Consider the following 224647-nt stretch of genomic DNA (forward strand, 5'->3'; position numbering starts at 1 on the left):
CGTCTGCCCGACAACCCGTCAGCGCTGCGCGACCTGCACGCAGAGCTGCGCCGGACCGTGGCGCGGTGGCGGGCCGCACCGGCGGGCCTGGAGATCGCCGCACTGGCGGTGGTCGAGCCGGCCGGCCGCTGTCTGCGGAGGACCGGTGCCTCGCGCGACGTGTTCGTGTCCCGGCAGGATCAACCCCGGCTCGACGGCGGACGCGACGGGCCCACGGCCCTGGTCATGGCCGCGTCCCACGACCCGGGCCGGACCGACGCCCCCTTCGACGACGCCCGAGCCGGCCACGACCTGCCGCTGGTCCGGACGCACGCCCGGGACTGGGGCCGGCACCGGTCCGCCACCGGCACGACCTACTGGGCCCAGCTCGTCCTTCCAGGGCAGCAGGCCTGACCCCGGCACCTGCCGCGGTGCACGCATTCGTGCCCCGCTCCTCCCTCGCACCACCTCGGAGTCCGCTGTGTCCCGTCTCTTCCGCCCGGGTTCGTCCCGCACCATCGACCGAGCCCCCGACAGTCCCGCCGATCGCACCGCGCCGATCCGCGAGAACACCCCGCGGGTGGCGCCACCGGGACGAGGGCGCCGACGCCGCTTCGTGCCCCGCGTGCTGGGCAACCTCCGGGTCCGGACCCGGATGGCTGCCGTGCTGGCCATCCCGCTGATCGCCGCGGCGCTGCTGGCGAGCCTGCGGATCAACGACGCGTCCAACCGTGCCGACCAGTACGGACGGCTGCACCAGATCGCCCAGCTGAGCCAGTCGGGCATCCAGCTGATCACCGATCTGCAGCGCGAGCGCGACCTCCTGATCGACCCGCAGGCGCAGGCGGCCGGCGGCAACGGCGCGCTGCAGAGCCAGGAGGAACGCACCACGGGTGCCGCCGCCGCATTCCAGGCGCAGGCGAAAACGCTGCCGCCGTCGGTCCGGCTGGGCCAGCACCTCGATGCGGTCAACGGCGCCCTGGCAACCCTGCCGCAGGTCCGGGCGCAGGCCGCCGCCACCAGCCCCGCGCAGCTCAGCTCGGAGTACACCCGGGCGATCATGCCGGTGCTGGGGATCACCAACGAGCTCAGCGGCGACCTGAACCAGACCAACGGCCAGGGCTGGGCGATGTACACGCTGGCCCTGCACACCGCCATGGTCTGGAGCGAGCGGGCGCTGATCGCGAACAGCGCCGCCGCCCACAATCTGAGCATCGAGCAGCGCGCGGCGCTGCTTTCCTCGGCGCGCATCCAGGACATGACGCAGCAGGAGTTCCAGCTCAACGCCAACCCCGCGGATGTCGCTGCCTTCCAGCAGCTGCTCGCGCAGCCGTCCGCGCAGTTGGCCAACCAGGCCATGAGCAACCTGATGGCGACCACCCGGGCCGCGCTGGCGCCGGACGTCCTGCCGGCCGGCTGGTACGACGGCTTCACGTCGAAGATCAACGGGCTCAACGCGCTGGAGGACAGCGTCGGACAACGGCTGGTCGCCCAGACCGCGCAGAGCCAGCACCACGCCGAGGACCAGGCCGCCTCGGACGCGCTGGTGGCCGCCCTCCTGCTGATCGGCGCACTGCTGCTGGCCGTCATGGTCTCGCGCTCCCTCGTCCGCGGCCTGCGCGACCTGCAGTCCTCCGCGGTCGAGGTCGCCGAGGTACGGCTGCCGGAGGCGATGCGCGCACTCACCCGCGGTGAGAGCGGTGGCAGCCTGCCGGCCGTTGCCCCGGTCTCCTCCGGGACCCGGGACGAGATCGGCGCCGTGGGCAGCGCCGTCGACCAACTCCACCACGAGGCACTGCAGCTGGCCGCCTCCCAAGTCCGACTGCGGGAGAACGTCAACGCCATCTTCCGCAACCTGTCGCACCGCAACCAGGCCCTGGTGCAGCGGCAGTTGAAGGTGATCGCCACGCTGGAGCAGGAGGAGGTCGACGCGCACCAGCTCGGCCGGCTCTTCCAGCTCGACCACCTGGCCACCCGGATGCGCCGCAACAGCGAGAACCTGCTGGTGCTCGCGGGCGCCGACCTGATGGCGCGCGGCGCCACCCCGGTGGCCCTGCTGGACGTGGTGCGCGCGGCGATGTCCGAGGTGGAGCAGTACGAGCGGATCACCACGCACCGGCTGCCGGCCGTCCACGTCACCGGGAACGCGATGCGCGACGTGGTGCACCTGCTCGCCGAACTGCTGGAGAACGCGCTCTCGTTCTCCAGCCCGCAGACCGAGGTCACCGTCGACGGCCAGCTCCTGCCGGACGGCCGGCTGATGCTGGAGATCTGCGACCGGGGCATCGGCATGAGTCCCGCGCAGTTGACCCAGGCCAACGCGGACCTGATCAGCGGCCCCTCACTGGACATCAGACTGTCCGAGAGCCTGGGTCTGTACGTGGTGGGCACCCTGGCCCACCGGCACGGCATCGAGGTGCTGCTGCGCGGCGCGACACCCGGCACCTCCACCGTCGTGATCCTGCCGGTGGGGACGCTCGCCCTGGACCGCGCCGTGGGCGCGCCCGGATCGGAGCCGGCCGCCATCGGCGGGCCGGCGCCCGATGCGGGGGCGGACGCCCCCCGGCCGCAAGCGGTGGCCGCTCCCGTCCCGCCCCTGCCGCACCAGCTTCCGGCCCGCCCGCTGTCGCACCGGCTGCCGGACGACCCGGCGCCGGCAGCGGCACCGGCAGAGCCGCAGAGCACCGTGGAGACGACCGTGGTCGTCCCGGCGCCGACGCCGCAGCCGGACCACGCGCCGCAGCCGGCGGCCGAAGCGGTGACCGCGGTGCTGCCGCCCGTCCCGCCGTACCCGCCGCACGCGGCCGCCGCGGGCGGCACGACGACCGGACCGGTCACGGGGCCGCCCGCCGGCCCCGCGGCGGGCCGACCCCTGCGGCGCCGCTCGCCCGAGCGTTCCGTGCCGAGCCGGGCGATCCCGTCCTCCGGGATCGCCGTGCCGACGGCCGCACCGCCCCACGCCGACGCGCCGGACACCGCCACGGCGCTGCCGCGCCGGGTCCCGCGGGCCAACTTGCTGCCCGGCGCCGTCTCCCCGACCGCCACGCCGCCCGCACTGCGCGACCCGGACCAGATCCGGATGCGGCTGAGCGGCTTCCAGCAGGGCACGAACCGCGCGAGCGACGAGAGCGGGAGTGAGCACGGTGAGTGAGCCGATCGCCACCGGCCCGGCGGCCCGCGCCGGGCAGCCGCCCGCCCTCGGGGACGGCCTCGACTGGCTGATCACGCAGTTCGCCGACGAGAATCCGGAGATCCGCGCAGCTGCGGTCGTCTCCAGCGACGGCGTCCTGCTCGCGCACGGCGGTGCCACGGCCCCGGCGGCCGACTCCCCGCTGGCGGCGATCACCTGCGGGATCGCCGCCCTGGCGGACGGCTGCTCCCAGGTCACCGAGAGCGGACCGGTGCGGCACACCCTGGTCGACCTGGGAGACGGGTTCCTGCTGGTCTCCGCGCTGGCGCACGACGCGCTGCTGGCCGTCCTCACCTCCGACGTGTGCGACCTCGGGCTGCTCGGCTACCAGACGGCCCGACTCGCCCGCCGGGCCGGAGTGGCGCTGGCACCCGCGGCGCGTGACCCGTTGTCCGAGACCGCACCGCACACCCCGTGCTGACGGCGGCGCCGGCGCCGGGCCCGCGGGCCCGGCGCCGGCACCCGACCCGCGGCACGGTCACGATCGAGCAAGGAAGCACGCATGTCCGACTCCGCCCGTACCGGAACCCTCCGGTACGACGAGGACCTTCCGCTGGGTCCACGTCCCTACACGCTCACCCGCGGCCGCACGCAGCCGGGCCTGGACCTAGCGCTGGAGGCCCTGGTGTCGAACGTCCGGTCCGAGGACGGCGCCGGCCACGGTCAGCACCGCTCACCCGGCCCGGACGGGTTGGGACCGGAACACCGGGCGATCCGGGAGCTCTGCCGGCAGAGCCGCTCGGTCGCCGAGATCGCCGCTCTGCTGCCGGTACCGCTCGGCGTCGCCCGCATCCTCGTGGCCGACCTCGCAGGCGCCGGCCTGGTCCTCGTCGACCAGTCCGCCGCGCCCGGCGGCCAGCCCGACACACTGCTCCTCGAAAGGGTGCTCGGTGGACTACGCAACCTCTAGCCCGGCCCGCTCCGACGCGGCGCGGCCCACGACCTCCGCCAAGATCATCATCGCCGGCGGCTTCGGCGTGGGCAAGACCACCACCATCGGGTCCGTCTCCGACATCACGCCGCTGCGCACCGAGGCCAGGCTGACGGAGGCCTCGATCGGCCTCGACGACGTCCGCCAGGTCGCGCAGAAGACCGCCACAACGGTCGCGATGGACTTCGGGCGGGTCGCCCTCGACGGCGACCTGCTCCTCTACTTGTTCGGTACGCCGGGCCAGGACCGCTTCTGGTTCATGTGGGACGACCTCAGCCACGGCGCGGTGGGCGCCATCGTCCTGGTCGACAGCCGCAGACTGGCCGACTGCTTTCCCGCGATCGACTACTTCGAAGACAAGGGAATGCCGTTCGTCGTGGCGGTCAACCCGTTCGACGGACACAGTCCCTACAGCACCCAGGACGTTCGCCAGGCGCTCGGTCTCGGCCCGGAGGTACCAGTGGTCAGCGCCGACGCACGGCGGCGCGCCGAGGTCGTCTCCGCACTGATCAGCCTGGTCGAACACGCCCTGCTGCTGCGCTGCCAGTGACCGCGGCCGACCGCGGACCCGGTCACCGCACACCCCGCCTGCCCGGCACCACCGTCCGGACGTCCCCGTCACGAGAAGAAGGAGTCCCACCCATGGAGACCAGACCCGCGGTGTCCCGGTCCGCCGACCCGGCGCACCGCCACCCCGCACCACCGGAACCGGACAGCGCGCTGCCGGCCGTGCGGTCGCCCGCACAGCGCAGCGCGGTTCCGCCGGCACCGCCCGATCCCACCCCGGTGTACTCCGCGCTGGTGGCCGAGTGGCAGGCCTTCGGGCGCCACGTACCCGGCACCGCCGACGACGTCTCCGCGTTCCCGGTGCCCGAGCACGAGTTCTTCACGGACGCGCCGGAGGCCTCCGGGTACGCCTGACGCCCGGCCCGCGGACCGCGTCTCTCCCACTCCCGCTGCGTCGGCCCGGACACGACCTTCCGTCGTGTCCGGGCCGACGCAGCGGGCTCGTCCGTGTGCCCGGCGGACGTCACCGGGCACGGCGAAGCGGTCGGGAGCCCCCAGCCTCCCGACCGCTTCGCAGCCACAGGGCCGCGTGACGACCGAACGTCAGATCCGCCCGCGGGCGCGCGCCTTCAGTTCCTCCACCACCTGGTCCGCGATCCGCTCGGCGAGGACCGCGAGCTCGTAGCCGATCACGCCCAGGTCCGCGTCGCCGGTGGTGACCACCGCCAGCGACGCCCCCCGCGCCACGGGCGTCAGGCAGAGGAAGCCCTCCTCCATCTCCACGACGGTCTGGGCGGCCGGAGTGCCCTCGAAGACCCGTGCGCAGGCGCCGGCCAGGGAGCCGAGGCCGCTGACGGCTGCCGCGAGACGGTCGGCCCGGTCCGTGCCGAGGCTCCCCGTGGCGGTCAGCGGCAGGCCCGAGGCGCACACCACCATCGCGTGCCGGACCTCCGGGTCCTGCTCGGCGAACTCGGCCACCGATCGGCTCAACCGGCCTTCGGCGAGCTTGAGCTGACTCACAGGACCTCCTGGTCTCGACAAGGCCCCGCGGGGCCGTCCGGCGGCCGCCCCACCCGTGCGCGAGCAGCCTCCCTGCCACTGTCGCGGCCCGGGGCCGGCCTGCGCCTCCCCCGATCGGCGGACCGTCCTGGTGGTCCCGAGCCGCCCGTCCGGCCCTGCGGGCTGCCGACCGGACGGTGTCCCGGGCACCGTCCGGTCGGGTCCCGCCCTTGGACCGCGGGCAACGGACGACCGGCTGGCCCGGGCCGTGGGGGCACCGGACAAGACTGGGGCTACGGGCGGGCACAGAGCTCCGTCCACGGCCGCCGAACCAGGCGCCCGGCGTCGCCGGGAGACACGGCGTGCCGCACCAGACCATCCAGCCATTCGGATCCACTGATGACCAACCAGGTGAACACCCCGCACTTCGTTCCCCGCGTCGAGCGCTCCGGGCTCCTCCCATGCGCCGACCCCGCGATCGACCCCGACGAACTGTTCTTCAGCAACAACCGCAACGAACCGGCCGCGGTGGCACGCGCCATGGCGATGTGCGAACCGTGCCCGGTCCGCGCGGAGTGCCTTGCGCACTCCCGCACCCACCCCGAATGGGGCATCTGGGGCGGCGAGTCGGAGGCGGACAGGGCCCTGCTGGGCGCTCCGCTGTCCGCTTCACTGCGCCTCGACTCCCCGAAGGTCTACCGCCTGGCCAGGCCACAGTCCCCACGCCCCCGCCGCGTGCGGGCCGCGCCGTCGGCCAGGGCCGCATAAGAGGACCGGCTGCCGGGGTCCGCGTGGGAGCGGCCCCGGCAGCCGGTCCCTTTTCATGCCTGTGGCCGGGCCGCTCACGGTGAGCGGCCCGGCCACAGGCACAAGAGATCAGCAGGCGGTCCGGATCCCCGGCGCGGGTGCGCCGGGGATCCGGACCGCCTCGGCTACGCCGAGTACTGCGCGGTCAGCTCGGCCGATCGCCGGTTGACCCTGCGCGCACGCAGGAAGCTGTGCAGCGGCCCGGTGCGGAGCTCCTGCCCCAGCTCGGACGGCGGCGTCACCAGCACCTGGCAGCGGGCTCGTCGCGCGCACGCGGAACTCACCGACCCCACCAGCAGCCTGCGGAACCGGCTGCGCCGTCCGCGGCCCACCACCAGGACGTCGTTGGGACCGTCCGCCAGCTGGGTGAGGGCGTGCTGGGGCGTGTCCATCACCACCCGGCGCTCGACCCGCAGTCCCGGGTACCCGCCCAGCGCCAGCCCGCAGGCCTCCAGCTGCGAGGCCACCGCCCCCTGCTCGACGATGCCGTCCGTCGCGACGAACGGGTAGGCGGATGCGTCGCACCCGATGGCCGGGCGCCATGCGGTCACCACGAGCAGCAGCGCGTCCCGCTGGTGGGCGAGCGCGGCCGCGCGGCGCAGGTTCGCCACCTCATCGGGTCCCGTTCCGACGCCGACGACCACCTTCGGTGCCGACACCGCTTCCGTCCTCGTGCTCATCGTCGTCCGTCCTCGTCGCCGCCAGGGAACCGGGCTCTTCGACCGGTCGCTCCCTCACCACTCTCCGCACCACCCGCACGCGGTTCATCCCCCGACCGGCTGACGCACCGGTGCACGCTCCCTGCGCGGGAGACCGCCGTTCGGCCGGGTCGCGGCTCCGGCCCGGTTTCCTGCCCGATCAGCCGTTTCCCGGTCCCGGCGCCCCCGGTTCAATGGCCGTCACGTGCCGTGTGTCCCTGCGTTCCGGGCTCACCGGACGCGTCGGCCTCCTGACAGGAAGCGAACTTCCCATGACGCTGTCGCCCACCCCCGTCGCCACGACCGACTCCCCGCACCGGCCCCCGCTCAGCTACGCCACGTTCCGCGTCATGGACCGCCTCGACGAGGTCTGCGACGTGCAGGGCCGGGCGAACGGCTTCACCTCGGCCGAACGCGAGGGGCGCCGCACTCTCATCGCCCGGCGCGCCGCAGAGCCCGGCCTGCGCGCTGTCGGCGCCTTCCGCGGACGCCGGCTGGCGGGCTTCGCCTACGGCGCTCCCCTGAACGCCGACTGGTGGTGGGCCGGCGAGGCCCTGGACGCCCTCGGCTCCACAGCCGAACTCGCCTCGCTGGGAAGGCCGTTCACGCTCCTGGAGCTCCACGTGATCCCGTCGTTGCAGCGCCGCGGAGTCGGCGGCACCCTGGCCCGGCAGCTGTGCCGAACGGCCGACCCGGCCTTCGTCCTGCTCACCTGCAGGGCCTCCGATCCCGGCCTGCAGCACTTCTACCGCACCCTCGGGTTCACCACGCTGCCCGGGGCCCGCGTGGGCGGCCACGCCTACCACGTCATGACGGCGCCGCTTCCGCTGCGCCGCCGTACCTCGGCATTTCGGGCCTGACCCGACCGCACGGACCGGAATTCCCCCTGCCCGAACGTCCTGTGCGTTTGCGGATACCCGGATCGACAAACGGGCAGTGTAAAGGGACCTGACGGCCTGCACACTCCGCCCTGGGCACAACGCGAGCGCATGGCAACATCGGTGACGCGCAGGGAAAGCACCCCACTGACGATCAGGGAGACACACGTGGAGATTCAACACGACACCTCGCTCGCGGAACTCCTCCAGGCCGTGGGCGTGAAACTGGATCCGCTCAACCCGTTGACGTTCCCGAAGGACATCAAGCTCCTCTACCTCAACGGCCCGCTCGGGCTGCCGACCCAGTGGGGGATCTTCGAGAAGTACCTCCAGATCAATCACTTCCCTGTGGCGTTGCACTGGTACCAGAGCCTCGGCCGCGTCTCGCGGATGAACGACAGGGCCCGGCGGGGGGTCATCGCAAAGCCGCACTTCGAGCAGGAGCACTACAAGGAGGCCGTCAAGAACGGAGACCTGAAGACCAAATACCGTGAATTCCGTGCGTGGTACACGTCCGAACTCTACAAGTTCCTCAGGGCCAGCAACCCCTCCGAGCGGTACGCGGACATGCTCGCGGAGCGCAGGGGAGACATCCGGAGCTACCGGATCACCGTCAAGGGGAACATCACCGCTTCGCGGAACCTCGCCCTCGACTTCAAGCAGCTCGAGGACGGGCAACTGGAACTCGCGCGCGCACTGGACGCCATCGTGGCCTGGGACCACGCCCCGACGAACTTCGACCCGTCCAAGGGGAAGCTCCGGTTCGGGACGGGCAAGACCACCCACGGCGAACACGTCATGCATATGGTCACCGCCGTGGACGCCCTGCGTAGCGCGCGTTCACAGGTGATGCAGGTCGCCGAGGAGGCGCTCGCCCTGCTCGAGCAGTCCAGGCACGAGCCCGACCAGCTCGCCATGAAGACGGTGGACAGGGCCGGGGCGATGGTCTCCGCCGCCGTCGACGAGATGCTGGAAGCCCTGCAGGTGCTCCTGAAGGAATGCGACAAGGCGGGCACGGCCTACTACAGCTGGGCCAAGCACCACCAGAACAAGGTCATGCGGGAGCAGGCGGATGACGAGCTCATCCAACTGGCCCGTCAGACCCGCGATTCGGGCATCAACGTCGGCATGACCTTCGGCGCCCTGATCGTCACCGCGACGACGGCGGGCCTCGGACTGATCCCGTACTTCGCGTGCTGCACCGGAGCCAAGCTCTGCGTCAAGGCGTACGACAAGTACGACGACTACGAACTGCTGGACGAGCAGCGGCGCGACCGCTCGATCGACACCCTGGTCGAGCACACCAAGCTGGCACGGCCGGGCACCAACAAGAAGGACCGCGCGGCTCGGGGCGTCCGCAATGCCGGACAGTTCTTCACGACGGTCTCCGATCTGGCCGGAGCCCTCGGCGACCTCTCCGGTCTGCCGATCAGCAATGCGGTGTGGATCACGAGCGTGACGGTGGACGCCTCGCTGTCGACAACCGACAAGATCGACGGCTCGACGCACACCAAGGTCCAGCACGACCACCACGACGACGCCCTCGAGTACGTCCTGTCCGGCCAGGTGCACCAGGTGCCGCACGAGCGGAACAGGATCGCACCCGAAGAGCGGTTCGACGAAGTGGCCCTGCGCCTCATCCACGAGAACTGGGACACCGACCTCGGCGTGCCGGCGGCGCTCAAGGCCTACCTGGCGAAGCACATGCCGAACTTCCCGCACGACGACGAGATGCTCTTCGAGGGCTGCACCTCGTTCACCAGTACTCCCGAAGTGGGCTGGTACGAGTGCGTGCTGACAGTCGACGTCAATGTCCGCGGCCTGAACGAATTCTTCATGGACGTCCGGCTCTTCGTGAGTTCCGAGGGCCTCATCAGCGACCTGTCCGTTGCGCGCGGTGCGCAGATCGAGTCGAGCCGGTGGTGGAACACGACACTCGACCACCAGAACTGGAACGATGCGGCCCGTAAATGGGTGGAATCCCTTCCCTGGGGAATCCGGCTGTTCCTCGCCATCCTGGAGCACGAGGTGCATTCCGGCGCATTCGAATTGGCCATCGTGTCCTACCAGGGCGTCGCGGACGAGAACGTCATCAGAGCGGAAGTCAAGAACCACGAGGTCGCCGAGTACCTCCTGAAGCACCAAGAGAATTTCGGCAAGTAACCTCCCACCCCCGTTCGATCTCCCGAGAATAGAGTGGACGACCGTGACCACCGAAGCATTCGACGCCGAAGACATGAAGAAGCGCCTGCAGGAGCTCAGCAAACTCGCCGCCGCCGAGACGGACAGCTCCGGGCTCGTCACCCTGGCGACCGAACTGGTCAATCGCTACGGTGACTCGCCGCTGCAGAAGGAGCTCCACATCATTCTCGCCCTGGCGTGGGCCAACCACGACAGCGAACAGTCCCTCTCCTCGATGCAGGAGGTGTTCAGCACCGCCGGGGTGGGCAGCATCGAGGAACTGAAGGGCATCGTGACCATCCCTGACGAACGCGGCCTCGGACTCGTGGAAGCCAGGGCCTTCACGCCGGGCGCCCTGCCGATCGACGAGCTGGACGACGACGAGGGCGACGACGACGCGGAGCTGGAGATGCTGTTCGACGCAATCATCCTCGACCAGTTCGACGACGGCGAGGCTGTGGTCGGCAAGGACGCTCCGTAGCGGAACAGCCCACGGTGTTCCGCCCAGGGCGGCCCCTCTCCCCCGTAGTCGTCGGGAGAGGGGCCTTCCGCGCCGCGCCGCATCACCCCGGCAGCAGCCGGCTCAGCCAGGACCAGGCCCCCGGGAGCATGCCGTTCCACACGTCCGGATTGTGGCCGCCGTCCGGCTGGATCATCAGGCTGACGGCGGTTGGAGGGCGGACGGCGGCGGCGAGTGCCTGGGCGTCGGCGGCTGTGGTGTCGTCCGCGCGGCTCGCGGCCAGCAGGAGGGCGACCTCGGGGGCCGGACGATTGGCGGCCAGCCACAGCGGGCTGTTCTCGTCGCGCTGCTGCTGGTCGAGCAGGGTCGAGGTATTGGCCGCGTCACCGGCGATGCTGACCGCGGCGCGATACTCTCCGGCGTGCTGCAGGGCGAGCTTGGAGGCGCACAGGCCGCCGGTCGAGTAGCCGAGCAGGCCCCAACCGTCGCGTGAGGCGGACGCGCGCAGGGTGGACTGGATCGCGGTGCGCACGTCCAGGGTGAGCCAGGTGTCGATCTTGGGGCCGGCGCCGGGTGCGTCGCTGCACATCGTGTCCTGGCCGCCGAAGGTGATGTCCGGAGCGACCAGGATGAACGGCTCGGACGTGCCGGCGGACACCGCCGCGGTGAGCGTCCCCGTGGTGTCGAGGTTGCCGATCCAGTCCGAGGGTTGGCCGGGCACCCCGTGCAGCAGCTCCACAACCGGGAAGCGGTGCCCGGCGTACTGCGGGGAGTGGTACTGCGGCGGCAGCCACACGTCGACGGTGCCGGTGAGTCCCGATTGCGGACCGGCGAGCGTGGCCTGCTGCCAGCCGCCCGGGAGCGGGCGGAAGGCCAACGGGCCTGCGCCGTCGTGCTGCGCGAAGCCCGCGGGGGCGTAGGGCCGGGCCACCCCGGCGGAGGTCGTGCCCAGCAGGTCGTCCCAGGAGGTGTAGAAGCCGTACTGGTCGTTGATCGCCACCACGGCGAGCAGGACCGCCAGTGCCTGGCAGCCGAGCAGCAGCAGCGCCCGGCGCAGGTGGTGCACGGCGGTCCAGCCGCGCAGCGAGCGCCAGAGCACGAGGGTGCCCACGAAGGCAGCGGCGGTGAGCAGAGCCACCAGTGCCAGAAAGCCCGAACCGTCGAGTCCCACGTTGATCCCGTCCCGGAGTAGGGGTCCGCCATACCGGTCCGCCCCCCGACAGCACGCTCCGGTCCGCGGCCGGTCTCAAGCGTCCTGTGCCGACCGCCCGTTCCCGGGCCACCGATCGGGGGATCGCCCGGTGGGTCCGGTCCCGCCGGTCCACCAGGGGACGGGCGTCAGCGCAGCGGCACGCTCGGCAGGGACTCGGCGGGGGTGCCGACGAGCGCGCCCTTCACCGCATCGCGCCAGATCGGTCCGGCCAGGCCGCCGCCGGAGGCCTGCGCCACCCGTGTGCCGCCGATGCTCTGCCCGTCCAGCGAGCGGACCTTGTCGATGTTGGAGAGCACCGTGGCGCCGGAGAGCTCGGGGGTGTAGCCGACGAACCAGACCTGCTTGTCGTCGTTGGTAGTGCCGGTCTTCCCCGCGCTGTCGCGGTCCTTGAGGCCCGCCTTCGTGCCCGTGCCGTCCTCGACGACGCCCTTGAGCATGGTGCCGATGGTGTCGGCGGTCCCCTTGCCCATCACCTGGCTGCAGCGGGGGCCCGGCACGGCGAGCTTCGCCCCGTCGGCCGTGGTCACCGAGCTGATCGCGGTCGGTGCGCAGTAGCTGCCCCCGGCCGCGAACGCCGCGTAGGCGGCCGCCATCTGCAACGGGCTCTGCTCGTTGGCGCCCAGGACCATCGAGGGCACGACGCTCAGCTTCTCCCCGTCGGCGCGCTGCGCCAGCCCGAGCCGGCCGGCCATCCGGGAGACCTCGCACAGTCCGGTGTCGGACTCGAGCGCCGCGAAGTAGGTGTTCACCGAATCCGCGAGGGCCGGCCCCATGGTGTAGGGGCCCACCAGGGACGGGCTGTCGTTGTGCACCTCCCCGCCGGCGGGGAACTTCCCGCCCGAGCAGTCCTTCATCGCGGGCCAGGGCATGCTGTACGGCGAGCGGTAGGACTGCGCGGGCTTGATGCCGTTCTCCAGTGCGGCAGCGGCCGCGATCGGCTTGAACGTCGACCCCGGCTGGAAGCCCAGCCCGCCGCCCATGGCCGTGCCGACGTTGAGGTTGATCTGGGTCTGGTGCGCACCGACGCCGTACGGGCGGCTCTGGCCCATCGCGACGATGTTCCCGCTGCCGGGCTGCACCAGGCTCATCGCCGCGACGGCCTGGTCCTCGGCGTAGGCGTGGCCGGTCACCGAGGACTGCAGCGCGGACTGCGCCCCGGGGTCGAGGGTGGTGTGGATCCGCAGGCCGCCGCGCTTCCACAGCGCCGCCCGCTGCTCCGCGCTCGCCCCGAACGCCGGATCGCTGAGGACCTCCCGGCGCACGTAGTCGCAGAAGAACCCCTCGCCCTGCTGCGCGGTCACGCACCCCTGCTGGGGCCGGGTGACGCTCAGCTGGATCGGGGTGGCGATCGCCTGGTTCGCCTGGTCCTGGGAGATGGTGCCGTAGTGCGCCATCTTCGTCAGCACCGTGTCCCGGCGCTCCTTGGCGGCCTTCGGGTTGACGATCGGGTCGTAGCCGGTGGGCGACTGCACCAGGCCGGCCAGCAGCGCCGCCTGCGGCAGGGTGAGGTCCGCGGCGTGCACACTGAAGTACCGCTGGGCTGCCGCCTCCACACCGTAGGCCTGCTCGCCGAAGAACGTGATGTTGAGGTAGTTGGTGAGGATCTGGTCCTTGGTCAGGCTCTCCTCGACCTTCATCGCGTACTTCATCTCCAGGACCTTGCGCACCACCGTCTGTGCCTGGGCCGCCCGCACCGCCGCCTGATCGTCGCCTGCCCGCTCGACGAAGACGTTCTTCACGTACTGCTGCGTCAGCGTGGACGCCCCCTGGACGACTCCGCCGCTGACCGCGTTCTCCCCGGTCGCGCGGGCGATGCCCTTGAGGTCGACCGCCCCGTGCTGGTAGAAGCGGTTGTCCTCGATGTCCACCAGCGCCGACTTCATCACCGGGGCGATCCGGTCGACCGGGACCACGGTGCGGTCCCGGTCGTAGACGGTGGCGATCACGCCGCCGTCCGCGTCGTAGAGCGTGCTCGCCTGGGAGACCTGGGGGTCGAGCAGGCCCGCCGGCAGCGTGTCGGCCGCGGAGAGCGTGGCTTCGGCGCCCAGCCCGAGTCCGCCCACCACGGGAACGCACAGGGCGGCGACCAGCGCGCCCGCGACGGCGCTGACGCCCACGAATCCGGCGGCACGCGACAGGAGCGAGCCGTCGGTGCGGCGGTCGGGGCGTGGCACGGGGTCTCCTCAGGGCGGCGGTGATGGGCGGATATGTCTCCGGCGGCCTGCTCAGATCCGTCCAGCGGACAGGTCCAGCAGCCGCGCCGGATCGGCGACCGGCTGCACCGGCGGGACCAGGTCCGCCGCCAGGACGACCTCCAGGGACGGTTCGAGCGGGCGCTGCAGGGCGCTCCAGACCTCGGCGAGCGGATCGTTGCCGGAGCGGTCCGGCGCCAGGATCAGGCGCACCAGCCCCCCGTGCTCCGCGAGGGCTCCGACCCGCACCGCCTCCGGGATCGTCTCGGTGCCGGCCAGCGCCGTCATCGCACCGTCCAGCAGGTGCAGCCTGCGGGCGGCCGTCGGCGCCCACGCCCAGAGCAGGAAGTGCAGCCGGTAGCGCCGCACCGGCGGACGGCGGCCCACCACCGCGCCGTCCGGCGAGCGGGCGTCGCTCCAGTCGGCGGCGCGGGCGTGCGGGTCCTCGGCCGTGTGGAAGAGGAACAGGCCCAGGCCCTCCTCGTGACGCACGTGTTCCGGGGCGGCCGCTCCGGGCGGCTCGACGGTGACCGCCGGCGGTCCCGGCAGGCTGGTCCGGAGCAGGGCGGCCAGAGTTTCGGTGGCGTCGGCAAGCATGTCCGCCAGCCTGCCGGACGCTCCGACGCCCGTGCACCGGCTCACGGACAGACGGCGGGGCAGCGCCGCAATCCGCCCGGGCAGCCGATCGGGCTGCCCCAAACGGCACCGCAGAGGCCCGACCAATGGCCCGATCGTCGGTGCCGCCGGCCCCGCGAGCGCGGCAGGATTTTCAGGCAGCAGCACCCGACCACGTCCACCCCCTGCGGCCCGGAGGCCCCATGCCCAGCTACCTCTCACCCGGTGTGTACGTCGAAGAAGTGTCGTCCGGCTCCAAGCCCATCGAGGGCGTCGGCACCGCGATCTGCGCCTTTGTCGGATTCGCCGGCCAAGGCCCCGTCAACGAGCCCGTGCTCGTCACCAACTGGACCCAGTTCTCGCAGACCTTCGGCGAGTTCGTCGAGGGCTCCTACCTGGCCCACAGCGTGTACGGCTACTTCCTCAACGGCGGCGGCGCGGCCTACGTGGTCCGTCTGCCCGACGTCGAGCCCGATGTGGCCGCCCAGCACGCCACCGCCCAGCTGTCGGCCGCCGGCAGCACCAAGCGGACCGCGCTGACCGTCCGGACGCTGACCGCCGGCCAGGACGGCAACGCGCTCGGCGTGGAGGTCTCACAGGCGGCCGACGGCACCTTCCGCCTCACCGTCAAGCGCGGCAGCCGGCCCGTGGAGTCCCACGACGCGGTCACCCTCTCCCCCGGTCCGCGCAACATCGCCGACGTGCTGCGCCGCGACTCGCGGCTGATCGAGGTGCAGCAGTTCGAGCCGGCGCTCGCACCGGCCGCCGGTGAGGTCCGGCTGTCGGGCGGCACCGGATCGGACGACCCGACGTCGCTCAACCCCGAGGTGTTCATCGGCTCGGCCGCCGACCGGACCGGACTGGCCGGCCTGGAGGCGGTGGACGAGATCACCATGCTCGCCATACCGGACCTGATGGCCTGTCACCGTCGCGGGCTGGTCGACGAGGACGGCGTCAAGGCGGTCCAGCTGGCGATGATCGCACACTGCGAGCTGATGGGCGACCGGGTCGCCGTCCTGGACACGCCGCACGGTCTGAGCGCGCAGAAGGTCCAGGGCTGGCGGGTCGACACCACCGGTTACGACTCCAAGTACGCTGCGATGTACTGGCCTTGGCTGAACGTGCTTGACCCGGTGTCCGGCAAGCCCTCGCTGCTGCCGCCGAGCGGCCACGTCGCGGGCGTGTGGGCCCGCAGCGACGACACCCGCGGGGTCCACAAGGCACCCGCCAACGAGGTGGTACGCGGCGCCCTCTCGCTGGAGCTGGCCCTCACCCGGGGCGAGCACGACCGGCTGAACCCGATCGGTGTCAACTGCATCCGGGCGTTCCCCGGGCAGGGCATCCGGGTCTGGGGCGCCCGCACCCTCAGCAGCGACCCCGAGTGGCGCTACCTCAACGTCCGACGCCTGTTCAACTTCGTCGAGAAGTCCATCCTCCAGGGCACCAGTTGGGTCGTCTTCGAGCCCAACGACCCCAAGCTGTGGGACTCGGTCAAGCGGACCATCACCATGTTCCTGCGCGGTGTGTGGCGCGACGGCGCGCTCTTCGGCCAGACGCCCGCCGAGGCCTTCTACGTGAAGTGCGACGAGGAGAACAACCCGGCGGACAGCCGCGACCAGGGGCTCCTGGTGGTCGAGATCGGCATCGCCGCGGTCAAGCCCGCGGAGTTCGTGGTCTTCCGCATCTCCCAGTTCGCCGACGGGGCTTCGCTGGACGAGTAACCGTCCGCGCACCCCCGCTCGGACCGCTCATGCCCCGCCCGGGCAGCAACCCCTGAAAGGAGACCCCCATGTCAGCGGGACTCCAGCAGCACGACGCGATGACGGCGGCACGGTTCTCGATCACCATCGACAACTACGAGATCGCCTCCTTCTCCGAACTCTCCGGCATCACCACCGAGGTGGAGCCGGTCGACTACCTCTCGTCCTCCGACAAGGAGGTCATCTTCAAGAAGCTGCCCGGCAAGGCGAAGCCGCCGACGGTGGTGCTCAAGCGCGGCAAGACCACCGGCATGGAGCTGTGGGCCTGGCACCAGACGGTGTTGGAGGGCCAGATCGCCGCGGCCCGCAAGAGCTGCTCACTGGTGATGTACAGCTTCGACGGCAAGCCCGTCGCCCGGTACTACCTCTCCGACGCGTGGCCGTCGAAGCTGGAGATCGGCGCGCTGAAGGCCGGCGCGAGCGAGGTACTGATGGAGACGGTGACGGTCGTCTGCGAGCGGATCATCCGGGTGTCGCCGTGACATCCGCGACCGTCGTGGCTCCGACCGCCGGCCTGTGCACCGAGTACCCCTTCACCCTCCCGCGTGGGTTCGTGGACAGCTCCGGCCAGGTGCACCGCGAGGGCGTCATGCGCCTGGCCACCGCCAGGGACGAGATCGCCCCGCAGTCGGACAGCCGGGTGCGGGCCAATCCCGCCTACCTCACGGTGCTGCTGCTGGAGCGCACGGTCGTCTCCCTCGGCAGCCTGCCGGAGGTCGCGGGGTATGTGATCGAGGGGCTGTTCGCCTCCGACCTGGCGTTCCTCCAGGACCTCTACCGGCGGATCAACCAGGAGGGCCACACCCAGGCCGAGGTGGCATGCCCGTCCTGCGGGCACGACTTCGCCGTCGACGTGGCCGGTGATGCACCGGGGGAAGCCTGACGTACGCCGCGGACCGCCTCTGGGAAGAGGCCGCCTACGTGGCGTACTACCTCCACTGGTCCCTGGACTCGATCCTCGACCTCGAACACCCGGTTCGCCGCCGGGTGATCGACGAGGTCGGCCGGATCCACCGTCAGCTCGCGGAGGACGACTGACGAACACCGCGTGTCAAGGCCCCCCTTCGCCGGCACCCCCTCAGGAGCTTCCCACCATGATCTGGCCCTTCGGCGGCAAGCGCCGCCCCGTCGCGTCACCCGCACCGGCCGCGCCGACGACGCCCGCGTCGTCGGACGGCGGACCGGCGGCGGTGGCGGCTCCCGAGTCCGTTCCGGTACCGCCCGCTGCCTGGCGGTCGGCGGCCCCGCTGCGGGTGACGGCGAAGGCGGGTCCGCTCACCCTCACCGCCACGGGCGCGGCGCCGGTGAGCGCGGCCGTCCCGGTGGCGGCGCCTGCGCGGGTGCCGGCCGGTCGGCGTCCGGTGGGGACGGTGACCGGTCTCGCGGTGGTGTCCGCGCGTCCGCCGCGCGCGGGCGGGCAGGACGGGCTCCACGACCCCGCCGATCCGGCGGAGTCGGCGCCCTCCGCCCTGCCGCACCCGGCGCCGGCCCGGCGGGTCCGCACGGTGGCGGAAAGCACCGCGCGCCCCTCGCTGGTGCACGCGGACGACGCGTACCTGGGCGAGCCCCGGGTGGCGGAGCGCCCGGCCACGCCGGCGTGGATGAGCGGGCTGGGCAGCGCCGGGACCCCGCTGGACATGTCCGCCTTCCTGTTCCCCGGACTGCCGACCATCGAGGAGGCGGCCGAGCTCGAGCCGAGCCCGGCACCACCGGTCTCCCGCGGCGCCCAGCTGCCGCGGCTGACGCTCGGTCAGAGCCGCCGCCGCGGCCGGGACGGCGACCGCAACGAGTCGCAGGGACAGGCCCCCGACACCGCGCCGGACCCCCCGGCGCAGGCACCGGCACCGGCACCGGCACCGGCAGCACCCCCGCAGGCGCCCGCGCCCCGGCCGGAGCCTGCGCCGATGGACGCGGCCGCGACCGAGCCGCCGCAGGCCCTGCCCCATCCCCTGCCCCCGCGTGGACGTTCGGACCGGGCCACCGACCCCGCACCGGCGGCTGACCCGGTCCCGGACACGCAGTCGGCGCACGCGCCCACCGCCGCCGAGGACGCCGAGGACGCCGAGCCGCAGATCCGGCACCTCCCGCTTCCGCACCCGCCCTCCGGCAGGCCCGGACGCTCCGGTACGGCCGCGCCGGAACCGCACGCGCCCACCGCGGCCGGCTCCCACGACGCGCCGGCCCCCGTCCCCGGCCTCCCCCGCCCGGAGCTCCCGGCCAGACCGGCCGTCCCGGTGGGCCTGCGCGCCCCCCTGCCGTCCCACCAGGCCGCCGCCCCCGAGGAGGCCGCCGACCACGACACCTCCCGCCCGACGGACTCCTCCGGCGCGACCGCACCGGTCGGCCTGCACGCCCCGCTGCCGACCCGTCCAGCCGGCCTCGCGGCAGCGGACGGGACTGCGGAGCCCGGCACGCCGCGGCGCAGCGCCGCTCCGCTCGGGCTCCAGGCACCGCTGGCCCACCCCGCGCGCCGCGCCCCGCGCGCCGACGACGCCTCGGACGCACCCGTGTCCGTGCCCCAGGACATCGCCAGCACCTTCGCCCGGCTCTACGGCGCCGACGTCTCGTCGGTGCCCGTCCACCGTGGCCCGGCCGCGGACGCCCAGGCCACCGGACTGTCCGCCCGGGCCTTCACCCGGGACGGCGAGGTCTACCTGCCCGAGAACGCGGGCCCGTTGGAGCATCCGCGCGTGCGCGGCCTGCTGGCCCACGAGTTGACGCACGCCGTGCAGCAGCGCCGGCACGGGTCCGCGCTGCCGTCCGAGAACTCGCCGGTCGGGTCGGCGATGGAGCTGGAAGCCCAGGTGGTGGAGCGGCACGTCTCCGGTGATGCCGGCGTCCCCGCCCCGGAGGTCGCCCGCGACTTCGTCGCGGCGGTCGAGCAGGCCGACTCCGGCCACACCGGCGGGGACGGCCACGACCACGGCAGCGACCAGTCGGGCACCGACCTGTCGAGCCTGGTCGGCATGTCCTGGAGCCCCGACACCGGAATGGTCCCGGGCGGCGAGGGCGTGCAGCGGGCCCGCACCGAGATGGAGATCAACAAGGAGTTCCTGGACGAGCTGAACGAGTACAACCTGAAGCGGGGCAAGCCCTCCGTTCCCGGTGTCGAGGCGCTCGACCCGGAGGAACGCGAAAAGCTGCTGATCAGGCAGCGCCGGGCGGACAACGAATCCGATCCGGACGAGATCGCCGCCGCGGAGAGCCGCAAGCTCGACTGGTCGGAGTGGGCCGCACAGACCGGCTCGGCCGTGGTCGCCGGCCTCGCCCGGCCCTTCCACAACATGGACGAGGAGCGCGAGAACAAGCTGCGCGACGACATCCGCGACAGGCACGAGCGCTGGTCGCGCGGCAACACCCCGGGCGAGGAGAACACCGAACTCACCGACCTCGCCCGCCAGGACGCCACCGCAGGCGGCACGACCGCCGCGAGCGCCCCTGCCCAGCCGCTGGACGCGGGGGCGCTCGACACGTTGTCCCAGCAGGTCTACGACCGCCTGGTGCCCCTGCTCCAGAAGGACGGTGTCATCGCGCCGGGCGCCCTGCCTGGTGGCGCCAGGGGACGTTCTGCGAGGCGGCCCCCCGCGCCGGGCGCCGCGAAGCCCGCCGCCGGCACCCCGGCCACGCCCAAGGCCGCAGCCGTCCCGGCAGGCGCGGCGAAGCCCGCGCTCCCGGGTGCCGGCGCCAAGGCCGCTCTCGGCGGAACCGGCGAGGCGACGGAGGAACAGGAGGCCGCGAAGCGGCAGCTCGACTGGTCGGAGTGGGCCGCACAGACCGGCTCGGCCGTGGTCGCCGGCCTCGCCCGGCCCTTCCACAACATGGACGAGGAGCGCGAGAACAAGCTGCGCGACGACATCCGCGACATGCACGAGCGCTGGTCGCGCGGCAACACCCCGGGCGAGGAGAACACCGAACTCACCGACCTCGCCCGCCAGGACGGGGCTGACCCCAGCGGCCTGCCGACCGCGCCGAAGACCCCGCACGCCGGCGCCTCACCTACCACCGCCGACCTGGTCGAGCAGCTCGACGAGACCGCGATGGCCGCCCTCGCCAACCGTCTCTACGGCCCGCTGTCCCGCATGATGCGGGACCAGCAGCGCATCACCGTCCTGCGGTCCAAAGGCGGTTGACCGCATCGACGACCTGACGACCTGACGGCGCCGGCCGCACCGGCCGGACACCGTTCTCCACCACCATGAAGGAGTAGCCATGCCCCTGTCCGACAGCAGCACTCTCGCCCTCGCCAACCGGTTCGCCGTCAAGGTGGACGGCAACAAGAGCTACGACCTCGGAAGCTGGTCCAAGGTCGACGGCCTGGACGTGCAGTGGAAGATGTGCGACTACCGCGCGGGAGACGCCGGCAACAACCGCTGGTACTTCCCCGGCTTCACCGAGTACAGCACGATCAAGCTGGTCCGCGCGGTCTGTGACGACTCCAAGAAGGTCAAGGCCTGGCTGGACAGCAACTCCTTCAAGACCGCCCCTTACATGGGTTCGATCAGCCTCATGGACCCCGCGAACAAGGAGGTCATGAAGTGGGAGCTGCGCCAGATCGTGCCGTCCAAGTGGTCCATCAGCGGCGGCTTCGAGGCGGGCGCCAGCAAGGTCGCCCTGGAGATGCTGGAACTGACGCACCTGGGCTTCCTTGAGGACGACATCACGACCTGACCCGCGGCGCCACGGCGCCACCCGAGCCCGTCACAGGAGAAGGAGAGAGAGCCGTGCCGACGAAGCCGACGAACGTCCTGGGCCGGACACCGCGGATCGGCCTGTCCGCCCGCTTCCGTGTCGAGGTCGACGGTGTCGACCTGGGCGGCTGGGCCAGCTGCAAGGGGCTGTCCGTCACCTTCGACAGCGAGGAGCTGGAGGTCGGTGGCAACTACGAGCACGCGATCCTGCTGCCCAAGCGGTTGAAGTACAACAGCATCACACTGATCCGGGCCATCACCCCCGAGGGCACCAAGGCGGTGCAGGGCTGGCTGCGCAGTGTCCTCGACGGCTGGGTCGACAGCTACCACGGGGACGACTACACCCCGGGCACCGCGAAGATCACCCTGCTGGACTCCGCGTGCAAGACGGTCGTCGGGACGTGGACACTGCGCGACGTCTACCCCAAGTCGTGGAAGGGCCCGGACCTCGACGCGGAGAGCGGGAAGATCGCCACCGAGACTCTCGAACTAGTCCATCAGGGCTTCCTGTAGGAGGAGTTGACATGATCTATGGCCCTGCCATCCTGATGCGGGCCGAGGCGGGCATTCCGGGCGCCGTCCCCTTCGAGCTGACACCCGACAACATCAGCCTGGCGAAGGAGGTGCGCTCGCACAGCCACGGCAAGAAGAAGTCCGGCAACTGGGGCACGGTGTTCCGGCGCACCGAACCGACCCGCATCACGCTCTCCGACGTCACGCTGCGCGGGTTGCAGACCAAACCGCTCTGCGACCAGCTGATGAACTGGATGACGCCCGGCGGCGGCCTGCTGGGGCAGATGGCCGGCGGCGCGGTGGCGGTGCTGCAGGGCGACAAGAAGGGCGGGTTCACCAACCGCCTGCCGACCCTGCTCTTCCAGTGGGGTCCGCCGCACATGGGGTTCTGCTACACGGTGATGCTCACCGGGGCAACCATCAAGTTCACCCGGTTCAACCGCGACGCCATCCCGATCCGCGCCAAGGTGAACCTCACCATGACCGAACAGCCCTCGCTGCTCGGCACCCTGCCGACCAATCCGACCTCCGGCGGACTTCCCGGACGCAGCAGCCGCACCGTCACCGAAGGCGACGACCTGCCCTCGCTCGCACTGGCCGGCTACGGCTCGCCGGGGGCGTGGCGCGAGGTGGCCGATGCCAACGACATCGAGGATCCGCTGCGCATCCGCCCGGGCCAGGTCCTCTACCTGCCCAATCCCGACGAACTCTCCGACCGGTGAACCCATGACCACTCCCCTCGTCTCCACCCCGGGCGTCTGCGAAGCCCAGGTCCGCGCCGGCTCCGCCGTACCCATGGCCCTCAGCGACAAGCTGGCCGACCGGATCGTCCGCGTCGTGGTGGACACCCACCTCCACCTGCCCGACATGTTCGAGATCACCTTCTACGAGCCGGACAGCGCCGACGGCACCGCCGTGGAGGAGCCCGCGCTCCAGATCGGCTGCACCGTCGAGGTGCTGGGCGCGGCCAGCGGCCAGCTCACCAGCACCCGGCTGATCGTCGGCGAGGTCACCGCGATCGAGGCCGTGTGCGAGGACATGGGCGTCTACACCGTGGTCCGCGGATTCGACGCCAGCCACCGGCTGCAGCGTGCCAAGCGCAGCTACGTGTACCTCGACCAGAGCGACGGCAGCATCGCCGGCCAGCTCGCCCGGGCCTCCGGCCTGAAGGTGGGCGTGGTCGAGTTCGGCGACCGGTCCCCCTACGTGCCGCAGATCGCCGAGACGGACTGGAGCTTCCTGCAGCGCCGCGCCCGGGCGACCGGCTACGAGACCGGCGTGGAGGACGGCAGGTTCTTCTACCGGGAGGCCGGCCCGTCGCTGACCGCGAAACTCGGCCTGCTGCCCGAGCTGTCCTTCGGCGACAACCTGCTGGCCTTCCGCCCGCGGGTGAGCAGCATCGGGCTCACCCCGCAGGTGGAGGTGCGCAGTTGGAGCCCGGAGACCTCCAAGGTGGTCGTGGCGCGGGCCTCGGTCGAGCCGCCCGACACCGCTCTGGACCACCGCACCGATCCCAAGCGCTACGCCTCCCAGTTCACGCCGTCCTCGTTGCCGGCGGCCACGGTGGGCGACGGTCCGGCGCCCGCCGCGAACGCCTACGTGGTCCCGGACTGCTCCGCCGGGGCCGGGGCGGGCGCGTCGGCCGGCACCGACGCGACCGCCCAGGCCATCGCGGACCGGATGGCCCGCACCCACACCGAGGCCACCGGCAGCGCGCAGGGCGATCCGGCGATCCGGGCAGGCGCACTCGTCAAGATCCAGGGCGTACCGAACCGGTTCTCCGGCAGCTGGCGGATCACCCGGGCGGAGCACGTGTTCGACGAGAACGAGCCCGGCGGCTACCTGACCCGGTTCGAGATCGGCGATCACACGGATCCGGCTCCCGCCGCCGCGGCACCGGGCTCCGAAGCACCCGTCCAGGGTCTGGTGTGCGGGCTGGTCAGCGACCTGAACGACCCGACCGGCCGGGGCCGCGTCCGGGTCCGGCTGCCCTGGCTGGCACCGGACTTCCAGACCGACTGGGCGCGGGTCGTCCAGGCCGGCGCCGGAAAGCGCGGCGGCGCCCTGATGCTCCCCGAGGTCGGCGACGAGGTGCTGGTCGGCTACGAGATGGGCGACGCCCGGCGGCCGTTCGTGCTGGGCGGCCTGCTCAACGGCCAGAGCAAGTACAACGCGGACGGCCTCGGCGGTCCGATGACCGAGGTCAAGGGGAGCACCGCGCGCCGCGCCCGGCAGGGCTTCGTGAGCACCTCCGGCAACCGGCTGGTGTTCACCGACAACGTCCCCGAGACCGGGGGCAACGCGACCGAGTCCGTGGTGCAACTGGGCACCAAGGGCAGCGAACTCGCGCTCACCCTCGACCAGACGGCCAAGTCGGTCACCCTGCAGTGCCAGCCCGGGGAGAACGGGCCGTCGGGCCGGATCACGATCGCGTGCTCCGACAACGGCACCATCACGATCGAGGCCGCCAAGAACGCGGCGGTCAACGTCAAGGCCGGTGACGACGGCACCGTCAACATCGAGGGCGGCCGCGCCGTCAACGTCAAGGGCGGCACCGGAACCGTCACGGTCGCCGGCGCCGAGGTGCAGATCAAGGCCGACAAGCAGCTCACGCTCAAGAGCTCCGGCCCCGTCGACATCAGCGGCGCCACCGTCAGTCTCAGCGGCACACCCATCAAGTTGAACTGAGGAGAAGAGTCATGCCACAGGCCAGAGCCGCGGACTTCGTCGGCGCCGGCTGGGCGTTCCCGCTCGGCGTGGACGCGACCGGGGGCATCGCCCTGGCCCGGCACCAGCAGGAGATCGAGCAGGCGATCCACCTGATCCTCGCGACGTATCCGGGTGAGCGGCCCATGCGGCCGGCGTTCGGCTGCCGGCTGCGGGACTTCATCTTCCGCGACACCGGCGGCCAGACCCGGGCCGAACTCGCCACCGAGGTCCGCAACGCGCTGCTCGGCTGGGAGCCCCGGATCGACGTCCAAGCGGTGCGGGTCAGCCCCGATCCCGACGAGCCGGCCCGGCTCTACATCGACGTGCAGTACGCGATCAAGACCACCAACGACTGGCGGAACCTGGTCTTCCCGTTCTATCTGATCCCCGAGGAAGGAGGCGACTACTGATGTCCCTGCCCGCACCCGATCTCGACGACCGCCGGTTCCAGGACCTGGTCGACGACGCCAAGCGCCTCGTCATGCGCCGCTGCCCGGAATGGACCGACCACAACGTCTCCGATCCCGGCGTCACGCTCATCGAGACCTTCGCCTACATGACGGACCAACTGCTCTACCGGCTGAACCGGGTCCCCGACCGCCTCTACCTCAAGTTCCTCGACATGCTCGGCATCACCCTGCTGCCGCCGACCGCGGCCCGGGTCCCGCTGACCTTCTGGCTGGCCGGCCCGGCCACCACCGCGCTCAGCCTGCCCATCGCGACCGCCGCCGCCACCCTACGCGGCGACACCCAGGAGCCGGTGGTGTTCTCGACCACCGAGGTGCTGCAGCTTCCGGCCTGTCGGCTCGACCACCTGATGACCCTGCACACCGCGGTCGGCGAGCTCCAGCCGCGCGACGAGCACCTGCGACTGGAGATCAGCTTCCCCGCGTTCGGCGACGGTCGCCCCGGCCCGGGTGACGCGCTGCTCGTCGGCCTGAGCGACCCCGCACCGCGCTGCCTGGTGCGGATCGATCTCGAATGCCACATCCAGGGCATCGGCGTGGACCCCGACCATCCGCCGCTGCGCTGGGAGGCGTGGGACGGGCTGGCCTGGGCCGCCTGCGAGCTCCAGCAGGACGACACCGGCGGCCTCAACCGCCCCGGCTCGGTAGTGCTGCAGCTGCCCGACCGGCACGAGGCCAGCGTGCTGGACGGCCGACGGGCCGGCTGGCTGCGCGCGGTGGTCGTACCGGCCGTCGACGACCTGCCCGGTTACAGCGCCTCACCGGTCATCGACGCGATGAGCGCCTGTGTGGTCGGGGGGACCGTGCCGGCCGTGCACGCCGAGCTGGTCGGCGAGGACGTCATCGGCACCGCCGAGGGAGTGCCGGGCCAGCGGCTGTCGCTGTCCCAGGCGCCCGTGGTGCTCAGCGCCGCCGAGCCGATCCTGGAGACCAGCTCCGCCGACGGCTGGGAGGCCTGGAGCCGGGTCGACCACTTCGCCGCGAGCGGCCCCGAGGATCGCCACTTCGTCCTGGACGCCACCACCGGAACCGTCCGGTTCGGACCGGCCGTCCGCGAGGCCGACGGGACGCTGCGGCTCTACGGCGCCACGCCCCGGCGGGACTGCACCGTCCGGGTGCGGCGCTACGCGATCGGCGGCGGGCGCGACGGGAACGTCGAGGCAGGAGCCATCCAGTCGCTGAAGACCTCGGTGCCCTTCGTGGGGAAGGTGGAGAACCTGCGCCCGGCCCAGGGCGGCGTGGACGGCGAGAGCGTCGCCGAGGTCCGCGACCGCGCACCGCTGCTCCTGCGCACCAGGGACCGGGCCGTCACCGCCGAGGACTACGAGGTCATCGCCCGGCAGGCGGCACCGGAGATCGGCCGGATCCGCTGTCTGCCCGCCGGCACGGACGGCGTACCGGCCGGCACCGTCAAGCTCCTGGTCGTGCCCGCGGCGCAGGCCCGGGACGCACGGGTCGCCTTCGAGGAACTGGTGCCGCCCAGGGAGATGCTGGAGCGTATCGCCGCCCGACTGGACGCCACCCGGCCGATCGGCACCACCGTCGTGGTCGAACCACCGCTGTACCGGGGGGTGACCGTGGTGGCCCGGGTGCGGGCCACGCTCGGCGCCGGAGCCGCCCGGGTCACCGCGGACGTGACCCAGGCCCTCCACGCGTTCATCAACCCGATCACCGGCGGGCCGGACGGCAACGGCTGGCCGTTCGGACGCCCGGTGCAGTCCGGTGACCTGTTCGCCGTCGTCCACTCGGTGCCCGGCGTCGAGCTCATCGAGGAGATCCGGCTGTACGGCGCCAACCCGGTCACCGGCGAGCGCGGGGAGCAGACCGACCGGCTGGAGGTGGCGCCGAACAGCCTCGCCTTCTCCTTCGAGCACCACATCAAGGTCGAGGAGCGGCAGTGAGGGGGACCGTCCCGGGGCTTCTCATCCCCTACCCGATCGGCGGGCTGCTTCCGGCGGTGTACCAGGAGGACTCCTTCACGCAGCGCTTCACCGCGGGTCTCGACGAGGTGCTCGCTCCGGTGGTCTCCACGCTCGACTGCCTGGACGCCTATCTCGACCCGGCGCTGACGCCCGTCGACTTCCTCGACTGGCTCGGCGGCTGGCTCGGGCTGGACCTGGCCGAGCACCTCACCGCCGACCGCCGCAGGGCGCTCCTCGCGCGTGCGGCCGACCTCTACCGTGCCCGGGGGACCGCGGCGGGGCTGCGCGAGCACCTCGAGCTGGTCTTCGGCGGCCGGGTCGAGGTGACGGACACCGGCGGCGTGGTGGTCGGCGCGGCCGGAAGCGGCTGGACGGACACGGGTGTCCAGGCGCAACCTGCACTGCTGGTCCGGATCGCCCCGCAGGCCGCCGTGTCCCCGCTGCTCATCGAGGAGTTCGTCGCCCGGCTGAAGCCGGCGCACGTGACGCACACGGTCGAGGTGCTGCAGCCGTGATGGTCTGTCGCAAGTGCGGCTTCCGCAACCACCTGGACGACGCCTTCTGCGGGAAGTGCGGCGCCTTCCTGGAGTGGACCGGCCAGAAGGTGGCGCTCGACGTCGAGGAGGAGATCCGCGAGGAGGCGGAGACGGGCGCCAAGGGCCCGCAGCCGACCTTCTTGCAACGGGTCCAGCGCAGCCTGTACATCGACGTGGGCGACCGCGACCCGCTGCCGCCCGACCCCCGCCGCGCCAACATGCCGGGGATGCCCCCCGGCATGGGCGGCGGCCCCGGCATGCCCGGTGGTCCGCCGCGGCCCCCCGGCATGCCCGGCGCTCCCGGTGGACCGGGTGGTCCGCCGCGGCCCCCCGGCATGCCCGGCGCTCCCGGTGGGCCCGGTGGTCCGCCGCGGCCCCCCGGCATGCCCGGTGGACCGCCCGCGCCGCCCGGCCTTCCGAAACCGCCGCCACCACCGCCACCACCCCCACCGCCGGGAGTTCCGAAGCGGCCACCGCCACCGCCACCACCACCGCCTCCGCCGCCACCAGGGCTGACGAAACCGCCACCGCCGCCGTCCGGGGCCACCCGCGCCGAAGCAGCCGACGAGATCGCGCCGACGGACCGGCTCCCGGCAGCTGCGGCACGCCGGGACCCGTTGGTCGACACCATCCCGAACAAGATCGTCTCCGCGCCGGCCACCCGCGACGAGCCGACCGAGGTGGTCCCCCAGGCGCCGGCACGCCGCCCGGTGGCGCACCGGGAACCGCGCGCGGCGCGCCGGCGCGAGGAGGGCGACAAGCTCTGCCCGTCGTGTCGCACGGGCAACGACCCTGCCCGGAGTTTCTGTTACCGATGCGGTTCCTCGCTGGAGGAGGCCGCGGTGGTCCGCGAGGCGTGGTGGCGCAAGTACGTGCCGCGCCGGCGCAGTGTCGTCCTGAAGGCCGGCGCACGACCGGGGCAGCCCGGCGTCAAGACGAAGCGCGGACTGCCGCCGGTCTCGGCGCTGGCCGGCCCGATCCGGTCGTTCGCCGGTGTCGCGGCACTGACCGTGGCCCTGCTGTACTCGATCCACCCGCCGTTCCGCAACGCGGTCTGGCAGCAGGTGGGCAAGGGCCAGGCTCTGGTCAACGGCATCGTGCACCCCCAGCTCTCGCCGGTGGGTCCGATCGACGTCACGGCGAACGCGGACGTCCCCGACCACCCCGGAAAGCTCGCCGCCGACGGCTACAGCAACACGTTCTGGGCCTTCCCCACCAACGGCCAGAGCCCGACGCTGACCATGACCCTGCAACGGCCGGTTCGGCTCGACGGCATTCTGGTACTCAACGGTGCCAACACCGACTACCAGAACTACTCGAGGCTCGACCAGGTCCGCGTGAGCTATTCGAACGGACACTCGCAGGACGTCTCGTTCCAGAACTTCCCCGACAAGCAGGAGATCCGGCTGAACAGTGAGGGAGCGGTCAGCTCCGTCACGTTCACCGCGCTCTCCTACTTCACCGCCGCGGGAAAGACGCTGGGCGCCCTGTCCGAGGTCGAGTTGCAGACCCAGACCAGCGGCCTGCGCCTGGGCTGGTGACCGAGGCCGGGCCGCACTTCGACCACTCCGCCCCTCCCCAAGAGCGCACCCGCTCGGAAGCAGGTGACCTATGGCCGGCGACATCGTTCGCACCGGCGACTCGATCGTGATCACACCTCCCCCGGGCGTGTCGATATCGCCGAACCGGATCCCGCTGGCCAAGGGCTCCGGCGGTTTCCAGGTCGGCGGGGTGCCGGCCTGCATCCCGCCGGACGTGAGCGGGATGCCGCCGGTTCCGTGCACCTACTCCAAGCCCGGCTTCGCCGGCGGTGTCGGGATGCTCACGTTCACCCTGCTGCCGGGCAACCTCTCGCAGGTGCTGACGACGGGCCAGCCCGTCGTGGTGGACAGCGGTACTCCGCTCCTTTTCACTTTCATGCTGACCAAACCCGCCCAGACCCCGAACGGCATCCCTGATGCGCTGCCACCGCTGGGCGGAGACGCGAAGTTCGACCGAAAGCCGCTGCCGCGGGCGGTCCAGGCCTGACATCGGCCCCGGCGGCGGGCCCACCCGCCGGGGCCGGTCGGGAATACGGACGTCCAGGAATCCACCCGAACGGGCAGCGAGCCCACCGATGCGACGTGCTTCGATGTTGCCACGCCAGCGAGGCCGTCAACTCCCTTGTGGTGACAGCCCTCTACGACCTGAACGAGACCGGTGGGCCATGCTGTTCCGATACGAACGCCACGTTCGAGCCGACCTGGAGGTCGGCCTGCTGATCGTCGACGACCTGTTCCTGCGCCTGTGGATCAGCCTCGACTACTGGCCGACCGACCCCTATGTCGTGCGGTGCACCTTCCCCGACGGCTTCGAGGGGCCCGTGGCGTGGTCCATCAGCCGCGAGCTGCTGCGCCGGGGACTGACCTGCCAGGCGGGCGACGGGGACGTGGCCATCGGGCCGACGGGCGAGGGGAACGTGATCCTGGTGCTCCGTTCGCAGGAGGGCGCCGCCGTGCTACGGACGAGGGCGGCGGGGCTGGCCCGGTTCCTGGACGGTGTCGAACGGCTCCTGCCGTACGAGCAGGAGCACGTCCGCCAGGCCCTCGACACCGGCATCGCGCAGATCCTGGACAACTGACCCCGCAGGACTCAGATCAGGCCCTCGCGCAGGGCATAGGCCACCGCGTGCGCCCGGTTGTTGAGGTGGTACCGAGTGGTGATGCTGTGGAGGGTGTTCTTCACGGTACGGTCCGAGTACCGCAGCTGATGGGCGATGTCCTGCGTGCTGAGACCGTCGGCCACCAGCTTGAGCACGTCGGTCTCCCGCTCGGAGAGCCCGATGTCCGCATTGGGTCTGGGTTCGTGGTCCTGGCGCAGCCTGCCGACCTGCTTGAGCAGGCGGCCGAGCAGGTCGGGCGGTAGCGCGGCCTCGCCCGCACCGGCCCGGACCACGAGTTCGGCCAGACGCGAGGCGGTGGCCTCGGAGCGCGGCACGACGGAGCAGACGCCCAGCGAGACCGCGTCGAGCAGCGTGGCGTCGTCGATGTCGAGCACGACGAGCACCGCGCGGCGGCAGCCGTTGCGGTGCAGCCGGCGGAGTTCCTGCAGCGCGGTGTCGTCGTAGGCATCCGCCGCCTGGAGCACGACTCCGTACTCGTCGAGATCCGCCGCCGGTACGAGGAGGACCTCGGGACGCGGACGCATGGTGGCTTCCAGACCCGTACTCATGATCGGGTCGGCCGCGTGCACGTGGACGGGTATGCGCTTGTTCACTCAGGCTCCAGTGGTGCGGATTGCTCTCAGCGCGTACGGAAAGGGGTTCGCCCGTCTGCGTACCGCTACGACTCGGCGCCAGTCTTCCGACAGTTTCCATGGCGCACACCAGGGAGTAACCCTGATGCGCACCCTGGACGTCATGGCAGCGGGCAGCCGGCCGGACCGCCGCGCACGCACGGTCGTGCACCTCCCCGTCGGCGCGGCGCCGGGTCAGTTCACGCAGGGGATGCCGCCCATCGTCACCGGTGCACCCTGCATCCTGGGAGCCTGCGCGCTCGGGGCCGCCGAGGGCTTGTCGGGTGCGGCGGGAGCAGCGCCGCCCGCATCCGCGGCCGGCGCCCGGAAGCCGGTGCCGAGCGTCACCACGATGTGCCCGGCCGGCACCGAGGAGGACGGCGAGGCACTGACCCCGTACCGGGCGGCGACTCCCGCGGCGCCCGCCTCGGCTCCGACTCCGTACGTCACGGTCGTGGTGCCCGACTTCGTCCGCGCGTTCCCCACGGCCCCCGCGTGGTAGCCGAGTCCGGCCAGCGCGTGGGACTCCTTCGCGGCCGCGCCGGCCACCGGCGAGGCGTTGTAGACGTCGACCGTGCCGCTCCCGGTGCGTCCCGGCGCAGCCGCCGAGGCTCCACCGGACGGGCTCGCGGTCCCGCTCGGCTGCGGAGCCGGGGCGGCCTTGTCGGTGAAGAGCTGGCGGACCGTCTGCTGGATCTGCTGCTGGTCGACGGTGTTGACCGACTCCCCGTTGACCGTCTTGAACCCGGTGATCGGAAGCGTGTTGAACTCCACGTTGCCGCCCATCAGGTTCGGCGCCTGCTGGGCGAAGTCGAGGATGTCCCACTGGTTGTCGATGACGACGTCCTTCTTCACCACGTCGAGCAGCGCGCCCAGCTTGCCGAGGTCGCCGAGGACGCCCTCGCTCTTCAGCTTGTAGCCGACGGAGGCGAGGAAGGCCTGCTGGCGCTTGGTCCGGTCGAGGTCGCCGTTGGTCAGGTTGTGCCGCTGTCGGACGAACGACAGCGCCTGCGAGGCGTCCAGCGTGTTGATCCCCGCTTGGAAGTCGGCGCCGGAGCCCTGGCCCTCCATCGCCGGGTCCTTGGTCGCCTTGTTCAGGCAGACCTGGATGGGCCCGACCGCCTTGGCGATGTCGTAGAAGCCGACCAGGTTGACCTCGGCGAAGTGGTCGATCGGCACGCCGAGGAACTTCTGCACGGTGGCGAGCGTGGCCTCCCGGCCCACCTCACGGCTCTGCTGCTCGACCTGCGCCTTGGACAGGCCCTTGCCCGACAGTTTGGTCACGGCAGCCGCCTTGGCGATCCCGTAGGCCTCCTTGATCTTGTGCATCCTGCCGTCGGCGCCGTAGGTCTGGACGTAGTCGTCGCGCGGGATGGAGAGCGCCGTGACCTTTCCGCCGTCCGGCGGGATGTGCAGCACCATCAGGGTGTTGGTGTTGTAGCCGCCGACGTCGCTGCTGGAGCCGGCGTGCAGCTCGTCCTGGACGAACTGGCCCGGCAGGTCGTTGCCGTTCATGTCCTTGCGGCTGTCCAGGCCGATCAGCAGCACGTTGACGGCCTTGTCCAGCCGCGGCGGGGCCGAGTGGCGGACCGCGTCCAAGGCCTGGGAGGTGATCATGCCGTTCGTGACGTTGCGGTAGGCGGCCCAGACGCCGCCGCTGCCGCTCACCACGGCGAGCGCGAGCGTGCACGTCAGGGTGCGCGCCAGCAGCACGGAGCGGCGGGCCTGTCGGCGTCGGGACGCGGCCCGGCGCATCGCCCGGCCGCTTGGGCCGGCCGCGCGCGGCTCAGTCACGGCGGCCCTCCCGCCGGACCGCTCTCCCGCGCTCGCGCACGAGACGCACCGCCACGACCGCCAGGCCGACGATCAGCGCCGTGACCATCGCCGGGAACGCGGCCGCCGTCGAGCGGATCGCCACCGTCGCCAGGCCGGCCGAGCCGGTGGACGCACTCGCGCCGGCGAGCACGTCCACACCGGCGGTCGCCATCAGGATCAGCGGCGGGACGCCGGTGAGCACCCACCACCAGCCTTCCCGGGTCGCCCGCGCCACTGCCAGGGCGGTCCCGAGAGCGACGGCAATGATGAGCATGAACTCAGCTGCAGGAAAAGATAGTTGGATCAGGGCAGCACCGACGACCGGCCCGGATGCCGCCGCCACGGTCACCTCTCGGGCACGCCGCCTGTCCATGCCCGGCGGGCCCGGGCTCCGCACGGGTCCGCCACGGCCCGCGGGACGGGCCCGGCGGCTGCCCGCGGACCGCGTCGACCGCGCAGGTGCGGGGGGCCGTACACCCGGGCCGCCGGCGACGAACGCCGTGGGCGCCCCACCAGGAGGCGAGGGCTGCGACCGGCGGGGCACGCGGGCGACGTCGGCCGATCGCGGCCATTGAGCTGTCATGTCGTTTCTCCTCGTCGGCTCGGTTCAGCAGCGTCCGTGTGCGGTCGACGACCAGGGATCGTTGGCATGCGAACGCCGCTTGTTACGGGTGATGACGCCACGCCGGACTCCCCGGTTGCCTATGCTCCTGCACCACGGCCGGCCCGGCCGGAGAGCGGACGGGCGCCCGGGGTCCCGCTGTCCGAACGGCTGCCCCCGAGGCTCCGGACACCGACACCACCGTGGGACAGCCTGGTTGAGCAGCTTTCGCAGGCGACGGAGTCCGATCCGCTGTCCGTCCAGGAGTGTTCCGCGGTGCCGGGGCGCGCCTCGCGGCGGCCGTCAGGCCCGAAAAGTCGGCCCGATCGGGCCAGTTGATTCCACCACCGGGCCGACCGGTCGGCGGGCGGCGCATCGCGCCGCACCTGACCAGAGTGGAGACCGCCACGTTCCGTGACGGCTGGGAGGACGCCGCTCCCGCCGCGCCGCACGTGGCGATTGCCTGTCAACGACGCGGCCCTGTCGATCCGCCGGACCCGGCCCGAGCGGCGCTCGGCAGCGGTCCTGACACACGCGCGCAACCCTGCGCCAGGAAGAGGAGCCTTTGAAGACCGCGCCACGCCGACAACACCGACGACGACCGATCATCGTGCGAACGATGGCCGTCCTGACCGCAGCCCTGGCCACCGCCGCAGCCGTCGCCGCCCTCCCGGCCAACGCCGACGCGCCTGCCTTTCAGCAGTCGGCCACGGTCAAGGGCGGTCAGCTCGAATTCAGCTTCACGCCAACTCAGGCCGCCGGCTACGTGGACGTCCACTTCGTCCCGAAGGGCGGGATCGAACAGGACCTCCGGATGGACCAGGGCAACGGCTTGGCCTGGCAGAAGGACGTCCCCGCCCCGCCCGCCGGCACCCCGGTCAGCTACTGGTTCACGCACGACTACGGCCCCGGCTCCCACTACGACACCCGGCACGTCTCCCTGGGTGGCGGGACTCCCCCCAGCGGTACCGGAACCTTCCCCGCGGTGTTCCAGAACAACACCCACGGCAAGTACACCGACGACCAGATCTACCTGACGGTGCTCGGCCAGCAGACGCCGGGCAAGTGGTCGTACCTCACGCCGGACGGCACGGTGAAGCCCATCGACCACACGGAGGCGGCACAGCCGGGACACCTCACCAAGAACGGCGAGTCGTACCCCGACATGTCGTTCTCGCTCGCGCAGGCGAAGGACCGTTCGCTGACGATGCCGGAACACCTGGAGGGCGGCCGGATCTACATCTCCCTGGGCTCGCCGATGTACCTGGGCGTCGCCCCCGACGACAGCGGGTGGGCCGGTCCGGACCTGCACAGCGCCACCGATCCGAACGCCGACGTCATCTTCGACTGGTACGAGTTCACCTACCAGTACGGGAAGATCGCCTTCGGCGGCAACACCACCCAGGTCGACATGTTCGGCTTCCCGCTGAACGCGCGGCTCCAGCAGGACTCCTCGCACTACGACCAGACCTCCGGCATCAACATGAGCCGCGATCAGGTCTTCTCCCAATACCTGAGCTCCGTGGGTCCCGCCTTCAAGGGCCTGGAGAATCCGTACCGGATCGTCGCACCGCGCTCCTCCAGCGACTTCGGCGCCCAGGGCCCGGACGCCGGCTACCTCTCGAAGGTCATCGACCAGGTCTGGAACGAGTACCACCAGAAGCAGTTCACGCTCACCCGGGCGAACCAGACCTTCACGGGCCGGGTGGAGCGGGACAACAAGCTCCACTTCACCAAGGACGGCGCGGGCGAGCCGGGCGACAACGGCGACTTCGTCCTGAGCGAGCCCACCTCGCAGGACGTGCTGTCCTGCTCCGGCGCGCTGGCGTCGCCGGGCATGGACACCACCGAGCTGGAGCTCGGCGCCGAGTTCTGCGCGGCTTTCAACCGCGGTGTCGCATCAGACACTTCGAAGTGGTACGACGCCACGAAGTACTACGGGACTTCGGCACCCTCGAACGACTACTCGGCCTTCTTCCACACGATCGGCATCGATGAGCACACGTACGGGTTCCCGTACGACGACGTGAACCAGCAGAGTTCCGTCAAGATCCTGCCGAACACCGATCCGCCGAGCAGGCTGACCATCGGCATCGGCTGGTGACCGTCGGTCCCCGGCAGCGCACCGAGAGCTGACGAGGCGGCGCCGGATCCCGTGCCCGGCACGGGATCCGGCGCCGCCTCCGGCGTGCGCGGCGAGTCATCGCCCCGCGAAAGCGTTAACCTCAAGGTCAGGGCACTGCCCGACTCGTGAGAGGGATGGACATGGGCGCACTGAACGAGATGATTCGCGTCGTCCTGGCCGACGATCACCCCCTCTACCGCGAGGGCGTGCGGCGGGCACTGAGCATGAGCGGCCGGATCGAGGTGGTGGCCGAGGCCGACTCCGGTCGTGCCGCGCTGAAGGCCATCGCCGAGCACACTCCGCATGTCGCGGTCGTCGACTACCAGATGCCCGACCTCGACGGCATCGCCGTGGTCCATGCCGTCGTGCGCGACAAGCTGCCGACCCGGGTGCTGCTGCTGACGGCCTTCGAGGACAGCAGCCTGGTCTTCAAGGCGATCCAGGAGGGCGCCGCCGGCTACGTCCTCAAGGACGCCCCCCGGGGCAAGATCGTCGAGGCGGTCTCCCAGGTGGCCGGCGGAGGGACGGTGATCCCGCCCGAGCTGGCCGCGGGCCTGGCCGGAGAGATCCGGGTCCGCCTGACGGACGACACGCCGATCCTCAGCGACCGCGAGCAGGAGGTGCTGCGGATGTTCGCGGAGGGCCTGAGCATCCCGGACGTCGCGAGCAAGCTCTTCCTGGCCCCGAGCACGGTCAAGAGCCATGCCCAGCGCCTGTACGCCAAGCTGAGCGTGTCCGACCGGGCCGCGGCGGTGGCCGAAGGCATGCGCCGCGGCCTCCTGGAGTAACCGGGGACGACGGCCCGCACGCCCCGCCACGCCTCTGCTAACCCCCGACCAGCTGACCGGTCGGGGGTTTCGCCGTGCCTGCCCGGCTACCCGATCAGCCGTGTCCCGGAGCGGGCCCCCGCGGGTTTGATGGACCAAGGCGCCCAGGAGCCCGCGAGCAGCCGAACGCCGCCCGCTCGGACGCCCCGGCTGTCGCACCCGACCAACCCACCCGGAGATCGAGGACGTGACCCCTCCCACCCCCGCACCGGCCTCGCGGTCGACACCCGGCCGCTCGCGCTGGGTCTGCCTGGCCGTGCTGGTCCTGGCCATCCTGCTGGTCTCCGTGGACGGCACCGTGCTGTACCTGGCCCTGCCCTACATCAGCCGGGACCTCGGTCCCAGCGGTCCGCAGCTGCTGTGGATCGGGGACGTCTACTCGTTCGTGCTGGGCGCCCTGCTGATCGGGATGGGAGCACTGAGCGACCGGCTCGGCCGCAAACGGCTGCTGCTGGTGGGCGCCGCCGCCTTCGGCGCGGCCTCCGTACTCGCCGCCTTCGCCGGCAGCCCCGGGTGGCTGATCGCCGCCCGCGCGCTGCTGGGAGTGGCGGGTGCCACGATCATGCCGTCGACCCTGTCGCTGATCCGCACGATCTTCCCGGACGAGCGCGAACGCTCCGCGGCCATCGGCCTCTGGGGTGCGGCGGCGGCCGGCGGCGCGGCGCTCGGGCCGCTGATCGGCGGCGTCCTGCTGGAGCACTTCTGGTGGGGTTCGGTCTTCCTGCTCAACCTACCCGTCATGGTGCTGCTGCTGGTCCTGGGCGCCCTACTGCTGCCCGAGTCGCGCGATCCGGCGCCGGGGCCGTGGGACGTGCGCAGTGTGCTGCTGTCCGCCGTGGGCATCTTCGGCGCGGTCTACGCGGTGAAGGAGGGCGCCCTGCACGGCCTGGGCCGCGCCGACGTGCTGGGCGCCGCTGTGATCGGCTGCGCCGCCCTCGTGCTGTTCGCCCGCAGGCAGCGCCGGCTGCGCGTTCCGCTGCTGGACCTGGCCCTGTTCCGCGAACCGCGGTTCGCCGCCGCCGCACTGTCCGCACTGGTCGCCCTGGTGGGCTTGGCCGGCGTGGTGTTCTGCCTCTCGCAGTACCTCCAGCTGCTGCGCGGGCTCTCGCCGCTCCGGGCCTGTCTGGTCGAACTCCCGGCCTTTGCGGGCGCGGTCGCCGGAGGCCTGGCGGTGCGCGCTCTGGTGCGCCGGACGAGTGCGCGCACCGCCATGGTCGGCGGGCTCCTGCTGATGGGCGCGGGACTGGGCGCCGTGGGCTGGGCCGACTCCGGCACGGGCTACCTGCTTCTGGGTGCCGCCTTCCTGGCCGTCGGCGTGGCCGAGGGCCTCGTCTACACGCTGGCGACCGAGCTGGTGCTGACGTACTCGCCGAAGGAGAAGGCCGGAGCGGCCGCCGCGGTCACCGAGAGCGCCTACGAGCTGGGCACGGGCCTCGGGGTGGCACTGATCGGATCGGTCCTCACCGCCGTGTACCAGGCCCGGCTGGACGTCCCCGCCGGCCTGGGCGCGGCCCTGACCGAAACCGCGCACGAGTCGCTGGGCGGAGCGGTACACGCGGCCGACCTGGCGCCGGACCTGGGCGCGACGCTGGTGACCGGCGCGCGCGACGCCTTCCTGCACGGGATGAACCTGGCCGCCTGGCTGGCCGCAGGCCTGCTGCTGGTCACGGCCTGGGGCGTCTGGCACCTGATGGGACGACGCCCCCACGAGAAGGGAACCACGCCATGACGTTCACGTTGGAGCACTATTTCACCGAGGCGGATCATTACTACCGGTTCGACGAGTTCCAAGAAATAGTCGCTGCGACCTGCCGGGCAGGCCTGCGGCCGCCGCCCTTCGGCTGGAGCTGGGCCGACTGGTACGACAACCTGCCCGAGGAGGTGCGCCAGGCGCCGGAGTTCGTCCCCTTCGTCAACGTTCTGCTCCGCAACTGCGACCTCCAACTCGTGGCCCCCGAACAGGACTTCCACCAAGCCGTGTACGTCGAGTGGACGGTCGCCGAGGAGCAGCTCAAGTCGGTGATGCGGTTCGAGGAGGCCGTGGCCCTGCTGGCACGCCTCGCACCCTGGTTCGCCGCTCCTGCCGACACGGCGGAGTGGGACGGCTGGGCGGCGGCGGTGCTCGCCAGCGACGCCCGCTGGCAGGAGCTGCTCGACCACGTCGCCCTCTTCCGCGGCGGACTCCAGCCCGAGGAGCAGTTCACCGGACTGCTGGGCGATGCGTGGCACGCCGCCCGGGCGGCGTACGGCAGTGCCGGAATATCACGGCAGACCGTTGACAGCCACCAGGCCGAGCAACCCGCCGCACCGACGACCGACGGCCGACGGACCCCCGCGGGCCCGATCCGGGAGGAGCCCGTCGCGGCATCGACGGCGCGCCGCAGGGACACCGTGCCCGCCGCAGTCGAGGAGAAGCCCGCGGCGCAGCAGCTGTCCGACGCGGCGATCGCGACGCGACGCCCAGAGATCGACGCGGCGTGGAAGCGCCTGGGCGACGGCCAGGGGACGGAGCAGGACCTGCGGCTGCTGATCGACTGCGGCCTGACACTGACCCACCCCTGAGCGGCCCGGCCGCGCCGGCCGGGTACGCACAACCACACTGCCCCGCGGAAGGAACAACGATGCAGCAGCCGACACTGGAGCCCATCCCCCTCTGGCTCGACCGGGCGCCGTGCGAGCGCTACGTCCACACGACGTACGCCGAGTTCCTCGAGTCGGATCCGAAGACCGCTCTCCCAAGTCGTGCCGACACCGGCGGTGCCGAATTCACGGTCGTACTGGCCATAGCCCTCACCCTCGGCTCAGCGTCGACCACGCAGTGGCACGACCGGCGCAAAGCCGTCCTCATGCCGGTGGACCAGCTCGACAAGTACGTCGCCGCCGGGAAGCCCGACGTGCCGCTGCCCACCGTGGAGGCGCTCGCCGCGGTCGTCAAGCGCGAACTGGGTATCCAGGAGGAGTGGCACCGGTACTTTCGCAGCCATCCCGGTATCGTCGCCACGGACTGGCCCGAAGCCAGCCCGCGCCGGCAGTTCTGGGAGGCCTGGAGCCGGCGCCAGAGGAGCTGCGACGACGCCTATCGGGCCGTCGTCAAGGGCCTCACCAATCGCGACTCGCCGTCGGCGGCGTCCAGCACGGCCGACAGCTCGCCACCTGGCAATGCGGCCGCGCTGAGCGGGTCCGGCATGGTGATCGACCTGTCCAGCACGACGGTCATGAATGGGTTGGAGATCCGTGCCTTCTCGGCGGTGCGTGCCTGGACTCCGAGGTACCAGCAAGTGGCAGCCCGCCCCGGGCACGAGATCATCCATGACGGCACCGAGCAGAAGTACCGGTTCACCATCTCGATCACCGCGATCGCGGGCCTGACCCGGCTGGAGGATTTGGCACCCTGCCCGGTATCCCGACTGGATCTCAAGGGTGCCCTGCTCTGGGAGGGGGAGCACGTGCGGGATCCCAAGTGGTCGGCGCCGACCGAAGCGGTCGAGAGCGGCGCCGCGGAGGCGGACACCAAAGCGTCGAAGCCAGAGCCCGTGCAGCCGGTGCAGCCGGTGCAGCCCGCGAAACGGAAGTCACTGAAGCAGCGCTTCAAAGAGCAGTGGGCAGGGAGTCATACTCCAGGCTTCGCAGCGAACAACATCCGGGTGCAGGTCAGCGAGGTCCGCGCCGGCCTCGACGAAGCCGTTCGAGTCTTCTTCGTCTTCCACGCCCCGCGCAAGAACACGCCGGAAGTCTGCGCAGTCACCGCGCACATCAGACTTGGCGGCAACAAGCAACTCGAGCTCCAGCCGCTTCTCCGGGAGGCGAAGTTCCTGCTGGAGGTGGCGGACTGCGGAACCGCCGCGACGGTCCGCCGCGAGGGTTCGACCTCTCTGGTGCTCACGGAGGGCTGACCGCCGCGGTCAGGCCTCCACGTCCGGAGCGCTGAGGCTGACGCCCACCCGGCGGACACTGCCCAGGTACCGCGGCTGCGCCGCCGTCTCCCCCAACTGCCTGCGCAGCCAGCACAGATGCACGTCGATGGTCTTGTTCGTGGTGTAGGCGTTCTCCCACACCCGCTCCCGCAGTTCCGCCTTGCTGACCACCCGGCCGGCGTTGGCGGCGAGATGGGCGAGCAGGCGGAACTCCATCGGGCGCAGGTCCAGCACCCGGTCGCCCAGTGTGGCCGTGTGGGCCTGGACGTCGATGACCAGTCCGCCGACCGTCATCACCTCCGGCGGCTCCTCGGCCCCGCAGCGCCGCATGAGCGCGGTCAGCCGGGCATCCACCAGGTTGACCGAGAACGGCTTCTCCAGCGAATCGTCGGCACCGGCGCGAAGCGCCTGGACGGCGAGGCTTTCGTCGGCGCGCGCCACCGCCGCCACGATGGGGAGTCGGACCACCGATCGCAGGATCCTCAGCACCTTCAGACCGCTCATGTCCGGCAGGTCCAGGGCGAGGATCACCACGTCGGGGGCATCCTCGATGACCCGTGACATCCCGTCCTGCCCCGACTCGGCGGCGGAGACGCGGTATCTCAACTGCTGCAGCGCACCCTGGAGGCCGGCGCGGGTGCCGGCGTCGGGCTCGACGATCAAGACGTGGGTCATGCGACCGGTAGCTCCTGTGTCCACACGGCACACGACAACCTGCAGGGATGCCCGGCCCGGACGGCCGACCGCTGCCACCATGCTGCCCCGCCGTTCGCGGCGCCGAGGTCGTCCGATCGGCCGCCGCCGCGGACGAACCCGGGCAGCCTCCGGCCACCGGTGCGCGGGCCCGCGCGTCCTCGGCCGGGCGGCAGAGCACCGCTGGATCCACCGATCGGATGAGCGGGCAGCGGCGGGCTCGCAACCAGGCTGGAACCGTGGCCACCCACCCCGAACCGGCTCCCGGGTGTCCGGAGAGCGAGGAGTTCCGCCGATGAGCACGGCATCACAGACGCGGTACGCATTTTCCGGCGCGGACGAGGTGGACGACCAGCTCGACGCGTTGGAGACCATGCTCGATCCGGGGACCCTCCAGTGCCTCGACCGGCTGGACCTACCGGCCGGCGCCCGGTGCTGGGAGGTCGGAGCCGGCGGGGGCTCGATCGCCCGTCACCTGCTCGAACTCGCCGGCCCCGGCGGACGGGTCGTCGCCACAGATCTCGACACCTCCCGGATCGCGGCACCCGGCGCACGGATCCTCCGGCACGACGTCCGCTCGGACCCCGCTCCTGACGGCGGCCCCTTCGACGTGATCCACGCCCGGTGGGTGCTCATGCACCTGCCCGAGCGCCGCGAGGTGCTCGCCGGGCTGGTCGACGCGCTGGCCCCGGGCGGATGGCTGGTCATCGAGGAGAGCACGGTGGAGCCGGACGGGCTCCCCGTGCTGACCAGTTCAGCCCCGGCCGACGCCGCGCTCTTCCGACGGTTCAGCGGCGCCGTCGTGCAGATCCTCGCCGATGCCGGAGCCGACCCCCGGTGGGGCGCCCGCGGCCTGTACGCCGCGATGGCCCGGCTGCGGCTGGAGGACGTGCACAGCGTCCACCGCACGGACAGTTGGACGGGCGGCGGACCGGGCAGCCGTCTGCACGACATCCACACCCGCCAGCTCCGCGACCCCCTGCGGGCCCGGGGGTTCACCGACGGCGACCTCGCCCACGTGCGGAAGCTCGCCGCCGACCCGGGCTTCAGCGCGCTGTGGTACCCACTCGTGTCCACCTGCGGACGCAAGGCACTCAGCGCGTGATCCGCCCGCGGAAGCTTCGGACAGGCGACCCGGGCGAGGGCATCGCGCCGCGCGGCGGCGAGCGCCGCGGCCACCTCCGGCGAGTCGAGCTCGTCGGAGACGTTGCCCGCACCGGCCCCGGCGAGCAGCGAGGCCACCGTCAGCACGACGCCCGGCCGGGCGGCCTCGCCCAGCCGCAGCACGCTCGCCGCGGCCCCCGGCAGCGGGCTGCGGGCCAGCTGCGGCGCCCCCGCGTGCCCACCGCGCCCGCGCACCACCACCCGCGGGGTCCGGCTGCGGCCCGAGCATGCCTACCGAGCGACGGCCACACACCTCACCTGGGAAAACGTGACCCTACCTTCGATGTGGGAAGCGCTTCTAAGCGCTGAAGGACGCAGTGCTGCCACGGTACTTCGCCTGGAGCGGAAAGGGTGTGCCATGGGCGGGGACCACCAGTGTTGCCGTCGACCCGTCACCCGTGTCCACGGTCAGGGCGATGGCTGGCTCGCCGTTCAGCGTTGCCGGTGCGCTGCTCTTCGCCTGGCCCGACTTTGGAGATCTCCTGGTAGAGCTCGACCTCCGCGTCACAGAGAGCAGTGACCTGCCGCCCCACCTCGCTCCACAGCCCGGTGTGCACCAGGATCATCAGGCCATCGACAGTTGATGCCGCATCAATATCTGCTGATATCTGCTGTCGGAACCGGTTTTGGCTGGCCCTGAGATCACGGGTGGGCGTCGGCCGCAGGACTGACAGGACGTCCGAGGCCGCTCGGTCGGGTCGGCCCGCACAGTGGTGACGCCGCCGGTCCGTTGGCGCAGCCGCCGGGAAATGTGGGCACCAAGTGTTCAACTGGGAGTCATTCGATAGTCGAATGCGTAGTGCAATATCACATAGCAATAGCACTCCGGACGACCCGATCGCCGCCCGACAAGGGAGACATCCGATGATCCGACTTACCCTGCTCGCGCTCGGTACGGCAGGCGTGGCACTGCTCGGCACCACCCCGGCGAGCGCCGACACGCTGCCCCCGCCGAGCGGTGGCACCACCGTGACCTGCGGTACGTCCGCTCTCCAGTCGGGCCTGCTCACCCAGGTCTGCGCCGAGCGGACCGGCACTTTTGTACAGCTCTACGGTCAGATCAGCCTGGCCGGCCCGCCCTCGCCGCCCTCCCCGGGCAGCCCGGCCCCGCTGCCGCCGCAGTTGCAGGCCACCCTGACGGGCTCGGTGGTCAGCGGCTACTCCCTCGGGACGGTCCAGCAGTACGTGCTGTTCGCCAACCAGACGGTCCAGGTCCGCGGGGTGAATGCCACCATCGCCTGCGGCTCGACGGTCCACGCGTCATTCTCGGTCACCGCCTATCCGTGGCCGCCGGCGCCGGTCACACTCGACCTGCCCACCGAGTGCTGACCCACCCCTGGCAGCTCTGCCACGGGTAACCCGCCCGCGGAAGGCGGCCGCCGCCACGACGCGCGCATCGACGACCGGTGCGTCGACGACCGGTGCAAGGCGTACATCCGCGGGCGGCACACCGCCGCCAGGACACCGTCACCCTGATCCTCACCCGCGCCCGCCTGGCCCCCGCAGCCCTGGTCGGGCTCAGCGACCAGGGTCCGGGCCGGGCCGGGCGGGGCCTGCGAACGCCTCGACGAACACGCGGCACGGTCCATGCCGCTCGACGGCCCCGCGCCGCTTGGGTCCCGGGACGCCCTCGCAGACGGCCCGCTGAGCACCGGCCGGTCTGCAGGTACGGCCGGCGGGCTCGGGCTCACGCCGACCGGGCTTCCCACCCCGGATGAGCGGCAGCCGCGAACGAGTACTCGGCACAGCAGCCCAGGCACACACACGGGCGGATGCGCCGCAGACCGCTATCGCGCATCGTGGATGGGTACGACGCGCACGGACAGCGAGGGCCCGTGCCCCGCGGGACCCTCTCGGTCACCAGGACACCTCGTCCCGCCCCTGGGCGCCTCGGCCTGCGCGGGCCACCGCGCCCGCAGACCGAAGGAGTCGCAGCATGACCACCAGGAAGATCCATCGCCCCGTCCTGGCCTTGGCCGTCGCCGCCCTCGCTGCCCCGGCTGTGACGGTGGCGGCGCCGGTGAGCGCTAATGCCGCCGCCGGGCCCGCCGTCGTGTCGGCCGCATCGACGGCCCCGCCGACCAGCTTCGTCGACCTGCCGACCAGCCCGCTGCCGACCGACCGTGCGCCGCACGAGGTCTCCTTCCAGTACCGCAACGACTCGGCCGGCGACCAGATCATCGCACCGCAGGTCCTGATCGAGGGCCCGGTCAACGGCCCGTTCCTCGATCCGAGGGCGATCAGCCTCCGGGTGGAGAACGCCGACGGCAGCTGGCAGACCCTGCCGCTCGGCGTGCAGACCGGAACCCTCTTCACCGACCTGATCCCGGCGAAGCACGTACTGCACAGCCACCACACCCTCACCGAGCACTACCGCTTGACCCTCCTCAAGCCGTCCCCGGGTACCGTCGCCCCACGGATCGCGCTCTACAGATAGCCGACCGCCGACAGCGGCCTGACGGCGGTCGCGGGTGCCCACCCCCTCGAATCGAGACGGGCAAACGCGAGAGCGGTGGGCAGGGGCAGTCGCAGGGGGCGGTGTCGTGGGTGCCGCCCTGATCACACGGTTGCTGCCCCTGGTGCCCGGTCACGGTCTGCCCCGCCGGTCCGTCAGGTCGTCGCCGATCCGGCGCGCGGTGTGCGGTTCTGCCCCTGCGCGAGGCTGCTGGTCCAGGCGGGGAGAGTGGTTGCCGGGAGGGCGGTCGGGTTGACGCGGGCCTGGTCGGCGAGGAGGTCGGCGAAGGCGGCGCTGAGGGGGTCGGGGCGGGTGCGGGTGTAGGCCGTGAGGGTGCGGCGGATCGCGGGGTCCGGGCGGAGCACGACGCCGTCGAAGTGGAGCGGGACGATGTTGGCCGGCACCAGGGCCGGGCCGAGCCCGGCCGCGGCGAGCAGGGGCACGGCCGAGGTCTGTTCGGCGCGGATCGCCACCTTGGGGTGGAAGCCCGCCTGGGCGCAGACGCGGTCGAGCAGGTCGGCCAGGCCGTTGTCGGGGGCGTAGTGGACCCAGGTGCGGTCGGCGAGGTCGGTGAGCGCGATGGTGGCGCCAGGGCTGACGGCCAGCGGGTCGTCGGCGGGCAGGATGATCGCGAACTCCTCGACGCCGAGCTCGCGGATCGGCCCCTGCCAGGCGGTGGGCGTGGGACCGACGGCGAGGTCGGCGCGGCCGGCGACCATGGCGGCCTGGAGCCGGTCGGCGTGCGCGTACTCGCGCAGCCGGATCCGTACGCCGGGGTGACGGCGGCGCCAGATGCGCAGAACGGACGGCAGGATGCCCAGGCTGACCGAGTACACGGCGGCGACCTCCAGCTCACCCTCCTCCAGGCCGGCCGCGTGCCGAGCCACCGTGTGCAGGCGCTCGGCCTCGGCCAGTGCGGCGCGGGCGTGCGGCAGCACCGCCCGGCCCACCGGGGTGAGCCGCACGGAGCGCGGCAGCCGTTCGAGGAGCGGGCTGCCGACTGTTCTCTCCAGAGCCCGGATCTGGTGGGAGAGCGCGGGCTGGGTGACGTGCAGGTGCTCGGCCGCGCGGGTGAAGGAGCCGGTGTCGACCACGGTGACCAGGTATTCGAGCTGCCGGAGCGTCGGGATTGCCATGAGCAGATTTTATCGCTGCGGTAGAGAGCAAGCCTTGGACTCATCATCGGGACCCGGGAGAGGGTCGTGGTGCGGCCGCCGCGGAGATGCAGTGGCGGCCGATTCCCGATTCCCGATTCCCCCAAGGAGTTTCCCGTGTCCATTGGCACCCCCCTCTCGGGACAGCGCGTTGTCGTCGTAGGCGCGGGCTCGCGCACCGGGCGAGCGATTGCCCGGGCCGCCTCGTCGGCCGGTGCCCGCGTCGTGCTGGCCGGTCCGGATCCGCGCAAGCTGGAGTGGACGGCCGGTGAGCTCTCCGGCCCGTCCGAGGTGCTCACGCTCGACCTCGCCGACGAGCGGTCGATCGCGGACTTCGCCGCCGCGGTCGGCCGGTTCGACCACCTGGTCTCCACCGCCGCGATGCCGGCCAACGGCCCGCTGCGGGACCTCGAACTCGCCGACGTACAGCGGGCGTTCTCGGCCAAGGTGATCGGACCGCTGCTGCTGGCCAAGCACCTGGCCGGCCAGGTGTCCGAGAGCGGATCGTTCACCTTCTTCTCCGGTGTGGCCGCCTGGCGTCCGGCCCCCGCACGTACGGTCATGGCCACCACCAACGGCGCACTGGCCTTCCTGGTGCAGGCGCTGGCGGTGGAGATCGCCCCGGTCCGGGTCAACGCCGTCTCCCCCGGCATCGTCGACACCGGTTCCTGGGACGGCCTGGGCACCGACAAGGAGACGTTCCTGCGCGGTGTGGCCGAGCGCAACCCGGCCCGCCGCGTGGGCAGTCCGCGGGACCTGGTGAAGGCCGTGTTCTACGCCATCGACAACTCGTACGTCACCGGCACCGTGCTCCACGTCGACGGCGGCGGCCGCCTCGCCTGACGTCCAGCCCGCCGGGCCGGCGCACAGGTCGGCCCGGCATCCGGGGCGGCGATCCTTCACTCCCTCCGCAAGGTTAGGCGACTGCCCAACCACCTCGGCGAACCCGAGGACGCCACCCGGGCGACCGCCCGTCCGCGCGCGCCCATCACGGGCCAACTCACCGGCGCAGCCCCAGCCAACGGCGCGGTGCGCCCCATCCTGACGGCCCACCACCAGTTCCTCCGGCCGGTCGCAAGGACCGGCCGGCCACCCCGGCACGCCCGAAACCGCAAGCGTGACCGGCCGATTCGAGGAGTTGCCCTCATGCGTTCGCGAACCCTGATCCGTACCGCCGCCCTCGCCGCCGTGGTGGCGAGCCTGGCGGGTGGCACCGCCGCTGCCGCCTTCGCCCACGACAACGACCGCCACCAGTCCCCGCACACCTGGCCGCGGCGCCTGGTCGACCGCTCCCCCGCACTGGTCCAGCCGACCTCGCTCACCGTCGACCGCTCGATCGGCCAGCAGCGCGCGGCCCAGGAGGTCCACCTGGCTCAGCAGCTCTACACCTTCTGGAACACCGGGCAGCAGACGTACCTGGACGCCGCGATCAGCCCACAGTTCAAGGACGACACCCTGCCCGCAGGCCGCCCGCAGGGCCCCACCGGTCCGGTCCTCGCCTCGAAGAACTTCCGCACCGCCGTGCCCGACCTGACCTGCGAGCTGTCCGACCTGCTAGTCACCGGCGACAAGATCACCGCCCGGCTGGTCTTCCGCGGCCACTTCACCGGCACCTTCAACGGCGTCCGAGGCAACGGCCAGAACGTCGACTTCAACGCCATCGACATCCAGCACGTCGGCACCGACAAGATCATCGAGGACTGGCACATCGAGGACAACCAAACGCTGCTGACCCAGTTGGGCGTCAACGGCTGAGCACCGGACCATCACCGCGTCCACCGGCGGCCGCCTGCCTGCCTGCCTGCCTGGGCTCCCAGCGATCGGCGGGCTCCCTCTCCCAGCCCGTGGGCGGAGGCCACGGCACGCCCCGAGCCGCGATCTGCACCGGCGTCCAGTCGCCTACGGGCGGGAGCGGCAATCCGGGGGGAGCTGAGCCGGGAAGTACGTCCTCCCGCAACGACGGGTCGTCGGTCAACTGTCCCCGACGATTACCTGCTGACCGTCCACCGGGCCGGCGGCCCGGCCTTGTTCGACCGCGAGATCTCCTGCCCGGACCAGTGACGGCAAGCTGACAACCCATCAAGCGGCGCCGACTGTTGCACATGGGCATTCGCCGACACAGTTCAGCGCTGGTCAGTGCGCGGTGTGCTCTCGCCGCCGACCGTTCCACTCGACACCGGCGTCCGGTTCATCATCGGCCGCACCCCGATGACGGACGACGTCGCCGGCCCGTCCAAGGCAAGAAGGCTGCGACGAGGCGTCGGATCTCGTTACAGGTCAGCGGGCCGAGTAGGGCCGCCGCGACGGTCGTGGGCGGGGGACACCAGCCGGCTCACCCGCCCGGTGTCAGGGCGGGCGCCTTCAGGTTGCGGACGGCCGCCACCAGCGGCGCCAGCTCGGCCCGCTGCTCGGCGGCGGCGAGGGCCTCGTGCAGGGCCGCGTCGTTGACCGGCCGGGCCCGCTCCAGCAGGGCCAGCCCGGCCGGGGTGACGTCGGTGTAGATGCCGCGCCGGTCGGTCGCGCAGAGGTAGCGGGTCAGCAGGCCGCGCTCCTCCAGCCGGGTCACCAGGCGGGTGGTGGCGCTCTGGCTGAGCACCACGGCATCGGACAGCTCGTGCATCCGGAAGTGGCCGCCCTCGCCCTCGTGCTGCGCACTGAGCACGTCGAGCACCGAGAACTCCCGCACGCTCAGCTCGTGCGCCGCCTGCAGGGCCCGCTCGACGTGCGTCTCGATCCGGCCGTGCAGGGCGGACAGGGCGCACCAGCCCTGGGCGAGGCCGGGCTGCGGCCGGGTCATGGGAACTCCCTTCGGAGGCATACCCCCCAGCATAGTCCAGAAGCGCAATAGACCGCGTATGCAATATGCCGCGCTTGCAACTACCCGCGTCTGCAATTAATGTCGAAGCGATCCCCCTCCCCACCCACCGAGAGGCTCCCCGCCATGCCACTCGCCCTCCTGGCGCTCACCATCGGCGCCTTCAGCATCGGCACCACCGAATTCGTGATCATGGGGTTGCTGCCCGACATCGCCGTGTCCTACGGCGTCTCCATTCCCACAGCCGGTCTGCTCACCACCGGCTACGCCCTCGGCGTGGTGGTCGGCGCCCCGCTGCTCGCCGTGATCGGCAGCCGGATCAGCCGCAAGCGGATGCTGATGGCGCTGATGGGCCTGTTCGTGGCCGGAAACCTGGTCTCCGCGCTCGCCCCCACCTTCGCCCTGATGCTCACCGGCCGGGTGATCGCCTCGCTCGCCCACGGCGCCTTCTTCGGCATCGGCTCGATCGTCGCCGCGCGCCTGGTCGCTCCCCAGAAGCAGGCCGGCGCGATCGCCACGATGTTCACCGGCCTGACCGTGGCCAACGTGGTCGGCGTCCCGCTCGGCACGATGATCGGCCAGCAGACCGGTTGGCGGATCACCTTCGCACTGATCGCCGGGCTCGGCGTGCTCGGCCTGCTCGGCGTCGCCGCCCTCATCCCCCAGGACGAGCCGCCGCGCCGCGGCGAGGCCCGGATCCGCCGCGAGCTGGCCGCCTTCCGCAACGTCCAGGTGATCCTGTCGATGGCGATGACCGTGCTCGGCTTCGGCGGCGTCTTCGCCGCGATCACCTACATCACCCCGATGATGACCGAGGCCGCCGGCTACGCGGACGGATCCGTGACCTGGCTGCTGGTGCTGCTCGGCCTCGGCATGGTGGCCGGCAACCTGGTCGGCGGCCGCTACGCCGACCGGCGGCTGATGCGGATGCTGTTCGTCGCGCTCGGCTCGCTGGCCGTGGTGCTCGCCCTGTTCGCCTTCACCGCGCACAGCAAGCCGCTCGCCGCCGTCACCATCCCGCTGATCGGCGCTTTCGGCTTCGCCACCGTGCCGCCGCTGCAGAAGCGCGTACTGGACCAGACAGCGGACGCCCCCACCCTCGCCTCGGCCGTCAACATCGGTGCCTTCAACCTCGGCAACGCGCTGGCCGCCTGGCTCGGCGGGCTGGTGCTCACCGCCGGCTTCGGCGCCACCGCCCCCAACTGGGTCGGCGCCCTGCTGGCAGCCTCCGCCCTGGTGATCGCGGTGGTCGCGGTCACCCTGGAGCGCCGCGGCCGGGCGCGCGGTACGGCGCCGGCGCAACCGCGCCCCGAACCGGCCCCGGTCGGCTGAGCACGCCCCCGCGCCACCGCCCGACCCGGCCCCGCCCGGCCCGCCGCAGCTCGTCTACAGCGGGCCGGGCGGTGGCGCGGGTTCAGCGTCCGACGCCGACGAGCCAGCCCCGCCGGCATTCAGCGACTGGCTGTGAACGGTCAACATGCCCGGCTGCCGTCCGGAACCCGGTCCTCGAGGGCGCGCGGATCTATCAGCGCATCATTCCTGGCTGGCCCTGCTCATTCGTGGCCGTGCTGGAGCCGGGGGCCAGGTCCTGGACCGCGATCCCCGGCTCGGTCCGACGGACGACGCGACCGCGGTCACGGTCGCTCAGCTGCGATGAGGCCGGGTGCAGAGCAGATCGCGCAGCGCCGCGCGGATCGAAAGTCCCGCGAGAACGACGGAGTCATGCGGACACCGTGACCACGTGCTTGCCCGCGACGCCACCGCGCTCGAACGCCTCGTGCGCCGCGACGATGTCCGCGAGCGGGTACACGCTGTCGACCACCGGACGCAGCGCACCCGAGGTGACGTGGTCGGCCACGTCGCCCAGCAGGGCGCTGCCGGGGTTGGCGCTGAAGGTGCGGATGCGGCGGGAGCCGTGCACGCTCGACGCGGCGATCGCGGCCAGGGCGGACAGGGACAGCCCGACGGTGACCATCCGGCCGCCCTTGGCCAACCGGTCCCGGTAGCGGGGCATTTCCGCGCCGACGGTGTCGACGATGACGTCGAACGGGCCGATCCGGTCCGAGGTGGTGGAGCGGTAGTCGAGGACCTCGTCGGCACCGAGTCCGGTGAGAAGTTCTGCATGGCGGTCGCGGGCCAGCGCGGTGACATGGCCGCCCATCGCGTGTGCCAGTTGCACGGCGGCGGTGCCGACTCCGCCGGCCGCGCCCCGCACCAGGACCCGTTCCCCGCCCGCGAGTTGCACGCTGTCACGAAGCGCGATCAGCGCCGTGGCGCCCGCCACGACCAGCGAGGCCGCGCCGACCGACGACAGGCCCACCGGAGCATGCGAGATACGGTTCGCTGCCACCGTGACGTACTCGGCCGCCCCCGCGGTGACGTGCCTCCGCCGGGGGTGCACCATGCCCCACACCCGGTCCCCGGCCCGGTAGCCCTGGACGTCGGGCCCGGTCTCGACGACGGTGCCCGCGAAGTCCAGCCCCGTACCGATCGGGAACCGACGTCCCGAGACCATCTTCAACTCCCCCGAGCGGAAGATCACATCGTGGCCGTTCACGCTGGTCGCCTCGACCGACACCAGCACCTCGCCCGCACCGGGAGCGGGACGGTCGACCTCGTTGACGCGCAGGACGTCCGCCGCACCGTAACTCATGATCTGAACGGCCTTCATGTCGCTGTCCTTCCGTGACCGCTGTGGTGCCTCCGATGCTGGACCCCGGACGCGACATCACGGTCGTTCCGCTCTTCCTAGGTCTGGCAGACCCACCCTCGCCGGCCCCGCCCGCGTCATACTGCTGCGGTGACCTACGACCTGCTCACCCTGAGGGAAGCCCCCCGGCGCGAACTCGCGGAGTTTCTGCGCACCCGCCGAACCCGGCTACGGCCCCAGGACGTCGGCCTGGAACCGGGCCCGCGGCGGCGGGTCGCCGGGCTGCGGCGCGAGGAACTGGCCCTGCTGGCCGGGGTGAGCTCGGACTACTACCAGCGCATGGAACAGGGACGCGACGTACGCCCCTCCGACCATGTCCTGGACGCCCTCGCGCGCGCCCTGAACTTCTCCGCCGAGGAGACCCGGCACCTGCACAGCCTCGCCGCCGCCGCGCGAACCCCGGCCCGTCCACCACGTTCGTCCATACCGGAGGAGGTACCCGACACCACGCAGCGGCTGCTGCGCACCATGAGCACACCCGCCCTGGTCGTCGGCCGGTTCCTGGACGTGCTGGCCTGGAGTCCGCTCGTCGGCGCCCTGCTGGGCGAGTTCACCCAGCTGCCCCAGGCGCAGCGGAACCTGCTGTCCCTGTTCCTGCACCCCGAGGCCGACAAGAGCTGCCCTGAACGAGCGGCCACGGTCGCGGAACTGACCGGGATGCTGCGCACCCAGGTCGCCGCCGACCCCGGACACCCGCGCGCCGTCGAGCTGGTGGGGGAACTCGCAGTCCACAGCGACGAGTTCGCCGCCCTCTGGGCCCGCCACGACGTCGAGGAACCGACCCGCGGCCAGATGCGCGTCCACCACCCCCTGGTCGGCGAACTCAACCTGGACTGGGACGCCTACCCCATGCCCGGCACCCCCGGCCCCATGCTCATCGTCTGCACCACCGCCGAGGGCAGCCCGGACGCCGAACGACTCCAACTCCTCGCCGGTCTGCTCGACGTCGGCTGACCCCATTACCGACAGCTGGGTGTTCACGAGTGTTCGCGGATACCCAGGAGGGACTGTGCCAGAGCTACAACCAGACACTGGCTCCGCCCCGGCAGGAAGAGGGCCTGAGCGCTGCCGGTCAGGGACGCGGTCGGAGCTGGATCCAAACCACCGGGCTCGGCCGACCCGACCGTATCGTCAACATCAGAGGCGGAGCTACCGGCTGAACCCGGCGGCCTCGCCACACTCACCAGCTACGGCTCGGCTGTTCCGTCCGTGCGGAAGAGTGCCAGGTCGGCGCCGAACGCGACGACGAGGCCGTCAGGGCACAGCCAGACATCCTCCACGGGATCGGTCACCACGAACTGGGTAGCCTCGCTCGTGTCGCTGGCGAGATCCCAGAGATACGTGACCCCGTTTCCGCGGCGGCCGTCGGTCGCCACCACCAGCTGGGGACGGCCCGGCGGCAGTTCTCCGACCAGCCACCTCATGGGTTCCCCGGGCAACGACAGCGACTTGACGAATTCGAGGTCCAGGACGTCCCAGACTCCCGCTCTGCCGTCCTTGTCGAGCGTGACGAGGCGCATTCTGCCGTCCACTTCGGCGTAGTTGAGGGACAGCCAGGAGTTGGCGGGGTGCTCGTGAAGCGAGTGGAGATCCAGGACGGCCAGCAGTTCGCCCGACTCCGCGTTCCAGGTCCGCACGCTCAAGTCCGAACCGAGGGTCAGCACGAGGTGCGTCTCCTCGATGGTGAGGACGTGGATGAGGCACGGCTCGACATCTCCGGGATGCGTCAACGTCGTACGGAATCCGTTGTCGGCGATGTCCCAGATGCGGACCTCTCTTCCTCCCTGGACCGTGACGGCCACGATCCTGTCCCCCATTTCCGCCAGCAACCCTTGTGCCTTCTCACGAAGGTCCGGCTCCAGGAGAGCCCCTTCCTCCGCTCCGGTGACCGTGTTCCAGACGTGCCACCACCGCTCCTCGCCCTGGGGCGTGGTGGTGAGCAGGAAGGTGCGCGAACCGAAGCTTCCGATCGCGACCACCGTCCGGCCGGCATCGGCCGGAGTGTGCTTCAGAGAGCGCCAACTGTTCCGGCCGAGATCCCAGACGGTGACGTGCCCGTCGGCGCCGTCCCCGGTGGGGACCGCGCTGATGACGAGGTGGTCGCGGTCGTCGGCGAGGGCCATGGCGATGTTGACCGGCCCAGCTGCCGTATGGACCCGCTCGGTGCCGTCGACGAAGTTCCACACCTGGATCGACGCGTGGTCCGGTGCATGGGCGGCCGCATGCGTGGAGCCGATGTACACGGTCGGTTTGTCGTCCCGCTCCGACCTCCAGGAGTCCTGAGCGTCAAACGATCTTCCGGCGCGGCCGGTGGCCAGATCGATCAGCGACATCGATCTCTCGCGGATGACCAGGGCGGATCGCCTGCCCCCGGCCTCCACGACGCCCAGACCCTCCACCCTGCCCTTCTCGAACAGCATCTCCTGCAGCTGTGTGGGGGCGGAAAGGTCCCACACCCGCACCACTCCGTCGCCCGCGGTCGTGACGATCACCGGCCGGTCCTCGACCTCCGCCACCGTGGCGGTGTCCTTGGAGTAGTTTCCCCTGGTCACACCGTCGCCATGGGAGAAGGCGTGCCGCAGAGTTCCGGTGGCCACGTTCCAGACCTGGACGACGCCGAAACACAGGAAAGCAACATGCAGGTCGTCCTCGATGACGGCGGTGCCCGCGATTTCCACCCACACATCGGGGACGAGGGCCACGGGGAAGGCGGCGACGGGCGCTCCGTCGGCCACGTTCCAGATTCTGACGCGATCCGGCTGCACCGTGATCAGGCAGAGACGGTCGTCGATCTCCTGGAAACGGGCCGTCAGCGGGAACGCGCCGTCGTCGCCCGCGCAGGAGAACTCCGCCGGCGCAGGTCCACTGCCCAAGTTCCAGCCGGTGACCGTGCCTGACCTGTCCAGCATGAACAGACAGGGCCCGCCTTCGGATCCGTCGGTGACGGCCATGACGTAACCGTCGTGGTGATGGGGAACATCCACGACCAGTGAGTTCTCACCGACGTCCCAGATCCGCAGGCGGGTCTCCTCCTTGAGGAACAGGAAGGGCTTGCCGTCTCCGGCGACGAGCCAGCTGAAGCGTTCACGGTTGAACCTGGTCGGCGCGGTGTCGACGCTCAGACCCGCCGCCCCCGTGGCAAGGTCCCAGACCGTGAGACGGTCCTTCTCCCCGACGAGGAGCAGGGGTACGCCGCCGCCAGTCATCAGGAACCCGACCGGATCGGGAATACGGTCGCCGTCCGGGCGTACGGGGAGCTCCAGATGCTCGTGGCCGCAGTCCATGTCCCATACCTGCACACCACCGTCCCGCGTCGTGATCGCGAAGAGATGGCCGTCGCTGACGAAGACCTTGGACACTCGGCTTGCGTAGGAGTCGAGGGAAACCGAGATGGTAAGGGTAGTTCCCTGTTCATCGGACGCCGGTTCAGGGCGCGGTTCGGGGCGCGGTTCGGGAGTCGAGAAGCTCATGGTGCCGTCGGTCAGGTTCCACGCCCGGATGACGTCCTGTTCGTCCTGGGTGATCGCGTGCGCGTGCCCGCGGAACCGGAGGATGTCCAGGACGTGGATGCGCTTCGACGTACCGCCGAACTGCCGCAGTGAGTGTCGCTGGTTTCCGTCGGCCAGGTCCCAGACCTGGACCGTACCCTCGCCGTGGACCGCACTCGTCGTCAGCGCGTGCGGGCGGCCGTCGATATCGGCTATCACCGGCTCCTCGACTCCGTCGCCGTGTACCAGGGTGTGCCGCAGCGCCCGGTTGGTCAGCGAACCGGTCGCCCAGGAAGGGGTCGGCGAGACCGTCCGATCGGTGGTGACCACCGACGAGACGGCCTCCGCGAGCGCCGGCTGCTTCCAGCGGAGGGCGTCCAGTACGAGGAGTTGGCGCCGCGCCTCCGGCAACTCGCGCAGCGGGTGGTGGGTGAGGGTGGTGCGGTAGACGGAGGCATGGATCTGCGCGGTCGGATCGCCTGCGAGGTGGAGGTGGGGCGCGAGGCCGGCCGGTTCCGCGTGCACGAGGAAGCCCGGATCCGTCAGAAGCCGATCGACAGCGCCACCACCGGCCGCGACCGCGTGCTCCATCGCGTGGCGCCTGAGGTACGGCTGAGCCAGCTCCCAGGCGACACAGCCGTCCGCGTCCGCGGGGACCTGCGCGATCAGCGCGTCCAGCACGGCGCCGCCGGCCGGTGGCGCGGAGTGCTCCGCCAGGCTCTGGTGGAAGAAGCGGTAGAGCTGTCGTCCGTCGGTGTCCCTGTCGGCTCGCAGGTAGAACGAGGCGTGGTCCAACGCCTGCCTGGTGGTGTCCAGATCGGGCGGCAACCGGTCGGGGTCCTGAGCGGGCGCGAGGGCTACGGCGGTGACGTGCAGGAGTTCCAGCGGCATACCTCGGCCCCGGGCATGCCCCAACGCCGCGACGACCGGCCGGACCCAGGGGTCGGTCCGGCTGAGGGTGTCGATGTGCAGGTCCAACATCCCCGCGATGGTGTTCGGCAGTCGCTCGACGACCTGTTCGGCCGTCAGCTCCGTCTCGGCGGGCAGTTGGGCGAGATGGTCGGCGAACAGGGTGGCGAGCAGGAATCCCCCGTGGTCGACCGCCCCGGCCAGCGCTGCGGCCAGTGCTGCCAGGGTCTCGTCCGGGTAGCGACGGTCGTTCCACAGCAGGTCGCCCAGGAAGCCTGCCAGGTCCTTGGTCAGGCGCTTCTCGGGCACCGTGTCGAGAGAGAGGAGGCTGCCCGGTTTCAGGGCGGCGTTGCGCAGGTTCGGCAGGCGCTTCCACAGGGGACGGGTGCCGATGAGGAAACGGCAGTCCGGCTGCGGTCCGTCTCCTCCCCGGTCGGCGAGCGGAAGGATCACCTGCTCCAGCAGGCCCTCGGGATCGGTGGCCTCGTCGAGAGCGTCGAGGATCAGGATGACCGGCCCGGCATCGGCCAGGCGTGACCGCAGAGTTTCCAGTGTCGCCGCGCCCGCCGCGCTTGCCGTGCCGTTGGTGGCGGGGAGGTGGTGGGCGTCCGGTTCCCCGTCGAGCTGGCGCAGGAGCGACGCGATCAGTTGGTCGCCGTTCTGCCGGCGGGCGTGGACGGCGAGGACCCGCCCGGCCGGACGCGGGCGGTGATCCCGGACCCGGCTGAAGACGGCACCTGCGAGCGGGGCCAGCTGAGGGTGAGTCAGGCAGGCCGTGACGCCGAGCAACGCGGATTTTCCGGAGCCGGCACTGCCGGTCACGACCAGCAGGTTCGACTCCTCGCCGGCCGAGTCCTCCAACCAGCGGGCGATACGTTCGCGTTCGACGTCCCGGCCGGTGAACAGACAGCGGTCGGTCCCCTGGCTGCCGGTCGCGCGTCCGACGAAGTGAAGGGGGTCCAGCCCCGGATCGACCTCGGCGGCCAGCTGCCACAGGGCCGCACTGATGCGCGCCCGGTACCGTTCGGCCGGAGCCTCGGCGTAGGCCGGATTGACGAAGAACGGAGCGGGATCGAGCAGCGCCTCGGTGGTCGGGGTCCGGACCACGGACGTCGGGTAGTCGTCCGCGCCGGCGCCGCGGTTGAGCTCGCGGTGGATCTCGGCGGCGAAGGTGTCCACGGGAACGTGGGCGAGGACAGGGGAGATGTCCAGCCACCCCTTGGCCAACCGTTCCAGTACCTGAGCGGTGGCATGGCTGAACCTGGCTCTGAAGGTCGTCCTGCCCGGTCCGCAGGCAGCGATCACCCAGGCCTTTCGTTCCCTGTCGGTGATCTTCCGGAACTCCTGGGCCGAGAGCGCGGTTCCAGCGGAGCAGACGTCCAGCAGGAACAGGACGGGGCCGGCCGGACCGGCTTCGGCATCGCCGAGCATCGTCGTCACGTTGAGCGCCGTCCGACGCAGGTTCGAGCCCTGCGTACTGTCCATGACCGCGAGGTAGAGCTCCCCATGGAGGACGTCTCCGTGACCGCTGAAGTGAACGATCAGGGGCTCTCCGGCGGCTTGGTCCTGCACATCGGCCCAGGCCTCCGTCGCCTTGCCGAAGGACGGATCAAGAAGCGGGTGGGCGGAGCGGACTCCCACGCCGTCGAGCGCACGGGCCACGCGCTCCACGGCCGACGCCACGCTCGGCAACGGTTCGAAGCCCGTTTCACCGCGGGCGGCTTCGTCCTCGGACACGAACCGCGGAGCGAACCCGCCCGCGCCGACCACCCACGACTTCGTCATCCGCCCCGGCCCTCCACTTCTGAAACCCGCTCAGCACTATAGGAGCGGCGCCATCGGCATCGAGGCAACTTCTGGGAGCAGGCCCGCTCCCCCGACCGGCTGCTCACCGGAACGGCCGCCGGGTCTCGCCCTTTTCAGCTCAGGTAGGGCGCGATCGCCGCGGCGGTCAGGCCGCCGGCGAGATAACCGCCCAGCGTGTGTGGGTCGAACAGACCGATGTCCGTGGTCACGTGCTCCTCGACCAGGAACCGCCCGCCGAGCTCCGGCGGCACCGCCACGAGGTCGCCCGCGTCAGCGATGTTCACCCAGCGCCGCACTCCCGGCGACCGTGAGCCCACCCCGTGCCGCAGGGCCGGTTCCAGCTTCCGGATCAGCGTCGGTAGCCCCAGAGGCGAGCCAAGTGTCACGAGCAGTTCCACCTCGAGGTCGGGGTAGGCGTGCAACGTCTCCCAGGCCACCACCGACCCCAGCGAATGCGCCACCACCACGTCCGGGCGCTGCGCCCGAATCGTGCCGGCCACCCGGTCACGCACGGCTGCCCGCACCTGCGGTCGCGAGGTGTAGGCGTCCAGCTCTCTGATCGACGCGATCACGAGCCGCCCCAGCCGCTCCGTCACCTCCTCCCGGATCCGTGACGCCAACGTCGCACCGCCGTCCCGGCGGACGAGCCAGCCCAGTCCCTGCCTCACGGGTGCCAGCCAACCCGCCTGCGCCTCCTCCGGTTGGGGCACGCCGGCCGCCAGCAGCCACTCCCACGCCTCGCGCAGTTCGTCGTCCGACAGTTCTTCCAGACCCGGGACCCCGCCGGACTGCTGCTCCACACCGTCGGCCAGCAGATCGGCGTAGTAGGCCATGGCCAGTTCCGTCACCGGAACGTGCGACAGACCCGCGGCCCGCAGCCCCTTCTCCAGACTCGGCCGTGCCGCGTCCGCCAGCAGCGACGCTGCCACGTCCGGGGCCACACCCCGCTGCTGGTTCCAGATCCCGTGGACCAGTACCGCTCCCGCCACGACCCCGCCCCTCCGCCGTAACACCCCTGCTCTGCACCGCACTTGCACTCGGTCACTCGTCATGAACGGCCCCGGCCGTGTGGGCCCGGGGGCGGATTCGTCGAAGCGGCCGGACAGAGCCTAGTGCCGCGTCAGGCCAGCCGACCACCGTCCACCTCAGCATGCCCGACCCCGGTGCAGGACACTAGGTCGCCGTGGACGCACCGCCTGACCGGTGCCCATTCCCGTTGCCGAGCAGCCTGTCGACGAGGAGTTCGGGGTAGCCGGTGGCCGGCGGGTCGATGCCGAAGATCGACCGGATGTAGAACGGTGCGATGAGCTGGTCGAGGATCTGCTCCAGGGGCGGCGGGTTCTCGCCGCGGGCCGTGGCCCGCCGGCGGATCTGCTCGATGGAGTGCATCCGGCGCTGGAAGTGCTGCGCACGATCGGCCTTGGCCTGGGTGCTGTTCGGCATGGACAGCATGACGGCGCGTACGAGAGCGCGTCCTTCGGGTGTGCGCATGCTCGCGACGCTGGCTTCGGCCCAGGCGAGGAGGTCGCCGCGCAGGGTGCCGGTGTCGTTCAGCGGTGAGTCGCGCTCGAGGCGGGTGGTGGCCGTGTCGGCCAGGAGCGCGTCGAGGTTGCCCCAACGCCGGTAGACGCTGGTGTGGTTGACGCCCGCGCGTTGCGCGATGGCGGGGATGTTGAGGTCCTCTCCCTGCGGGTCGCAGAGCAGGTCGATGACCGCCTGGTGGACGGCCGCGCGGACCTGTTCGGGGCTCCTGCGGATGCGCGTGGTCGGTTGCTTCGAAGTCACCCGACCATCGTAAGCACAGATGTTTGCTTTGCAGCATCCGGAGGGTCTACAGTTCCCACCATAAGCACAGATCAGTGCTTAGCGCCTCCGAGGAGAGTGTGTGCGATGAAGCAGCTGCTGTTCCCGAACAACACCCAGTTCTGGTACGAGACCCTGCGCTCGATGAGTCACATCGCCTACGGCGGGGCCGACTTCGGCGAGGTCGTCTCCACCGGCGAGCGCATCGTCGAGGGCGACTACGCCAGCTGGCACACCGAGTGGCTCGCCACCGCCGACCGCGTGGCCGCAGAGGCCGACAAGGCACTGGCCGCCGGACACCGGATCAGCGCCCGGGACGGCTTCCTGCGGGCCTCCAACTACTACCGCTCGGCCGAGTTCTTCCTGCACGGCCGCCCCTGCGACCCCCGCCACGACCACGCCTACGACCGCAGCGTGGCCTGCTTCCGGGCGGCGGCGGCCCTGTTCACCCCGGTCATCGAGCCGGTCGAGATCCCGTACGAGGGCACCACGCTGCCCGGCTACCTGTACCGGGTGGACACCACCGGCACCCCGCGCCCGACCGTGATCATGCACTCCGGCTTCGACGGCACCGCCGAGGAGATGCACTTCGGCGGCGCGCTGGCCGCCGTCGAGCGCGGCTACACCGTCCTGACCTTCGACGGCCCCGGCCAGCCCGGACCGCGCCACCACCAGGGCCTGGTCTTCCGGCCCGACTGGGAGAACGTCATCACCCCCGTGATCGACTTCGCCCAGACCCTCCCGGAGGTCGACAACAGCCGGATCGCGCTGCTGGGTTCCAGCATGGGCGGCCTGCTCGCCCCCAGGGCCGCGGCCTTCGAGCACCGGCTGGCCGCCTGTATAGCCGTCGACGGCGTCTTCGACCTCGGCCAGGTCTCCGTCCGCTTCACCCCCCACGACCGCGAGGAGGCCGAACGCCTCCTGCGCGCCGAGCACGCCCCCGAACTCGACACCGCCCTCGACGCGGTCATCGCCGACAACGCCACCGCCCGCTGGGCGTTCAACCACGGCATGTACGTCATGGGCGTCGACACCCCCCGCGCCTTCGGAGCCGCCTACCTCGACTACACCCTCGCCGACGGCATCGCCGAGCGCATCCAGTGCCCCACCCTGGTCTGCGACGCCGAAGAGGACGAGTTCTTCAAGGGCCAGCCCGCACAGCTCTACGACCACCTCACCTGCCCCAGGACCCTGATGCACTTCACCGTGGCGGAGGGCGCCGGCGCCCACTGCCACCCCGGCGCCATGCGCCCGGCCCTCGCCCGCATCTACGACTGGCTCGACGACACCCTCAAGACGACCGCCTGAGGAGGCTGAGAACGCGTCGAGGTCGTGACTGGACCTGTGACGCCGTGGTCGTGGGCGGTCGCGTCGACATCGGTCATCGCGTCGGTCACGAGCACGACGTTGTAGCCGAACTCGTAGGCCGTGTGGGCCGTGGGCGCAGGTGGGGTCGCTGGCCGGCGAGCACCGGTCGGTCTTGGCCATCCGCAGATCACTCGGCCGGGAGTCGGGCTCGGGCAGGAGCTCGGCCACAAGGCCTCGCCCGCCGGGGCGCCGGCTCGTAGGGTGTGCCCATGGAACGGATCATCAGCTTCACCCACCTGCGCAACGTCCGCGATCTGGGCGGTCTGCTCACCACGGACGGGCAGGCGATACGCCCCGGGCTCGTCTACCGGTCCGACGGCCTCCACAAACTGGTAGGCGCGCACGCGGCCGAGGACCGGGAACGCTACGCGAAGCTCGGCGTGCGCACCGTGATCGACCTGCGGCACCGCTGGGAGATCGACCAGCAGGGCCGGGCGCCGCACGACACCGCGCCCGCCTGGCATCACCTGAGCATCGAGCACCGCTCCTACGACCAGTACCACCAGTCGTTCGAGGACGTCGCACAGTTCTTCGCGGACCGCTACGTCGAGACCGCGGAGGACGGACGGGAGGAGATCCGCGCCGTACTGGAACTGGTGGCGGACCCGCAGTCCGTGCCCGTGCTGTACCACTGCAAGGGCGGCAAGGACCGGACCGGGATCATCACCGCCCTGATCCTCAGCCTGCTCGGTGTCCCCGAGGCCGACATCGTCGCGGACTACGCGTTGACGGAGGCCGTACGCCCCGCCCTGCTCGCCGAGTGGGAGGCTGCGGGAGGAAAGCCGCTGCCACCAGGCACCGGTGCGTTCCGCGCCCCCGCCCGCGCCATGGAGCTGTTCCTCGTCGAGCTCGCGCAGAACCACGGCTCAGTCTCCGGCTACATCGCCTCCACCGGCGCCGACCCGGAGGACCTGGCGCGGCGGCTGCGCGACCTCTACCTCGAGAGGGAGCTCTGAGCTCTCTCCGCTCGGTCGGAAGGCGTCGTTCATTCGGACCAGGTTGCTGTCGATGTCCTCGACGTCCACGCCGTCACCAGCGTCCGCGCCCACGGCTCCACCGGAATCACCTGCCTCCTGGGCCCAACTCGCCCGCTACGGCGCGAAAATCCAGCTACCGATGTACGACGCCACCCTCCACCCACCCGCATGGGCCGCCGAACTACAAGCAGCCGGGTCGGGTGCGACGGCTACCATCCCCTGATGGTGCGCAGCAGCAAGAAGGCCCGGCGTCTGGTGGTCGGCGGTGAGACGTTCCTGTGGTCGTTGGGACACGAGCACCGCCTGGAACAGGGCCGGTACCGGGACTGCCGCGAGACCCTCACCATCCGCCGCCTCGGAGCGCGCGGGCGACTCCTGATCGTCTTCCAGGCAGGCGCCGGCCGACGGGTCCCCGACGGATACCTCCCCTCCGGAGCCGTCGGCGCCGCGGAGGGCGGCTTGTTGAACCTGCATGAGCCGGGCACGGTGAGAGCCCTGCTCGACGAGGCGATGACCGGCGGGTGGCACCCGAACGATCCTCCGGCCGCACAGATGGACGGCTGGCTCCTGTTCGACACAGTGGCTGTGCGCCGGGGCGTGACCCCGCCCGCCTGAAGTCCCACGTCGGTCGGTCAAGTCAGCGGGCTCCTGGGGTGAGGGCCGTGCGGTCGAACGGGCCACCGTGCGCGGCGGCGTACGCGAGGGCGTCGTTGACGGCGTCGAGGCCGAACGACCGGACTCGTTCGGGTGCGAGGTCCAGGGCGCCCCTCACAGCCAGTCCTTCCGTACAGCTTCGGCCCCTGCCTGGAAACGGCTTTCGGCGCCCAGACGATTCATCAGGTCCTGCATCATTCGACGCACTGTCCGCAAGGACAGGCCCAGCTTGCGGCTCGCGGACTGGTCTGTGTGGCCATGGCCCAGCAGTTGCAGCAGAGTGCGCTCGGCCCCGGTGAGGTCCTGGTCGTCACGGGGGGCGGGCTGCCCGAGATCGGTTCCGCTGCGCCACAGTTCGTCGAACAGTGCGCACAGGGGCTGGATGAGGGCCTCGCCGCGCAGTTCCAGTGCGCCGCGGCGGCCGTCACTGGGGTCGGTCGGGACCAGGGCGATGCTGCGGTCGACGATGACCAGTCGAATCGGCAGCAACGGCACGGTGCGCGTCAGACCGCCCAGATCGGTCAACCACCGCGCGTAGCGCAGGGTGTCGGGGTCGTTGCGGAAACTGTCCTGGAAGATGCTGCGGATGACCACCCCGCGTTCCAGTGCCACCTGGTTGGGATGCTTGCCGGCCTGGATGGAATCGGGGCGAACCGCTCCCCCGCGCATCAAGGACAGGCATTCCTCGGTCGCGGTCGCTGCGAGTTCCTCGAGGCGGTCGCGGACGGCTTCGAGGGAGTCCAGCCGCAGGACCATCTCGTCGTCGGGTCGTCGGTCGATGTACGCGGCGGACAGGGCCGCGATCGCGGTGCGGGTGTTCTCCAGTTGCTCCTGACGGAAGAGCAGCTGGTTCTGGTTGTGGGCGAGCAGCCTGGTCAGTCCGACCTCCGGACTGACGGCCCGCAGGCTGTCGGATCCGGTCGCGGGCCGCAGCAGCGTCAGTTCCAGCAGTTCGTCGAGTGCTTCACGCGTCTCCGCTTCCGACAGGTGCAGGCTGGCGGCGATCCGGTCGACCCCCCAGTCCGGCTCGGCCAACAGAGTCCGGTAGACGCTCTCCGTCAGTGCGCTCAGTCCGAGTGCTTGCAGCATCGTTCCCCCTCGATGTCGGTGATCATCATCGGGGCATGGCGACCGGAGAGGCAATGCTTTTTGGCGAATTGATGGATCATCACATTTGGGGGTTTTGCGGGTGCAGGTGAGGGTTGCGGCGATACCGGCGGGGACGCACGTCGAAGCCCCGCCGGGCGGGTGACCTTGTCCAGGTCGCCCATGTCCGACGGGGCTTCGACGTGTATGGCTCATCCCGGCTGTGGAGCCGGCCTCACTCCGGGCGTGCCGGTGATGTACTGATGGTCGATCAGAAGTGCAGCATCCACTGGAAGTCAGCCTGTGCGTCGCTGACGTGGACGTGGCTGCGGGTGCCGTAGGCGAGGGGGTTGTTCCAGTTGTACTCCTCCACGTCGAAGGAACCGTCGGAGTACACGGCGTTGACGTAGGCGACGTGGCCGACCTTGTGGACGTCGTTGACGGCGATGGCACCGACGGTGGGGGTGGTGTTGACGGTGACGCCGACGCTGCGGGCGGCGTTGGCCCAGTTGCCCGCGTCACCCCAGGTGGTGCCGCCCCAGGAGTTGCTGAAGTTCGGGACGCCGAGACGGCTGGCGATGCGGTAGGCCGCGAAGGCGGTGCAGTTGTCGGCGGCGAAGCCGCGGGTGCCGTGGTCGAAGTCGTTGGTGGGGCTCTGGTTGCTGGTGCCGCCGCCACCACCGCTGAGGAACTGGTGAGAGGCCTCGTTGTTCTTCAGAGTGGCGTCGAGGTTGCCCTTGGCGCCGGGGGCGAAGTCCTGGCTGGCGCCGCCGAAGCCGCTGTTGAAGTAGACGCGGACGGTCTGCCCGGTGCGGTTCCACACCGATGCGGCGTTGTTCTTGACGCAGACGCCCTGGCCGGCGCCGGAGCCCTTGAACTCGTAGCAGGTCGGCTGGGTGGATCCGAGGTCGCTGATGGAGCCGGTGAAGTCGGAGACCGAGCCGGCCTGGTTGCTGTTGTAGTAGTAGCAGAACTCCCCTGCGTCGCAGACTCCGTCGCGGGAGGCGGCGAAGGCGGGGGCAGCGCCGATGAGGGGGATGGCCATGGCCAGTGCGGTGCCGGCGATGGTGAGCGAGGTACGTATCTTCTTCACGGTTTACTCTTTTCGTGACGTGTCATCGACTGGTTGTCTGGTCGTGCTGTCTGGTTCGTGTTGCCTGGTCGTGCTCGGGTGGTACCGTGCGCGGTCAGTGAGTGCGCTGGTACTGCTCCCAGGTCTGGATGGGGATGCGGGGGCCGTCGTCGGCGCCGTGGTTGGCCAGGCCGTTGAAGCCGAGGTAGTAGTCACCGGTCTGGTTCTGGGCCTGGGTGGACAGATCGGTGTCGCTGATCGCTGCGGCGTGGATGTGCCACGGCCAGTCGCCCTGGGTGGGGTTGCGGATCCAGGCGGCGAATCCGACCTCGCGCAGCGCCTTGTCGACGGCGGTGCGGGTGGTGCTGGACATGCCGTCGATGTTGATGTCCACGACGCCACCGCCGTCGTGGGTGCCCGCGGAGGTGGGATCGCCGCCGGGGTTGTAGGAGCCCTGGGACAGGGTGAGGTGGAAGCCCAGGAGGCCCTCGGCTGCCGTGAGCATGTTCTGGGTGCGGGTGTCGATGGTGTATCCGTCGCGCTGCAGCTTGGCTCCGGGCCCGATCTGGTGGGTGACGGTGTATCGGCCCTGGCCGAGTGCGGTGAGGGAGGTGGCGCCGGGCAGTCCGTTGGCGGCCAGACCGCTGTAGCCGAGGGAGCGCTGGAAGGCGGCGTAGGCGGTGATGGTGGTGGTGCCGAAGTAGCCGTCCACCCAGCGGGCGTCGAGGAAGCCACGGGCCTGCAGGGCCTGCTCGACGGCAAGGACCGAGTCATGGGCCCCCGGGGTCTGCGTGTTGTCGGCGCGTCGGGGATCGATCTGGGCGGCCAGAACAGTGGCTTCCATGTCCACCACGGGCAGCGCGGTGGTGGTGGCCGCCGCTGTCTCGGCAGAGGACGGCGGGGTCGCCGCGTGGGCCGGTGCGGCGCTCAGGACCAGGCCGCTCAGGACGGCGACGGCCGCGAGCAGCCGGGTTGCGGGATTGCGGGTCTTGATGGCGGTTGCCATGGGGTGGTTCCTTCTGGTTCGGTGGGGGATCGGCCCTGACCTCGTCCCGGTGTCGGGCACCGGCGGACGAGAGGGCTGAGGGAGGGCTCCCGGCTTGGGGCAGCGCTCAGCGGCACCGCAGGTGGGTGCGGCCGTCCTTGACGTGCTTGCTGCGGGGAGGGGCAAGGCAGCGTCTGCGCAGGCGCGCTTGCCGGTGTCCGGCGAAGCCGGGTGAGTCGGGTGAGTGGTACGAGCTCAGGTGCCGGCCCGGGGACCGGAACTGCTCGCTGGACATGACCGGCTTCGCCGAACCTGCCGGACAGTCAGCAACAGCCGTCTGGAACCCGGCGCCACGGCGGTCGCCGTGGCGCCGAGAGGTCAGCAGCGTTCGTCGGTCTTGACGGCGACGTCGCCGGGGTAGGGAATGGGGCCGGTCCCGTTGAAGCCCAGGGCCTGGGTGCACTGCGACAGGGTGGCGGCGCCGGAGGACCAGATCTCCACGGAGTTGTGGCCGCACATGGGGTCCTGGACGTCGTGTCCGCCGCCGGTGACGATGGCCGCGCACACATCCCAGCTGCTGTGGGAGTCGCGGTAGCCCTGCCACACGTACAGGTAGGAGTAGTTCTTGCCGCAGCCCTTGTACTGCTTCACCGACGCCATCGTCTGCCCGCCGACGTTGAGGTAGGCGGTGCTGCCGATCTGCGTGACGCTGGAACAGCCGGACGGAGTGGAGGCCTGAGCGGTCGCGGGAATCGCGACGAGCATCGGCACGGCAATGGCGGCGACGGCAGCGATCTTCTTCAGAATGCGCATGGCGGAACAACTCTCTTTCAGGAAAGGTGAATGAAGGGGCTGCCCTCGGCCGCTGCCAGGGCGATGGAGTGAGCGTGTTCCGCGGACAGGCCGGACTGCCGAGTCCCCGGTGCCGGGTCGACGGGGCGCTCCGGTCCGCGTCGGGTCACCTGGCGCCGGTCCAGCTCGCCGGCGCAGCCGGCCAGGGACCTCAAGGCGCGTGGACACCGGCGGATGAGGCGGAAGAGCATGTGGTAACTACCGCTGTGCCGGCCATCAGGGCTGTCACGGTCGGGCGTTACTGTCGAGCGGGCATCACGCCTGCTCGGTTTGGTTCCTGGAGGTCTTACGTGAGGGCGAGGCGCCAGCCACGCAGGGCTGGTGTGTGCCGCAGAGCGCGTTCGCAGACGCGGCGCAGGCTCGCGGTCGCCGCATCCGACGTGGCTGCGATGATCGCGGCAGCGATGTGACAGCGGTTGAGATCGACGCGGGAGCGGATGTGTTCCACCCGGTCTTCGTGTTGGCTGTGGAGCCAGATCAGATCGGTGACTGCTCCAGCCGTCAGCTGCGATGACGCCGGATCAGCACAGATGAGAGTCACCGCGACCAGATACACGGAATCCGATCAGCTCTGTGCTGGTGCGGTGAGGCGAATGCCGTCCCAGTCGAAACCCGAGCCGGTGACGCCGTGCTGATCGGTCGGGCGATCTGCGACGACGACGCCGCCTACGGCGGTGGTGCCCAGGCCGACGGTGAATGCCACGACCATGGCGGCGCAGACAATGCGTATCGAGTGGCTCACGACTGTTCTCCCCTGTTTCGTCACCAACGCGGTGCCCGTGAATGGTTCGCGGAACTCGCCCCGGTTCTTGTGGCGTTCTCCGCTGCTGAGAAAGATCCTGCCGTCCACACACGGCGGTGTCACTGCTTCAGAGGTGGCACCAAGTCGCTTGGCAGCTAGGTGCAAGATCATCTCGAAGTCAGCGCGTTCGGCGCACTGAGTGGACTCCGAGGATGCTGATCGTGGGACGCCTGGAGCCTTACGAGCCAAGGGAGTTGTTCACCGACTCGCGCCGGGCCCACGTGCTCGCACAGATCGTCCACCCGGACGCAGGACCGGGCAAGCAAGCCTGTGATCCCGCTTTCAGCCATGCGCAGCGCGATTGCCCTGCCTACGCTGCCGGTACGGCCAGGGCATGCCAGACAAGATCACCGGAGAGAGTCCGCCGGGACCGCGCGAACGCCTGCGGCAAGCCCTCGCGAAACGGCGCGAGGTCATCTTGCCCGCACGCGGCGCGTTCGGCAGGGACGAGGTTGACGTGTGAGCAAGCCGCTTCGGACTCTGCTCGGCGCGTCGATCCTCGCCAACACGGGCGACGGCATCCGTGACACTGCGCCAGCAACTGACACGCCCCGAGATCCGAGGAGCAGTCGGCGGCGCCTACCGCACCATCATCATGGGATCCATGCCCGCCGGCGCAGCGCTCGGCGCGCTGCTGCAGAGCATGCTGGGAACCCCTCACCCCTTCCTGCTCTTCGGCGCGAGCATGGAGCTGCTGGCGATCCCCGTCTACGGGACCACGATCAGGCGGCCGGCGAGGTCTACGGCCTGCACTGCTCGAACGGCCCGTGGGCCATCTCGCGGGTCTTCAGCAACGGCAACGGCTCGCCGTGGGTCTGGTCGAACGGCATCGGCGCCCCGTAGCGGGCGGCCACCGACGGCGCGGCAGCGACCGGCTCGCTCGGGTCCCCCGGATCCGGGCGGGCGGGTCGGCCCATCGGCGGGGAGGGCCTCACACGGGGGCGTCGGGCAGTTCGGTCGACGCCGGGCGGCTCTCCGGCTGCGAGGGACCGTCGGTGCGCGGTGCGTTCCCGGCGGGACCGGTGAGGTCGGACACCACCAACTCGGCCGCCCGCACCGGGTCCCCACCTGCGCGGGCGAGCAGTGCGGCCACGTCGTAGCCCGCGTCGAGCGTCTCCCGGTGGGTCACCTCCATACGGTGCACCGACTCGTAGCGCGGTGAGCTGAGCGCCGCACCGAGGTCGGGGCGCAGCCGCTCCAACTCCAGGACGACCCTCCAGGCGTCGTCCTCGATCCGGGCCCGCCGCTCCGGGTCGCAGGCCGCGATGGCCTCGTCGGTTTCGGCTGAGCCGGGCTCGCAGGCGGCCAGGGCCGGCAGGAGTTCGGGGACGCCCAGGATCGCCGCCGCGTCGAGGATGAGGTGGCGGGACCAGTCGTCGGTGCCCAGCAGTTGCGCGATCAGTGGGACGGCCCGTGGGTCGTGCCGTCGGGCCAGCCCCCGCGCGCCCTCCTCCCGGACCTCGCCGTCCTCATCGGTGGTGCACTCCCACAGCGCGTCCCTGATGGCGGTCGTGTCCTGCTCCAGCAGGGTTCCCAGCGCGAAGGCCGCCCAGTTGCGGACCTCGGGGTCCTGGTCCCGAGTGAGCCGGATCAGCGCCCGGATGTCGGGCCCGTCGGGCAGTCCGCTGAAGACGATCTGCGAGGCGACCACACGCCGCAGCTCGACGTCCTCGTGTGCGGAGAGCCTGACCAGCACCGGAACGGCGCGCGGGTCCTGCGCCCGGTGCAGGGCGCAGACGAGGGAGTGCAGGACGCGGGACTCTGTCTCCACCTCGGCCAGCGCGATCAGGGCGGTTGCCACCTCACGCCGCAGCGGCGCGTGCTCGGCGGCCGCGTATCCCGCCAGATCACAGCCCACCCCGCGCTCCAGGACGTCGGCCGACCCCAGCAGCCCCTGCGCGCAGCGCAACGCGCTCTCCCCGCTCTCCCCCGCCGTCACGGCCTGCGAGAGCACCGCCCAGTAGGCGTGCCCGTCGTCGTCCGCCTGCGAGTCCTCCGCCACCCGCGCTGCCGTCATCAAGCGCCCTGCCAGCCCCGCCACGTTGTCCATAGGCGCATTCTTGCCCGAAGGACCTGGTGGCGGGCACTGGATTTCCACAGCGGAAGCTCCCGCGCCGGCGGCGCCCTCGGGTGGCAGGACGGTGCGGTGGGGCCAGGCCGGGCTGTCGAGTGACGGACCGTCGGCTCTGCCGATGGGCGCGAGGCGAGCCGACGCCGTCCACCATCGTTCGATTTCAGCGGATATGACGATGCGTCAAGTCGGTCTCGCCCGTGGGGTATCCAGGTGTCGGCGGCCGCCCTACGGTGGCTGCCATGACGACGGATCCGCCCCGAGCGCCTCAATCATCCAGACTGGCTCTCGTGCCGCAAAGCCGTCCTGGCTACCTCTGCTCCCCCGTGTGGTCAGCGCTGTCGGGCGCGCTGACGCTCGGGGTTGTCACGCTCCCGCTGGTGGCGCTGTTGGGGTTGATCAACCTGCACGCCTTCCTGAGCGGGGCACTGGCCGACGTCTACCTCTTCGTCACGCTCGGCCTCTGCGTCGGCTTCGCCTTCGCCGTGGGACGACGCCACGACGTCCACCGGGTCGAGTTCCTCCCCGCGGGCCGGCCCACCGAGTTGCGGGTCGTCCGGATGGTCGGGCGCAGCAGCATGCCCATCGGGGACCTGCGGGAGGCGACGGCCGTCGAGCACATCGAGACGCCCTACGACGAGTGTGATCCGGACCCTGAGTGCTCCCTCGGCGTGGAGGTCCGACTCCACACCGCGCTCGGCCTGGTGTCGTCCCCACGGCATCTGCGGACCAGCCTGCGGGCGGCGGGCGACGAGTTGGACGCGATGCTGCCGGACGGCATCACCACGGCAAGGCGGACCGAGTACTCCCCTCGCCGCCGCCCCACCATCGAGCAGGAACGCAAATCCTGGTGGCGACTCGAACAGGTCGCCGGGGCGTGGAATCTCTCGACCGCCGATGCCAGGGCCCTCGCACTGCGCCTGCAGGTTCGCTGTTCCGTCAAATCCAGCGGTTCCACCTATGACCCGGGCGTGACGCTGTACGAGCCCTACGCGGTGAAGATGGTCGCCGGGCAGCTCGCGGACGGCACGGTCGCGCGCTACGCCGTCTCGGTTCTGCTGGAGCAGTTGGCACGCGTCGGCGCGCCCGGCGAGCCGATCGTGCCCGCCCGCCGGGCGCACAGGACCAGGGAGCTGTTCTTCGAACGCTTTCTGGTCGCGCTGCTGGGCGAGGCGGAACTCACCGCCCGCTGCGAGGTGCTGCGCCGGCTGCTGCAGGCCTGGGGACACACCCACCGTGGGGAGAGTGACCCCGGCGCGCTGCCCACCGAGGTGGCGGCCTACCTGTCCTACGTCCAGTACTCGCTGTGCTGTGCCGCGCATCGTCAGGACCTGCCGGCGCACGTACCGCCGCCGACCTCGCTGGACTGCCCCGCCGGCCCGTGGAGCGGCCCGGCGGGCATGCCTGCAGCCGACGAGCTCGCCGCCCACGTCCAGCGGGCGCTGGCCGACAGGCCCGTCGTGCGCCTGCGGAGGCAGCAGTCTCCTGAGCTCGCCTGATCCGGCCTCACGGCCTCACAGCCTGCGGCAGGGCGTCGCGCGGCAGGGGTTTCGGGGGACGTCGTCCTGCGAGGCAGTGGTCGGTGGTCGGCGACAGCCGCGGTCACTGCTCACGGGCGCGCCGCGAGCCGATGCCGCGCCGTAGCGCTGGTGGGCGGGCGGGCGGCGCCCCGGCCGGCCGGTAGTGGCCGGCCGGGGCGGTCGTGCGTCTACGGCGGCTAGGCCGTGTCTGACAATTCCCGCCGGGCCCGCGACGCCGGGCATCCCGGCTGGACGCACCGGCGGATCATCCAAGTACGACCCAGTACGAGGACGATCCGCCGGCACGCCCAGCCGGGCGCCCAACGCCGCGGGCTCATCCGACGCGAATTGTCAGACACGCCCTAGCTCAGATGCCGGGTGAGGAACCGGGACGCAGCCTCCCCCTCGGACTGCGGGACGCCGGTGTGCCCGCCCATATTGGCGTGCAGGGACTTCTCCTTGGAGCCGAAGGCGTCGAAGAGGTCCAGTGACGCCTGCCGGTCGTTGCCCTCGTCGTCCCACTGCAGCAGGACGTGCAGCGGAATGGTGACCCGGCGGGCCTCCTCGACCATGGCGCGGGGCACGAAACTACCAGCGAACAGGACGGCGGCCGCGATGCGCGGCTCGACCAGCGCCAGCCGGACGCCGATGGAGATCACTCCCCCCGAGTATCCGACCGGGCCCTCGATCTCCGGCAGCGCGAGGAGGGCGTCGAGGGCGGTCTGCCATTCCGGGACCGCCGCGTCGACCAGCGGGAGGATGAGGGCGTCGATGATCTCGTCGCCGACCGGCTCGCCCGCCTCCATCGCCCGGCGCAGGTCGGCGCGGGCCTGGTCGACGGCGGCCAGCCGGGGCCGGTCGCCGCTTCCGGGGAGCTCGATGGTGGCCGTGGCGAGTCCCTGTGCCGCGCAGTACCGGGCCCGGGCCGCCAGCCGGGGGTACATCCTGCCCAGCCCCAGCGGAGGGTGGCCGAGGAGGACCAGCCGCGCCGGTGCCGCTGCGGATGCGGCTGCGGGCGTCCACAGGATGCCGGGGATCTCGCCGAGGGTGAACTCGCGCTCGATGACGTCGTCGTCGAGGCGCTGTTCGGAAGTGAAGTGCATGGTCGTGCCTTTCGGGAGGGCTCAGATCGGCGCTCCCGGACGACCTATCGCCCGGCCGTGACCCCGAAGGGGAGCACCCATGTCGTTACTGCGTTCACGGGTACCACCTCCTCGTTCTCTCGCACGGCCTCGGGGAAGGTAGCAGCGGTCGCCTCGGTCCGCCAAATGGTTTCGGGCGCGGGCTGCGCGGACGGGGACTGGGGGTTGGGGCTGGGGCTGGGGCTGGGCCTCACGCGTCGTGGCCCGCGCGCCGGGCACGAAAGGCCGCCGCCTTGACCCTGTTCTGACACGTCGTCGAGCAGAACTGACGGCCGGCATTGCGGGAGGTGTCGACGTACACCCGGTCGCAGTGCGGGGCCGCGCAGACCCCGAGGCGCCCGGCGTGGTCGCCGCCGAGGGCCATCGCGAGGCCGGTGGCGCAGCCGGCGCTCCAGCCGACGGCGTAGGAGTCGTCGGCGCCGTGGAAGTGGACCTGCCACGGCTCGCCGGGGGTCCGGTCGAGCTGGGGGCGGGCGCCGCTCTCGCGCAGCAGTGCGTTCAGGGCCGCGGCCGCGTCGTCGAGGCGGTCGGCGGCTGCGGCCTCGAACACGCCGCGCAGGGCGCGGGCGGTGTCGGCCAACCGGTCGGCCTCGCCGACTTCCAGGTCCGTCCCGGCAGCGAGGGCCGCCCGGACCGCCCCGACCCGCTGGGCGCCCTCGGGGGCGATGTAGCGGCGACCGTGCGCCTGACCGTCGGTCAGTGCGTTGACGAGCGCCACCGAGGCCTCGAGCAGGATGCGCATGTGACTGTCGAACAACACTTGACCAGTTACCTCTCGCCAACCTACCGTGTCCGTCACTGACAATAGACCATTAGCCAGTGATGGGAGGCGCTGTGCCACGCTCCGACCCGCGCTCCGACCCACGCCCCGACCCGCTCCCCCGCACCGTCCGTCTGCTGCTCCTCGCCCGGACCGTCAACCAGCTCGGAGCCTTCTCACTGCCCTTCCTCACCGCACTGATCTGCGCCGACCACGGCGTGCGTCCGACCACCGCCGGGCTGGTCAGCGCGGCTTTCGGGCTCGCGACGATCCCCTCGCGACTGGCCGGAGGCCGGCTTGCCGACCGCCTCGGCCGGCGCACGACCATCACGCTGGGGCTCTGCGGATGTGCCGTGGCACAGCTGGCGATCGCGGCCTCCCCGTCGCTCACCTGGACGGTCGCGGCGGCGGTGCTGCTCGGGCTGGCCTTCGAGCTCTACGAGCCGCCGAGCCAGGCGCTCATCGGCGAGTGCGTGCCGCCGGGGCAGCGGGTACGCGCGTTCAGCCTGCTCAGCGCGGCGCTCGCGGCCGGCGCCATGGGCGCCGGACTGCTCGCCGCGTTGCTCGGGCGGTGGGACCTGCACTGGCTCTTCGTCGCCGACGCCGCGACGTGCCTGGCCTGCGCACTGCTGATCCGGCTGGCCCTTCCGCACGACCGTGCGCCAACACCCCGAGCGGACCGGCACGACACCGCGGTGCGGCCGCTGCGCGACCGCGCCCTGCTGAGCGTCCTGGCCACCGGAACCGGCTACGCCCTGATCAACCAGCAGACCGTGATGACCCTGCCGCTCGCGCTCGCGCGCCAGGGCCTGCCCGCCGCCGACGCCGGACTGCTGTTCACCGCCACCGCGGCCACCACCGTCCTCGCCCAGCCACTGATCCGGCTGCCCTGGACGAACCGGCTCACCACCCCGGTCGCCCTCGCCCTCGCCCATCTCCTGCTGGCCGCAGGGCTCATGGGCTACGCCCTCGCCCCCGCCCTGCCCGCGCTCCTCGTGTCGGCCGGCGTGTGGGGCCTCGGCAACCTGCTGATCATGGGCCGCCTCTACGCACTCGTCACCGACCTCGCGCCACCTCTCGGCGTCGGCCGCTATCTGGCCGTCTTCGGCACCAGCTGGGGTGTCGCCGCGACGCTCGCGCCCCTCCTCGGCACCCAACTGCTCACCCGCACGGGGACGACCGCCCTGTGGTCCACGACGGCCGCGCTCTGCCTGCTGCTCGCCGCACTGCACCTGCGCGTGACCCCGCACCCGCCCGCTCCCCCCGACGTCGCGGCACAGCTGCGCCACCGCGCACGGCACGTGGACGTGGAGTCGGACTGCGGTCAGTAGGTGTAGCCGGGCCAGTGTGGATCGCACCAGCGGGCGGGCCCGGGGAGGCCGATCAGCCTCAGGCGCTGGAGCAGGTGGTCCGGGGAGTTGTGCGCGATGAGCCGAGCGGGGGCGTAGCGGGTGAGCCAACTGGTGAGGACCGCGAGCTGCTCGTCCTTGTCGTACAAGGTGCACCAAGGGAGCTCGTCGGCGAACAGGTCGTAGTCCCACGTGTCGACTGCCTCCGCGAGGTTCCGGTCGGCCATCGGGTGCTCCAGCGCCTCCCAGACGTCGAGCCAGGGCTCTGCATGCAGGCCGCAGCTTGTGGGGCCACTTGCTCACCCGGTCGTCGCCGAGGCCCTGGTGCGCGCGATGGCGGCCGGGCACGCTAGGTTGCTCGGGTGAGTCTCCTCGATGATGTGGCCCAGCGCGACGGCTGGCGATGCTGGGTGTGCGACGAACCGGTCGATCCCGACAAGTCGGTGACGACCCGCGGGGACCCAGCGTTGACAGCCGGACCGCCGACCGGAAGGCCAAGGTCGTCGAGCGGCTCGCGCACCGCGGGTGCAACACCCGCAAGGGCGCGGTCAAGGTGGTCATCGCCTGGCCGGAGCGCCTGTACGTCGTCGAACCCGCGCCGCTGATCACCGTCGCCGCGAGGCTGGAACGCAAGGGCGGCCGCGAGATCGTAGGCCGTTGTCCGACCAGGCAGGACGCCCGGGAAGCGGCGGACTGGCTGGTGGACCGGTTCTCCCGACTGCTGCCGGGAGTGCCGGTGACCGCCGACATCGAGGCGGGCGGCGGCCAGTTCCTCGTCGTCCTGGCCACCGGCCGCCGCTGACCGGTGATCGCCACCGCGCACCCACCGGAGGTGGAGCCGGGTCTTCCGGAACCGCCGGGCCCCGGCATACTGCGCAGGTGACCCGCGACATGCTCTCCCGCCACCCCTATCTCGACCACCCCGGCCCGCTGGCCTTCGCCCACCGGGGCGGGTCGCTGGGCGGTCCGGAGAACTCCCTCGCCGCGTTCGCGCACGCCGTGGAACTGGGCTACCGGTATCTGGAGACCGACGCGCACGTCACCGCCGACGGGGTGCTGATCGCCTTCCACGACTCCCGGCTGGAGCGGGTCACCGACGGCGCGGGCGCGGTCAAGGACCTGCCCTGGCGGACGGTGGGTGCCGCCCGGATCGCGGGCACCGAACCGATCCCCCTGCTGGAGGACCTGCTGGGGGCCTTCCCCCGCACCCGCTTCAACATCGACGTCAAAGCCGCCCGCGCGGCCGGCCCGCTCGTCGAGGCGATCCGGCGCACCAACGCCTGGGACCGGGTCTGCGTGGGCTCGTTCTCCGATGCCCGCCTGGCCGCCGTCCGGGCGGCCGCCGGAGCACGGCTGGCCACCTCACTGGGACCGCGCGCCGTCCTTGGCCTGCGGCTGCGCTCGCTGGCCCAGCGGACGCAGCCGCGGTCCCAGGCGTCAGCCCCGGCCCCGGCGAGGCAGCAGGCGCTGTGCGTCCAGGTGCCCCGCTCCTGGGCAGGGCTGCCGGTGGTCGACCGGGCCTTCGTCCGCACCGCCCACCGCCTCGGCCTGCAGGTCCACGTCTGGACCGTCGACGACCCGGACCAGATCAGGGCCCTGCTGGACCTGGGCGTGGATGGCATCATGGCGGACCACATCGACATCCTGCGCGATGTCCTCATCGAGCGCGGCTGCTGGACCGGATGACCGGCGCACAGCACCCCCGGCAAGAGACGAGCACCATGACCACGGACCGGGACGCCGGCGTCCACCTCGCACCGACCGCTGCGGACACCACCACACCCACCACCGCCACGGCAGCGCAGGAGGCGACGCAGCAAGCGGCGCAGGAGGCGGGCACCGGCGCGCTGCGCCGGATACGGCTGGGCTGGTACTTCAACGACTGGGCCAACTCCGCCTTCTCCGCGACGGTCCTCACCGTCTTCCTCGGCCCCTACCTGACGACCGTCGCCCAGGCGGGCGCCGACTCCCACGGCAACGTCCACCCGCTGGGCATCACCGTCCGGGCCGGGTCGTTCTTCCCGTACACGGTCTCGGCCTCCGTCCTGCTGTCGGTGGTCGCGATGATGCTGGTCGCCTCGTTCGCCGACCGCACCGGGCGCCACAAGGAACTGATGTGCGCCTTCGCCTACGTGGGCGCGGCCGCGACCGTGGGCATGTTCTTCCTCGCGGGCGACCGCTACCTGCTGGGCGGCGCCCTGCTGATGATTGCCAACATCGCCTACGCGGTCTCGGTCGCCCTCTCGTACTCGTTCCTGCCCGCCCTGGCCTCACCCGACGAACGCGACGCCGTCTCCTCCCGGGGCTGGGCATTCGGCTACGCCGGTGGCGGGCTGCTGCTGATCGTCAACCTGGCACTGTTCGAGGGCCGGGCGAGCCTGGGACTGTCCTCGGGCACCGCGGTGCGACTGTGCCTCGCCTCGGCGGGCCTGTGGTGGGCGGCGTTCACCGTACTGCCCATGCTCCGCCTGCCCTCACGCGCCACAACCCCCCGCACCACGGCCACTACCCCCTCCGCGGCCACCGAGCGGACCGGGAGCCTGCGCGAGCTGGCTGGCACACTGCGCGGGATGCGCCGCTACCCGCTGACGCTGCTCTTCCTCGCCGCCTTCCTCTGCTACAACGACGGCATCCAGACCGTGGTCTCCCAGGCCTCCCTCTACGGCAGCCAGGAACTGGGCATGAGCGAAACCGTCCTGGTGGCGGCCGTGCTGACGGTACAGATCGTGGCCATCGCCGGCGCCCTGCTCCTCGGACGCCTCGCCCGCCGCTACGGCGCCAAGCGCACCGTCCTGGGCTCCCTGGTGGGCTGGACGATCACCCTCGCCCTGGGCTACGTCATGCCCGCCCACCAGCCGCTCTGGTTCTTCGCCCTGGCCTGCATGATCGGCCTCGTCCTCGGCGGAAGCCAGGCACTGTCCCGCTCCCTCTTCTCCCACCTCGTCCCGGCGGGCAAGGAGGCGGAGTACTTCAGCCTCTACAAGATCAGCGACCGCGGCACCAGCTGGATGGGACCGCTGGTCTTCGGCCTGGCCTACCAACTCACCGGCAGCTACCGCTCGGCGATCATCTCCCTGCTGGTGTTCTTCGTCATCGGCTTCGCCCTCCTGCTGCGCGTCCCGGTCCGCCGGGCCATCGCGGCAGTCGGCAACCCGGTCCCACAACGCCTCTGACGAGCGCGACCCGACAAGGGCCACGTCACGGACCCCCTCTGGTTCGCCTACGCCCGATGTGATGAGATGTGCGCTCACGGTCATGGTCGCTGGTGGGGGTGCGATGTGCTCAGGAGTGGACGGCTGCTCACGCTGGACGAGGACGCGGTACAACTGGCCGCCGCGGGCCTGATACGGCTGGGAGTCCACCAACGCGGGGACACAACAACCGGGGCCGCCGCGTGGCAGACCCGCGCCGGCTCGTTCGCCCACGCATGGCTGGCCTTCGGCGACACACCGGGCGGCCCCGGCCTACGGGTACCGGCCACAGCGGTGCTGCGCTCACTCGTCCACAGCTCCGCGCAACTCCTCATCCGAGCCCACGACGGACACCGTCCGGCCGTCCTCGAATGGCTGGGCCTGCGCTCGGCCCAAGCCCGCGAACAGGCCCACCACGCACAGGTGACCCACCCGGCGCAACCCACCGCCCTCGCCCTGGTCTGGCACGGCGTCCAAGCCCTCACCACCGACGGCGAACCCGGCCACCACCAGCGCATCGACGAACGGTACGAGGCCTACATCCGCGAGCACCACCACCGCCAGGACACCCTCGCGCTGATCCTGGCCTGCGCCCGGCTCGCCGCCACCACACTGACCGAGCTCAACCGCCACCACCCACACCAGACGGACGAACATCTGAACGAACACACCGCCCGCCACCTGCCCCTGCACACCCCCGCACCCCACTGGGTCCCGGCACGACCCCCACAACCCACCACCTGACCAGAGTGAGGCGCGTTTGCTCGACCACGGGGTCCGCGCGTGCGTCCGGCCCGCAGGTTTCCCTGCGGGCCGGACGCACGCGTGTCGGGTGCTCTCGTGTCGGGTGCTCTCGTGTCCGGTGCTCTCGTGTCCGGTGCTCTCGTGTCCGGTGCTCTCGTGTCCGGTGCTCTCGTGTCCGGTGCTCTAGCGTCGGGTGCTCTAGCGTCGGGTGCTTGGTCAGGAGCGCCAGGCAGGGTCGGTGGCGATGGCCTTCAGTTGCTCCGGGCTGAGCGCCGGGGTACCGGGCCGGGCCGTGTAGCCGTTCTCGCCGTTCCACTCGTAGAGGGACACATGGCGGCCGTCCGGGTAGTAGACGTCGGCCGTCCAGTGGAGGACGGGGTCGGTCGCGGTCTTGCCGTTGCCGAAGCGGTTGGTGACCACGAGGGTTCCGTCGGCCAGCTTCTCGCGCACCTCCAGCGGAGTGCTGGGGCTGGTCTCGGTGGACGCCTCGGCCTGCTTGCCCTTGTCCGACGCCGGATCCACCCCGACCTGCACCATGCTGGTACGCCCGTCCAGGGTCACCGTGAGGTCCGCCTGGTCCGAGCCCTTCGGGGTCGATGACGTGGCCCCGGCCGGGAGCATCCGTACCAGCTTGGTGAGCAGCTCGGCCGCACTCGGGCCGGCCACCGGCGTCGGCGTGGCCGGGGCAGGGGCGTTCTTCACGGGCGCCAGCGCCGCGAAAACCCGCTCCCAGGACGCGGCCGTGACGAAGGCCGTGAGCTGTTGCGAGCTCAGCGGCGGGTTCGGCCGGTCCGCGCCGGCCGGCTGCCCGTTGTACTCGATCACCGACACCCGACGGCCGTCCGGAGCCGCCCAGGTGGCCCGCCACTCCAGGCCACCGGGAGTGTTCTGGGACCGCAGCTTGTCGATCACCATGACCGCGCCACCCGGCAGCTCGGTCCGGTCGCAGGAATCCTGCGGCATGGTGAAACCGTCCATGCAGACGGCGCCCGCCGCGGGCGTCAGATCCGTCCGCTCGGCGCGGTATTCGAAGATGCTCGCGCCGGCGCCGTCGTCGAACATCAGCGTGCCGCCGGTTCCGGACCCGGCGACCGCGCCCTGACCCGTCCCGCCCGCCGTGATCACCGACACCTTCCCCGGCGGGAGCAGGGCCGTGACGAGGGAGACCACCTCCTGCTCCGACATCGGCACCGGCTTCTGCGACACCGTCCCGACCGGACCGGCGGTGCGGGACGGGCCACGGCCGACCGCCATGAAACCCCCCGCCCCGGCGAGCACCAGCACCGCGAGGCCGCCCGCCACCGCGGTGCGCCGGCGGCGACGCCAGCGGCGCCCGTACTGCTGCGCTCCGGCCGTCAGGCGATGGCCGAGCACCTCAGGCGCCAGCTCGGCCGCCCCCTGCAGGGCGCGGGCGAAGCCGTCCGCGAAGTCGTCCTCGAGGTCGTGGTCAGTTGACATGACGCAGCACCGCCTTCTGGGTGGACGAGCTAGTACCGGGGGCCCGCCGCACGGCCGCGCCGAAGTCGTCGGCGAAGTCGTCGGCGAGGGCGACACGCATCCGGGCCAGCGCCCGGCTGCTGCGTGTACGCACGGCGGCCGAGCTCAGGCGCAGCGCGGCCGCCGTCTCCTCGACGCTGCGGTCCTCCCAGAACCGCAGCACCAGCACCGCGCGGTCCTTCGCCGCAAGCTCGCCCAACGCGCGCAGCAGGGTCAGCCGCAGCGCCGGGTCCGGATCGTCGACGGCGACGTCGGGGAACTCGGCGGTGACCCGCTCGGAGGCACTGCGCCGTCTACGGTGGGAGAGGAAGGTGTTGACCAGAACGGTCTGGGCGTAGCCGCTCGGGTTCTCCAGCCGCTCGATCTTGTGCCACTTCACGAAGATCCGGCCCAACGCCTCCTGGACGAGGTCCTCCGCGAGGTAGGCGTCACCGCCCGTCAACAGGAATGCGGTCCGCAGCAGCTGTCGCCCGCGTGAGGCGACGAAGTCCGGGAACTCCGGTGACCGGGATCCGGCCGGGGAGTCCGCACTCGATGATTGATCCATACCTACATAACGTTCCACCCCCTCGATTATGTGACGTAACGACTGGTCAAAGCCGCCAGCGGCGGCGGTGCTCACCGGCCTTGGCAGGACGAATCCCAGCGGGTCGCCGTGACCTTGATGGCGCTGGTGCGGTTCACCTGTCATGACGACCGTGACCGTCCTGTCCCCACGGTGACCAGCACCGCGGCGAACTCCAGGGCGCGTCCACACCAGGCGACAGGAGTCCCCACCATGACCGACCCCAACACCGGCATCGACGGAGTCGACCCCGGCGCCCCGCCCTCCGGCACCGGCTGCGTCGAGTGCGACGCGGCGGGCGGCTGGTGGTTCCACCTGCGGCGCTGCGCCCAGTGCGGGCACATCGGCTGCTGCGACTCCTCCCCCGCCCAGCACGCCACCGCGCACTGGACGTCCACCGGCCACCCCCTGATCCAGAGCTTCGAACCGGGTGAGGACTGGTTCTGGGACTACGGCGCCAACGCCCTCTACGAAGCCGGTCCCGAGCTGGCGCCCCCGGTCAGCCACCCCGCCGACCAGCCGACGCCGGGTCCGGCCGACCGGCTCCCGCCGGACTGGACGAGCAAGCTGCACAGCTGAACGGGAGCCTCCCCCGATTCCAGCGCACGGCAGCCGAGCTGACCGAACTGGGACGGCAACTCTACGAACTGCTCGCGCAGTTCCCCGGATATGTCGCCGCTCAGGTCGGCTGGGATCCGGAATGACTCGTGGACCCCGCTGAGCTCCGCAACGAGTGGTCGGCCGAACTGAGCGACGGCAGCCTCCACGGGCTCGTGCTCTGCGACAAGCTGCACGCGGAACTGGGCCTGAGCGCCGACTACGAAGTGTTCCAGCCCGGATACCGATGGATACCGTATCGCGGGGAGGGGCCGAGCGGGTTCACGGCCGACTGACGAAACAAGCCCGGCCCAGGCCGACTTCGCGGTCCCGGTCGAGGCAGCGTGCCATGCTGACCGACGATCACCATCCATCGGAGGAGGACCTCATGGCGGACCTGGACACCCAGCCGACCGGCACGTTCACGTTGGTCTCGGACGACAACTACGACGAGTACCTCAGGGCCCGAGGCGCCGACGCGGTCATGATCGAGCTGGCCCGGTCGGTCAAGCCGACCGTCACGATCGCCGTCGAGGGGGGCTCGGTGAGGTTCACCGTGGGGAGCGCCGTCAAGACCCTGGTGTGGGAGTTCACGCCCGGCCAGGAGCAGCAGATCGAGCTGATGAACGGCACTTCGGTCAAGGCGGTCCTGACGAGCGAGCGCGGACAGTGGATCATCAGAGAGCTGGGGAGCCCCGACACCGTCCAGGTGTGGGAGATGGCCGACGGCGAACTGAGGAGCACGCTGACCTACGGAGACGTCGGATGCGTCCGCACCTACGCGGCCGCGTGACACATCTTCTGGAGTGGCCGGGGATCTTCTCCTCGGCCACGGCGTTCGGCGGCTGACCGGCCGCTTCGGTCCGGGCGGCCTACGGTGGAAGGGATGTGCGACCCCGTCGTCGATCCCGCAGGTGAGGCAGCCATGACGAACCCCGCCGGCGCCCCGACCACGCAGGCGGCCGACCCGCGCCCGGAGCGGCGGGCCCGGTGGTCGGCCGCCGCCGTGGCCTTCGCCTTCTGGACCACGATGGCCGGCACCACCGCGCCGACGCCGCTGTATCCGCTCTACCAGGAGGCGTTCGGGCTCACCGCGTTCACCGTCACGGTGGTCTTCGCCGTCTACGCGCTCGGCGTGGTGGCGGGGCTGTTGCTCTTCGGACGGCTCTCCGACCAGGTGGGCCGCCGTCCGGTCCTGATGGGCGCGACGCTGGTGGCGATGGCCGCCGCCACCGTTCTGCTGCTGACGCGGAACCTCCCGGTGATGCTCGTCGGGCGGGTCCTGTCGGGGTTTGCCGCTGCCCTGATCACCGGGGCCGCCACCGCCGCGCTCAGCGAGGTCATCCCGCCCGGCGGCCGGATCCGCCCGGCGACCGCGGCGCTGGTGGCCAATATGGGCGGCCTGGCCGGCGGCACGCTGCTGGCCGGCATCCTGGCCGACCTGGCGCCGGCGCCGCTGCGCACCCCGTGGGCCGTCCTGCTGGTCCTCTCCGCGATCGCGCTGGCCGGGGTCGCCGCCACCCGGGAGAGTTCCGCGCAGCGCCCGGGGTTCGCCCTCCGGGTGCAGGCGCTGCGGATCCCGGCCGGGATCCGCCCGGCCTTCCTGCGGGCGGCGATGGCCACCGGCGCGGGCTTCGCCGTGCTGGGCGTGCTGACCGCCGTCACCGGGCTGTTCCTGGGCGGCGAGCTGCACCTGCACAGTCACTCGCTCACCGGCCTGGTGGTCGCCGCCGCCTTCGCCTGCACGGCACTGGGCCAGCCGCTGGGCCGCGCCATCCCGGCCGGGCGCGCCCTGCCCACCGCGTGCCTGGGCCTGGTCGCGGGCGCCGCGCTGATCGCCACCGCGATGGCCACCACCGCGCTCGCGCCACTGATCCTGGGCGCTGCGGTGAACGGCCTGGCCACCGGCGTCGCGATGGCCGACGGCCTGACCACGATCACCACCCGCACCGCGCCCGGGGAGCGCGGGGAGGCCGTCTCGACCTTCTTCGCGATCCTCTACACCATGCTCGCGCTGCCCGCGATCGGCGTCGGCGTGCTGATCCGCGCCACCAGCCTGCGGCCGGCGGGCGAGGTCTTCAGCGCCCTGGTGGCCGCGCTCGCACTGGCCGTCCTGCTCAGCCTGACGCGCGCGGGCGGCGACCACCCGAACCAGGACGCCCGGGCAGGGTAGACAGCGTCGGTCGCGCACTCCGCCCGCGCGCTGGCGTGTGCCCGGCCTACGGGTGGTAAGCCTGGGTGATCGAGGTGATCACATTCTGGCTGTTGGCCGTGATGAGGTACTGATTGTTGAATCGGTCCCCTGCGCCACGATGGCGTCGGCGCCCACGTCCACGGCCAGCCTGGCCTCGTCCAGATCGGCGACCTGGACGATCAGAGCCGCGTCCGTCCGGCGGATCTGGTCGACGAACGGCCTCGGGTCGCCGAAGGACAACATCACCGCCGCAGGGTTGAACTCCAGCGCGTGCTGCACCGCGCCGGCATCGATCGCCCAGGCCAGAAAGCCGACACCCCACGGCTGGTCGGTGCTCTCCGAGACGATCGGCAGTTCGCGCTCCAGCCAAGCCCGGTCCCAGTACGCACCGCCCAGCAGCCCGAGGCCGCCTGCCTGGGAGACGGCCGCAGCCGGCGCGCCCCCGGCCGAGCCACCCATCGGTGCCAGCACGATCGGGTGCCGCACACCCAGCAACTCCGTCAACTCTGTTCCGTCAGCAGTGGAAAACGCGGTCATCATTTCTCCGGTCTGGATCTGACACGTGGTCGCCAGGTGGCGGTCCGGCCTCAGCCGCCGTAGCGCCGCTGCCTGGCGGCGAAACTTCGTACGGCGCGCAGGAAATCGATCTCGCGGAACGCGGGCCAGTAGGCCTCGCAGAAGTACAGCTCCGAGTAAGCGCTCTGCCAGAGGAGGAAGTTCGACAGGCGCTGTTCGCCGCTGGTGCGGATGACCAGGTCGGGGTCGGGCTGGCCGGCGGTGTACAGATGCGGTGTGATGTCGTCGACGGTCAGGGTGTCGGCGACATCGGTCAGTGACCCGCCGGCCTCGGCCCGCTCGTACATCAGCTCGCGCAGGGCGTCGATGACCTCCTGCCGGCCGCCGTAGCCGACGGCGAGGGTGACGTGGGCTCCGGTGGTGCAGGTGCGGGTCGCCTCGACCGCCTCCTTGAGCGCGCGGGCGGTGCTGTCGGGCAGGGCGTCGAGCATTCCGGCGAGGTGGACCTGCCATCGGGCGTTCGGCCTGGTGAGTCGGTCGGCCACCACCTGTTCGATCAGCTGCATCAGGAAGGCGACCTCGGTGTCGCCGCGGCGCTGGAGGTTCTCGGTCGAGCAGAGGAATACGGTGATGTGCTTGATCTCGAGTGCCTCGCACCAGGAAAGGACCTCCTCGACGTGCTCGGCGCCCACCTTGTGGCCGAGGCTGGGGTTGGCCAGGCCCATCTGCCGGGCCCAGCGGCGGTTGCCGTCCATGATCAGACCTACGTGCTTGGGTAGGGGGCCCGTCATGACCTGGCGGCGCAGGCGGCGGGTGTAGAGGGTGCGGAGCAGGTCAGGCATGAGCACCGTCCAAATGGTTGAGGGTGATCGGCAGTTCGGGCGGGACCGAGTGCACGGTCTGCGCACGGACGGTTGGGCCTGCCGGGGCCGGAGACGGCAAGTCCGGGGCGGTGGCGGGCGACCGGCCACGACGACCGGCCGCCCAGCGAGAGGGTTCACAGCTCCTGGCGCTGTGCGTGGGGGCTGAGCTTCAGTTGACTGACGGCAGGTCGCGCAAGTCGCGCAGGGTCCCCGCGCACACGGCTGTCAACAGCAGCAGGCCCACGCCTACGGTGGCGCCGAGCAGATGGAAGCTGCTGTCGGCCGCCGAGACTCCGAGGATGGTCGCGCCGCCGGTCGCGCTGGCGGCGGCCAGCGTCCAGACGCCGGCGCGCAGCCGTCCAGCGTGCGGCGGCACGACCGCGTCCGCGCCGACGCCGGTGAAGATCCGGGGGATCTGGATCGCGCCCAGTCCCAGCGCGATCCACCAGCCGGCGAGCACGGCGGCCCGCAGGGTAGACGGCGAGGCCATCGGGTCGATGCCACCGTGCACGACGGTCACCACGCTCGTGCCGAGCACCGTCGGCACGGTGAGGCGCCGAACGGCCCACCACAGCAGCGTGATCGTGGCACTCATGGTCGGCCGGGGCCGGGGTGCGACCAGCGCGATCCCGAGCAACAACAGAGCGGTGCAGCCGTGCATGATCCCGCTGCGGGCGAGACCGGACGACAGCGGGTCGCCCTGTTCGGCCGTGAGGTGGCTGAGGAACCAGGCGGCGAGCGCGACCGTGATTCCCATGGTCGCGATTCGCCTCTGCCGCTGCGCCGGGGAGTCGGCCGGCCAGAGCGCCGGGTGCAGCCACATGTCGACGATGCCCACGATCAGGTTGGGCCACGACTTCCAGCCCGCGCCCCGGGCCTCGTCCTCCACCATGGTGCCCCAGCGCTCGCGGAAGGCGTCCGGGTAGAGCCTGACCAGGCTTCGGGCGACGACGCTCACGCCGGGTTCACCCCCAGGCGCCGCAGCCCGGCGTTCGCCACCCGGGCCATGGTACGCAGTTCGTGTTCCAGCACCTCACGGCCGAGGGGTGTGAGCCGTACCGGGCGCTGGCGCCCCTGTCCGTCGAGCGGCTCGATCAGCTGCTTGGACTCCAGCCGGGTCAGGGCCCCGTACAGGCTGCCGGGCCCAAGCCGCTCCCCGGCCAGCTCCTCGATAGCCGCGTTGATCGCGTAGCCGTGCAGCGGTCCGTCTGCCAGCGCGCAGAGCACCAGCGTCTGGGCATCGTTGGCTTGCATGTCGTTCCCTTCGTTCTGACGCCGCACCATACTACGCGACATGAACTACGTGCCACGTAGTACGCGGTGTGTACTATCGCGCCATGCGCGAGAACATGACGCACCATCACATCCAAGTCCTGCCTGTCGGACACCGCGCGCGGCCGGCGACAGCTGCGGCGCTGTGGACCTCCCTCGGGAGCGCCGGTGTCCTCACGGTGTTCGCCTACGTCACGACGCAAGTGCACGTCGTACGGGCGGGCAGCCCCTGGCAGAGCGACCCGTACGACACGGTCGTCACCTTCACGATGTTCTTCGTCCCGCTGCTCGGCTCGGCCGGCGCGGTGCGGGCGCTGCTGTGCCGCCGCGACGAACCGCTGCCGCTGTACCGGGTGGAGCAGTTGCTGCGGGCCGCGCTGGTCTGCACGCTGCTCGTGGCGGCAACGGCCGCCACCGACTGGGCGGCCGTGGCCGCACGCGCGGACCGTGAGCTCTGGAACCGCGGCACACCCTGGCTGATCGCCTCACTGGTGCCACTCACCGGGGTGGCGGTCGCGGGGCTGCTGCTACATCGGCGAGCGGTCCGACTGCTGCCGAAGCCGCCCGACGGGGGCCGCCACCGACCGGATGGGGACTGGCTCGACGACATCGCACCCCTGGCGGACGCACTCGCACGCCACTCGCACGCGGTGCGCGGACTCGCTGCCGGGGCCGACTGGAGCCACGTGCTCGTCTTCGTCCGCCGCCGATTCACCGCGCTCGCTGCGGCGGCCGCCATCGCTGCGGGCCTGTTGGTCGCCACAGGGCTGGCGCTGGGCGAGGGTTGGCCCGGACCGCTGCTCTACGCCGTCGAAACCACCGTGTTCGCGGGCGGCACCTTCGCCTTCCTGGGGATCTGCAACAGCGTCCTTCGGCTCGCTGCACCCCGCACCGCGCCGAAAGCACGACGGGCCGCCCGGACAGCCGGCACCGTGGGGACGGCGACCCTGCCGGTCCTGCTGGCACTGCGGGACGCGATGTGGCGCGCCCTGGGGCTCGGCAGCCAGGTCGACTCCGTCGGACAGTTGGCGGCCGCCACACTCGCCGGCGCACTGTTCACAGGCGCCATCGCCTTCGGCGTGACGCTGATCGGAGCCGCAGAATGACGATGGCACACGGATTCCCGAAGGTCACGGTCGTCGTCCCGACCTACAACGAGCGGGACAACCTGCCCCGGCTCGTCGGCATGCTCCTCGCCCTGCGGCTGCCGAACCTGCATGTACTCGTGGTCGACGACAACTCTCCGGACGGCACGGGTGACGTCGCCGACAAACTGTCACTCGAATCCTCGGGGATCGTCGGGGTGTTGCACCGCACCGAGAAGGACGGACTGGGCCGCGCCTACATCGCCGGCATCACCCGTGCACTCGACGAGGGCGCCGACATCGTGATTCAGATGGACGCCGACCTCTCCCACCCGGCGGAGGCCGTCCCCGAAATGGTGGCCGCTCTGTCCAGCACGGACGCGGCAGCGGTGATCGGGTCCCGCTACGTGCCGGGCGGCTCGGTCGCCGCAGAATGGCCGTGGCACCGCCGGGCGTTGTCCGCGTGGGCGAACCTGTACGTCAACACCATCCTGCACCTGCGAGTGAAGGACGCGACGGCCGGCTTCAAAGCGTGGCGAGCGGAGACCCTGCGAAAGATCCACGTCCATTCGATCCGGAGCAACGGCTATGCGTTCCAGGTCGAGATGAACCACCGGACGGTCAGGCAGGGCCTGCGCATCGCCGAGATTCCAATCCGATTCGAGGAACGGAACGCCGGCAGCTCGAAGATCAGCCTTGGGGTGCAGATCGAATCCGCCCTCATGCCGTGGAAACTACTGTTCGACAGACACGCTGACAATACCCGCTGCCGGTAGTGAGCGGCGCACTGGGAAATGTCTCGATTTCACGGGGAAGGCACTTGTCCCGCGTGCTGCGTGAACGCACGTCAACGAATCGGGTCTGTTGACCCCTTCCGAACACCCACCACCTGAGCCCTCGAAACCTGCGGGGCTGCTCTGGTGTACCTCGCACCGGGGCGGCCCCGCCCTACTGCCAGCCTCGGGACCGGGAGAGCTGAACACAAGCACTTGACAGGGAAGGAGGCCGGCCTTCGAGCCCTGTGGCCGGTGCTGCTTCCGGACCCAGACCGGCAGCGATCCGCACTGGCGCTGGGGGGCTGTACTGGGTTTTGGGTGGGGCGGGTGAAGTCTGGGTCTTGACGTGGGACTGCCCCGCGGGCCGTCGAGCTGGGCGTCGAGCAACTGCCGGGCGGCTAAGCCCGCGGTGGCCTCGGCGGCTGCCGCGGGCTCGGTGATTCGTGACGGGAAGCCCCCGCTGCCCTGCCGAAGTCCCTGTGCGGCGGGCAGCGGGGGGCCGTGTGCGAGCCGGGTCAGAGGCCGCCGGTGTACAGCAGTTCGTTGGGGCTGGACTTGCTGACGGTCAGGACGTCCTTCGTGCTTTCAGTGGAGAGCCACAGCGCGAGGTCTTCGGGGGTCGCGTCGGAGTGCCCGGCGAGGTAGAGGGCTACGGTGCCGGTGACGTGCGGGGCGGCCATGGCAGTGCCGCTCTGGACGACGCTGCCGCCGCCGAGCTTGGCGGAGGTGATGTCCTTGCCGGGCGCGTACAGCGAGACGCACTGGCCGTAGTTGCTGAAGTCGGTCTCCTCGTCGTACTTGTCGGTCGCGCCGACGGTGATGACCCGTGTGGCGGAGGCGGGGGAGGAGAAGCAGGCGTCCCGGGCGCCGTTGCCGCCGGAGACGACGGGCAGGATGCCCGCAGTGGAGAGCGCGTTGGCGGCCTTGTTGATCGTTTCGTTCCTGTCCCCGCCGACGGAGATGTTGGCGACTGCGGGCTTCTTGGCGTTGGCCGCCACCCAGTCGAGGCCGGCGATGAGCTGCTCGTTGGTGCCCTGGCCGTCACAACCCACGACGCGGACGCTGACCAGGTTCACCTTGCGGGCGACGCCGTAGGTCTTGCCGCCGACGATGCCGGCGACGTGGGTGCCGACGCCGCTGCAGTCGACACCGTTCTTCCCGTCGCCGACGGTGTCGGTGCCCAGGGTGGCGCGGCCCTCGAACTCGTCGTGGCCGAAGTCGATGCCGGTGCCGATCATGTAGGCGGTGACGCCGGCGCCGTTGCCCTCGACGTTGAACTCCCCGTCACCGGTACCTGCGGTCTTGTCCCAGTCGTGCTGGTCGATACGGTCCAGGCCCCAGCTGGCGGCCACTGCCCGCTTGTCCCGGGCGGGCGAGGCGGTGGCCTCCTGGGCGCCGGCACGGCCGTTCTCCTCGACGGTCTCCACCCCGGACAGGGAACGCACTTGCTCCAACTGCGCTGCGTCCAGGCGGGCGGAGAACCCGTTCAGGACGTGGCGGTAGGTGTGCAGCGGCTCGACACCCCCGACCCTGGCCGCCACCTTCGCTGGGTCCAGGCCCTTGTCGAGGGTGACGATGTACTCGCCGGGAACAGCCATGGTAGTTCGGTGCAGGGGAGCCGGAACGGCCCGCGCGGACGGGCCGTCGGCTGCCGCTCCCTGCGCGGCGGCCAAGGGAATGATCAGCAGGAGGGCGGCGGACGCGCAGCGCGCGGACAGTCGCATGAATGCTCCGTTCACGAAAGGGGACCGCCCCGGGACAGGGACTGCCCCGCACGTGACGGTCACCTGATTCATCGTCCGTCTGCGCACCTTCCTTGAGCACGGCGCGCCGCAGAAGCCTGCTCGGTTTCCGGTTGGCGGACCGGTCGTTGACCCGGCCGTGGAGGACAGGGGCAGGGGCGATCGCACGGATGCGCAGTGGGAGCGGCTTCGGCCGCACCTGCCGGTGGGCACCGGGCGGTGCGGCAGGTGGCGCGACCACCGGCAGGTGATCAACGGGGTGCTGCACCGGATTCGGACCGTGTGCCGTGGCGTGACCTCCCGCACCGCTACGGGCCGTGGAAGACCGTCGCCGAGCGGCATCGGCGGTGGTCGGCGGACGGTACCTGGGCTCTGGTGCTCCGTCGGCTCCAGGCCAACGCCGACGCGGAAGGTGACATCGACTGGGAGATCGCGGTCGACTCCACATCCGTGCGCGCCCACCAGCACGCTGCTGGGACCCGCCGTACAGTGCCGATGCCCCTGCAGTCGGGCGATACGCCAGTACCTGCGGCGACGCGGGATACGCCACAGCATCCCCGGGAGGTCCGCATCCCACCTCGACCCCACCCTTCTACTCCCCGCCCGCTACACAACCTTGCCCTCCAGCCGTTGCCATCCGGAGTGAACGGCGCGCTCGTCCACCGTGTCTCCGGCGCTCCCGGCGGCCCCCTCGACGTCACCTTGCTCCCCGCCAACGCCCCGAGACTCCCCCTCGGCCGCATCCAGCCTGCACTGGGAGCCCGCCCCACCCGCAGGCTGGATGGTCACCGCTCACCTCGGCCTGGCGACCTCCGAGGTGCTCCTCTCCTCCTGGCCTGCTGCCCCCGACGACTAGCCACATCTGGTCCGCCCGACCGTCTACGAGGTGACCGGCCTGTGCGCCGCCCTCGCGGTGGCCACGGCCGCCCTCGATCTGTCCAAGCGCTCCAGCGAGGTCTGACCGATCCTGCGGACAGCCGCCCACGCCCACCGGCGGGGGCGGCCTTCTGCGTGCCCGCCCGTGCGTTGCGTACGCTCATCACCGACGAACGGAGGAGCCTGTGCCCGCGTAGCGATTTCTGGAACGCCTTCCCGCCCGTCAACCGGCGGAGTAGTCGTATTCCGAAGTGGCGTATTCCACCTAGTGATCACAGCAGGTCAAGTACGGACTGGGAGCCCACGGGACCGATGAGGACCCCGTATCTCCCGGGAAGGAGACGGGGTCCTCAGTCGGCAATTCAGAGCCCTAGACTCCGAGCGGCGCACAGACGGCGTAGGTTGTGACGGTAAGACTGATCCCATCGGGGATTCTCTGCGAAGTAGCGGCACTTCCCACCCACGATTTCCCATCGATCGAAGGCTGCGACTGGATAACCGCGAAGACACCGGGCGGGAATCCCGTCTGGATGCTCACTCCCCCGCCAATGGCCTGCTCCGTGACAGCACAGGTAGCGGTGGCCGGGTAATTCGCACCGGACCGTGCGCTCGGAGTGCTGACCGTTGCCGTGACGATGTGCGTGACGCCGGCGCAATCAGACCTCCCGTCAGACCTGTTCGAAGTGGAACGCCTTGATGAAGCAGTCACGGGGCTGGGCGACTGCGAAGACGATGCACTCCACGAGCGAGTGCGCCGTGAGGGCGTTCTTGGAGTCGCGCGGGGTGGTGTCCCACTCGTCGGAGAGCGGGTCGGCGTTGTCGAAGTCGGGCGGGTAGAGCGATATCACCCGGACTCCCTGGGGTCGCAGGCGCTTGGAGAGGATGTCGGTGAACCCTGCCTGGGCGCTCTTGGCCGCGTAGAAGGCGTCGTGGGCGTCCGAGCGGTGATGGCCCGCTGTTCCGCAGGCGGAGACCATCGTCACGATGTCCGGCCTGTCCGAGTTGAGCAGGAGCGGGAGGAAGTTCTTCACGGTCAGGACCGTGCCGGTGGCACCGGAGGCGAGGGTGTCGATGACGTCCGTATCGGTTGCGGAGAGCAGATCCGGCCCTTCGAGCCAGCGGGAGCCGTTGTTGACGAGCAGGTCGACGCGGTCGGTGTGCCGCGCGACGCCGGAGGCGAAGTCGCGGATGGAGGCGGGGTCCGTCAGGTCGCAGGCGAAGGCGTGGACCCGCTGATGGCCACGCTCGCGTATCTCGTCGCGGACACGTTCGGCGGCGTCCAGTCCACGAGCGGAGAGGAAAACCTCGGCACCGAGGTCCGCGAGCCGGATGGCCAGGGTCCGCCCGAAGTCGCGGCCGGCGGCGGTGATGACGACGCGGTGGTTGTCGAATCTCATGGTGTCGCTCCTGGTTCGTGGATCGGTTGTCGCAGTGCGGTGCGTCAGGTCGGCGGGGCCTGCCACGCGTGGCAGGGGCGGCGCTGTCAGCGGTAGCGGTCGTCGACTGCGGGGGCGAACGGGCCGTCCAGGGCCGCCCATTGCAGGAGCAGGATGGTCTTGCCGTCGGTGATGCGGCCGTCGCGGGTCATGGCGAGGGCTTCGGCGAAGGGCAGTTCGAGGACCTCGATGTCTTCGCCGTCCTCTTCGAGCCCGCCGCCGGTACCGGTCCGGTCGGCGGGAGCGTAGGGGGCGGCGAAGAAGTGGAGGCGTTCGGTGACGGAGCCGGGGCTCATGAAGGCGTCGAGGACGTGGGTGAGCGGGCCGAGGGTGACGCCGAGTTCCTCGGCGCTCTCGCGTCGGACGGCGGCCGGCGGGTCGTCCGCGTCGAGCAGCCCCGCGGCGGCTTCGACGAGCATGCCGTCGGGGTGGTCGTTGACGTAGGCCGGGTAGCGGAACTGGCGGGTGAGCAGGACGCAGCGGCGTTGGGTGTCGTAGGGCAGGACGACCGCGCCGTTGCCGCGGTCGTAGGTCTCGCGCTGCTGGGTGACCCAACGTCCGTCGCGGCGACGGTAGTCGAAGGTGGTCCGTCGCAGGACGTGCCAGCCCCGGGAGGTGAGTTCGACGTCGCGGATCACGATGTCGGGGTTGCGGTCCAGGTCGCGTCCAGCGTGGTCGAGGCCGGTGCGGCCGCGGTGGTCGGGGGTGTCGATGCCGGGACGGTGGTTCACGCGTGCCCCTGCTGGGTGAGGGACGGGATCGAGGTTGGCGGCCATGGCGTGCGGTCGCCGTCGGTGCCGGAGCGGTAGGGCCCGGCGATGAGGATGAGCATGGGTTTGTCGGTCATGACGGGTTACCATACATGCAGAACCGTGCAAGAACAGGAGAGAATGTGCATGCTGGCTGCTGAACGGCGCGACCACCTACTGGCGCTGCTCGCTCGCGAGGGCAAGATCATCGCCAAGGACGTCGCCGCCGAACTGGGGATCTCCGAGGACAGCGTCCGGCGCGACCTTCGCGATCTCGCGGGAGAGGGGCTGTGCCAGCGGGTCTACGGCGGGGCGTTGCCCGTGTCGCCGGCCGTGGTGGACTATCACGCCCGGCAGGCCGTGGCCCCGGACGGCAAGCGGAAGGTCGCCGCGGTGGCCGCCGGGCTGGTGCGGCCCGGCGGCGCACTGATCCTCGACGGCGGCACCACCGCCTTGGCCGTCGTCCACGCGCTCCCGCAGGACCTGGCGTGCACCGTGATCACGCACAGTCCGACGATCGCCGCCGCCCTGCTCGACCATCCGCAGGCGGAGGTGTTCCTGCTCGGTGGCCGGATCTTCAAGCACTCGGCGGTCGCCTGCGGCGCGGCCGCGGTCGAGGCGGCGCAGAACGTCTCCGCCGACCTCTGCCTGCTCGGCGTCACGGGCGTGCACCCCGAGGCGGGACTGACCACCGGCGACCCGGAGGAGGCGGCCATGAAGCGCGCCCTCGCCGCACGGGCCGCGGACACCTATGTGCTCGCCTCCTCCGAGAAGATCGGCACCGCTTCGCGGTTCCGCGTCCTGCCCTTCGAGGAGATCAGCGGACTGATCACCGATGCCGCCCCGCACGACCCGGTGATCGAGCAACTCGCGGCGCGCGGCGTCGAGATCCTGATGACCGACTGACCGACTGACCGACGGGCTGACCGACCGACGGGTTGACCGACCAGCCGGTCGAATGACAGGTACAGGCAAACACGGTGGCCGCGCGACGGCCCGGTGGGCACTCGTCCGCTGTTATCGGGGTGTCCTCCTGGCGTTCAACCCCCGTATCTCCCTCCTTGCGTCGTGCCGGATTGGCTGAGCCGATCATCTGCGCGGCAGTTCGAGGAAGGCACCCCCATGAGCAGCTGGACCCGGCCCGGAAGTGCGATCGCGGCGATCGCCCTGCTCCCCGCGCTGCTCGCCGCCTCCGGTTGCGCCGGCTCGGCCGGTGCCACCGGGGCCGACTACACGGTGATGACCTGGGCCCCGTCGGGCACCGGCGCCTTCGACCGGCCCGGCGTCACCGCGGTGGCGGAGGCCATCGGGCGGGACGTGAACACCAAGGGCCTCGGCGGACACCGGCTGCGGGTGATCACCTGCAACGAACACAACACCGTGGACGGCGGCACCGCCTGCGTACGGCAGGCGGTGGACAACAAGGTGATCGCCGTCATCGGCTCCTACAGCCTCAACAGCGACAGCCTGCTGCCCGGTCTGGAAGCCGCCCGGATCCCCTACATCGGCGGATACGGCCTCTCCGGCGCCGAGTTCAGCAGCCCGCTCTCCTACCCCGTGGCCGGCGGCACCCCCACACTCGTCGCCGGCAACGGCCGCCAACTCGTCGCCGCCGGCTGCCGGACCATCGCGCTGGTGCGCCCGGACACCGCCGCCGGCGACACGCTCACGGGATATCTGGGCGCCGCGGTGCGCCCCGCCGGGGTCAAACTGGTGGACGTGCGGGTCAGCGAGCAGTCCCCCGACTACGGCGACGCGGCCCGCAAGGCGCTGGGCGACGACCGGACCGGCACCTGCGCCAGCGACGCCCTCGCCCCCGAGCAGAGCGCGAAACTCCTCGACGCCTACGGGAAGTTGGCACCCAAGCACACCCTGCTGGGCGCGCTGATCGGCAGCGTCCCGCAGTCCGTCGTCGGCTCCCAGGGCAGCGCCGGCGGCCCGTTGGACAACGCGTACGTCGCCGGCTGGTACCCGCCCACCTCCTCGCACGCGTGGGACGCGCTGCGTGCCCTGGTGGGCGGCGACAACGGGATCGACCCCTCCGACCTCGCGGTGCAGACCACCTGGATCGCCTACCAGGTCTTCCTCGGAGCCGCCCAACACCTCCAGGACGCCGGCACGCCACTGACCGCCAAGTCCCTGCGCGACCAGCTGGACAGCGGCGACACCCTCAACACCGGGGGCGTCACACCCCCGCTCAGCTGGGGCGACATGCTCCCCAGCCCCGACTCCCCCCGCCTCACCAACACCTGGATCACCTACCAGCAGGTCAAGGCGGGTCAACTCACGCAGCAGCAGAGCGGCTTCCTCGACATGCGGTGGGTCCTCACCGGCGGCAAGCCGCCGCAGTGAGCAGGGTCCGGGTGAGCCGTCGCCGCTCGGGGCGCGGCTGCTTCGCGTGAGCCTCCTTAAGGAGAAGCTCATCCGCTGCTTACGCTGTTCATGCCCCCCGGCTCGCATCATGGAGGGAGAAGGCACCAACTCGGCCCGCAGGGGCCGCTAGCTGTCCGGGTGCCTTCGTCGAGATCTTCCGATGGAGCCGTCATGAGCGGAAATCAGGAAGCAGGGACACCGGTCCCCTCCACGGGCACGGACCACACCGGCCAGAGCGCCCCGCCCGGCGGCTGGGGACCGCCGCCGCAGCCGCAGACGATGCGCCCCGGCCCTCCCCCACCCCCGCCCGGGCCGTCCGCCGCCGGGCCGTCCGGGGCCGGGCTGCCGCCGATGCCGCCGTATCCGCCGTCTGCCGCGCCGAGCGGCTTCGGCTGGCCCCCGCCCCCGCCACCCCGGCGGCACGGGAGGCGCGGCTACCTGGTGCTGCTGGCCGCGGTGCTCGTGGCCGGCGCGGCCGGCATCGGGGTCGACCGGGCACTGTGGCACTCACCGGCCACCACGAGTGCCTCACCGGCCGGCGCGGCGCCGCCGTACGCTCCCGCAGCCGGCGGCAGTGGCAGCAGCAGCGGCGTGGCCGGCGATGTCGCCGCCCGGGTGGATCCGAGCCTGGTGGACATCAACGTCACGCTCGGCTACCAGGGCGGTCAGGCGGCCGGAACCGGCATCGTGCTCACCTCCACCGGCGAGGTGCTCACCAACAACCACGTGATCGACGGCGCCTCCTCCGTCACCGCGACCGACGTGGGCAACGGCCGCACCTACACGGCCACCGTGGTCGGCTACGACCGCACCGGCGACCTGGCGGTCCTGCAGCTGAAGGACGCCTCCGGCCTGGCGACGGCGAAACTGGGCGACTCCTCGAAGGTCGCGGTGGGCACGGCGGTGACGGCCATCGGAAACGCCGGCGGCACCGACCAGACCCCCTCGGCGGCAGCGGGCAACGTGACCGCCCTCAACCAGTCGGTCACCGCCAGCGACCAGGAGAGCGGCACCGACGAACAGCTGACCGGAATGATCCAGGTCGACGCGAACGTCCAGCCCGGCGACTCCGGCGGCGCACTGGTCGACTCCTCCGGCGCCGTCATCGGTATCAACACCGCCGGCGCCACCGCGGGCGACGCCCAACAACAGTCACCGCCGCAGGCCTTCGCGATCCCGATCGGCACCGCACTGCCCGTCGTCCACCAGATCACCTCGGGCATGGCCGGCACGAACGTGCACCTGGGACCGACGGCCTTCCTCGGCGTGGAGGTCGCGACAGGCCCGAGCTCGGCACAGGGAACGGGCACAGGTGCGGGCAGCGGCGGCGTGCTGATAGCAGGCGTGATCGCAGGCTCCCCCGCCGCGCAGTCGGCACTCACCGCAGGCGACGAGATCACCAGCGTCGACGGGCAGCCCGTCAACAGCCCGGACGCGCTGACCAACCTGATGACCAGTCAAGTACCCGGCCACCAGGTGACGGTCCAATGGACCGACGCCAACGGGGCACAGGCAAGCGCGACACTCACGCTGGCCAGCGGTCCGGCCGGCTGACCCCACGGGTGAGGCCGAGGGTACGGCGCGGGTGGGGCCGGACGCGGGGGTGGGGGCCGGGTGTGGAGCCGCAGCCGCAGCTGCGGCTCCACACCCGGCCTGCGGCGGAGAAGGCAGGATTCGAACCTGCGTGGGCTTGCACCCGACCTGGACCGCAGTCCCGGTCCCCGATCAACCACTCCGGGCACCTCTCCCCGAGACCAGCCGCCCGAGTTCTGCGGCCCGTCCCTGTGCCAACGACTATGGCCCACCCCTCTGACCCGCGCCTGACCGGACCCTGACCCGCGCCTGACCCGCCTGACGACGGGGCCAACCCCTTCGATTTACAGGCCGTTCGCTGAACCGAAGGGAAAATGAAAGGCGTTGGTTGCGTTTGGGTGTAGAATTTGAAGCACGAGGGCGGCCTCCGGGACCGGCATCGCGGTGATGCCGACGGACCGCTCGCAACCAGGGGGAGTTCACCATGACCTACCAACTCGACGTCGCACGCGCCACGCTCGACGAGCGCCTGCGGGAGGCCGAGAAGCACCGCATCGTCCACGCGATCCGGCTCAAGGACCGCGCCGAGCGCACCATCCGACGCGCACACCAGGCCCTCACCGACCTGACCGCGTGAACACCGCGACCGCAACGGGCCGTCACCGAACCAACGGTGACGGCCCGTTCCGCTTCCCCCGGACAGTGCCCCCCGGACCGACAGGACCCCGGACAGTGGCCTTGACCTACGGGCGGTCGTAGGGCCGGGTCATGACCTCCATGTTGTGACCGTCCGGGTCCTCGAAGTAGGCGCCGCGACCGCCGAACCACCCGTTGGTCCGGCCGGGCTCCGTGTGGCTGGGGTCGGCGTAGTAGGTGACCCCGAGCGCCTCCAGGCGGGCGATCACCGCGTCGAACTGCTCGTCAGGGATGAGGAAGGCGTAGTGCTGTGACTGGATCGGCTCGTTCCTCTTCTCGTAGTAGTCGAGCGTCACGCCGTTGCCCAGGTCGACGGGCAGGAACGGCCCGAACGGGGCGCCGACCGTCAAGCCCAGGACCACGGCGAGGAACTCGGCAGACAGGTGCCGGTCGCTTGCGTAGACAGCCGTGTGGTTCAGCTGGACGCCAACCGTCGGCAGTTCGGATTCATGCGGGTACTGCTGCGCATAGGGCATCGGTGGTATCTCTCCGGTCTTGGGATCCGCTGGAACGGCGCACCGGATGCGGGCGCCGGGAGCTAAGACTCGAAGAAGATGGCGGGGCTCTCGCCCGCCTCGGGCTCACCCCGAGGCCGGGAACCTCACTCGTGCGTGGCCCATGGCCGACCCGGCAGTCACCCGACCGACCTTAGCGATCGCCACAGCCGGGGACAACACCATCGGCGGTAAGCGAGCTGAGGTAGCCGTATCCGCCCTTGTCACAGCGGGTCGGCACGGCGCTGCTGATCACCACCCGATAGGCGCCCTAGTCGCTCTCGCCGCTGTTCCGGTTGAGGCTCCGGCGGCGGTTCCTCCTGGCCAGGCGCAGCAGTTCGCCAGCGGCGAGCGTCACGTTCGCCGCCACCCGGGCCCAGCGGGGTCCGCCGCGCTCCGCCCACACCACACACGCGCACCCGCCGACGGCGAGCGCCAAGACACCGAGCAGCACCAGTCCGATCATGTCCCCTACCTCTGCATCGATTCGTGCGGCCAGGACCAGGCGGCAGAAGCCACCGGTCGTCAGACTCCCCCGGTCCCCTGCCCCCAGCCAACATCTCACAACCGAGGAGGCCGGGGAGGCGAGCGACACCGCGAACGCAGGCGCACCGCGCGCCTCCGTTCGCACATTGGCCCCGAAAACCGCGATCATGGGGTCCTCGTCGTCAGCCACGTCATCCGAGCAGAGCAGCGCACGGTGCCGACGGCCCGGCGACGAGGCAGACTCACCCAGATCCCCACCCACCGCTTCTCACCGAAAAGGCACCACCGTGGCAACCGACTACGACGCCCCACGCAACACCGGCGACGACTCCAACGACGACAGCATCGAAGAACTCAAGGGCCGCCGCGACGACAAGACCGGCTCCGCCGTCGACCTCGACGTCGAAGCCGTCGAAGGCATCGAACTCCCCGGCGCCGACCTCTCCGGCGAAGAACTCACCGTCCGGGTCATCCCGCTCCAGCAGGACGAGTTCACCTGCATGACCTGCTTCCTCGTCCACCACCGCACCCAACTCGCCGGACAGGACAAGAACAACCAACCCATCTGCCGCGACTGCTCCCCCAACGACTGACCACCGACCCACCCAGGTCCGGCACCGAACCCCCACCTCACAACAGGCCCGGCCGGGCGTCCCGTGTCAGCGGCGATCGAGCGGTTGGTCGCCGGACCGGGCTTCGGCGGCGGCCTTCAGGTCGCGCAGCCAGGCGTCGAGGCCCGCTGCGAGGATCCTGGTCGCGGCGGTGGGGTCGGCGTCGACCTGGGCACCGGCGTGGGTCTCCTCGGTCCGCACCAGGACGCCGCCCTTGACCTGGGTGAAGTTCCACACGTGAACGCCGTTGATGAGCAGTCCGCCGGCAGTGGCGGGGCCGGTCCAACGGATGCAGGAGTCGCGCCGGATCTGCTCGACCGTCGAGGTGACGACCACGGTGACGGCGGGAGTCGTGGCAGTGGCAGGTACCGGCGTCGTCCACCGGAACGCCGAACCGGTCCGCAGGGGTCCGTGGTCGAGGCGCTGCGCGGTGTTGACGGCCGCCTGCCAGGACGGCCATCGCTCCACGTCGGTCTGCAGCTTCCAGACGGTGTCGAGCGGCGCGTGGATCATGGTCTGGGTCCGGTAGCGAACGACGGCGCCGGGGTCGACGCCTGCACCTCGGCAGGTGATGGACGGGCGGGGGTGGGCGGCAGCGGCCCCGGCCGGCGCGACGGCGGTACCGAGGACGCCGAGGACGAGCGGGACGGTGATCAGGGCAGCGCGGAGCCTGGTGCTGCGGATGCCGGACATGGCGTTCCCCTTGTCGGTAGAGGTTTTCGCGTTCGCTAGAAGTTATAACTAGCACTTCCGGTGAGAGTCAAGAGGCAGAGTGACACCCTCTAACTGACAGCATGCCGGAGGGCCGCGGGTGAAGCGGTCGGGGGGCGACTCGACGAGCTGATACAGCGTCAGTTTCTCGTGCGGGTCGGCGCCGGAGAGGACAGGGCGCGGGGCTGGCGCGGCGCGACCGGCCGTTCGAACGTCCCCCGCTGCGGACGGCGACCAGGGCGCTGCGGCTGGGCAGGGCCGAAGGTCCCTGTCCGGTTCGGGACCTTGGTCCCATCGGGTTGGGTCCTTCGACCCCGTTGGCGCGGCTCGTGGCGCGGAAAGCGTGGACGGTCACCCGGTTCGCCCGGGCATCCGAAGGCGGTGCCGACGCACCGCCCCAGCCGACCTCGACAACCCGCGCCACGCCGGAGCCCACTCCGGCACGGCGCTCGGAGGACTCGACCATGTCCCGCACCATCGACGAAGCCCCGTACAGCGCCTTCCACCGCAGACTCGCGCTCGCCTGCTCCGGGGGGCCACTGCTCGACGGCTACATCCTGAGCATCGTCGGCGTCGCCCTGATCGGCATGCGGCCCGATCTCGGCCTCAGCACTGCCGCCGTGAGCCTGATCGGAGCATCCGCGCTGGTCGGCATGTTCGTCGGGGGCGCGCTGTTCGGCGTGCTGACCGACCGGATCGGCCGCGAGGTGATGTACACCGCCGACCTGGTCGTGATGGGCGTCTGCTCGGTGCTCTCGTTCTGGGTGGACGGTGTGTGGGCGCTGGCCCTGCTGCGCTTCGTGCTCGGCATGGCGGTCGCCGCGGACTACCCGATCGCCACCTCCCTGCTCGCCGAGTGGCTGCCGACCCGCGAGCGCGGCCGGCTGCTGGGCAAGCAGATCATCGCCTGGTACGCCGGATCGGTCCTGGCGTACCTGGTCGGCTACCTCTTCCTCGAACTCGCCGGCCCCGGCAGCTGGCGGTGGATGCTGGCCAGCTCGACGCTGCTGTGCGCCGTCTTCCTGGTGATCCGCCGCGGCTCCCCGGAGTCGCCCCGCTGGCTGGCCGCTCACGGCCGGGTCGGCGAGGCGGTGGCGCTGGTGGAGAAGCACCTGGGTGTGCGGGTGAACGGGCGGGAGCTGATGCCGCAGCAGGACTCCACGGTCCGCACCAGCCCGCTGCGCCAACTGTTCGGCGCGCGCTACCGGCGCCGGACGCTGTTCTGTGGCCTGTTCTTCTTCTGCCAGGTGGGCCCGCTGTTCGCCATGCTGACGTTCGGTCCGCAGATCCTCGCTTCCTTCGGCATGGCCGGCGGCAACCTGCTGGACACCCTCGGCACCGGCCTCATCAGCCTGGTCTTCCTGATCGGCTGCTACCCGGCGCTGCGTCTCATCGACACCAAGGGGCGCCGTCCCACGATCATCTGGTCGTTCGGCCTGATGATCGTGCCGCTCACCCTGCTCGGCGTCTGGCCCACCGCCCCCGCCCTGGTCGCGATCCTCGCGCTCTGTGCCTACGCCTTCCTCTGCGGCGGCCCGAACGTCCTCGACTGGACCTACCCCAACGAGCTGTTCCCCACCGAGATCCGCGCCACGGCGGTCGGGCTGGCGACGTCGGTCAGCCGGGTCGGCGCCGCGGTCGGCACGTACCTGCTGCCGATGTCCCTGACCGGCCTGGGCACCGGGCCGACCATGCTGATCGCCGCCGTGGTCACCGCGCTGGGACTGGTGGTGTGCCTCCTCTGGGCCGAGGAGACCAAGGGCATGGCGCTCGGCACCACCAGGACCCCGGACTCGCCGGACGCACCGGACGCGCCGGCCTCGACCCCGGCTGGTCACCACGACCCCGTACCGGCCCGCACGCCGTGACAACGGTGCAGGGGCCCAGATGCGGTAACGCATGAAAAGCCGGCATTCCGGAACGGACCATCTGGGGAATGGCCGTTCCGGAATGCCGGCTTTCAGTGCGTCACAGGATTTGGATGACGTTCACCTTCGGCGGGCGGTTCGGGAAGGTGATGTCGTGCCACCGGTCGATCCGCACCGAATCATGTCCAGATCGCTCCCAGTTGGGCGATTTGACACGGTTTCGAGGCCGACGGCCGCTGGTCGTGCCCACCGTCGTCGGACCGCTCAGAGTGGGGCGATCCAGGAGTCGGTGGCGCGGGAGGGGGCGAAGGCGGCGGCGGTCAGGACGGCCAACAGGGCGGTGACGGCCGCCAGCGGCAGGAGCGGGGAGCCATGGCGCAGCGCGGCGGCGCCGGCCAGCGCGCCGAGGAACATGGCGGCGGCCGCGAGCAGACGGCGTCCGGCGCGACTGCCGGGGCCACCGGTCAGCGTGGTGTCGGCGGCGATCCCGGTGATGGTGAGGGTCAGGACGGTGGTGGTCAGGTCCGGGACGGCCAAGGCGCGGGCAACGGCGTTCTGCAGACCCATCGCCAGGCCCAACAGCACGATCAGCGGGTAGCGTTGGGCGGCCGGGTAGGAGTGGGCGCCGCCGGGCGCGGCGGTGGCCAGGGCGGCAGCGGCCAGGCCCGTCTCCAGGGCGAGCGCGGTCAGCAGCACCCGGCCGCGGTGAACACCGGTGCGGCGTACGAGGAGACCGCCGAGCAGCGCGCCGGCCGCGAACGCGGCCAGCGCCGTCAGGGAGGCGGCCAGCGAGAAGCCGGGGGCGCCGGCGAGGGCGAATGCCAGGAAGACCACGTTGCCGGTCATATTGGCGACGAAGACGTGGCCCAGGGCGAGGTAGCTGACGGCGTCGACGAGGCCGGTGACCACGGTCAGGCCCAACAGCAGCCGTGGGAGCGGACCGTGACGATCCTGTGAACGGGAGGCGAGAGTGGTCCAGGCATCACGCAGGGAATCGCGCAGGGCGGCGATCATCGCAGGTCATCCGATCACGAAAGGCACCGGCGGCAGCTGGGCCGCTGGGCGCGGGTGGGCGGCTCCAGCGTGGCGCAGCCGTCGTCGTTCTGTCCAACATCTGGAACAGGGCACAGTGATCGGTCAGAGCGATGAATGGGACGCTCCGGTAACAGCCAGACAAAACCGACAGCCACCTCAGCGACCGCCTATTCAGGGAAACCGCACAAGGTGCGCGGCGCAGCACACGGCCTGTTCCAATGGGCGGCCGGTGGAGGGAAATTGACTCACCGCCAGGGACTGGCCCTTCCGACGGGCTCGGTATAACACTTTTCCGAATGACTTCTCGCTGTCAATTCCCCTGCGGATAACGCTCGTCGGCCACTGCTCGCTCGCGCAGGCGGAGAAGGCAGGATTCGAACCTGCGTGGGCGTGAACCCGACCGGAACCAGAGCCCCGGCCCCCGATCAACCACTCCGGGCACCTCTCCCAGCACCGCCTACCGAGGCGGTACTTCATCGGATCGGCCCCGAACTCCGCGGCCCTTCCGACACCCATGACTATCCATCATCGCCCTGACCGGCCACTGATACCGCTCTGACCTCATGGCCGTGACGAAGTGGCGGGGCCCATCCCCGGCCCGCTGGGCGGGCCGGGGATGGGGGGTCACGCGGTGGCGGAGCGGGGGTGGTCGTGCAGGAGGGCGGCGATGGCGTTGACGCTGCCGGCCTCGATGAGCTGCTCGTCGGTGAGGCGGGCGCCGAGCTTCTGTTCGAGCAGGACGGACAGTTCGAGCATGACCAGGGAGTCGAGGTCGAGGTCGGCGAAGGCGGTGGAGGCGGTGATCTCGCCCTCGAGGGAGAGCTTGGCGGCCATGATGTCCAGGATCTGCTGGGCGAGGGTGGCGGTGGACGTGGTGGTGGCGGTGGTGGTCATGGGGTGCCTTTCGACGTAGGTCAGGGGTGAGTGGGGGGGGAGTTCAGGAGGAGAGGACGCCGGGGACCTGGATCCGGGGCCAGGTGAGGGCGGCGGAGCCCCAGCTGAGGCCGCCGCCGAAGGCGGTCATCAGGACCCGGTCGCCGGGGGCGATCCGCCCGGCCGACGCGGCGTCGGCCAGGGCCAGCGGGATGGAGGCGGCGGAGGTGTTGCCGACCCGGTCCAGGTGGATCAGGACCTTGTCGCGCGGCACGTCCAGGACGTCGGCGACGGTGTGCAGGATGCGGGCGTTGGCCTGGTGGCCGGCGAACCAGTCGACGCTGTCGGCGTCCCAGGCGATCCGCTCCAGCAGCCGGGCCGAGGAGGAGCCCATCCGGTTGACCGCGTGGGTGAAGATCTCCTTGCCCCGCATGTAGAGGTACTGGTCCGTCTCGGGCACCGGCTCGGTGGCCGAGCGCTCGCGGGAGCCGCCGCCGGGCACCATGGCCAGGTCCTTCAGCGAGCCGTCGCTGCCGAGGTCGAAGCCGGCCAGCGCGCCGGGCTCGTCCGGCTGTCCGGCGCGCAGGAGCGCCGCCCCGGCGCCGTCGCCGAAGATGATGGCGGTGGTGCGGTCCTGCGGGTTGAGGCGGGTGGACCAGATGTCCGCGCCGATCACCAGGACCCGGTCCGCGATCCCCGAGGCGATGGCCCCGGCGGCCGTGGCCAGCCCGTAGACGAAGCCCGCGCAGGCGACCGAGATGTCGAACGCGGCGACGCTGCCCAGCCCCAGCCGGTCGGCGACCTCCGGGGCGGTGGCCGGCATCAGCTGGTTGGGGGTGCTGGTCGCCAGGATCAGCATGTCCACCGAGCGGCTGCCGGCCGACGCGAGCGCCCGCTCCCCCGCCACGGCGGCCAGGTCGCCGGTGGCGGTGCCCGGGTCTGCCCAGTGCCGGCGTCCGATGCCGGTCCGGCTGCGGATCCACTGGTCGTTGGTGTCCATCAGCTGGGAGAGCTCGTCGTTGTCGACCGCGCGCGGCGGCACCATGGCCCCGACGCCGGCCAGGACGGCCGCGCGGCTCATGCCGGCCCCCGACGGTGGAAGCGGTGAGGGCGGCGGTGGCGGGCAGGCGGTGTGCCACCGAGCACCTGATCCGCACCTGCTCGAAGTCCGCGGCGATGTCCGCCGAGCGCCAGACGTCTCCCTCACGGGTCGTCAGCAGCCGCAGTTCCTCCAACCGGGTGGCGACCGGGCTCGGAACGGCCGGGGCCGGCCGGGAGCCGTCGATCTCCAGGACCGTCTGGCGCATCCACAAGGTGTTGCTGTCGCTGCGGCGCACCGAGTCGAGCTCGTAGAGGAGGATCTGACCGAGCTGGATGGCCGCGACGAACGCGTCCACGACCGAGGTCGCGCGGTGACTGTGGCTCTCCAGGCCCACCGGGGAGGGCTGCGGGCCCTCGCCGTCCTCGCGCACGACCGCGACCAGGGCCTCGGCGCGGCGGCCGGGGACGTCGACGCGCACGTGGTCGACGAGCTGCGACTTCTCCTTGTGGGCATGCGCGAAGGGGCGCAGGCGCGGGGGGCCGAGCAGGTCGTGGGGGGTGGGGTAGCTGCCGGGCTCGGAGTGCGGGGTGCCGGCGGGGTGCTCGATCTCGCAGCGCACGCGCAGGGCTCCGACCCGGCAGTCGACGTGGGAGACCCGGCGGCCGGTGCCGGGAGCGGTGTCGGGGCCGTGGGCAGGATCCTGGGGGGTGGTGGTGATGGTGGCGGAGACGGCGAAGTCGGCGAGGTCCTCCTCGACGGGGCTGCTGCCGGCCTTGATGACGACTCTGCGCAGGCGCATGGTGCTGCGCTCGGCCGGGTCCAGGCGCAGGGCGTGGGTCAGGTAGGTCTCCGCCGTCTCGCCGGCGATCAGCAGGACGTCGATGCTGGAGAGGTGGGGCGACTGGTCCTTGTCCCCTTTACGGGACCAGTCGCTGGGGTAACTGACGCGGGCGCGGGCAACGGCGTGTCCGGTGCCGTCCGCGTCCTGGTGCAGGGTGATGTCGCGCAGCTGCTGGTCGGCTCGTTTGTAGCCCTGGCCGAAGAAGCGCCGCTCTCCTGGGCCCAGGTAGTCGTCGACGGTGGTACGGCGGGCGGTGGCGGTGGGGGCTTCCGAGAGGCTCGTCATGTCTGTCTTCCTCGGTGTCTCGTTCGGGGTTGGGCGGCGCGGCGCCAAGCGGCAGGACTGGGCAGGGCGGGGCCGGGCGCGACGCTTCAGGCGTCCTTGACCCAGCTCATGAGCTTGCGCAGCTCCTTGCCGGTGGTCTCCAGCAGGTGCTCGGAGTCCGCGGTCTTGTAGGCGTTGTACTTGGGCAGGCCGGCCTTGTACTCGGCGATCCAGGTGTTGGCGAAGGTGCCGTCCTGGATCTCGGCGAGGACCTTCTTCATCTCGGCCTTGGTGTCGGCGGTGATGATGCGCGGGCCGGTGACGTAGTCGCCCCACTCGGCGGTCTCGGAGACCGACCAGCGCATCTTCTCCAGGCCGCCCTCGTACATCAGGTCGACGATCAGCTTCAGCTCGTGCATGCACTCGAAGTAGGCGATCTCCGGCTGGTAACCGGCCTCGACCAGGGTCTCGAACCCGGCCTTCACCAGCGCCGCGGTACCGCCGCACAGCACGGCCTGCTCACCGAACAGGTCGGTCTCGGTCTCCTCGGTGAACGTCGTCTTGATGACGCCCGCCTTGGTGCCGCCGATGCCCTTGGCGTACGACAGCGCCAGCGCCAAGGCCTTGCCGGTGGCGTCCTGCTCGACGGCCACGATGCACGGCACGCCGCGGCCCTCCTCGTACTGGCGGCGCACCAGGTGGCCGGGGCCCTTCGGGGCGACCATGCAGACGTCGACGTCGGCCGGCGGCCTGATGAAACCGAAGCGGATGTTCAGGCCGTGGCCGAAGAAGAGCGCGTCGCCCGCCTTCAGGTGCGGCTTGATGTCGGCCTCATAGACGTCCGCCTGGATGGGGTCCGGAACCAGGATCATGATGACGTCGGCCTCGGCCGCCGCCTCGGCGGCGGTCACCACGCGCAGCCCGGCCTCCTCGGCCGCCGCACGGGACTTGGAGCCCTCCTTGAGGCCGACCCGGACGTCCACGCCCGAGTCCCGCAGCGACAGCGCGTGGGCGTGGCCCTGGCTGCCGTAGCCGATGACCGCGACCTTGCGGCCCTGGATGATGGACAGATCGGCGTCGTCTTCGTAGAACAGCTCGGCCACGGTGGGACTTCTCCTCTTGGGTCAGGGTGCTTCTGGGGAACGGGAGTTGAGCGGGTCAGTAAGGTCGGGGGCCGCCGGTCAGGCGGTCGCGCGCAGGGGCGCGGGGGCGGCGGTGCGCAGCGGGCGGTCGGTGATGGTGCCCGCGCCGCGGGTGATCGCGATGGCGCCGGAGCGGACCTGTTCGCTGATGCCGTAGGGCGCCAGCATCGCCAACAGCGCGGCCAGCTTGTCGCCGGTGCCGGTCGCCTCGACGGTCACGGCGTCCGGGGAGACGTCCACGGTCCTGGCGCGGAACAGGCGGGTGATCTCGGCGATCTGGGCGCGTGTCCGGTCGTCCGCCCGGACCTTGACCAGCAGCAGTTCGCGCCGGATGGCGGTGGCGGACGGCAGCGGGACGACTTCCAGGACGTCGACGAGTCTGTGCAGCTGGCGCACGGCCTGGTCCAGTTGGCGGTCGTCACCGTCGAGGACGATCGTCAGGCGGGCAACGCCCGGGTCCTGGGTGGTGGCGTGGGCCACCGACTCGACGGCGAAGCCGCGACGGGCCAGCAGGGCGGTGGTGCGGGTGAGGACGTCGGGCTTGTCGAGCGCCAGGACGGCGAGGGTGTGTTGGGGCATGGGCGGGTTCGCTCCGCTCTCAGTGGTCGTCGGTGTCGTCGAAGACGGGCCGCACGCCGCGGGCGGTCATGAGGTCGTCGTTGGAGGTGCCGGCGGCGACCATCGGCCACACCTGGGCGTCCTGGTGGACGATGAAGTCGACGACGACCGGGCGGTCGTTGACGGCGTTGGCCTCGCGGATGGCGTCGTCCAGGTCCTCGGGGCGCTCGCAGCGGATCGCGTGGCAGCCCATGGCCCGGGCCAGTTGGACGAAGTCCGGGATCCGGGTGCCCTGCACGGGCTTGGCGATGCCGTCGTGCTCCGGACCGGCGTGCAGCACGGTGTTGGAGTAGCGCTGGTTGTAGAACAGGCTCTGCCACTGGCGGACCATGCCCAGCGAGCCGTTGTTGATGACGGCGACCTTGATCGGGATGTCGTTCAGCGCGCAGGTGACCAGTTCCTGATTGGTCATCTGGAAGCAGCCGTCACCGTCGATCGCCCAGACCGCGAGGTCCGGACGGCCCGCCTTGGCGCCCATCGCGGCCGGCACCGCGTAGCCCATGGTGCCCGCGCCACCGGAGTTGAGCCACCTGGCCGGCTTCTCGAAGGGGAGGAACTGCGCGGCCCACATCTGGTGCTGGCCCACGCCCGCCGCGTAGACGGCGTCCGGGCCGACCAGCTCGCCGATCCGCCGGATGACCTGCTGGGGCGCCAACTCGCCATCGGGCGCGGGCTCGTAGCCCGGCGGGTAGGTCCGGCGCCAGCGTTGAAGCTGCGCGCTCCAGGCGCTGTGGTCACCGGTGCGGCCGGCGTCGTGCTCGGCCTGCACCGCGCGCAGCAGCTCGACGAGCGTCTCGCGGGCGTCGCCCGGCAGAGGGACGTCGGCGTGGCGCCGCTTGCCGATCTCGGCCGGGTCGATGTCGGCGTGGATGACCTTGGCGTGCGGGGCGAAGCCGTCGAGCCGGCCGGTGACCCGGTCGTCGAAGCGGGTCCCGACGGCGATCAGCAGGTCGGCCTGCTGCAGCGCGGTGACCGCCGGGACGCTGCCATGCATGCCGGGCATGCCCAGGTACTGGGGGTGGCTGGTCGGGAACGCGCCCAGCGCCATCAGGGTGGTGGTCACCGGGATGCCGGTCAGCTCCGCCAGGGCCCGCAACTCGGCGCTGGCACCGGACTTGGGCACGCCGCCGCCGACGTACAGCACCGGGCGCCGGGCGCGGGTGATCAGTTGGACGGCTGCGCGGATCTGGCGGGCGGCTGGCCGGGGCGCGGGGCGGTAGCCCGGGAGGTCCAGGCGGGGCGGCCAGCTGAAGGTGGTGCGCGCCTGCAGCGCGTCCTTGGCGATGTCCACCAGCACCGGGCCCGGGCGGCCGGTGGCGGCGAGGTGGAAGGCCTCGGCGACGGTACGCGCGATGTCCTCGGCCCGGGTGACCAGGAAGTTGTGCTTGGTGATCGACATCGTGATGCCGCAGATGTCCGCCTCCTGGAAGGCGTCGGTGCCGATCGCCCCGGAGGCCACCTGGCCGGTGATCGCCACGATCGGGACGGAGTCCATGTAGGCGTCGGCGATCGGGGTGACCAGGTTCGTCGCGCCCGGGCCCGAGGTCGCCATGCAGACGCCGACCCTGCCGGTGGCCTGCGCGTAGCCGGTGGCCGCGTGGCCGGCGCCCTGCTCGTGCCGGACCAGGACGTGGCGCAGCCGGGTGGAGTCCATCAGCGGGTCGTAGGCCGGCAGGATCGCTCCGCCCGGGATGCCGAACACCGTCTCGGCGCCGACCTCCTCCAGGGAACGGATCAGGCACTGGGCACCCGTCAGGTACTCCACCGCCGTGCTGCCGTGCTGGGCGACGCCGTGCTGCGTGCTGCCGTGCTGGGCGGCGTGGGCCGGTGGGGGCGGCTCACGGTCGGCGGCGGGGGCCGCAGGGGTCACGGCGGCCGTGGGTGCCTGGGTCACAACGCTCTGCATCGTCCATCCCGAAGTGTCCGTAGGGGTTCGGCGGCCTGGTCCTCGTCGCGGACCGGCGCCGTCGGCGGCCTCGCTCTGCGGGGGGGTGTAGCGGGGGGTTTAGCGGGGGGTTTAGCGGGGGGTGTCAGGTCCAGGTGAGGAAGCGCTTGGGGTGCTCCAGGAGCGCGGCGACATCCGCCAGGACCTTGGAGCCGAGCTCGCCGTCGACCAGGCGGTGGTCGAAGGAGAGCGCCAGGGTCATCACCTGGCGGGGCTTGACCTCGCCCTTGTGGACCCAGGGCCGCGGCTTGATCGCGCCGACCGCGAGGATGGCGGCCTGTCCCGGGTTGAGGATCGGGGTGCCGCTGTCGATGCCGAAGACGCCGATGTTGGTGATGGTGACGGTGCCGTCCGACATCGCCGCCGGCGCGGTGACGCCCGCGCGGGCGGACGTGACCAGTTCGGCCATCGCGTCGGCGAGTTGGCGCAGGGTCAGGGTGTGCGCGTCCCGGATCGTCGGCACGATCAGGCCGCGGGGGGTGGCGGCGGCGATCCCCAGGTTCACGTAGTGCTTGAGCACGATCTCCTGGTTCGCCTCGTCCCAGGCCGCGTTGACGTCCGGGTTGCGCCTGATCGCCACCAGCAGGGCCCGTGCGACGAGCAGGAGCGGGTTGACCCGTACGCCCGCCAGCTCCGGGTCCTGCTTGAGGCGGGCGGCCAGGTTCATCGTGCGGGTCACGTCGACGGTCGTGAACTCGGTGACGTGCGGCGCGGAGAAGGCGCTGGCGACCATGGCCTGGGCGGTGGCCCGGCGCACGCCCTTGACCGGCAGGCGGGTCTCCCGGCCGGAGGCCGAGGCGGTCACGGGAGCGGGGGCTGTCACGGGAGCGGGGGCTGTCACGGGAGCGGGGGCTGTCACGGGAGCCGGGGCGGGAGCGGGGGCGGGGGCGGGAGCCGCTACGGCGTGGACGTCCTGGCGGGTGATGACGCCGTCCGGGCCGGTGGGCAGGACGGACGCGAGGTCGACGCCGAGGTCCTTGGCCAGCTTGCGCACCGGCGGCTTGGCCAACGGGTGGTCCTGCGGGAGGGGGTGGGCCGGGAGCGCGGACGGCGCGGCCGGCGCGGGGGCGTCGGGGGCCGGGTGCTGCTTGCGGTGGCGGCGCCGGGAGGGCTCGTCGGCACTCCCGTAGCCGACGAGCACGGGCCGGCGGGCGGCGGGCACCGCGGCCGGAGCGGCACCGGAATCGGCGTCGGCGTCGGGCGCGACGCCGGAGTCGGAGTCGGGTGCGGAGTCGGGCGCGGTGTCGATGGAGATGATGGGCCGGCCCACGTCGACCGACGCGCCGGCGGGGAAGTGCAGGGCGTGCACCACGCCGTCGAAGGGGATGGGCAGTTCGACGGCTGCCTTGGCCGACTCCACCTCGCACACGACCATCCCGTCGTGGACGCGGTCGCCGGGGGCGACCAGCCAGGTGATGATCTCCGCGTCGGTGAGCCCCTCGCCCACGTCGGGCATCTTGAAATCGCGATAGCGCTGTACGGTCACGGTATTTCCGCCTCAGAACGACATGACATGGTCGACGGCATGGAGCACCCGGTCCAGGCCCGGGAGGTAGTCCTCCTCCAGACGCGAGGGCGGGTAGGGGGCGTGGTAGCCGCCCACGCGCAGCACCGGCGCCTCCAGGTGGTGGAAGCAGTGCTCCGTGACGCGAGCAGCGATCTCGGCGCCGGCTCCGAAGAACACCGGGGCCTCGTGCACCACCACCAGCCGCCGGGTGCGGCGCACCGAGGCCGCCACCGACGCGAAGTCCAGGGGTGAGACGGACCGCAGGTCGATCACCTCCAGGCTTCGGCCGTCCTCCTCCTCGGCGACCCGGGCCGCGGCCAGGCAGGTCTTGACGGTCGGTCCGTAGCCCAGGAGCGTGGCGTCGGTGCCCTGGCGCAGCACGCGGGCGCCGTGCAGGGGACGGGTGGGACGGGTGGTGTCGAGGTCGCCCTGCTCGTAGTAGCGGCGCTTGGGTTCGAAGTAGATGACCGGGTCGTCGCCCTCGATGGCCTGGCGCAGCATCCAGTAGGCGTCCTGGGCGTCGGAGGGCGAGACGACCTTGAGGCCGGCCACGTGGGCGAAGAGCGCCTCCGGTGACTCGCTGTGGTGTTCGACGGCGCCGATGCCACCGCCGTAGGGGATCCGGATGACCACCGGGACCCTGACCTTGCCCAGCGAGCGGGCGTGCATCTTGGCGAGTTGGGTGACGATCTGGTCGTAGCCGGGGAAGACGAAGCCGTCGAACTGGATCTCCACGACGGGCCGGTAGCCGCGCAGGGCCAGGCCGATCGCGGTGCCGACGATGCCGGACTCCGCCAGCGGGGTGTCCATCACACGCTCGGGGCCGAACTCCTCGTACAGGCCGTCGGTGATCCGGAAGACGCCGCCGAGGCGGCCGACGTCCTCCCCCATGACCAGGACCTTGGGGTCGGCGGCCATGGCGTCGCGCAATGCCGTGTTGACGGCCTTGCCCAGCGTGAGGGTGCGGGTGGCGGGCGGTGGCACCAGGGCCGGGGCGAGGTCTGCGGGTGCGGTGGTCAGGAGTGTCATGTCAGTTCCCACCCGTCTCGGCGAAGGAGGCTTCGTAGCGGGCGAATTGGGCACGTTCCTCGTCCACCAGGGAGTGGCCGTCCGCGTAGACGTGGTCGAAGATCGCGTGCGGGTCGGGGGCCGGCATCGAGCGGACCAGTGCGCGCAGGCGCTGCCCGGCCTGGTCGGCGGTGTGGTCGACCTCGTCGAGGAAGGCCTGGTCGGCGTGTGCGGTGTCGAGCAGGTGGGTGCGCAGGCGGGCGATGGGGTCCTTGGCCGCCCAGTGCGCCACCTCGGCGCTGTCGCGGTAGCGGGTCGGGTCGTCGGAGGTGGTGTGGGCGCCCATCCGGTAGGTGAACGCCTCCACCAGGGTGGGTCCCTGCCCACAGCGGGCGCGCTGCATCGCGGCCCGGGTGACGGCGAGGCAGGCGAGCACGTCGTTGCCGTCCACCCGCACGCCGGGCAGGCCGAAGCCGTCGGCGCGGCGGTAGAGCGGGACCCGGCTCTGCTTCTCGGTGGGCTCGGAGATGGCCCACTGGTTGTTCTGGCAGAAGAACACCACGGGCGCGTCGTAGACGGCGGCGAAGTTGAACGCCTCGCTGACGTCGCCCTGGCTGGTCGCGCCGTCGCCGAAGTAGACGACCGCTGCGCCGTGCGCGCCGTCCTTGGCCATGCCCATCGCGTAGCCGGTGGCGTGCAGCGTCTGGGAGCCGATGACGAGGGTGTAGAGGTGGAAGCCGTGGTCCTCGGGGTCCCACCCGCCGTTGCTGACGCCGCGGAACATGGCGAGCAGGGCCAGCGGGTCGACGCCCCGGCACAGCGCCACACCGTGGTCGCGGTAGCTGGGGAAGACATGGTCGCCGTCCAGGACCGCACGGGCGGAACCGACCTGAGCGGCCTCCTGACCGAGCAGCGAGGGCCACAGGGCCAGCTCACCCTGGCGCTGCAGGGTCACGCCCTCGGCGTCCACGCGGCGGGCCAGGACCATGTCCCGGTAGAGCCCGCGCAATTCCTCGGGGGAAACATCGATGCTGTATTCCGGGTGTTCCACCCGACGTCCGTCCGGGGTCAGCAACTGCACCGGGGCGGCGGCCTCTCGCGTACTGCCGGGGGATTTCTCCCTGTCCGCGCTTTCCATCAGAGCTTCCAATCTCATATCCGGGACATTACCGATTCCGGTATCCGGGCGACAATTCCTCGACCGGTTCGCGGTTTTGCACACGGCGACGGCGGGGACGGGCAACTTGGTTGCACTGGTGAGCTGTTGGTGCAGCAAACCAGGAGCGACGCGGCCGCTCCAGCGGGCGTTCCCCGAAGCCGCTGATGCCCCCTGCCCCGGGAAACGGGTGCGCGAGAGTCTCTCGCCTCGCGCCGTTTCGACCTTGACGGACATCAGTGTCCGGCGGAGCGCTCAGCCGAATTCTGTGCATTCAGTGGATTAAGTGGGCGATGTCGCTGGGCGGGTCATTCGGCGCCAGCCAGGCGCAGCAGGGGGGTGAGCGAGGCGAAGAGCCGTTCCTTGGCCTCGCGGTTGAAGAAGTGGCCGCCCGGCAGGACGTTGAGCGAGCCACCACGGTCGGTGTGGACGCTCCACGCCGCCGCGTCGGCCACCGCCACCAGCGGGTCGCGTGCTCCGACGATCGCGTCGATCGGGCACGGCAGGGGCTGCGGCGGCTGCTCGGGCCGGTGGCTGGCGCAGAGTCCCAAGTCGCGTCGGAGCAGAGCGACGTGGTGGGTGCGCCGGCTTCCGCTGAGCAGGTCGTCGGGCAGGTCGGACAGGGTCAGCAGCCAGCGTGCGAGCTCCTCGTCCCCCAGCTCGCGCACCCGGTCCAGGACCTGCGGCAGGTGCGGTGCGCGGAAGGCGCCGACCATCAGGCGCCGGGGCGGGCGGTGGCCGCCCGCCACCCGCAGCCGGGTGAGGTGATAGGCGACCAGGGCGCCCATGCTGTGGCCGTAGAAGACGTGGGGCTCGTCGAGTTGGGGGCCCAGCGACTCGTGCAGGGCGGCCGCCAGGGAGGTGATGTCGCGGTAGTCGGGCGCGACGGCCGTCCGGTCACGTCCGGGCAGGCGAACGGGGATGACTTCGACCTGTCCGGCCAGGGCCCGCTGCCAACCGGCGAAGGCGGAGGTGCTGCCGCCGGCGTGGTGGAAGCCGAAGAGCCTCAGGCCACCGGGGGTGCCGGCGCCGGCGGCGTTCGGGGATGGGCTCGACGACGTGCGGGGGACGGCGGGTTCGGGTGCGGCGGCGCCGTTCATGCCGGCCCTAGGGTGCGGCACGGCCGGCAGGTCCGGCGCAGCCACCGCGGTCGGCGGGTCCGGCTCCGGTTCGGCTGTGCGACTGCGGACCGGGCCCGGTCGCACAGCCACGCGCCGGTGGCCGTCGGGTGGGTGGGGCGTGCGGGTCTCGTGAGGCGTGCGGGTCTCATCGCGCGACGTCTTCGCCTTCGGGCAGGCGCTCCAGGGCGTCGGCGAAGGACTCCCAGGCGGCCGCGCACTGGCGGGCGGCGGCGGAGACGGTCTCCGCGCAGTGGCCCGGGATGCTGCGGGCCAGCTCGTCGCGCCGCTGCGCGGGAACCAGGTGCGCGGCCAGCAGGCGCAGCAGGTAGCGGCCGCTCTCGGTGTAGCGCAGCGAGGGGTCCCGGCCGAGCGCGTCCAGCAGCTGGGACGGGTCCACGGGTGCGACGGGTGCGCGGCGCGGCGCGGGCACCGTGCGGGCGGGGGTGCGGCGCGGTGCCGCGCCCTCCCCCGGCGCGGCGGGCCCGGCGGACTCGGCGGGCGTGGCACCGGGGGTCGCGGGCGGGGTGCGCTGGCGCGGGGGGACGGGGCTCTCGCCGCGGCTCAGTCGCTCGCGCACGTCGCGCACGGTTCCCGGGGAGATGCCGGCCGCCTTCGCGATGTCGCGCAGGGAGGCCGTCGGATTCTCGGCGATCAGTTCGCCGGCCTTGACGCGTCCGCAGGCGGCGTCCACCGGGCGCAGCCGGCCGTCGCGGCCGATCCGGGCGGTCAGCGGCGGGAGTTGCTCGGCGGCGGACTGCCGGATGCCCCGCACGGACTTGGCGGAGAGCCCGGCGACCGCGGCGACGGCGCGGTCCGACCACTGCGGGTGGGAGAGGAGGATGCGCGCCGCGGCGGCGGCGCGGTCGGCGGCCGAGAGCGGACGGCCGTGCGTGGTGTTCGCCTCGACGCCGAGCACGAAGGCGTCCTGTTCGGTGCCCTCGAAGAACCGCACCGGCACCTCGTGCTCACCGCGCAGGAGCGCCGCCCGCAGGCGGTGCATGCCGTCGATGACGCGCAGCGTGGCGCGGTGGACGGTGATCGGCGGCAGCACCCCGCCGCTGTCGGCCAGGAGCTGGGCGTGTGCCGCGCTCTCGCCGTCCACGCGCGGGGAGTTGACGGGCGGGAGCAGCGAGGCGATCGGGACCAGCCGCACCGGGGACAGGGTGGGGCACTGCCAGTCCGAAGGCGAGGTGTCGGGCCTCGCGGGCCCCACGACGGGGCGCGCGAGCAGGGCGTCGACGCTCACGGAACGGCTCCTCTGAGTGAGAGGTACGGCGGATGCTGACGAGAAGTAACATACCTCCGAGTAGGAATTTTTGTCGAGACGGAATCGGGAAGCGGGCCGACGGGCGGGCAACTGCGTCCGGGGGCCGGTTGCACGCCCGCGCCCGGCGGGCGGGACGGCTGCGGTGGATGCCATCCTTCTCGGGGCCGCGGCTCGACCGCCTCCCACTCCCCCGCTGTCCCACCTGACTTGGAGCGACCCATGACCTCGACGACACCGCCCGTACGCCTCGTCTTCTGCGACGTGGACGAGACGCTGATCGACTGCAAGAGCATGTTCGACTTCCTGGACTACTACCTCGGCGAGCGCCACGGGCAGGACGGGCTGGCCCGGGCGCGCGAGGTGCGCGAGTCGCTGCTGGCCCAGGCCGCGCGCGGGGTACCGCGCGAGGAGACCAACCGTTCGTACTTCCGCGCGTTTACGGGCGAGAGCGCCCGGGAGGTGGAGCAGTGGGGCGAGCGCTGGTTCGCCGAACGCTCGGCGCGGGCGTCCTTCTACCTCGCGCCGACCCGGGCGGCACTGGCGCGCCACCGGGCGGCCGGGGCGGCCCTGGTGCTGGTGTCCGGGTCCTTCCCCGCACTGCTGGGGCCGATCGCGCGCGACGTCGGCGCCCATCACGTCATCGCCACCCTCCCGCAGGAGCGCGACGGCATGCTGACCGGAAGCATCGTGGGCGAGCCGGTCATCGGCCGCGGCAAGCACGCCGCCGTGCTCTCCGTCCTCGCCCGCCACCCCCACCTGGACGCCGCGGACTGCTACGGCTACGGGGACCACATCTCCGACCTGCCGATGCTCGAAGCCGTCGGGCACCCGGTCGTGGTCGGGCACAACCCCGAGCTCCTGGCCCGGCTGCCCGGCGCGCAGCAGCTGCCGACAGCGGCGGAAGAGCTGGACGAAGTGCGGGAGGTGGCCGGGGCCCAATGAGCCGGCCGCTGATCCGCCTCAGGACCGCGCGGGCGGCTGGTCCCGCGTCGCGATCGCGACGCGGGACCAGCCGCAGGCCCTCTCAAGGACGCAACGAGTCCTCGAACAGCTCCCACACGGCGTCGACCCAAGAGGTGGCCGGCCGCGAGGGGCAGGGCGCGGCGAGGATCACGGCCAGCAACAGTTCGACGATCACGACGGCGGGGAACTTCCCGGTGATCTCCCCCCGCTCCTGGGCGCCGCGGACCAGTGCACCCAGCTGCGCCCGCACGTCCAGCAGCAGGTTGGGCCCCGGAGTGCCGGAGGCGATGGCGTCGGCGGCCAGCCGCAGCGCGGCCCCGGTGCGGGCGTCGGTGCGCCGCAGGCGGGCCAGTTCGCGCACCAGGCGCCCCAGGGTGACCAGCGGCGTGGCGGGGCCGGCGGCGGCCGAGTCGGCGGTGCGCGTCCAGCGGTCGCGCGCATAGTGGACGACCGCCTCGGCCAGGTGGTCCTTGGACGGGAAGTGCCCGTAGAGGGCGCCCTTGGTCATGCCGATGCGCCCGGCCACGGCGCCCAGGGTGGTGTGGGCGTAGCCGTGGGCGGAGAACTCCGCGGCGGCGGCGTCCAGGGCCTGTTCGCGCGTGCGCCGGGCCCGCTCCTGCTGCGCCATCAACGCTCTCCTTAGGTCAGCCCCCGCTGAAACATACCCTCAAGAAGGAATGTATCGGTTTGTTCGGCTGTCCGTCCCGAAGACGGGATGGACAGCCGAACGCGGGGCGCGCCAAGGGGCGTGTGTGCAGGAGCGGGTGCGCGTACGCACCGGGCCGCCGGGGGCCCGGTGCGTACGATGGCAGCGGGGTGACGGGTGCTCAGGTCGCCCGGGCGGCCTCGTGTACGTCGAAGGCGGCGCGCGCGTAGGCGGCACAGGCCGCCTCCAGGTCGAGCGCGGCGTGGTTGGCGACGGCCGCCACGTCCAGCCAGCGGCGCTGGACGGGGTCGTCCTGCGCGAGCGCGCGGGCGCCGGAGGCCCGCATCAGCGCGGCGGTCGCACTCGCGCACAGGTCCACGGCGGTGGCCGCGTCCCTGATGTTCTCCGCCACCGACAGCGCGCCGGTCTCGCCGGCGTCGGCGCGCAGCGCCGCCTGGCGCAGCAGCAGAGCCGCCGCCTCGATCTGGGCAGAGGTACGGGTCAGCACCTGCTGGGCGGCCGGGGACTCGTGGGCGCGGCGGCCGTCGGCGCACCTGCGCTCCACCGTGGCGCGCGACCAGGCGCGCAGGGCGGCGCGGGCGGCCCCGAGCGCGGGCGCGGCGAACTGCAGGCCCGCGACCATCGGGTAGGGCACGCCGTGGCAGCGCGGGTGGTCGGGGCGGGCCGCGGCGAGGTCCGCCAGGACGACGGTGCGGTGGGCGGGGACCAGGAGGTCGTCCAGGAGCACGGTGTTGCTGCCGGTGCCGCGCAGGGCGGAACTGTGCCAGGTATCCAGGACCTGGCAGTCACCGCGGCGCACCGCGAGGATGCGGTGCTCGTTGTCGGGGCCGGTGCGGGTGCCCAACAGCACCCACTGCGCGTGGTCCACGCCGCTGGCGAAGGACCAGCGTCCGGTCAGCCGCCAACCCCCGTCGGCGGGGCGCGCGGTGCCGGTGGGCGGGTTGACCGCGGCGGCGATCCGCACGTCGGGGCCGTGCTCCCACACCTCGCGCTGCCCGGCCTCGGGCAGGTAGGCGGCCAGCCGTCCGTGGGCGGCGTAGAGGGCGGCGCACCAGGCGGTGGAGGCGCACTCCTCGCCCAGGGCCGCGACGCGCGCCAGTACGGTCTCGAACGTGCCGGCCTCGCCGCCCCAGCGGCGCGGGACGAAGTGCCGCGCGAAGCCCGCGCGGCTCAGGGCCTGGGCCAGTTCGGGGGTCAGGCGCCGCTGGTCCTGGACCTGGGCGGCGCAGCGGCGAGCGAGGTCCGTAGCGTGCGCCAGCCCCTCGCGGGTGGGGGTGCTGGGGTGCGGGTGGTCGGCGAGGGCGGCGGCGGTGCTCAGCAACGGACGCCCTCCTCGTGCTCGGCGCGGCCCTGCGGGGACAGCGCCGCGCCTCTCAGGACGGCGGTAGCCAGGGCGTGTTCACCCTGGAGGGCGACGACGGTGACCTCGCGCAGCCGGTCGGGCGCCGCGTCCTGGCCGGGGCGGGCCGCGATCACGACCGGCAGGTCCAGCTCCCCGAAGGCGTCGAAGGAGACGGTGCCCGAGCGCAGCATCCAGATCCGCGGGTCGGGGTCGCCGCCGGCGGCGGACTCGGAGGCGGCCGGCATGGCCAGCGCGGCGGCCTGGGCGAAGGCCTCGATCAGGGCTACGCCGGGAATGTGGTCGCAGCCGTGGTCGAAGAGCACGGGGTGCCCGGTGTCCAGGCGCAGGTTCCACACCCGCTGGGCGCCCAGCGCGCCGCTGAGCAGCACGTCCCGGTCGTTGCGGCGGCCCACCGCCTGGGCGGGCAGCGGGACGGTACCGTGCACGGCGGGCGCGGCGGCGTCCGGGTTACTGGGGACGGTGCGTCCCCGCACCACCCGGTAGCCGCGCGGGCTGACCGCCTGCCAGCGCACGCCCACCCGGCCGGCCGGGACGCCGTCCACCAGCACCACCGCGTCCATGGCCATCACCAGGCGCCCGGGGCTCTGCTTCAGCCGACGACAGGTGGCGTCGAGCGTGACGGACAGTGGCTCGGCGCCGGTGCGCGGCGGCTGCGGGCGGTCGATGGCGAAGTCGACGCCGGAGAGGATGAAGCAGTCCCCCAGCGGCACGCCGTAGAAGCGGTGCGAGAGGTAGATCACCGCCTGGCGAGCGGTCTCCACCCACAGCAGCGGGTCGCTGCGGCCGTCCTGGCCGGGGTGGAAGAACACGTGGTCGCGGGGCCACTGCGCGGCGACCGCGAAGCGGTCGGCGCCGCGCGGGCGCGCGTCGGTGAGGAAGACCTCGGAGACCGCCTTCTTGTGGACCAGGCCGCGCGGTACGCAGGCGTCGTACGAGAGTTCGTCTGCTGCGGCCGCGGGTGCGGCGGCGCCGGCTGACGGGTGGTGGGCGCTGTACATGAATCTTCCCCCTACATGATCCACGATCAAGACCCCCCGAAAATATACCTCTGGGAAGGTATGTGCAACGGAGTTCCGGGGCCGTCCGGAGCAGGTGCGGGATGCGCGACGAGACGACAACTGTCCGTATTCACAAGTGCTCTGTCGAACCGTCACCTGGGCGGACGCGCGCGGGCGGCGAGGGAGCGGACGGTGGAAAGGGACCACCCGCGGGCGGTCGCGGGGCGACTCGCGGCGGGTCGGACGGCACGGCGAGGGGAGGGCCGGGGCGGCGACGGCAGGAGGCCCGCGGGGGCGGACGCCGTCGGTGCGTGGTCGCGCCGCGGCCCGGCCCGGGCCGCCCCCTCCCCCGTACTCCCGGGCGGGCCGCGTGCGACGGCCAGAAATATACCAGGCGGTCGGTATTACCCTGCGTCCGGGTGGGCCGGGTCACCCGGCTCGGCGGGAGCGCGCCCGGAGCCGCCCGGCGACCTGCCCGTCGGCACGACGGATTCACCGGCTGCGGACGCGCCCGTGCCCGGAGCGCGTGGTGCGCTCCGGGCACGGGCAGGGCGGGGCGGTGTCGGTCAGACGCGGGCGGGTGCGGCGGCCGGGGCGGGGGCTGCCTCGGGCGCGGCGGTCTCCTTGCGGTCACCGCGGGTGATCAGGCGCCAGGCGCAGAGCGCGGCGACCAGGTAGGCCAGGCCGATGGCCAGGAAGCAGACGGCCGCACCCCGGTTCCAGCTGGACGTCGCGTTCAGCAGGACGCCCATGGTCGCGATGCCGACCAGCGAGCCGATCTGACGGTTGGCGTTGAGCACCGAGCCGGCGACGTTGGCGTGCGCCGGTCCGGCGGCGTCCATCATGGTGGCGGTCATGCCCGGGGAGATGACGCCCGCCCCGATGTTGGCCACGCCCAGGGCGACGGCCAGGAACCAGTAGGGCGTCGCGTCCGAGATCGAGACCATGCTGAGCGAGGCGACGCCGGCCAGCAGCAGGAAGGTGGTCAGCAGCGGACCGTTGGCGAACCGCGCCGAGATCTTGGAATACACGACGTTGGCGACGGGCGAGAAGATCGTGATCGGGATCAGCTCCAGGCCGGCGCGGAAGGGGCTGGCCCCCCGTGCGTGCTGGAAGTACAGGCCGAGCATGAACATGCTGCCGAAGATCGCGAAGTTGAAGAGGAAGCCGACCATGTTGGCCCCCGCGAAGGCGGGCCGGCGGAACAGCGACCAGGGCATCACCAGGTTCTCGCTGCGACGCTCACGCGCCACCAGCAGCAGGGCCGCCGCCACCATCACCACGTACGAGGCGAGCGTGGGCGTCTTCGCCCAGCCGATGTGCGGTCCCTCGATCAGCGCGAAGCTCAGGGCGGCCAGCATGACGATCCAGATCGCGTGCCCCGCGAAGGCCGGCCGGACGCCGTTGCCCGCGGTCGGCTGGATGAAGCGGTATGTCATGTAGATACCCACCGCGCCCAGCGGCAGGTTGAGCAGGAAGATGCTCTGCCAGCCGAGCGTGTTCACCATCAGGCCGCCCAGCGTGGGGCCGAAGCCCGAGGAGGTGGCCACGATCGCCGACCACAGGCCGAGCATCCGGGTGCGCTGGCGCTTCTCGGGGAAGGCGAAGACCAGCAGTGAGAGCGAACTGGGCATGAAGAGCGCGGCTCCCGCGCCCTGCAGGAAGCGCGCGGCGATCAGCACACCGGCGTTCGGCGCCAGCGCACAGGCCAGCGACGCCGTCAGGAAGACGCCCATGCCCCACATGTAGACGGTCTTGGCGCCGACGCGGTTGGCGATGCCACCGGCCAGCATCAGCAGGGACGCGAAGGTCAGGATGTAGCCGTCCACGATCCAGGTCAGCTGGGCCAGCGAGACACCCAGCTTCTCCTGGACCGTGGCGCCGGCCACGTTGACGATGGTCACGTCCAGGGTGGCCATGACGAAGCCGGTGGCCAGCGCGATGATCTTCAATGCGCTGGACGGCCCCGGTCGGGCCTTGGTCTGTGCCTGGCCGAGCTCGGCAGCGGTCATCGCTCTCTCCTTCAAAGGGGGGCTGATCTGGTTCATGGGCGTGCGGCCGCCGCTCCCAGCCACCACGGACGGACACCGGCGGGCGGCGGACGGTAGGCGGGATGGCAGGCGGCGGGCCGGCATGCGGCGTGACGGGTCGTTAACGGCCTTGGCAGTGGGCCGAGTCGGATCGCTCGGTGGTCCACTGAAGCCCATATGTCGATGTGTGTCAAACTTCATTACTGTCGAACTTGTAGCTGGCATAGCATGGTCTCCAGGCACCGCAGCGAAGGAGACCGGCAGACGTGACCACACGCAGCGCGCAGAGCCAGGCCGAACGCATCACCGACCACCCGCCCGCCGAGGCGATCACCCTGCAGGGGGTACTGGAGGCGCTGGTCGACCCGGTGCGGCGCAGCATCGTGGCCCAGATCGCGGCCTCCAGCGGCGACCAGGCCTGCGGCACCTTCGACATGGCGGTGACACGCTCCACCAGCGCCCACCACTTCCGCGTGCTGCGCCAGTGCGGCCTCATCCGGCAGTACTACGTGGGCACTTCGAAGCTGAACACGCTGCGCCGCGAGGAGCTGGACCGGGCCTTCCCCGGCCTGCTGGACGCGGTCGTCAACGCGGAGGCCGGCGCCACCCGTTGACGTGACCCGACACCGCCGGTGGTAGTCGCTCAGTCGAGCGCGGCGAGCATGTCCGCCTGGAACGGGCGCAGTTCGCCGGTACGGCCGGTACGGACCTTGTCCGGCCAGTCGGGGTTGGCGATCAGGGCCCGGCCGACCGCGACGAGGTCGAACTCGCCGTCGTCCAGCCGACGGGCGACCTCGGCGGTGTCGCCGATGGCGGCGCCCTTGCCCTCCAGGTAGCCGAGGAAGTCACTGCCGCTCAGGCCCACCGAGCCGACGACGATGGTGGGCAGGCCGGTCACGCGCTTGGTCCAGGCCGCCAGGTTGAGTTCGGAGCCCTCGAACTCGCTCTCCCAGAAGCGGCGGGTGGAGCAGTGGAACACGTCGACACCGGCGTCCACCAGCGGGGCCAGCAGCTCCTCCAGCTCCTGCGGGCTGTTCGCGATGCGGGCGTCGTAGTGGGAGACCTTCCACTGGGAGATCCGCATGATGATCGGGAAGTCAGGGCTGACGGCGGCCCGGCAGGCGCGGACCAGTTCGGCGCCGAAGCGGGCGCGGGCGCCGGCGTCGCCGCCGTACCCGTCCTGGCGCAGGTTGGTCCGCTCCCACAGGAACTGGTCGATCAAGTAGCCGTGGGCGGCGTGCAGTTCGATGCCGTCGAAGCCCAGGCGCTCGGCGTCGGCGGCCGCGGTCGCGAACGCCTCCAGCACCTGCGCGATGTCGGTGTCGGTCATCACGCGGCGCTCGGCCGGGCCGTTGTCCGGGTCCACCCCCGAGGGGCTCAGCAGCCCGCCTTCCGGGCTGGTGAGCTGGGTGTCGCCGGGCAGCAGCTGACCGGCCTCCTCGACCGAACGCCCCCACAGCAGCGGGTCCATACCCAGGTGCCACAGCTGCGGGACGATCCGGCCGCCCTCCGCGTGCACCGCGCGCACCACCTCCGCCCAGCCCGCCAGGGCGTCATCGCCGTAGAAGCGCGGCACGTCGGGGCGGTTCCCGGCGGCCGGGTGGCCCACGAAGGTGCCCTCGGTGATGATCAGGCCCACGCCGCCGCGCGCACGGCGGGCGTAGTACTGGGCGGACTCCGGGCCCGGGACACCGCCCGGCGACAGGTCCCGCGACATCGGCGCCATGACGACGCGGTTGCGCAGCACCAGCGAACCCACGGTGAAGGGACTGAACAGCGGCGCCGCGGCCGCCTCGGCCTCGACCTGTCCGGCGACGGTGGCGGGGACGGCGGTGGAGGCGGTGGGGACGGGGGCGGTGGGTGCGGACACGGGGCCTTCTTCCGGATGCGAGGGGTCGAACGGACGGGAGGGGTCGATCGGGCGGGAGGAGCGCGCCGCCCCGGAGCGGGGCGGCGGAACGGCAGAACGGCGGGGTGTCGGTCAGACCGCGCTGCGCTCGAGCTCGCTGCGCACGTCCAGCACCGCGTACTCCTCGCCGGCCTTGGCGATGGCGTCCTCGATCGACATGACCCGCGGCAGGCCGAAGCGCTCGGTGATGGCCTCAAGCCGCTGCGGGATCGAGCCGCCGATGATGTGGACGGGGATGTCGAGCTCGTCGCGCAGCACGCTCAGCAGCAGCTCGTCGGAGAGGGTCCGGAAGCGCTCGTTGACCGGGCGGTGACCGTTGGGGTCCAACGGGAACTCGATGGGCAGGTGCACGAACGCGTCGTAGGTGTCCTTCGCGTACTGCTTGAGCGCCACGCCGAGCTGGCTCACCACCCGCTCGTAGAAGCGGATCTCGTCGGTCTTCTCGACCTCGTCAAGGCCGATGGAGGCGTTCGGGTTGATCCCGACCGTCACCCGCACGGACGCGTAGGTCCACTCGTGCAGCGACGAACCGTCGGAGATGTAGTCCTCCAGGTGGCTCTCGTGCACCGCCCGCTCGACGTAGCGGCGCACCACCAGCTGGATCAACTCGGCGGCGTCGCACTGCTCGAGCGTCTTGCCCGGCACGGCGTGCGGCAGGATCTCGCGCATCGTCTTGGCATGGGTGCGCGGGACACCGGTCAACTGCGCCAGCGCCATCGTGGTCAGGGTCTTCCCGGAGGAGTACGTGCCGGAAATTGCGAGCTTCATGTCAGGTGGCCTTTCAGGCAGTTCGTAACAAGGACGGAGCCGGTCCCCGGCACGACCGGTCACCGCACGGCGAAGCGACGCACGGGGACGGGGACGGGGACGGGACACGGACGGGCATGGGACGGCGAGGGGACGGGGGCGGGGCAGCGACTCCGCGGTCGGGAGTCAGGGGTGGCCACGCTCGCCGGGCCCTGGTGACTCCGGGCCGACTGTCCGACCCGGCATCACCACGTCCAGGAGGCTAGCCAGCAGGCCGAACCCTTGGCCAGCAACGACGACTTGCACGCCCCTGCGGAGGCGACCGCCGCCCCACTCGGTGTGCAACTGAGACCGGTGCGCACTCGCGCGGGGGAGGGGACGGAGTGGTTCAGGGCGGGGTGGTTCGGGGATTCTGGGGCGAATCGCACATAAAATACCTAGACGAAGGTATATTCTGTGCGAGCACCTCCCCTCCGTCCCTCCCAGGAACGCTCCGCGAAGCGAAAGGCAGGCCCGTGCCACGCACTCTTCGGCCGCACCCGGGCTCTGCTCCCAAGTCGCCCACCCTGCGCGGCCCCGAGCCACGGCAGGACCGCGCGGTCCGCACCCGCGCCCAGGTACTGGAGGCCGCCGCCGTCCTCTTCGCCGAGCGCGGCTTTCGCGGCACGAACGTCCAGGACGTCGCCGCCCAGGTGTCGATGACCAAGGGCGCGGTCTACTTCCACTTCCCCAACAAGGACTCACTGGCCGTGGGGGTGGTCGAGGAGCACTACGCGCGCTGGCCGGTGCTGTTGGACCGGATCCGCACCAAGAACCTGGCCCCGCTGGCCACGGTGGAGGAGCTGTTCGACCGAGCGGCCCGAGCGTTTCGCGACGACCCGGTGATCCAGGCCGGCGCCCGCCTGCAGATCGAACGGGACTACATCGACGCGCCGCTGCCCGAACCCTACGTCGGCTGGACCGAACGCGTGGCGACCCTGCTGCACGACGCCCGCGCGGCGGGCGAGTTGCGCAGCGGGGTTGACCCCGACGAGGCGGCCGCCTTCCTCGTCGCCGCATTCTTCGGCCTGCAACACATCTCCGAGGTCCTCAACCACCGCAAGGACATCGTCAAGCGCTGGCACGCCATGCGGGATCTGACCTTCTACTCCCTGCGCGCCTGACCCAACGGACCGGTCCTGAACGGCGTTTGGCTCGGCCCCCGCAAGCCGCGGGAGCCGAGCCAAACGGTGGTTCAGTGGTTCAGTCGGGCACTTCGTCCTCGTGGTCGGCCACGGTGGTGTCGACGGCTTCCGGCCGCCCGGACACCTGCCACCCGGCGGGCGGCCGGATCCGTCCCTCCGCCGGGGGCTCCGGCACTCCTGGGGGCTTTCCGGCATCCGCCGGGACGGGGGCGGCGAACTCGGAGCCGTCGGTGGCGGATTTCGGGGATTCGCCGGGGAGCGGGGGCACCACCTCACCGGTCATCCGCGACTGCGGCGTCTCCACCGGCCTCCCGTACACACTGTCGTCCGGGGTTTCTGTCGTCACTTCGGTACCTCCGCCGCTCTCGCTGTTCTGCGCAGCGCCTACCCACCACCCGCACCATCAATCCCAGCCGTCACGGACCGGAATCGCGGGCTCGCGCCGGAGGACCTCGGGCGTCCGGCCGGGCAGTGAACGGTGAGGCAGGTGAGGGCTCCTGCGGGCTACTGAGGACGGCCGACACACCAATGGTTATCTGATTGTCAGCTTGAAGGCCGTGCGAAGCCCGCTACTTGTGGGTAAATCTTGGAGTAGCAAGAGTTGGGCCCGGTCGCGGTTTCCCCCACGAAACGGCGACCGGACCATATGCCGTACCCAGTCGGGTCCGGTCGTGCTTCCCCCCACGGAAGGCCGACCGGGCCCGGTTGTGCAACGACGGCAACCAGCGCAGCGTACATGGCTGGCCACCCGCGCGGCTACACAGTGTCGCTGTGGAATCACTCACAGCCCTGCCTCTGCGGGCTGTCAGCTGCGGGTGTCGATGTCCACCGGCGGCAGGTCGGCCAACTCCAGCTTGCTCAGCCGCACCTTGACGGTGCCTCCCAGTGTCCAGGTCAGCTCGCGGATCGGGATGGCGACGGTCTTCCTCCCCCACAGGTGGCCCTCCTGGAGGAGCACGTGGGTCACCGCGTGGTCCTGAGGGTCGATCACCAGGCCCTGCACACGGCCGATCTCACCGTCCACGGCCTCGACCCGGTCGCCGTGGCGGATCTGCACCTCGCCGCTGGGCACCCGGTCGTGCACGGTCACGCGCGGCTCGATCTCCAGCGGCAGCAGCCCGGGCGCCATCCCCATACCGCCCACGCCCAGACCGTAATAGGGGTGCGTGACCAGCTCGTCGGCCTGGTAGCCCAGCTGGTCGGCGGTGCCGGGAAGGTACTCGGTCTCCTCGGCCGCTTCGAGCCGCCGCATGGCCTCGGTGTCGCACCGCAGCCGGATGTCCTGGGGTTCGCTGTTCGCCTCGTCGACCAGGTCGACGGGCACCAGCCGGTTCGCCTCGCGCCGTCCTCCGACGACGAGATGGGTGACCCGGCGGGCCACCGGATCGATCACCACCCGCTCCAGACGACCGTAGTCGGCGTCCTCACAGTGGATGTCGGCGCCGATGGCGTACTGCACGGTTGCGCTCACGTCGAGGTCCTCCCCTTGCTCTGGCTGTTCACGTCCGACGGACGCGGTCGCCGCTCGCCTGCCCCGCTCAGGGGATCCGACACCCGTCCGGATCAGCCGGACGGGTGTCGGTGCGGGTGCCGCATGAGACGCCTGAGTCCGGGTAGACGGCCCGGAGATCCACCGCCCGGCAGAGAGGCGGGCGTACGACGGGAGGAGGGCCACATGCCGCAGGTCGTCATGCCGACCAGGCCGGCCGAACACCGGGTGGCCCTGCGCGTCGGCGCCGGCTACGACGGCGGCCTCGGCACGGTCGCCGCGGCCCGCACCCTGGCGGACGACTTCCTGGGCGCCGCACGCTCACTCCTGGGGGCGCCCGTCACAGCGGCGGTCGCCGGATCCGTACGGCTGGTGGTGAGCGAGCTCGTCACCAACGCGGCGAAGTACGCACCCGGCCCGTGCCTACTGGACCTGGAACTCACCGGCGACGACATCAGCATTACCGTCTGGGACACCGAACCCGCCCTTCCCGTCCCGCACGGCACCGACCCGCTGCGGGTGGGCCGGCACGGACTGGAGATCGTGCTGGCGCTCAGCCGCCACTACAGCGCCGAGAGCCGCGCCGGCGGCAAACGCGTCCGCGCACACCTCGCGCTGGAATGACGACGTCGCCTGTCCCGGCCGACCGGAACAGGCTCTGCCGACCGGCGCGTTCGGGCGGGAAATGCGGGCAGGCGGATCGGGACATACGCTCGTCCCAGGAGGCCGCTCATGATCGCGTTCGCCCTGCTGATACCGCCGGCACTGCTTGCCTCGGTGCTCCTGTTGGACCGCTTCGAAGAGCGCATGTTCGCCCCGCCCAAGACGCCACAGGCGCAGCTGCGACTGGTCGCCGAGGAGCACGGGCAGCCCGAGACGCCGCTCTCGGCGAACCAGGCGGCCTGACCCCGCGCCGCCGCCACTGCCACCCCCGCGCAGACGCGCTGGTCCCCTGTGGTGGGGAGATCCACCATGGGGGGATGGACAGGGAAACGCAGGACTACATCAACGGCATCGCCGCTGACCACCGCCCGCTGTTCGACCGGCTGCACCGCCTGATCCTGGAGGCCCACCCCGAGGCGGAGGTGGGCCTCTCGTACGGGATGCCCACCTACAAGGTCGGACGCCGCAGGCTCTACGTCGGCGTGTGGGCGCACGGCGTGTCGCTCTACGGCTGGCGACACGGACGCGACACCGGTTTCGCCGCCCGCCACCCCGAGTTCACGGCCGGCAAGGCGACCATCCGGCTGCGCCCCGACGATGCCGCCGCCATCCCCGACGACGAGCTGCGCGACCTCGTGCGGGCCGCCCTGGACGCCTGAGCCCCGACTGGAGGAATAGTTGAACAATGAACTATGTTCGGTCGTACAGGGCGCCGAGAGGCACCCCCCGGGGCCTCACCGGAGAGCTCCCGGACCCGCCCGTACACAGGATGAGGAGCGCGCGTTGAACACCACCGCGAACCACTCGCAGATCGACGTCCGCCGCGCCGCCGAGCGCCGCGGCACGAAGATCGACTGGCTGGACTCCAAGCACTCCTTCTCCTTCGGCGGGCACTTCGACCCCGCCAACACCCACCACGGGCTCCTGCTCGTCAACAACGACGACATCGTCAAGCCGGGCAGCGGGTTCGAGACCCACCCGCACCGCGACATGGAGATCGTCACCTGGGTGTTGCAGGGTTCCCTGGTCCACCAGGACTCGACCGGCCACTCCGGCGTGATCTATCCCGGACTCGCCCAGCGCATGAGCGCCGGCAGCGGCATCCTGCACTCGGAGAAGAACGACTCCTGGCGGCTCAGCGGCGCCGACGCCCACACCGACCCCGTCCACTTCGTCCAGATGTGGGTCCTCCCGGACGAGGGCGGCATCACGCCGGGCTACGAACAGCTGGAGATCGACGACGAGTTGCTGTCCGGCGGCCTGATCCCGGTCGCCTCCGGGATGGACCGGCACGACGGCGCGTCGGCCATCCGCATCAGGAACCGGCACGCGGCGCTGCACGTGGCCCGCCTGCAGCCCGGCCAGAGCGTCGAACTGCCCGACGCCCCCTACCTGCACCTGTTCGTCCCGCGTGGCGCCGTCGCCCTGGAGGGCGTCGGCCCGCTGGGCGCCGGCGACGCCGTGCGCTTCACCGCGATCGGCGGGCAGAAGGTCACCGCGGTCGAACCCGCGGAGATCCTGGTGTGGGAGATGCACGCCACCATCGCCCGCTGACAACCGTCCGCGCAGCCCGAGCCCGATCAGCCGTGCTGAGCGGGCGGATCCGACCGGTGTCTCCACAGAATGGACGCAACGGAACCGGCCTGCCGGTGAGTCGGGGATCGCGGATCGGAGGTGCGGCCGACCATGGCGGAGAGAGCGTCACATCCACCGAAGGCGTCGGGGTCACCAGGCTGGGGACTGCTGGGCGAGTTGTCCGCGGAGTTCGCGGGCACCATGGTCCTGCTGTTGTTCGGCCTGGGCGTGGTGGCACAGGTCGTCGCCGCCGGGATCGGCGGGCACGACAGCATCGCCTGGGCGTGGGGGCTCGGCGTGACGCTGGGCGTGTACGTGGCGGCCCGGTTGAGTGGTGGCCACCTCAACCCCGCCGTCACCGTGGCCCTCGCGGTCTACAAGGGCTTCCCCTGGCGCAAGGTCGCGCCGTACGTCCTCGCCCAGACGGCCGGGGCCTTCACGGCGGCGCTTCTGGTGCGGTGGAACTACACCGAGATCCTGGCCAAGTTCGATCCGGGCCACACGATCAAGAGCCAGGGTGTGTTCTCCACCCTGCCCGGCAACGGCGTGCTGCCGGTGAGCGACCTGGGTGCGCTGCGCGACCAGGTGATCGGCACCGCGATCCTGGTGCTGGTGGTCTTCGCCGTCACCGACCTGCTCAACGACCCGCCGCGGGCGAACCTCGGGCCCTTCGTGGTCGGGCTGCTGGTGGTCGCGATCGGCATGTCCTTCGGCAGCAACGCCGGGTACGCGATCAACCCCGCCCGCGACTTCGGCCCCCGGCTGGCCAGCTATCTCACCGGCTACAGCCACGCCTGGCGGGACCAGTACGGCCACCTGTACTTCTGGGTGCCCATCGTCGGCCCGTTCCTCGGCTGCCTGGTCGGCGGGGCCTGCTACAAGCTGCTGGTCGGCCGGTACCTCGTCATGGGCGGCACGACCGAGGTGGGTATCACTCCCCCGCCCGAGTAGCCGCCCAACTGACCCGCCCGTCACGCGAACTCCGCCACGAAAGGCAGCAAGCGCGATGCCAGAATTCATCGGCGCCGTCGACCAGGGGACCACCAGCACCCGCTTCATGGTCTTCGACCACGAGGGCAACGAGGTCGCCAGGCATCAGCTCGAACACACCCAGGTCCTGCCGCGCCCCGGCTGGGTGGAGCACGACCCGGTGGAGATCTGGGAGCGGACCAACTCCGTCGTGCAGACGGCGATCCGCACCGGCGGGCTCTCCCCCGCGGACCTGGTCGCGATCGGCATCACCAACCAGCGCGAGACCACGGTGGTCTGGGACCCGCGCACCGGACGTCCGTACTGCAACGCCATCGTCTGGCAGGACACCCGGACCGACTCGATCGCCGCCGCGTTGGAGCGCGACGGCCACGGCGAGACGATCCGGCGCAAGGCGGGGCTGCCACCGGCCACCTACTTCTCCGGCGGCAAGATCAAGTGGATCCTGGAGAACGTCGACGGCGTCCGCGAGGCGGCCGAACAGGGGCACGCGATCTTCGGCACCACCGACTGCTGGGTGCTGTGGAACCTCACCGGCGGCCCGAACGGCGGCATCCACGCCACCGACGTGACCAACGCCAGCCGCACCATGCTGATGAACCTGGAGACCCTGGACTGGGACGACGAGTTGCTGGAGATCTTCTCCATCCCCCGCCGGATGCTGCCGGCCATCAGCCCGTCCTCCCATCCGCAGGCGTTCGGCCGGACCCGGACCTCCCGTCCGCTGTCGGCGTCCGTCCCGATCACGGGCGTGCTCGGCGACCAGCACGCGGCCACCGTCGGACAGGTCTGCTTCGCCCCCGGCGAGGCCAAGAACACCTACGGGACCGGCAACTTCCTGGTGCTCAACACCGGTACGGAACCCGTCCGTTCCCGGCACGGGCTGCTGACCACGGTCGCCTACCAGTTCGGCGACGCCCCGGCGGTCTACGCGCTGGAGGGCTCGATCGCGGTGACGGGCTCCGCGGTGCAGTGGCTGCGTGATCAGCTGAAGATCATCAGTTCCGCGGACGAGATCGAGCGTCTCGCCCGCTCCGTCGAGGACAGTGGTGGGATCTACTTCGTGCCGGCCTTCTCCGGGCTGTTCGCGCCGCGCTGGCGCTCCGACGCCCGCGGCGCCATCGTCGGACTGGCCCGCTACCACACCGGCGCCCACCTGGCGCGCGCCACGCTCGAGTCGATCTGCTACCAGAGCCGCGACGTGGTCGAGGCCATGGAACGGGATTCCGGGGTGCACCTGGACGTGCTGAAGGTGGACGGCGGCGTCACGGCCAACGACCTCTGCATGCAGATCCAGGCGGACGTGCTCGGCGTCCCGGTGAGCCGTCCGGTGGTGGCCGAGACGACCGCGCTCGGCGCGGCCTACGCCGCCGGCCTCGCCGTCGGGTTCTGGCGTGACACCGACGAACTGCGCGCCCAGTGGCAGGAGTCCAAGCGCTGGCAGCCGCAGTGGAGCGCGGAGCAGCGGGCGGCCGGCACGGCCGGCTGGGGCAAGGCGGTCGAACGCAGTCTGGACTGGGTGCAGGTCGACTAGTACGGCGACATTCGGCAGGAGCCCGACTGCGGTTCCCGGCAGCAAGGAGCAGATGGTGGTCCAGACGATGAGCCTCTCGACCGGCGCCCGGACCGAGGCGCTGGCGCAGTTGGGGCATGGGGAGTTGGACGTCCTGGTGGTCGGCGGCGGGGTGGTCGGCGCCGGCTGCGCGCTGGACGCGGTCACCCGCGGGCTGAGCGTCGGCCTGGTCGAGGCCCGGGACTGGGCGTCCGGAACCTCCAGCCGGTCCAGCAAGCTGATCCACGGCGGGTTGCGCTACCTGGAGATGCTCGACTTCCGGCTGGTGTCGGAGGCGCTCAAGGAACGCGGCCTGCTCATCCAGCGGCTCGCCCCGCACCTGGTCCGGCCGGTGCCGTTCCTCTATCCGCTGGCCCACCGGGTGTGGGAGCGGCCCTACGTCGGCGCGGGCATCCTGCTGTACGACACCATGGGCATCGCCTCCGGCACCTCGCGCGGTGTGCCCCACCACCGCCACCTGCTGAAGCGGCAGGCCATGCGCGAGGCGCCCTGCCTGCGCGAGGACGCCCTGGTCGGCGCCGTCCAGTACTGGGACGCGCAGGTGGACGACGCGCGGCACACCATGAACATCGTGCGCACCGCCGCCAGCTACGGCGCGCTGGTCGCCAACCGCACCCAGGTCGTCCGCTTCCTGCGGCAGGGGTGGCGGGTGGTCGGCGCCCTGGTCAAGGACCTGGAGAGCGGCCAGGAGGTCGAGATCCACGCCAAGCAGGTGATCAACGCCACCGGGGTGTGGACCGACGACACCCAGGCGATGGCCGACGCGCGCGGGAAGTTCCACGTGCGGGCGTCCAAGGGCGTCCACCTGCTGGTGCCCCGGGACCGGATCAACTCCCGGTCCGGGCTGATCCTGCGGACCGAGAAGAGCGTCCTCTTCGTGATCCCCTGGGGCCGGCACTGGATCGTCGGCACCACCGACACCGACTGGGACCTGGACAAGGCCCACCCGGCCGTCACCTCCAGGGACGTCGCCTACCTGCTCGAACACGTCAACAAGGTCCTGGTCACCCCGCTGGTCCCCGAGGACGTCGAGGGCGTCTACGCGGGACTGCGGCCGCTGCTCGCCGGTGAGGCGGCCGAGACCAGCAAGCTCTCCCGCGAGCACCTGGTGGCGCACACCGTGCCGGGCCTGGTGGTGGTCGCCGGCGGCAAGTACACCACCTACCGGGTGATGGCCAAGGACGCCGTGGACGAGGCGGTCCAGGCGCTGGAAGGCGAGCGGGTGGTGCCGCCGTGCACCACCGACACCGTCCCGCTGGTCGGCGCCGAGGGCTACCGCGCGCTCTGGAACGCCCGGCACACCCTGGCCGAACGTTCGGGCCTGCATCTGGCGCGGGTGGAGCATCTGCTCGGCCGCTACGGCTCGTTGATCCACGAGCTGCTGGCGCTCGTCGCGGAGGATCCCTCGCTGGCCCAGCCGCTGCCCAGCTCGGACGACTACCTGCGGGTGGAGGCCGTGTACGCGGTCACCCACGAGGGTGCCCGGCACCTGGACGACGTACTCACCCGGCGCACCCGGATCTCCATCGAGTCCTGGGACCGCGGCGTGGACGCGGCCCGTCCGGTGGCCGAGCTGATGGCCGGGCCACTGGGCTGGGACACCGAGCAGATCGAACGCGAGATCGCCCACTACGCGCAGCGCGTCGCGGCCGAGCGCGCGGCCCAGCAGGAGCCCGACGACGCCGCCGCCGACGCGGTCCGCCTAGGGGCGCCGGACATCGTCCCGCCCGCGTGAACGGCCTCCCGGACCGTCCGCGAGCTCCTCGCGCAGACGGCGACGGGCAAGGGCATGATGTTCCTCAGGAAGACCGAGGAGGTTGCGGTCCATGGACATCTCGCTGACCACCGATCGGCTCGTCATCCGGGACTGGTCACTGGACGACGCCGAAGCCGCCCTGGAGATCTACGGCTCGCCGGACGTCGCACGCTGGCTCACTCCGGCCATGGAGCGCGTGGGCGACCTGGCGGCCATGCGCTCGGTGCTGCAGGCGTGGCACGAAGCGCAGCCGAACCTGCCTCCGCCCCGGGGACGCTGGGCCGTACAGCTGCGGGACAGCCAGGCGGTCGTCGGTGGCCTCGGCATCCGGCTGCTGCCGCCCTACGAGGACGACCTCGAGATGAGCTGGCAGCTGGCCCCCGGAGCCTGGGGGAACGGCTATGCCGCCGAGGCGGGCCGCGCGTTGATCGCCTGGGCGTTCACCCAGGAGATCGAGGAGATCTTCGCGGTCGCGCGCCCGAACAACGTCCGCGCCATCGCCATGGCCAAACGGCTCGGCATGCAGTGGGTCGGCGAGACCACCAAGTACTACGGCCTCAGCCTGCAGGTCTACCGGATCCGCCCCAGCGACCTCCCCGAGTGATCCGGCAGGCTGGCTAGGATGGTTGGCGTGATCAACGCTGACGACATCCGTCGAATCGCGCTCTCCCTCCCGCAGACGGCGGAGAAGGAGGCGTGGAGCATGCCGACGTTCCGGGTGGCCGGGAGGATGTTCGTCACGGTCCCCGACGACCAGACGTCCTTCGCCGTGCGGTGCCCCCGGCACGAACGGACGGAGCTGATCGCAGCGGAGCCGGAGAAGTTCTGGGTGCCGCCGCACGAGGCGAGTTCCGCGTGGGTGCGGGTGCGACTGGGCGCGCTGGAGGACCTGGCCGAGCTGTACGACATCCTGGTGGACTCCTGGACCCAGGCCGCCCCCGAGGACCTGGTCCACTCCCTCCCCGCGCCGAAGCCCGGCCGGGGCCAGGCCACCTGACGCGGCGGTAGCTCGACAGCGGAGAAGGCAGGATTCGAACCTGCGTGGGCTTGCACCCGACCGGGACCACAGCCCCGGCCCCCGATCAACCACTCCGGGCACCTCTCCCCGGGACCGACCCGCACTGCGGCGTTCCGTCCTCGTACTGACGACTATGGCCCAGCACCCTGACCCGCCGCTGACCCGTCGCTGACGGGATCGGTCGAGGGTGGGCGAACCAATCGAGCCGCCGAGGCGTCCTGGCTTCCGAGAGCCCATCGCCGAACAGGCGACAGGCGAACAGTCGAACAGGAGAGAGGACGCGATCGTGGAGAACTTCCCTCAGCGCCCGACCCGCCGCACGCTACTGGCCGCCGGTGCCGGGGCGGCACTGGCCACCGCGCTGTCCGCAGCCGGGCCGGCCGCAGCGGCGGCGCCCGGCCCGCGCGCGGGCGGCGACGACGACGACGTCACCCGGGCGCTCGGCGGCCTGGAACGCGAACACGGCGCTCGGCTGGGTGTGTTCGCGCGCAACACGGCCACCGGCAGGACGGTGCTCTACCGCGCCGACGAGCTCTTCCCGATCTGCTCGGTCCACAAGACGGTCACCGCCGCCGCCGTCCTGCGCGACCTCGACCGGGACGGCGGGTTTCTCGCCGAACGCATCCGCTACACCGCGCAGGACGTCGCGGACTCGGGCTACTCCCCGATCACGGGTACGCCCGAGCACCTCGCGAACGGCATGACCGTCGCGGAACTGTGCGCCGCCGCCCTCGACTACAGCGACAACACCGCCGACAACCTGCTGCTGCGTCAACTCGGTGGCCCGGAGGCGATCACCCGCTTCTGCCGGTCCATCGGCGACCGGACCACCCGGCTCGACCGCTGGGAGCCCGCGCTGAACTCGGCCGAACCGGGACGGGTGACCGACACCACCAGCCCGCGCGCGCTGGGCCGGACGTTCTCCAAGCTCCTGCTCGGCACCGCGCTCAGCGCGCCGGACCGCGAGCAGCTGACCTCCTGGCTGCTCGCCGACACCACCAGCGCCGCCCGCTTCCGCGCCGGTCTCCCCAAGGACTGGGCCCTCGCGGACAAGACCGGCACCGGCGACTACGGCACCACCAACGACGCCGGCATCGCCTGGACGCCCCGGCGGACGCCCCTCGTGCTGAGCGTCCTGTCCACGAAGACGGACAGCGCCGCCCCGGCGGACGAACCGCTCGTCGCCAAGACCGCCGCGCTGCTGGCGACAGCCCTCGTCTGACGCTCCTCGCGCGGCCGGGAGGTCGCGGGGGGCGCTAGCCGACGAGGGCCTGGGCACCGAGGACGGCGAGGAGCGCGAGGCGTTCGGCGTCCTCGGTACCCGGCTCGGCCGTGTAGATCATGATGCGCAGGTCACTGCCGGCGACGCTGAGCACGTCGCAGTCCAGCGTCAGGGCGCCGACCTGCGGGTGGTCGATGGTCGCCCGACGGCCCCACCGGCGGCTACTTCGACGCCGAGGGGGCCCTCCCCTGGTAGCCACGGACCGGGCCCACCGGCCCTGCCGGGCACCGTCAACCCGGCGGCCGGTGCGCCCCTCCCACGCGCTCTTGCCGGGCCGGCGAGCGCTCGGGCAGGATCGAAGGGCGGTCCGGCCGACGGTGGCCGGGCTCGATGGGAGGCACCCGTGGGTGAGCACGAGAAGCCGGCGCCCGACCCGGGGCAGGGGACGCCACCACCCGGCAACAGCGACGGCCAGGTCCCGCCTCCGCCGCCGTCCGACGGCAAGCACAAGAAGTAGCCCGGGCAACGATCATGACCGTGACCGACGCCGCCGACCTGGCCAAGCGGCGGGCCGGCCTGGACGCGGCGATGGCGGGGCGCGGCGCCTGGCCGCAGCGCTCTCCCTGGATCCGCGACGCCGTCAACGCCCTGCCCCGGGACCGCTTCGCCCCCGACCGGCTCTGGCGGTGGGACGGCCACGGCTACCAACCGGTGGACCGTCAGGTCGACGGCGCGGCCTGGGCGCACGAGCTCTACGCCGGCCCGGACGACGCCGCGGTGACCCAGGTGACCGGCGGCCTGGCCACCTCCAGCCTCTCCAGCACCGGCATCGTGGTCGACATGCTCGACTCACTGCTCCTGGAGCCCGGCCACCGCGTCCTGGAGCTGGGCACCGGCGCCGGCTGGAACGCCGCCCTCGCCGCGCACCGCGCCGGCCCGGGCCGGGTGACCAGCATCGAGATCGACCCCGTCCTGGCGGCCGCGGCCCAGGCACGGCTGGAACAGGCGCGGCTCCCGGTGCGCGTCGAGGTCGGCGACGGCGCCGCCGGGTGGCCCGCCGCCGGTCGGTTCGACCGGGTGATCGCCACCTACGCCGTCGAGCGAGTTCCCTGGGCCTGGATCGAGGGGTGCGCCCCGGGCGGCCGGGTCGTCACCCCCTGGGGACGACTCGGGTACGTCGCCCTCGACGTCGCGGCGGACGGCTCGCACGCGGTCGGCTGGATGCAGGGACTGGCCCAGTTCATGCCAGCCCGTGACAACAGCCGCCCCGAAGCGGCGTTTCGCGACGTCCGCGGCCGGGGCCCGGCCGAACACGAGAGCACCTTCGAGCGGGACCTGTCACCGCTGCGCGCCGACTGGGACCTGCTGTTCAGCCTGCGGGTGGCGGTGGCGGACCTGCGGATCACCACCGCCGTCGACCAGGACGGCACCAGCGCCTGGCTGCACGACGGCAACGCCTCCTGGGCTGCCCTCTCAGCCAGCCCGACCGGCGGCGCCCGCGTCCACGGCGGCGGCCCGCGCCGGCTGGCCGACGAACTGACGGCCGCCTGGGCGACCTGGGAGGACGACGGGCGCCCGGGCGTCTACGACTACGGCATGACCGTGACCCCCGACCACCAGTACGTCTGGCTGAACGACCCCGTCACCGGCCCCCGTCGCGGGCTTCCCACAGCGCGGACGTGAACTCCCCGGCGGCGGCCGCCTGCTGGTCGATCCCTGCGTTCGGCGGCGTCGCGTGGCGGTTTCGTGCAGGGGGGCGTTGCCGGGATCGGCGGGGGTGAGCATGGGATTATCGCCGATCCCGTGGGAGTTCCGATGCCGACACTGCTTGAATCCGCCACCCTGCTCCAGCCGGAGCTGACCGCCCTGCGCCGGGCCCTGCACCAGGAGCCGGAGATCGGCCTGGAGCTGCCGCTGACGCAGGCCAGGGTGGTGGCGGCGCTGGAGGGGCTGCCGCTGGAGCTGACGCCGGGCCGGGCGCTCAGCAGCGTCACCGCGGTGCTGCGCGGTGGGCGGCCCGGGCCGGCGGTGCTGTTGCGGGCCGATCTGGACGCGCTGCCGGTACAGGAGACCAGTGGCCTGCCCTATGCCTCGCGGATCCCCGGTGCGATGCACGCCTGCGGCCACGACCTGCACACCGCCGCGCTGGTGGGTGCGGCCCGGTTGCTGGCCGAGCGGCGGGAGGAGCTGGAGGGGGACGTGGTCTTCATGTTCCAGCCCGGCGAGGAGGGCGGCGGCGGGGCCCAGCTGATGATCGACGAGGGCGTGCTGGACGCGGCCGGGGAGCGGGTGGTGGCCGCGTACGCGCTGCACGTCGCGGCGGCGCTGCTGCCGCCCGGCTGGGTGGCCACCCGCCCGGGACCGGTCATGGCTGCCTCGGACACTCTCCAGGTCACCCTGCGCGGGCGCGGCGGGCACGGGTCCAGCCCGCACCTCGCGCTGGACCCGATCCCGGCCGCCTGCGAGGCGGTGACGGCGCTGCAGACGATGGTGACCCGCCGCTTCGACGCCTTCGACCCGGTGGTGCTGACGGTCGGCTCGTTCCACGCCGGCACCGCCGACAACGTGATCCCGGACGACGCGGTCTTCAGCGCGACGATCCGCTCGTTCTCGCCGGCGGCCCGGGCCCGGGTGGCCGAGGAGTCGCTGCGCCTGGTGCGCGGCATCGCGGCGGCGCACGGGCTGGACGCCGACGCGGAGATCGTCCCCGGCTACCCGGTCACCGTCAACGACCCGGCCGAGGCGGCCCGCGCCGCCGACACGGCCCGTGGGATCGTCGGCGCGGACCGCTACGTCGAGATGCCGAACGCGGTGGCGGGGTCCGAGGACTTCGGCATGGTCGGTGCGTTGGTGCCCTCCGCCTATCTGATGCTGGGCGCGTGCCCCGCCGGCCTGGACCCCTTCGGCGCGGCCTACAACCACTCCCCCGAGGCCGCCTTCGACGACTCCGTGCTCCCCGCCGCAGCCGCGCTGCTGGCCGCGCTCGCCGTCAACCGCCTGGGGTAGGCGGCGGCGCCGCCCGCGGGGCCCACGGGTCGATCGGGACGTAGCCCACGGCCCTGCCCTGCGGGTCCAGCAGGCGGCCCACCAGTTTCGCCGTGCGGAGGGTGACCTGCCGGTCGCGGACGCGGGCTTCGGGGAAGCGCCGCGACAGCTCCTCCTCCACCCGCCGGGTCTCGGCGAACCCCCGCGTCATCAGGTACGCCGCCAGGTTGGCGGAGCCCACCGTCACCGCGCACATCCGGGTCTGCGGCAACTCGCAGAGCCACAGCGCGGCCGCCTCCAACCGGTTCGCCGGCAGGTCGAGCCAGAGCATCGTGCCGAGCGGGTGCCCGGTCAGCCGGGGCGAGGCGTCGCAGCGCAGCACCAGCTGCCCGGAGTCGCGCAGCTCCGCCACCCGCCGGCGCACCGTCGTCGCGGGCTGCCCCAGCCGCTGGCCGAGCACCGCGTACGGCATCCGCCCGTCCTCGCCCAGCGCGTGCAGCAGCCGGCGGTCGCGCAGGACCGCGCGGGCGGGTCGCAGGGCCGGGTCGCGCCGCGCCGGGTCGGGGGCGATGGCCGCCCGCTGCTGTGGATCGAGCGCGCCGTCACTCCAGCGGCTGCCCTCGCGCAGGGTGCGCTCGACGAAGGAGATCGTGGTCCGCAGCACGCCGGACAGCCGGCTCATCCGGTCCAGCACGTAGTCCGTCAGCTGCTCGCGGGTCAGCGCCGCCACCGTGACCAGCAGGTCGGCCCCGCCGCTGACCAGTTCGACCGTCGCCGCCTGCGGGTCGGCCGCCAGCGCGGTGGCCACCGAGGCCACGGCATCGGCCCGGCACTCCACCGCGACCAGCGCGATCAGTCCGAGGTCGGTCCGGTCGGCGGAGGGGTAGCCGGCCACCCAGGCGTCGCCGCTCCCGCAGAGCCGGGCCCAGCGGCGCGAGAGCGTCGCCGGATCGACCCCCAGCGGCTGCGCCAGCCTGGACCACGGCGCGCGGGGATCGACCCGGAGCGCGTCCACCAGGGCGAGATCCAGCTCGTCGATCATGGCTGATCCTTGCACAGCGGGTGCCCGGCCCGGTTGATCCGTGCGTCCGTGGCGCCCGGGTCCGTGGCGTGGCCATTCTGTCGCTCACCTCGTTCTGCCCCCACCCCCAGGGACGGCCCATGCTGCGCAGCCACCCGCTCATCGTCCTGCTGGTCCTGGTCGAGTTCGCCAGCGGCGTGCTCCAGGGCGGGTTCCCGATCCTGTTGCCGGAGCTGGCGGGCACCCTGCACTTCGGGGCGGGCGGCCAGTCCCTCGCGCTCGGGGTGGAGTTCCTGGTCGCGGGCGTGGCGGTGCCGCTGACCTCGCGCCTGGGCGACCTGTACGGCCACCGTCGGCTGCTGCTGGTCACGGCGGCGCTGGCCCTGCTCGGCTACCTGGTCACCGCCCTGGCGCGCGACCTGAGCGCGGTACTGCTGGGCCGGGCACTGTCCGGGTTCCTGTCCTGCTGGCTGCCGTTGGAGTTCGCGCTGCTGCGCGACCGGCTGGGCGAGGAGCGCGGCGGCCGGGCCGTCGGACTGCTGGTCGGCGCGCTGACCCTGGGCAGCATCACCGGAGCCGTCCTGCGTCCGGGCCTGTGGGCGATGGCGGCGCTGCCCGCGCTGGCGCTGCTGGTGGTCCTCCGGTGGGTGCCGGAGTCGCGGACCAGGGCCCGGGGACGGCTGGACTGGATCGGCGCGCTGCTGCTCAGCGGTGGCCTGGGGCTGCTCTTCTCCGGCCTGTCCGGTCACGCCTGGCTGCTGGTGCCCGCCGTCGCGCTGCTGGCGCTGTTCGTCCGTCAGGAACTGCGCACGCCCACCCCGACCGTGGACGTCCGGATGCTGGCCCGGCGGGCCACCGCGCCGGTGTTCGGGCTCAGCTTCCTGCTGGGCTGCGCGCTGTACGGCTCGCAGGCGCCGACCCTCTCGTTCCAGGCCGCCCGGCCCGCCGTCAGCGGGTACGGCCTGGCCGCCGACCCGCAGCTGCTGGGCCTGCTGTCGCTGCCGGCCGTCCTGGGCGCCCTGGCCGGCGCGGTGACGGCGCACCGGCTGGCCCGCCGGTTCGGCCCGCGTGCGGTGCTGGGCTGCGGCTTCGCGCTCAGCGCGGCCGGATACGCACTGATCGCGCTGGCGCACAGCGCCGCCTGGCAGTTCCTCGCCCCGAGCGCGTTCGCCGGCTTCGGCGCCGGGCTGGCCATGAGCCTGCTGCCCGGCCTGCTGATGCACCGACTGCCCGCCGACCAGACCGGGGAGGGCGCGGGCGTCTACAACACGCTCAAGACGATGGCCGGTGCGGCGGCCGGAGCGGTGGGGGCGGCCCTGCTGGACTCGCTGCTGCTGCGACCCGGCACCCCGGACCAGGCGGCGTACGTGACGGTGTGGGCCGGCTGCGCGGCGCTGTGCGCGCTGGGCGTGCCGGTCGCGCTCTCGCTGCGCGAGGAGCGGAGCGGCACGGCCCACCTCGTGGCCGCCTGAGCGGGGTCAGCTCTTGGGCGGGCTGTCCCAGGTGTAGGAGTCGGGCAGGTTGTGGGCGCCGCCGGAGTTCTCGTTGTGGATAGTCGCGTTGGCGGTGTAGGAGGTCTTGTCCTCGAAGACGACCAGGCAGCGCAGGTGCGCGATCTCCTCGCGCGCGGTGTCGTGCACGTGCGGGGTGCACGACACCGTGGAGACCGGGCGGTGGTCCTGCGTGGTGATGTGGGACTTCATCACGTTCTGCAGAGCGACGTAGGCGTCGGTGTTCGGTCCGCATCCGGACGCGGCGCAGGCCACGGCCGCTGCCGCCGCCACGATCCGCGATCCGCGCTGCCACGGCCGGGTCCGCGACCCCGACCACAACCGCCCGCGAAGCCCGTCCACCCGCATCAGGGAACTCCCGCCCGCTCGTCGAAAGCCCTGATCGTAACGTGGGCCCGCACGGCCGCAGCCGGCCGCCCACCGCTCCCCCGTACGGCGTCGCCCGCGGTGGTCGGCAGGCTGGTGGCGATCATGGTGGCGGCGAGGGCCAGGGCCGCGCTGGTGGGTGTCACGCCGCACTCTGCGCGGACGGACCCGGCCGACCCCGGCAGGACACTCGGCGCGGTCCTCCGTTCGGCAGACACCCGGATGCGCGCGAGGCGGGGCGCGCACCCGCGCGCCCCGCCTGCGATCCGTTGTGCTTACGCCGTACCTGTGCCGTGCCTACCAGCGGTACCAGCGGCCCCGGCTCCCGGAAGCACCCGTACCGCGGGCCACGAAGCCCAGCAGCCAGAACACCAGGACGACGACCGCCACCCACCACAGAGCTTTCAGTGCGAACCCCGCGCCGAAGAGCAGTAGCGCGAGCAGCAGAACAAGAAGAACGGGAACCATCGAGACCTCCAGAGTCGGTGTCGAGGATTCGGCTGCCCCGCGAGGGGCCGGATATGCCGGGGAATCTTCTCACCGAGACGGGGCAGACGAGGTGGCTGCATCCGATACGAACACAAGGACCGCACGGCCGGCAGCCCCGGCGCTTTTGTGGCTTCCGCCAGTACGACGCCCCGGCCGGCGGGAGGGAGACTTCCGGCAAGGGCTGCGGCCTGTTCCGAAGGCCGACGCCAAGGACTGAGGGGGAACAGTACGATGAGCGGTCAGTTGTATGACGAGATCGGTGAGGCATTCGAGGGCTTCAAGACCCTCCCGCTCGCCCGCTACGCGGAGGTGCCCGGATTCCTCGCCCTCGTCGGCGACGTGAGCGGCAGGTCGGTCCTCGACCTGGCCTCCGGAACCGGCTTCTACAGCCGGGAGTTCAAGCGCCGCGGCGCATCGCACGTGCTCGGCGTCGACATCTCCCCCGCGATGGTCGACGCGGCCCGGGCCCTGGAGCTGACCGACCCGCCCGGCGTGCACTACGAGGTCGGCGACGTCGCCGAGTTGCGCGGCTTCGAGCAGCGTTTCGACATCGCGGTGGCGGTCCAACTGTTCAACTACGCCCAGGACGTCGCCACCATCGAGCGGATGTGCCGCAACATTCACCGCAGCATCGCGGACGGAGCCGAGTTCTTCGCCTTCGGGCAGAACCCGGACTACCGTTTCGACGGGCCGTCCCTGGCCAAGTACGGCTTCCTGTGCGAATCGCTCGGCGAGGAGACCGAGATCGGGCCGCGCGTGCGGATCACCGCGCTCCTCGACCCGCCGATCTCGTTCGTCGCCAACCCGCCCAGCCGCGAGGTCTACGAGAAGTGCCTGCGGGCAGCCGGATTCAGCGAGATCACCTGGGTGCCCCTGGAGGTCTCCGCCGAAGGCGTGCGCGCGTACGGCAAGGACTTCTGGGACGACTACGCCGCCAACCCGCCGCTGACGATGCTGCGCTGCCGCGCCTGACCCCGGGCGGCCCGTCCCGATACGGCCGTGACGGTCAGGGACGGGCGAGCCGGCGCTCCCCGCCGGCGCCCGGGGTGTACGCGAGGCCGTAGTGCTGGAAGATGTTCACCTCGTCCTCGGCGGGGAGCACATCGTCGGTGCCGATCGCCGGGCAGGACTTCACCAGGGCCTTGTCGTAGGCGACCTTGACGTACCCGGGGCCCACCAGGGCCCGGTCCAGGGGGACGAAGACGAGCCGGTGACGGGTGGGCAGGCCGATCTGAACGGTGGCCATCGAGGGGGCGTCGGTACCGGTGTCGACGTAGATGGCCTCCAGCGTGCCGATCTTGTGGCCGTCCGGATCGACGACGTCGTGGGTACGCCACTCGCGGATATCGCCTACCTGGATCACTGGGGCTCCTTTCCGAGGGCCGGCCGGAGCGTGTGCTCTCTCTCAGCGTGCCTCCGTCCGGGCCCGGGCACCAACGCTCACCCGGGTTCGTGGTCGTCGGGGGTGGCGTCCTCGGGGGTGGCGTCCTCGGGGGTGCCGGGCGCGCGGAAGGATGCGATGACGGTCTTGCCGTCCGCCTGGGTGCGGGTCTCCCAGTCGTCGGCGAGCGCGTCCACGATGCGCAGGCCGCGACCGTGCACGGCCGAGCGGTCCGGCGTGCCGGGTGTCGGCAGGCCGCTGCCGGCGTCATGGACGCTGACGCCCAGGCAGCGGTTGTCCCACACCAGGACGAGTTGCGCCGAACTGTGCGCGTGGATGTGGGCGTTGGTGACCAGCTCCGAGACGGTGAGCAGGACGGCGTCCACCGTGTCGGGCGCGGTGGTGGTCCACCCGAGGGACTCGAGGTGCCCCAGGCACCACTGGCGGGCCGCCCGTACCTCGCCCGCCACCGGGAAGGACCGGGCCCACCCCGTGGCCCGCATGGACGCCTCTCCCATCGCTGCACCTCCGCTCGCGTCGTTACCGCTCCTGCACCACACCTGCCCTCCCCGGCCGCGCCAACCCTCCGCGAAACTCTGCGCCGCCGCAGGTTTGAACTCCGCTGAGCGGGCAGACGAGCGGCGAGGCTGCACCGGTCATCCCCCCTCCCGGTGCAGTTTGTCGTGAGGGCCCCGCCCCCGTCGGGCCCTCACGACAGCCCCCGCCCTCACGACACCCCCGGGGTCAGCGGCTCCAGGTCGAGGGCCGCCACCGCTGAAGCGACCTCGGGGTGGACCGGCTGGGTGAGACTGATCCCGGTCAGCCGGAAGAGCTGGCTGACGGTCGGGGTCGGGGCGGCCAGGGACAGGCTGCCGTTCGCGAGCTTGGTCTGGCGCATCGCCCGGATGATCACGTTCAGCCCGGACGAGTCCATGAAGGGCACCCCGCTCAGATCCACGACCAGGTGCCGGCGGCCGTGGTCCAGCTGGTTGGCGAGGTGGACGTACAGCACCGGCCCGGTGTCGGCGTCCAGTTCGCCCGTGACCGACACCACGGCCAGCTCGTCCCGCACCACGCAGGTCACGCTCAGCGCGGTGGCGTCGTCGGGCAGCGGGAGAGAGATCGGTGCGGACATCGGTGGACCTCCTGGACGGTCGGGTACGGATCACCCTCCGCCTGCCCGGGTCGCCGGGGATCATGCCGGGCGCACTCCGACACCCGCGGCCCGGCCTCGTCGGTCCGGGAAGCACCGCTACCGCGGAGGGGCATCCTGGGAGATGAGGGACGACGAGCAGGAGGAGAAGCGCCATGAACGAACCGATCCTGGACGATCCGACCCTGACCGCGCAGGAGCTGCGGTCCCTGGCCGCCGCCGGAACCGCCGCGCCCTCCCTGCTCAACACCCAGCCGTGGCGCTTCCGCGCGTACTCCGGTACCCACACGCTGCGGGTGTACGCGGACCCGCAGCGGGCGCTGCCCCGGACGGACCCGGACGGGCGGGCGCTGCACCTCTCGGTGGGCACCGCGGTGTTCAACCTGCGGGTCGCGGCCGCTCACCTGGGCCTGGAGCCGTCCGTACGGCTGCTGCCGGAGGCCTCCGACCCCCACCTGTGCGCCGAGCTGGACCTCTCGCGGACCGCCGAGACCCCGAATCCCGACCCGGACCAGGGCCCGGACCTGTACGCCGCCATTGAGCAGCGCCACTCCAGCCGCCTGCCGTTCGCCGACCGCGACGTGCCCGAGACGGTCCTCGGCGAGCTGCGCGCGGCCGCCCGGGCGGAGGGGGCGGTGTTGTCCGTCCAGGACGAGGACGGCGTGCGACGGGTGATGGCCCTGACCGAGGATGCCGAGCGCCGCACCGCCGACGACCCGGTGCGCGAGGCGGAGAGCCGGGCCTGGCTGCGCTCGCGGGAACCGGCGTCCGACGGCATCCCGCTGAGCCAGCTGGGGCCGCCGGACAGCGAGGCCCGCCTGCCGATGCGCAGCTACACCGGCCGCCCGCCGGCCGTCAGTGTGCCGCCCGCGCGCTTCGAGGCGCTGCCGCACCTGGCCCTGCTGTCCACGCACGCCGACCACCCGTCGGACTGGCTGCACGCCGGCCAGGCGCTGGAGCGGGTCTGGCTGCTGGCGACGGTGCACGGGGTGCGGATCTCGGTGATGCACCAGGCGCTGGAGTGGCCCCAGACCCGGTGGGAGCTGCGCGATCCGAACGAGGGTCCGGGGTTCACCCAGACGGTGCTGCGCCTCGGCTTCGGGCCGGCCGGCCCGGCGGCGCCGCGCCGCCCGGTGGCCGAGGTGCTGGAGGTCGTCGGCGCCCCCGCCGCGGCCTGAGCGGCCACGTCCGGACGGCCCGGCCGGCGTGCCGGTCGGGCCGTCCAGGGTGTCCGGGGTATCAGCCGGTGGGGCTCAGCCGGCCGCGGCGAACGAGGCGGCGAGGCGGGGCATGTAGTCCGCGAAGGCGGCGGACCAGCAGCCGTAGTCATGGCCGCCGTCGCACGTGGGCGAGAGCGAGCTGCCGTTGCCGTAGTCGACGTAGCGGCTGGGGATGCCGAGCTGGTCCAGGCGGGTCTTGACCGTGCCGGAGGCGATCTCGGTGAAGTGGTCGATGGGCAGCTGGTTGCCGCTGTAGAGGGTGATGTCACTGCCCGCGAGCCTGGCCAGGTTGGCCGGGTCGGCGGGGTTGAGCGCGTTCCAGATGTGGTCCGCGTTGAAGACCGGGTACGGCGAGCCGAAGATCGCGTCGCTGTCGACGTAGGGCCCGTACCCGGTGCACCGGCCCGTCCCGGCGGGGCTGGACGTGCTCACCGCGCACCAGGCGCCGGTGACGTTGAGTTCGGTGGCCAGGACCGCCGCGCGGACCTCCGCCATCCCGAAGTCGATGCCGCCGGAGAGCGAGGCGGTGTGCCCGAACAGGTCGGGACGCGCCTCGGCGTAGTGCAGCGCGCCGTAGCCGCCCATCGACAGGCCGAGGACGGCCCGGTGGGCCCGGTCGGCGATGGTGCGCAGGTTGGCGTCGATGAACGGGACGACCTGGGTGGTGTGGAAGGTCTGCCAGTTGGCCGCGCCCAGGGCGGTGTTCTGCATGGCCCAGTCGGCGTACCAGCCCTTCAGGCCGCCGTCCGGCACCACGGTGATCATCGCGTCCGAGTGCAGGGCGGGGGCGGCGGCCGCGTCGTCCACGGTGCCGCCTCCGCCGTGCAGGAAGTAGGCCACCGGCCAGCGCTCGGTGGGGTTCGCCGCGTAGCCCTGCGGGAGGAAGATGCGGATCTTGTGGGTGCCGGCGAGCTGGGCGGTGGTCACGGTGATCGTGAAGTCGGTGCTCGAGTGCACCTCGGGGGTGCCGACCTGGGTCAGGCCGAAGCCGTTGGTGAAGGCCACCGGGGCGGCGTCCGCGCGGGCGGGTGCGGGCGAGGTGCCGAGCAGCGCGCTCAGGGCCATGGCCGCGGCGACGGCGGCCGCGGTCGCGTGCCGTCGCCAGCGGGGCAGGAGTGACGTCATCGGTCGTCCTTTCGGGGCAGGGAGTGCCGGGGCTCAGAGCGCGCAGTAGGCGTTGGACAGGGCGGTGCCGGTGTCGGTCTGGCCGGCCGTGCCCGAAAGGAGGTGGAACTCGTTGTTGGCGTGCGCGACCTGCTTGGTGCCGTCGTCGCTGCTCAACCAGGTGCTGAAGTAGCCGATGACGGCGCCGTTGTGCCCCCAGGCCCACTGGCCGCAGGGCAGTTGGACGTGCTCGATGCCCAGTCCGTACCCCGTGGTGGCGGAACCGTCCACCGGCACCGTGGTCTTGAGCTCGGCCTCCTGGGCGGGCGGCAGCAGCTTCCCGGTCAGCAGGGCGCGGCCGAACGCGGTGAGGTCGTCCAGGGTCGACACCATCGCCCCCGCCGGGCCGAAGAGCTGGACGTCGGAGACCGTGACGTCGTTGGTGTAGAAGACCACGGGGTGCACGTAGCCGTGCAGGTAGTTGCCGTAGAGGTTCGGGTCGCTGGTCGGGAAGGTGGTGTTGGTCAGGCCGAGGGGCGCGATGATCCGGTTCTGGATCTCGGTGGCCGGGCTGTTGCCGGTGACGGCGGTGATCACCATGCCCGCCAGCACGTAGTTGGTGTTGGCGTAGCTCCACTTCTGGCCCGGCGCGGCGACCGGCGCGCGCGATGCCAGCGCGATGTCCACCAGCGACTGCGGTGCCCAGGCCTGGTTCGGGTTGAGGTCCAGGGCGTAGGGGCCGGACACCTGGGCGGTTCCCGCGTAGTCGGGCAGGCCGGAGGTGTGGTTGAGCAGCTCGCGAAGGGTGATCTTCGTGCCGTCGTAGCCGTTGGCGTTGACCGCCGCCGGCAGCCACCTGGCCACCGTGTCGTCCAGCGAGAGCTTGCCCTCGGCCTCCAGCTGGAGCAGCACGGTGGAGGTGAACGCCTTGGTGTTGCTGCCGATCCGGAACTGCGCCTTGGGGTCGGCGGGCACGCCGGTGGCGAGGTTCCCGGTGCCGGCGTGCACGTACTGGGTGGTGTCGCCCTGGCGGACCAGGCCGATCACGCCGGGGTATCCGTCGGCCACGCCTTTCTGGGCGCCGGTCTGGAGGATGCCGGCGGCAGTCGGCGTGTCCGCGTTCGCCGGGCCGACGCCGGCCAGGGCGGCGAGCAGCAGCGCCGCACTGACGGCGGTCACACGTAGGGACTTCATCGCACTCCTTCGTCCACGGGTGGTGGTGGGCTCCGGTACGGGCTGACGCGGCGTCGGGGCGCCGCTGACCGGGCACTTCGATGCTGGTGCCCGGGCGGCGCGAGGCACAGGCCATGGCACCGGACATCGGTGACCGGTCGTCAGGACGGGCCGTCCCCCACGGACACCGAGGGGAAGGTGGCCGGCCGGTACTGGGCCTGCTGCTCGCGGAAGGCGCGGCCGAGGTGGTGCTGCAGGCGGACGTGGCGGAACTGGTACACCGCGCCGGTCTGGCGCAGCACGCCGCGGCGGTAGGCGTCGTCGAGGAAGGCGACCGTGTCCCAGGGCAGTCTGCCGGTCAGCGGCAGCCAGAGCCGGGACAGTACGAGCCACTGCCCCCAGGCGGTGAAGGCCAGGACGTAGGAGACCGCGCCGCCGATCCCGCCGACCCCGCCGATGAAGAGCCCGTCCGACAGACCCCAGTTCAGCGGACCCAGCGGACCCTGGAGCAGGTCGACGATCAGCCGGCCCCCGCAGCCGATCGCCAGGGTGAGCAGCGGGGCCAGGACGAGGGTCTGCCGGCCGATCGTCGCGCGGTTGGCCGACAGCAGGCTGCCCGGGGTGGCCGCGGAGGTGACGTCCACCGGCGCCTCCAGGACGGACATCAGCCCGAAGACCAGCCCGGCGGCCGTGCCGAAGATCAGCCCGAAGCAGAGCATGTTGATCAGGGTGGCTTCGAGCACGTGCGGATCGGTGAGCGGGACACCCGAGTAGAGCGCCCGCTCCAGGGCCAGCGCGCAGGCGCAGCCGACGCCCATGACCGAGCCGCCGAGCAGGCCGCTCGCGAACCGGCCGGCGAAGGTGCGCCGTAGCGGCCCCAGTTCGCGCCGGGCCCCGGGCAGCCGCAGCCGCACCCGGGCGGGTTCGAAGGCCGGGCCGCCGCGGTGGGTGACCATCACCGCGTAGACACAGCCGAAGGCGAGGCCCGCGACGGGCCCCATCAGCGCCCCCTGGAGGAGGATCTCGCCGACCCCGGCGCGGTGGAACAGCAGGCAGACGAGCCAGTCGGCCACCGTGATGCTCAGGGCGGTCGCCAGCACGACGGCGATGATCCGGGTCGAACGGCGCAGCGAGTCACCGATCCGCCACCAGGCGAGGTCCTGCTGATCGAGGTCGAGCCGCGCCAGGTGGTGGGCCAGATAACCCAGCCACTGCTGGGCGCGCTCGGGCTCCCAGCCGCGCGGGCGGTGCCGACGGCCGTCGGCGGCCTGCTCGGGGACGCGGCGTCGGTAGACGGTCGGCACGAAGCCCGCCAGCAGGTGCTCCTCGACGGAGTGCGCGGTGGGGAAGCGGGTGGCGTCCAGCAGTTCGGCCGGATCCCGGCCGGGCGTCTCGCTGTAGAGCGTGCGCGCCAGGATGACCATGAGCGGGGTGGTGAGGACGGCGGCGAGGTTCGCGCCGGCCGGGGTGTCCCGGGTGCGCAGGTCGTCGAGGAGGGTGTCCCAGACGACTCCGGCCCCGCCGTCGCCGTCGCGTCGGCCGACCGCGCGGGCGGTGCGGGGCAGGTAGCCGGCGAGGTCGTCGAGGGTGAGGTCGGTGAGTTCGATCCCGGCCGCCCAGACCAGCGGTGCGTGCGCCGCCTGGACGGCTTCGGCGAACTCGGCGCGGCGGCTGGTGAGCACCAGCGGCAGCGAGGTGGCGTTCAGGGTTTCGAGCGCCTCGCGCCGCAGGCCCTCGGCGATCTCGTCGAACCCGTCGAGCACCGGGAGGATGCAGTCGGCGTCGAGCAGGGCGGCGGCCAGGGTCGAGCCGCCGGGACGACGGCGGGCCAGGTGCGGGTGGTCACGCAGCAGCCGGCTGATCAGCCAGTCCCGCAGCGCCGTGGTGGTCGGGTCCCAGGAGCCGAGGCTGAAGATGACCGGTACCCGGTCGGGGACGGCCTGGGCCTCCAGCAGGTCCAGCACGAACCTGATCGTGAGGACCGACTTGCCCGAACCGGCCCGGCCCAGGACCACCAGGCGTCCGGACGATATTCGCCGGTAGACCTCCGCCACGCTGCGCAGGTCACCGCTCAGGTCGACCTGGCGCGGCAGTGCGCCCGGCCCCAGGCGCTGGATGTTCTCCAGGCGGTCCGTCAGACCCGCGGGCGCCTGCTGCCAGCGGACCGGCAGCGGAAAGGGGTCGTGCACCCCGCGCTGCTCCTCCTCGTGCCGCCAACGCCGCCGGATCTCGCGCGCCAGCTCCTGGACGGCCTCGGCGAGATCACCGTGGGCCGGTGGCGGCGCGGGTGCGGGCTCGGCCGGGACGGGCGCGGGGTCGGGCTCAGGCTCGGTCGGTTCGGGGACCGGCTCGGGGTCCGCCTCGCCGTCCTCCTTCGCGAGCGTGGCCGCCAGCAGTCGGCGGTCGTCCTGCCCGAGGTCCAGCGCGTCCGCCAGCAGGCTCAGCGTGCCCAGCCGGTGGTCGGGCGACCTGCCGGTCTCCAGCCGGCGAATGGTGCGAACGCTCACCCCGGACCGTTCCGCCACCTGTTCCTGCGTCAGCCCCGCCTGATGGCGCAGCCGGCGCAGCAGCATGCCGAGCTGATCGGTCACCGGTTCGCCTCCCCCTACTCGCCAGTATCGCCGCCCCGTGAGCCTACCGGTACGGCCGGTCATGAATGGCCGGTGCCGTGGCCTGGTCGTTGACCAGCACGAACCTGACGATCTAGTGCCGCGTCAGGCAACCTTTGCCCGTCAAGGAGCGGCGTCCGAGGAGTCCCATGGCATACCGCTACTGGTGCGGCGAGTGCGGCTTCAAAACCGCCTGGCTCAGCCGTTCCCAGGGCGAGCAGCAGCAGATCGACCACTACGCCCGACGCCACCCCGGCGTCCCGCCCGGCGGCCACGTCGAGACCAACCGACGCAAACCACCACGGACAGGCACCGACTAGTGCCGCGTCAGGCAACTTTTGCCCGTCAAGGAGCGGTGTCCGGTGCGTGCTCTCGGCGTGCCGGCCGGAAGTCCTCGTACTGGACGTACTTGGGCTTTCGGCCGGTGCGGCGAGAGTGCGTGCCGGGCGTCGCGACGGGGCGAAGGTTGCCTGACGCGGCACTAGAACGCGGAGCCTTCGTCGGCCTGACCCGCGCGGTGGATCCGGCCTGCGGTGGCGGTCAGCCGCCGGCCGCTGCCGCCCCAGCGGGTGGCGATGACCTCGGCCAGGATGGAGACGGCGGTCTCCTGCGGCGTGCGGGCGCCGAGGTCGAGTCCGGCCGGGGCCGCGAGGCGGGACAACTCCTCTTCGTTCAGCCCGGCTTCGCGCAGGCGGACGAGCCGGTCGCGCTGGGTCGCGCGGGAGCCGAGTGCGCCCACGTACGCGAGGCGGGGCAGCCGCAGGGCGGTCGCGAGCAGCGGCACGTCGAACTTGGGGTCGTGGGTCAGTACGGCCAGTACCGTCCGGTCGTCGAGCCGGCCCGCCGCCGCCTCCTCGGCCAGGTACTCGTGCGGCCAGCGCACCACGACCTCGTCCGCGTGCGGCAGACGCGCCGTGGTGGCGAACACCGGGCGGGCGTCGCAGACGGTGACGCGATAGCCGAGGTACGTACCCAACTCGGCGACGGCCGCGGCGAAGTCGAGGGCGCCGAAGACCAGCAGCCGCGGCGCCGGGGCGAACGAGCCGACGAAGACCGCGACCTCCTCGCCCTGGCGCTGGCCCGCCCGGCCGTAGTGGGTCAGCACGCTCGTGCCGTGCTCGAGCAGGCCACGCGCGTCCACGGTCACCGTGCCGTCCAGCGCGGCCGAGCCGAGCGAGCCGGCGGTCCGGTCCGGCCAGATCACCAGCCGGCGGCCGGGCGTGCCCGCTCCGGCGTTCGCGTCCGCCACCACGGTGGCCGTCGCGACCGGCTCGGCGGAGGCCAACGATGCCATCAGCATCGGGAGTTCGGGGAAGGTCCGACGCGAGAGCGGCTCGACGAAGACCTCGATCTCGCCGCCGCAGCTCAGGCCGACCGCGAAGGCGTCCTGATCGCTCACCCCGTACCTGCGCAGCACCGGCCGACCGGTGGCCTGGGCCTGCCGGGCCTCCTCGTAGACGTCCGCCTCCACACAGCCGCCCGACACGCTGCCGACCACCGCGCCCGACTGCGACACCGCCATCGCGGCGCCGGCCGGCCGGGGCGCACTGCGGAAGGTGCTGACCACGGTGGCGAGCCCGACGCTCTCACCGGCCAGGTACCACGCGTAGGCCTCGCGGAGGACGTCACGCACGGCGCCCCCCAGTGGTGGACTCCATCCGGACCGGCCTCCTCGCTGACGAGTCCTTCCAGGATGCCTCACGAGCGGGCCACCCCCCTCCTGGAACCCGCCGGCTGGAACCCGCTGCCGCGCCCCGGACTCAGCCGGCCCGGCCGGGGCAGTGCCGGGTCGCGCCGAACCCGGTTTCGTGGTCCCAGACATGGGTGCAGCCGGGGCACTGCAGGTGCAGCAGGCTGCCGGTGTTGGACAGCAGGTAGCGCCAGTGCTCGCCGCAGCTGCGACGCTCACCGCACGGGCCGCAGGAGCGCGAGTCGTCGCAGTTCGGGCAGGCCACCCACGCCCGGCGCCCGATGTCGGCCTGCGGGTCGATCGGCAGTGGGAGCGCGCGGCAACGGTCGGAGCGGTCCGAGGGGGCGGCCGGCGCGGACGGGGAGGACGGACGGTGTGCGGCGGGGCGGTGGCGGAACATGACTGCGAACTTAGGTAAGGCTTGCCTATCTGTCAATCCAGCGGGCGGCGGCGCTCGGCGTGTCGCGATCCGGATTGGCGCAGACGGGACGGGACGGGGCAGGGTGTCGCCCATGTCCGAACGACGCGACCGCCGCCGCCTCCACGCCCGCGCCCGAGCCCTCGGGGTCCCCATCGAGCAGGCCGTCCGCCGGCCCACCGCCCGACCGGCGCGTGCCGAGCGGCTGCCCGCGCGGCCGCAGTGGCCGCGCACCGAGCTGCCGGACCGGGACGTCGATGACGCCCTGCCGGACCGGGACGTCGATGACGTCGACGTCCCGGTCCGGCAGGCGCTGCCGCCGTCACCGGCGCGCTGCTGCGCGGTCACGCGCACCAGGGAGATCACGGACGGCGGGACCGTCGTGCTGCTGACCCGCCACGCGGTCGACTGCCCGGTCTGGTCCGCCCGCTGACCGAGGCCGCCGCCGCGCCGCCCCGCCCTCGGCTCAGCCCTCCGCGACCGCCGGTTCCAGCAGGGACAGGGTCCGGTTGTCCGCGTCCACCTCCGCGCGGATCCCCAGGGGCAGGGGCAGGTTCGGCGCGGTGTGGCCGAAGTCGACCTGGGCGAGGACCGGGATGTCGCGCTGCCCCAGGACGTCGAGGACGACATCGCGCAGCTCGACCGTCTCGCCGGCTCCCTGGTACGGCGTGACGTCGCTCGGGATGCCGATCACCATGCCCGCGATCCGGTCCAGCACGCCCGACAGCCGCAGGGCGTGCAGGTCACCCCAGATCCGCGAGACCGGCCGCTGCACCTCCTCCCAGAACAGGACGGCGCCGTCGAACCGTTCGGCCCCCAGTGCGAACGGCGTCGACTGCAGGGTGACCAGGCGGTTCAGCAGGCCGCCGACCAGGGGCCCCTGCGCGCGGCCCGGCCGCCAGGCCTCCCAGGAACCCATCGCCGGGAGCGCGCCCGGCGCCTCGGCCTTGGTGAGCACGCGGGTGTAGAGGTCGACGAGTTCGGACCGCCGGGCCTCGTCGCCCAAGGTGTACCAGTCGCCGCCGAATCCGTGGGTGGCGATGTCGGCGTGGAGTCCGACCAGGCCGGTCCTGGCGTGCAGCGCCAGGTGCAGCAGCGAGATGTCGCTGTAGCCGAGGATCGGCTTCGGGTCGGCCCGGATCGCGTCCAGATCGATCAGGTCGAGATATCCCACGGTCGCCTGGCCCCCGGTGTGCGCGACGATCGCCCGCACCTCCCGGTCGCGCAGCAACGCGTTGAGCTCGGCCGCCTGTTCGGCCGCGGTGCCCGACGCCCACCAGCGGTGGCGCGCCGGGTCGACCATCGGGCTGACCCGCACGCGGAATCCCATCCGTTCCAGCATCGCCACGCCGCGGGCGAGCAGCGGCTCCTCCCCCGGCTCCAGCTGGCCGGAGGGGGCGGTGACGACGACGAGGTCGCCGGGGCGCAGCGCGCGGGGACGAAGAATCGCGGACATGGGGTTCTCCTTCTTGATCGACAACGCCCGACAACCGCACTGGCAGCGGTGGTATTCCGGTGCGCGGGGGACGTCGCCGACGCTGACGGTCAGCCGGCGTCGTCCGCTGCGCGCGGGGCGTCGACGTCGTCCGCTGCGCGCGGGGCGTCGACGTCGTCCGGTGCGCACGGGCCGTCTGCGTCATCGGCTGCGCACGGGTCGTCGGTGTCGCGTTCGGCGTGCCGGGCCGCCAGCACGTCGTGCAGCTGCCGCAGGCCCGCCGCCGAGGGCGAGCCCGCCTTCGCCTGGTAGATCACCAGGCACTGGTCGGGTGCCTCGGGCAGCCGCAGCGTCTCGAAGTCCAGGCTGAGCCGGCCCACCAGCGGGTGGTGGACGATCCGCACCCCGTGGGTCTTGTCGCGCACCGCGTGCGCCGACCAGAGCGCGGAGAACTCCGCACTCCTGAGCGACAACTCCTCGATCAGCCCCGCCAGTCGGGGGTCCGCCGGATAGCGTCCGGCCATCATCCGCAGGTAGGCCACGATGTCGCGGGCCTCACCCGCCCAGTCCGGGTAGAGCTCGGGTCCGTACGGGTCGAGGAAGATGAACCGGGCCAGGTTCATCCGCCCGGCCCGTTCACGCTCGGCCGCGCCGAGATGGTCGGTGAACAGCAGCTGGGCCATCCGGTTCCACGCCAGCAGGTCCGTCGTCCGGCCGATGATCACCGACGGTCCGTTGCTGAAGGCGTCCACCAGGCCGGCCAGCCCCGGCCGCAACTGCTCCTCCTGGACCGGCTTGTCGCACGGCTTCGCCGGACGCGCCAGCGCGTGCAGGTGCGCCCGCTCGTCACCGTCCAGGCGCAACGCCCGGGCCAACGCGTCCAGCACCTCCGGCGACGCGTGCCGGCTCTGCCCCTGCTCCAGCCGGGTGTAGTAATTCACGCTCACCCCCGCGAGCTGCGCCACTTCCTCCCGGCGCAGCCCCTGCACTCTTCGGTGCCGACTGTCCTCGTCTATTCCGATGTCCGAGGGTCTCAGACGTTTCCGGTACGACTGGAGAAACCTACCGAGCTCCGTACCCCGGGAATCCTTCGACGTGTTCCGCACGGTGGTTGTCCTTCTGGGAGAGGAGATCAAGCCCATTCACGAGCCGGAACGACCAGCATTCGTCATGTCTGGGACAAAAAATGCGCGTGGCGATCAGTCACCGCAAGCCGAGCCGACGAGGGATATTCCAAGGAAGTGGACGTGGATTCAACCCCCACAATGCCCACGACGCACACGCCGCGGACCCCCACCCGCGACATTCACATGATCAGTGCGGATCATTATGCAACAAGCAGCAAGCCCCGGGCAAGGCGCGTCCAATCGTCAGGCTCGCACCACCGGCAATACCGGGGGTAAACGCACCACCCACCGAAAGCCAATTCGCTTCGAACAGCATCCACCCGGCAAATCCGGACCAAAATATCAACGCCGCACATCAGGGGGCCGCGGCCCCGCGCGTCCGCAGGGCAAAACACCGCCGTCCGCCCCGGCGGAACCCGGGGCGGACGGCGGGACGGACAGCGCGAAAACTCAGCTCCGCACCGCCGACGCCAGGTGCGGGAAGGCGCGGCCGGCGCGCGGCGGGACGGCGAAGGTGGCGCGGCTTCGCACGTCGATGAAGGCGTTGATGCCGTTGCCGCGCCGCACCCCGATCCGGGCGTGGTAGCTCGGGGCGTCGGCGGCGTTCATCATGGCCCGGGTGGCGTTGAAGTCCTCCATCGTGCGCTGGATCGACACGAAGTGGGTGCCCGGCGACCCCCGGTCAACGGTGCCGAAGTCGCGCCGGTTGATCCGTGGGACCCCGTGCAGCCGGGCCCGGCCGGTGGCCTGCGCGTGGCCGGCGACGCCGTGCACCCCTGCGGTGGAAGGGAGTTGGTCGGCGTCGCTCGGCGCGTCGTCCACCAGCTTGGCGGCGTCCTCGGCGCTGACGCCGGGCGCGTACATCAGGGCGCTGCGCTCGTCCGCCTGGTGCTCGTACCAGCTGTCCAGATCGAGTTCCAGGTAGCTGACGTGCATCGTGGTGCCGCCCGCCAGCGGCCCTTCGACGATCGTGACGTTCTCCTCCGGTGCCTGGTTGCCCCGCAGCCCCGAGTGGAAGCCGAGCATCAGCGGCGCGTCCGGCGCCACGCCCCGCCCCGGCAGCCGCTCGGCGGGCAGCGCACCGCCGACGAAGCCCGTGCGCTCCTCGCGCAGGCGCAGCCGCGCGCGCTGGTCGAGCGGACCCGGCCCGAACAGCAGGCCGGCGACCTCGGCCAGGCGCTGTTCGTCGTCGCCGGCCAGGTGCAGACAGGCGTCGATGTCCTCCAGCACCGGGTTCTCCCAGCGGGCCATCGGCAGCGGGCGGCCCACCGGGGAACGGATCGCGGTGTGCCGTTCGAACCAGCCCGGCCCCCAGCCCAGACAGGTCAACAGCCCCTGCGGGCCGTACGGGTAACGCTGCTCCAGCGTGCTCAGCGCGCGCTCCAGGCGGTCGGCGTCGGCCGCGGTGGGCGTGCCCACCACGTCGAGCATCAGCAGGCGGTGGAAGCGCGGGGCCAGTGGCCGGCCGGCCTCGTCGGCATGGAAGGTGGACTCCCAGGCGTGCTGGGCGTCGGGCAGCTCGGTCATGCGAGGACCTCCCGGGGGGCTGCGCGGTGCAGCGGGGCGAAGGCGGCGGCCCAGTCGGACGACGGTTCGCCCGGCTCGTTGTAGAGGGCGAAGACGGTGTCGCGGGCGCCGGGGTGCTCGATCGCGGCGACCATCGCGGCCGCGACGTCGGCGCGTGCCACCATGCCGTCGGCGTAAGGATTCTCAGTGAGAGTCAGGGCGTGTGCGCCGGGCGGGTCGTCGGTGAGCCAGGTGGTGCGCACGATGGTGTACGGCAGCGGGCCGCTGGTCAGCACCTCCTCCGCCGCGACGCGCCCCGGCAGCAGGGCGGCGTCGATGCGGTTGAGCGGATGGGCGATGCCGTGGCCCACCGCGAAGGAGCTCAGCAGCACGAAGTGCGGCAGCGGGCGCCCGTTCGCGGTGGCAGCGGCGAGGGCGGCGGCGGCCAGGTCGCGGGTGACCTGGTGGGTGTGGCGCCAGACGTCGCCGCGGAGCGGGACGAGCACCAGGGCGTCCGCACCGGCCAGTTGGCGTTCCAGTTCGCGGGCGTCGCCGAGCGGGTCCAGGACGGCCGCGTCGTGTCCGTGCTGTTCGGCCAGGGTCTTCACGAGGGCGCCGGTGGCCCGGCGGTGCCCCGATCCGGCGATCATGATCCGTGCCATGGTCACACCCCGCTCTCGACGGTCAGGACGGCCTTGCCGGCCACCTCGCGCTCGCGCAGGGCGTGGACGGCCTTCGGCAGCAGCTCCCAGGAGCCGCGCCAGCCGACCACCGGCGCCAGGCGCCCGGCGGCGATCTGGTCGAGCAGCACCCCCAGGTCCTCGCCCACCGGCTCACCCGACCCGAAGACCCAGAACGGGTGCAGGGTCTGGCGCACATGCGCGCGGAAGGAGGAGATCGACACCTCGGCCGACTCCCGCGAGGACGTGCCCAACAGGACGAGGTGTCCCAGCGGCGCCGTCAGCCCGAGCGCCGCGAGCAGCACCGGACCGCCCACCGACTCCAGGACGAGATCGAACTCGTCGTCCGTCACCTCGGCCAGCGAGGTGACGGTGTGCCGGGCCCCGAGCGCGGCCAGGTCCACGCTGCGGCGCGTGCCGGTCAGGGCTGTCACCCGGGCTCCGGCGGCGGCCGCGAGCTGGACCGCGAACGTCCCGACCCCGCCGCTCGCGCCGGTGACCAGCACCCGCTTGCCCAGCAGCGGCCCGCCCCGGCGCAGCGCGCGCAGCGCCGTCAGCCCGGCCACCCCCAGCGTCGCGGCGGCGCCCAGGTCGACGCCGGCGGGCACCGGGGCCAGCCGGTCCAGCGGGACGACGGCGTACTCGGCCCAGCCGGCGAAGTCGACCATCGCCGCGACGGCGGTGCCCACCGCCGGGCCCCGGCCGTCGTCGGCCGCGGCGACCACGCGTCCGGCCAGGTCCTGGCCCGGGCGCCAGCCCTCGGGCCGCCGGGCGAGCAGTGACAGCTCACCGCGGTTGACGGAGAACGCCTCAACGCGCACCAGGACCTCACCGGTCCCGGGCACGGGCACCGGCAGCCGGCGCAGCTCCGGATCCCGGGTGGTGCCCACGTAGGCCCGCATGTCAGCGGGGAGAGCAAGGGAAGTCATGACGCCACCGTAGAAGCCGGACCGACCGCGACGGAAAGCTCAATGCGCTATCAACTCAGAAGCAGCGCTTATCAATCCGCCACCGCCTATGCTCGCAGCATGGCTTCCCGTACAGGTCCGAGAACCGCGAACGGCCCGCAGCGATGACCCCCGAGGCGCGGCTGCTGCGCTCCTTCCTGACCGTCGCCGAGGAGTCCAACTTCACCCGCGCCGCCGCCCGTCTGCACATCGCGCAGCCGGCGCTGAGCGCCCAGATCCGCCAGTTGGAGACCCAGCTCGGCGTCAAGCTGTTGCACCGCACCACCCGGGTCGTTCAACTGACCGCCGCCGGACGGGCCGTGCAGGAGCGCGGACCGGCCGCGCTGGCCGCGCTGGAGGATGTCTGGGACGCCGCCCGGCACACCGGGCGCGGCGAGTTGGGCCACCTGCGCCTGGGGTACAGCGCCTCCGCCGGGTACGGAACCGTCCCCACCCTCGTCGACGCCGCCCGACGTCGCCACCCCGACGTCCAGATCGCCGCGCAGGTCCTGCGCACCCCCGACATCGCCCAGGCCGTGCTGGACGGGCGGGTGGACCTCGGAATCGCCCGCTCCCCTCAACCGGTCGACGGTATACGGTTGCTGACGGTCCGTCGGGAGCTGCGCGGCGTCCTGCTCTCCGCCGATCACCCGCTGGTCCGGCACTCCCCCGCGAGCACCGAACTCGTGGCGGTCGCCGCGTTCCCCGTCCTGGTCCACGCCCGCGAGGCCAACCCCGCGCACTACGACCAGCTGGTCGACCTGTTCCACCGCGCGGGCCTCCAACCCCGGCTCGTGGAGCGCCCGATCGCCTTCGACCCCACCCAGCACCACCTGCGCGACGCCCACAGCACCGCGCTCGTCGGCCAGACCTCCGCGGACGGCCTGCCCGACTGGCTCCGCTGGCTGCCGATCACCGCGCCGCAGACCCACACGGAGATCCAACTCGTCCTGCCGGCGGGCGAACTCCCGCCGATCACCCGCCACTTCGAGGAGCTCGCGCTCGCCACCGCACAGCGCGCCGGCTGGCTCGACTGACGCCGAGGACCTCGCTCCAGAAGGCGGCGAGCCGGTCGGGATCGGCGCAGTCGAGGACCAGTTCACTGATGCGGCATGCCATGCCCGGCAGTGTAGGGCGGCACGTCGACGCCGGGGCCCGGAAGGACCGGACGGGCGCGACCGGCGCGACCGGGGCGGCGCGGGAACCACCAGTTGGCGCTGCCCAGCAGCACCATCGTCGACGGCACCAGCACCATCCGCACCACGGTCGCGTCGATGACCACCCCGACGGCCAGGCCGACCGCCAGCATCTTGATCACGACGGTCGGCGAGGAGGCGAAGGAGAGGAAGACCGCCGTCATGATCACGGCGGCGCTGGTGATCACCCGCGCGGTGCGGGCGAGTCCGCTGCCCACGGCCTCGGTGTTGCCGCTTCCGCCGCGCCAGGCCTCGGCGATGGCCGAGAGCAGGAAGATCTCGTAGTCCATGGAGAGGCCGAACACGATGGCGAACATCATCATCGGCACGTAGGACTCGATCGGCACCGCCTCGTGCACGCCCAGCAGCCCTCCGCCCCAACCCCATTGGAAGACCACGACCAGCACCCCGTACGAGGCGCCCGTGGTGAACAGGTTGAGCACCACGGCCTTGAGCGGGATCAGCAGGCTGCGGAACATCAGCATCAGCAGAGTGAAGGAGCCGACCAGGACGAGCCCGATGATCAGCGGCAGCCGCCGGGAGATCGTGTCGCGGAAGTCGAGCTGGCCGGCGGTCGGGCCGGCGAGGTAGCCGGTCGCGTGCGCACCGCCGAGGGTGTCGGGCAGGGTGTGGTGCACCAGCTGCTCGAACAGGGTGCCGGTCGCCGCCGACTGCGGGCCGGAGGCGGGGGTGACGGTGCCGGTCAGGACGGTGCCGTCGGCGCTCGCGCGCAGCGGCCCGGCAGCGCCGACGCCGGGCGTCGCGCCCAGCGCGGCGGAGAGCTTCGCGGCGATCGCGTCAGCGGGCTGGTTCGCCCCGTGCAGGTCGACCACGACGGTGAACGGGCCGTTGGCGCCCGGCCCGAAGCCGGGACCGCGCGCGTCGGCGACCAGGTCGTAGGCGGTGCGGGAGGTGGAGCCGAGCGGGTCGGCGCCGGCGTCGATGTGCCCCAGGCGCAGCGCGCCCAGCGGCAGGGAGAGCGCCGCGATCACGGCCAGGCCACCGGCCAGGAAGAGCGCGGGACGGCGGGCGACGAGGGCGCTGTAACGCTGCCACCCGTCCTCGGCCCCGGAGGTCTCGGCGACCGGCGGACGGACGGCGAGCCGGTCGATCCGTCGGCCGACCAGCCCGAGCCCGGCCGGGACCAGGGTGACGGCCGCCGCCGCGGCCACCACGACGCTGATCGTCGCGGCCAGTCCGAGCCGTCCGATGAAGGTCAGGCCCGCGCCGTACAGGCCCAGCAGCGCCAGCGAGACCGTGGCGGCGGCGAGCAGGACGGCGTGCCCGCTGGAGGCGATCGCCCGCCCGGCCGCCCGGTCGGGGTCGTCGCCCTCGACGAGGTGCGCGCGGAAGCGGGTGGTGACGAACAGGCCGTAGTCGACGCCCACCCCCAGACCGATCATGGCCGCCAACGTCGGTGCGGCGGTGGCGAGATCGACGCTCGCGGCCACGATGCCCACCACCGACAGCCCGATGACGACCGCGACCAGGGCACTGGCCAGCGGAAGGACGGCGGCGGCCACGCTCCCGAACGCGAGCAGCAGGACGACCAGCGCGGCCGAGAGGCCGACCAGTTCCGCGGCCCGGTCGTTGCCGGCCGGGCGCGTCAGCTCGTCCAGGCCACCGCCGTAGGCGACCTGGCGGCCGGCCTGCCGGACGGCGGCGGTGGCCCGGTCGAGCCGGGCCGGGTACCCACTGCCGAGCGTCTTGGGCCGGACGTCGAAGTCCAGCCGCCAGTACGCCGTCGCGCCGTCCGTGCTGGTGACCAGCTCCGAGACGGAGCTGACGTCCGGCAGCGCCGCGAGGGCCCGGGCGGTGTCCGCCGTCGCGCCGGTCGCCGCGCCGGCGCCGCCGGTCGGGGCGTGGACGACCACCAGGCCGGTGTAACCGGTCGCGCCGGAGGAGGCGCGGGCGAGCAAGGCGCCGCCGGTGTCCGACTGACTGCCCGGCAGGCTCGTCGCGTCGCTGTAGGCCGGGTGGGCGAGGTGCTGGCCGGCGACGGCGCAGCCGAGCGCGACGAGCCAGAGCACGATCACCACGATGGACCGCCTGGAGCAGGCGGCGCCGAGGCGGTGGAGGGGGGACGGGCGAGTGGGCATGGGCGTCCTCACGTATCGCTGCGAGTGCGGGCTGCCGGCCGGGCGGTGCCAGACAACCAAGAAAGTGTCAGGACTGTCAATTGACAGCCATGACACATTTGCTAGCCTGGCGTCCATGGACGACACCCCAGCTGCCGACCCCATCGCCGACTCCATCGCCGATCCCGCCGGCAGCTCTGCCGACTGCGGGCTGCGGGAGCGCAAGAAGGCCCAGACACGCCAACTGCTGCGCGACGTGGCACTGCGCCTGTTCGCCGAGCACGGCTTCGCCGGCACCACGGTCACCGAGATCGCCGAGCAGGCCGGCGTCTCGGAGCGCACCTTCTTCCGCTACTTCGACAGCAAGGAGAGCGTGCTGCTGCCCGACCTGGTCGAACTCTTCGACCAGGTCGAGGCGGAGTTGGACCGCAGGCCCTCGGACGAGGCGCCCGGCGTCGCGGTGCGCGCCGCCCTGCTGGCGGCCGTGCAGAACCCGGCGGCCTGGCGGCTGGCCGCGTTCGCGCACCCCGGGGAGGACGTCCAGGCGCTGGTGGCAGCGCGACTGGTCGAGGAGTTCGTCACCTTCGAGGAGCGCCTGACCGCCGCCGTCGAACGCCGGCTCCCGCCGGGCCCGGACGCCGACCTGCGGGCCGCCGTCGTGGCGGGCACCGCGCTGGCCGCCGCGCGCGCCGTCATCCGCACGGCGCGCCGGCGGCGCAGCCAAGGTCCTTACCCGGTAGGGGCGTTCCTGCCGCTGCTGCCCGTGGCCTTCGACCTGATGGCCGAGGCATGAGCATCCGCCGGCCTCTCGCGCTCCCCCTCGGCCTCCTCGCCCTCGCCCTCGCCCTCACGGCCGTCGGCCTGCTCGACCAGGTGGCCGGCTCGACCGCCCGGCAGCGCATCGCCGCCCGGGCCGGCTGCGTGCTCGATTCGCACGGCCGGGTCACCGCCTCGCTGGACGAGCCGCTGGGCGGTCTGCGGGCCCTCACCGGCGACCTGGGCACGGTCTCCGTCTCCGCGCGGGGAGTCCAGCGCGGCGGGATCACCTCCCAGGTCAGCGCCACCCTGCACGAGGTCGGCAGCGACGGCTCGTACCGCGCCGGAACGGCGCTGGCCACGGTCGACTACGGACAGCTCGCCGGCCGGCTCGCAGCCCAGTCCCCAGCCGCATCCACGGCCCCCTCCACAGCTGCGACCCCGACGCTGAGCGGCGACGGCTCGACGCTCGACGCCGCCACCACGGTCGGCGCCCTCGGCCTGCCGGTGACCGTCCGCTCCACGGTGACGGCCCAGGACGGGCGGGTCACCGTCACCCCGACCGACGCCGTCGTCCTCGGACGCGACCTGCCGGTCTCCGCACTCGCCGGCCGGGCCTCCGCCGGACAACTCGCGCCGCGCACCTTCACCCTGCCGTCGCTGCCCACCGGCGTCACCCTGACCGGCGCCGTTCCCGAACCGGACGGGCTGCGCCTGGACTTCGCACTCGCCGACCATCCCGCCCACGCCGCGGGGGCAGCGGGCGGAGCGGCGGGAGCGGCCTGTCAGGGCAGCGCCTGACCCGCCCCCGCCAGCTGTTCGGCCACGGTGGTCAGCGCGGCGCCCAACGGCAGCGCGACGGTGGCCGTCGCGAGGGCGTCCCCGCGGGTCGGGCCCTGGTTCACGATCACCACGGGCTTGCCGGCGCGCGCGGCGTGCCGCACGAAGCGCAAGCCCGACATCACCGTCAGGGAGGACCCGAGGACCAGCACCGCACGAGCCGCGTCGACCAGGGCGTAACACCGCTCGACGCGCGGCTTGGGGACGTTCTCGCCGAAGAAGACCACGTCCGGCTTGAGGATCCCGCCGCACACCTCGCACGGCGCGATCCGGAACCCGTCCACCAGGGCGCCCGGCAGCTCGACGTCCCCGTCCGGGTTGAGCGGTGAACCGGCGTCCCGGAAGGCGCCGTTGAGCGCGTGCAGCCGCCGGTCGAGCTCCTCGCGCCCGCTGGAGCGCCGACAGCCCAGGCACACCACACGGTCGAGGCCGCCGTGCAGCTCCACCGCGTCGAGCGTGCCCGCCGCGCGGTGCAGCCCGTCCACGTTCTGGGTGATCACCGCCGACACGTGCCCGCTGCGGCGCAGCGCCTCGACCGCCCGGTGCCCGGCGTTGGGCTCCGCCCGGGCGATCGCCCGCCAGCCCGCGTGGCTGCGGGCCCAGTACCTGCGGCGGCCCTCCTCGTCGGCCACGAACTCCTGGTACGTCATCGGCGTGCGGCGGCGCAGGCTGCCGGTGGCACCCCGGTAGTCGGGAATACCCGACTCAGTCGAGAGCCCGGCGCCACTCAGGACCACGACCCCGCGCCCGCCCAGCAGCCCGGCGACCGCCTCCAGCCCGGCGACCTCCGGGGCGGGTCCCTCGACGGCCGGCCCGTTCAGCATCGGATGTACGCGCATGCCGCCAGGCTAGTCGTGTGCTTGCGCAACTCGTACTCACGCGGGACACCGCGTTCGAATGCCACCGCCGATACGTCCACGGCCACCCTGTCGCGCCTGGTCGGCTCGCTCAAAGGCGTCTCCGCCCGGCGCCTGCGGCAGGAGCACCCGGACCACATCCGACGGTACCCATGGGACGCGCACTTCTGGTCCCCGTCCTACCTCGCCGCGTCCTGCGGGGACGCACCGCACAACATCATCAAGGAGTACATCGAGAACCGGAAACACCCGCAGTGACACAGCGCCGCTCCGCGTCGCCAGGACCCAGGAAGCGATTCCTCCCGGACCTGAAGGCACAGGGTTCCTCGCCAGTACCGTGACCGCGAAGGTTCACCGGGTCGGCGGTGGTCGAATGTTTGGCGCGGGGGGCGATGATGAGGGTATGACCGCTAGCTCTCGCGCCCAGTCGTTCGATGTAGCCGCGGCTCAGTACGCGGCGAGTCGGCCTTCCTATCCAGCCGAGCTCTTTGACTCCATCGAGGAGTTCGCAGGCCGTGGTTTGGCGGGTGCCCGGGTTGCCGATGTCGGCGCGGGTACCGGAATCGCCAGCGTGCTGCTGCGGGAGCGGGGAGCGGATGTGATCGCGGTGGAGCCAGGTGAGGCCATGGCTGGTGAGTTCCGCCGGGCACTCCCGGGCGTGCCGGTCGTGAGGGGTGACGGTAATGCCCTGCCGTTGGCGTCAGCTTCCTGTGACCTCATCACGTATGCGCAGTCCTGGCAGTGGACCGATCCCGGCCGGTCCGTCCCGGAGGCGTTGCGTGTCCTGGAAGCGGGCGGTGCGCTGACGATCTGGTGGAACACCACGGCCTTCGACGTGCCGTGGATCCGCGAGCAGCACGGGCGCATCGCGCGCCACTGCGGGGTCAAGCCGAGGTCTGCGGTGCGCCCTTCGGACAGCGATGCCATCCGGCTGGCGGGGTTGACGGGGCTGCGGGTTGTGCGCCGGCAGGTGCGCTGGAGCCGCACCGTCTCGCTGGACATGCATCTCGCCAACATCGGCAGCCGGTCGGCATTCCTCGTCCTGAAGAGGCCGCCCGTCATGCGTTCTTCGTCGATGAGCGTGAGCGGCTGGGCAGGCTCTTTCCCCGCGAGGAGGTGGAAGAGAGCTACGTGGTTGATCTCCTGGTGGCGCTCCGCCCCTGACATTGTTCGGCTACGGGCGGGCAGTGCGGTCATGCTGGCGACGCGAGTGGTCGGCCGCCCCAGCGAATGCCTTTCTCGCTGCGGATGCGGCGCGTTCCCTGCGTTGGGCTTCCAAGACGTCGGGGGGCGGGCGTTGGCGTTGCGCCACCGCAGATAGGCGTGCAGCGCGCGGGTCTGGACCGTGTGGTTCGGATGGTGGGAGTTCGCCAGGGTGAACTGCCGCAAGGGGCCGAAGTGCGCCTCGATCGGGTTCGCCCAGGCGGTGTTGGTCAGGGTGAAGCAGAGGTGGACGTTGTTGTTCTTCGCCCAGCGACGGATCTTCTTGCCGTTAAGCGGGACGCCGCGCCGACCCGGGAGGTCGTGCGCGGCGTTCACCGTGTGGGGTGGGTTACGCCGTGCCGAGCGGGCCCGGGGCGTCCGCCGTGTGCTTGAGATAGCGGACGGCCGCTGCTGTCACCAGGACGGCCAGGGTGACTGCGAGGACGTACTCACCGAGCAGGTCGATGCCGACGAGGTCCGAGGCGACCCAGTCGCGGGCATCCCAGCCGGCGTCGCCGGTGGAGGGCAAATAGCCGGGCACGACGACACCGAGGGCCATCGGGAGGACGGCCAGTCCGGTCGCGGCGGGCAGGAGTCGGCCCCAGCGCAGGAAGGCGAGCGAGAGCAGGGCCAGTGGGATGCAGACCACGCTCAGCATCGCTTCGGGGTTTGTGATGGCGTGCAGTTTGCTCTGCAGGACGCCCGGGAGCAGCAGCAGGACGGGCAGGACGGCGGCGCGCGGCCGGCGCGGAACCGTGCTGTCGAGCAGGTCTCCGGGTGTGGCGAGGACCAGGAGGGACCACACCACGCCGGCTCCGCCCCAGAGGACGAAGTTGCCGTAGTCCGGCGCCGAGCCCTCAGCCCATGTCCGCATGATGTGGGTTCTGACGAGGCAGTCGGTGATGACGGCAACTCCGGCCATGGCGGCCAGGATCCGGGCGGCGGTCCACCTGCGGAACAGAGCGGCCACCACGACCAGCAGCCAGAGCACGCCCGGCATGGCCGAGGTGATCAGCTCGGGGCGCCAGTCGACGAGAGGGCCGCCCGCGGCCTCTTGCATGCCGAGGGAGGGGTCGACCACGGCCTGTCGCCAGCTCTGCGGGAAGTACCACAGACCTGGCACGTAGCGGCCGAGGGCCAGAGCGGTGGCCAGCGGCGCGGTTGTGGCGAGCAGGCGTCCGCCGGTGCCGCTCGCGGTGAGGCCGGTGCGGACGCGCAGGCCGTAGGCGGCGACGCCGGCGGTCTCGCGGGCGGTGGCCAGCCGCCCGGCGCCCTCGGTGCAGTCCGCATGGACGGCGGTGATCTCCTCGCCGCACTCGGCGCGGTAGGCGGCGGGGTAGGCCCGCAGGGCCAGCCGCAGCCCCCGCGAAGTAGCGCCGGTGGTGCCGGTGGTGCCGGTGGTGCCGGTGTTCATGCGAGGGCCCCCCTGGCCGTCGGACGGATGGTGCTCAGGCGGCGGTCGGCCTCGGCCACCACCGCGCGCAGCCGGTCGGCCTCGGCGGCCAGCGTGGCCCGCCCGGCGTCGGCCAGGGCGTACGTGCGGCGGGCGCGGCCGTCGATCACCTCGTCGCGCTCGATCCGGATCAGCCCCTGCTGGAGCAGCCGGTCCAGCGCGCTGTAGAGCGTGCCGGTGCGCACCTTCACCCGGCCGTCCGAGATCTTGGCGATCTCCTGGATCAGGGAGTAGCCGTGCCTGGGCGCGTCGGCCAGTGCGGTGAGCAGAAGCAGCGTCGGCTCCTGCATGGAGCGTTCTGTCATGCGGCTATATATATCGCTCATCGGCATATGGCGTCCAGAGCCTCACGCTCACCTGCCCATGGGGGAAGGCCGGAAACGGCCGGACGCCGCGCCGCGGGAGGTTGCACGCGGGGTTCGGCAACGAAGAGAGGGAGAGCTGGGGCCTGCTGCGAAGTGCTGGTCACAGCCCCCCGCACTCCACCGCATGGCGCTCCTTGTAGTCCTCCTTGTCGAAGTTCGGCGGTCGTCCGGGTCCGATGCGGGGGACACACGCTCACGTCCCAGGTGATCAGACCCTGCGCATCGGCCTGGGCCTGCAGTTGCTCCCGGATCCGCGTCCAGATGCCGTCGCGCTGCCACCGGCGGAACAGATCATAGATTCCGGTCTTCCCTACTGGCAGCGACAGCTCCAGCTGGATCCCCCTGAAATCGGCGGGCCGGGGCGTAGGGTGCGGGGATGTTCCAGACACCGCAGCTTTTCGCGCGCGCCACCGTCGAGCGCGAGGGCGAGCGCGGGGCGGCGTGGCTCGCGGAGTTGCCCGGGATCGTGGCGGAGCTGCTGGAGCGTTGGGAGTGTGTGCCGGACGGCGAGGTCGCGCACGGGGGCGTCGGGGTGATCGTCCCGGTGCGGCGCGCGTGCGGGGATGCGGCTGTGCTGAAGGTGTCGTTTCCGCACCCCGGCAACGTCCACGAGCCGGACGCCTTCGCGGCCTGGGACGGGCGCGGCGCCGTCCGGCTGTACGAGCGGGACGGGACGCGGTTCGCGATGCTGCTCGAACGGGTCCGGGCGTCGACCCTGGCGGAGGTCGAGGACGGCGACGAGGTGATGACGGTCGCGGGGCGGCTCAACCACCGGCTGGCCGTTCCCGCGCCGCCCGGCCTGCCGCGGCTGCGCGCGCGGGCCGACGCCTGGGAGGAACAACTGCACCGGGATTCCCGGGAGTTGCCGCACACGCTGGCACCCCGCGTGCTGGGCTGCGCCGTGGCGACCGTCCGCGAGCTGGGCCGCGACCAGCCGGACACCCTGGTCCATGGCGACCTGCACGCCAGGAACATCCTGCGCGCCGACCGCGAACCGTGGCTGGCCGTCGACCCCAAGGGCTGTGCTGGAGACCGGGCCTACGACAGCGGCACGCTGCTGAAGGCGCGCGCACTGACGCTGCTGGGCGCGGACGATCTGGCCGGCGCTCTGCGCCGCGCCCTGGACGTCTTCACCGAGGCCGCCGAACTCGACCGCGAACGCGCCCGGCGCTGGGCCCAGTTCCACGCCGTCCAGGCCGCGTTCCACGGCCGCCGCCACGGTTTCCGGATCGCGCGCAGTGGGGCGCCGTTGGAACGGCTCACCCAGTTCGCCGACAGGATGGCCGAGTTGCTCAGCTGACCGGCTGGGACGCCCGGCTCCCGTGCGGACGCGCAGAGGCGCTCCGCACGGGAGCCGGCACGGGAGCCGGCGCGGGCCGGCTCAGCGCGGGTGGACCTCCAGGAAGGCGCGGACCGCGGACTCCAGCGCGCCTTCGATCCAGGCGGGCTTCAGGCTGGTGTGCTCACCGGCGAAGTGCACCCGGCCCTCCACCGTGCGGCTCGCGGGGTGCAGTTCGTGCAGCTGGCCGGGGGTGAACATGACCGCCTCGCCGAGCGCGTAGCGGGCGCGGGCCCAGGACTGGGTGGCGCCGACGCCGGTGAACTCGGTGCGGACCTTGGGGCCGAAGAGACGTTCCATGTCGTTCAGCGCGAAGGCGTAGCGCTCGCCGGGGGTGAGCGAGTCCCAGCGCATGGCGTCGTCGGACCAGGTGTAGGCGGCCAGCACCACACCGCCCGGCGAGCCGTCGGGGGCGTGCGAGGGGAAGTACGTGAAGCGGCTGGCGCTGTCGGCGACGCAGCCGCCGCCGGTGAAGCCGTTCGGTCCGTTCTCCCAGAAGCGGGTCTTGAACTCCAGCAGGACCTTGGTCGCGGAGTCGTAGTGCAGCTCGTTGACGGCGCGGCGCTTCGGGTAGGACATCAGGGGCTGGATGTCGCAGAAGCGCAGGGCGCTGAACGGGACGGTGACGATGGCGTAGTCGCCCTCGAAGACCTCGACCGGGTCGGTCGGCGCTCCGTCGCAGGACTCCTCGTCGCCGCTCTCGGCGGTGGTCTCGATCCGGACGCCGCTGTCGGTCTGCACCAGGCGGGTCATCCGCCGGCCCAGGCGCAGTTCGGCCTGGAGCGGGGCGGCCATCGCCTGGGTGAGGGTGTCGGTGCCGCCCTCCAACTCCCAGTAGCGGTTGGTGGGGCTGATGACCGAGTGGTCGATCAGGGTGGGGATCAGGGAGTAGTGGAGGCGGGAGGTCATGTTCTCCAGGGTGCCGACGGCCTGGATGGTGGGCAGGTCCCAGCCGGCTTCCTCGACGAGGTAGCGGTGGGTGGAGTAGCCGTCGTACTTCTGGAAGATGGTGGACCAGGCGGCCAGTTGGTCGGCGATCGGGCCGTCCGGGACGGTGACGCCCGCGAACGCCCGGTCGACGGCGGCCGACGTGGTGGTGGTCAGCGCGGTGCCGAAGGTCGCGTTGACGGCGCTCGGGGACTGGGCGTAGGAGGCGCGGGTGGTCTGGGCGCCGTTGACGGAGATCTTGGTGCGGAAGTTGGCGGTGGGCGGCGTGAACGGCGCACGCTGGCGCCCGGTGTCGCCGTTGCTCCAGGTCTCACCGGTGAACGAACTGTAGGACACCGGCGGGATGTCGCCGACGGCGTTCGCGCCCGGGGTCACGTCGACGTTGTAGAAGAGCCGCCGCTTGAGGCCGAGCTTGTCCGCCAGGGCCAGGACCAGCGGGTGGAAGTCCGGCAGCCGCATCGCCCCCGCCTCGGCGTGCAGGGCCTTGTCCTGGAAGATCCCGCGGAACGTCTTGACCCGGCCGCCGACCCGGCTGCCGTTGGCCTCGATGATCACCACGTCGTGCCCCGCCGCCTTGAGCAGACCGGCGGCCGCCATGCCCGCCACACCCGCGCCGACGACCAGCACCTTCTTGCGCGCCGCCCGGGCCGGCATCCGCCCGTCGATCAGGATCTTCAGGTAGTCGAGCTTCAGGTCGCTCTGCTCGTCGTCGCCGACCAGCAGCATCTTGCGTGCCAGGTCACGCCCCTGGGCCTCGTCCGCACCACCGCCGCTGCCACCCGAACCGGCCGAACCGTTCGAGGTCGGCTGCGCCGAGGCCCGGCCGACGAAGCCGGCGCCGCCCGCCACCGCGGCGACCGCGGCGACCGAACCGATGACGGTACGCCGCGAAGGCCCGGGGCGGCCGGGGGCGGGGGTGGGCTGGCTGGTGGGCAGATCCACGGGAACTCCATCGACGTTGGGAACAGTTGGGATCCGGAAGTCGGAACCACCCGGTCAACCCGCCCCGCCTCGCCGAGGACACGACACCGCCCCCAAGATCACCCGATCGTGCCGGACCCGTTCCCCTGCACCGCCGCACCCGACGCCACGCCGCCGAGGTCGGCCAGCAACTCCCGTGCGGCGCGGGCCCCGGAGGCGAGTGCGCCCTGGACGGAACTCGTGGTGCGGTGGTCACCGCAGACGTAGCGCCCCGGGGCGAACCGGCTGCTGCGGGTCAGCGGGTGCGGCGCGGGCATGGCCGGCAGCGCGGCCGGGATCCGGTAGTCAGCCAGGTGCTCCCAGTCGGAGGTGTCGCATTCGTAGAGCTCGGCCAACCGGGCCCGGACCCGCGCCTCGTCGGCCCGGTCCCCCAGCACCGACGTCGACACCAGCGCACGACCGTCGCCCGAGCAGCCCGGGACCACCTCGGACAGCACGACGCTGTTCAACAGTTCGCGGTCGGAGTCCACCAGCAGGACGGGCTCGCGCAACGGGCTGACCGGCGCCGCGTGGTAGAGCGTGGTGACCGCCGATGTGGCGGGCACCGCGAGCCCCGGCAGCAGGCGAGCGGCCTCGGCCGGCTCGGTCGCGACGACGACCGAGGGAACGGCCGCCTCCGATCCGTCGGCCAACCGGACGCCGTCCGGGGTCAGTTCGGCCACCGGCACGCCCAGGCGCAGCGTCCCGACCGGCAACTCCCGTGCCAGCTGGGCGGGCACCGCCCCGATGCCCTCCTCCGGCAGGCAGAGCGTCCCGCGCAGCATGCTGCGCCACACCAGATGGAACACCCGGCTGGAGGTGTGCAGTTCGTCCTCCAGGAACACCCCCGCCAGGAACGGCCGCAGGACGGCGTCGACGGTCGCGGCCGAGACTCCCGCCGCCGCCAGCGCGTTCCTCGTCGGGACGTCGCGGCCGCGCCGCAGCAGGGCGGGGGGCAGCACCATGTCCCGCGCGCTGAGCAGGCCGAGCGCGGCCACGTCGCGCAGCGGGGCCAACCGCCCGGGCAACAGGTCGGCCGCCAGGTCCGGCCTGCGGGTGGGGTCGCTGAAGCGGTAGCGGCCGCGGGAGCCCGCGAGCACGAAGCCCGGGGTGAACGCGTGCAGGCGCAGGGCCCGCAGGTCGACCCGCCTGCGCACCTGCGGGTAGGAGGTGTTGAACACCTGGAACCCCCGGTCGAGCCGGAAGCCGCGCACCAGGTCGGTCCGCATCCGGCCGCCCACCGCGTCCGACCGTTCCAGGACCCGCACCCGCAAACCCGCCGCGGTCAGGTCCTGGGCACAGGCCAGCCCCGCCAACCCCGCCCCGACCACGATCACGTCCACTGCGGCTGCTCCGCCCACCGGGCCCTCCTGTCTGCGCCGTCACTGCCGGCCTCGTCGCCGTGCTGCCTCTGGCTCAGTGATAGCGGCTCCCGGCGGCGACAGCGCCGCGCCACGCGAGGCAACGGTGTGCCGGGATGCGGCGGCGGGGCACGCGAGCGAGGCTCGGTACGGACAGCAACTGCCCGCCCCACCCCTCGGAGGCTCCCGCCGTGAACCCTCGCCTGCTCAGGACCATCGGTGCGGCCACCGCCGTCTACGGCCTCGCGGTGACCCGGCGCCCCGAACTCCTCGCCCGCCCCTCCGGCCTCGCCGCGCCCGACGGCACCGTCCCGGCCGCCACCGCCACCTGCCTGCGCCCGCTGGCCTTCCGCGACGCCGCGAGCGGACTCGCCATGCTGCTGGCCCCCGACGAGCGCAGCCTGCGGACGGCGACGCTGGTGCGGATCGCCGCCGACCTCGGCGACGCGGCCCTGCTCGCCACCGCCCTCCCGGCCCGCCGCCACCGGGCGATGGCCCTCGCGGTGTCGGTCGGCTGGGGCGCCCTGTCCATCGCCGGGCTGCTGCGGCCGGGCAGGCCGGAGCGGACCGAGCCGGCCTGACGACCGCGCCCCGCCCGGCGGCGCCGGACCCGGCGTCCGGGCACCGCGCCCTTGACGGTGCGAGGTTCCAACTGTCTTGCTGCGGCGGAGAAGGCAGGATTTGAACCTGCGTGGGCTTGCGCCCGACCGGGGCCAGAGCCCCGGTCCCCGATAAGCCACTCCGGGCACCTCTCCCGGGAGCGTCCCGCCCGCCTGCTGCGGTTCGTCCCTGTGCCACTGACTATGCACCGGCCCGCTGACCCGGCGCTGACCGGCCGCTGACCCGGTCCGCCGGTGGGCGGGCCGGGTCACCGTGCGGGTCAGTGCCGGGCGAAGGAGCGGACGAAGTCCGCGGTGGCCGAGCCGAGCCCGGTGGCGGCGTCGTAGCCCGGTGTGGCCTTCAGCGTGCTGTCCTGGTCGAACAGCGACAGGTAGGTGAGGAAGCCGCCCGGGTGCTCCCAGTCCGCCTGGTAGGTCTGCACCCACGGTGCCTGGCCGGCCGGGGCCGGGAGGACGTCGTGGATCGCCGCGGTGCCGCGCATCGAGTAGAGCAGCGGGTTGGCGAAGCCGAGGGCGTGGCCCGCCGCCTGGCCCGCGTCCGCCTCCAGGCCCGCGATCAGCGGGGACGAGCCGCTGGTGCCGCCGCCCATGGCCTCGGTGTAGGCGCCGCCGGGAACGGTGTAGCCGACCAGCCAGCCGGTGGCGGGGTCGGCGTCGGCCGAGATGTCCGGCTGCTCGCGGTGGGCCGGGGCCGTGCCGCCGGCGGTGGCCAGGGCCGTGGGGACCGTGCCCTTCTGGTACCAGGGCTCGGGGATCAGGTTGCTGCGCCCGCCGGTCGAACCCATCTGGAACTGGCCGGGCGGCGGCGTCAGGTAGCCGGTGCCCTGCGCGTTGAGCTGGGCAGCGTCGTTGCCCCAGGCGAGTTCGCCGGTCACCCGGCCGCTCTTGCCGATCTCCAGGGTGGTGCCGCCGACGGAGGTCGCCCACTGGTCGGAGGCCGGGAACACCACCATGGCCGGGGTGCCCGCGGGTTCCCCGGTGAAGCCGTCGCCGAAGTCGCCGGAGGCGTAGTCGAAGCCGATCCCCTCCAGGGTGCCCTGCTGGAACATCTGGTCCCAGGCGGCGATCGTGGTGGGCGTGGCGGCGTACTCCGCGGTGCTGAACGAGTCGGTGGCGACGTCGGCGAGGTGCTGGTCGACGATCCGGGTCGAGGCGTCGAGGAAGGCCAGCGAGCCACCCCCGTAGCCCTCGTCGGCGGTGCAGTCGGCGCCGACGTAGACCACCTTGGCGTCCGGGGCGGCGAGGTGGCTCGACTCGACGTCGATCGACTCCTCCAGCCCGTTGGAGGTGGTGCCGCAGCTGGCCGCGAAGTTCGGGCCGAAGTTCTCGCTGTACTGGCCGGGGGCGAAGCCGGGCACGCCGTGCGAGGTGAAGAAGCGGTTGGCGTCGGCCTCCATGGTGGGCAGCGCGCCGTCCAGCAGGACGGCGACCGTGCGGCCCTTGCCGGTGTACGGGCTGTTCGTCACCCCGTACGCGTCGCGCATCTGCTGCGGCGTGTAGCCGCAGACCTGGTCGAGCGCGGTGGTGCGGCCGCCCACGGCGGGAATGGTCGAGCTGTTCTGGCCCCACCACTGCGAGCACGCCTGCGGCACGACGCCGGCCGCCGTCGGGGGCTGCGCCGCGGCCTTGGCCACCCTGGACCTGGGCGCGGCGGACGGCGTGGGGGCGGCAGGCGACGTCGACGGCGTGGACGGCTCGTGGGCCGTCGAGTTGTCGAGACCGATCACCGTGGTGATGTCGTGCCCGAGCGCGGCCGGCACGGACACCCCGCTCACCGGGGCATAGCCGACGCTCCACGGACGGGTGAAGCTGTGCAGCGTGGTGGCGAACGCCTTCTGCACCTCGTCCACGGTGGCGGTGACGCTCAGGTAGTGGGCGTTCGCGCCCGTGACGGTCATCCCGAAGCCGCTGAGCCAGGCGGTGACCTTCGCCGTCTGGGCCGGAGTGGTGCCGTAGCGCTGGACGAGCTGGGCGGGCGTCAGATAGTGGGCGTAGTCGGAACTGGCCGGATCGGAGACCGCCTTCGCCTCCCGGGCCAGGCCCACCGGGTCCTTCCCCGCCAGGTAGACCCGCAGCGACATGGTCCAACTGCCGGGCGCCGCACCGGAATCGGTGGGCGCCTGGGCGCCCGAGGTCCAGCTCGGGACGGCCGACGGCAGGTCGGTGCGGGCCGGGCTCGCGGCAGCCGCGGCCGGTGCCACCGCGCCCGCCACGACCAGCGCGGCAGCGGCGGCGGCAGCCGTCAGCGCACCGCCCCGGACCCGGCGGGGGGTGGGAGAAGAGGACTGCTGGGACAAGATCTCACGCTCCGTCAACAGGCATGGCCCGCCCCGGCGGGGACGGACCGGCGGCCCGCGTCCCCGGCAGAGGGGGCCACGCACAACCGCTCAGCCACCAGGACGGGCCGATCCGCCGGTTCGGTCACACCGTGCGCCGGAAGGTGCCCGGACGGGCAGGCACCCCGCCCGGTCCGGTGCGCCGCCACGCGCTGCCGGGGCGGTGGGCCCTAGCATCGGCAGTGCTTCGACACCGTCCGCTCCGTACCGGGGAAAGCACAGGTGCGTCCGTGATCGCGCTGGTCGTCAGCATGGGGACGCTGTTCGCCTGGGCCCTGGTGGCCGGCCGGCTGACGCGCTGGAGCGTGACGGCGCCGGTGGCGATGACGGCCGCGGGCGTGGCGCTGACGGTCGGACCGCATCCGGTGATCCAGATCAGCCTGAGCACCTCGGACGCCGAACGCGCCGTCGAGATCATCCTCGCCGTCCTGCTGTTCGTCGACGCCACCGACGTCCCGGCCGGGGCCGTCCGCCGGCAACGCCGTCTGCTGGTCCGGCTGCTGGTCCTCGCGCTGCCGCTGACCCTCCTCGCCGGGACGCTGGTGGGCGCCCTGCTGTTCCCGTCCGACGGCTGGTGGCTGGCCGCCGTGTTCGCGGCGGTCACCGTGCCGGTGGACCTGGCCCCGGCCGCCGAGCTGATCCGCGACACCCGGCTGCCGTCCTGGCTGCGGGGCGTGCTCACGGTGGAGAGCGGGCTGAACGACGGCATCGTCGCCCCGGTCTTCCTGCTCTGCCTGGCGGGCGCCGAGGCGCACGGTCCGGTCCCCGATCCGCTCGCCGAACCGCTGGGGCACGCGCTCGACGCGCTGCTCTGGGCCGTGCTCGCGGGCGTCCTGGTCGGCAAGCCCGGCGGACGCCTGCTCCAGCACTCCTGGCGGGCGGGCTGGACCAAGCCCGCCGCCGTACGGCTCGGGATCGTCGCGCTGCCGCTGATGGCGTACGGGCTGGCGGTCCTGCTGGACGGCAACGGGTTCATCGCCGCGTTCGTCGCCGGCCTGTGCTTCGCTCCGCACGCCCGCGCGCTGGCCCCCAGGGCACTGCACCTGGTCGAGGACACCGGGACGCTGCTCTCACTGGCGCTCTGGTTCGTCTTCGGGGAGGTCGTCACCCAGGCGTTCACCGGCGACTTCGACGGCCTGGTGGTGGCCTACGCGGCACTGTCGCTGACCGTGGTGCGGATCGCCCCCGTCCTGTTCTGCCTCGTGGGCAGCGGCCTGGACCTGGCCGACCGGCTGCTGCTGGCCTGGCTCGGGCCGCGCGGCCTGGCGTCCATCGTCTTCGGCCTGCTCGCCTTCATCAGCCTGGCCCCCTTCGACCCGCACGCCGCCGATCTGGTCGGCCAGCTGATGACGATGACGGTGCTGATGAGCCTGCTCGTCCACGGGCTGACGTACGGTCCGCTGGCCGCCCGGTACGCCCGGGCACGGGCACGGGCCGGCGGCGACGCGACGGCCCGGCCGTCGTCCTGAGCCGCCGCTTCACCCCGGCGGGTGACGGGGACCGGCTCCGCCTGGCGACCGGGACCGCCGGGCCCGAGCATGGACCCTGGTACGGCCTGTCGGACCGTCAACCCCAACTCTCAGTCAGGCAGGTGAGGACGTTGTCCCAGCTCTCGGTCCCGGTCCGGAAGGCGCTGCTCGCAGGGTGCGCGGCGCTGCTGCTCGCCGGCACGCCGACGGCGGCAGCGGCGGCCCCCGCCACCCCGGCCGCGCTCGTCGTCGTCCCGATGAATCCGGAGCCCGCACCGGCGGGCGGGCGGACGGTCGTGCACGCCTTCGTCGCGAACGAGGGCGGGAGCACGGCGCAGAATCCGTTCACGGTGACCGTCACCCTGCCCCGCGAGGTCTCCGCGGCCACCCCGTTCTTCCCAGCCTCCTGCAAGCCTCTCCCGGCCGGCCGCACCGTCTCCTGCACCTTCGCCGGCGGCCTCGGCTCGGGCCGGACGGCGACCGCGCTGATCCCGGTGGTGATCCCGGCCGGTACGCCCAGCGGCAAGCTGAGCGGGGGGCGGGTCGCCGTGGCGGGCCCCGACGCGAGCCCCGATCCGGCCAGGAGCAGCGCCGCGTTCACCATCACCGTCGGCTGACCGGCTCCGAGGCCCGCTGACCTGCGCACCGCGTCCCCGCTCGGACCGACCGCAAACGGTTGGCAGCGGGACGCGGTGCGCTGGCATGCTGGCCTGGTGGACAGACCGGAGATAGGGATCAGCTTCGCCCCCGAGCTGCGGCTCTTCGTCGCGTCGCCGCGCCGGGAGGGGCGCACGACGGTCAGGACGGACGGCGCCTCGACGCTCGGACACGTCGTGGAGTCCCTCGGGGTGCCGCTCACCGAGGTCGGCGCGCTCCTGGTGGGCGGACGGCCGGTGCCCGACGCCCACGTCCCCGCCGACGGTGACGAGGTGGCGGTGCACGGCGTGACGAGGCCCCAGCAGCTCGCCGGACCGCCCAGGTTCCTGCTCGACATCCACCTCGGGACGCTGACCCGGCGGCTGCGCCTGCTGGGCATCGACGCCGCCTACGAGAACCCGGACGTCGGCGACGCGGCTCTGGCCGCGCGCTCGGCCGCCGAGCAGCGCGTGATGCTCACCCGCGACCGCGGACTGCTGCGCCGACGCGAGCTCTGGGCCGGCGGGTACGTCTACAGCCACCGCCCCGCCGAGCAACTGCGCGACGTCCTCTCCCGGTTCGCGCCCCCGATCGTCCCCTGGAGCAGGTGCACGTCCTGCAACGGCCTGCTCCACCACGCCACCAAGGCCTCCCTGCACGGACGGCTGCGCGATGGCACCGAGCACTCGTACGACGTCTTCGCCGAGTGCGCCGACTGCGGACAGGTCTACTGGCGCGGCGCCCACCACGCCAGCCTGAACGCCGTGGTGGAGGCCGCCTTGCACGAGTTCGGGCCCAGCAGTGCCAACAACCCCAGCACAAGCCTGATGTGACGACGCATCAACCCCGTTACGGGGCGAGGTCGCGCCGGGCGAGCAGGCGGAAGGCCGCGGCGGTCCCCAGCAGGCCCACCGCCGTCAGCACCGCGAACGAGCCCCACGGGACGGTGCCGTGGGCCAGCGCGTCGCCGGGGGTGTAGTAGTGGAACGGGCTGACGAAGCGCAGCCCGGCGGCCTTCGACCAGGCCAGCGCGACGAAGTTGACGGCGAAGCCCACCGCGCCGAACCCGATCGTCGCCCCGATCACGGCCGCCCGGCGGCTGCTCGCGGCCGAGACGGCGAGGGCCGGGCCGGCCAGGCAGAGCGTGAAGGCCGTGCCGAGCAGTCCCGCGACGAACACCCCGCTCAGCGGTACCGCCTGGTGCAGCTGCGGTGAGAGCAGGACGCCGACGGCCACCACCGCGGTGGCCACCGCGTTCAACGCCAGCGAGGCGAGGGCGAGGGCCGCCGTCCGCTCGGCCAACAGGCGGTTGCGGGAGATCGGGCGGACCATCAGCAGCTCGATCGTGCCGGACTCGACGTCGGCGGCCACCGCCGCCGCGGCCAGCGAGCCGATGACGGTGAGTTGCAGGGCGATCCAGAACGGGTGGACCAGCCCGCCGCCCAGCAGGCCCGGATAGCTGGCGATCGACACGTCGCCGGTGGATCCGCTGAAGGCCTTGAACGCGCCGGGCGGGGTGCGGCCGCCGCCCGCGAAGAGCTCCTGGGGCGAGACGGTAACCGTGATGACCACGATGAGGGCCTCGAAGACCGCCATGCCGACAAGCAGCGCGATCAGCATCCGGCGCCGACGGTGCAGAGCCAGCCAGAGCAACGGGTACCGGTGTTTCATCGCTGCTCCCCCGGCTCGTCGGTCGGCGTGCTCTGGTCGGTCGGCGTGCGGTAGAGGTCGAGGAAGGCCTCCTCCAGGCCGGCCTCCTCGACGGTCAGATCCTCGACCGGCAGGGCCAGCAGGCCGCGCAACGCGCCCACCACCTCGCCCGGGGGGATCAGCAGTTCCACCCGGTTGCCCTGCCAGCGCGGCGACCAGCTCTCGGCGGCGCCCAGCGGGCGCGGCCCGGCGCCGTCGGCGAAGGTCAGCCGGACCCGGCGGGCGCGGACCTCGCGCAGCGCCGCGACGCTCTGCACCGTCACCAGCCGCCCGGCCCGGACGATCGCCACCCGTCCGCACGCCCGTTGCACCTCGGGCAGCACATGGCTGGAGAGCAAAACCGTCCGGCCGGCCGCCCTCGCCTCGGCCAGCAGCTCGAAGAAGGTCTCCTGGACCAGCGGGTCGAGTCCTTCGGAGGGCTCGTCCAGGACCACCAGCGCGGGATCGTGCTGCAGCGCCTGGACGAGCCCCAGCTTCTGCTTCATCCCGCGCGAGTACTCCCCCACCGCGCGCCGCAGGTCCGCCGCGGTCAGCCCCAGCCGCGCGCAGAGCTCGGCGCGCCGGGGGGTGGCCGCGCCCTGCAGGTCGGCGAGGAGTTGCAGGGTCTGCCCGCCGGTCAGCTCGGGGTAGAGCCGCAGCTCACCGGGCAGGTAGCCGAGCGAGGGGGCCAGCCTGCGGTGGTCGGCCACCGGGTCCAGACCCAGCACCCGTACGCGTCCCGAGGTCGGCCGCAGCAGGCCGACCAGGCAGCGGATCGTGGTGGTCTTGCCCGCGCCGTTCGGGCCGAGGAAGCCGAACACCTCGCCCGCTCCGACGCGGATGTCGAGCTCCTCCACCCCGACCGTCGGCCCGTAGCGCTTGGTGAGGGCGCCCACGTCGATCACGGCCGCGGCGGGGTCCCGCAGGTTCTCGGACATTGGTCCTCCTCGCGTTCCCGTGCGACCGCGCGGCTCGCCCTGACCACAGTGGCACCGCTCACTCCGCCGGGGAAGCCGCGCCGCACGGATCCGGTGCACCGAATCACTGCACGAATCCTCCTTGACCGAGATCCGGTGGTGCGCGTGCCTTGCGGCACCGCGTCGCCAGTCGTTCCATGGGAGTGGGCCCGTGACGGGCGTGGCGCGCGAACTCCCTCCGGACAGCCGGGGGCCTGTCGAAACGAAGGTGACGGCTGTGGCGACGACGACCAGCGGTACGGCGGGCTCGGGCACGACGGGCCGGCTGCGCAGAGACGTCGGCTTCTGGGGACTGCTCTTCGTCTCCCTCGGGTCGATCATCGGATCCGGCTGGCTGCTGGGCGCACTGACCGCGGCCACGGTGGCGGGGCCGGCCTCGCTGATCTCCTGGATCCTGGCCGCGGCGATGCTGACCGTGCTGGCGCTGGTGCACGCCGAACTGGGTGCGGCGTACCCGGTGGCGGGCGGCACGGCGCGCTTCCCGTTCTTCGCCTTCGGGCCGCTGGCGGGCTTCGCGGCGGGCTGGATGGCCTGGGTGCAGGCGGTCACCATCGCGCCGATCGAGGTCGAGGCGACCCTGTCGTACACCTCGCACATCAGCTGGGTGGAATCCAACGTGACCATCCTGCACACGGACGGCACGCTCACCGGGGTCGGCGTGCTGATCGCCAGCGTGTTCATGGCGCTCTTCACGATCATCAATCTGGTCGGGGTGAAGCTGCTGGCGCACACCAACTCGGTCGCGGTGATCTGGAAGACCATGGTGCCGCTGCTGACCGTCGTGGTGCTGATGTCGCTGACCTTCCACGCAGGCAACTTCCACGCCGGGGGCGGCTTCGCTCCCTACGGCGCGCACGGCGTCTTCGCCGCGCTGCCGGCCGGCGTGGTCTTCGCCCTCCAGGGCTTCGAGCAGGCCATCCAGATGGCCGGCGAGGCGCGCGACCCGCAGCGCGACGTCTCGCGCGCGGTGATCGCGGCGATGGCGATCGGCGCGGTGGTGTACCTGCTGCTGGAGGTCGCCTTCATCGCGGCCATCAACCCCGCCGACGTGGCACACGGCTGGGCCAACCCGGTGGGCAAGGGCGACTTCGGCCCGTACGCCACGCTGGCGACGGCCGCCGGCGCCGGGTGGTTGGCCACCATCCTGTACATCGACGCGGTGATCTCCCCCGCCGGAACCGGCCTGGTCTACGTGGCCACGGCCTCCCGGCTCTCGTACGCGATGGGCCACGAGCGGGCCATCCCCTCGCACACGGCCCGGATCGACCGGCGCGGTATCCCGTGGATCTCGGTGCTGCTGGCCTTCGTCGTCGGTGAGATCGCCTTCCTGCCGTTCCCCAGTTGGCAGTCGCTGGTGGGGCTGGTCACCTCGGCGACGGCGATCATGTACGCCTTCGCGCCGGTGGCCCTGCACGCGCTGCGCCTGCGGGACGGCGACCGGCCACGTCCGTACCACCTGCCCGCCTGGCGCGTCCTGTCACCCATCGCGTTCGTCTCCGCCAATCTGATCATCTACTGGTCCGGCTACGAGGCGGACTGGAAGCTCGGGCTGACGATGGTCTTCGGCCTGGTGGTCTTCGCCGTCACCCGGCTCAGCACCCCGATGGAGGAACGCCAGGCGCTGCACTGGCGGGCGTCGCTCTGGGTCTGGCCGTGGCTCGGCGGGCTCGTGCTGATCGGCCGGCTGGGCCGGTACGGCGGGGGCAACACGATCGCCGACTGGTGGGACCTGGTGGTGGTGGCCGTCTTCTCGCTCGTCGTCTACGTGGTCGCGGTGCGCAGCGCGATGACCAGCCAGGCCGTCTCCGACGCCGTGACGGTGGAGGAACGGACCGAGTTCGACCCCGAGGCGACCGCAGCGGGCGCCGGCGCCTGAGCCGGCCCCGGGGTCTCCTCCGGGACCGGCGAAATGCGGTGGCGCCGTGCCGTGGGCGCGTGCTTTCTTGGGCCGATGGTGATTCGCGAGATCAGTCCGGCCGACAAGGCCGAGGACCTGAGCGCCGTCCTACCGGTCGCCCAGGCGGTGTTCAACGAGCAGATGCCCGGCTTCCCCCTTCTCTCGGCAACCAGGCTGCGGATGCGGTGCTTTCCCGACCACCACGCCGTCCTGCGGGTGTTCGCGGCCTTCGCCGACGACGAGGCGCGGACCGCGGACGCGATGGCCCTCGTGGAGTGGGAGGAGGACGCCAACCCGGACCTGATGGGCGCCTCCGTCTGGGTCGCCCCGCAGGCGCGCCGGCGCGGCCTGGGCGCGGCGCTGTACGCCGAGGTGCTGGCCCTGAGCGCGGCGGTGGGGCGGCCGCGGGTGGTCGTCAACGGCGCGTCGACCGTGCCGGTGGACGCGGTGGTCGCCGCGTACGGCGGTCGGCGGGTCGAGGAGATGATCAGGTCCGTACTGGACCTCGCCGGTGTCCCGCGCTCCCGGATGACCGAGGCCGCCGCCGCCACGGACGCGAACGCCGGATACCGGCTGGTGCGGTGGACCGATCACTGCCCGGACGAGCTGGCCGGCTCCTTCTGCGCCGCGATGGCGGTGATGGCCGACGCCCCGCAGGGGGATCTGGTGTACGAGCACGTCGCGCACGATCTGGAGGGGCTGCGCGAGCGCGAGCGGCTGTCCGTCCTGGCCGGCGTCCGGCGCCATGTGCTGGCCGCCGTGACGCCGGCGGGCGAGATCGGCGGGTTCACCGTGTTCAGCAGTGCGGCGGAGGGGCCGCTGGCCCTGGACATCTGGGACACCGGAGTGGTCCGCGCCCACCGCGGCAACGGGCTGGGCCTGCGGCTCAAGGCCGCGCAGACGCTGTGGATGCTCGACGAGTTCCCCGCGGCGAGGTGGGTGCAGACCTTCAACAACGCCGACAACGCGCACATGCTGGCCATCAACCGCGCGCTCGGCTACCGGGCGGCGGAGAACTGGAGCTCCTACGAGTTCGGCCCCACCCGGCCGGGCGGCCAGGTGGGGTGACGGACCGTCAGGCCAGCAGGGCGGCGGCGAGGTGGTCGCCGGGGGCCTTGACCCCGGGGAGGACGAAGAAGTAGCCGCCGCCGGTCGGGGAGATGTAGTCGACCAGCGGTTCGCCGGCCAGCCGCTGCTGCACGGTGGCGAACTGCCGTGCGATGTCCTGCTGGTAGCAGCAGAACAGCAGGCCGACGTCCAGGTTGCCGTCCCGGTCCAGACCCCGCTCGTAGTTGTAACCGCGGCGCAGGATCTGCTGGTTCGCGGTGTCGGTGGTGCGCGGGTTGGCGAGTCGGATGTGGGCGTTCATCGGGGTGATCAGGCCCTGCGGGTCCCCCGCGTAGTTCGGGATGTCGGACTCGGTGGTCCCGTCCATCGGTGCGCCGGAGTCGCGGCGGCGGCCGATCATCGTCTCCTGCTCGTGCAGCGAGACCCGGTCCCAGAACTCGACCAGCATCCGGATGATCCGCACCACCTGGTAGGAGCCGCCCTCGACCCAGGCCGGCTCGCCGTTCGCTCCGCCGTGGGTCCACAGCACGGCGTCGGCCACGCTCTGGTCGGCGGTGTCGGGGTTGGCGATGCCGTCCTTGAAGCCCAGCTGGTTGCGCGGGGTCCCGGTCGGGCGCGGTGCGGCGTGGAACCCGTCCACCTTCCAACTCGGCTGGAGGGCACCGCGGGTGTGCTTGGTGATGTCACGCAGGGCGTGCATCACGGTGTCGCGCGAGTCGGCGCAGATCTGCAGCGAGAGGTCGCCGTGCAGCTCCGTGGAGCCGACCATGTCGTCGTCGGGGAAGACCGGCATCGTCACCAGCTGGGCGGGCTTGCGGGCGGCCAGCCCGTACCGGCCGTCGAAGAGCGAGGCGCCGACGCCCACGGTGACGGTCAGGCCGTCGGCCGGCAGCACCGGGCCCAGCGTGGAGCTGTCGGTGGGCGGCGAGGCGAGGTCGGTCGCGGGGACCGGGCCGCCGGTGGTCAGCACCCGGATGCGCTCGGTCAGCGTGGCGAACAGGTCCGCCAGGGCGGCCCGGTCGCCGGCCAGGACGGCGCACGCGACGAAGGTGGCGGCGGCCTGCGGCGGGGTGGTGATGCCCGCCTGGTGCGGGCCGAGGAACGGGATCGTCCGGCCGGACGGCCCGGCGCCCGAGCCGGTGGCGGAGTCGGCGGCGGCGGTCGCCGCGAACGCCCCGGCCAGTGCCCCCGCCCCCACCCCGGCGCCGATCGCGGCGCGGCGCAGGAAGGCGCGCCGGTGCAGCGCCGGGGCCGACACCGGGCACTGGGCGGGGACGGCCTGCGCGGGGACGGCCTGGCCGTCGGCGGCGGCGGGGTCGGGCGCGGTCATGCGTGATTCCTCGGGGTCAGCAGGTTGGGCAGGACGGCGAGTTCTTCCAGCAGGCGGCCGAGGTCCCCGTCCAGGCGGGCGCGCTGGAGGGTGGTCAGCCGGGCCGGTGTCGGCCAACTGCCGTCGGCGGCCCGGTAGGAGGCCACCTCGGTGGCGTAGGCGGGGAGTTGGGTGTTCAGCAGGGCGAGGAGAGCGGGGTCGCGGGGGCTGATCAGCGGGGTGAGGACGGTGATCAGCTCCTCGGTGCCCTGGATGTTGGCCCCCAGGGTGGCCAGCGCGCTGCCGCTGCCGTAGTCGGCGATGCCGCCCAGCTGGAACTGGAGGGAGTTCTCCAGGATCTCGTGCGCCCGCAGCGGCAGGGTGCCGGGGTCGGTGTCCTCGCTGGGGAAGTCGTCGATCAGGTTGGCGAGGTCGGTGACCAGCTGTCGGCTCAGCGGGCGCAGCCGGTCGGCGGAACGGCCGTGCCACAGGCCGTACTCCAGGGCGAAGAAGCCGGTCCAGTCGGGGCTGTCGACGCCCTGCGGCAGGCCGTTCGCCATCGAGTTCAGGGCGGTGTCGAAGTCGCCGAAGGAGTTGTAGGCCGCGCCCAGGCGCTCGTAGTCCAGGTGGGCGGTGAGCCAGTCGGCGCGGGCCGCCGCCAGGTCGCCGCGGGCGATGTCGGCGTCCAGGGCCCGGCCGGCCGCGAGCAGGCCGGGCAGCGCCTGCTCGACGTAGGCGCGGTAGGCGTTGACCGGCGCGGTCAGCTCCTTGTCCGACATCGGCAGGTAGCCGGCCACCGCGCCGGCAGCGGTGCCGTCGACCTGGACCGTGCCGGTGCTGACCACCGGGCCGCTGGAGAAGACGCAGCGGACGGCGTACTGGCCGCCGGTCAGCGTGGTGGCCAGCGGGAGGGTCTTGTACGGGCCGAGCCAGGGGATCTCGGCGTAGGCGAGGGTGCCGTCGGCGGACACCACGTAGACCGTGACGTAGACGTTCGAGCCGTTGGTGACGTCGAAGGAGACCCGGCCGGCGGGCAGGTGCGCGGGGGCGGTGCCGCAGCTGGTGGTGTTCACCTGGAGCGCGCCGCCGGGCAGCGGCGGGCCGCTGTCGGCGGGCGCCGAGCCGGACAGCGCGGCGGAGCCCAGCACCAGCAGCCCGACCAGCGCGGTGCGCAGCCGGGGCAGGGTGGCGAGCCGCCCGCGGGGGGCGGAGTCCGGCGGCGGGGGCGGTGTGGGGTCCGGCATGGTGGCGGGGTCCCTCGGTCGGGCCGGCGCACCCGGGCCACCCGCGGGGACGCGACGTACGCCCGCGGGTGGCCCGGGCACCGGGCGATGGCCTGGTGCGCTTCTGGTGGGTGCTGGTGGTGGGTGCTCGTGGTGCCGGAGCTACGCGCCGGTGGATCAGTTCCAGATGTCGGTGATCGGGGCGGCCGAGCTGCTGGAGCCGACCTTGGCCAGGCCGTACATCTGCTCCAGGGTGGCGAGCAGGTTGTAGTGGTTGATCGTCTCGCTGTACTGGCCCGGGGCGACGTGCGCGCCGACCACGATGGTGGGGATCTGGTTGCTCTCGGTGTAGTCGTCCTCGTCCCAGGTGACGATCAGCAGGCTGTTGTTGGCCGCCGCCCAGGTCGCGTAGTTCGACAGCTTGCTCTGCAGCCAGGAGTCACCCTGCGCGATGCTGCCGTCGTGCATGTCGTCGTTGAGGTTCGGGATCACGAACGACACGGTGGGCAGCGAGCTGTAGTTCGTGGGGAACGCGGTGTACGGCTGCTGGTCGGCGGCCGGGATGTTGCTGAAGTTGGCCCAGGGCGCGTGCTTGCGGGCGTAGCTGCCCGAGGTGCACTTGGTGGAGCCGGCCGACGGCAGGCCCTCGGAGTAGCCCTTGAAGGTGTCGCCGGCGGCGAGCAGCTCGGAGCCGAGGTTCGCCTTGGTCCCCTCGGAGACCGGGCAGCTGTCGGAGCTCAGGCCGAAGGTGCTGCCGCCGAAGAGCGCCATGTAGTTGGGCTCGCTGGGGTGGCTGACGCCGAACGACGAGGTCATCAGGGCGCCCTGGTCGGCCAGCGAGTTGATGTAGGGGGCGTCGGCGGTGTCGCCGATGATGTCGTCGTAGGAGTGGTTCTCCTCCACGACGACCACGACGTGGGCCGGCAGCGGCAGCGCGTTGGCCGTCACAGCGGCGGCGGCGACGGAGCTGGTGGGGGTGAGGGCTGCGGACAGCGCGACGACACTCGTCATGGCGACTGCGCACAGTCCGGCAAGACGCGACCTCGAACGCATGGGGACTCCAGGGAGGAACGAGCCGGGCCTGGCTGCCGGCTCAGGGGAGGTGAGACGGACACGGACACGCGGGAGCCCGCCACACCGACCCGTGGGTCCATGGTGTGACGGCGAAGCGGTGGGGGCCACCGGGCGGCGACGCCCGGGCCTCGGTGCGGCGGTGCGGCGGTACTTCGGTGCGGCGGTGCGGGTTCGGTGTTCAGGGTAGGGGCGCACGGCGGGCCGAAGCTTGTCGGTGGACTGGCGAAAAGGTGAACTTTTCACGCGCGTCGCCACGAGCCGGAAGGCGTCCGGTGAACACCCCAAGTTCCGCCCCCGAAACGCCTGTTCGGCCCGTGCACGGTGCGGTCGCAGGGGACCAAGGATGCGGGGGCCTTGCCGGGAGACGTCCCGTCAGCAGCCGTTTGTTTACGTGAACATGAAGACTTCCTGAGGGCATTCCCAGCAATGGTGACGCGGCGTCACACTCCTGGCATGCGAACTTCTTCCCGTGCCCTGAAGGCACGTACCGCCTCTGTTGTCACCGCCGCCCTGCTTGCCCTCGCCCCCGTCGTGGGCTTCGCGGGCGTCGCCCACGCCGACGTCAGCGGCAACGTCTGCCAGAGCGCCCTGCCGAGCCAGGCCGACGACACGCTCTCGCTCATCGCCGATGACGGACCGTTCCCCTTCAGCCAGGACGGCGTGGTCTTCGACAACCGCGAGGGCGTCCTGCCCGACGAGCCGGTCGGCTACTACCACGAGTACACCGTTATCACCCCGGGCGCCCGGACCCGTGGCACCCGACGCATCATCACCGGCGAGGGCAACCAGGAGGATTACTACACCTCCGACCACTACGCGACCTTCTACGCCGTCGACTTCACCTGCTGAGACCCGTCCGTCCGGCGCAGCCGCCCCACCCCCGGATTCAGCTCCGGTCGGGGCGGTTGCGCCATTGGTAGTGCCAGTGGGCGGCCACCCGGTGGTCGTGCTCGAAGCCGGGGCCGAGCGGGCCGACGCGTTCGAACGCCCAGTCGGTGCGCGGGTCGTCGCGGAGGGCGAGGCCATAGGCGGCCTCCAGGCGCAGGAGCTGCTCCTCCTCGTCCAGCAGGGCGGCGAGCGCCTGCGTGACAGCGGCCGACCGGTCGTCGGAGCCGGCCAGGGATTCGGCCGCGCGGCCCCGCACGCCCGGGTCGGCATCCCGGATCAGGGTGAGCAGGGCCTGCCGGAACGCGGGGGTGAGCTCGCGCGGAGCACCGAGGATCCGGGCGACGACGCCACGAACCCCCGGATCGGGGTCGCGCGCCAGGACGAGCAGGGCCGCGCCGGCGGCCGCGCCGAGCGGGGCCCGCTCGCGGCTCAGGCAGTACGGCACCTCGCGCCGCACGCGCGGGTCCGGGTGGTCGGCGTAGCGCAGGCCGACCACCTCCTGGCCGGGGTGCTCCTCCTCGGTGTAGACGTCCAGTACCTTGGCGAGCACGCCGCCGTCCGGCTCGTCGAGCGCCCAGGCGGCCAGGAACTCCCGGTCCCCGCCGGTGTCCTGGCGGTCGCCGAAGTTCGCCTGGAAGTTCCGGTCCCACAGGACGGCGGCGAGGAACAGCCGGTGGACGGGCCCGGGGTGGTGCCGCAGGGCCACCAGGTCGGACCAGGCCTGCGGGCTCCGCCGACGGGCGGCGGCGTCACAGGCCGCGTACCAGTTGACGTGCGAGCCCTGCGCGTACGGGACGGCACGTGCCACCAGCTCCGCCACCGGTGGCAGGACGCCGAAGTCCCACTCCAGCGAGCTGAGGACGGCGCTGTGGCCCGCCCGCACGGTCAGCCCGCCCAGCGAGACCTCCTCGACCTCCGCGTACTCGTCGTCCTGCACGAGGCGCAGGGCGGCCGGGCCCGCAGCCCCCGTGCGGCGGCGCAACTCCTCGGCCTCGCCGCTCTCGTGCCAGTGCCGGGCGAGGTCGAGCATCCGCCGGCGGGCGCCCTCGGGGATCCGCAGCCGGGGATCCTTGCCGCGCACCGCGCCGACCAGCGCCGGGGAGCCCAGGTCGACGGCCCGCAGGAGCGGTGTCGTGCCGTCGGGCAGCTCGCGGTCGGGGTCGGCGCCGCCCTCCGTCAGGGCCCGCGCGCTCTCGTGGTCGAATCCGGCGAGGGCGGTACAGAGCAGCGGGAGGCCGTCGGGGCCCGGGGTGTCCGGGTCGGCGCCGTCGTCCAGGGCGGCCCGGGCCGCGTCCGGGTCCCTGGCGGTGACGGCTGCCACCAGCCGGTCGTTCAGCTCGTGCCGCGGCGCTGTCATCCGTCCCCCTGGTGATCCGTCGGGCGACACGGTATCGCCCGGGCGGCGGGGAAGCGCAGCCGGAACAGCGCCCCGCCGTCCGGGGCCCGTTCCGCGGTGAGGACGGCGCTGTGGGCCTGGGCGATCTGCCGGGCCATCGCGAGCCCGAGCCCGGAGCCGGGCAGCGCGCGGGCCGCCGACGCCCGGTAGAAGCGGTCGAAGACGTACGGGAGGTCCTCGGCGGCGATGCCCGGGCCGTGGTCCCGGACGGTCAGTTCGAGCGGGTCGCGCGGGGAGCCGGTCAGCGTCACCTCCACCGGGCCGCCCGGCGGGCTGAACTTGGCCGCGTTGTCCAGCAGGTTGGAGAGCAGCCGGGAGAGCCGTGCGGGCACGCCCGGCAGCGTGAGGCCGACCGTGTCCGGCGCGATGACCAGGTCGAACGCCACCGCGGGCCAGTGGTCGCGGGCGACGAAGACGCTGTGCTCGACCAGCGCGGCCGGGCGGACCTGTTCCAGCAGCGGCTGCGGCTCCTCGTCCCGGGCCAGCTCGATCAGGTCGTTCACCAGGCCAGTCACCTCGCGCAGCTGGCGGTGCAGCCCGGTCGACGCCCGCTCGCGCTGAGCCGGGGTCAACCGGTCGGCGCGGGCCAGCAGTTCGGCGTTGGTGCGGAGCGCGGTGAGCGGGGTGCGCAGCTCGTGCGAGGCGTCGGCGACCAGGCGGCGCCGGGCCGCGACCGACTGCTCCAACTCGCCCAGCATGGTGTTGAAACTGCCGGCCAGCCTGGTCAGCTCGTCCTCGCGGCGGCCCGGCGGCGGGCCCGGCGGCAGCTCGATCCGCAGGCCGGCGTCGCGGGTCGCCGCGATCCGTTCGGCGGTCGCGGTCAGCCGGGCCACCGGCGCCAGGCCGGTGCGGGCGACCACGTAGCCGAGCGCACCGGCCAGCAGCACGCCCGCGCCCGCCACCGCCGCCATCAACTCCCCTGCCTGGCGCACGCCCTGCTCGACGGCGTCCGAGCGCAGCGCGACCTGGACGGCCTGCCCGGCGGCGAACGGCGCGGTGTACATCCGCGCCGGATGCCCGCTGACCTGGATGTCGGTGTAGTACGCGCCGTGCCGCTGGGCCGCGACCTGCCGGGTGGTCGCGGTCACCGGCAGCAGGTACGGCGAGGCCGGGTCGGCGCTCGGGGCGGCCGGCACGAGCTGGGTACAGGCGGGCGCGGCGAGGTAGCCGCACTCGCCGTAGATCACGCCCAGCTCGCGGTTGCGGTCCTGCTGCTGCAACAGGGTGACCTGCTGGACCAGGTGCAGGTCGAGCTGGTGGCGCAGCTCGTAACGGACGATGGTGAAGGCCGCCGCGCACACGCCGAGGGCCACCAGGGCGACCGCCGCCGAGCCGGCCAGCGCGAGGCGGGTGCGCAGCGGCCACCGGCGACGCCAGCGGGCGTGCGCTCTCACGCCGGGTCCAGCCGGTAGCCGATGCCGTGCACCGTGTGCACCAGCCGGGCTTCGCCGCCGGCCTCCAGCTTGCGGCGCAGGTAGCCGATGTAGACGGCGAGCGAGTTGGAGTCCGGGCCGAAGTCGACACCCCAGACCCGCTCCATGATCACCTCGCGCGGCAACACCTGACCGGGGTGCAGCATCAGCAGCTCCAGGAGGGCGAACTCGGTGCGCGAGAACTCCAGAGGTCGGCCGGCCCGACGTCCGGTGCGGGTGACCGGGTCGATCGTCAGGTCGCCGACGCCGATCGTGCCGGGTGCGCCGGGGGCGCCCGCGCCCGTGTCGAAGGAGTCCGCGGCGGTGCGGCGCAGCAGCGCGCGCAGCCGGGCGGCCAGTTCGTCCAGGGCGAAGGGTTTGACCAGGTAGTCGTCCGCGCCGGCATCCAGGCCGTCCACCCGGTCGCTCACCGAGTCGCGGGCAGTGAGCACCAGGACCGGCGTGCGATCGCCGAGCGCGCGCAGCCGGCGGCAGACGGCGAGGCCGTCCAGGACCGGCATCAGCACGTCCAGCACGAGCGCGTCGGGCTGCCAGCGGGTCAGTTCGGTGAGGGCGGCCAAGCCGTCCGGGGCGCCGCGCACGGCGTAGCCCTCGACGGCCAAGCCGTCCTCGACGGCGCCGCGCACCTCCGGGTCGTCGTCCACGACCAGGATCTTCAGCTGGTTGCTCATGGGGACAACCCTCTCAAACCGAGCTATTAGAACTCTCTTAACCCCGCTGGCCAGGCTGCGGTGCCATGCGGACCGAAGAACCGACAGAACGACGAACCGACCGGCCCACCCTCTCGGTGGTGATCGGTGCGGGCGGCACCGGCGGGCACATCTACCCCGGCCTCGCCCTGGCCGAAGCGTTGCGCCGCTCCGAACCGAGAGCAGTGATCTCGTTTGTGGGCACCGCTCGCGGCCTGGAGACCCGGCTGATCCCCGAGGCCGGCTACCCGCTGCACACCGTGGACATGATCCCCTTCGACGCGGCACTCGGCCTGCGCCGCTACCTGCTTCCCGCGGCGCTGCTGCGCTCCGGGCGCCAGTGCCAGGAGCTGCTGCGCGCCCAGGGCGCGCAGGTGGCGGTCGGGATGGGCGGCTACCCGAGCGCCCCGGTGATCGTCGGGGCCCGCCTGGCCGGACTGCCGAGCGTGATCCACGAATCCAACGCCGTCCCCGGCCGGGCCAATCGCTTCGCGGCCCGGCTCACCCCGCACGTCGCCCTCGCCTTCGACCGGACCCGGGCCCACCTGCCCTCCGGCACGACGGCCGAGACCGTCGGCATGCCCCTGGTCGGCGCGGTGGCCACGCTGGACCGCGCCGCGCTGCGGGCCGAGGCCCGCCGGGCGTACGGCGTCCCGCTCGACGCCCGGCTGGTGCTGTTCAACGGCGGCAGCCTCGGCGCGACCCGGCTGACCGAGGCCGCCGTCGCCCTGGCCCGGCGCTGGCGCCACCGCGCGGACGTCCGCCTGCTGATCAAGACCGGACCCGCCGCCTACCAGGACGTCCGGGCGCAGCTGGCCGACTCCCCGATCGCCGCACCCGTCCCCTACCTGGACCGGATGGACCTCGCCTACGCCGCCGCCGATCTGGTGGTCTGCCGGGCCGGCTCGTCGACCGTCGCCGAGCTGTGCACCGTCGGAGTCCCGGCGGTGCTGGTCCCCTACCCGCACGCACCGCACGACCACCAGACCCACAACGCCCGGGTGCTCTCGGACGCCGGCGCCGGACTCCTGCTCCCCGACGCCGAGTGCACCGGCGAACGGCTGGCCGAACTGACCGAGCCCCTGCTCGCCGACCCGCGACGGCTCGCCGCGATGGGACGGTCCGCCGACCCCGGCACCCACGCCCGCGCGGCCGACCTGCTCGCCGCCAAGGTGCTGCGCACCATCGGCCGCGCCGCACCCACCCCGTCCCACGCATGACCCGCTTGCCACGCATGACCCCGTTCCCGCCCATGACCCCGGAGGACCGCATGAACACGAACGTCGAGCAGTACTGGAACGGCCGCAAGGTCCTGGTCACCGGCGCCGAGGGCTTCATCGGCAGCACGCTGGTGGACCTGTTGGTCGCCCGCGGAGCCGAGGTACGCGCCCTGGTGCACTACAAGCCGTACGCCGAACGCGGCTACCTGGCCCGCTACCTGACGGGTGGCGAGGTGGAGATGACGGCCGGCGACGTGCGCGACGCAGGCCGGGTGCTGGACGCCGTGGAGGGCTGCGAGACCGTCTTCCACCTCGCCGCCCTGATCGGCATCCCGTACAGCTACCAGGCCCCCGAGGCGTATGTGCAGACCAACGTGGTGGGCACCCAGAACGTCGCCGCCGCCTGCCTGCGGCACGGAGCCCGTCTGGTGCACACCTCCACCAGCGAGGTCTACGGCACCGCGATCACCGCTCCGATCAGCGAGCAGCACCCGTTGCAGCCGCAGTCGCCCTACTCCGCCTCGAAGATCGGCGCGGACATGATGGCGCTCTCCTACCACCACTCCTTCGACCTGCCCGTCTCGGTGGTGCGCCCCTTCAACACCTACGGTCCGCGCCAGTCCGCCCGCGCGGTGATCCCGGCGATCCTGGCCCAACTGCACGCCGGGGCAACCGAGATCAGGCTCGGATCGCTCACCCCGACCCGGGACTTCACCTATGTGGGCGACACCGCCGAAGGCTTCCTGGCGGTGGGCGCGAGCGATCGGACGCTGGGCGAGGCGGTCAACCTCGGCACCGGCAGCGAGGTCTCCATCGGCGACCTCGCCCACGCGCTGATCGCCGCCTCGGGCCGGGAGGCGCGGGTCGTGGTCGACCCGGCGCGGCTGCGCCCGTCCGGCAGCGAGGTGGAGCGGCTGCTCTCGGACAACTCCCGGGCCCGCGAACTCGCCGACTGGAAGCCCCGGGTGGAACTCGCCGAGGGCCTCGAACGCACCTCGGCCTGGGTCGCCGCCCACCTGGACGCCTTCGCCCCGGACCGGTACCAGGTCTGACCGGGGACGTGACCGGCCACCGCCCGTGACCCACGGTAGCGGGCGGTGGCGGCTGGCCTCGCCCGGGCGGCCCGGCGGGCGGACAATGCAAGCGAGACGGCTTAGACCGACCGGACGAAGGCGCGGAGGAGTCCCCATGACCAGTTCGGCCCTGCCGGGCTACCGGACCGGCAAGATCTGCTACGTCGAGATCCCGGCCGTCGACATCGAGCGCTCCGCCGAGTTCTACCACCGTGCCTTCGGCTGGTCGATCCGGCACGACGACGGCGGCCGGGTCGCGTTCGACGACACCGTCGGCGGGGTCAGCGGCAGGTGGACGCTCGACCGGCCGCCGGCGGCCGATCCCGGGCTGCTGGTGTACGTGATGGTCGCGGACGCGGACACCGCGGTCCAGGCGATCGTGGTCGCCGGCGGCGAGATCCTGCGTCCGGTCGACCCGGAGGCGCCCGAGCAGTTCGCCTGGTTCCGCGATCCCGGGGGGAACGTCCTGGGGATCTACCAACAGCCCGGGCTGGCCGCGGCCGAGGGACCGGACCTGCCCGGATCGTCCGGCGGATACTGACCCACCGCGCGGCGTAGGACGGCGTCAGACGCCGATGTCCTCGTTCCACAGGTCGGGACGGGTCGCGATGAAGTCCTTCATCAGGGCGGCGCATTCGGGATCGTCCAGGACGACGACCTGCACCCCGTGCTCCGCCAGCCAGCCGTGCCCGCCCTCGAAGCTGCGGGTCTCGCCGACCACCACCCGGGAGATCCCGAACTGGCGGACCAGCCCGCTGCAGTACCAGCACGGTGACAGCGTGGTGACCATGGTGGTGCCGCGGTACGAGCGCTGACGCCCGGCCGCCCGGAAGGCGGCGGTCTCCGCGTGCATGGACGGATCGTCGTCCTGCACGCGGCGGTTGTGCCCGCGGCCGAGCAGGGTGGAGCCGTCCGGGGCGAAGAGCGCGGCCCCGATCGGGATGCCGCCCTCGGCCAGGCCGGCACGTGCCTCCTCGACCGCCGTCAGCAGCATCAGTCGATCCGTTTCCCAGGACATGACCTCAGTCTTCCCGCGGATCGCTCCCCGACTCCCCCGCCGCAGGGCGCTCTGCCGCGCGGCCACCCGGGCGGATCCACCGGTGGCCGGCCGGGGTGGTACTGGGGTACCACCCCGGCCGGCAGGACCGCCCCCGGGTACTACGGTTGGCCGCCCGGCGGCGCCTAGCGTGATGAGTGGACGGCCGGATCCGGGCGTCGGGGGACCACCACCGGAGCTCTTCGGAGGTCGGCATGAGGACCACCAACCACGTCGAAGTCCCCACCACCGGTCCGGACCGAACCGAACGGGCCGTCATCCGCGCCGAGTGGGCGAAGCGGCGAGCCGCGTCCGCGCCGACGGCGGCGGGCGGACGGGGGCCGGCCCTCCTGGCAGGCGCCGTCGCCGGTGCGGGCCCGGTGCGGCTGCGCCCCCTGCTCGGCGCGGGTCGGGGCGTGGGCGCCCTGGTGGTCCTGACGACCGGTGAGACGGCATGCGGAAGGGGCCCGGAACGCGAAAACGCGCGCCGGGCCCCTTCCTTCGCCCCGGGAGCCCCTGTCCGACGCCCGGGGCGCCGCGGTAGTGGCTTGAGTGGGACAGGAGGACCGTACCTGCCGTCCGGGCCTGCGGCCATCGGTGGGGAGACGACCCGAGCGGGTCGGATCAACCACCGGTGGCCGTGGCCGGGCCGGTGAGGGCCGATCAGTACCAGTGGTGGACCTGCCAGAACGCCCACGCGGCGTTCGGGCTGCCGTAACGGGTGTTCATGTAGTCCAGGCCCCACTTGATCTGGGTGGCGGGGTTGGTCTTCCAGTCCGCGCCGGCCGAGGCCATCTTGGAACCGGGCAGCGCCTGGACCAGGCCGTAGGCGCCGGAGGAGCTGTTGGTGGCCGTGACGTTCCAGCTGCTCTCGTGGGAGACGATCTGGGAGAAGGAGGCCAGCTGGTTGGCCGGCACGATCTGCGCGGCGATGGCCTGCACGGAGGAGGCCGGGGTCGCGGCGGAGGCGACGGCGGGGGCGACCACGCTGCCGAGGGTGGCGATACCGGCGGCGGAGGCGAGCAGCGCGACCGAAGTGCGCAGACGGGTGGAGAAAATTCGCATGGGGAAGAAAGCCTCAATCGGTTGGCTGCGCTCCCGTCCACCAGGACCAGCGGCCGGACAGGGGCCGAGGGGTCGGGACGGGGCGCGGGGCGCCTCATGGAGCGAGGGCCTGAACGGGCGCCGCAGCGTGACAGGTTGCTGCGGCGTCTGACGACTCCGCCATTGTTAGCGGGCCGCTCCCCGCTCGCCAAGACCCCCTGTTACGACGCTCAGTCGTAGTAAACATCGAATTTCGCGTGGTTCTGAAGATCACCGACGGGACCCTCCGCGGCGTTCTAAACCTTCTATTTTGGTGCAATTCGGACATTTTTCAGGCGACTGGCGGGTTTGAAACCCGCTTCCACCCCGCGCGGGCGACCGCCACGGCCTCAATCCGACGGTCTCCGGGGTCACCCGGCAGCGGACCGTGAAAACGATCAACTACGCGCGGTCGTAGGCCTCGGAGGGGGTGTGAGCACGCTCACCGCGCACCGCCACCCGGCCCCCGTCGCACCGCCGTCCGAGTGACGCAGCGTGGTCGGACAGCGCGCCTGGTGTCACACCCCGGGGAGAGAATGGGCCCATGCTGCTGCAACGGGTTGCCGCCGCCTCCCGGGCGACGGCCGAGGAGCCGGCCCGCACCGCGAAGACCGCCCTGCTCGCCGAGCTGTTGCGCGACCTGCCGACTGCCGACCTGCACGCGGCGGTCCTGCTGCTCTCCGGGGAGTCCCGTCGGCTACGGACCGGGGTGGGCCCGGCGGCCTTGCGGGACCTGCCGCCCCCGGCCGGGCAGCCGGAACTCGGCATCGCGCAGACCGAAACCGAGCTGCTCGCCCTCGCGGACCTGCGCGGACCCGGCTCGCAGGCGGAGCGCCGGCGGCGGCTGGCCCTCCTCTTCTCCCGCGCCACGGCGCAGGAGCAGGACTTCCTGCGCCGGGTGCTGGGTGGCGACCTGCGCCAGGGCGCGCTGGACGCGGTGCTCGGGGACGCCGTCGCCGCGGCCGCCGGCGTCCCGGCCGCCGACGTGCGGCGGGCGCTGATGTTCCGCGGCTCGGCGGCCGCGGTCGCGCAGGCCGCGATGGAGGGAGGAGCGGCGGCCCTGCGCGCCTTCGGCCTGGAGGTCGGGCGCCCGGTCCGCCCGATGCTCGCCGGCACCGCGCCGGACGTCGCCGCGGCGCTGGAGCGGATCGGCCCGGCCGCACTGGAGTGGAAGCTGGACGGGATCCGGGTCCAGGTCCACCGCGAGGGCGACCGGGTGAGCGTCCACACCCGCGGCCTGGACGACATCACCGCCCGGGTCCCGGAGGTGGTCGAGGCGGCACTCGCCCTGCCGGTGCGCTCCGCCGTGCTCGACGGCGAGGCCCTCGCGCTCGGCCCGGACGGCCGGCCCCGGCCCTTCCAGGTCACCGCCGCCCGGACCGCCTCCCAGCGCGACGCCGAGGCACTGCGCGCGGAGGTCCCGCTCAGCGTCTTCTTCTTCGACCTGCTGTACCGCGACGGCCACGCGCTGCTCGACCTGCCCGGGGAGCAGCGCTTCGCGGCGCTGGCCGAGGCCGTCCCGGCCGGGCTGCGGGTGCCGCGACTGGTCACCGGCGACCGCGGCGAGGCCGAGGCCTTCTTCCGCGACGCGCTCGCGCACGGCCACGAGGGCGTCGTCGTCAAGGACCCGGCCGCCCGCTACGCGGCCGGGCGCCGGGGAGCCGGCTGGATCAAGGTGAAGCCCCGGCACACCCTGGACCTGGTGGTGCTGGCAGCCGAGTGGGGCAGCGGGCGGCGCCGGGGGTGGCTGAGCAACCTGCACCTGGGGGCCCGGCGGGACGGCGCCGGCGGGCTGGCCGAGGGCACCGGCGAGTGGGTGATGCTCGGCAAGACGTTCAAGGGGCTCACGGACGAGACGCTCGCCTTCCAGACCCGCGAGCTGCTGGAGCGCGAGGTAGGGCGCGACGCCTGGACCGTGCGGGTGCGGCCGGAGCTGGTGGTGGAGGTCGCCTTCGACGGGCTGCAGCGCAGTCCGCGCTACCCCGCCGGGCTCGCGCTGCGCTTCGCCCGGGTGCTGCGGTACCGGACGGACAAGAGCGCGCAGGAGGCCGACACCATCGCGGACGTCCGGGCGCTGGCCGCCGAGGGGCCGGCGTAGGCGTTCGCGCCCCCGGCCCGCTGCCAGAATGGCCGGATGGCTACCGTCAACGGAGAACCGGCGTCCCCCGACGCGCTGCAAGCGCTGGCCCTGACGAACTACGGACACTTCACCACCATGCTGGTGAGCGACGGCGCGGTACGCGGTCTCTCGCTGCACCTGGAACGCCTGGTCCGTGACTGCCGGGCGGTGTTCGGGGCGCGGCTCGACCCCGACCGGGTGCGCGGGTACCTGCGCCGGGAGGTCGGCGAGCGAGCCGGGACGGTCACCGTGCGGGTCACCGTCTTCGACCCGGCGCTGTCGATGCTGCGCCCCGGCGCGGACGCGGACCCGGCGGTCCTGGTCACCACCCGTCCCGGCGACGGATCGACGCCACCGCCGCTGACGGCGAAACCGTTCACCTTCAGTCGCGACCACGCGGCGGTCAAGCACGTCGGGCTGTACAGCCAGCTCCGGTTGCGCAGAGCGGCCCAGGCGGCCGGTTTCGACGACGCGCTGTTCGTCGAGCCCGACGGCCGGATCGCCGAGGGCAGCACCTGGAACATCGGCTTCGTGGACGGGCGCGGCGAGCTGTGCTGGCCGCAGGCCGACGTGCTGCCCGGGATCACCATGCGGCTGCTCCAGGAGGCCTGCGGACAGCGCACCACCGCCCCCGTCCTGACCGGCGACCTGGCCTCGATGCGCACCGCCTTCGCCACCAACACCTCGATCGGGGTGCGGACGATCAGCGCGATCGGCGACCTGACGTTCCCCGGCGACGAAGCGACGCTGGACGGACTGCGCGCGCTGTACGCGGCCGTCCCGGGCGAGCGGATCTGACCGGCCGCCTCCGCGGGCCGGTCAGATCTCCTCGACTGCGGCGAAGACCCAGCGCAGCCACAGCGTCGATTCGACGTCCCAGTACGGCGCGGCGGTGACCCCGCCGGCCGCCTGGAACCGGAAGCCCTGGGTCGCGACGATCGCCGCCAGCGTCATGTGCACCCCGTCGTGGTCCGCGGCGACCCGCGCCCAGTCCGGGTGGAGCAGGCCGTCGCCGGGCCGGGCGTACTCCTCGACGAAGCCCACCCAGTCGGCGGCCGAGGCGAGTTCGCGGATCCGGCTGTCCTCGGCCGCCGTGAGGCGCCAGCTGTACCAGGGCAGCGGAAAGAGATCCGACCCACGGTAGGGGTCGAGGTACATCTGCCACATGCTGTCGCCCCGCCGGGTCCGGGTGGAGGTGAACAGGCCGAGCCCGAACGGCTTCGTGCTCGGCGGGTGCGGACCGCCCCGGTCCGCGTCGAGCAGTCGGGACGCCGCCGGCGCCGGGCCGGACGCGATCCAGCACTGCTCGGAGCGGCGCAGCGGTCCGGCGACGAGTCCCTCCTCCTCGCGCGCGACGGCGGTGAGCAGGCGGCAGCGGCGGGTCGCCTCGTCGGCCTCTGCCGGGCGCAGCAGGGCCGGGCCGCCGGACTCGGCGAACTCCTCTGCCATCTGGGTGTTCGTGCAGGAGCTCAGCACGGAGACGAAGTGCGCGAGCCGGGGGTCAGCGGTGGGCGAGTCGTCGGACGCCGGTCCCGCGTCGAGTGCCTCCACCCGGCGCCGCAGGATGTCGAGCGCGGTACCGCTCATGCCGTTCTCCTCTCGCCCACCACTGCCTGCGGCTACCGCAGTTCGCCGGTCAGCAGGTGATGGAGACCTGGTTGCCGAAGCCCGAACCGGAACCGGTCGGCGGAGTGTACCCGGGCGGGAAGGCGACCCCGTAGGACATCCACCCCTGGTAGTTCGCGTTCGAGCAGGGCACGGCCGCGTTGTTCTGGGCGGAGCTGCTGTTGGCGACGTTCTTCTGCCCGGAATCCTTCACCAGCAGGTTGTTGCGGTACAGCGCCGCGCGGATGGCGATGTCCGGCACCGCCTTGGTGCACTTCAGCGTGACGACCACGTTCACCGTGCCGTTGACGTGGCTGGAGTTGTGCGGGTTCTGGACCTGCGGCGTACAGACGATGGTGTCCTGCGGGGCGAACCCGTCGGCGGGCCTGACGGCCGTGATCGAGCCGGTGGCAAGGACGTCCCCGGCCTTGTCCGGCGGGCTCGCCAGCACGCTCGGACCGGCCTGGCCCGAGGGCGCTTCGGCGCCCGCCAGGCCGCTGCTCAACGGCAGGGCCAGGACCGCGAGAACGGCCGCGGCCGTCATCATCCTGCGGTTCGTCATGGGTAACTCCTCCTACGCGCAAGGAAATATGACTGGCGCTCAGGTGGGCCCGAGCCCCACTCGAATATGCGCGGCCACCGGGGCGCACCGCCAGCGTTACTCGCGGAAACTCCCCGAATGGCCAGGCCCGTTGTACCCGGAAGTCGACGCCGGAGGGAGCAGCACGGCGGCCTTACCGGGCCGTGCGCGGTCAGCGGCGGTGCGGGTCGACCCGGGCGATGAGCAGGGCGACGTCGTCGTGGCCGTCCGGGTGCCGCAGGGCGGACAGCAGGCGGTCGCAGGTCGCCTCCAGGGGGAGCCGGGGTTCGTCGAGCAGGTCGAGGAGGGTCTGCAGGCGGGTGTCGATGGGTTGGTCGCGGGTTTCGACCAGGCCGTCGGTGTACAGCACCAGCCGGTCGCCGGGCCCGAGAAGGAGGCTGGTGGCCTCGAAGGGGACGCCTCCCACGCCGAGCGGCGCACCGGACGGCAGTTCCAGCAGGGCCGGAGCGCGGTCGTGGCGGATCAGGACGGGCGGCAGGTGGCCCGCCGTCGCGATGCGGCACCGGCCGCCGTCCGGGTCGAAGACGGCGTGCACGCAGGTGGCGATGGTCTCCTCCAGGCCCTGGGTGATCCGGTCCAGGTGGCGCAGCACCTCGGCCGGGTCGAGGTCGAGGGCGGCCAGGGTGCGGGTGGCGGTGCGCAGTTGGCCCATGGTGGCGGCCGCGTTGATGCCGCTGCCCATGACGTCGCCGACGACGAGGGCGGTCCGGTCGCCGGAGACCGGGATGGCGTCGAACCAGTCGCCGCCCACCTCGCCGACCGCCGCCGCGGGCTGGTAGCGGTAGGCGACCTCCAGGCCGACGAGTTGGGGCGGCTGGTGCGGGAGGAGGTGCCGCTGGAGGGTCAGGGCGGCGTGGCGCTGGCTCTGGTACCAGCGGGCGTTGTCGATGCAGACGGCGGCGCGGGCGGCCAGTTCGCCGGCCAGCACCACGTCGTCGTCGTCGAACGGCAGTGGGTGGTGGGTGCGTTTGAGGTCCAGTGCGCCGAGGACCTCGCCGCGCGCGATCAGCGGCACGGCCAGGTACGAGTGCAGGCCGGCCCGGGCCAGCAGGGCGGCCGACTCGTCGTCGCGGGCGATCCGCGGCAGGTCCCGGGCCTCGACGTGCGCCACCAGCACCGGGCGTCCGGTGGTCACGCACCGGGTGACCAGTCGGTCCGCGTCGTACCTGGCTATCTCGCCGACGGGGTCGGCGGCCCGGACGGCCTCGGTGGCGTGCGCCGCCGCCACCGCGAGGGCCCGGAACGTCGCGGGCGCCGCCGCGGAGGCCGCACCGGTCGGGCGTCCGTTCAGGACCGCGTCGAGGACGTCCACCGCCGCGACGTCGGCGAAGTCGGGAACGACGAAGTCGGCGAGTTCCCGGGCGGTCCGGTCGAGATCGAGCGTGCTGCCGATCCGTACCGAGGCGCGGGCGATGAGGGCCAGCCGCCGCCGGGCCTCGGCCGCCTCGGTGGCCGCGCGGTACTGCTCGGTGACGTCCAGGACGGAGGTCGCCAGCCCGATCACCCTCCCGGCCGGGTCCTCCAGCCGGAAGTACGACGCCCGCCAGGCGTGCTCGACGCCCGGGTCCGTCCGGGTCCGGCCGACGGTGAACTCGTCCACCAGCGCCGCCCCACTGGCCAGGACCTGCTGCATCGCGGACTCGATGGTTTCGACGTCCAGGAACGGCAGCGCCTCACGGACGGTGCGGCCGAGGTGATCCGCGGCGGACAGGCCGTTGATGCGCTCCAGCGCCGGGTTGACCAGGACGTACCGCAGATCGGTCCCCAGCACCGCGAGTCCGATCGGGGACTGGGCCACCAGGCGCGCCGACAGCGCCAGGTCCCGCTCGAACCCGCGCAGGGTGGCCACGTCGGCGGCGATCCCCAGCGCGTAGAGCCCGCCCTCCCGGTCCTGCAGCCGCATGTTGCGGAACTCCATCGGCCGGATGCTGCCGTCCTTGTGCCGCACGGGGAAGACCCCCGCCCAGCTTCCGCTGCCCTCCATGACCTCGACGAACAGCTCCAGGACCGCGCCGACGTGCTCCTCGGCCACCAGGACCTCGGCCGCGTGCCGGCCCAGCACCTCATCGGCGCTCCAGCCGAACAGCTCCTGGGCCTGCGGGCTCCACAGGACGATCCGGCCGTCCGAGTCCAGTACCGCGGCGGCCAGGCTCAGCACGTCCAGCAGGCCGCCGGGCTCGGACGGGACGACCCCGCCCGGGCCGCGCCCGGCCCCGGGCGCATCTCCCGCGCTCATGGCTGGCCCTCCTTCCGCCGATCCCGTCAGCAGCTGCCCCGGCCCGCTGGACCTCCGTTCGCCGGTGTCCTCCATCGTCTCTCCACCGGCCGCAACCGGCCCACGGGATAGCGGCCCGCCGACCGGAACGGCGTCGCGGCGGGGGTGTGAGGCAGCCCACAGCGGGCGGGATGTCACAGTCCGCCACTGCGCGGTGTCAGAGCAGGCAGCAGAGAAAGAGCACGCACAGCCCGGACACACCGCAGGGCGCCGTGACGGCGCCCCCGCTCGACCCAGGAGGTCATCAGCCATGGAAACCATGACGGTCGAACGTGTCATCGACGCCCCTGTCGCGGACGTCTTCGCCTGGCTCACCACGACCACCAACTACACGGCCTCGCCGCTGATCCTGCGCTGCCGCCTGACCGGGCGCGGCGAGGGCGCGCCCTACGGTGTCGGCGCGGTGCGCAGCCACCTCTGGCTGATCGGCTGGTTCCGCGAGCGCATCACCCGCTACGACCCGCCGTACGCCACCGAGTACGTCGTCGAACGCAGCCTGCCGCCGGCCAGGCACGAGCTCGGCCGCATGACGTTCGCCGAGGTCGACGGTGGCACTCTCGTGCGCTGGACCACCCGCGCCGAGATCCCGGTCCCCCTGTTCGGCGCACTCCTCACCCGGCACTTCGCGAAGCCGGTCATCACCCGTACCTTCCGCAACATCCTCGCCGCCGCCGACAGCGCGCTGACCCGACGCCCCTGAGGGCGTCAGCTCCCGGCGGGGCTCACGGCTTGCGGGCCACGCCCGCGTAGCAGGAGGCCTCCATGCTGGTGACCGTGGTGGCGTCGTCCCCGGGGTCCGGGCGCCACAGGTGGGTGGCGGTGACGCCGGGGTGCAGGAGGTCCCAGCCGTCGAAGAAGCGGGTGATCTCGTCCTTGCCGCGGGCCTGGCCGGGGGTGCCGGCGGCCTGGTAGGCGGAGGTGAGGCGGCGGATGCCCTCGGGGTCGAAGTCGGGGGTGGCGTGGGTGATGGTGAGGGTGCTGCCGGCGGCCAGGGCGTCCTTGAGGCGGTCGACGATGCGGTGGGCGCCGCGGTCGTCGGGGACGAAGTGCAGCAGCGCGTTGAGGCTCAGGGCGACGGGCCTGGTGAGGTCGATGGTGTCGAGCAGGGCGGGCGAGGCGAGGAGCGCCTCGGGGTCGGTGACGTCGGCCTGGACGTAGGCGGTGCGCCCGGCGGGATGGCTCTCCAGGAGCGCGCGGGCGTGGGTGAGGACGATGGGGTCGTTGTCGGTGTAGACGACCCGGGCCCGCGGGTGCAGGCCCTGGGCGACCTCGTGCAGGTTGGGTGAGGTCGGGATTCCGGTGCCGATGTCCAGGAACTGCGCCATGCCGAGTTCGCCGGCCAGCAGGCGGGTCGATCGGTGCATGAAGCGGCGGTTGATCCGTGCGGTCGCCAGGATCGAGGGGAACACCGTCATCGCTCGGGCGGCGGCCTCGCGGTCGGCGGGGAAGTTGGTGGTGCCGCCCAGGAAGTAGTCGTACATTCGGGCCGAGTGAGCCCGGTCGAGCTCCAGGTCCACCACGCCGTCTTCGCGCGCCATCGTGCGCCCCCTCGCTGCCGCCCGCCCGGCCCTGCGGCCGACCCTCCGCACCCATGATGGCTGCCCGACGGCCGGGCCGGGCCGAGAGCGGCAAGATCGGGCCGAGCGTGCGCGGAAAGTAGTCACACTTATCCGGAGCGTCAAAGATCTTCGCTGCGTCCTGCACGTTCGGCCGTTTTATCCGGTTGGCTGACAGTCAAGAGAACGTGTGTGTCTCCACCGACGTCCGCTCCACCGTGGAGCGGTGCGGTGCCCACGAACCGGGACATCCGTGACCATCGATCGGGAAGCCATGGCGGTCTGGGGGAACGCCGCCCGGATCCCCACCACCTCGCCGTCGGCACCGGCCTTGCCATCGACACCGACCTTGACGGAGGAGCACCTCCCGCGCCAACACCCCCACTGGCGGCAGAGCGTGATGACGTTCGCCGCCTTCCACGAGTACCACCACAAACTCTGGCTCCGCTACGCGCACACCCAGGTCGGCAGCCGCCGGGCGGCGCAGAGCGTCGTCGACGCCCTGTGCGCCGACCTGCTGGAGACCTGGGAGCACGTCCTCGAACAGGAATCCGTCCCGGGTCACGCCTGGACGCTGCTTAAGGACCACGTGCACACCTGGCTCCAACAACACCACCACCAGCCCGCCCTGGTCGGCACCGCGGCCTTCCAGGCCACCATCGGCAAACTCCTCGTCAGCGAACTGCGGGACCAGTTCGCCGTCATCGAGAGCGAACTCGGCCTCTACGCCGCCATCGCCCTGCTGCCCGACCGCCAGTACGACACGGTCGTCCTGCGCTACGTCCTGGGCCTGACCGCCACCGAGACCGCCGAGCGCCTCGGCATCGAGGAGGCGACCGTCCGCTCCCACATCCGGCACGCCAGGCGCGCCCTCGCCCGGGAACTGCACCTGCCCGCCCCACCAGACCTGGAGGACTGACCATGCGCACCGACCAGCCGCGCCCCACCATCGACACCGTCCTCGCCGGGGCGCAGATCCTCACCGACGACTACGACGACTACGACACCCACGCGGCCCTCGCCCGCGCCCAGCAGGCCGTCGAGGCCAGGCGGGCCCGGCCCCGGGACGAGGTCCCGCACCGCTTCCCCGCCCCCTGCGACCAGGCGGCCCACGACCTGGACCTCGCCGTCACCGTCATCCTCACCGCCCCCCAGGCGGCCGCCGGCCTGCGCCAGCTCGCCGACACCGACGACATCGAACCCGCCGGCGCGCTGATCCTCGGCTGCCTCCTCCACCTCGCCGGCTACCGCGACGCCGCCGCCTTCTGGTGGCGGTTCGCCGCCGGCAGCGACAGCCGCAACGCCGCCTTCTGCCTCTTCCTCGCCCACCGCAAACAGGCCGAACACCGCACCGCCGAACACTGGCGCGCCCACGCCCGCCGCCTGACCGCCCATCTGCACCAGCACACCGAGGGCGGACTGCGCGCCCTGCTCCCCCCGGACGTCCAGCGGGACCTGATCCGGCAGTGCCACAGCCGCCGCCCGCTGGTCCTGCCGCACAAGCTGGAGGCCGCCATCAACAGCCTCCACTACCACCCGCTTCCGGGCCTCGGCGACATCCCCGAGCTCTCCCCGGACCTCCCGCACACCTTCGAGTACACCAACCCGTGAGCCGCCCCCGCCCTACCGGGAGCCGGCGGCGAGCACGGACTCCGCGACGGCGGTGCGGGCGTAGAGGACGGAGCGGCCGGCGCGGTGGGCGCTGACCAGCCCGGCTTCGCGCAGGGCGGTGAGCTGTTGGGAGACGCCGGGGGTGGAGATGCCGGTGCGGCGGGCCAGTTCGGTGGTGGAGGCCGGGGTCTCCAGCTCGGTCAGCAGCTGGGTCCGCGACCGGCCGAGCACGGCGGCGATGGCGGCGATGCCGGTGACCGGACGGGGTTCCCAGAGGGTGCCCACCCCGCGTGCCGCGTAGGCGAGTTGCGGAGGGTCGGGGCGGGTCACCCGGGTGCGCAGGGTCGCTCCGGTGAAGGCCGTGGGGATCAGCACCAGGCCCGCGCCCGACGTCCGGCGCGAGAGCGTCCGCTGCCGGCGCACCACGCGCAGCACGTTGTCCTCCCAGCGCATGGACGGGTGCAGGTCGTTGAAGAGGTGACCCACGCCGTGTTCGGCGACCTGGCGGGCCCGGTGGAACACGTCGGCGTCCAGGACGGCCCGGATCCGCGCCCAGTAGGGGGCGAGCGCCAGTTGCCAGTAGGCCTCGACCGCCTCGACGACCCGGGGCATCCGGGCCTGCGGCTCGGCGTACAGGGTCCGCAGCCGGGGGCCGAGGGTGCCCTGATGGTGTTTCAGGTGGTCGAGGTCCTGGCGGACCCGCGCACCAGGAGAGGCGAGGATCCCGGCCAGCTCCTGCGCCGGCGTGGGAGCCGGGCCGGCGGGCGCCGGGTTGAGGAAGTCGGGCACGTACCCGGCGGGCGGAATCAACTCGGCCAGCCAGCCCCGGTCCAGGCCGGCGGCCAGTACCCGCGGCCGGACCTGCTCGACCCAGCGCCGGTGCACGGGGTGCGCGGAGCCGGCGTCCGAGGTCAGCAGCCGGAAACTGGGGGCGATCTCCCACATCGGCGAGACGGCGAAGCGCAGCTGCGCCAAATCGTTGGCCGAGAAGGCCAGTTCTGCCACCACGACGATCACCCCCCATGGTTCAGTCACAGCTTAATCAGTGGCTGCTCACAGTACCGCGTACCGATCATATGGACATGACATCGGACAACACCCCCGAATCTTTCATCGCGTCAGCATCGGGCACCTGGAAGCCCGGCAGCCTGAGCGTCAACCGGATCGGCTTCGGTGCGATGCGCCTGCCGCAGCACGGCCCGGCCTTCGTCCCCGACGCGGCCCCGAGCGGCCGAGCCCGCGCGATCGCCGTGCTGCGCCGCGCGGTCGAGATCGGGGTGAACCACATCGACACCGCCGCGTTCTACTTCTCGGCGCTGCGCTCCGCCAACGAGCTGATCAACCAGGCCCTGTGGACGCTGCACCAGGGGCCGCACGTCCTCGCCATCCCCGACACCGGAGACCTCGGCCACCTCGTCGAGAACGTGGCCGCCGGCGACCTGCGGCCCTCCACCGGCGAACTGGCCGCGCTGGACAGCCTGCACCGCTCTGCGGCCTGAGGGTCGGTCGCGGGTCGGCAGGGATCAGGCCGAGGTCCGGTCGGGGAGCTTCTGGTAGAGGACGCTGCGGGAGTGGCGGGTGCGCTGCAGGAGTCCGGCCCGATGCAGGATCTGCAGGTGGTAGGAGACGGTCGCCGAACTCAGGTGCAGGCGGCGGGCGAGTTCGACGGTGCTGCGGGGCTGGCTGAGTTCGACCAGCAGCTGCGCGCGGGTGGGCCCGATCAGCTCGTCGCTCAGCGGGCCCGCCGCCCGGGAGGACGGGATCGCGGGATACACGATCAGCGGGGGACGCGGGTCGGCGCTTCCGTCGGGCTCACCGGCGCAGAAGATCGGCTTCGTGAAGAAGACGCTGGGCACCAGCACCATGGTGTCGGCCGCGACGCATTTCTCGTGGGAACTGGCCGTGAACTCCAGGCCGCCTTCGCGCCAGAGCAGGTCCGGAGCCAGCCGCTCCAGGGCCGGTGTCAGCCCCTCGCGCGCGACGACGCCGGACCTGAACGTGACGTCGTCCTCCAACCGCGACCGGATGTCGGACCAGTCGGGGGCGAGGACGAGTCGCCAGAACTGCTCCAGCTCGTCGGCGACGCGCTGGGCGAGGTGGTCCTCACCGCGTTCCAGCGCCGCGAGCAGCAGCCGCGGCGGCCGGTCGGCGTCCTCCTCCCCCCAGGCGTGACCGCCCAGGGCGGCGCCCAGCTCGTAGCGGATCCGTTCGGCGGGCGTGCCGACGACCTGGTGCAGGTCGGTGTCCAGGGAGGGTTGGAAGGTGGCCGGTTCGGGACGGGGGAAGTCCGGGGCGTAGCCGTGCGGACCGCCGCCGCACAGTACCGCCAGCAGTCCCAACCGCCGGTCGCGCAGGGCCTCGACGGCGCGGGCCCGCCACCGCGGGTCCATCTCCTGCGGGTAGCGGCCCAGCATGAAGAGCAGGTCCTGGGCGGTGTTCAGCGGACTCATCGCGAACCTGGTGCGACCGAGCCCCTGGGCACCCAGCTCAACGCGAATCATCCAGGCCCACCTCGGCGATCGTTCCGTCGTAGAACCTGATCGAATCATTCGACCGCCGGTCACACATACGATTTTCTGGTTTCAGGCCGGTTCGGGCCGGTCAAACCCGGTCCGAACCGGAACGGGCCGCGCGGCGAACGGTGAGCTGCTACCACCGCTCGTCCACGGCGCCGACCTCACAGGGGAGGGTCGGCGCCGTGGCGGCCGTCGGGCGGGAGGACCCGCGCGGGACCGTCTCAGTCGGTCTTCAGCAGGGCCGTGGCGCGCAGGGCGGTGAGCAGCGGGATCACCTTGTCCTCGTCGGCGCCCTCGGTGAAGTTCACGATGGCGTCGAGCACGGCGCGGGCGATGTCGCCGGCCGACTCGTCGGGGGCGGTGGCGGCCCAGCTCGTCAGGGTCCGGCCGATCGAGGTGCAGACCCGGGCGGTGACGTCCACCCGCAGGCGCTCCTCCAGCTCGTCCGGGTCCGTCAGGCCGTCGGCGCGGAAGGCAAGGGTGAGCAGGGCTTGCAGGGTCATGTCACCGTAGTCGGCGACCAGGACCGGCAGCGCCGCCTCGTCCGGACCGCGTTGGGCCAGCGCCGCGAGGGCGACGTCGTCGCGCTTCCAGGCCGCCTCCAGCGCCGCCAGGGCGCGCAGGACCTCGTCCGGTTTCATCCGGTCACCGTACCGCGTACGCCGTCGCACTCCGAGTGGTCGGCGGACAAGCCGTCGGAGTGCGGCACTTGGCGACCGCCGTTGGCCTTTTTCCTTCGCCGTCGACCGTTCGCGCCGGGCCGCCCCGCAGGAGGGCTGATCCGCCGAACGGAGGCGGTACGGCTGCGCGGGCCGGGCAGCGGCGCGAGGATCGGGAGGGCACGCCATCCGCCTCTCCCCCACCCTTCCGAAGGAGTTGACGATCGATGTTGGAGCGCGTCCGGCACCCGGACACCACCCAGATCACCTTCGTCCTGCCCGCCGGCCACCCCTGCGGGGAGGTCAGCGTCGTCGGCGACTTCAACGACTGGCAGCCCGGCACCCACCCGTTGAGCACCCGCAAGAACGGCACCCGGTCGGTCACCGTCGCACTGCCCGCCGACGAACGCGTCTGTTTCCGCTACCTCGCGCACGGCGACTACTGGTTCGACGACGAGGGCGCCGACGGTCACGACGGCACCAACGGCTACCTCCACACCTGATCCACCCGCCCAGGACCCGAAAGGCAGGAACGACACGGGATGCTCTCCACCGACTTCACCACCGGCGCACCCAGCTGGCTCGACGTCGCCAGCCCCGACACCGCGGCCAGCGCCGCCTTCTACACCGCCGTCTTCGGCTGGACCTTCGAGTCCGCGGGGCCCGAGGCGGACGGCTTCGGCTTCTTCCAGAAGGACGGCAAGACCCTCGCCGCCCTCGGCCGGCTCACCGAGGAGGGAGCCAGCCCGGCCTGGACGGTGTACTTCCAGACCCCGGACGCGGACGCCACGACCAAGGCGGCCGTGCAGCACGGCGGCACCGTCCGCGCCGAGCCGTTCGACGTGATGGACGCCGGGCGGATGTCCTGCCTCACCGACCCGGGCGGTGCGCAGTTCGCCGTCTGGCAGCCCGCCACCTTCAAGGGTCTGGAGAAGGCCTCGGAGCACGACACGCTGTGCTGGGCCGAGCTGCACGTGGCGGACCCGGCGGGGGTGCTGGCCTTCTACCGCGCGCTGTTCGGCTGGCGGTCGCAGGAGATGGCGATGCCCGGGATGACCTACACCGTGCTGTCCACCGCCGCCGGCGACCAGCAGGACGCGTCGTTCGGCGGCCTCGCCGGTCTCCAGGAGGGCATGAAGCCGCTCTGGATCCCGTACTTCGACGCGGCCGAGACCGACGCCGTCGTGGCCCGGGTGCGGGAGAACGGCGGGTCCGTCCTGATGCCGGCCGCGGACGTGCCCGAGGTCGGCCGGATGGCCTGGCTCGCCGATCCCTTCGGCGCGCCCTTCGCCGTCATCACGCCGCGGCCGCCGTCCGCCTGACCGGCCCGGGCGGGCAGCATCGGGCTGACCCGCCGCTGACCCCGCCCTGACGGCGCCACCCTCGCGCGGAACGCGTCCGGCCCCCGTCGCGGGTGCGACGGGGGCCGGGCTCGGGATCCTCAGGAGGCCCCGGGAGGGTCTACCACCAGCCGTGGACGTCGTACCAGGAGCGGCCGTGGCCGGCCGAGGACTTGGTGTGGGTCGTGCCGTGGCCGGCCTTCGACGAGGACCAGGACGAGGACGAGGACGAGGACGAACCCGACGTCGAGGCCGAGGAGGTCGAGGTCGATCCCGAGGCCGCGGTGGAGGTCGAGGTCGACGTCGAGGTGGAGGCCGGGGCGGGCGCCGTGGTGGAGGCGGTGGCGCCGGTGCCGGTGACGTTGTTGTAGCGGTAGGGGGTGTAGTAGCTGGTGGGCCAGCCGTCCAGCGAGCTCGCGTCCAGGTTGCCCTGGTACTCGTTGGTGAGCTCGCTCGGGTTGTTCTCGGCGTAGAAGTTGAAGGTGCCGGCCGACTGGTCGACCCAGTTGCCGAAGAGGATGACGTGCTCGGCGGTGTAGTCGAGCGCGTCGCCGGGGGCGAGCTGGGAGGAGTCGATCTGGGTGGAGACGCTGGGGAGGGTCTGGGTCACCAGGCTGTCGCCGAGGTGCCAGGCCATCGAGACGTAGCCCGAGCAGTCCTCGCGGTAGCTGCCGTTGCTGTCGCTGTAGTTGGCGCCCTGGTTGTACGGCACGCCCTCGGTCACCCAGCTCTGGGCCCGCTGCACGACCTCGTCACGCGAGATGCTGCCGCCGACGGACGAGGAGGAGGTCGTGGCGCTGGCGGCGAACGCGGGGGTCGCGATCAGGACGGAGGCGACGCCGACGCCGACCAGGCCGGTGAGGCAACGTCGCAGAGCAGGTCCGTGCTGGGACATGGGGGATCTCCAGGATGGTGGTGGCAGGATCGGTCGGGGAGCGGACCGGTCGGGAAAAACCGGTTCAGGACGACCGTTGGGGAGAGAACTGGTCGGCGAGTACCAGTCGAATGAGGGGCCGGGTCGGTGAGGACCGGGCGAGGGGGGACTACGCGAGGGGGACTACGCCAGCTGCCGGGCGACGGCGCTCAGCACGCCCTGGTCGGCCTGGGTGTCGTAGGGGGCGGCGTGGGCGCCCGCCCACTCGTCGAAGTGGACGACGGCCAGCGAGGCGCCCCGCTGCACGGCGTAGAGGTGGTTGGTCTGCGGGCCGGCGGCGGAGACACCCTCCACACCGGTCCACTTCCGCGACCAGGCGGTGCCCGCGTCGATGCCGGCCGTGGTGGCGACCTGCGCGTCCGTCGCGAGATGTGCCTTGGCCTGCAGGGCCTGGGACTGGACCTGGCAGCTGCCCATCTTGGCCTGCAGGGCCTGGTAGGCGCTCTGTGCGGCGGCGGCGCTGGGGAAGGTGAAGACGTCCTGCTCGGCCGGCGTCTGGAAGACGCTGATGTAGGCCTGCTGCTGCCAGCTGGCCGCGCCGACCACGGAGGCGCACTCGTTGAGCTCGATTCCGGTGTGCACGGCCTGCGTTCGGGCAGCGGTGAGCGGCTTCCAGCCCTCGACGGCGCCGTCGGGCAGCTGCGCGGCGGAGAGCCGTGCGGACACGGTGGAACCGGGCGCGGCCGAACCGGGCGCGGCCGTACCGGGCAACGCCGAGCCCGACGCCGGCCCGCCGGGCGGCGCGGCGGCTGCCGACGGCGCGGTGGAGGCCGCGGTGCCGGCCGGGGAAACGGCGGAGGCGGCGTGCGTGCTGCTGGTGCTGCTGCCGCAGCCGGTGGCGGTGGCCAGGACGGCCAGCCCGCCGATGACCGCGAGGACGGCGTGGCGAACGGGCCGGACAGCTATGAACGGGCGCGTGGAACCAGGCATGGGGTGTCTTCCTAGCAGGGCCGCCGGGCCGTGGGGAGCACACAGCGGAGCAAGGCACGAGGTCCCGGACAGGGACCCGTCGGGGTTCGGCGGCCGGCAGACGAGGTGGCCACCGCAGGCCACACCTGAGTCGGTCGTGGCCTTCGGTGCGGCGGTCCTCTGGCTGAGGCGCGGCGCCCGGTGCCCCGGATTCTTGCCCGATGGTTCGTACGCTGTCAAGAAATCCGAAGGTCCCTCAGAGTGGCGCCCTTATGTCCGCTTTACTTGTATTTGAGGCTCTTGTCCTTCGGGCCTCGATGCGCTCTCGTCCGGCCCATCCAAGCTCGCACACAAGGGAACTGACGGAACGTCCGGGAAAGGCGGGCCGGCAGTCGATCACCTGGGCGCCGCGATGGATCTTGCCCCTCCGAGGGGCCTTGGAGGTGTGACCCCCACCACGCGACGGGGTCTCAGCGGCGGGCGGCTCTAACCACGCGGCAGGTCCTGTCGCGGTCCCCGCAGGCCGCGCCAGACCGGGTGGCGCAGGCGCCCCGCGTCGGTCCAGTGCAGGTACTCGACCTCGGCCGTCAGGGTGGGCCGGGTCCAGTGCGGGACCTCCCCCGCCGCCAACCCCGTCACCGGCGTGCCGAACGGCGACGCGTCGCACTCCAGCCGGCGCAGCAGGACGGCCAGGGCGCGGCGCTCGGCCATCGCGAAGCCGGAGCCGACCTTGCCGGCGTACCGCAGGCCCCCGGCCGCGCGAACACCGCAGAGAACGGCCTTCACCGCGGCGCCGTCGGCCGTCCCGGCGGCGATCCAGCCGCCGACGACGATGTCGACGGTGCGCAGGTTCTTCACCTTGACCCAGTCCAGCGAGCGCCGCCCAGGTGTATAGGGAGAGGCCATCCGCTTGGCGATCACGCCTTCGAGGTGCTGCTCCCGGGTGAAGGCCAGCGCGGCCGGACCGCTCTCCACCCAGTGCGGCGGCACCCGGACCCCGGTGCCGCCGATCGCCAGCGCGGAGAGGACCGACCGGCGCTCGACATAGGGCAGCTGCAGCAGCGGCGCGTCCAGGTGGGTGATGTCGAACGGGAGGTAGGTCGCGGGGGCGGCTCGCGCGGCCCGTTCGACCGCCTCGGCATGGACCAGGTGCAAGCGCTGTTGCAGCAGGGCGAACGAGGGCCGGCCCGCCCGGTCGAAGCAGACGATCTCGCCGTCGAGCGCCAGGGCGCGGGCGGGCAGCCGGCCCCGCAGGGCCTCGGTGATCTCGGGGAAGACGGCAGTGAAGTCCGTGCCGTGGCGGCCGACCAGCAGGACGTCGCCGCCCGGCTCGGCGAGCGCGGCGGCCCGCACACCGTCCCACTTCACTTCGAACGCCCACCCGGGCCCCGACGGGAGCGGCCCGACGGTGGCGAGCATCGGCGCGACGGGCGCCAGGCCGGCGGCGGGCGCGGGCTGCGACGGTGTGTGGTGACGGGCCATGGCGCGGCCTCCTCCCGGTTCCACGATCCCACTCCCGGCTTTCCTCCGCGCTGCACGGCCGAGACGAACACGGTCGTTCCTTCGGCTGACACCGCGTGGGCTACCTTCCGGGTGCCATTTGATCGTAGGGTCGTCCCCGGGGGTCTCTCCCCGGGAAGGGCGGGCGCATCCCGCCGCGATGGGAAGGCAGTACAGATGGACATCGAAGGCACCGGCGCCGGCGCCGACGCGCACCCCTGGACCCAGCAGTCCGCGGCCGCGGGCGCGCGGGTGGAACGCGACACCGACGGTTCCGTGCTGTGCGGCCTCTCCGGTGACCTCGACCTGGACTCGCTGGACGCACCCCGGGCGGTCCTGGAGGGAATCCTGGCCTCCGGGGCACCGGTCCTGGTGGTCGACCTGGCCGAGGTGACCTTCTGCGACTCCTCGGGACTGAACATGCTGCTGCAGCTGCGCCTCGCGGCCCAGGAGGCCGGCGTCGCGCTGCGACTGGGCCCGGTGTCCGAGCAGGTCGCGCGGCTGTTGGAGATCACGGGGGCCGGGCAGGTCTTCGTCCGTCAGGACTCCACGGACGCCGCCCCGAACTCCGGCTGACCGACGTCCGGCGAACCGGCCCGCCGGATGACGTGTTCGTCCGGGGCCGGCGGGCAGACGAAGGGGACCACCACGCCTCTCCCGGGCGGCTTTCCACAACGAACCATGGGGACGACCAGATGACCAGCAGTGGCGGACCGCCGGCCGGTGCGACGCACACCCCGCACCTGCCGCCCGGCGGTCAGCGACGACGCCTGACCCTGGTGGGCGTGCGGGGCCAGGTGGCCCGGGGCCGCGACTTCACCCGCCAGGCCCTGCTGGACTGGTACGGGATCCAGTCGGGCGACTCGCACGACCAGAGCACGGCCGACGACGTCCTGCTGCTGGTCTCCGAGCTGCTCGCCAACGCCGTCATGCACGCCGGCGGCCCGCAGGAGCTGTTGCTCCACGCCACCCCCGACCTGCTGCGCGTCGAGGTCCCCGACATGGACCCGGCCGTTCCCGAGCGCCGGACCCCGCACCGGCCCGGCGTTCCCGGCGGTCACGGCCTGCACATCGTCGAACGCCTCTCCGACCACTGGGGTGTCACCTCGTGGGAGGGCGGCAAGACCGTCTGGCTGGAGATCGACTCCGCCCGGCTCGCCCCCACCGCCGACCGGTAACCCCCCTCCCGGGCAAGGTCGCTGACACCGGCGCAGCCCGGGCTGCTACCGCGTCGCGCAGGACTGACCGGCCTGCGCCACCGCCACCCGCGGCAACGCCCCCGGGTACTCGGCGCGCAGGAACGCGATCAGCTGCTCGCGGACCGCGCAGCGCAGTTCGAAGGCGTCCGAGGCGTTGCGCGCCGTCATGAGCGCGCGGACCACCATGGTGCTGGGGGTGGTGTCGACCACCTGGAGGGCGCTGCCGACGCCGTCCCACCAGCGGCTCTCCTTCAGTACGCGGTCGAACTCGGCGCGCAGGACCTCCACCGGCGTGCTGTGGTCCAGGTGGAGCAGCGCGGTGCCGGTGATCGCGGGATCGTTGCGGGACCAGTTCTCGAAGGGCTTGCCGACGAAGTAGGAGACCGGCATGACGATCCTGCGCTGGTCCCAGGTGACGATCACCACGTAGGTCAGCGTGATCTCCTCCACCGTCCCCCAGTCGCCCGCCACCACCACCTCGTCGCCGAGACGGACCATGTCGCCGAGCGCCAGCTGCACTCCGGCGAAGAGGTTGCCCAGCGTGCTCTGCGCGGCGATCCCGACCACCAGGCCGACGATCCCCGCGGAGGCCAGCAGGCTGGTGCCGATCGCACGGACCTGCGGGAACGTCATGAGCATCGCGGCCAGCGCCACCACGGCGATGGCCGCGCCGGCCAGCCGGTGCAGCATCTCCGCCTGGGTCCGGATCCGCCGCAGCCGGGCCGGATCGCGGCGGTCGGTGGCGTAGCGGGCGAAGGACGTGTCGACCAGCAGGGCGAGCAGGCGGGCGCCGGCCCACGCACAGCTGACGATGGTCGCCAGCACCAGCAGATGTCGCACCGGCGCCCGGACGGCGGCCGCGAGCCCGGCCCCCGGTTCGCAGGCCAGCAGCAGCGCGGACCCGATCGCGAGCAGCATCGGCATCCGGCAGCGCCGCACCAGCGGCCACCACACGCCGCCGTCCGAACGGCCCGCCGCCCTGCGGACGGCCGCCCGGACCGCGCGGTCCAGCAACAGCGTGGCCAGCACGACTCCCCCGCCGACCGTCACCGGGCGCAGGGCATTCCATAGCGACACTGTGATCTCCCTCTGTATCGGTGGCCGAGGGCCCGTACGACGGGCCGCGCCATTTCCGCGCAGCACGAAGCCCAGCTGCAACCTCCTGGACCCCCGCCTGCCCTGCGCCGCCCGATACATGCGCGCGGTCAATTCGCCGCGCGAAGGGCTCGTCCCGTCCAGCGGAAACGACAAAGGCAAGGGAGCGTACACATCCCTTGCCACTCTCAAGATATAGCGCACCGGGGGGCTTGCGGCAAGACCCCGGTCGTGCCGCACAATCGCTGACCGAGGACAGAACCCATGCATTCGGGAGGTTCGCGAAGTGCATGCGGTTCTGTCGTTTTCTGGGTCGTACGACAAGCGGAGCTGCTGACATGAAACCCCTGGCCACCAGCGCGTTCGACCTTCCCGGCCATCTTTCCCCCAAAGCCGACCCGGCGCTGATCGCCGACGACGAACGGCATTTCGCCGCCATTGCGCAGAGCCTGGAACAGGCGATCGCCGAACTGTCCGACCAGCTCGACGCCCAGCGCAGAGCACCCGGCGGTCTGGGCCGGGAGGCAATGGACCGCGACATCGAGATCCACCGGCTGACCGCCCGCCTGCGCGCCCTGCGCCGCTTCGGCCTGGACCTGTGCCTCGGACGCGTCGTCAGCACGGACACCGCCGAGCCCGCGTACATCGGGCGGCTCGGCCTCACCGACAGCACGGGTCGCCGGCTGCTGCTGGACTGGCGCTCCCCGGCGGCCGAGCCGTTCTTCGCCGCGACCCACGCCCATCCGATGGGCCTGGCGAGCCGCCGCCGGTACCGCTGGACCCGTGGCCGGATCGGCGACTACTGGGACGAGGTGTTCACCGCCGACGGGTCGGTGGGACACGCCGCGCTCGACGACCAATCGGCCTTCATCGCCGGCCTGGGCAGCAGCCGCTCACCCCGGATGCGCGACGTACTCGCCACCATCCAGGCCGACCAGGACGCCGTCATCCGGGCGGGATCCCGGGGCACGCTCGTCGTCGACGGCGGTCCGGGGACGGGCAAGACCGTCGTCGCCCTGCACCGCTCCGCCTACCTGCTCTACTCCGACCCGCACCTGGGCCGACGTCGGGGCGGCGTGCTGTTCGTCGGTCCGCACCAGCCCTACCTGGCCTACGTCGCCGACGTCCTGCCCAGCCTCGGGGAGGAGGGCGTGCGGACCTGCACCCTGCGCGACCTCGTCGCCGAGGGAGCCACGGCAGCGGTCGAGACCGACCCGGAGGTGGCCCGGCTCAAGTCGTCCGCAGAGCTGGTGAGGGCGATCGAGCCCGCCGTCGGCATCTACGAGGAGCCGCCGACCGAGGGCATGACGGTCTCCACCCACTGGTCCGACCTCTGGCTGAGCGCCGACGACTGGGCGGCGGCCTTCGAGGCGCCGGACCCCGGTACGCCGCACAACGAGGCACGCGACCAGGTCAGGGAGGAACTGATCACCATCCTGACGGACAAGGACGACAGCGACGCCTCACCCGAGCTCCTGCGGCGCTCGCTGCTGCAGAACCGGGAGCTGATCAGCACCCTCAACCGCGCCTGGCCGATGATCGAGGCGACCGACCTCGTCGGGGACCTGTGGTCGGTCCCCGCCTACCTGCGCAAGTGCGCCCCCTGGCTCGGACCCGACGAGGTCCGCACGCTACAGCGCCAGGACGCCCAGGCCTGGACGGACTGCGACCTGCCGCTCCTGGACGCGGCACGCCGACGGCTCGGCGACCCGAAGACGTCGGAGCGCGCCCGCCGGCGCGACGCCGCCGTCGCCGCCGAACGCGCGCACCTGGCCGACGTCGTCGACGATCTGCTGGCGGCCGACGACGACGGCGAAGGCGCGGTGACGATGCTGCGCGGGTGGGACCTTCAGGACACCCTGATCGACCGGAGCGCGCTGCCCGTCTCCGACCCGGAACCGCTGGCGGGCCCGTTCGCGCACATCGTGGTGGACGAGGCCCAGGAACTGACCGACGCGCAGTGGCAGATGCTGCTGCCACGCTGCCCGTCCCGGAGTTTCACCATCGTCGGGGACCGTGCCCAGGCCAGGCACGGGTTCACCGAGTCCTGGCGGGAGCGGCTGGAGCGGGTCGGACTCGACCGGATCGAGGTGGCCTCCCTGAGCATCAACTACCGGACTCCGGAGGAGGTCATGGCGCAGGCCGAGCCGGTCATCCGCGCCGCGCTGCCGGACGCCAACGTGCCGACCTCCATCCGCAGCGGCGGCGTCCCGGTCCTGCACGGATCCGTGGCGGAGCTGGACTCGATCCTCGAGGACTGGCTCGCCGCGCACGCCGAGGGGATCGCCTGCGTCATCGGCACCGGTGGAGTCGACGACGGTGGGCTCGACGCGAGCCGCGGGGATCGGTCGCCTCGCGTCCGCTCGCCTCGCGTCCGGTCGCTGACCCCGGAACTGTCGAAGGGGCTGGAGTTCGACCTGGTCGTCCTCATCGACCCGGAGGCGTTCGGCGAGGGGATCCAGGGAGCGGTCGACCGCTACGTCGCGATGACCCGGGCCACCCAGCAGCTCGTCATCCTCACGAGCTCCTGACGTCGCGGTGACCCGGGCGGGGTCAGGCCGGCGGTGACTCGTCGGCGAGCCGGTTGCTGCGGTCGATCTCGGGCATGTGTGTCTCGGCCCAGACCCGCAGGGCAGCGAGCGGACCTTCGAGGGACAGGCCGAGCCCGGTGAGCCGGTAGTGGACGGCGGGCGGCACGGTGGGCTCCACGCGGCGCGCGACCAGGCCGTCGCGGACCAGGCTCTGCAGGGTGACGGACAGCATCTTCTGTGAGATGCCCGGGATACGGCGCCGCAGTTCCGCGAAACGGAGTTCGCCCGGAGCTGCCTCGGCCAGCACCTTGACCACCATCGACGTCCACTTGGTGCCGATGCGGTCGAGCAACTGGCGGGTCGGGCAGAGCGGATCCAGCAGGTCACCGCGCTCACCGGGCTGCCGACCGGGTTCGCCGGGCCTCGATCCGGGCCTCGATCCGGGCCTCGATCCGGGCCTCGATCCGGGCCTCGATGTGGTCACCCGGGGCTCACCACCTGAAGGGAAAGTGCCGTCTTGGGGAGACCAGCATAGTTCCCTAGCGTGACCTGGTCACCATTCCTCACCACCCACCTGGAGCCCCTCCATGCCCGAGCAGCGACGTATCCGCGCCAACGGTGTCGAACTGAATGTCGCCCTCGCCGGATCGGGCCCGGCCGTCCTGCTGCTGCACGGCTTCCCGCACACCTGGGAGCTGTGGACGGACGTCATGGCCGATCTGTCCAGCCGCTACCGCGTCATCGCGCCGGACCTGCGCGGGTTCGGCGCGAGCAGCCGGGCCACCTCCGGGTACGACGCGGGCACCCTGGCCGAGGACGCCGCCGCGCTTCTCAGCGCGCTCGGCGTGTCCTCGGCCGCGGTGGTGGGCATCGACGCGGGCACCGCGCCGGCCCTCCTCCTCGCCCTGCGCCGACCCGGTCTCGTCCGGCGCCTGGTCGTCATGGAATCCGTGCTGGGCGGGCTGCCGGGCGCCGAGGACTTCCTCGCCGACGGGCCGCCGTGGTGGTTCGGCTTCCACTGCGCCGCGCCCGGCCTCGCCGAGACCGTGTTGGAGGGCCACGAGGACGCCTACGTCGACTGGTTTCTGAAGGCCGGCACGCTCGGCGACGGGGTCTCCCCCGCCCTCCGGGACGCCTTCGTCCGCGCATACACCGGCCGTCAGGCGCTGAGCTGCGCGTTCTCGTACTACCGGGCCCTGCCCGAGAGCGCGGTACAGATCGCGCAGGCGGTCGCCGCCGCCCGCCTGACGGTGCCGACGATGGCGCTGGGCGCCCGGCCCGTCGGCGCTGCGCTGGAACGCCAACTCCGCCCGTTCGCCGACGATCTCACCGGACACGTCATCGAAGACTGCGGCCACATCATCCCGCTGCACCGGCCGCGCGCCCTGCTCACCCTGCTGCATCCGTTCCTGGCCGGTGCGGACGCGAAAGCAGCGTGACCGGGACGGGGAACGACCCGCGGCACTAGAAGTGGGAGCGGTCGACCTGGGCCGGGACGACCGCCCGGCGGACCGCGCGGGGGTCGGGACGGTGGTCGGGACGGTGGTCGGGTCGGCGGACCAGGTCCGGGCGGCGGAGGTGCTGGTGGGCTCCGGTCGCGAACATCCGGACCTCGCCGCGGTCGCTGATCTCCGCGCAGACCGTCCCGCTGTCGTCGTGGTAGAGCGGGTGGCCGCCGGGGCCGACGGTGTCGCGCCGGTGCACGAGCACGATGTCGCAGCCGGGCACGTCGTCGGGACCGGGGCCCGGCTCGTGGAAGAAGGTCAGCTCATAGTGGTCGTCGGACATCGGGCTCCTCCGAGTAGGGCGCCGATGGCACGGCGCGGGCACGGGCTTCCGCCGCCTACCCCCGTTCCTCCGGCGTATGCACCGGTCCCCGCTGCCCCACGACTCGCCCGGGGCACCGCCGGCCCCGCAGGCATCCCGTCGCCCGGATGGCCGCTGCCGCTGCGGCTCCGGGTGCCGGTGCGCAGAATCGTAGATGCGTGAGTCCGCCGACGGCCGGAGGCCGGGATCGCGGACCGCGCCGGCAGCCATCCGGCCGAGGGCCGGGCCGCCTGCGATCGTGCACAATTCGAGGAGTCCTGATGGCCCGCGCAATATCCGATGATCTATCAGTCCGGTCCTTAGCCGGAGCGGGCGCCCCAGCGCAGCCCGCCTTCCCACCCCCGGCCGGGGCCGAGGCCGCGACAGCCGAACCCGACGTGATGCCCGCGTGGTCCGTTGCGACCGCAGCCGTCGAGGCGCCGCCATTCGTCGAGCCGCCAGTCATGGAGCCGCCAGTCGTGGACGCTCCGGCCGGCAGTGTCGAGCAGCCGGCGGAGCAGCAGAGCGCGGCAGCCCTCCTGCACACCGTGGCCGTGCAACGACCGGCAGCCGAGCTGGCCCAGCTGCTCCTGGTCCTGCGCACCAGCGGCCGCAGCCCGCACGCGCTGGCGCTGCTCCAGGCGGCGGCGCTCGCTCGTCCGGTCGAAGAGGTCGTCCAGCTCTTCCGCTCGCTGCACACCCACCACCCCCACGCGACGACCACCGCGCAGGAGCGCCGCGACACCATCGCCGCCCTGCACGGCGCGTCCCGCGTCCGGCCCGTCGCCGAAGTGGCGCACCTGGTCCTGGGGTTCCAGGACAGCGGGCAGAGCGCGCTCGCGGACGAGGTCCTGCACGCCGCCGCGCTGGGCCGCTCGGTGGAGGACGTCGCCCAGTTGATCCCGATGCTGGACGACCAGCGGCGCGCGCCCGCGGCCTCCCTGGCCGTCAGCGTCGCGGAGCTCCCCGGCCTGTCCGAGCCCGAGCCCGGTGCCGAGGCTGTTCCCGAGCCCGCGCCTCAGCAGCAGGTGCGCCCCCGGGGCGGCGGCAGGGGCCTGCGGACGCCGTGGCGCGGGCCGGCGGCCGGCGCGCTGGTCCTCGCGGCGGCGGCGCAACTGCTCGCCCATCTGCCGCAGTTGGTCCAGTGGCCGTGGCACTTCGGCGCGCTCTGCGCGGTAGCGGCGCTGTGCGCGGCCGGTGCTGCGCTGCTGGCCCGGCGCGACACGCCCGCCGTCTGGGTGCTCGCCGCGATCGGCGCCACCGCGGCGGCCTTCCCCGGCGGACAACTGGCCCTGACCGGTACCGTCCCCGCCGTCCTGGGGCCGTTCACCAGCGACGAGGGGAACAGCCTGTTCGCGGTGGCCAACGCCATCACCCTGCTGGCCGCCGGCACGGTCCTGGTGCTGGCCCTCCTCGCCGTCGTGTACCGGCTGCGCCCCGGGCAGACACGGACGGCCCGCCGGTGACACAGCCGGGCCGGCCGCCGGGCGTTTCCGGTGGCCGGCCCGGCGGCCGCCGTGGGCGGCTCTCGCTCACGCGGGGTGGACGCGGCCTCCGAAGAAGACCTGGGTCTCGGTGATCCGGCCGTCCCGAACGGTGCTCACCTCGACGTTGCGGTGGCGGGCGCCCGTCTTCAACTCGTACTCGTACAGCAGGAAGACGTCGTCGCCACCGGCGGGCACGACGCTCAGGATCCACTGGCCGCGCACGCGGTCGGCCGTCGGGAAGCACCGGTCGAAGAACGCGGCGCGGTCGATCCGGTCGTCCTGCGGGCTGGTGAAGGTGAAGTCCTCCGCGATCAGGCTCTCGGCTCTCGCCCGGTCCTGGGCGAGGTAGCTCTCCAGACACGCACGGACGACGTCGACGTTCGACATGACCGTGGCTCCTTCCGTACGGAACCGGCTGTCGTCCCCACTATGGCGTCACCACGGCCGTTCGGCGGGCGATCCGCTCAGTCATCGCCCGGCGAGTCCTGCTGCCCGATCACGCGAAGCTGCATCTCGGCCAGGTGCTCGCGCCAGCGCACGGCGGTCTCCTCCAGCGACGCCCCGCCGAACTCCGCGTCCACCCGCAGCGCGTCCACACACATCTCCACGAGGGTGAGCGCGATGGTCCGCAACTGCGGGGCCTCCATCGACCGCAGCAGCTCCTCGGTCCCGGGCTGGTCCCCGTTGAGCTGACAGGTGACCAGGGCGATCGTCATGATGTCGTCGTCCAGCGTGGGCATCGGCGGCACACCTCCTTGTCCGCTCCCCACTGTGCCAGTCCCCCTCCACCTCGCGCAGCAGCTCGCGGCACAACCGCCCTTCCGGGCACCCCCGGCGGTCAGTCGACCGGGGCCGGGACGTAGCGGTCGAGCAGGCCGATGGGCGAGTCGCAGGGCCAGCTGCAGAACCCGGCGCGTTCCACCTCCTCGTAGAACGGGACGCCGTCGTCGGCCCGGTGCGGGGCCCGGTCATGGTGGAGGTGGACGACGGGGTCGGCGTGGCGGTCCATCGGGCCGTAGCGCTCGGCGCGCCAGACGAAGTCCTGGTCCTCGCCGCCCCAGCCGGAGAAGCGCTCGTCCATCCCGCCGATCCGGCTGAACAGCGACTCGCGCAGCCAGACGCAGCCGCCGGGCGGGCGGCGCAGGAACACCCCGCGCAGCCCGCTCTGGTCCACCGCCGCGCCGCCCTCCTGGCAGCGCCGGCGCACGGCGGCCCGGCTGGCCTGCGGGTCGAGGAAGAGCATGTCCTGGAACGGCCAGTGCGCCTGGGTACCCGGCTGCCGGAACCGGGCGACCGCCCGGGCGACGAAGTCGCGGTCGACCAGGATGTCGCCGTCCAGGACGCAGACCAGTTCAGCGGGCCTGGCGCCGTGCACCACACCGACGTTGACGGTCCAGGACTTGTTGAAGCGCCCGGGGCAGGGGGCGAACAGGTACTGGTCGCAGGCGTCCGCGAACAGCTCGCGCCAGCGCGGCCGTTCGTCGCTCTCGACGACGATCACCCGGTAGCGCTCGCGCGGGTGGCTCTGGTCGGCGAGGGCGGCCAGGACGGCGGCGAGGTTGCGCAGCCGTCCCTGCGCGTCGTCCTGCGCGCGGAACGGGATCACCACGGCGGCGTCCACCGGGTGCCGGCCGTGATGCGGCGGACGGGCGAGTTTGCCGAGCAGCTCGGCGGCCGTCAGCGCGGGGGCGTCTGGCGCCGGGAGCGGCGCGCCGGGCTTGGCCAGCAGCCGGGACAGGGTCTCCACCGTGGCTGTGGCGTCGGCCAGTTGGGCGACCAGGTGGTCGGGGTCGGGGTCCGCCAGCAGCGGCAGCAGGAGCTTGGCCAGCCGGTGCGCGGCGGCCGAGTCCTGTGGCGCGCCCGCGAGTTCGGCGGTTGCCGCGACCGCGCGCGGGTCGGCGAGGGCCGACAGCGCGCGGACGGTGGCGTGGTGGGCGTCGGCCGACCAGTCCCAGTAGTCCGGGGCGACGCCCCGTGCCACCGGGTCACCGGCCAGGATCACGCTGCTGACGGCGGCGGCGGCGAGCGCCTCGGGGTCGTACGGCCGGGCGGGCAGGTCGGACACGGCGGGTCTCCGGACGGGGTCGATGGTGGTGGTGGAGTGGGGTGTGCGGTGGCCCCCGGGTCGCTGGTCCGGGGGCCACCGCGGGGTCAGCCGGTCTCTGCCGTACGCCAGTTGATCCCGGCGAGGTCGGCCACCACGATGTCGGCGGCGGCCAGTGCCCGCGCGTCGTGGGTGGTGGTGAGGCCGACGCAGCGCAGCCCGGCCGCCTTGGCCGCGGCGATGCCCGCCGGGGCGTCCTCGAAGGCGATCGCGTCGGCGGGCGAGACCCCGAGCGCGGCGATGCCGGCCAGGTAACCTTCGGGGTCGGGCTTGCCCGCCACCACGTCCTCGGCGGTGATCAGGACCTTGAACAGCCCGGCTCCGCCGACGTTCTCCAGCAGGTCGGTGGCGTGCTCGCGCAGGCCGGAGGTGACGACCGCGAGCGGGACGCCGGCCGCGTGCAGTCGGGCGATCAACTCGGCCGCGCCGGGCACCGGGTAGGGCGGCGGGCTGTCCGGGCCGTTCAGGTAGCCGCAGGCCTCCTCGAACAGCTCGTCGACGGAGTGCTCGCCGGGGAAGCGGTGCACGTGCTCGGCCAGCGACTCCTGGCCGCGCCGGCCGACGAAGCTCGCCAACAGCGCGTCGTCGCAGGGCAGTCCGTGCGTGGTGAAGAGCCTGGTCCAGGCGGCGCGGCTGCGGTGCTCGGTGGCGACGAGGGTGCCGTCCAGGTCGAACAGGGCTGCTCCGGCGCGCAGTTCGAGGCGCCGGGTCGGTTCGGTGGGGTGCGTGGGGTGCGTGGGGTGCGTGGGGTGCGTGGGCTGGGTCATCGGTGGTCGGTTCCTTGGGTGATCACGTGTCGGGTGCGGTGGACGGGGTCGGGGATCAGGCCCCCAGCCGCAGGTCGCGGTAGGAGTCGGCCCACGGGAGCCGGGCCTCGATCGCTGCCGCGCCCCGGATCACCTTGACGTCCTGGTGGCGGCGGGCGGCCAGCTGGAGCCCGACCGGCACGCCGTTGGCGGCCCGGCCCACCGGCACGGACGCGGCGGGGCTGGCGATCAGGTTGAACGGGCTGGTGAGCGACCAGCCGACGTAGCGGTCCACCGGACGGCCGTCGATCTCGTGCGGCCCCACCGTGTCGCGGCCGCTGCCGTTGGGCACCCCGGTGATCCCGTTGACCGGGCTGGCGATCAGGTCGTAGCGGTCGAAGAGGTCCTCGAAGGCGTCCAGGACCTGGGTGCGCATCAGGTCCTCCAGGCGGAAGTCGACCGCGCGGAACGAGTCGCCGACCCGGACGCTGTCGATGTAGCCCGCCTCGATCGAACCGCTGTGGTCGCCGACCAGGTCGAGGCCCTGGCGCCGGGCGACCTCGGCGGACTCCGCGTGGCAGAGCGAGAGGTAGCGCCGCCACATGGCGGTGAGCTCGTCGTGCGGGAACGGCAGCTTGAAGTCGACCTCCTCGACCACCGCGCCGGCCTCCACCAGGGCGGGCAGCGCGACGCGCACCAGCCGCTCGGCCTCCGCCGTCACCGGGTAGCCGCCCAGGTCGGGGCTGTAGGCCACCCGCAGGCCGGTCAGGTCACCGTCCAGCCCGTCGGCCAGCCGGTCGCCGACCGGGAAGGAGAACGGGTCGCGCGGGTGCGGGCCGGACATCACGTCCAGCCCGATCACCGCGTCCCGCACCGAGCGGGCCAGCGGGGCGTAGCAGACCATCGGGTTCAGCCGGCGGAACGCGTTCGGCTTGGCCGGCACGGCGACCCGGCCGAAGGTGGTCATCATCGCGAAGACCCCGCAGAAGGCGGCCGGCACGCGCAACGAGCCGCCCGCGTCCGATCCCTGGGCCAGCGGCACCAGCCCGGCGGCGACGGCCGCGGCGCTGCCGCCGGAGGAGCCGCCCGCGTTCATGGCCAGGTTGAACGGCGTCGGCGTCGGGCCGAACAATGCGTTGTCGGTGGTCGCCTTGAAGCCGAACTCGGGGGTGTTGGTCTTGCCCACCACGATGGCGCCGGCCTGCTCCAGGCGCTCGACGCACAGGATCGTCTCGGTGGGCACGTCCTCGGCGAAGACCAGCGAGCCGCGGGTCATCCGGACTCCGGCGACCGGGTCGAGGTCCTTCACGGCGATCGGCACGCCGTGCAGCGGGCCCAGCTCGGCGCCGGACCGCACCGCCTGCTCGGCCTTCTTCGCGGCGTCCAGCGCCCGGTCCGCACAGACCGTCACCACCGCGTTCACGGTGGGGTTGAGCTGCTCGATCCGCGCCAGGCTGGCCTCGACCGCCTCCACCGGCGAGATCTCGCGCCGCCGGATCAGCTCGGCCAGTCGGTGGGCTGTCAGGTCGGTGGGCTCGGTCATCCCTGGTTCTCCTAGCTGGGTCGCTCGGATGGGCACACTGCTGCTCTCTACGGGTGAACACCGCTCGGGCCGAAGTGGTTGCGGTGCGCGGCGCGACGCCGCTCAGTCGGTGCGACGGACGGCCTGCGCGGCCGCCAGGGTGGCGAGGGCGGCCACCGCGGCCAGCCCGAGCGCGGTGAGGGCGAACGCCGTGCCGGGCGCGTGCGCGACGCCGCGGCGCCCGGCCAGGGCGGGGTAGAGCGTGCCGAAGACCGCCACGCCCAGCACGCCCGCGAGTTGGGCGATGGTGTTGACCGAACCGCTCAGATCGGCGGCGTACCGGGGCGGCACCGCCAGCGTGAGCAGGGTCAGCAGCGAACTGAACGTGGTACCCAGGGCGAGCCCGCCGAAGCAGAGCACCACGGCCAGCGCGGCCGGCCGTGCGGCGCCGGCGGCCTGGAGCAGCGCGAGAGCGCCGTACGACAGCGTCAGCAGCAGGCCGCCCAGCACCGGCAGGCGCCGGCGCAGCGCGGCGGGCAGGCGCGGGAGCAGCGGGCCGGTGATACCGAAGCAGAGCACCCAGCCCAGCGGCACCAAGCCGGACTGCCAAGGGCTCAGACCGAGTTGCTGCTGAAGGTGGAGGGCGAGCAGGTACAGCAGGGAGAGGTAGGTCAGGGTGGTGCCGGCCTGGGCGAGCAACGCCCAGCGGACGGCGGGCAGGCTCAGCGGCCGCAGGTCCAACGCCGGGCGCCCGCCCCGCTCGGCCACCCGGCGTTCGGTCCGGGCGAAGGCGATCAGGCCGGGCACGGTGAGCGCGAGGACGGCCCAGATCCACCAGGGCCGGCCAAGGCCCGGGCCCAGCGTCAGCGGGAGCACGGCGGCGAGCGTGGAGCCGGCCAGCAGCGCGGTCCCGGCCAGGTCCAACCCGTCCTGCCCGGTGGGTGGTTCGGGCGCGGCGGCGGTCGGTCC

The 224647-nt window shown here is 72.3% G+C and carries 215 protein-coding genes, 4 tRNA genes and 10 pseudogenes (2 of these 229 only partly in view); 109 read left to right on the forward strand and 120 right to left on the reverse strand.

Going from position 1 to position 224647, the window contains the following annotated elements; all coding sequences use genetic code 11:
• The 6 genes from BS80_RS01015 to BS80_RS01040 all read left to right on the forward strand — a co-directional run.
• A protein-coding gene (locus BS80_RS01015; protein ID WP_035791551.1) for a hypothetical protein crosses the window boundary here: on the forward strand, positions 1 to 393 show its 3' portion. Its footprint begins 87 nt before the window's first position; the window shows 393 of its 480 coding nt (coding positions 88–480); its start codon lies off the left edge, out of view; the stop codon is at positions 391 to 393.
• 67 nt (positions 394 to 460) lie between these two features.
• On the forward strand, positions 461 to 3130 hold the full coding sequence (locus tag BS80_RS01020; RefSeq protein WP_157535730.1) for a sensor histidine kinase: 2670 nt from the start codon (positions 461 to 463) through the stop codon (positions 3128 to 3130).
• Positions 3123 to 3590 carry a roadblock/LC7 domain-containing protein gene (locus BS80_RS01025; protein WP_198045393.1) on the forward strand — a complete coding sequence of 156 codons (468 nt, stop codon included), beginning with the start codon at positions 3123 to 3125 and terminating at the stop codon, positions 3588 to 3590. The genes BS80_RS01020 and BS80_RS01025 overlap by 8 nt, the downstream gene beginning before the upstream one ends.
• An 81-nt stretch (positions 3591 to 3671) precedes the next feature.
• A complete protein-coding gene (locus BS80_RS01030; protein ID WP_035791564.1) occupies positions 3672 to 4079 on the forward strand; it encodes a DUF742 domain-containing protein in 408 nt (135 codons plus the stop codon).
• Positions 4060 to 4650 carry a GTP-binding protein gene (locus tag BS80_RS01035; RefSeq protein WP_035791566.1) on the forward strand — a complete coding sequence of 197 codons (591 nt, stop codon included), beginning with the start codon at positions 4060 to 4062 and terminating at the stop codon, positions 4648 to 4650. The genes BS80_RS01030 and BS80_RS01035 overlap by 20 nt, the downstream gene beginning before the upstream one ends.
• Positions 4651 to 4742: 92 nt before the next feature.
• Positions 4743 to 5021 carry a hypothetical protein gene (locus BS80_RS01040; RefSeq protein ID WP_035791569.1) on the forward strand — a complete coding sequence of 93 codons (279 nt, stop codon included), beginning with the start codon at positions 4743 to 4745 and terminating at the stop codon, positions 5019 to 5021.
• Between the two features lie 189 nt (positions 5022 to 5210).
• On the opposite strand, the gene BS80_RS01045 is transcribed toward BS80_RS01040, so the two are convergent.
• The gene (locus tag BS80_RS01045) at positions 5211 to 5627 is read right to left on the reverse strand and encodes a roadblock/LC7 domain-containing protein (protein ID WP_035791572.1); all 417 of its coding nucleotides are present in this window, start codon (positions 5625 to 5627) and stop codon (positions 5211 to 5213) included.
• Positions 5628 to 6005: 378 nt separating this feature from the next.
• Here BS80_RS01045 and BS80_RS37365 point away from each other — a divergent pair, with 378 nt between their 5' ends.
• Entirely contained in the window at positions 6006 to 6374 is a 369-nt protein-coding gene (locus tag BS80_RS37365) for a WhiB family transcriptional regulator (RefSeq protein ID WP_051965590.1), read from the forward strand.
• Positions 6375 to 6538: 164 nt separating this feature from the next.
• Here BS80_RS37365 and BS80_RS01055 read toward each other — a convergent pair whose 3' ends face one another.
• The gene (locus BS80_RS01055; protein WP_083974039.1) at positions 6539 to 7093 is read right to left on the reverse strand and encodes a universal stress protein; all 555 of its coding nucleotides are present in this window, start codon (positions 7091 to 7093) and stop codon (positions 6539 to 6541) included.
• A 290-nt stretch (positions 7094 to 7383) separates the two neighbouring features.
• On the opposite strand from BS80_RS01055, the gene BS80_RS01060 reads away from it, so the two are divergent.
• The 3 genes from BS80_RS01060 (at position 7384) to BS80_RS01070 (ending at position 10651) form a co-directional block, all read left to right on the forward strand.
• A complete protein-coding gene (locus BS80_RS01060; RefSeq protein ID WP_035791575.1) occupies positions 7384 to 7971 on the forward strand; it encodes a GNAT family N-acetyltransferase in 588 nt (195 codons plus the stop codon).
• A gap of 129 nt (positions 7972 to 8100) precedes the next feature.
• The gene (locus BS80_RS01065; protein WP_157535734.1) at positions 8101 to 10152 is read left to right on the forward strand and encodes a hypothetical protein; all 2052 of its coding nucleotides are present in this window, start codon (positions 8101 to 8103) and stop codon (positions 10150 to 10152) included.
• Positions 10153 to 10195: 43 nt separating this feature from the next.
• The gene (locus BS80_RS01070; RefSeq protein WP_035791580.1) at positions 10196 to 10651 is read left to right on the forward strand and encodes a hypothetical protein; all 456 of its coding nucleotides are present in this window, start codon (positions 10196 to 10198) and stop codon (positions 10649 to 10651) included.
• Between the two features lie 82 nt (positions 10652 to 10733).
• Here the strand turns inward: BS80_RS01070 and BS80_RS01075 are convergent, their stop codons facing one another.
• From BS80_RS01075 to BS80_RS37370, 3 genes are all read right to left on the reverse strand, one after another.
• Positions 10734 to 11801 (reverse strand): alpha/beta hydrolase, encoded by a 1068-nt coding sequence (locus BS80_RS01075; protein ID WP_035791582.1) that lies wholly within the window; start codon positions 11799 to 11801, stop codon positions 10734 to 10736.
• Between the two features lie 167 nt (positions 11802 to 11968).
• Entirely contained in the window at positions 11969 to 14017 is a 2049-nt protein-coding gene (locus BS80_RS01080; RefSeq protein WP_035792791.1) for a transglycosylase domain-containing protein, read from the reverse strand.
• Between the two features lie 51 nt (positions 14018 to 14068).
• Entirely contained in the window at positions 14069 to 14632 is a 564-nt protein-coding gene (locus BS80_RS37370; protein ID WP_051965594.1) for a DUF4255 domain-containing protein, read from the reverse strand.
• Between the two features lie 221 nt (positions 14633 to 14853).
• Between BS80_RS37370 and BS80_RS01090 the strand changes: the two genes are divergently transcribed.
• The 15 genes from BS80_RS01090 (at position 14854) to BS80_RS41465 (ending at position 29865) form a co-directional block, all read left to right on the forward strand.
• Positions 14854 to 16371: a phage tail sheath family protein gene (locus tag BS80_RS01090; RefSeq protein WP_035791584.1), complete on the forward strand. Its 1518-nt coding sequence runs from the start codon at positions 14854 to 14856 to the stop codon at positions 16369 to 16371.
• 68 nt (positions 16372 to 16439) lie between these two features.
• A complete protein-coding gene (locus BS80_RS01095; RefSeq protein WP_035791586.1) occupies positions 16440 to 16892 on the forward strand; it encodes a phage tail protein in 453 nt (150 codons plus the stop codon).
• A complete protein-coding gene (locus BS80_RS01100) occupies positions 16889 to 17293 on the forward strand; it encodes a hypothetical protein (RefSeq protein WP_035791589.1) in 405 nt (134 codons plus the stop codon). Before BS80_RS01095 ends, BS80_RS01100 begins: the two co-directional genes overlap by 4 nt.
• A complete protein-coding gene (locus BS80_RS43735; RefSeq protein WP_332262145.1) occupies positions 17290 to 17448 on the forward strand; it encodes a DUF6760 family protein in 159 nt (52 codons plus the stop codon). Before BS80_RS01100 ends, BS80_RS43735 begins: the two co-directional genes overlap by 4 nt.
• Positions 17449 to 17504: 56 nt before the next feature.
• Entirely contained in the window at positions 17505 to 20540 is a 3036-nt protein-coding gene (locus BS80_RS01105) for an eCIS core domain-containing protein (protein WP_035791592.1), read from the forward strand.
• Between the two features lie 79 nt (positions 20541 to 20619).
• Positions 20620 to 21078: a phage tail protein gene (locus BS80_RS01110; protein ID WP_035791596.1), complete on the forward strand. Its 459-nt coding sequence runs from the start codon at positions 20620 to 20622 to the stop codon at positions 21076 to 21078.
• Between the two features lie 53 nt (positions 21079 to 21131).
• Positions 21132 to 21611: a phage tail protein gene (locus BS80_RS01115; RefSeq protein WP_051965597.1), complete on the forward strand. Its 480-nt coding sequence runs from the start codon at positions 21132 to 21134 to the stop codon at positions 21609 to 21611.
• A gap of 11 nt (positions 21612 to 21622) precedes the next feature.
• On the forward strand, positions 21623 to 22333 hold the full coding sequence (locus BS80_RS37375) for a LysM peptidoglycan-binding domain-containing protein (RefSeq protein ID WP_051965599.1): 711 nt from the start codon (positions 21623 to 21625) through the stop codon (positions 22331 to 22333).
• Between the two features lie 4 nt (positions 22334 to 22337).
• Positions 22338 to 24299 (forward strand): VgrG-related protein, encoded by a 1962-nt coding sequence (locus BS80_RS01125; RefSeq protein ID WP_035791599.1) that lies wholly within the window; start codon positions 22338 to 22340, stop codon positions 24297 to 24299.
• 11 nt (positions 24300 to 24310) lie between these two features.
• On the forward strand, positions 24311 to 24730 hold the full coding sequence (locus tag BS80_RS01130; protein ID WP_035791602.1) for a GPW/gp25 family protein: 420 nt from the start codon (positions 24311 to 24313) through the stop codon (positions 24728 to 24730).
• Positions 24730 to 26688: a putative baseplate assembly protein gene (locus tag BS80_RS01135; protein WP_035791605.1), complete on the forward strand. Its 1959-nt coding sequence runs from the start codon at positions 24730 to 24732 to the stop codon at positions 26686 to 26688. The genes BS80_RS01130 and BS80_RS01135 overlap by 1 nt, the downstream gene beginning before the upstream one ends.
• Complete coding sequence (locus BS80_RS01140; protein WP_035791607.1) at positions 26685 to 27224, forward strand: phage tail protein; 540 nt, start codon at positions 26685 to 26687, stop codon at positions 27222 to 27224. The genes BS80_RS01135 and BS80_RS01140 overlap by 4 nt, the downstream gene beginning before the upstream one ends.
• Positions 27224 to 28786, forward strand: a complete 1563-nt coding sequence (locus BS80_RS43385; RefSeq protein WP_198045395.1) for an NADase-type glycan-binding domain-containing protein — start codon at positions 27224 to 27226, stop codon at positions 28784 to 28786. The genes BS80_RS01140 and BS80_RS43385 overlap by 1 nt, the downstream gene beginning before the upstream one ends.
• A 70-nt stretch (positions 28787 to 28856) precedes the next feature.
• Positions 28857 to 29273, forward strand: coding sequence for a hypothetical protein (locus BS80_RS01150; protein WP_035791612.1), 417 nt, complete (start codon positions 28857 to 28859; stop codon positions 29271 to 29273).
• Positions 29274 to 29451: 178 nt separating this feature from the next.
• On the forward strand, positions 29452 to 29865 hold the full coding sequence (locus BS80_RS41465) for an SsgA family sporulation/cell division regulator (RefSeq protein ID WP_051965600.1): 414 nt from the start codon (positions 29452 to 29454) through the stop codon (positions 29863 to 29865).
• A gap of 11 nt (positions 29866 to 29876) precedes the next feature.
• On the opposite strand, the gene BS80_RS01160 is transcribed toward BS80_RS41465, so the two are convergent.
• From BS80_RS01160 to BS80_RS01170, 3 genes are all read right to left on the reverse strand, one after another.
• Complete coding sequence (locus BS80_RS01160; protein ID WP_035791615.1) at positions 29877 to 30500, reverse strand: helix-turn-helix transcriptional regulator; 624 nt, start codon at positions 30498 to 30500, stop codon at positions 29877 to 29879.
• A gap of 213 nt (positions 30501 to 30713) precedes the next feature.
• Entirely contained in the window at positions 30714 to 32312 is a 1599-nt protein-coding gene (locus tag BS80_RS01165) for an LCP family protein (RefSeq protein ID WP_063771858.1), read from the reverse strand.
• Entirely contained in the window at positions 32305 to 32607 is a 303-nt protein-coding gene (locus BS80_RS01170) for a hypothetical protein (RefSeq protein WP_035791618.1), read from the reverse strand. Before BS80_RS01170 ends, BS80_RS01165 begins: the two co-directional genes overlap by 8 nt.
• A gap of 946 nt (positions 32608 to 33553) precedes the next feature.
• On the opposite strand from BS80_RS01170, the gene BS80_RS01175 reads away from it, so the two are divergent.
• The 5 genes from BS80_RS01175 to BS80_RS01195 all read left to right on the forward strand — a co-directional run bounded on the left by BS80_RS01175 (position 33554) and on the right by BS80_RS01195 (position 39779).
• Positions 33554 to 35038, forward strand: a complete 1485-nt coding sequence (locus BS80_RS01175; RefSeq protein ID WP_051965602.1) for a glycoside hydrolase family 64 protein — start codon at positions 33554 to 33556, stop codon at positions 35036 to 35038.
• A 161-nt stretch (positions 35039 to 35199) separates the two neighbouring features.
• Positions 35200 to 35847, forward strand: coding sequence for a response regulator transcription factor (locus BS80_RS01180; RefSeq protein ID WP_035792810.1), 648 nt, complete (start codon positions 35200 to 35202; stop codon positions 35845 to 35847).
• Positions 35848 to 36073: 226 nt separating this feature from the next.
• Positions 36074 to 37615, forward strand: coding sequence for an MFS transporter (locus BS80_RS01185; RefSeq protein WP_157535736.1), 1542 nt, complete (start codon positions 36074 to 36076; stop codon positions 37613 to 37615).
• Positions 37612 to 38448 (forward strand): hypothetical protein, encoded by an 837-nt coding sequence (locus tag BS80_RS01190; RefSeq protein WP_035791621.1) that lies wholly within the window; start codon positions 37612 to 37614, stop codon positions 38446 to 38448. Before BS80_RS01185 ends, BS80_RS01190 begins: the two co-directional genes overlap by 4 nt.
• A gap of 59 nt (positions 38449 to 38507) precedes the next feature.
• Positions 38508 to 39779 carry a hypothetical protein gene (locus tag BS80_RS01195; protein ID WP_035791624.1) on the forward strand — a complete coding sequence of 424 codons (1272 nt, stop codon included), beginning with the start codon at positions 38508 to 38510 and terminating at the stop codon, positions 39777 to 39779.
• Between the two features lie 9 nt (positions 39780 to 39788).
• On the opposite strand, the gene BS80_RS01200 is transcribed toward BS80_RS01195, so the two are convergent.
• Positions 39789 to 40475 carry a response regulator transcription factor gene (locus BS80_RS01200; protein ID WP_035791627.1) on the reverse strand — a complete coding sequence of 229 codons (687 nt, stop codon included), beginning with the start codon at positions 40473 to 40475 and terminating at the stop codon, positions 39789 to 39791.
• A 313-nt stretch (positions 40476 to 40788) separates the two neighbouring features.
• Here BS80_RS01200 and BS80_RS01205 point away from each other — a divergent pair, with 313 nt between their 5' ends.
• The 3 genes from BS80_RS01205 to BS80_RS01220 all read left to right on the forward strand — a co-directional run bounded on the left by BS80_RS01205 (position 40789) and on the right by BS80_RS01220 (position 44094).
• The gene (locus BS80_RS01205) at positions 40789 to 41598 is read left to right on the forward strand and encodes a class I SAM-dependent methyltransferase (protein WP_035791629.1); all 810 of its coding nucleotides are present in this window, start codon (positions 40789 to 40791) and stop codon (positions 41596 to 41598) included.
• A gap of 923 nt (positions 41599 to 42521) precedes the next feature.
• Positions 42522 to 42986 (forward strand): hypothetical protein, encoded by a 465-nt coding sequence (locus BS80_RS01215; protein ID WP_035791633.1) that lies wholly within the window; start codon positions 42522 to 42524, stop codon positions 42984 to 42986.
• Between the two features lie 607 nt (positions 42987 to 43593).
• Positions 43594 to 44094 (forward strand): hypothetical protein, encoded by a 501-nt coding sequence (locus tag BS80_RS01220; protein WP_232246301.1) that lies wholly within the window; start codon positions 43594 to 43596, stop codon positions 44092 to 44094.
• 173 nt (positions 44095 to 44267) lie between these two features.
• On the opposite strand, the gene BS80_RS01225 is transcribed toward BS80_RS01220, so the two are convergent.
• The gene (locus BS80_RS01225; RefSeq protein WP_232246302.1) at positions 44268 to 45248 is read right to left on the reverse strand and encodes a LysR family transcriptional regulator; all 981 of its coding nucleotides are present in this window, start codon (positions 45246 to 45248) and stop codon (positions 44268 to 44270) included.
• Positions 45249 to 45383: 135 nt separating this feature from the next.
• Between BS80_RS01225 and BS80_RS01230 the strand changes: the two genes are divergently transcribed.
• Both BS80_RS01230 and BS80_RS01235 read left to right on the forward strand, forming a co-directional pair.
• Positions 45384 to 46109 carry an SDR family oxidoreductase gene (locus tag BS80_RS01230; RefSeq protein ID WP_232246303.1) on the forward strand — a complete coding sequence of 242 codons (726 nt, stop codon included), beginning with the start codon at positions 45384 to 45386 and terminating at the stop codon, positions 46107 to 46109.
• 303 nt (positions 46110 to 46412) lie between these two features.
• Entirely contained in the window at positions 46413 to 47021 is a 609-nt protein-coding gene (locus BS80_RS01235; protein WP_035791635.1) for an ester cyclase, read from the forward strand.
• Positions 47022 to 47598: 577 nt separating this feature from the next.
• On the opposite strand, the gene BS80_RS01240 is transcribed toward BS80_RS01235, so the two are convergent.
• The gene (locus tag BS80_RS01240; RefSeq protein WP_035791637.1) at positions 47599 to 48063 is read right to left on the reverse strand and encodes a MarR family winged helix-turn-helix transcriptional regulator; all 465 of its coding nucleotides are present in this window, start codon (positions 48061 to 48063) and stop codon (positions 47599 to 47601) included.
• Between the two features lie 144 nt (positions 48064 to 48207).
• Here BS80_RS01240 and BS80_RS01245 point away from each other — a divergent pair, with 144 nt between their 5' ends.
• On the forward strand, positions 48208 to 49413 hold the full coding sequence (locus tag BS80_RS01245) for an MFS transporter (RefSeq protein WP_035791642.1): 1206 nt from the start codon (positions 48208 to 48210) through the stop codon (positions 49411 to 49413).
• A 388-nt stretch (positions 49414 to 49801) separates the two neighbouring features.
• Here BS80_RS01245 and BS80_RS01250 read toward each other — a convergent pair whose 3' ends face one another.
• Positions 49802 to 50752, reverse strand: a complete 951-nt coding sequence (locus tag BS80_RS01250) for an NAD(P)-dependent alcohol dehydrogenase (protein ID WP_035791646.1) — start codon at positions 50750 to 50752, stop codon at positions 49802 to 49804.
• Between the two features lie 129 nt (positions 50753 to 50881).
• Between BS80_RS01250 and BS80_RS01255 the strand changes: the two genes are divergently transcribed.
• Complete coding sequence (locus BS80_RS01255) at positions 50882 to 51745, forward strand: helix-turn-helix transcriptional regulator (RefSeq protein ID WP_198045396.1); 864 nt, start codon at positions 50882 to 50884, stop codon at positions 51743 to 51745.
• Positions 51746 to 51978: 233 nt separating this feature from the next.
• On the opposite strand, the gene BS80_RS01260 is transcribed toward BS80_RS01255, so the two are convergent.
• The 3 genes from BS80_RS01260 to BS80_RS01270 form a co-directional block, all read right to left on the reverse strand.
• Entirely contained in the window at positions 51979 to 56973 is a 4995-nt protein-coding gene (locus BS80_RS01260) for an NACHT and WD repeat domain-containing protein (protein WP_035791648.1), read from the reverse strand.
• A 134-nt stretch (positions 56974 to 57107) separates the two neighbouring features.
• Positions 57108 to 57923, reverse strand: coding sequence for a hypothetical protein (locus BS80_RS01265; protein ID WP_232246304.1), 816 nt, complete (start codon positions 57921 to 57923; stop codon positions 57108 to 57110).
• Positions 57924 to 58167: 244 nt separating this feature from the next.
• Positions 58168 to 58779: a TetR/AcrR family transcriptional regulator gene (locus tag BS80_RS01270; protein ID WP_051965606.1), complete on the reverse strand. Its 612-nt coding sequence runs from the start codon at positions 58777 to 58779 to the stop codon at positions 58168 to 58170.
• Between the two features lie 105 nt (positions 58780 to 58884).
• On the opposite strand from BS80_RS01270, the gene BS80_RS01275 reads away from it, so the two are divergent.
• The 3 genes from BS80_RS01275 to BS80_RS01285 all read left to right on the forward strand — a co-directional run bounded on the left by BS80_RS01275 (position 58885) and on the right by BS80_RS01285 (position 61757).
• Positions 58885 to 60105, forward strand: a complete 1221-nt coding sequence (locus BS80_RS01275; RefSeq protein WP_035791654.1) for an alpha/beta hydrolase family protein — start codon at positions 58885 to 58887, stop codon at positions 60103 to 60105.
• Between the two features lie 269 nt (positions 60106 to 60374).
• Positions 60375 to 61121, forward strand: coding sequence for a tyrosine-protein phosphatase (locus BS80_RS01280; protein ID WP_035791660.1), 747 nt, complete (start codon positions 60375 to 60377; stop codon positions 61119 to 61121).
• Between the two features lie 243 nt (positions 61122 to 61364).
• Positions 61365 to 61757 carry a hypothetical protein gene (locus BS80_RS01285; protein WP_035791663.1) on the forward strand — a complete coding sequence of 131 codons (393 nt, stop codon included), beginning with the start codon at positions 61365 to 61367 and terminating at the stop codon, positions 61755 to 61757.
• Positions 61758 to 61779: 22 nt separating this feature from the next.
• Here BS80_RS01285 and BS80_RS43390 read toward each other — a convergent pair whose 3' ends face one another.
• The 7 genes from BS80_RS43390 to BS80_RS01310 form a co-directional block, all read right to left on the reverse strand.
• The gene (locus BS80_RS43390; RefSeq protein ID WP_269676084.1) at positions 61780 to 61914 is read right to left on the reverse strand and encodes a hypothetical protein; all 135 of its coding nucleotides are present in this window, start codon (positions 61912 to 61914) and stop codon (positions 61780 to 61782) included.
• Complete coding sequence (locus tag BS80_RS01290) at positions 61911 to 62885, reverse strand: helix-turn-helix domain-containing protein (protein WP_035791666.1); 975 nt, start codon at positions 62883 to 62885, stop codon at positions 61911 to 61913. The genes BS80_RS43390 and BS80_RS01290 overlap by 4 nt, the downstream gene beginning before the upstream one ends.
• Before the next feature lie 268 nt (positions 62886 to 63153).
• The gene (locus BS80_RS38865; protein ID WP_198045397.1) at positions 63154 to 63975 is read right to left on the reverse strand and encodes a CHAP domain-containing protein; all 822 of its coding nucleotides are present in this window, start codon (positions 63973 to 63975) and stop codon (positions 63154 to 63156) included.
• Positions 63976 to 64069: 94 nt separating this feature from the next.
• Positions 64070 to 64960, reverse strand: coding sequence for a peptidoglycan-binding domain-containing protein (locus BS80_RS01300; RefSeq protein WP_198045398.1), 891 nt, complete (start codon positions 64958 to 64960; stop codon positions 64070 to 64072).
• A gap of 357 nt (positions 64961 to 65317) precedes the next feature.
• Entirely contained in the window at positions 65318 to 65752 is a 435-nt protein-coding gene (locus BS80_RS37380; protein WP_051965608.1) for a chromo domain-containing protein, read from the reverse strand.
• Between the two features lie 325 nt (positions 65753 to 66077).
• Positions 66078 to 66347 (reverse strand): hypothetical protein, encoded by a 270-nt coding sequence (locus BS80_RS40230; protein WP_157535738.1) that lies wholly within the window; start codon positions 66345 to 66347, stop codon positions 66078 to 66080.
• A gap of 9 nt (positions 66348 to 66356) precedes the next feature.
• The gene (locus BS80_RS01310; protein WP_035791672.1) at positions 66357 to 66641 is read right to left on the reverse strand and encodes a hypothetical protein; all 285 of its coding nucleotides are present in this window, start codon (positions 66639 to 66641) and stop codon (positions 66357 to 66359) included.
• 286 nt (positions 66642 to 66927) lie between these two features.
• Here BS80_RS01310 and BS80_RS43395 point away from each other — a divergent pair, with 286 nt between their 5' ends.
• Positions 66928 to 67056 carry a hypothetical protein gene (locus BS80_RS43395; protein WP_269676085.1) on the forward strand — a complete coding sequence of 43 codons (129 nt, stop codon included), beginning with the start codon at positions 66928 to 66930 and terminating at the stop codon, positions 67054 to 67056.
• 277 nt (positions 67057 to 67333) lie between these two features.
• Here BS80_RS43395 and BS80_RS40235 read toward each other — a convergent pair whose 3' ends face one another.
• Both BS80_RS40235 and BS80_RS37385 read right to left on the reverse strand, forming a co-directional pair.
• On the reverse strand, positions 67334 to 67510 hold the full coding sequence (locus BS80_RS40235; RefSeq protein WP_157535740.1) for a hypothetical protein: 177 nt from the start codon (positions 67508 to 67510) through the stop codon (positions 67334 to 67336).
• A gap of 14 nt (positions 67511 to 67524) precedes the next feature.
• A complete protein-coding gene (locus BS80_RS37385; RefSeq protein WP_051965612.1) occupies positions 67525 to 68643 on the reverse strand; it encodes a HEAT repeat domain-containing protein in 1119 nt (372 codons plus the stop codon).
• Positions 68644 to 68954: 311 nt separating this feature from the next.
• On the opposite strand from BS80_RS37385, the gene BS80_RS01320 reads away from it, so the two are divergent.
• On the forward strand, positions 68955 to 70163 hold the full coding sequence (locus BS80_RS01320; protein ID WP_157535742.1) for a hypothetical protein: 1209 nt from the start codon (positions 68955 to 68957) through the stop codon (positions 70161 to 70163).
• 383 nt (positions 70164 to 70546) lie between these two features.
• Here BS80_RS01320 and BS80_RS01325 read toward each other — a convergent pair whose 3' ends face one another.
• Both BS80_RS01325 and BS80_RS01330 read right to left on the reverse strand, forming a co-directional pair.
• On the reverse strand, positions 70547 to 71287 hold the full coding sequence (locus tag BS80_RS01325; RefSeq protein WP_035791676.1) for a dienelactone hydrolase family protein: 741 nt from the start codon (positions 71285 to 71287) through the stop codon (positions 70547 to 70549).
• 229 nt (positions 71288 to 71516) lie between these two features.
• On the reverse strand, positions 71517 to 72068 hold the full coding sequence (locus BS80_RS01330) for a CGNR zinc finger domain-containing protein (protein WP_051965908.1): 552 nt from the start codon (positions 72066 to 72068) through the stop codon (positions 71517 to 71519).
• A 92-nt stretch (positions 72069 to 72160) separates the two neighbouring features.
• Here BS80_RS01330 and BS80_RS01335 point away from each other — a divergent pair, with 92 nt between their 5' ends.
• On the forward strand, positions 72161 to 73417 hold the full coding sequence (locus BS80_RS01335; protein ID WP_063771859.1) for an MFS transporter: 1257 nt from the start codon (positions 72161 to 72163) through the stop codon (positions 73415 to 73417).
• Here BS80_RS01335 and BS80_RS01340 read toward each other — a convergent pair.
• On the reverse strand, positions 73411 to 73662 hold the full coding sequence (locus BS80_RS01340; protein WP_051965615.1) for a hypothetical protein: 252 nt from the start codon (positions 73660 to 73662) through the stop codon (positions 73411 to 73413). The two genes, BS80_RS01335 and BS80_RS01340, sit on opposite strands and share 7 nt — an antisense overlap.
• A gap of 135 nt (positions 73663 to 73797) precedes the next feature.
• On the opposite strand from BS80_RS01340, the pseudogene BS80_RS01345 reads away from it, so the two are divergent.
• The 4 genes and pseudogenes from BS80_RS01345 (at position 73798) to BS80_RS01360 (ending at position 77370) form a co-directional block, all read left to right on the forward strand.
• Positions 73798 to 74237: pseudogene (locus tag BS80_RS01345) on the forward strand (hypothetical protein).
• 89 nt (positions 74238 to 74326) lie between these two features.
• Positions 74327 to 75121 carry a glycerophosphodiester phosphodiesterase gene (locus tag BS80_RS01350; protein WP_035791680.1) on the forward strand — a complete coding sequence of 265 codons (795 nt, stop codon included), beginning with the start codon at positions 74327 to 74329 and terminating at the stop codon, positions 75119 to 75121.
• Between the two features lie 35 nt (positions 75122 to 75156).
• Positions 75157 to 76608, forward strand: coding sequence for an MFS transporter (locus tag BS80_RS01355; protein ID WP_083974058.1), 1452 nt, complete (start codon positions 75157 to 75159; stop codon positions 76606 to 76608).
• Positions 76609 to 76713: 105 nt separating this feature from the next.
• Positions 76714 to 77370: a hypothetical protein gene (locus BS80_RS01360; protein ID WP_035791682.1), complete on the forward strand. Its 657-nt coding sequence runs from the start codon at positions 76714 to 76716 to the stop codon at positions 77368 to 77370.
• Positions 77371 to 77586: 216 nt separating this feature from the next.
• Here the strand turns inward: BS80_RS01360 and BS80_RS01365 are convergent, their stop codons facing one another.
• Both BS80_RS01365 and BS80_RS01370 read right to left on the reverse strand, forming a co-directional pair.
• A complete protein-coding gene (locus tag BS80_RS01365) occupies positions 77587 to 78828 on the reverse strand; it encodes a hypothetical protein (RefSeq protein WP_035791685.1) in 1242 nt (413 codons plus the stop codon).
• Entirely contained in the window at positions 78818 to 79414 is a 597-nt protein-coding gene (locus tag BS80_RS01370) for a SigE family RNA polymerase sigma factor (RefSeq protein WP_063771860.1), read from the reverse strand. Before BS80_RS01370 ends, BS80_RS01365 begins: the two co-directional genes overlap by 11 nt.
• Positions 79415 to 79645: 231 nt before the next feature.
• Between BS80_RS01370 and BS80_RS01375 the strand changes: the two genes are divergently transcribed.
• The 4 genes from BS80_RS01375 (at position 79646) to BS80_RS01390 (ending at position 82202) form a co-directional block, all read left to right on the forward strand.
• Positions 79646 to 80011, forward strand: coding sequence for a UBP-type zinc finger domain-containing protein (locus BS80_RS01375; RefSeq protein ID WP_035791688.1), 366 nt, complete (start codon positions 79646 to 79648; stop codon positions 80009 to 80011).
• Positions 80012 to 80139: 128 nt separating this feature from the next.
• Positions 80140 to 80325 (forward strand): hypothetical protein, encoded by a 186-nt coding sequence (locus tag BS80_RS01380; RefSeq protein ID WP_035791690.1) that lies wholly within the window; start codon positions 80140 to 80142, stop codon positions 80323 to 80325.
• A gap of 92 nt (positions 80326 to 80417) precedes the next feature.
• On the forward strand, positions 80418 to 80822 hold the full coding sequence (locus tag BS80_RS01385; protein ID WP_035791691.1) for a lipocalin/fatty-acid binding family protein: 405 nt from the start codon (positions 80418 to 80420) through the stop codon (positions 80820 to 80822).
• Between the two features lie 132 nt (positions 80823 to 80954).
• Entirely contained in the window at positions 80955 to 82202 is a 1248-nt protein-coding gene (locus BS80_RS01390; RefSeq protein ID WP_035791693.1) for an MFS transporter, read from the forward strand.
• 78 nt (positions 82203 to 82280) lie between these two features.
• Here the strand turns inward: BS80_RS01390 and BS80_RS01395 are convergent, their stop codons facing one another.
• From BS80_RS01395 to BS80_RS01410, 4 genes are all read right to left on the reverse strand, one after another.
• The gene (locus BS80_RS01395) at positions 82281 to 82727 is read right to left on the reverse strand and encodes a nitronate monooxygenase (RefSeq protein ID WP_232246305.1); all 447 of its coding nucleotides are present in this window, start codon (positions 82725 to 82727) and stop codon (positions 82281 to 82283) included.
• Positions 82728 to 82810: 83 nt separating this feature from the next.
• Positions 82811 to 83581 carry a polyprenyl diphosphate synthase gene (gene uppS, locus BS80_RS01400; protein WP_035791696.1) on the reverse strand — a complete coding sequence of 257 codons (771 nt, stop codon included), beginning with the start codon at positions 83579 to 83581 and terminating at the stop codon, positions 82811 to 82813.
• 190 nt (positions 83582 to 83771) lie between these two features.
• On the reverse strand, positions 83772 to 84560 hold the full coding sequence (locus BS80_RS01405) for a hypothetical protein (protein ID WP_035791699.1): 789 nt from the start codon (positions 84558 to 84560) through the stop codon (positions 83772 to 83774).
• Positions 84557 to 84856 (reverse strand): PadR family transcriptional regulator, encoded by a 300-nt coding sequence (locus BS80_RS01410; RefSeq protein WP_035791701.1) that lies wholly within the window; start codon positions 84854 to 84856, stop codon positions 84557 to 84559. Before BS80_RS01410 ends, BS80_RS01405 begins: the two co-directional genes overlap by 4 nt.
• Positions 84857 to 84939: 83 nt before the next feature.
• Between BS80_RS01410 and BS80_RS01415 the strand changes: the two genes are divergently transcribed.
• Complete coding sequence (locus BS80_RS01415; protein WP_157535744.1) at positions 84940 to 85980, forward strand: hypothetical protein; 1041 nt, start codon at positions 84940 to 84942, stop codon at positions 85978 to 85980.
• On the forward strand, positions 85977 to 86735 hold the full coding sequence (locus BS80_RS01420) for a polyprenol monophosphomannose synthase (protein ID WP_157535746.1): 759 nt from the start codon (positions 85977 to 85979) through the stop codon (positions 86733 to 86735). Before BS80_RS01415 ends, BS80_RS01420 begins: the two co-directional genes overlap by 4 nt.
• A 515-nt stretch (positions 86736 to 87250) precedes the next feature.
• On the opposite strand, the gene BS80_RS01425 is transcribed toward BS80_RS01420, so the two are convergent.
• The gene (locus BS80_RS01425; RefSeq protein WP_035791706.1) at positions 87251 to 88459 is read right to left on the reverse strand and encodes a S8 family peptidase; all 1209 of its coding nucleotides are present in this window, start codon (positions 88457 to 88459) and stop codon (positions 87251 to 87253) included.
• A 157-nt stretch (positions 88460 to 88616) separates the two neighbouring features.
• Here BS80_RS01425 and BS80_RS42315 point away from each other — a divergent pair.
• A pseudogene (locus BS80_RS42315) lies at positions 88617 to 88972 on the forward strand (IS5 family transposase); the annotation flags it as partial.
• Between the two features lie 1049 nt (positions 88973 to 90021).
• On the opposite strand, the gene BS80_RS01435 reads toward BS80_RS42315, so the two are convergent.
• The 3 genes and pseudogenes from BS80_RS01435 to BS80_RS43740 all read right to left on the reverse strand — a co-directional run.
• Positions 90022 to 90750, reverse strand: a complete 729-nt coding sequence (locus BS80_RS01435; protein ID WP_035791712.1) for an SDR family oxidoreductase — start codon at positions 90748 to 90750, stop codon at positions 90022 to 90024.
• Between the two features lie 86 nt (positions 90751 to 90836).
• The gene (locus BS80_RS01440; protein ID WP_035791715.1) at positions 90837 to 91520 is read right to left on the reverse strand and encodes an NUDIX domain-containing protein; all 684 of its coding nucleotides are present in this window, start codon (positions 91518 to 91520) and stop codon (positions 90837 to 90839) included.
• Positions 91521 to 91550: 30 nt separating this feature from the next.
• A pseudogene (locus BS80_RS43740) lies at positions 91551 to 91636 on the reverse strand (DUF4406 domain-containing protein); the annotation flags it as partial.
• A 49-nt stretch (positions 91637 to 91685) separates the two neighbouring features.
• On the opposite strand from BS80_RS43740, the gene BS80_RS01445 reads away from it, so the two are divergent.
• The 3 genes from BS80_RS01445 (at position 91686) to BS80_RS01455 (ending at position 95465) form a co-directional block, all read left to right on the forward strand.
• Positions 91686 to 92444 (forward strand): DeoR/GlpR family DNA-binding transcription regulator, encoded by a 759-nt coding sequence (locus tag BS80_RS01445; protein ID WP_035791719.1) that lies wholly within the window; start codon positions 91686 to 91688, stop codon positions 92442 to 92444.
• A gap of 216 nt (positions 92445 to 92660) precedes the next feature.
• Positions 92661 to 93890 (forward strand): ABC transporter substrate-binding protein, encoded by a 1230-nt coding sequence (locus BS80_RS01450; protein WP_035791720.1) that lies wholly within the window; start codon positions 92661 to 92663, stop codon positions 93888 to 93890.
• Positions 93891 to 94082: 192 nt separating this feature from the next.
• Positions 94083 to 95465: a S1C family serine protease gene (locus BS80_RS01455; protein WP_157535750.1), complete on the forward strand. Its 1383-nt coding sequence runs from the start codon at positions 94083 to 94085 to the stop codon at positions 95463 to 95465.
• 105 nt (positions 95466 to 95570) lie between these two features.
• Here BS80_RS01455 and BS80_RS40250 read toward each other — a convergent pair.
• Positions 95571 to 95659: transfer RNA gene (locus BS80_RS40250), tRNA-Arg, on the reverse strand.
• A gap of 269 nt (positions 95660 to 95928) precedes the next feature.
• On the opposite strand from BS80_RS40250, the gene BS80_RS40255 reads away from it, so the two are divergent.
• The gene (locus tag BS80_RS40255) at positions 95929 to 96081 is read left to right on the forward strand and encodes a hypothetical protein (RefSeq protein WP_157535752.1); all 153 of its coding nucleotides are present in this window, start codon (positions 95929 to 95931) and stop codon (positions 96079 to 96081) included.
• A gap of 106 nt (positions 96082 to 96187) precedes the next feature.
• Here the strand turns inward: BS80_RS40255 and BS80_RS01460 are convergent, their stop codons facing one another.
• Positions 96188 to 96616: a VOC family protein gene (locus BS80_RS01460; RefSeq protein WP_035791723.1), complete on the reverse strand. Its 429-nt coding sequence runs from the start codon at positions 96614 to 96616 to the stop codon at positions 96188 to 96190.
• A gap of 289 nt (positions 96617 to 96905) precedes the next feature.
• Positions 96906 to 97310, reverse strand: coding sequence for a hypothetical protein (locus BS80_RS43980; protein ID WP_408607328.1), 405 nt, complete (start codon positions 97308 to 97310; stop codon positions 96906 to 96908).
• Positions 97311 to 97407: 97 nt separating this feature from the next.
• On the opposite strand from BS80_RS43980, the gene BS80_RS01470 reads away from it, so the two are divergent.
• Positions 97408 to 97713 carry a DUF4193 domain-containing protein gene (locus BS80_RS01470; RefSeq protein WP_035791728.1) on the forward strand — a complete coding sequence of 102 codons (306 nt, stop codon included), beginning with the start codon at positions 97408 to 97410 and terminating at the stop codon, positions 97711 to 97713.
• A 66-nt stretch (positions 97714 to 97779) separates the two neighbouring features.
• Here BS80_RS01470 and BS80_RS01475 read toward each other — a convergent pair whose 3' ends face one another.
• Positions 97780 to 98424: an SRPBCC family protein gene (locus tag BS80_RS01475; RefSeq protein ID WP_035791730.1), complete on the reverse strand. Its 645-nt coding sequence runs from the start codon at positions 98422 to 98424 to the stop codon at positions 97780 to 97782.
• Between the two features lie 482 nt (positions 98425 to 98906).
• Between BS80_RS01475 and BS80_RS01480 the strand changes: the two genes are divergently transcribed.
• Positions 98907 to 100310 carry an MFS transporter gene (locus tag BS80_RS01480; protein WP_063771861.1) on the forward strand — a complete coding sequence of 468 codons (1404 nt, stop codon included), beginning with the start codon at positions 98907 to 98909 and terminating at the stop codon, positions 100308 to 100310.
• A 264-nt stretch (positions 100311 to 100574) separates the two neighbouring features.
• Here the strand turns inward: BS80_RS01480 and BS80_RS01485 are convergent, their stop codons facing one another.
• From BS80_RS01485 to BS80_RS01545, 13 genes and pseudogenes are all read right to left on the reverse strand, one after another.
• The gene (locus BS80_RS01485; RefSeq protein WP_035791733.1) at positions 100575 to 101324 is read right to left on the reverse strand and encodes a YoaK family protein; all 750 of its coding nucleotides are present in this window, start codon (positions 101322 to 101324) and stop codon (positions 100575 to 100577) included.
• A gap of 380 nt (positions 101325 to 101704) precedes the next feature.
• Positions 101705 to 101793, reverse strand: a tRNA-Gln gene (locus BS80_RS40260).
• A 176-nt stretch (positions 101794 to 101969) separates the two neighbouring features.
• The gene (locus BS80_RS01490; protein ID WP_035791735.1) at positions 101970 to 102239 is read right to left on the reverse strand and encodes an acyl carrier protein; all 270 of its coding nucleotides are present in this window, start codon (positions 102237 to 102239) and stop codon (positions 101970 to 101972) included.
• A 43-nt stretch (positions 102240 to 102282) separates the two neighbouring features.
• A complete protein-coding gene (locus BS80_RS01495; RefSeq protein WP_035791737.1) occupies positions 102283 to 103299 on the reverse strand; it encodes a beta-ketoacyl-ACP synthase III in 1017 nt (338 codons plus the stop codon).
• Positions 103300 to 103399: 100 nt separating this feature from the next.
• Positions 103400 to 104386 (reverse strand): annotated as a pseudogene (locus tag BS80_RS38890) (AvrD family protein); the annotation flags it as partial.
• 86 nt (positions 104387 to 104472) lie between these two features.
• Complete coding sequence (gene ilvC, locus BS80_RS01510; protein WP_035791745.1) at positions 104473 to 105468, reverse strand: ketol-acid reductoisomerase; 996 nt, start codon at positions 105466 to 105468, stop codon at positions 104473 to 104475.
• A gap of 78 nt (positions 105469 to 105546) precedes the next feature.
• Positions 105547 to 106086, reverse strand: coding sequence for an acetolactate synthase small subunit (gene ilvN / locus BS80_RS01515; RefSeq protein WP_035791747.1), 540 nt, complete (start codon positions 106084 to 106086; stop codon positions 105547 to 105549).
• A 19-nt stretch (positions 106087 to 106105) separates the two neighbouring features.
• Positions 106106 to 107995, reverse strand: a complete 1890-nt coding sequence (locus tag BS80_RS01520; RefSeq protein WP_408607338.1) for an acetolactate synthase large subunit — start codon at positions 107993 to 107995, stop codon at positions 106106 to 106108.
• 160 nt (positions 107996 to 108155) lie between these two features.
• Positions 108156 to 109526: a dihydrolipoamide acetyltransferase family protein gene (locus BS80_RS01525; protein WP_051965911.1), complete on the reverse strand. Its 1371-nt coding sequence runs from the start codon at positions 109524 to 109526 to the stop codon at positions 108156 to 108158.
• Between the two features lie 42 nt (positions 109527 to 109568).
• Positions 109569 to 110606 (reverse strand): alpha-ketoacid dehydrogenase subunit beta, encoded by a 1038-nt coding sequence (locus tag BS80_RS01530; protein ID WP_083974066.1) that lies wholly within the window; start codon positions 110604 to 110606, stop codon positions 109569 to 109571.
• 1 nt (position 110607) lies between these two features.
• On the reverse strand, positions 110608 to 111723 hold the full coding sequence (gene pdhA, locus BS80_RS01535) for a pyruvate dehydrogenase (acetyl-transferring) E1 component subunit alpha (RefSeq protein WP_051965628.1): 1116 nt from the start codon (positions 111721 to 111723) through the stop codon (positions 110608 to 110610).
• A gap of 326 nt (positions 111724 to 112049) precedes the next feature.
• On the reverse strand, positions 112050 to 112841 hold the full coding sequence (locus tag BS80_RS01540; protein WP_051965630.1) for a thioesterase II family protein: 792 nt from the start codon (positions 112839 to 112841) through the stop codon (positions 112050 to 112052).
• 166 nt (positions 112842 to 113007) lie between these two features.
• Entirely contained in the window at positions 113008 to 114108 is a 1101-nt protein-coding gene (locus BS80_RS01545; RefSeq protein WP_051965632.1) for a ParB/RepB/Spo0J family partition protein, read from the reverse strand.
• 240 nt (positions 114109 to 114348) lie between these two features.
• Between BS80_RS01545 and BS80_RS01550 the strand changes: the two genes are divergently transcribed.
• A complete protein-coding gene (locus BS80_RS01550) occupies positions 114349 to 115071 on the forward strand; it encodes an HAD family hydrolase (RefSeq protein ID WP_035791755.1) in 723 nt (240 codons plus the stop codon).
• Between the two features lie 82 nt (positions 115072 to 115153).
• Here the strand turns inward: BS80_RS01550 and BS80_RS37390 are convergent, their stop codons facing one another.
• From BS80_RS37390 to BS80_RS01570, 4 genes are all read right to left on the reverse strand, one after another.
• Positions 115154 to 115720: a TetR/AcrR family transcriptional regulator gene (locus tag BS80_RS37390; RefSeq protein WP_051965634.1), complete on the reverse strand. Its 567-nt coding sequence runs from the start codon at positions 115718 to 115720 to the stop codon at positions 115154 to 115156.
• A gap of 199 nt (positions 115721 to 115919) precedes the next feature.
• Positions 115920 to 117080, reverse strand: coding sequence for an acyl-CoA dehydrogenase family protein (locus BS80_RS01560; RefSeq protein ID WP_157535756.1), 1161 nt, complete (start codon positions 117078 to 117080; stop codon positions 115920 to 115922).
• Entirely contained in the window at positions 117074 to 118120 is a 1047-nt protein-coding gene (locus BS80_RS01565) for a ScbA/BarX family gamma-butyrolactone biosynthesis protein (protein ID WP_051965635.1), read from the reverse strand. Before BS80_RS01565 ends, BS80_RS01560 begins: the two co-directional genes overlap by 7 nt.
• 566 nt (positions 118121 to 118686) lie before the next feature.
• On the reverse strand, positions 118687 to 120132 hold the full coding sequence (locus tag BS80_RS01570) for an MFS transporter (protein WP_051965637.1): 1446 nt from the start codon (positions 120130 to 120132) through the stop codon (positions 118687 to 118689).
• Positions 120133 to 120416: 284 nt separating this feature from the next.
• On the opposite strand from BS80_RS01570, the gene BS80_RS01575 reads away from it, so the two are divergent.
• Entirely contained in the window at positions 120417 to 120764 is a 348-nt protein-coding gene (locus BS80_RS01575) for an ArsR/SmtB family transcription factor (RefSeq protein ID WP_035791758.1), read from the forward strand.
• A 29-nt stretch (positions 120765 to 120793) separates the two neighbouring features.
• On the opposite strand, the gene BS80_RS01580 is transcribed toward BS80_RS01575, so the two are convergent.
• Together BS80_RS01580 and BS80_RS01585 are read right to left on the reverse strand one after the other, a co-directional pair.
• Entirely contained in the window at positions 120794 to 121927 is a 1134-nt protein-coding gene (locus BS80_RS01580; RefSeq protein ID WP_232246343.1) for an NADH:flavin oxidoreductase, read from the reverse strand.
• Between the two features lie 204 nt (positions 121928 to 122131).
• A complete protein-coding gene (locus BS80_RS01585; protein ID WP_035791763.1) occupies positions 122132 to 122827 on the reverse strand; it encodes an AAA family ATPase in 696 nt (231 codons plus the stop codon).
• 494 nt (positions 122828 to 123321) lie between these two features.
• On the opposite strand from BS80_RS01585, the gene BS80_RS01590 reads away from it, so the two are divergent.
• Entirely contained in the window at positions 123322 to 123969 is a 648-nt protein-coding gene (locus tag BS80_RS01590; protein ID WP_035791765.1) for a ScbR family autoregulator-binding transcription factor, read from the forward strand.
• A 79-nt stretch (positions 123970 to 124048) separates the two neighbouring features.
• On the opposite strand, the gene BS80_RS01595 is transcribed toward BS80_RS01590, so the two are convergent.
• Both BS80_RS01595 and BS80_RS01600 read right to left on the reverse strand, forming a co-directional pair.
• Positions 124049 to 124336, reverse strand: coding sequence for a hypothetical protein (locus BS80_RS01595; protein WP_157535758.1), 288 nt, complete (start codon positions 124334 to 124336; stop codon positions 124049 to 124051).
• Positions 124337 to 124795: 459 nt separating this feature from the next.
• Positions 124796 to 125461: a PRC-barrel domain-containing protein gene (locus tag BS80_RS01600; RefSeq protein ID WP_035791770.1), complete on the reverse strand. Its 666-nt coding sequence runs from the start codon at positions 125459 to 125461 to the stop codon at positions 124796 to 124798.
• Between the two features lie 204 nt (positions 125462 to 125665).
• Between BS80_RS01600 and BS80_RS01605 the strand changes: the two genes are divergently transcribed.
• The 9 genes from BS80_RS01605 to BS80_RS01640 all read left to right on the forward strand — a co-directional run bounded on the left by BS80_RS01605 (position 125666) and on the right by BS80_RS01640 (position 133033).
• On the forward strand, positions 125666 to 126103 hold the full coding sequence (locus BS80_RS01605; RefSeq protein WP_157535760.1) for an ATP-binding protein: 438 nt from the start codon (positions 125666 to 125668) through the stop codon (positions 126101 to 126103).
• 108 nt (positions 126104 to 126211) lie between these two features.
• Positions 126212 to 126385: a hypothetical protein gene (locus tag BS80_RS40265; protein ID WP_157535762.1), complete on the forward strand. Its 174-nt coding sequence runs from the start codon at positions 126212 to 126214 to the stop codon at positions 126383 to 126385.
• Between the two features lie 74 nt (positions 126386 to 126459).
• Positions 126460 to 126801 (forward strand): iron chaperone, encoded by a 342-nt coding sequence (locus BS80_RS01610; RefSeq protein WP_035791773.1) that lies wholly within the window; start codon positions 126460 to 126462, stop codon positions 126799 to 126801.
• Between the two features lie 124 nt (positions 126802 to 126925).
• Complete coding sequence (locus tag BS80_RS01615; protein WP_035791776.1) at positions 126926 to 127696, forward strand: pirin family protein; 771 nt, start codon at positions 126926 to 126928, stop codon at positions 127694 to 127696.
• Between the two features lie 132 nt (positions 127697 to 127828).
• Positions 127829 to 128668 (forward strand): MIP/aquaporin family protein, encoded by an 840-nt coding sequence (locus BS80_RS01620; protein ID WP_035791779.1) that lies wholly within the window; start codon positions 127829 to 127831, stop codon positions 128666 to 128668.
• 55 nt (positions 128669 to 128723) lie between these two features.
• Positions 128724 to 130241 (forward strand): glycerol kinase GlpK, encoded by a 1518-nt coding sequence (gene glpK, locus BS80_RS01625; RefSeq protein ID WP_035791790.1) that lies wholly within the window; start codon positions 128724 to 128726, stop codon positions 130239 to 130241.
• 67 nt (positions 130242 to 130308) lie between these two features.
• Positions 130309 to 132015 carry a glycerol-3-phosphate dehydrogenase/oxidase gene (locus BS80_RS01630; RefSeq protein WP_408607339.1) on the forward strand — a complete coding sequence of 569 codons (1707 nt, stop codon included), beginning with the start codon at positions 130309 to 130311 and terminating at the stop codon, positions 132013 to 132015.
• Between the two features lie 91 nt (positions 132016 to 132106).
• The gene (locus BS80_RS01635; RefSeq protein ID WP_035791796.1) at positions 132107 to 132640 is read left to right on the forward strand and encodes a GNAT family N-acetyltransferase; all 534 of its coding nucleotides are present in this window, start codon (positions 132107 to 132109) and stop codon (positions 132638 to 132640) included.
• Positions 132641 to 132658: 18 nt separating this feature from the next.
• Positions 132659 to 133033 (forward strand): MmcQ/YjbR family DNA-binding protein, encoded by a 375-nt coding sequence (locus BS80_RS01640; protein WP_035791799.1) that lies wholly within the window; start codon positions 132659 to 132661, stop codon positions 133031 to 133033.
• Between the two features lie 19 nt (positions 133034 to 133052).
• Here BS80_RS01640 and BS80_RS40270 read toward each other — a convergent pair.
• A tRNA-His gene (locus BS80_RS40270) sits at positions 133053 to 133141 on the reverse strand.
• A 199-nt stretch (positions 133142 to 133340) separates the two neighbouring features.
• Between BS80_RS40270 and bla the strand changes: the two genes are divergently transcribed.
• A complete protein-coding gene (gene bla, locus BS80_RS01645) occupies positions 133341 to 134276 on the forward strand; it encodes a class A beta-lactamase (RefSeq protein WP_035791802.1) in 936 nt (311 codons plus the stop codon).
• 34 nt (positions 134277 to 134310) lie between these two features.
• Here bla and BS80_RS38895 read toward each other — a convergent pair.
• Positions 134311 to 134559: pseudogene (locus tag BS80_RS38895) on the reverse strand (MmyB family transcriptional regulator); the annotation flags it as partial.
• 248 nt (positions 134560 to 134807) lie between these two features.
• Here BS80_RS38895 and BS80_RS01650 point away from each other — a divergent pair.
• The gene (locus BS80_RS01650; RefSeq protein ID WP_035791805.1) at positions 134808 to 135959 is read left to right on the forward strand and encodes a methyltransferase domain-containing protein; all 1152 of its coding nucleotides are present in this window, start codon (positions 134808 to 134810) and stop codon (positions 135957 to 135959) included.
• 132 nt (positions 135960 to 136091) lie between these two features.
• Positions 136092 to 137282, forward strand: a complete 1191-nt coding sequence (locus BS80_RS01655; protein WP_035791808.1) for a M20 metallopeptidase family protein — start codon at positions 136092 to 136094, stop codon at positions 137280 to 137282.
• On the opposite strand, the gene BS80_RS01660 is transcribed toward BS80_RS01655, so the two are convergent.
• Positions 137266 to 138303 carry an Lrp/AsnC family transcriptional regulator gene (locus tag BS80_RS01660; RefSeq protein WP_035791811.1) on the reverse strand — a complete coding sequence of 346 codons (1038 nt, stop codon included), beginning with the start codon at positions 138301 to 138303 and terminating at the stop codon, positions 137266 to 137268. The two genes, BS80_RS01655 and BS80_RS01660, sit on opposite strands and share 17 nt — an antisense overlap.
• Positions 138304 to 138422: 119 nt before the next feature.
• Between BS80_RS01660 and BS80_RS01665 the strand changes: the two genes are divergently transcribed.
• Positions 138423 to 139754: an MFS transporter gene (locus BS80_RS01665; protein WP_051965638.1), complete on the forward strand. Its 1332-nt coding sequence runs from the start codon at positions 138423 to 138425 to the stop codon at positions 139752 to 139754.
• Positions 139755 to 139760: 6 nt separating this feature from the next.
• Here BS80_RS01665 and BS80_RS01670 read toward each other — a convergent pair whose 3' ends face one another.
• From BS80_RS01670 to BS80_RS01675, 3 genes are all read right to left on the reverse strand, one after another.
• A complete protein-coding gene (locus BS80_RS01670; protein WP_035791814.1) occupies positions 139761 to 140066 on the reverse strand; it encodes a hypothetical protein in 306 nt (101 codons plus the stop codon).
• 74 nt (positions 140067 to 140140) lie between these two features.
• Entirely contained in the window at positions 140141 to 140305 is a 165-nt protein-coding gene (locus tag BS80_RS40275; RefSeq protein ID WP_157535764.1) for a hypothetical protein, read from the reverse strand.
• Positions 140306 to 140456: 151 nt separating this feature from the next.
• Positions 140457 to 140627, reverse strand: coding sequence for a hypothetical protein (locus BS80_RS01675; protein WP_035791817.1), 171 nt, complete (start codon positions 140625 to 140627; stop codon positions 140457 to 140459).
• Positions 140628 to 140879: 252 nt separating this feature from the next.
• Here BS80_RS01675 and BS80_RS01680 point away from each other — a divergent pair, with 252 nt between their 5' ends.
• Positions 140880 to 141620 carry a class I SAM-dependent methyltransferase gene (locus tag BS80_RS01680; RefSeq protein ID WP_035791820.1) on the forward strand — a complete coding sequence of 247 codons (741 nt, stop codon included), beginning with the start codon at positions 140880 to 140882 and terminating at the stop codon, positions 141618 to 141620.
• Between the two features lie 34 nt (positions 141621 to 141654).
• Here BS80_RS01680 and BS80_RS01685 read toward each other — a convergent pair whose 3' ends face one another.
• From BS80_RS01685 to BS80_RS01695, 3 genes are all read right to left on the reverse strand, one after another.
• Positions 141655 to 142011, reverse strand: a complete 357-nt coding sequence (locus BS80_RS01685) for a PRC-barrel domain-containing protein (RefSeq protein ID WP_035791823.1) — start codon at positions 142009 to 142011, stop codon at positions 141655 to 141657.
• A 77-nt stretch (positions 142012 to 142088) separates the two neighbouring features.
• Positions 142089 to 142547 carry an ATP-binding protein gene (locus BS80_RS01690; RefSeq protein WP_035791825.1) on the reverse strand — a complete coding sequence of 153 codons (459 nt, stop codon included), beginning with the start codon at positions 142545 to 142547 and terminating at the stop codon, positions 142089 to 142091.
• Between the two features lie 209 nt (positions 142548 to 142756).
• Positions 142757 to 143164 (reverse strand): STAS domain-containing protein, encoded by a 408-nt coding sequence (locus BS80_RS01695; RefSeq protein WP_035791828.1) that lies wholly within the window; start codon positions 143162 to 143164, stop codon positions 142757 to 142759.
• A 173-nt stretch (positions 143165 to 143337) separates the two neighbouring features.
• Here BS80_RS01695 and BS80_RS01700 point away from each other — a divergent pair, with 173 nt between their 5' ends.
• Entirely contained in the window at positions 143338 to 144360 is a 1023-nt protein-coding gene (locus BS80_RS01700) for an Acg family FMN-binding oxidoreductase (RefSeq protein ID WP_051965639.1), read from the forward strand.
• Between the two features lie 75 nt (positions 144361 to 144435).
• On the opposite strand, the gene BS80_RS01705 is transcribed toward BS80_RS01700, so the two are convergent.
• The 3 genes from BS80_RS01705 to BS80_RS01715 form a co-directional block, all read right to left on the reverse strand.
• A complete protein-coding gene (locus BS80_RS01705) occupies positions 144436 to 145527 on the reverse strand; it encodes an alpha/beta hydrolase (protein WP_051965640.1) in 1092 nt (363 codons plus the stop codon).
• Between the two features lie 33 nt (positions 145528 to 145560).
• Positions 145561 to 146700: a serine hydrolase domain-containing protein gene (locus tag BS80_RS01710; protein WP_035791831.1), complete on the reverse strand. Its 1140-nt coding sequence runs from the start codon at positions 146698 to 146700 to the stop codon at positions 145561 to 145563.
• Between the two features lie 140 nt (positions 146701 to 146840).
• Positions 146841 to 149270 carry a helix-turn-helix domain-containing protein gene (locus BS80_RS01715; RefSeq protein WP_232246307.1) on the reverse strand — a complete coding sequence of 810 codons (2430 nt, stop codon included), beginning with the start codon at positions 149268 to 149270 and terminating at the stop codon, positions 146841 to 146843.
• Between the two features lie 167 nt (positions 149271 to 149437).
• Between BS80_RS01715 and BS80_RS41475 the strand changes: the two genes are divergently transcribed.
• Positions 149438 to 149608, forward strand: coding sequence for a hypothetical protein (locus tag BS80_RS41475; RefSeq protein ID WP_198045401.1), 171 nt, complete (start codon positions 149438 to 149440; stop codon positions 149606 to 149608).
• A gap of 161 nt (positions 149609 to 149769) precedes the next feature.
• On the opposite strand, the gene BS80_RS01720 is transcribed toward BS80_RS41475, so the two are convergent.
• Together BS80_RS01720 and BS80_RS01725 are read right to left on the reverse strand one after the other, a co-directional pair.
• Positions 149770 to 150921, reverse strand: coding sequence for an XdhC family protein (locus BS80_RS01720; RefSeq protein WP_035791835.1), 1152 nt, complete (start codon positions 150919 to 150921; stop codon positions 149770 to 149772).
• A gap of 127 nt (positions 150922 to 151048) precedes the next feature.
• On the reverse strand, positions 151049 to 151285 hold the full coding sequence (locus BS80_RS01725) for a hypothetical protein (RefSeq protein ID WP_035792895.1): 237 nt from the start codon (positions 151283 to 151285) through the stop codon (positions 151049 to 151051).
• 205 nt (positions 151286 to 151490) lie between these two features.
• Here BS80_RS01725 and BS80_RS41480 point away from each other — a divergent pair, with 205 nt between their 5' ends.
• Positions 151491 to 151829: a hypothetical protein gene (locus BS80_RS41480; protein ID WP_035791838.1), complete on the forward strand. Its 339-nt coding sequence runs from the start codon at positions 151491 to 151493 to the stop codon at positions 151827 to 151829.
• A 33-nt stretch (positions 151830 to 151862) separates the two neighbouring features.
• On the opposite strand, the gene BS80_RS01735 is transcribed toward BS80_RS41480, so the two are convergent.
• The 5 genes from BS80_RS01735 to BS80_RS01755 form a co-directional block, all read right to left on the reverse strand.
• Positions 151863 to 152852, reverse strand: coding sequence for a S66 peptidase family protein (locus BS80_RS01735; RefSeq protein ID WP_035791841.1), 990 nt, complete (start codon positions 152850 to 152852; stop codon positions 151863 to 151865).
• 89 nt (positions 152853 to 152941) lie between these two features.
• The gene (locus BS80_RS01740; protein ID WP_083974070.1) at positions 152942 to 153973 is read right to left on the reverse strand and encodes a helix-turn-helix transcriptional regulator; all 1032 of its coding nucleotides are present in this window, start codon (positions 153971 to 153973) and stop codon (positions 152942 to 152944) included.
• A gap of 435 nt (positions 153974 to 154408) precedes the next feature.
• Positions 154409 to 155485: a DUF7405 family protein gene (locus BS80_RS01745; RefSeq protein WP_051965645.1), complete on the reverse strand. Its 1077-nt coding sequence runs from the start codon at positions 155483 to 155485 to the stop codon at positions 154409 to 154411.
• Entirely contained in the window at positions 155482 to 156126 is a 645-nt protein-coding gene (locus tag BS80_RS37395) for an NAD(P)H-binding protein (protein WP_051965651.1), read from the reverse strand. The genes BS80_RS01745 and BS80_RS37395 overlap by 4 nt, the downstream gene beginning before the upstream one ends.
• Positions 156127 to 156128: 2 nt before the next feature.
• On the reverse strand, positions 156129 to 157073 hold the full coding sequence (locus BS80_RS01755; RefSeq protein ID WP_035791844.1) for a zinc-binding dehydrogenase: 945 nt from the start codon (positions 157071 to 157073) through the stop codon (positions 156129 to 156131).
• A gap of 143 nt (positions 157074 to 157216) precedes the next feature.
• On the opposite strand from BS80_RS01755, the gene BS80_RS01760 reads away from it, so the two are divergent.
• On the forward strand, positions 157217 to 158128 hold the full coding sequence (locus BS80_RS01760) for a LysR family transcriptional regulator (protein WP_051965655.1): 912 nt from the start codon (positions 157217 to 157219) through the stop codon (positions 158126 to 158128).
• On the opposite strand, the pseudogene BS80_RS38900 reads toward BS80_RS01760, so the two are convergent.
• Both BS80_RS38900 and BS80_RS01765 read right to left on the reverse strand, forming a co-directional pair.
• A pseudogene (locus BS80_RS38900) lies at positions 158112 to 158210 on the reverse strand (VOC family protein); the annotation flags it as partial. The gene BS80_RS01760 and the pseudogene BS80_RS38900 sit on opposite strands and share 17 nt — an antisense overlap.
• Positions 158191 to 160386, reverse strand: coding sequence for an MMPL family transporter (locus BS80_RS01765; RefSeq protein WP_051965658.1), 2196 nt, complete (start codon positions 160384 to 160386; stop codon positions 158191 to 158193). The gene BS80_RS01765 and the pseudogene BS80_RS38900, both read right to left, overlap by 20 nt.
• Before the next feature lie 115 nt (positions 160387 to 160501).
• On the opposite strand from BS80_RS01765, the gene BS80_RS01770 reads away from it, so the two are divergent.
• Together BS80_RS01770 and BS80_RS01775 are read left to right on the forward strand one after the other, a co-directional pair.
• Complete coding sequence (locus tag BS80_RS01770) at positions 160502 to 161158, forward strand: TetR/AcrR family transcriptional regulator (protein WP_083974193.1); 657 nt, start codon at positions 160502 to 160504, stop codon at positions 161156 to 161158.
• Positions 161155 to 161922, forward strand: a complete 768-nt coding sequence (locus BS80_RS01775; RefSeq protein ID WP_035791846.1) for an LmeA family phospholipid-binding protein — start codon at positions 161155 to 161157, stop codon at positions 161920 to 161922. The genes BS80_RS01770 and BS80_RS01775 overlap by 4 nt, the downstream gene beginning before the upstream one ends.
• Here BS80_RS01775 and BS80_RS01780 read toward each other — a convergent pair.
• Complete coding sequence (locus tag BS80_RS01780) at positions 161907 to 162800, reverse strand: NAD-dependent protein deacetylase (protein ID WP_035791848.1); 894 nt, start codon at positions 162798 to 162800, stop codon at positions 161907 to 161909. The genes BS80_RS01775 and BS80_RS01780 overlap by 16 nt on opposite strands.
• An 87-nt stretch (positions 162801 to 162887) precedes the next feature.
• Between BS80_RS01780 and tnpA the strand changes: the two are divergent.
• A pseudogene (gene tnpA, locus BS80_RS01785) lies at positions 162888 to 163076 on the forward strand (IS200/IS605 family transposase); the annotation flags it as partial.
• Between the two features lie 145 nt (positions 163077 to 163221).
• A pseudogene (locus BS80_RS01790) lies at positions 163222 to 163982 on the forward strand (class I SAM-dependent methyltransferase).
• 29 nt (positions 163983 to 164011) lie between these two features.
• Here the strand turns inward: BS80_RS01790 and BS80_RS42320 are convergent.
• The 3 genes and pseudogenes from BS80_RS42320 to BS80_RS01800 all read right to left on the reverse strand — a co-directional run.
• A pseudogene (locus BS80_RS42320) lies at positions 164012 to 164303 on the reverse strand (IS630 family transposase); the annotation flags it as partial.
• Between the two features lie 67 nt (positions 164304 to 164370).
• A complete protein-coding gene (locus tag BS80_RS01795; protein ID WP_035791850.1) occupies positions 164371 to 165435 on the reverse strand; it encodes a hypothetical protein in 1065 nt (354 codons plus the stop codon).
• Positions 165432 to 165779, reverse strand: a complete 348-nt coding sequence (locus BS80_RS01800) for a PadR family transcriptional regulator (RefSeq protein ID WP_035791852.1) — start codon at positions 165777 to 165779, stop codon at positions 165432 to 165434. The genes BS80_RS01795 and BS80_RS01800 overlap by 4 nt, the downstream gene beginning before the upstream one ends.
• Positions 165780 to 166215: 436 nt before the next feature.
• Between BS80_RS01800 and BS80_RS01805 the strand changes: the two genes are divergently transcribed.
• Positions 166216 to 167139 (forward strand): aminoglycoside phosphotransferase family protein, encoded by a 924-nt coding sequence (locus BS80_RS01805; protein WP_035791854.1) that lies wholly within the window; start codon positions 166216 to 166218, stop codon positions 167137 to 167139.
• An 81-nt stretch (positions 167140 to 167220) separates the two neighbouring features.
• Here the strand turns inward: BS80_RS01805 and BS80_RS01810 are convergent, their stop codons facing one another.
• Positions 167221 to 169068 carry a flavin monoamine oxidase family protein gene (locus BS80_RS01810; RefSeq protein WP_232246309.1) on the reverse strand — a complete coding sequence of 616 codons (1848 nt, stop codon included), beginning with the start codon at positions 169066 to 169068 and terminating at the stop codon, positions 167221 to 167223.
• Between the two features lie 98 nt (positions 169069 to 169166).
• A complete protein-coding gene (locus tag BS80_RS01815; RefSeq protein ID WP_051965661.1) occupies positions 169167 to 170447 on the reverse strand; it encodes an NAD(P)/FAD-dependent oxidoreductase in 1281 nt (426 codons plus the stop codon).
• A 191-nt stretch (positions 170448 to 170638) separates the two neighbouring features.
• On the opposite strand from BS80_RS01815, the gene BS80_RS01820 reads away from it, so the two are divergent.
• Positions 170639 to 171028 (forward strand): hypothetical protein, encoded by a 390-nt coding sequence (locus BS80_RS01820; protein ID WP_035791856.1) that lies wholly within the window; start codon positions 170639 to 170641, stop codon positions 171026 to 171028.
• Between the two features lie 85 nt (positions 171029 to 171113).
• Here the strand turns inward: BS80_RS01820 and BS80_RS40285 are convergent.
• Together BS80_RS40285 and BS80_RS01825 are read right to left on the reverse strand one after the other, a co-directional pair.
• A tRNA-Gln gene (locus tag BS80_RS40285) sits at positions 171114 to 171202 on the reverse strand.
• Between the two features lie 125 nt (positions 171203 to 171327).
• Complete coding sequence (locus BS80_RS01825) at positions 171328 to 173364, reverse strand: S53 family peptidase (protein WP_051965662.1); 2037 nt, start codon at positions 173362 to 173364, stop codon at positions 171328 to 171330.
• 269 nt (positions 173365 to 173633) lie between these two features.
• Between BS80_RS01825 and BS80_RS01830 the strand changes: the two genes are divergently transcribed.
• From BS80_RS01830 to BS80_RS01840, 3 genes are all read left to right on the forward strand, one after another.
• The gene (locus BS80_RS01830; RefSeq protein WP_051965667.1) at positions 173634 to 174872 is read left to right on the forward strand and encodes a cation:proton antiporter domain-containing protein; all 1239 of its coding nucleotides are present in this window, start codon (positions 173634 to 173636) and stop codon (positions 174870 to 174872) included.
• A gap of 131 nt (positions 174873 to 175003) precedes the next feature.
• Entirely contained in the window at positions 175004 to 175489 is a 486-nt protein-coding gene (locus BS80_RS01835; RefSeq protein ID WP_035791858.1) for a hypothetical protein, read from the forward strand.
• A gap of 96 nt (positions 175490 to 175585) precedes the next feature.
• A complete protein-coding gene (locus BS80_RS01840; RefSeq protein WP_035791860.1) occupies positions 175586 to 176341 on the forward strand; it encodes a Mut7-C RNAse domain-containing protein in 756 nt (251 codons plus the stop codon).
• A gap of 16 nt (positions 176342 to 176357) precedes the next feature.
• On the opposite strand, the gene BS80_RS01845 is transcribed toward BS80_RS01840, so the two are convergent.
• Positions 176358 to 177179 (reverse strand): ABC transporter permease subunit, encoded by an 822-nt coding sequence (locus BS80_RS01845; RefSeq protein ID WP_035791862.1) that lies wholly within the window; start codon positions 177177 to 177179, stop codon positions 176358 to 176360.
• Positions 177176 to 178135 carry an ABC transporter ATP-binding protein gene (locus BS80_RS01850; RefSeq protein ID WP_035791864.1) on the reverse strand — a complete coding sequence of 320 codons (960 nt, stop codon included), beginning with the start codon at positions 178133 to 178135 and terminating at the stop codon, positions 177176 to 177178. The genes BS80_RS01845 and BS80_RS01850 overlap by 4 nt, the downstream gene beginning before the upstream one ends.
• 256 nt (positions 178136 to 178391) lie before the next feature.
• On the opposite strand from BS80_RS01850, the gene BS80_RS01855 reads away from it, so the two are divergent.
• Positions 178392 to 180050 (forward strand): APC family permease, encoded by a 1659-nt coding sequence (locus tag BS80_RS01855; protein ID WP_035791866.1) that lies wholly within the window; start codon positions 178392 to 178394, stop codon positions 180048 to 180050.
• A 75-nt stretch (positions 180051 to 180125) separates the two neighbouring features.
• Positions 180126 to 181139: a GNAT family N-acetyltransferase gene (locus BS80_RS01860; RefSeq protein WP_035791868.1), complete on the forward strand. Its 1014-nt coding sequence runs from the start codon at positions 180126 to 180128 to the stop codon at positions 181137 to 181139.
• 7 nt (positions 181140 to 181146) lie between these two features.
• On the opposite strand, the gene efeB is transcribed toward BS80_RS01860, so the two are convergent.
• The 3 genes from efeB to BS80_RS01880 form a co-directional block, all read right to left on the reverse strand.
• On the reverse strand, positions 181147 to 182469 hold the full coding sequence (gene efeB, locus BS80_RS01865; protein WP_083974076.1) for an iron uptake transporter deferrochelatase/peroxidase subunit: 1323 nt from the start codon (positions 182467 to 182469) through the stop codon (positions 181147 to 181149).
• A complete protein-coding gene (locus BS80_RS01870; RefSeq protein WP_051965670.1) occupies positions 182466 to 183692 on the reverse strand; it encodes an EfeM/EfeO family lipoprotein in 1227 nt (408 codons plus the stop codon). Before BS80_RS01870 ends, efeB begins: the two co-directional genes overlap by 4 nt.
• A 156-nt stretch (positions 183693 to 183848) precedes the next feature.
• The gene (locus BS80_RS01880; RefSeq protein ID WP_035791872.1) at positions 183849 to 184682 is read right to left on the reverse strand and encodes an alkaline phosphatase family protein; all 834 of its coding nucleotides are present in this window, start codon (positions 184680 to 184682) and stop codon (positions 183849 to 183851) included.
• Positions 184683 to 185198: 516 nt separating this feature from the next.
• On the opposite strand from BS80_RS01880, the gene BS80_RS01885 reads away from it, so the two are divergent.
• Positions 185199 to 185594: a ribonuclease domain-containing protein gene (locus tag BS80_RS01885; RefSeq protein WP_035791877.1), complete on the forward strand. Its 396-nt coding sequence runs from the start codon at positions 185199 to 185201 to the stop codon at positions 185592 to 185594.
• Between the two features lie 37 nt (positions 185595 to 185631).
• Here the strand turns inward: BS80_RS01885 and BS80_RS01890 are convergent, their stop codons facing one another.
• Genes BS80_RS01890 through BS80_RS01900 form a run of 3 tightly spaced genes read right to left on the reverse strand, consistent with a single transcriptional unit; the run spans position 185632 to position 189133 of the window.
• The gene (locus tag BS80_RS01890; protein WP_035791881.1) at positions 185632 to 186990 is read right to left on the reverse strand and encodes a HEAT repeat domain-containing protein; all 1359 of its coding nucleotides are present in this window, start codon (positions 186988 to 186990) and stop codon (positions 185632 to 185634) included.
• Complete coding sequence (locus BS80_RS01895) at positions 186987 to 188423, reverse strand: sensor histidine kinase (RefSeq protein WP_232246310.1); 1437 nt, start codon at positions 188421 to 188423, stop codon at positions 186987 to 186989. Before BS80_RS01895 ends, BS80_RS01890 begins: the two co-directional genes overlap by 4 nt.
• Positions 188420 to 189133 (reverse strand): response regulator transcription factor, encoded by a 714-nt coding sequence (locus BS80_RS01900; RefSeq protein WP_035791883.1) that lies wholly within the window; start codon positions 189131 to 189133, stop codon positions 188420 to 188422. The genes BS80_RS01895 and BS80_RS01900 overlap by 4 nt, the downstream gene beginning before the upstream one ends.
• A gap of 65 nt (positions 189134 to 189198) precedes the next feature.
• On the opposite strand from BS80_RS01900, the gene BS80_RS01905 reads away from it, so the two are divergent.
• From BS80_RS01905 to BS80_RS01915, 3 genes are all read left to right on the forward strand, one after another.
• A complete protein-coding gene (locus tag BS80_RS01905; protein ID WP_051965672.1) occupies positions 189199 to 190371 on the forward strand; it encodes a UDP-N-acetylglucosamine--N-acetylmuramyl-(pentapeptide) pyrophosphoryl-undecaprenol N-acetylglucosamine transferase in 1173 nt (390 codons plus the stop codon).
• 50 nt (positions 190372 to 190421) lie between these two features.
• A complete protein-coding gene (locus BS80_RS01910) occupies positions 190422 to 191423 on the forward strand; it encodes an SDR family NAD(P)-dependent oxidoreductase (protein WP_035792944.1) in 1002 nt (333 codons plus the stop codon).
• Positions 191424 to 191559: 136 nt separating this feature from the next.
• Positions 191560 to 191985, forward strand: coding sequence for a VOC family protein (locus BS80_RS01915; protein ID WP_051965674.1), 426 nt, complete (start codon positions 191560 to 191562; stop codon positions 191983 to 191985).
• Between the two features lie 24 nt (positions 191986 to 192009).
• On the opposite strand, the gene BS80_RS01920 is transcribed toward BS80_RS01915, so the two are convergent.
• Together BS80_RS01920 and BS80_RS01925 are read right to left on the reverse strand one after the other, a co-directional pair.
• Positions 192010 to 192462 (reverse strand): nucleoside deaminase, encoded by a 453-nt coding sequence (locus BS80_RS01920; RefSeq protein ID WP_035791885.1) that lies wholly within the window; start codon positions 192460 to 192462, stop codon positions 192010 to 192012.
• Between the two features lie 681 nt (positions 192463 to 193143).
• A complete protein-coding gene (locus tag BS80_RS01925; RefSeq protein ID WP_035791888.1) occupies positions 193144 to 193545 on the reverse strand; it encodes an aggregation-promoting factor C-terminal-like domain-containing protein in 402 nt (133 codons plus the stop codon).
• A gap of 562 nt (positions 193546 to 194107) precedes the next feature.
• Here BS80_RS01925 and BS80_RS01930 point away from each other — a divergent pair.
• On the forward strand, positions 194108 to 195661 hold the full coding sequence (locus BS80_RS01930) for an ATP-dependent DNA ligase (RefSeq protein WP_035791894.1): 1554 nt from the start codon (positions 194108 to 194110) through the stop codon (positions 195659 to 195661).
• Positions 195662 to 195697: 36 nt separating this feature from the next.
• A complete protein-coding gene (locus BS80_RS01935; protein WP_035791897.1) occupies positions 195698 to 196480 on the forward strand; it encodes an aminotransferase class IV in 783 nt (260 codons plus the stop codon).
• Positions 196481 to 196501: 21 nt separating this feature from the next.
• Here the strand turns inward: BS80_RS01935 and BS80_RS01940 are convergent, their stop codons facing one another.
• The 3 genes from BS80_RS01940 to BS80_RS01950 form a co-directional block, all read right to left on the reverse strand.
• Complete coding sequence (locus BS80_RS01940; protein ID WP_035791898.1) at positions 196502 to 197269, reverse strand: hypothetical protein; 768 nt, start codon at positions 197267 to 197269, stop codon at positions 196502 to 196504.
• A gap of 49 nt (positions 197270 to 197318) precedes the next feature.
• On the reverse strand, positions 197319 to 197849 hold the full coding sequence (locus BS80_RS01945) for a hypothetical protein (RefSeq protein ID WP_035791901.1): 531 nt from the start codon (positions 197847 to 197849) through the stop codon (positions 197319 to 197321).
• A 190-nt stretch (positions 197850 to 198039) separates the two neighbouring features.
• The gene (locus BS80_RS01950) at positions 198040 to 200124 is read right to left on the reverse strand and encodes a SpoIIE family protein phosphatase (protein WP_035791903.1); all 2085 of its coding nucleotides are present in this window, start codon (positions 200122 to 200124) and stop codon (positions 198040 to 198042) included.
• A gap of 289 nt (positions 200125 to 200413) precedes the next feature.
• Here BS80_RS01950 and BS80_RS01955 point away from each other — a divergent pair, with 289 nt between their 5' ends.
• On the forward strand, positions 200414 to 200863 hold the full coding sequence (locus BS80_RS01955; protein ID WP_035791905.1) for an SRPBCC family protein: 450 nt from the start codon (positions 200414 to 200416) through the stop codon (positions 200861 to 200863).
• Positions 200864 to 200885: 22 nt separating this feature from the next.
• On the opposite strand, the gene BS80_RS01960 is transcribed toward BS80_RS01955, so the two are convergent.
• Positions 200886 to 201701 carry an SAM-dependent methyltransferase gene (locus BS80_RS01960; RefSeq protein ID WP_035791906.1) on the reverse strand — a complete coding sequence of 272 codons (816 nt, stop codon included), beginning with the start codon at positions 201699 to 201701 and terminating at the stop codon, positions 200886 to 200888.
• Between the two features lie 367 nt (positions 201702 to 202068).
• Here BS80_RS01960 and BS80_RS01965 point away from each other — a divergent pair, with 367 nt between their 5' ends.
• Positions 202069 to 202638 (forward strand): RNA polymerase sigma factor, encoded by a 570-nt coding sequence (locus tag BS80_RS01965; protein WP_063771889.1) that lies wholly within the window; start codon positions 202069 to 202071, stop codon positions 202636 to 202638.
• Positions 202639 to 202640: 2 nt separating this feature from the next.
• Positions 202641 to 203330: a hypothetical protein gene (locus BS80_RS01970; protein ID WP_051965678.1), complete on the forward strand. Its 690-nt coding sequence runs from the start codon at positions 202641 to 202643 to the stop codon at positions 203328 to 203330.
• 12 nt (positions 203331 to 203342) lie between these two features.
• On the opposite strand, the gene BS80_RS01975 is transcribed toward BS80_RS01970, so the two are convergent.
• Positions 203343 to 204338: an ArsR/SmtB family transcription factor gene (locus tag BS80_RS01975; RefSeq protein WP_232246344.1), complete on the reverse strand. Its 996-nt coding sequence runs from the start codon at positions 204336 to 204338 to the stop codon at positions 203343 to 203345.
• 74 nt (positions 204339 to 204412) lie between these two features.
• Here BS80_RS01975 and BS80_RS43985 point away from each other — a divergent pair.
• Positions 204413 to 204682, forward strand: a pseudogene (locus BS80_RS43985) (aldo/keto reductase); the annotation flags it as partial.
• A 171-nt stretch (positions 204683 to 204853) separates the two neighbouring features.
• Here the strand turns inward: BS80_RS43985 and BS80_RS01985 are convergent.
• Positions 204854 to 205831, reverse strand: coding sequence for an ArsR/SmtB family transcription factor (locus BS80_RS01985; protein WP_157535768.1), 978 nt, complete (start codon positions 205829 to 205831; stop codon positions 204854 to 204856).
• A gap of 236 nt (positions 205832 to 206067) precedes the next feature.
• Complete coding sequence (locus BS80_RS01990) at positions 206068 to 206487, reverse strand: hypothetical protein (RefSeq protein ID WP_035791911.1); 420 nt, start codon at positions 206485 to 206487, stop codon at positions 206068 to 206070.
• A gap of 245 nt (positions 206488 to 206732) precedes the next feature.
• Here BS80_RS01990 and BS80_RS01995 point away from each other — a divergent pair, with 245 nt between their 5' ends.
• Positions 206733 to 207008, forward strand: a complete 276-nt coding sequence (locus tag BS80_RS01995; protein WP_035791912.1) for an isoamylase early set domain-containing protein — start codon at positions 206733 to 206735, stop codon at positions 207006 to 207008.
• A gap of 39 nt (positions 207009 to 207047) precedes the next feature.
• Positions 207048 to 207827, forward strand: a complete 780-nt coding sequence (locus tag BS80_RS02000) for a VOC family protein (protein ID WP_035791915.1) — start codon at positions 207048 to 207050, stop codon at positions 207825 to 207827.
• A 139-nt stretch (positions 207828 to 207966) separates the two neighbouring features.
• Here the strand turns inward: BS80_RS02000 and BS80_RS37400 are convergent, their stop codons facing one another.
• The 3 genes from BS80_RS37400 to ligD all read right to left on the reverse strand — a co-directional run bounded on the left by BS80_RS37400 (position 207967) and on the right by ligD (position 211170).
• Entirely contained in the window at positions 207967 to 208740 is a 774-nt protein-coding gene (locus BS80_RS37400; protein ID WP_051965680.1) for a C40 family peptidase, read from the reverse strand.
• 162 nt (positions 208741 to 208902) lie between these two features.
• Entirely contained in the window at positions 208903 to 209709 is an 807-nt protein-coding gene (locus BS80_RS37405; protein WP_051965684.1) for a hypothetical protein, read from the reverse strand.
• Between the two features lie 465 nt (positions 209710 to 210174).
• Positions 210175 to 211170, reverse strand: a complete 996-nt coding sequence (gene ligD, locus BS80_RS02015; RefSeq protein ID WP_051965691.1) for a non-homologous end-joining DNA ligase — start codon at positions 211168 to 211170, stop codon at positions 210175 to 210177.
• A gap of 195 nt (positions 211171 to 211365) precedes the next feature.
• Here ligD and BS80_RS02020 point away from each other — a divergent pair, with 195 nt between their 5' ends.
• Positions 211366 to 211764 carry an STAS domain-containing protein gene (locus BS80_RS02020; protein WP_051965694.1) on the forward strand — a complete coding sequence of 133 codons (399 nt, stop codon included), beginning with the start codon at positions 211366 to 211368 and terminating at the stop codon, positions 211762 to 211764.
• Between the two features lie 119 nt (positions 211765 to 211883).
• Positions 211884 to 212366 carry an ATP-binding protein gene (locus BS80_RS02025; RefSeq protein WP_051965697.1) on the forward strand — a complete coding sequence of 161 codons (483 nt, stop codon included), beginning with the start codon at positions 211884 to 211886 and terminating at the stop codon, positions 212364 to 212366.
• 45 nt (positions 212367 to 212411) lie between these two features.
• Here BS80_RS02025 and BS80_RS02030 read toward each other — a convergent pair whose 3' ends face one another.
• Positions 212412 to 213464: a mechanosensitive ion channel family protein gene (locus tag BS80_RS02030; RefSeq protein ID WP_232246311.1), complete on the reverse strand. Its 1053-nt coding sequence runs from the start codon at positions 213462 to 213464 to the stop codon at positions 212412 to 212414.
• 356 nt (positions 213465 to 213820) lie between these two features.
• On the opposite strand from BS80_RS02030, the gene helR reads away from it, so the two are divergent.
• Positions 213821 to 216013 carry an RNA polymerase recycling motor ATPase HelR gene (gene helR, locus BS80_RS02035; RefSeq protein WP_035791918.1) on the forward strand — a complete coding sequence of 731 codons (2193 nt, stop codon included), beginning with the start codon at positions 213821 to 213823 and terminating at the stop codon, positions 216011 to 216013.
• A 22-nt stretch (positions 216014 to 216035) separates the two neighbouring features.
• On the opposite strand, the gene BS80_RS02040 is transcribed toward helR, so the two are convergent.
• Positions 216036 to 216395, reverse strand: a complete 360-nt coding sequence (locus BS80_RS02040; RefSeq protein ID WP_035792983.1) for a winged helix-turn-helix transcriptional regulator — start codon at positions 216393 to 216395, stop codon at positions 216036 to 216038.
• A gap of 205 nt (positions 216396 to 216600) precedes the next feature.
• Here BS80_RS02040 and BS80_RS02045 point away from each other — a divergent pair, with 205 nt between their 5' ends.
• On the forward strand, positions 216601 to 217452 hold the full coding sequence (locus BS80_RS02045; protein WP_035791921.1) for an alpha/beta fold hydrolase: 852 nt from the start codon (positions 216601 to 216603) through the stop codon (positions 217450 to 217452).
• Between the two features lie 25 nt (positions 217453 to 217477).
• On the opposite strand, the gene BS80_RS38910 is transcribed toward BS80_RS02045, so the two are convergent.
• Entirely contained in the window at positions 217478 to 217801 is a 324-nt protein-coding gene (locus BS80_RS38910; RefSeq protein WP_063771864.1) for a DUF6296 family protein, read from the reverse strand.
• 497 nt (positions 217802 to 218298) lie between these two features.
• Here BS80_RS38910 and BS80_RS02055 point away from each other — a divergent pair, with 497 nt between their 5' ends.
• Entirely contained in the window at positions 218299 to 219285 is a 987-nt protein-coding gene (locus tag BS80_RS02055; RefSeq protein WP_035791924.1) for a hypothetical protein, read from the forward strand.
• A 66-nt stretch (positions 219286 to 219351) separates the two neighbouring features.
• Here BS80_RS02055 and BS80_RS02060 read toward each other — a convergent pair whose 3' ends face one another.
• The 6 genes from BS80_RS02060 to BS80_RS02085 all read right to left on the reverse strand — a co-directional run.
• On the reverse strand, positions 219352 to 219693 hold the full coding sequence (locus BS80_RS02060) for a nuclear transport factor 2 family protein (protein WP_035791927.1): 342 nt from the start codon (positions 219691 to 219693) through the stop codon (positions 219352 to 219354).
• Between the two features lie 77 nt (positions 219694 to 219770).
• Positions 219771 to 220046 carry a hypothetical protein gene (locus tag BS80_RS02065; protein WP_035791930.1) on the reverse strand — a complete coding sequence of 92 codons (276 nt, stop codon included), beginning with the start codon at positions 220044 to 220046 and terminating at the stop codon, positions 219771 to 219773.
• Between the two features lie 98 nt (positions 220047 to 220144).
• Positions 220145 to 221371, reverse strand: coding sequence for a glycosyltransferase (locus BS80_RS02070; RefSeq protein WP_035791932.1), 1227 nt, complete (start codon positions 221369 to 221371; stop codon positions 220145 to 220147).
• 86 nt (positions 221372 to 221457) lie between these two features.
• A complete protein-coding gene (locus BS80_RS02075) occupies positions 221458 to 222177 on the reverse strand; it encodes an HAD family hydrolase (RefSeq protein WP_083974080.1) in 720 nt (239 codons plus the stop codon).
• Positions 222178 to 222232: 55 nt separating this feature from the next.
• Entirely contained in the window at positions 222233 to 223699 is a 1467-nt protein-coding gene (locus BS80_RS02080) for an amidase (RefSeq protein ID WP_035791936.1), read from the reverse strand.
• 102 nt (positions 223700 to 223801) lie between these two features.
• Positions 223802 to 224647 carry the 3' portion of an MFS transporter gene (locus BS80_RS02085; RefSeq protein WP_051965702.1) on the reverse strand. Its footprint extends 642 nt past the window's final position, so the window shows 846 of its 1488 coding nt (coding positions 643–1488); its start codon lies beyond the right edge, outside the window; its stop codon occupies positions 223802 to 223804.

Source organism: Kitasatospora mediocidica KCTC 9733, from assembly GCF_000744225.1.
Taxonomy (GTDB): domain Bacteria; phylum Actinomycetota; class Actinomycetes; order Streptomycetales; family Streptomycetaceae; genus Kitasatospora; species Kitasatospora mediocidica.

Coding starts and splice junctions, on each gene's coding strand:
- BS80_RS01920 (WP_035791885.1), bottom strand. CDS start 192,462: ATGTCCTGGGAAACGGATCGACTGATGCTGCTGACGGCGGTCGAGGAG.
- BS80_RS01325 (WP_035791676.1), bottom strand. CDS start 71,287: ATGCACTTCACTTCCGAACAGCGCCTCGACGACGACGTCATCGAGCGC.
- BS80_RS01755 (WP_035791844.1), bottom strand. CDS start 157,073: ATGACTTCCCTTGCTCTCCCCGCTGACATGCGGGCCTACGTGGGCACC.
- BS80_RS01200 (WP_035791627.1), bottom strand. CDS start 40,475: ATGACCCACGTCTTGATCGTCGAGCCCGACGCCGGCACCCGCGCCGGC.
- BS80_RS02065 (WP_035791930.1), bottom strand. CDS start 220,046: ATGCCCACGCTGGACGACGACATCATGACGATCGCCCTGGTCACCTGT.
- BS80_RS02060 (WP_035791927.1), bottom strand. CDS start 219,693: ATGTCGAACGTCGACGTCGTCCGTGCGTGTCTGGAGAGCTACCTCGCC.
- BS80_RS40265 (WP_157535762.1), top strand. CDS start 126,212: ATGATCGCGTTCGCCCTGCTGATACCGCCGGCACTGCTTGCCTCGGTG.
- ilvN (WP_035791747.1), bottom strand. CDS start 106,086: ATGCCCCAACACACCCTCGCCGTCCTGGCGCTCGACAAGCCCGACGTC.
- BS80_RS01635 (WP_035791796.1), top strand. CDS start 132,107: ATGGACATCTCGCTGACCACCGATCGGCTCGTCATCCGGGACTGGTCA.
- BS80_RS01705 (WP_051965640.1), bottom strand. CDS start 145,527: ATGACGTCACTCCTGCCCCGCTGGCGACGGCACGCGACCGCGGCCGCC.
- BS80_RS01460 (WP_035791723.1), bottom strand. CDS start 96,616: ATGCCCTATGCGCAGCAGTACCCGCATGAATCCGAACTGCCGACGGTT.
- BS80_RS01530 (WP_083974066.1), bottom strand. CDS start 110,606: ATGACACTCCTGACCACCGCACCCGCAGACCTCGCCCCGGCCCTGGTG.
- BS80_RS01110 (WP_035791596.1), top strand. CDS start 20,620: ATGCCCCTGTCCGACAGCAGCACTCTCGCCCTCGCCAACCGGTTCGCC.
- BS80_RS43385 (WP_198045395.1), top strand. CDS start 27,224: ATGGTCTGTCGCAAGTGCGGCTTCCGCAACCACCTGGACGACGCCTTC.
- BS80_RS02000 (WP_035791915.1), top strand. CDS start 207,048: ATGCTCTCCACCGACTTCACCACCGGCGCACCCAGCTGGCTCGACGTC.
- efeB (WP_083974076.1), bottom strand. CDS start 182,469: ATGACCGCGCCCGACCCCGCCGCCGCCGACGGCCAGGCCGTCCCCGCG.
- BS80_RS01215 (WP_035791633.1), top strand. CDS start 42,522: ATGATCCGACTTACCCTGCTCGCGCTCGGTACGGCAGGCGTGGCACTG.
- BS80_RS01880 (WP_035791872.1), bottom strand. CDS start 184,682: ATGACGAGTGTCGTCGCGCTGTCCGCAGCCCTCACCCCCACCAGCTCC.
- BS80_RS02025 (WP_051965697.1), top strand. CDS start 211,884: ATGACCAGCAGTGGCGGACCGCCGGCCGGTGCGACGCACACCCCGCAC.
- BS80_RS01710 (WP_035791831.1), bottom strand. CDS start 146,700: ATGAAGTCCCTACGTGTGACCGCCGTCAGTGCGGCGCTGCTGCTCGCC.
- BS80_RS01885 (WP_035791877.1), top strand. CDS start 185,199: ATGCGAACTTCTTCCCGTGCCCTGAAGGCACGTACCGCCTCTGTTGTC.
- BS80_RS01695 (WP_035791828.1), bottom strand. CDS start 143,164: ATGTCCGCACCGATCTCTCTCCCGCTGCCCGACGACGCCACCGCGCTG.
- BS80_RS01610 (WP_035791773.1), top strand. CDS start 126,460: ATGGACAGGGAAACGCAGGACTACATCAACGGCATCGCCGCTGACCAC.
- BS80_RS01450 (WP_035791720.1), top strand. CDS start 92,661: ATGAGCAGCTGGACCCGGCCCGGAAGTGCGATCGCGGCGATCGCCCTG.
- BS80_RS01135 (WP_035791605.1), top strand. CDS start 24,730: ATGTCCCTGCCCGCACCCGATCTCGACGACCGCCGGTTCCAGGACCTG.
- BS80_RS37400 (WP_051965680.1), bottom strand. CDS start 208,740: ATGTCCCAGCACGGACCTGCTCTGCGACGTTGCCTCACCGGCCTGGTC.
- BS80_RS41475 (WP_198045401.1), top strand. CDS start 149,438: ATGGCATACCGCTACTGGTGCGGCGAGTGCGGCTTCAAAACCGCCTGG.
- BS80_RS01605 (WP_157535760.1), top strand. CDS start 125,666: ATGCCGCAGGTCGTCATGCCGACCAGGCCGGCCGAACACCGGGTGGCC.
- BS80_RS01680 (WP_035791820.1), top strand. CDS start 140,880: ATGAGCGGTCAGTTGTATGACGAGATCGGTGAGGCATTCGAGGGCTTC.
- BS80_RS37395 (WP_051965651.1), bottom strand. CDS start 156,126: ATGGCACGGATCATGATCGCCGGATCGGGGCACCGCCGGGCCACCGGC.
- BS80_RS01950 (WP_035791903.1), bottom strand. CDS start 200,124: ATGAGCGCGGGAGATGCGCCCGGGGCCGGGCGCGGCCCGGGCGGGGTC.
- BS80_RS01040 (WP_035791569.1), top strand. CDS start 4,743: ATGGAGACCAGACCCGCGGTGTCCCGGTCCGCCGACCCGGCGCACCGC.
- BS80_RS01770 (WP_083974193.1), top strand. CDS start 160,502: ATGGACGACACCCCAGCTGCCGACCCCATCGCCGACTCCATCGCCGAT.
- BS80_RS02020 (WP_051965694.1), top strand. CDS start 211,366: ATGGACATCGAAGGCACCGGCGCCGGCGCCGACGCGCACCCCTGGACC.
- glpK (WP_035791790.1), top strand. CDS start 128,724: ATGCCAGAATTCATCGGCGCCGTCGACCAGGGGACCACCAGCACCCGC.
- BS80_RS01475 (WP_035791730.1), bottom strand. CDS start 98,424: ATGTCCGGCATCCGCAGCACCAGGCTCCGCGCTGCCCTGATCACCGTC.
- BS80_RS01775 (WP_035791846.1), top strand. CDS start 161,155: ATGAGCATCCGCCGGCCTCTCGCGCTCCCCCTCGGCCTCCTCGCCCTC.
- BS80_RS43395 (WP_269676085.1), top strand. CDS start 66,928: ATGCCAGACAAGATCACCGGAGAGAGTCCGCCGGGACCGCGCGAACGC.
- BS80_RS01955 (WP_035791905.1), top strand. CDS start 200,414: ATGGAAACCATGACGGTCGAACGTGTCATCGACGCCCCTGTCGCGGAC.
- BS80_RS01175 (WP_051965602.1), top strand. CDS start 33,554: ATGGCCGTCCTGACCGCAGCCCTGGCCACCGCCGCAGCCGTCGCCGCC.
- BS80_RS01425 (WP_035791706.1), bottom strand. CDS start 88,459: ATGCGACTGTCCGCGCGCTGCGCGTCCGCCGCCCTCCTGCTGATCATT.
- BS80_RS40235 (WP_157535740.1), bottom strand. CDS start 67,510: ATGGGCCGACCCGCCCGCCCGGATCCGGGGGACCCGAGCGAGCCGGTC.
- BS80_RS01280 (WP_035791660.1), top strand. CDS start 60,375: ATGGAACGGATCATCAGCTTCACCCACCTGCGCAACGTCCGCGATCTG.
- BS80_RS01930 (WP_035791894.1), top strand. CDS start 194,108: ATGCTGCTGCAACGGGTTGCCGCCGCCTCCCGGGCGACGGCCGAGGAG.
- BS80_RS01415 (WP_157535744.1), top strand. CDS start 84,940: ATGCGCGAGAACATGACGCACCATCACATCCAAGTCCTGCCTGTCGGA.
- BS80_RS01525 (WP_051965911.1), bottom strand. CDS start 109,526: ATGCCCGACGTGGGCGAGGGGCTCACCGACGCGGAGATCATCACCTGG.
- BS80_RS01065 (WP_157535734.1), top strand. CDS start 8,101: ATGGCAACATCGGTGACGCGCAGGGAAAGCACCCCACTGACGATCAGG.
- BS80_RS01745 (WP_051965645.1), bottom strand. CDS start 155,485: ATGACCGAGCTGCCCGACGCCCAGCACGCCTGGGAGTCCACCTTCCAT.
- BS80_RS01655 (WP_035791808.1), top strand. CDS start 136,092: ATGCCGACACTGCTTGAATCCGCCACCCTGCTCCAGCCGGAGCTGACC.
- BS80_RS01250 (WP_035791646.1), bottom strand. CDS start 50,752: ATGAAGGCCGTTCAGATCATGAGTTACGGTGCGGCGGACGTCCTGCGC.
- BS80_RS01190 (WP_035791621.1), top strand. CDS start 37,612: ATGACGTTCACGTTGGAGCACTATTTCACCGAGGCGGATCATTACTAC.
- BS80_RS01690 (WP_035791825.1), bottom strand. CDS start 142,547: ATGGGAGAGGCGTCCATGCGGGCCACGGGGTGGGCCCGGTCCTTCCCG.
- BS80_RS01735 (WP_035791841.1), bottom strand. CDS start 152,852: ATGTCCGCGATTCTTCGTCCCCGCGCGCTGCGCCCCGGCGACCTCGTC.
- BS80_RS01420 (WP_157535746.1), top strand. CDS start 85,977: ATGACGATGGCACACGGATTCCCGAAGGTCACGGTCGTCGTCCCGACC.
- BS80_RS01150 (WP_035791612.1), top strand. CDS start 28,857: ATGGCCGGCGACATCGTTCGCACCGGCGACTCGATCGTGATCACACCT.
- BS80_RS38910 (WP_063771864.1), bottom strand. CDS start 217,801: ATGTCCGACGACCACTATGAGCTGACCTTCTTCCACGAGCCGGGCCCC.
- BS80_RS01290 (WP_035791666.1), bottom strand. CDS start 62,885: ATGCTGCAAGCACTCGGACTGAGCGCACTGACGGAGAGCGTCTACCGG.
- BS80_RS01240 (WP_035791637.1), bottom strand. CDS start 48,063: ATGACCCGGCCGCAGCCCGGCCTCGCCCAGGGCTGGTGCGCCCTGTCC.
- BS80_RS01410 (WP_035791701.1), bottom strand. CDS start 84,856: ATGCAAGCCAACGATGCCCAGACGCTGGTGCTCTGCGCGCTGGCAGAC.
- BS80_RS41465 (WP_051965600.1), top strand. CDS start 29,452: ATGCTGTTCCGATACGAACGCCACGTTCGAGCCGACCTGGAGGTCGGC.
- BS80_RS01220 (WP_232246301.1), top strand. CDS start 43,594: ATGACCACCAGGAAGATCCATCGCCCCGTCCTGGCCTTGGCCGTCGCC.
- BS80_RS01890 (WP_035791881.1), bottom strand. CDS start 186,990: ATGACAGCGCCGCGGCACGAGCTGAACGACCGGCTGGTGGCAGCCGTC.
- BS80_RS01990 (WP_035791911.1), bottom strand. CDS start 206,487: ATGAAACCGGACGAGGTCCTGCGCGCCCTGGCGGCGCTGGAGGCGGCC.
- BS80_RS01630 (WP_408607339.1), top strand. CDS start 130,309: ATGAGCCTCTCGACCGGCGCCCGGACCGAGGCGCTGGCGCAGTTGGGG.
- BS80_RS41480 (WP_035791838.1), top strand. CDS start 151,491: ATGTCCGAACGACGCGACCGCCGCCGCCTCCACGCCCGCGCCCGAGCC.
- BS80_RS01455 (WP_157535750.1), top strand. CDS start 94,083: ATGAGCGGAAATCAGGAAGCAGGGACACCGGTCCCCTCCACGGGCACG.
- BS80_RS37380 (WP_051965608.1), bottom strand. CDS start 65,752: ATGCGCATTCTGAAGAAGATCGCTGCCGTCGCCGCCATTGCCGTGCCG.
- BS80_RS02080 (WP_035791936.1), bottom strand. CDS start 223,699: ATGACCGAGCCCACCGACCTGACAGCCCACCGACTGGCCGAGCTGATC.
- BS80_RS01565 (WP_051965635.1), bottom strand. CDS start 118,120: ATGTACAGCGCCCACCACCCGTCAGCCGGCGCCGCCGCACCCGCGGCC.
- helR (WP_035791918.1), top strand. CDS start 213,821: ATGAAACCCCTGGCCACCAGCGCGTTCGACCTTCCCGGCCATCTTTCC.
- BS80_RS01995 (WP_035791912.1), top strand. CDS start 206,733: ATGTTGGAGCGCGTCCGGCACCCGGACACCACCCAGATCACCTTCGTC.
- BS80_RS01275 (WP_035791654.1), top strand. CDS start 58,885: ATGAAGCAGCTGCTGTTCCCGAACAACACCCAGTTCTGGTACGAGACC.
- BS80_RS37375 (WP_051965599.1), top strand. CDS start 21,623: ATGATCTATGGCCCTGCCATCCTGATGCGGGCCGAGGCGGGCATTCCG.
- BS80_RS01805 (WP_035791854.1), top strand. CDS start 166,216: ATGTTCCAGACACCGCAGCTTTTCGCGCGCGCCACCGTCGAGCGCGAG.
- BS80_RS01900 (WP_035791883.1), bottom strand. CDS start 189,133: ATGAGCAACCAGCTGAAGATCCTGGTCGTGGACGACGACCCGGAGGTG.
- BS80_RS01585 (WP_035791763.1), bottom strand. CDS start 122,827: ATGAAGCTCGCAATTTCCGGCACGTACTCCTCCGGGAAGACCCTGACC.
- BS80_RS01925 (WP_035791888.1), bottom strand. CDS start 193,545: ATGCGAATTTTCTCCACCCGTCTGCGCACTTCGGTCGCGCTGCTCGCC.
- BS80_RS01365 (WP_035791685.1), bottom strand. CDS start 78,828: ATGTCAACTGACCACGACCTCGAGGACGACTTCGCGGACGGCTTCGCC.
- BS80_RS01390 (WP_035791693.1), top strand. CDS start 80,955: ATGACGAACCCCGCCGGCGCCCCGACCACGCAGGCGGCCGACCCGCGC.
- BS80_RS01765 (WP_051965658.1), bottom strand. CDS start 160,386: ATGCCCACTCGCCCGTCCCCCCTCCACCGCCTCGGCGCCGCCTGCTCC.
- BS80_RS01640 (WP_035791799.1), top strand. CDS start 132,659: ATGGTTGGCGTGATCAACGCTGACGACATCCGTCGAATCGCGCTCTCC.
- BS80_RS01225 (WP_232246302.1), bottom strand. CDS start 45,248: ATGGCAATCCCGACGCTCCGGCAGCTCGAATACCTGGTCACCGTGGTC.
- BS80_RS01740 (WP_083974070.1), bottom strand. CDS start 153,973: ATGGGCTTGATCTCCTCTCCCAGAAGGACAACCACCGTGCGGAACACG.
- BS80_RS01665 (WP_051965638.1), top strand. CDS start 138,423: ATGCTGCGCAGCCACCCGCTCATCGTCCTGCTGGTCCTGGTCGAGTTC.
- BS80_RS01055 (WP_083974039.1), bottom strand. CDS start 7,093: ATGAGCACGAGGACGGAAGCGGTGTCGGCACCGAAGGTGGTCGTCGGC.
- BS80_RS01945 (WP_035791901.1), bottom strand. CDS start 197,849: ATGACGAACCGCAGGATGATGACGGCCGCGGCCGTTCTCGCGGTCCTG.
- BS80_RS37385 (WP_051965612.1), bottom strand. CDS start 68,643: ATGGACAACGTGGCGGGGCTGGCAGGGCGCTTGATGACGGCAGCGCGG.
- BS80_RS01180 (WP_035792810.1), top strand. CDS start 35,200: ATGGGCGCACTGAACGAGATGATTCGCGTCGTCCTGGCCGACGATCAC.
- BS80_RS01105 (WP_035791592.1), top strand. CDS start 17,505: ATGATCTGGCCCTTCGGCGGCAAGCGCCGCCCCGTCGCGTCACCCGCA.
- BS80_RS01235 (WP_035791635.1), top strand. CDS start 46,413: ATGCGTTCGCGAACCCTGATCCGTACCGCCGCCCTCGCCGCCGTGGTG.
- BS80_RS01650 (WP_035791805.1), top strand. CDS start 134,808: ATGACCGTGACCGACGCCGCCGACCTGGCCAAGCGGCGGGCCGGCCTG.
- BS80_RS01620 (WP_035791779.1), top strand. CDS start 127,829: ATGGCGGAGAGAGCGTCACATCCACCGAAGGCGTCGGGGTCACCAGGC.
- BS80_RS01375 (WP_035791688.1), top strand. CDS start 79,646: ATGACCGACCCCAACACCGGCATCGACGGAGTCGACCCCGGCGCCCCG.
- BS80_RS01350 (WP_035791680.1), top strand. CDS start 74,327: ATGCTCTCCCGCCACCCCTATCTCGACCACCCCGGCCCGCTGGCCTTC.
- BS80_RS01495 (WP_035791737.1), bottom strand. CDS start 103,299: ATGAGCCGCGCGGCCGTCCTGGCCGGCGTCGGGGCCATGGTGCCGCCG.
- BS80_RS01125 (WP_035791599.1), top strand. CDS start 22,338: ATGACCACTCCCCTCGTCTCCACCCCGGGCGTCTGCGAAGCCCAGGTC.
- BS80_RS01340 (WP_051965615.1), bottom strand. CDS start 73,662: ATGGCCGACCGGAACCTCGCGGAGGCAGTCGACACGTGGGACTACGAC.
- BS80_RS01095 (WP_035791586.1), top strand. CDS start 16,440: ATGTCAGCGGGACTCCAGCAGCACGACGCGATGACGGCGGCACGGTTC.
- BS80_RS37405 (WP_051965684.1), bottom strand. CDS start 209,709: ATGCCTGGTTCCACGCGCCCGTTCATAGCTGTCCGGCCCGTTCGCCAC.
- BS80_RS01760 (WP_051965655.1), top strand. CDS start 157,217: ATGACCCCCGAGGCGCGGCTGCTGCGCTCCTTCCTGACCGTCGCCGAG.
- BS80_RS01550 (WP_035791755.1), top strand. CDS start 114,349: ATGACCTCGACGACACCGCCCGTACGCCTCGTCTTCTGCGACGTGGAC.
- BS80_RS01960 (WP_035791906.1), bottom strand. CDS start 201,701: ATGGCGCGCGAAGACGGCGTGGTGGACCTGGAGCTCGACCGGGCTCAC.
- BS80_RS01845 (WP_035791862.1), bottom strand. CDS start 177,179: ATGAAACACCGGTACCCGTTGCTCTGGCTGGCTCTGCACCGTCGGCGC.
- ligD (WP_051965691.1), bottom strand. CDS start 211,170: ATGGCCCGTCACCACACACCGTCGCAGCCCGCGCCCGCCGCCGGCCTG.
- BS80_RS01435 (WP_035791712.1), bottom strand. CDS start 90,750: ATGAGATTCGACAACCACCGCGTCGTCATCACCGCCGCCGGCCGCGAC.
- pdhA (WP_051965628.1), bottom strand. CDS start 111,723: ATGGAAAGCGCGGACAGGGAGAAATCCCCCGGCAGTACGCGAGAGGCC.
- BS80_RS01780 (WP_035791848.1), bottom strand. CDS start 162,800: ATGCGCGTACATCCGATGCTGAACGGGCCGGCCGTCGAGGGACCCGCC.
- BS80_RS01090 (WP_035791584.1), top strand. CDS start 14,854: ATGCCCAGCTACCTCTCACCCGGTGTGTACGTCGAAGAAGTGTCGTCC.
- BS80_RS01170 (WP_035791618.1), bottom strand. CDS start 32,607: ATGCTCATCATTGCCGTCGCTCTCGGGACCGCCCTGGCAGTGGCGCGG.
- BS80_RS01660 (WP_035791811.1), bottom strand. CDS start 138,303: ATGATCGACGAGCTGGATCTCGCCCTGGTGGACGCGCTCCGGGTCGAT.
- BS80_RS01060 (WP_035791575.1), top strand. CDS start 7,384: ATGACGCTGTCGCCCACCCCCGTCGCCACGACCGACTCCCCGCACCGG.
- BS80_RS01850 (WP_035791864.1), bottom strand. CDS start 178,135: ATGTCCGAGAACCTGCGGGACCCCGCCGCGGCCGTGATCGACGTGGGC.
- BS80_RS01540 (WP_051965630.1), bottom strand. CDS start 112,841: ATGAACGGCGCCGCCGCACCCGAACCCGCCGTCCCCCGCACGTCGTCG.
- BS80_RS01285 (WP_035791663.1), top strand. CDS start 61,365: ATGGTGCGCAGCAGCAAGAAGGCCCGGCGTCTGGTGGTCGGCGGTGAG.
- BS80_RS01130 (WP_035791602.1), top strand. CDS start 24,311: ATGCCACAGGCCAGAGCCGCGGACTTCGTCGGCGCCGGCTGGGCGTTC.
- BS80_RS01205 (WP_035791629.1), top strand. CDS start 40,789: ATGAGCACGGCATCACAGACGCGGTACGCATTTTCCGGCGCGGACGAG.
- BS80_RS01570 (WP_051965637.1), bottom strand. CDS start 120,132: ATGACCGCTGCCGAGCTCGGCCAGGCACAGACCAAGGCCCGACCGGGG.
- BS80_RS01300 (WP_198045398.1), bottom strand. CDS start 64,960: ATGGCAACCGCCATCAAGACCCGCAATCCCGCAACCCGGCTGCTCGCG.
- BS80_RS01490 (WP_035791735.1), bottom strand. CDS start 102,239: ATGACCACCACCGCCACCACCACGTCCACCGCCACCCTCGCCCAGCAG.
- BS80_RS01485 (WP_035791733.1), bottom strand. CDS start 101,324: ATGATCGCCGCCCTGCGCGATTCCCTGCGTGATGCCTGGACCACTCTC.
- BS80_RS02045 (WP_035791921.1), top strand. CDS start 216,601: ATGCCCGAGCAGCGACGTATCCGCGCCAACGGTGTCGAACTGAATGTC.
- BS80_RS01795 (WP_035791850.1), bottom strand. CDS start 165,435: ATGAACACCGGCACCACCGGCACCACCGGCACCACCGGCGCTACTTCG.
- BS80_RS01245 (WP_035791642.1), top strand. CDS start 48,208: ATGCCACTCGCCCTCCTGGCGCTCACCATCGGCGCCTTCAGCATCGGC.
- BS80_RS01935 (WP_035791897.1), top strand. CDS start 195,698: ATGGCTACCGTCAACGGAGAACCGGCGTCCCCCGACGCGCTGCAAGCG.
- BS80_RS01030 (WP_035791564.1), top strand. CDS start 3,672: ATGTCCGACTCCGCCCGTACCGGAACCCTCCGGTACGACGAGGACCTT.
- BS80_RS40255 (WP_157535752.1), top strand. CDS start 95,929: ATGACCTACCAACTCGACGTCGCACGCGCCACGCTCGACGAGCGCCTG.
- BS80_RS01800 (WP_035791852.1), bottom strand. CDS start 165,779: ATGACAGAACGCTCCATGCAGGAGCCGACGCTGCTTCTGCTCACCGCA.
- BS80_RS01915 (WP_051965674.1), top strand. CDS start 191,560: ATGACCAGTTCGGCCCTGCCGGGCTACCGGACCGGCAAGATCTGCTAC.
- BS80_RS01675 (WP_035791817.1), bottom strand. CDS start 140,627: ATGGTTCCCGTTCTTCTTGTTCTGCTGCTCGCGCTACTGCTCTTCGGC.
- BS80_RS01870 (WP_051965670.1), bottom strand. CDS start 183,692: ATGCCGGACCCCACACCGCCCCCGCCGCCGGACTCCGCCCCCCGCGGG.
- BS80_RS37370 (WP_051965594.1), bottom strand. CDS start 14,632: ATGCTTGCCGACGCCACCGAAACTCTGGCCGCCCTGCTCCGGACCAGC.
- BS80_RS01355 (WP_083974058.1), top strand. CDS start 75,157: ATGACCACGGACCGGGACGCCGGCGTCCACCTCGCACCGACCGCTGCG.
- BS80_RS01370 (WP_063771860.1), bottom strand. CDS start 79,414: ATGGATCAATCATCGAGTGCGGACTCCCCGGCCGGATCCCGGTCACCG.
- BS80_RS01700 (WP_051965639.1), top strand. CDS start 143,338: ATGAACGAACCGATCCTGGACGATCCGACCCTGACCGCGCAGGAGCTG.
- BS80_RS01445 (WP_035791719.1), top strand. CDS start 91,686: ATGCTGGCTGCTGAACGGCGCGACCACCTACTGGCGCTGCTCGCTCGC.
- BS80_RS01260 (WP_035791648.1), bottom strand. CDS start 56,973: ATGACGAAGTCGTGGGTGGTCGGCGCGGGCGGGTTCGCTCCGCGGTTC.
- BS80_RS37390 (WP_051965634.1), bottom strand. CDS start 115,720: ATGGCGCAGCAGGAGCGGGCCCGGCGCACGCGCGAACAGGCCCTGGAC.
- BS80_RS01330 (WP_051965908.1), bottom strand. CDS start 72,068: ATGCGCATCCTGCTCGAGGCCTCGGTGGCGCTCGTCAACGCACTGACC.
- BS80_RS01985 (WP_157535768.1), bottom strand. CDS start 205,831: ATGATTCGCGTTGAGCTGGGTGCCCAGGGGCTCGGTCGCACCAGGTTC.
- BS80_RS01905 (WP_051965672.1), top strand. CDS start 189,199: ATGCGGACCGAAGAACCGACAGAACGACGAACCGACCGGCCCACCCTC.
- BS80_RS01860 (WP_035791868.1), top strand. CDS start 180,126: ATGGTGATTCGCGAGATCAGTCCGGCCGACAAGGCCGAGGACCTGAGC.
- BS80_RS01385 (WP_035791691.1), top strand. CDS start 80,418: ATGGCGGACCTGGACACCCAGCCGACCGGCACGTTCACGTTGGTCTCG.
- BS80_RS01940 (WP_035791898.1), bottom strand. CDS start 197,269: ATGAGCGGTACCGCGCTCGACATCCTGCGGCGCCGGGTGGAGGCACTC.
- BS80_RS01195 (WP_035791624.1), top strand. CDS start 38,508: ATGCAGCAGCCGACACTGGAGCCCATCCCCCTCTGGCTCGACCGGGCG.
- uppS (WP_035791696.1), bottom strand. CDS start 83,581: ATGCCTGACCTGCTCCGCACCCTCTACACCCGCCGCCTGCGCCGCCAG.
- BS80_RS01910 (WP_035792944.1), top strand. CDS start 190,422: ATGAACACGAACGTCGAGCAGTACTGGAACGGCCGCAAGGTCCTGGTC.
- BS80_RS01480 (WP_063771861.1), top strand. CDS start 98,907: ATGTCCCGCACCATCGACGAAGCCCCGTACAGCGCCTTCCACCGCAGA.
- BS80_RS02075 (WP_083974080.1), bottom strand. CDS start 222,177: ATGACCCAGCCCACGCACCCCACGCACCCCACGCACCCCACGCACCCC.
- BS80_RS01970 (WP_051965678.1), top strand. CDS start 202,641: ATGCGCACCGACCAGCCGCGCCCCACCATCGACACCGTCCTCGCCGGG.
- BS80_RS37365 (WP_051965590.1), top strand. CDS start 6,006: ATGACCAACCAGGTGAACACCCCGCACTTCGTTCCCCGCGTCGAGCGC.